Raw genomic sequence first — 230,686 nt, 5'->3', positions numbered from 1 at the left:
GATATTCGCATGATGAAGGAAGGCGGACAAAATTCTTATCGCTTTTCATTGGCATGGCCTAGAATTATCAAGAATCGTGAAGGAGAAATAAATCCGAAGGGAATTGAATTTTATCATCGTGTACTGGATGCTTGTAAAAAATATGGGATTGAACCTTTCGTAACGTTGTATCATTGGGATTTACCTCAGTATTGGGAAGAAACGGGCGGCTGGCTGAACCACGATGTCTGTGAAGCATTTGCCCATTATGCAAAGGTCTGCTATGAAAGCTTTGGTGATAAGATTGTAAACTGGACGACCTTTAACGAACCGAAATGGTTTGTAGTCAACGGCTATAAAATCGGTAATTATCCGCCAGGTTATCAAGATACTCAAAAAACGATGACAGCAGCTTATAATGTAATGTACGCTAGTGCTTTAGGAGTGAAAGCCTTTAGAGAAGGCGGCTATCCAGGTAGAATTGGCATCGTTCACAGCTATACGCCTGTAAACGGTGTTGATGAGACCATTGAAACAAAGGTAGCGATGCGTTATGCCGATAATTATTGTAATAACTGGATACTGGATACCGCAGCATTGGGAGAATTTCCTATTGATTTGGTTTCAGAGCTTGCCAGAAATCACGATATTAGCTTCATGAAAGCAGACGAGTTGAAGATTATTAAAGAAAATACTGTCGACTTTATTGGTTTGAACTACTATTCGAGAACCTTGGTAAAACCTTATACTGGCGGCGAAACACAGCTTAGGTTTAATCATACAGGGAAAAAAGGCGAAAGCAAGGTTTTAATCAAAAACTGGTTTGAGCAGGTAAAAGACCCGAACAATGAAACTACGGAATGGGATACGGAAATTTATCCTAAAGGATTGGAAGATGGTCTGATTGAAGCTTACAGCCGCTATAAACTGCCGTTATATGTAACGGAAAATGGGATTGGCGTAAGAGAAGATGTCACAGTAGAACGAGTCAACGATGACTATCGAATTGCTTTTATGAACGATCATATCAATGCGATTATGAACGCTATAGATAAAGGCTGTGACGTTAGAGGGTATTATGCGTGGGCGCCATTTGATTTGTATTCGTGGAAAAATGGTGTAGAGAAACGGTATGGGATTGTTGCTGTAGATTTTGAAAAGCAGCAGGAGAGAAAGCCAAAAGCCTCTTATTATTGGTTTAAAGAAGTGATTGAAAGCCAAGGGAAACTAATCAGCCGCAGAGAATTTGACTAGGGAGTGGAATGAAATGAAAAAGATTATGTTAGTTTGTAATGCAGGGATGTCAACAGGCATCCTTGCCAAAAAAATAGAAGCAGCCTCTGGCAACACCGTTTCCGTCAGTGCCTATAGTGAATCGGAGTATAAAGACTACTTGACAGACATTGACCTAGTTCTAATTGGTCCGCAGATTCGCTTTTTAATGCCTCAGATTGAAGCAGCCGTGGATGTACCAGTTCAGGCAATTTCACCAGTTAAATACGGCATGATGGACGGAAAAGGTGTCTATGAAGATATCCAGAAACTAATAGGAGGATAAAACGATGGGATTTAGTACAGTAAGTGAAAAAATGGATCGATATATATCACCTTTAGCCAATAAGCTAAGCCAGCAACGCCATTTAAAAGCAACCAGAGATGCCTTTATGTCCATGCTGCCGATTACATTATTCGGCTCTATTCCGATTATCTTGAAAGCGGCTCCAGTGACTGAAGATACAACCAATGGGTTTATACTGGCATGGGCAGACTTTGCTGAAAAAAATAGTATGGTGCTGAACTGGATTAGCGGCGTTACCTTAAGCGCTATGTCTCTGTTTATCTGTGTGGGCATTACCTATTATCTCTGCCGTCATTATAAGGAAGATATTTTACGTCCAATGATGTTTGCGATTGCTGGCTTTCTGATGCTGGTGCTTGAGCCGCTGAAGCTGGGATGGGACGGTAAGGAAGTAGAAATCAGCTTTCTTGATGGGCGGGGAATCCTGCTGTCCATCTTTGTCGCAATCGTCACAGTAGAGGGCTATCATTGGATGCGCAAGAAAAATATTGGCAGAATTAAAATGCCGGATAGCGTACCTGCTTCATTGTCGGAAACCTTTGCAGCACTGGTGCCGGGACTTATTTTATTGAGTTTTTTCTCGTTGATTTTTATCATCTTTCATTCGATGGAAACAACAGCTGTTAAGTTTTTATATGATATTATGGCACCGAGCTTTAAAGCGGCTGACAGTTTGCCGTTTACTATTCTAATTATCTTCCTGATTCATCTGTTCTGGTTCTTTGGAATTCATGATGCCGCTTTAGCAGGGATTTTAGGACCTATCCGCGATGGCAACCTTTCAATCAATGCAGCAGAAAAGATGGCAGGCACAGATTTATCTCATATTTTTACAACTCCATTTTGGACGTATTTTGTTATTATTGGCGGCTCCGGCTCCGTACTGGCATTGTCATTGCTGATGATTCGTTCAAAATCCAAGCAGCTGAGTACAGTTGGGAAAATCGGGTTTCTACCTTCAATTTTCGGTATTTCAGAGCCGATTATCTTTGGGACTCCGCTGATGTTGAATCCAATTTTCTTTTTCCCGTTCATTTTTACTTCTGTTTTTAATGGCATAGTTACGTATCTGTGTATGTCATGGGGAATTGTTGGTAAAACATTCGCAGTATTCTCGTGGCAGATGCCGGCGCCTATAGGAGCATTTTTATCAACCTTGGATTGGCGAGCTGTCGTTTTGGTCTTCGTATTAATTATACTGAATGGTCTAATGTATTATCCGTTTCTTAAGATTTATGAAAAAAATCTGGTTACGCTGGAAGCTGAGTCCACAGAGAAATCGGTTGAAGCGGAAGGATAGACGAGGATTCGTTGAAGAAAGGTTAGAGTAATTCTGACCTTCTTCTTTGTTATATAAAATAAAATTTATTTATAAAAAACATGCTTTTCTGTCAAATAAATTTAAAGGGAATCATTTTTAGATATTGAATCATCTTTAGAATATGTGTTATTTTATGGTAGTAAATGCTATACTTAAAAAACAGACTGGGGGAAGCTGAATGACTATTTCTAAGAGACAAAGTGAACTGCTGCAACAGTTAAAAGAACATCAGACAATGCTGACAGCTGACAGCCTTTCAAAAGCCTTAGGTGTTTCCTCAAAAACAGTTCGAAATGATATCAGGCAAATCAATACGGCTTTTCAGCCGCCGGTTATTGAGTCAAAGGCCGGCAAAGGCTACTTTTTAAATGATGTCAATCATCAGCTGGATAAGCTTTTAACAGAAGCGGAGCCTCAAAACCTTCAGTTTGAGGTTCTTAATCGAATCATTGATGCTCAGAAAACAGATTTTTACGAGCTGGCGGATGAATTTTATATGAGTGAGTCTACTCTTGACCGGATGATTAAAGCCCTCAATCGAGTGATTGCCGAAAGAGATGAAACGCTGTGTATTGTGCGTAGGCATAATCAATTATTGATTGAAGGCGAAGAGGAGCAAAAGCGACAGATTTTTAATATATTTCTTAATCAGGAAATTGAAAATCATAAGTTAAGTCTAGATAAATACGCGGACTACTTTGAATTTTGTGATTTAAAGGCATTATCCAGATTGATTATCACCTATCACAAAGAGAATCACTTTTCTATGAACGATTTTTCAACTATTTCATTCATTCTACATGTAGCTGTATTAATTGAAAGAATCAGTAAAGGAAGCTATGTGCAGGCGGATCGGCTGCGGCAAAGCGATGAGAAAAGCCGGCTGCTGGCAGAGCAGTTTGCTCAGGAGCTGCAAAAGAAAATGGCAATCACAATTCCGCCTCAGGAGATGTATTATATCGCCCGGTTGTATTCAGGCAAATTTATTTTGGCAGAGCAGACAAATGAACACCAGTTTACTGAGATTGTTCAACAATTATTAGAGAGTGTTGCCTTCAATTTTCATATTGATTTTTCTGCTGATGAGCGGATGAAAGACTATTTAGTGACTCACTTATCTGCTTTGTATAAGCGGTCTGTTCAAAAACAATATCTGACAAATCCATTGACAGAAGAGATGAAAAACAAGTTTCCTTTCATCTATAATGTGAGTGTTTACGCAGCAGCATTTATTCAAAAGACACTGGATGTTACCTTTCCTGATGATGAGATTGCCTACATTGCTTTGCATTTTCTTTCGGCTTCGGAAAATATCAGTTATGGGAAAAAAAGGAAGCTGTTGCTGATTTGTCCGTATGGTGCAGCTAGCCGCAGATTAGTGCGGAATAAGCTGAAAAAAATGACGAAATATTCAATTGAACTACTAGAATTATCTTCGGTGTTCGATTTGGAAACAGCGGAGATGGAAGATGTTGATTTAGTAGTGACGACAGAGGAGCTGACTTTGCCAAAAAAGCTTCCTGTCTATCAGTATGGGACCTTTTTTAGTGATGAAGATGTAAAAAAAATTCAGCTGCGGTTAGATGAGCTGCAGGATTCTGAGTCAATTTTACATAAGTTTTTCAAAGAAGAGCTGTTTTTTCCTGCTCAGAGTTTCAAAACCAGAGAAGAAGTCATTCGTTTTTTATGTCGGAATCTGACGAATCTAGGTTACTGCGAAGCAGACTATGAAGAGCGGGTTTTAAGCCGTGAACAGCTTTCCAGTACCTCCTATGGAAATTATTATGCCATTCCCCATGCGATTCAACGAAGTGCGCTGAAAAATGCGGTAACTGTCTGCTGTCTGGACAAGCCGATTGACTGGGGTGGTAATCGAGTCCGACTAGTGCTGCTTCTGGCGCTGAAAGAGGAACGGGACACTTCTTTTGAAGAGCTGTTTAGTCAGCTGGTTAAAATCTTGGACGAGGGCAGCTTTGTTAGGAAATTATCAAAGCAAACGAACTTTGAAGCCTTCATTGAACTGTGCCGTTAAACCCGAAAAAAACTACAAGTAAAATTAGTTGAGACAGGAAGAAATTTGATAACCCGCCGTAATCGAAAAATTATACAGCAGCTTTACGCTCACTGCATTGTTCTCACACTAAAGAGGCAAGACATGAGCGTTTTTTCTATATGTATCTAGAAGTACAAGAGCTAAAAAGTATTAATCTATTAGTGAGTATTTTCCTTTTTAATTGATTTTTGGATTGGATTGACAGGTTATCTCTGGTAGCATATACTTGTTTTTGAACAACGTTCAAAACGGTGTTCAACTAATTTTCTTTAGAAGGATGAGCAGAATGGAAGCAATTAGAATTATTCGACTGCCTAAGAGTAAAGCAGTCACAACTGGGTACGCATATAATGAAGAACCTTTTCAGCGAGGAGGTAAGCTGGAAGCCTTTGACTCTTTTTGGAGTGCCCTTGACAAAAAAAGAAAAGATAGATGGTATACCAGAGACTATTTAATGTATGGCCGTGAGCAGGACGCAATGATTTGGTACTATGCCGTTCCTGATGATTTTGAGCAGGATGTCTCTCCGTGGGAAATAACTGAACTGGAAGGCGGTTTGTATGCCTGTGCTTTGGCTAAAGCGGATAGCTTTGAAGATGAGCAGCGGGTTTTTGGTGAAATTAGACAATATATTGTAGACAGTAAAACGTTTGTTTTAGACGAACGGGAAAACCATTACGATCTCTGCACAGTGACAACTCCGCCTGAGGCAGCAGAGGTCATGGGATACAGTCAATTGGAAATTATGGTACCGATTCGCTTAGCCGCTGAAGTAGGGCATTCAGAAAGCAAGTCGTAAAAAGACCTGTGTGACAAACGACAATACTGGAAAATAAAATTGAAAAAATTATGAAGCTGTGTGCTGATAGTTTGAAAAAAGGCAGCTATTTTGGAGGTTCTTATGACTATTCATGAAGATGTAATAGAACGAATTATTTCAAGTGCCATAGCACTTATTCAGGAATCCGATGGAAATATTAAAACAGTGACAACAAGAATGATAGCTGAACGGGCCAACGTTGCAGTAGGGGCCATAAATTATTACTTTAAAACAAAAAACCAGCTAATAGAGATTGGGCTGCAGCGGCTTGCTGAAAAACAGCGCGAAAAATTTACATTCGCTAATTTACCTGTTGGAGATTTCGATAGTATCGTTCTTTGGGGGCAAGAGTTTGCAGATAGCTTGTTTGAAAATCCAGCAGTTTCAGAAATTGCTATTTTAGAAAACATGAAAAATCCACAGGAAATGGATGCTACTGCTGAAAACATCAAACAACTAGCGGCTGTTGTATCAGAAAATGGTAAGATGGATTCTTCTGTTTTTATCATCATTACTGTATTGCAGACAGCTTTTCTAAGAAGACATCAGAGTCGTCTGGAGCTTGGCTGTGATTTTATGGTAAAAGAACAACGGGATCGCTTTGTAGAAAAAATGGCAGCAATCTTTTTTTAGAATGAAAAAAGATAGAATAACGAGACTAGTAAACACGAATGAATAGTATTTTAGCAATGGGGAGTTCTGAGAGCAGAAGTCTCCTTTTTTAGTTGTACTGGGAAGCTATCGGCAGGGATTTCTACCAAACTTCAAGTATCAAGAAACCAGAGGATGGAATGAGAAGTATAATTAATACAATCAAAAATAAAAGGGAAGCTCCTCTATTATGAAAGTTGATTTCTCTAGGATTATAGATGCCGTATTCTCTAGGATAGATGAACAGAAAATAGTGAAATAAAATAGTTTCTCCTTAAGTTCAGTCTTTTGCCTGTTGTGATAAAGACTAATTTTTCTTATGATGGAGTCAAGAGATGTATTTAAGAAGATAAAAATGATAGGATCACCTTTTTAGAAACGATTTAACAGATAGCTTTTGTATATAGAAGCTTTAGCTAGGGATTGCTTGGAAACTATTAAGGAAATAAATGTATTTTTAGAGATTTTAGTGGAATTTTAAGCTAGGTCTTAGTCAATGTAAGGGGGATTGGAATGAAGATATTAATTATTGATGATGATCGTGAGCTATGTCGGTTATTGGAGCAGTGCTTAGAGGCGGAGGGCTATCAGGTAACTTCTGCTGCTGATGGAGAAACAGGCTTGGCGCTTGCCGAAGAAAAAGACTTTTCCTTGATTATTCTAGATGTAATGCTGCCTAAGCTAAGCGGCTTTGATGTATTGAGGGAGATAAGAAAAAAAAGTGTAGTGCCAATTTTAATGCTGACAGCTAAAGAGCATGAGTCAGATAAGGTCTCTGGTCTTCGGCTGGGTGCAGATGATTATTTAACCAAGCCATTTAGTATTCATGAGCTAGTTGCCCGTGTAGAATCTCAAATTCGCCGTTCGACTCAGTTTAATAATAACAGCCAGACAGCAGCGCAGGTGCTGGAAGTTGGCGCATTTAAGGTTGAGCCCAAATTCCACCGTATTCGATTAAATGAAAGTGTATTAGAGCTGACAGAATTTGAATACAAGCTGCTGCATTTTTTCCTGCAGTATCCTGAACAGGTTTTTACGAAGCAGCAGCTGTATCAGCAGGTCTGGCAGGAAGAATATTTAGAATCTGATAATACAGTAATGACCTGTATTAGCCGAATTCGCCAAAAAATCAATCAGGAAGCAGAGAATAAACAGTATATAGAAACGGTTTGGGGTGTTGGCTACCGGTTCAAACCAGAGGGGAGCTGACCAATATGACAATGTATCTTGCGGCCGCTGGTGTGATTCTTGGGGTAGGTTGTCTCCTGTATCTTGCAGCCTATCGTCGGAAAATGAACCAGCAGCTGGAACAAATTAATCGTGTATTGGCGAATTTAGCCAGTGAAAAAAGTTCTCAACAGAAAATTATTCTGGCTGAAAATGAACAGCTAGCCGATATAGCTTTCTCAATTAATCAATTGAATGCACAAAAAAATGAGCGGATCTATGAGCTGGAACAGATTGAACAGTCTCAAAAAAGCTTTTTAAGTCATCTTTCCCATGATATTCGAACACCGCTGACTTCTTTGATTGGCTATCTGGAAGCGTTGGAAGGAGGATATTTGGATGAGCAAAAGCTGATGAATGAGTATCTGCCCTTAATTCTAAAAAAAGCTCAGCAGATGCAGCGGCTGACAGATCAGATTTTTTTATGGTTTAAACTAGAGGACAGTAAAGAGACGCCGGTTGAGCTGGAAGAACGAAAACCTTTTGATTTGGGCGAGCTAACCAGAGAAATCGCTGCCCAGTGGATTCCCTTGTTTGAAAAAGCTGAAATAAACTATCAAATCGATATTCCTGAAGAGGCCGTCTATCTGTCGCTGGATGAGCTGGCATATACGCGTGTAATGGAAAACCTGTTAAAGAATTGCCTAATGCATAGTCAGGCTACAGCGCTGCATCTGTATTTAAAAGAAGATGAAAAGACTGTTTATTTGGGCGTTCAAGACAATGGTATTGGAATTTCCTCCAAGGATTTACCGTTTATTTTTCAAAAGCTTTATAAATGTGATCCGGCTCGTTCAGCCTCCAGCTCTGGTTTGGGACTGGCGATTACTAAGGAGCTGGTTAGTCGGATGAATGGAGACATCAAAGCTGTTAGTGAAGCAGGCTTAGGCAGCTTGTTTGAGGTTTGCCTTTCCAAGGATTCAGGTAATACAGATAGCTAAAATCAGTATTTATTATGATTTGAGTAAGAGGTCTGTAAGATTTAGGTGCTATGCTTGAATTAACAGGAAAGGAGCAAGAATTATGAGCAAATGGATGCTTCAAACCAAAAACCTGACAAAGCAAATAAATAATCAGCTCATTTTAGATCATGTGGATCTACATCTGCCGATTGGAAAAATTTATGGTTTATTAGGACCCAATGGGGCAGGAAAAACAACTTTGATGAAGCTGATTCTTGGTCTGCAGCGAAAAACATCTGGAACTATCGTATTTATGGATGAATTGTTGAACCATCACAACAGAGAAATCTATACCCGTTCCGGTTCCTTGCTTGAAGAGCCAGCCTTTTACGGAAATTTAACTGCCTATGAAAACTTGAAAATTTTTGCTGAAATGAGAGGCGTCGCACAAAAGGGTGCTATTGAAACGACGTTGAGAAATGTCCGTTTGGATCAAACCGGGAAAAAGAAGTTTCAGCACTTTTCACTGGGGATGAAGCAGCGGCTGGGAATTGCGGCAGCCCTACTCCATGAGCCAGAGCTTTTGATATTGGACGAGCCGATTAACGGTTTGGATCCGATAGGTATCAGGGAGATTAGAGAGATGCTCATATTTCTAAATCAGAAATATAAGACCACTATCTTGATTTCCAGTCATATTCTTTCTGAAATTGAACAAATGGCTGATACGATTGGTGTCCTGAATAAGGGACGCTTAGTGAAAGAGATCAGTTTAGAGGAGCTTAAAAGCAGCCGAAGAGATTTTTTGAAAGTTAGAGTCAATGATTTAAAACAAGCAGCGTTCTTGTTGGAAGAACGGTTGGACATTCATGATTACGAGGTGTCTGGAAAAAATTATCTGCATATCTATGCAGCAGAAATCAATCCGGCTGCAATTACTAAAATCTTTGTAGAAAGTGGAATTGCTGTCTCTGAATTGTCTCATCAAACCTTCCATCTCGAAGAATATTTCAATCAGCTTTTAGGAGGTGATTCGCATGCTCTCAGCCATTAAAACAGAGTTCCTAAAGCTGAAACGCAACTCGCTGATTATTGTCTGTCTCAGCAGCAGCTTCCTATTTACATTGCTGGCTGTACTAAAAGATGTGGCCTTTCCATCCGGAGTTGAACGAATCAATCAAGAAGACTGGCTGATTGAGATGTTGAGGATTAGTAATTTCCTAGTCATATTCTTTCTCAGCTCAATGGTTCTGGGTTACTTGATTCATCGGGAATATAGTGATCGAACCATTAAAAATCTCCTAGTTACAGGAGTGCCGCGGACAAAAATTATTGTCGCTAAACTGATTGTCTGGCTCCTGCTGCACTGCTTAATATATCTCTTTACCTTTATTGTAGTTTATCTGGGCTATCGCCAAATTTTTGATCTGCAGGATTTAAGCTTTGCAGACATTTCAATCAAGTTTCTGATTTCTACGGTGACTATCGCATTCGTTTTACTACCGCTAGGCTGGATAGGCGTTCGACAGAGACAGCTCTTCTACCCCACCATTTTGGTTGGCATCTTGCTGGCTGTATTGACTGTAATAGGAGTCAGCCTGCCGGGAAGCTGGCCAGTCATTATTCCTTGGTCTGCGGCATTTTCTCTAACAGCCATTGATTTAAGCGGAAGCGAGTTATGGATAGCTTGGCTGTCAGTGAGTACAACTGCCATTGCAGGGCTGCTTCTGACTATTGTTGCTTTTAAACGGCAGGAAATCTAAAAAGCTCATTTTTTGAAATGGGGAATGTGTTAATCGTATGAGCCAGCCGTTAAAACCGAATAAATACGAATCAGCCTCATGAGACAGACATCTATCATGAGGCTGATTCGCATGTATTGCTCGAGCGCTGAATGAGCTTGTTTAACTTTTCATAAGGAATCGTTTTGGCAAAGTGTGGTTACCTGGTGAATGAAGTGGTCGTATAACGAGCGTTCAAAGGTCCAGTTTAAGTCAGTTAACCAGCTAATATTGTGGTCATCATTAAAGAAGGGGTGAAGATAATTCCAGATTCTGCGGCGCTCTTCTTCCGGCCAGACTTGGGACCACAGCGTATCCCACTTGATATCGGGTGCTGATTTAAAAAAATAGTCTTCTGAATAGTTTTCAAAATCACCAGCGGTCCAAGTGGAATAATCCATATAGCCGGAACGCATCATTTTTTCAAAAGAATAGTTTTCTCGACTAACGTAGCCGATTTTCTCCCAACAGGTATGGTCTGCATAGTGTTTAACTTTTACAACAACAATTGTGCAGGAAAAATCCCAGTCATCTGGACATAATAATAACGGAATATTTCCATCGGCTTTATTTCTTAGCTGTTTTTGAATGTAGTTCGTTTCTTGAAGTGAGTAGAGCTTTTGATCCCAGACGAAAGACAGCTGAGTTATAACCTCATCCTTAGTGAGGTTATACAATAACTTCGGCAGAAGCTGTTCGTTGATTCGAAGCGTCTGATTATAGTGCCTGTTTGGGGTTAGCTCGATAGATGAGAAGACCATCAGTTCCTCCTTTTACTCAGTAGCCATTTTTTATTATTGTACCATTGAAAATAATCAAAGGGGTGTTAATTGAGGAAAGGAATAAAAAAACGTATACTTTTTATGAGCAGCTGTTTTTGTTTTTTGCTGGTAAAGAGAATAAGAGCTATTTACAGGTGTAAACACACTAATATCAAGGAAAAGCAAGGGAGGCATTTGGCTAATGTCTAGCTTCACGAGCAAGCGATTTTCAGCACTAAGTGCTTGAGAGAGGTTGAGCCAAAAGTGTTTAGCTTCGAGAAATAAGACGAATTATCCGAAAATAGCTTTTTATATTTTTGAGATAGTTCGGCTTATTTCCGAGAGAGCTACTTTTGGAACGCCGTTTATTCGGATTTTAGAGAAAGAAGAGTTCGGGCATTTACTTATGTCCCAAACTCTTTCTAATGAGGAGGAAGACGATGTATGCAATGGCTAAACGCTTGATTACCGAGAAGGATATCAGAAGAAAGATTACGATTCTGGAAAAGCTAATCAATCATCAGCAGTTGACAGCCAAAGAGCTGGCTGAGGAACTGCAGGTTTCTGAACGAACAGTCTTCAATGATCTTCAAAGCCTGCGTATGGAACTGCCGGAAGGCTGGCAGCTGGAGGCAGATGGTAATTCGGGTCTATCTCTTGTATCGGATAATTTAGGGACCGTTAATGAGGTATGGGAATTCTTTATGAAGGATTCAATAGGTATTTTAATTGTAAAAGAATTACTCACAGTAAAAGAGGTACCTGTTCAATCCTTTTTAAACGATAAAGGCTTATCCTACGAAACCTTGAAGCGGCAGGTGGGCAAGCTGAACAAGGCTCTTAAAAGTATTCATCTGCAAATTAATCTTTCTCAGTCTGCATTTGAATGGGTGGGGGAGGAATCCAGTATTCGGGTATTTTACCACCGACTGCTAGTGCCATTTACTCATGATAGCTTTTTCTTTGAAGACTACTCAATTCATGAAAAACATTATATCGATTTTTTGGCAAAGCTGGATAAAACGATGCTGGGTATATCAACTGAGCAGATATTTGGAACCTGTTGGTTTTTTATTAATACCATCCGAATCAAGGCGGGCTGTCTAATTGAAGAATTTCGCTTTAATACAGATGATATTCTTTTTACACTATATAAGGAAAAGCTAGAGCACTTGTATCAATTGGAAGGAATCCGGCTAAAAGGAAAAGAGCAGGAGCACTTCTATGCGTTCTTTTGTTTTTTGGAAAGCTGGAATTACAATGCTTTGACTGACCAGATGAGAGAAACACTGAAGGAAGCTTATGAATCACTGTTTATTGGCTGTGAGCAATTCATCCAGCGTTTTAGTTCCGCCTTCCAACAAAATAAGCTTTCAGACTCTTCTCTATTGGACAATCTGGTGCTTTTTCTGCTGAAATACTATGAATCCAAGCGCTTGTCTGATAAATTTTTACTGGAGTATCAGGAAATTCTTCTACTTAGTCAGGAACGTTTTCCGGCACTCTATCAAGCTGTTTACGATGAAATGAAGAAACAGGGCTTACTGGAACGGTTGCCTCATTCGGATTATGTTGTCAGTGTAGCAACCTTATTGGTACAGGAAGCGATATTTTCAGTAGCTCCGCGTCGGATTACAGCATATTTCATTTTTCAGGGAGAACCAGCTTGGAAAAGCTTCCTGCTACAGGAGCTGCAGGATATGATTGGCAGCCGGGTACATGTTGAAGCCTTGAATACAGATGAACTGGATGTGTCTCAAATGAAACCAGCGGATATCATCCTATCCAATCAGCCGTTGAAGCAGAACTATTCCCAGCAAGTTATTTATATTTCTTCTGTTCCTACCCAAAATGAGCTGCAGACAATCAGAGAGGCTGTCCAATATTTGTATTTATAAAGAGGTTATGAAAAGTGGTTAGCTTCAAGCACCAAGTAGGTACTTTTCATCATCTGTTCTGCTCAAAGAGCAATTACAGTGATTCTAAGCAATAAGGCGGAAATTCCGAAAATGACAGGAAACACGAAGGCAAACCATTCGCTGTTGACTGATTCCTACCTGATGTTCCACAAACTTTTTGCGAATTTTCACCTTATTGTCAAAGGAGTTACTTCTGAAACACCGTTTATCCAGGTTTAAGGGACTGAGGCATACTAATGTCACAGTCTTTTTTTGCTTTAAATCAGCAAACGTTTACCTATTTAAAAATGAAAAGGCCTAAATAAAGCTATTGACTTATCTGAAGATTTTTATGATGATAACTGTAGAATCTTTTATTTAACTACTTACTTAAAAAGGAGGACTTAGTATGAAGAAGCGATTAGGGAGTATATTGGTGCTTGCGGTAGTCGTTATTGTTGTTGTTTTCGTTCGAGGTAATAAAAGCCCAGTTCCTGCTGAAACTAAAAGGAGTTCACAGGAAAGCAGTCAGCTATCACCTGTTAAGGAAGAAAAACAGGTAGAATCCCGCACACTGTCTTTTTCTGAGGTAGACAGTGAAGGCATTCATCAAGCATTTGGTTACTTAACGACAGCAGAAATAATTGAATTTTTGCACCAATACAAGGATGAAGAGCGGATTGTTTTGCTGGATGACCATACTGTTCTTAAGGGGAGCGCTATCATAGAAGGCGTAAAGACAACCATAGAGGTTGATTCCGAAACAGATCCCAATGGAATGACTGTTGCCGATATTAAAGCCCTGTTGGTATCTCGGCAAGACGAATTAGATAAGGCGCTTGAGGAATATTTAGCGGAGCGATGAGCTTTTTAGCAGCTGCATATTCTTGATAGCAAAGAAGTAATTTTCATGGGAGACAATAGCATAAATACAGGTACAAGAGCTGATAGTTGTTTTTAATCAGCTCTTTTTATATGTAAAAATAATCTGTTGATTGTACGGTCTATTTGTTTTTTTGTTCGCAAATTAATAACTTTAAAAAATAAATTTATTTTTTGAAAATATTCTATTGACTTAAAGCATGGTTTCTATGATTATGAAGTTGTATGAAGAAATAATAAAGGTTTATTTGACGATTTCAAATTTGCATAGCCATAGTTTTAGTCATGAAATTGAAGAGGATATTAATGATAGTCACTTGTTTAGAGAATTATAGAGAAAGTTTAATTAAAGGAAAAGATTATTTAGTTATTGAGATTTACACGAATATTCGTACTCAAGAAATAGCTTATAGGACTTCTAATGAACAAGGTGTTTTAGCGATTTATGATCATAAATTATTTGAAATTAAAAAAGCCTTATTGAATGGGTATGCAATTAAAATCAACAATTTGCATACTCAAATTATGCTTGATGATTTGTTGGAGTTGGAAATAAAATCAATCAACTCAGAGGGAATATGGGATGACTATTTAGAAAGAAATAAAAAAACTATAGAAATTGTTCATCAAATAATTAAGAAACGTGCCAAAAATGAAAACATTGAAATTATAGAACCGATTGCATATTAAGATATGTGATAGTTCGATCTATTAGAAGAATAATATTGATTTAATGGTGTGATTTCTATCAAGAAGCCTAAGGCAAAAAAAGGTCAGGCTTCTTGGTTTACATATAGTGGAAGTGATATAAGCAATTTCATAGCAAGTGCCTATTTAATAAGGAATGAGAAACTAAATGTTTAAAAACAAATCCGATGATGTTCTATGCCCGCTATGTGGTGAATAGGGTGTTGAAAAATGCAGGGAAAATTCAGCGGTGAACTGATTTTTCGGTGATATGAATACTTAAGTATATATGATTTTTTTGGTGATTTAAATGATAAGATTGTTGTAGTTCCTTTAGAAATAGGGATAGTAGAGTCTAGATATACAAGAATGATAAGAATTAATGAAATTGAAAAAGATTCTGAAAATAAGGGGTACTTAAAACAAAGGATATGAAGCATTTGAAGGTTGAAATAGAAAATACCCAAACATATTTTTTTTATTTACAGTAAAGAAATATGAAGTCTCTAAAGTTACGTTCTATAAACTCCATTTATTTAGAGCTATGGATGAACAAAAAGTAGTAAAACGAGATTTTTGGAAAATATGACTTTAGTGAGAAAATGATTCAACAAATGAAAGAGCGATTATTGTTCGGATGTAGGATTGAATGATGAGGTAGGGAAAGGGAGATACATGCCTAAATTAGTAAATGAATATCAAGTACACGATTTAATTTTAGATTTTAATCTAGTAAAAAACAGCTCATTTATCTATAACCCGAAAGATGAAGAGTATCTTAATTGGATTCCGGTAGAGCTTAAGTTACAAGCCGGCGAAAATTCATATACCTATAAAAGAACGCCAACTTTTAGTTTAGAAGCGTTGAGGAAGTACTTTATAGGAACACTGGAAAAGGTTTTAAAAGAAAACGAAGAGCTGAATCAGTCATTTGTCGAAAAAGAACGTGAAACTTATCATTGTGGAGCAACGGAAGGGGAATTTTGGTTTGAGTTGGAAAATAGTTCTGAGGAAATAGAAAAAGAAATCATATATATAAGATTATGGTTGAATGTAGTCAGCATGACAGAACAAGCTACAGGGTATGATATTGGCTTTAGTTTTATTGTATTAAATCGGGATTTAGCTAAATTTGTAAAAGAACTTAAGCAGCAGGTGTATGATTTAACGAATGGCGATGTAGATATACCTGGTAGGTAGAGAAAGTAAAATCTAAAGAGTTCTGATATTTATTAGGGTTGCCCTATGAGAAGTCCGAGTTATCTGAAATCGGGCTTCTCAACTTACATAGTTTAAACATAATTAGCTATGTTGTTCGTTAGTCCCAAATATTATGAAGCAGAGCTTAGCTGTGGACTCCATTGGAAAGGCATCGGATTTTTAGAGGCTCTAGAAATAAGGTAGATATATATGGAAAACAAAATATATAAAGTCAATAATAAAGAATTTTCTGTGTTAAAGAATGCTAGGATAAAAAACAAAAATATAAAAATTGCTATTCTTAATGGAGAAGAGCTATGTAGCAAGTCAATGTTTATACAAGAAATGATTAGACAGTTTAATTTGCCAATGAAGAATACCAATAATTTTGATGGTTTTTTGGACTGGATGCGTGATTTAGAGTGGATACACGAACAAGAAATCGTAGTTGTTATTTATAATTTTGATAACTGTATTGAAGATTCTGGCAAGAAAGAGATTATAAAAATGTTTGGCCAGATGATTCTTCCATTTTGGGAAAAGGAAGTAGAAGAAGTAGTGATGGGAGGGAAAAGAAGAAATTTCAATGTTTATTTAGTAGATTGATAAATGAGTATGAGGGATTTTAGCGCCTCATATCAGACTACAACCAAGAAAATCAGCTACGATGTTATTAGGGCACATGGAGAGAGAGCCACACATTTGAAAGCTTGTATTGAAATTTAGTTATTATATTAGGAGAGTAGAATAATGCATAGCAACAATACAATCTTAAACCAAATACAAATTTTGCGAAATAAACCTGAAGAACTCATTATTGGGGATTTAACATATGTTGCCTTCTGTACTTATATTGAAGGGTATATTGATGGAATAAATCAGTTACTATCCTTTAATTTACGGGAAGATATTACAAAATACTTTGAGTCTAAAGGAAATATTCATACAAATTATTATTGGACAAATCAAATTAAGCATAGAAATGAAGAAAAAACAGATACAGAACTAATAAATATTCTACTTGATGTGACGGAAGAATATTTTATGGAAAAATTTAAATTTTGTAGTAAATTGAGTGCAAATGAAGTAAAAAAGAAAATATATAATTGGCTTGATGGGCTGAAGAATAGACCAAAAATGTACGTAGATGAAATTTCAAGTATACTACTTTATCTTGAGGCTTTTTTAGACGGGTTAAATGTTTATTCAAATAGAAATTTCAAATCTGAAATAAATCAAAGTAGTTGTCAAAAAACGAACCGACTAACGACTATTCACTGGACAGAAGAAATAAGTGAACTATATGATTCCAAAGATATAGCAAAAATATTAATCGAGCATATGGAGAAATATTTTAAAAATATTCATATTGAGACGGTTTTGCATTAGACAAGAACAGATGTAAGTGACAGTGATATGAGTTAACAAATGGAAACGTAGATATACCTAGCAAGTAAAGAAAATAAACTCTAACGAGTGCTGATGTTCATTAACATGGGATATCAATTTCATTACGCCGAGGCAGTGATACAGGTGGTTCGACATTAGAGATTACGTATTCTAAAAAAATATCTGGAAAATAAGATACAATTAGGAAGGCTTATTATGGAAAAATGGAAAGAAGTATTTAAGAATGAAATACCCAATGGAAATTACCAAGTATCATTGAATAATGGAGAACAAAGAGGATTACACATTGAATTAGAAAGCTTTACTCATAGAATAGCAATTGATTTTGGTGTTGTTTCAGCAATAAGGATGTTAGATGAGGGGACACTGCTCAATAACACATTCTACAATGAGTCTGAGCTATCAAAATATAAAGTAAATAATTTTTCTAATGTTATATATTTAATTGAAGATGGACAGTTTGGACGATTTGTAAAAGACAAGTGTAAAGACATGTACGATATTTTAAATTTGAAACATTATTTAATAATTACTTTGAATTATTGTATAGAAGTCATCACCCGATGGGAACCGGAAATTGAGGTGGAATTGATTTAAGATAAGATTGCTTAACTAGTTCTGATATTTATTAGGGTTGCCCTATGAGAAGTCCGAGTTATCTGAAATCGGACTTCTCGATTTACATAGTTTAAACAGAATTAGCTATACTGTTCGTTAGTCCCAAATATTATGAAGCAGAGCTTAGCTGTGGACTCGATTGGAAAGGCATCGGATTTTTAGCAGCCTAGCCTTTATGCTGGTAGTAACCTTCTTCTACCCGCCAACAGCAGTGACCTTTTCATCTAGTTTAGCGCCAATAATTTCCGGAACTTCGGTAATAATCAATCAAGGAGCCGTCACAGTATCCGTAAAAGAAGCATTGCAAGTAGCTGGGACGATAGCTATTGCGGGATTTGCTAGTCAAGGTGGGAATTCTTCAATAATTCTAATTATTACAAAAAGGGATTAAAAGATGTGCAAAATGATTGGATAGAGATTGAATCAGAACAATCAAAGGTGACGAGTGGTTCTTTTAAAAAATTTCTGGAATCTCAAGGACAAAACCCTAAGAAATGGGTAAAAGTAATGGAAAAGCGGGGAGCATCTGATGGAACAATATATCAGCGGCACTACTGGACTAATGGAAAAGATTACTACTATCACGGATCAGGAATAGAGGAATTTTTTCCACATTAAATTATTTGAATAGCAAGGGTGAAACTATGAACGAATACTCAAAAGTACTTTTGGAAAAAATACAACGCTATATGGATAAAGAGATTAGTAAAGATGAATTGGGAGAATGGTCAAAATATGAATATTATAAATTATTAACTGGTGACTATATTTATATCGATAAGTTAATCACATATAAATTCTTAAAAAAGCTATCGGAATTTCATATTGAAAAAGACGAAATAAAAGATGAATATCCAACAACTTTGGATGAAATAAAAGAAATTCAGGGAATTCTTCAAGGAAAAATAGATACCATTATAACAGGTTCAATCAGAATATTTCCTAAATATTTAGAGAAACATTTAGGAAATAAAGAAGTTTTGAAGATAATTTCTTGTAAAAGAAATGTTCAAAATACTTTAGGCAATAAAGAAAAGATGCAGGTCTATTTTGATCAGTTGACAGAAATATTTCAAAAAAAGAGAACTAGTCCGATAACTATTATCAATTTCTTGGAAGGATTTGTTTTAGAGTTAATTGAAAATCTATCAACTGTGTCAAATGGTGTATCTTCTTCCAATTTCAGTTTATATCTTAGAAAAGAAGACCGAAGTGAAGAGAAAAGAACTGATAAATTGCTGGATTTGTTAGCATGTATTTTAGGAGAAAAATCTTTTGAAGTCTCTATTATGTACAATCAAGGGATTCCTTATTTATCTGCTTTAGTTTAAAAAGTAAAAATAAAATTATTAGTAAAGCAAATTTTTGATTTGGTATATAATTTGTTTCGTAAAAAACCAGAAATTGGGGTGGAATTGATTTAAGATAAGATTGCTTAACTAGTTCTGATATTTATTAGGGTTGTCATGAGAAGTCCGAGTTATCTAAAATCGGGCTTCTCAACTTACATAGTTTAAATGTGATTAGATATATTATTAGTTAATAAGAAAATAGAGGAGTTTATTATGGATATTGTAAAATATAAATTAGAGGAAATACGAAAGTAGCCAGTGATTTACCTTGGCCAGAAATCATTATCTTTGCTTAAAGCTTTTCTTGATGGATACATGGATAGGCAAAATGATATAGAAGGAAATAATGCTTGTCATTTCTATGAAGGCTTTCAAGAATATATTCAACAAAAATACAATATTAACTCTTCTCACAATTGGTCAGATATTATCATTTTTTACTGTACTACAGAAGAGCAAGCCTTTGATAAATTTTATGAATTACTTGATGACTTTTTAATATAGGTGCAAAAGGATTGAATTAGGTAGATACATGTTTTATCAACTTTTCATTAACCTTTGAAAAAATTTATATAGAAGTCATCACACAATAAGAACCAGAAATTAACGTAGATTTGATTTACGAGAAAGTAAAAATAAGCTCTACTTGTTGGTTTGTGCGGTGGTCAATCGGTGAATCTATTTTGGTTTCCGCTATTTTTTATGGAGTAAACAAGGGGATTAAATATGAAAAATCAAGTAATACAAATACAAACAAAAGAATTTGAAGGTATAAAACCTAATATTCTAAATAAGGATAAACTAAAAGTAGCAATATTGAATGGGGAAAAAATTCATGCAATCGAGGATTTTGCTAGTCTTATGGTTGAAGAATTTGATTTACCTATGGACAATGTAAGAAGTTTAGATGCCTTTCTAGACTGGATGTGTGATTTAGAGTGGATACACGAACAAGAAATCGTAGTTGTTATTTATAATTTTGATAACTGTATTGAAGATTCTGTCAAGAAAGAGATTATAAAAATGTTTGGCCAGATAATCCTTCCATTTTTGGAAAAGGAAGTAGAAGAAGTAGTTAAAGTAGCTGGGATAACATAGGTATGGTGCTGTAGTTATGGATAAAAATGGAAGGAGCATTATGTCAGTAATAGGGGGAAATGCTAGAAACGGTGTAGTAAATACATTGCCGAATATAGATGAAGTTATAAAAATGATGATTAGGCAAGGTGGATATTCTACAATTCCTATGCCGTGAATAGTAGAAAGAAAGGGAAAAAGAAATGGCTTTAATTAAGAATAGACATTTAGGCAATCAAATTGAGTTGAAAATAGATTTACTTAAAAATGAATCTTTATATTATGAGCCTGAGGCGGAAGACTATTTAAATTGGTTTCCAATAGACTTTAGCGTGCAGGTTGAAGAAGAAATATATATGTTTAAGTATCCTCCAACATTTAGTCTAGAAGGGCTAAAACTATTTTTGAAAACGATTGATTCCTTAGTAGAAGAAAAAAAAAGAAGACCAAATCTGTCTTTAGAAGAGAAGTATACAGAGTTTGAGTGTGGTGCTACCGAAGGCGAATTTTCTATGAAATTAATGAACACTGTAGATCAGTTTGAAAAAGATATAGTGACGACTGAGCTTTGGATTAATGCTGCATATATGGACGGAAATCATCCTGGGTATTATAGAGGGTTTAAATTTTGGGTCTTTTTGGAAGACATAGCCCAATTTACCCAAGAGCTTAAACAACAGTTATATGAGTTGACAAATGGAAACGTAGATATACTTGGCAGATAGTAGAATCTAGAGGGATGTATATACCAAAATAGGGGGTAAAAATTGTGGATGCAGAAATAAAGAGAGGTTTTGACTTAATTAGTAATACTGAGTTTGAAATAAGTTTAGGAATGAAGTTTGATGTTCAATCTTTTTTAGAAGATAAAATATTTATAAAAAAACATACTTTTAATACGAATAATAATAAATATGAGTTAGAAGTTTTTCTTGCTTCTCAATCGATTCAAAGTAGAACAACTTTTATCGATAATTTTATATCTTATGTGAAATATAGCTATTTTAATTTGTTCTTTATCAATAAATACAATAATCGCTGGGAAGTTGATTACTATACTATTTCCAACAATGAAAGCGCAGCGAAGTTTAAGATAACAATTTTTTGATGAAGACGAGGTTTTGAATGACTAAGTTTAATTATAAGGAGAACCCATTATGGAAAAGTTATACGTTGTTGAATTTCAGTTTGCAGACCGTTCATTTTTTTGTTTGTGGTATACAGATGATACGGATGGGTTAATAAGTGAAGAAGGTAAATTAATTAAATTTGATAGTATTATTGAGTTGAAAGCATATGTGAAAGAGAAGGAACTATCACTTGGAACTGGCGTAACTACGTATAATATTGAACATTTAGAAAAGCAGCTTGAAAATGGACTAAAGCATGTGGATTGTGAAGAAGTCCTTTTATTTTGGAATATTTCATTAGATATCTCGAATTCAATAGCTTGCCCTTTTTTAGGAACGGATAATTTTCATCATATATACGAAAAATTATTTTATGGGAATAATCTTCCCGCTATTAACAGATCTGATGAAAAGTATGTACCTACATGGAGCGGTGAGGAGATGCATGATATCAAAAATGTTGTTTCTGATGGGGTTAGTATTCTAAAAAAAAGAATTGCTAGTATAGAATATTTGAAAAAATTAAATGCGGCTTATTTCAAAGGTTATTTTACAGGGGATAAAAGAAGCATTGACTTATATTACGAATAAGGAGGACTGCGATTGTTAAATCACAAATTTCATTTTTATGATGGACACTTTGATTGTAGCTGTTTCAAAGAGGAAGATTTTATCCGAATTTCCGACAAGCTGATAAAAAAAATAGAACCTTGTCTGAAAAACGATGAATTCATTGAATACTCCTCTGATGAAACGGTTTTTGGTCTAAGTCGTTACGGGACAGTATTGGACGAGCAAAATATTAAACGGCTGAAAGCAATTCTGACGTTGAACGCCGAGAATGAAGCTGAGTATAGAAAATTTATGAACTTTTTGAATGCAGCATTGGCTGATAAAAAGCAGGTATTACATTTGGATGGCAGCCCCAGTTACGGGGGCTTGATTCATAATTTTGCATTGCGGGATACGCTGTCGGAAGATGAAGATTTTTGGGCGTTTCGAAATGAAACGATTGATATTCAAGATCAATTTATTATGGAAAACTACAACGTATTTAAGAATATTGAGATGTATTGGCAGACGGCTAAGGAATTTGGACCAGGCTTTAACTACTATGGAATAACGGTTATCACGCCAGCAATAGCGCAACATTTTCTTGAAGTAATTGCCGATTATTTACATGGAAATGAATCTGAGCAGGCGGCATATTTTATCGGTGAAGAGTGGGATACACTGGAAAGTATTCTAAAAACTGCAGCAGCAGAAAATAAAATTATTGTTCATTTTGGAATATAAGCTTTGGATAATTCTGTATAAAAAGAGAAGCACCGCTTTTTTGAAATGAAAAATAGTCTGGGACATAACTAAATTCCCAGACTTTTAGTATGCTTAAATCCGAATAAATGGTGAGACAGTAATACATACGAGCACTGAACTGCGACGAGTAACCGCAGGAGCACAAGCAAAGTACTTAACTGCGACGAGTAACCGCAGGAGCAAATTCTTCGGCAATAAGCCGGAATTTAGCAAAAATTTGTGGCGCACCAGGTAGGAAGCCGTCAACATCGAATGGTTTACCTTCATGTTGACTGTCATTTTCGTAATTTCCTGCTTATTGCTTTGAATCACTGTGATTACTTCCTACGTAAGTAGAACAGATGCTGAAAAGTACCTACCTGGTGCTTGAAGCTAACCATTTCTGTCTCAAACTCTTTCCTTTATTAAAGGGAAGTGCTGAATATATCAAGTTCTTTTCTACAAGGATGTACTATCTTATTCTGAATGACTATACGACTGCTTCCTTCCTTTTCTTCTTCGCTATTTTCTTAGAAACAAACTTTTCTGCTTCAACTATCAGGAAAATGCCGATAGTGTTTAGTAGAATTGGCAGGTGCTGAGTGAGGGTCAAGCTAGTTGTGCCTAGTATTTGCTGAGCCATTGGTAAGAGCAGCACGGCACCTTGTAAGAATGCTAAACAGCCAAGAGAGATAAAAAGGGCCCTGTTTTTGAAGAGGCTTTTATTAAGAGACGGGTCAAGCAGCTCCCGACAGTTAATCATGTAAAAGGCCTGTGCCAGAACGATGTTTTGCAGAAGCATGGTCTGCTGAACAGCCAGACTATCTGCTTGCATAGCTAACAGATACGCCGGCACTGTGATGAGCAGAGAAACATATACAATACGGAATAGGCTGTAGACTGAAAGAATTTGCTCCTTTGGATTTCTTGGCATCCGCTTCATGATTTGCTCATGTGCCGGCTCAAAACCTAGTGCGTATGAAAGTGTAATGGTAGTTACCATATTTACCCATAAAATCTGTACTGGTGTCAATGGCAGCGGCCGATTAGCCATTAAGGCAAAAATGACGATTAATCCTTGTGCTAAAGCTGTTGGCAGGAAGAAATTGATGGTCTTCTTTAGATTATCAAAAATCCGTCTGCCTTCCTTAACAGCCCGTGTGATTGTCGCAAAGTTATCATCGGCCAGCACCATATCTGCTGCTTGTTTACTTACTTCGCTGCCTTTGATTCCCATAGCAATACCAATATCTGCCTTTTTTAAAGCAGGGGCATCATTGACGCCATCACCTGTCATACCAACTACTTCGCCGTTTTTCTGTAGGGCAGTAACGATTCTCAGCTTATGCTCGGGTGTTGTCCGGGCGAAAATATCGATTGCTGTGGCTTGCTTCTGAAGCTCTTCATCGGTCAGGTGATCAATGTCCCTGCCTTCCAAAACATGCGAGGTGTGACGCAGTCCAATCTGTTTGCCGATGGCTTGAGCGGTATCTTTGTGGTCACCAGTAATCATTTTTACAGAGATACCCGCCTGCAGGCTTTCTCTGACAGCCTGTACGGCTGACTCCTTCGGTGGATCAATAATTCCAGTTAAGCCAGCCATCGTCAGATTTTCCAGGCTTTCGTGGGAAAGCTCCTCATTCACTGGAAGATATTTTACAGCTAAGCCAAGAACCCGGCGGCCATTTTGAGCCATCTCCGCAGCTTCTTTTTCCCAGTAGCTTTTTTCTGAAGGGGTTAATTCCGCTTTTTGAAGAAGAACCTCTGGTGCGCCTTTGATATAAATAACATGGTTTTCTGTTGATGCTTCATGCAGGGTGGCCATGTACTTGTAGGAAGAACTAAAGGGAATTTTATCCAGCTTCGCCAGTAAAGGAGCTGAAAAGCTGTCTGCATATTTCAGTAAAGCCAGCTCTGTAGGATTGCCGCTCAACTCTTCAATGGTTTGCTCCTCATTGAGCTTTAGCTCCTGACAGTTGTTCATAATAGCAGCCAGCTGAGCTTCCGCCTGTGTTTTTTCCATATCTTTGGGCAATACCAGGTCAACGACGGTCATTTCATTTTTGGTTAGTGTTCCTGTTTTATCTGAGCAGATGACCGTCATCGCACCGAGTGTTTCTACAGCAGGCATACTTTTAACAATTGCTTTTTCCTGTGCCATTTCCTTGACGCCCATGGAAAGAATCATGGTAAGAACTGCCGGCAGACCTTCAGGAATGACTGCAACGATCAGGGCAATACTGGCGGAGAGAATCAGGTTCAAATCCATTCCGTATCTAAAGGTTGTAAAGAATACCAGAAATAAGATAAAGAAAATCAAGCCTTTAAAAATCTGTTTGTTCAGCTGATTCATTTTTCTAATTAGTGGTGTGGTCTGCTTTTGTACGGATTGTAGTGCAGCATTAATTTGACCAATCTCAGTTTTATCGCCAGTCTCTACTACGATACCTTTACCTGAACCAGCTTGAACGAGTGTGCCTGAAAAAGCCAGATTACTTCTGTCTCCTAAAGGCGTATCTGCTGGTAATTCCTCGGTTTGTTTTTCTACTGGTAAAGATTCACCAGTTAAGGCAGATTCCTCGATGATTAGCTCATGGGTTTCCAGAATACGGATATCTGCCGGGACGACATCTCCAGCATGGAGCAGAACAATATCCCCTGTAACTAATTGAGTAGAAGGAATGGTTTGTCGGCCTCCTTCGGACAATACGACGGCCTCTTGTCCCATCATTTGCTTTAAACCGTTCAAGGATTCCTCTGCCTTTCTTTCCTGAAAATAGCCGATTAAGCCGTTGATAACAACTACTGCAAGGATGATGCCCATTTCTGCATAGCTGCCGGTTATTCCCTTGAGAAAAGCAGCGCCCATTAAGACCAGCATCAGTAAATCGGTAAAATGCTTTCCGACTTTCTGCCAGGTCTTCAGCTGATTCTTTTCACTAAGAATATTTTCCCCTTCCTGCTGCAGCTTGTGTTGCCTTTGCTGCTTCGTAAGACCTGTGGTTGCTGCGTTTAATTCTTGTGTCGTTTTTTCTATTGTAAGATTATGCCATTTCATCATTTGTTCCCCCCTATAATTTTATATAGTCTGCCTACTTATTCTATCTAGGAAGCATAGCTTTGCTGTCCGATATAGAAAAATAGAAGTGTATTTGATTTGTTTAACAGAAACTATAGTTGTAGTATACGGGGATTATGTCTATTTTTTAGGTCAGCTTTTTCAGAGAGGTATGAAAAAATCTGTTTGGCTTAATAAAATGGTGAGAGGGCGGCTGTAAGAAGCGTAGGTAAGACGAACAGGAGTGGGACATAAAAATCTTCAACTTTTTCTACTCCTAAAACCTGAATAAACGGTAGTCTCAAAGCTGTCTCTTTGAAAATAAGCCGGACTACACTGAAAATGTGTATGGAACCATTTTTAGTGTAGTCCGGCTTATTTCTTGAAGCAAAACACTTTTAGCTCAGCTTTAATTTTCTATAAGATATTGAGCGGATTGCTGGCAGTAATCATAGAAGCGCTGGACTGCCGGTGTCATCTTACGGTCTTTTTTTGTAGCAAGATAAATATAGCGCGGCAGCAGTGTATCTGAAATCTGTAATTTTTTGACTGGGTAGGCTGAGATTGAAGGAATATCCGGCATAATAGCAATACCATAATCACAGCCGACAAATCCCAGAATACTATGGTCTTCCTCCGCTTCGAAAACAATCTTCGGTTTGATTTGCTGGGCTGCCAACACCTCGTCAATATAAGGGCGGATGCCGCTTTGCTTATTATAGTAGATGAAGGCTTCTTGTGTTAGGACCTTTAAGGAAACCTCATCTTTATCTGCGAGAGGATGTTTATTTGGAACGACAACGACAATTTCCTGCTGGACCAGACGGTTGAATTGTATTGATGGATCTTCAGCGACCTTGGAGCAGATGGCAATGTCAATCTCATCTATTTTCAACAGTTCCAGAATATCAAGAGAGTTTCCCTGAGAAAAGTTGAACTGAATTTTGTGGTTTTCTTCTATACTTAGAAAATCCTTGGTCAGCTGAGGAGCTAAAATAGACCCCATCGTATAAATAAAGCCCAGCTGAATATGTCCTGTCTGAGGATCCACCATTTCCTGAATGAGGCGTTTTCCTGTATAGAGTTGTTGGAGTCCGGAAACTGCATGTTGATAAAACAGCTTCCCGTATCTTGTAAGGTAGATGTTGCGGCCCTTTTTTTCAAAAAGCTTTGCGCCAAGCTCTTCTTCCAGCATGGAAATGGCGTGGCTGATGTTTGGCTGTGAGGTATTTAACTGTTCAGCAGTTAGGCGCATATGCTCTGATTCAGCAAGAGCGATGAAGTATTCAAGATGTCTCAGATTCATAATTGGATCACTTCCTATGTAATGATAAATGAAGTTTATCATTTGCTGGTCAAAAAAGCATTAGTATTTTTCAAAAAAATGGGTTATCCTATGTAATAAAAAGGAATTGAAAAAGAAAGTGGGATATAAAGTGAAAAACATCACAAAAGGAAGGGCTATAAACGGGAAACACCGGTACTTGCCGCTGGTTGCAGGCTTGTATTTTAATTATATTTTTCAGGGAATGGCAGCGATTATCATTTCCCAGAATATGTCAGCACTGGCGAAGCAATGGCAGGCTTCCACTGCTCAGGTAACCTTAGTTATCAGTGCCATTGGACTGGGCAGAATTATCAGCTTATATTTCTCTGGTTATTTTTCTGACCGCTTTGGACGTAAAAAAACAGTGATGATTGCGATTTTCTCATATTTTATTTTCTTTTCCGGTATGCTGCTGAGCACAAATTATCAAACTGCGATGGTCATTGCCTTGTTTGGCGGCTTCAGCAATGCCTTTTTGGACACTAGTACCTATCCAACACTGGTAGAGTCTTACCCCAGCGAGAAAGACAACAGCTCATTAAGCGTGTTGAATAAAGCCTTTATTTCGTTGGGACAGTTTCTGCTGCCGCTGATGACTAGAGTCATCATTACTGAGGAGCTTTATTACGGCTGGCCGTTTGTTTTATGTATTGTTTGTTTATTCTTAAATGTTATTTTCTTATGGTTTCAAGCATTTCCCCCATTGTCTACTATTGATTTGTCAAAACAAAAAGACGAGGAAACACTGGTGGAGGCACAGCAGCTCTGTACCTCAAAAGCCAGTTTTAAAATTGATGGGGTTGCATTGATGGCCTTCTCTTTTGTGTCCGTTTCAATGTTTAATATTTTTATCCTGTGGATTCCAACCTTTGCTGAGCAAACAGGAATTGCTAATCAGCAGGACAGTCTGACTTTTGTTAGTATCTACAGTATCGGTTCCTTTGTCTCCGTTTTTTTAACCTCTGCAATTGTTAAAAAGGGGGTTAATATTGCCGCTTTAATGGTTTTTTGTACAGGGATTACCGCTTTAGCGCTTATTTACATGAATCTATATCCAAGCTTTATTGTTGTTGTAATTGCCGCTCTCTGTGTAGGTGTTTTCGCTGCAGGAGGTATCTGGCAGCTAGGGCTAGCGCTGATTTTAGAATTTTTTCCGCAGAAAAAAGGAAGGATTACCAGCTTATACTCCTTGGCAACTTCGGTTTCCGTAATGATTACGCCCTACCTAACTGGAGTGATGGCAGAGAAGGATATTCAGCTAGTCTTCTGGTACGATGCCGTCCTGACGTTAATCGGATTGGGGGCAACAATAGTGATTGCTGTTCGGTATAAAGCGATGAATAAGGAAGGTCAGGTATTACAGATAAAGGTAAGTGAATAACTGAGGCGGATGTGATAGAGCTGTTCCGCCTTATGCCTCAAAACTACTTCTTTAGAAAGTAAGGTAGTTTTGGGTACACTGTATATTCAAGTTTTAAAGGAGGAGGCATGTGAATGTCACTTCTTTTTTTTGATTATTGATAAAAAAAATTGATTAATTATCAGGAAATAAAGTATTAGTTTTTATGGAATAGCTGTATTAAACTATAGGTGACTAGATTGTGAAACAATGAATTTGAAGAAAGAAGGACAACTATGGATAAGTATCAAGCAATTTTTGAACCGTTGACGATTCGGCGTCTGACATTAAAAAATCGAGTGATTATGCCGCCTATGGGGACGAATTTTGCCAACATGGACGGAACCTTTAATAAAGAACACTTATCATACTACGAACAAAGAGCCAAGGGCGGCACAGGGATGATTACGCTAGAAAATGTCTGTGTTGACTATCCAATGGGAACAAATGGAACTTCCCAGCTTCGAATTGATAATGACCAGTACATACCAGGTTTATGGAAGTTTAATGAAACGATGCATGCCTATGGCGCTGCTACCTCTGTTCAGATTAATCATGCCGGAGCTTCAGCATATGGGCTGCGTCTGAATGGCGTACAGGCTGTATCCTCCTCCAATGTTCCAAGTAAAACAGGTAATCCGGCGCCAAGACCGCTAACCGAAGAGGAAATTTATACCATTATAGATAAATACGCCGAAGCAGCTGCAAGAGCACAGAAAGCTGGCTTTGACTGTGTGGAGATTCATGCCGGACATTCTTATCTGTTGAGTCAGTTTTTGTCTCCTTTGTACAATAAACGTACAGATCAATTCGGCGGCACAGCAGAAAATCGGGCGCGATTTGCCAAGCTGGCTGTCGAGGCTGTCCGCAAAGCTGTAGGGCCCTTCTTCCCAATTTCGCTGCGCTTTAGTGCAGACGAGCTTTTAAAGGGCGGCAATACACTAGAGGATTCTATTGACATTTTAAACTATTTTGTTGATGACGTAGACATTTTAAATGTTTCTGCTGCTTTAAACGATAATTTACAGTACCAGATTGATAAGATGAATCTTGAAGACGGCTGGCGTTCTTATATGGCAAAGGCAGTGAAAGAGCGCTATCCTGAAAAGATTATTGTAACCTCTGGTAATATTCGCAGCCCGAAGCGGGCGGCAGAAATACTGGAAAATGGCGACGCTGACTTATTGGCAATGGGCCGAGGGCTGATTGCTGAGCCAAACTGGATTAGCAAGGTTGAAAGCGGTCAGGAGCACTTGTTAAGAAAATGTATTTCCTGCAACATCGGGTGTGCGGATCACCGCATCAATAAATCCCGTCCTATCCGCTGTACCATTAACCCTGACCTTTACTATGAAGATCAGTACAAGGAACAGCCGATAGAAAATCCAATGAAAATGGTTGTCATTGGCGGCGGTACAGCTGGCTTGGAAGCAGCGGCTACAGCTGCCGAGATTGGTGTGGAAGTCGAACTGTATGAGCAAAAAAGCTATTTAGGTGGTTTAGGGCATGAAATTGCACGTTTCCCTGACAAAAAACGAATTGATGATTTTATTATCTATTTGAAAAACCGCTGTGCGGAGCTGGATAACCTAACCATTCATTTGAATCACCGTTTTACGATGGAGGATATCCATGGAAGCAATCCAGATGTTATTGTAAATGCCACTGGTGCAACGCCATTGCTTCCGCCGATTAATGGACTGCATGAAGTGTTAGCGGACGAGAGCCGTCAGGTCTTTTCCATTTTCGATTTATTGAATAATATGGATAACTTTCAGGAATTTGAAGGCAAAGAAGTAGTTGTGATTGGCGGCGGAGCTGTTGGACTGGACGTGGTTGAGTACTATGCAGAACGCGGCGCTAAAAAGGTGAGTATCGTAGAGATGCAGCCGGAACTGGGCAAAGATCTTGATTTGATTACAAAGCTGGCGATGATGGAAATTGTTAGAGACTATGATGTTCAGGTTTATACATCAACGAAGCTTACTCAGGTAAGCAAAGATCATTTCACAGTAGAGCTGCCGAATGGTGAGATAAAAGAATTATTCTTTGATTTAGGTTTTGTTTGTCTGGGGATGCGGGCAGAAGCGCCGCTGCTGCCGGAGCTGCAGCAATATGCACTGGAAAATGAAACAGAATTAGTTAATATCGGCGATAGCAAGGTAGCAAGACGAATCATGGAAGGAACCAGAGAAGCCCGTGATATCTTAAAAACAATTGAAAAAGCAGAACGCAGAATGAGTAGAAGCTCAGCTGCAAACAAGGAACAGACATTTCACGTAGTCTAGGAATATACTGTCAGCAGTCAGCAACACTGCTGGCAGTTAAAAAATAAAACAACAAGTGAGGAACTGAGCATGACAGAAAGATTGGATGGACATACCTTATTAATTAGCTTAATCGCAACACCTATCAGACACAGCTTGTCTCCAACAATGCATAATGAAGCTTTTGCTAAGCTAGGTTTGGATTACGCGTATCTGGCGTTTGAAGTCGGCAATGAAGAGCTGAAGGATGCAGTACAGGGAATTCGGGCACTAGGAATTCGCGGTTCAAACGTTTCTATGCCAAACAAACAGGCAATTATCCCTTATCTGGATGAGCTGTCTCCTGCAGCTAAGCTGTGTGGAGCGGTCAATACCGTTGTGAATAAGGATGGCAAAGGCCATCTGGTCGGGCATATTACCGACGGTACAGGTGCGATGCGTTCATTGAAAGAAGAAGGTGTAGAGGTAAAAGACCAGATTGTAACGATGACAGGAGCTGGTGGGGCAGGAACAGCAATTGCTATTCAGGCAGCACTTGATGGCGTGAAGGAGCTGCGTATTTTCAATATTGAAGATGCTGCCTTTGAAAATGCCAAAGAAACGGTCAAAAAAATCAACGAAAATACTGATTGTGTTGCAACCTTAACCTCTCTAAAGAATCAGGCAGCATTTAAACAATCAATTGCTGAAAGTGCAATTTATATCGATGGAACAGGCGTAGGAATGAAGCCGTTGGAAAAGGAAAGCCTAATTAATGATCCAGAAATGATTCATGAAAATTTGGTCGTTTTCGATGTGGTTTATATTCCGAAAGAGACAAAATTATTAAAATTTGCCAAAGATAATGGCGCGAAAAAAGTAATCAATGGTTTGGGTATGATGCTGTATCAAGGGGCAGAGGCCTTCAAACTATTTACAGGAGAAGACATGCCTGTCGATTATATTAGAGAGTTATTATTTAAGGACTAAGGAGAGAAAAGATGAAAAACAAATATATGCCTACAGCGGTTGCTCTTTATATCAACTACATCGTCCACGGGATGGGTGTTTTGATTATCATGCAGAACAAGGATGCCTTGGCCGCTCAGTGGAATACCAATGTTGAAGGAGTATCCAGTGTTGTAGCAATGTTAGGGATTGGCCGTCTAGTCGCTATTTTGATCTCCGGCTGGCTGTCGGACAAGTTTGGCCGTAAACCGTTTGTGTACTTGGGGATGCTGGTTTATGTTCTGTTCTTTGTTGGCATACTATTCAGCCCAAGCGTACTAGTTGCAATGATTTTTGGTGTAGTAGCCGGAATCGCCAACTCTTGTCTGGATTCTGGTACGTATCCTGCGCTGATGGAATCCTTTCCTAAAACAGCTGGAACTGCCAATGTTCTGATTAAAGCGGCTGTTCAGATTGGTCAGTTTGCACTGCCGTTTATTATTGCTTTCTTAGGCAGCAGCGGCTTATGGTTTGGCTGGTCCTTTATCGTTTGTATTCTATTATTGGCACTGAACGCAGTGTTCCTGCTGAAATTACCATTTCCAGATGCTGATAATAAAGCAGAAGGTACTGCTAAACCAGAACCGGTTACTGCTACAAAATTCAAAAGTAAACCGAATATGAAAATTGAAGGTGTAGCGTTTGTTATTTACGGATTTATTTCTCAGGCAACGTTTTATCTGATTAGCCAGTATATTTCACTATATGGTGAAGAGGTGGCGTCGATGTCTGAAAATGCAGCGAAATTATTAGTCTCTTATTATTCTACAGGTTCTCTAGTATGTGTGGCGGTTACAGCTGTTGTTGCGGCTAAGGTTCGCCCAGTCAATCTAGTCCTGCCGTATACACTGATGTCGTTTCTTTCAATCACAGCTATGTGGCTGTTTCCTTCGCCAATGGTTCTAACAGTAGGGGCTGTCTTTGTCGGCTTCTTTGCAGCGGGCGGCGTTATGCAGCTGGGACTAACTGTTATGGGGGAAATGTTCCCAGCTGGTAAAGGAACAATTACTGGAATTTTCTACACATTTGGAAGTATTGCTTCTTTTGCGATTCCAGTAGCTGCCGGAAGAATTGCCAGCAGTAATCCGCGGGGAATTATGCTATTTGATACGATTATTGCCGGGATTGGATTTTTACTTGCAATCGTCATCTTTATCCGTTATCGTCAAACTATTGATACCAGCAGTACAGGTGCAGAGTTGTCAGCTGGTCAAACAAATGCAGAAGTGAATTAACACTGTTGTAGAAAGGAGCATTTACGTATGCAGACAGTAAAAGTAGGAAATGTGGTTATTGGTGAAGGTACTCCTAAAATAATTGTTCCTCTTGTTGGAAAAACAAAAGAAGAGATTATTCATGAAGCAAAACAGGTAGCAGCGCTGGATTGCGACATTGTTGAGTGGCGTATTGATTTTTATGAAGAAGTAACAGAAGCCGGGAAAGCAGCGCAGCTGTCAAAAGAAGTACACAGTCTATTAAATAAACCGTTATTAATTACTTTCCGTACAAAAAAAGAAGGCGGCGAGCTGGAATTGCCAGAGGCAGATTACTTTACTATTTATACGAACATACTTGAACAGGGGCAAGCAGACTTGCTGGATGTGGAGCTGTTCATGCCAGAGCGTGAAGTTGAAAACATAATTGATAAAGCACACAAGCAAGGCGTGAGGGTTGTGATGTGTAACCATGACTTCGATGCTACGCCAGAGAAAGCAGAGATTGTCAAACGTTTAAGAGCAATGCAGGATAAGGGAGCAGATATCTGTAAAATTGCAGTGATGCCCCAAACATCAGCAGATGTTCTAACCTTATTAGCAGCAACAGAAGAAATGAAGCGTTTATACTCTGATCGTCCGCTGATTACGATGTCAATGGGTGCTTTAGGAATGGTCAGCCGCGTATCTGGTCAGGTGTTTGGCTCGGATGCAACTTTTGGTGCAGCGGCGAAGGCATCAGCACCAGGGCAGGTACCGGTTAATCAACTAGCAGCAACTTTAGAGGTATTAAAAATAAAATAATTATCAGCAGTTAAATAAGATGTGGAGTCATCTGAGGCATTGAGAAGAAATAAGAAAAGTTATGCTATTTTTAGCGAACCTATCTTTTTGTTATAAAGCTACTTATGAAATGCTGTTCATTTCGCTTTAAGGGGGAAGACATAGAAATGTCACCCCCCTTTTTTTGCTTTGGATTGAATGAATAATCGAAATTCCTCAAAACTCTTTACGGAACGAAGCTCTGAGTAAACTTCAGGATAGTCGAAAAGTGATACTAGTGCTTCATAAATATCTGTAAAGCATTGCCTATCCAAGTCGTTGATAGCTGCCAGTAATATCACAAATACTTTGTGTCCATTCCAATTAATCCCATTTGGATTAATTAAAACAGCAATAGTTGTTTTTGCTGCATCCATATAAACTGAATGAGGAATAGCAATTGAGTCAAAAGCAGTAGAAGAAGCATTTTCTCTTTCCAAAACGTGAGGGTAAAACTCTTCTGTAACAATTCCTTCTGTTTCAAGAGAAAGACACATCTGCTTAATCAATGCAGCCGGCTGCTCTGCATTAGAATCAGTAAAAAAGAATTTTTTACTAAAGTAGGCATCAAAATTTTTGCTTAGAATTTGTTTTTTTTGATTTAATCGTATAGTTGCGATTTCGCTAATAAGCATGAGCCGTTGTTCTTCCGTGTAAAATGGAGAAATATTTAGTATTTTATAATTTCCGGTTTTTGGAACAGGCACTGTTGTAATTAGTAAATCAAAAGTGAGTGTCTCGCTTTCAGAGAGCTGAGAAACAACAGCTAGAATATTTAAATCATTACCAAAATGCTGTGAAAGCCTGCTATAGAGCTTTTCATCAAGCTTCATGTATTTAGGACATAAAACAACAGTCCTTATCTTTGAAAAATTCCGTTTTTGTCCTTCTAATTCTGCACCAATATGCAAAGCGATATAGGCGCTTTCGTCCTCTGTAATTTTGATATCAAAATGTTCGCTTAGCTGTAGAGAAATAAATATAGCAATATCATACACAATCGGATAATCCTTTTTTAATGATTCCAACATCGGATTTTTTAGGAACGAATCTTGTTTTGCTCTTGAGAATAAACCACTTAAATGTAGTGCAAACGGAACAATAAAACTTTCGCTACTTAAGTTGATGCCAAAAGTTTGATGGACATTATGAAGGATTGTATTCATCGCAGTTAGTATATCGGCGCCGGCAATCTGCTCCAGCTCTTTAATGTTGTTCGATGGAATGTAGTTGGCATTTGCTTGAAAAAGCATGTGTATTTCTTCTTTTTCCAGTTCATTCAACTGCAAATCAAAGGAGTTTTCCAGCTCTTCAATGAGACAGGTAACAAGCTGTGCTTTATCTTGCCTCAGCCATGAGCTGAACCAGTCTCTGGAAACCAAAGATTTTCCGTTTCGAACGGATTCTATCAGAATCAGCAGATGGAGCATCAAATTCATGAAGGAAAAATCATTTAGATGGTAGTTAGATTCCTTCATGGTAGCTTGGATAATAATAGATAGCTTAACCACATCTTCTGGAGCAAAATTCTGCTTTAAAATCTCCTGATTCATAAAATGATAAGGCATCTCTTCAAAAATAATATATGATATTAACCGCCGCTTCTCTTTTTCTTCCCCACTGATTTGAATCAAATCATTTTTTATCGCGAACCGTACATTATATTTTTCAAAAGACTTGTTCATCCGTGAAATATCCCCTTTTAAAGTGGAATAGCTGACATATAATTCTTCTGTTAAATCAAATGTATCCAGCTGCTGATGATCAATTAGGATTTTTTTTATAATATAGAAGGCTCTCTCTTTATAAGTTTGGGGCAAATTCCCTGTATCTTTTTTTTTGTTAAGCAGCTGTCGGGCGTAATCGCGGTTTACTGTATAGCCAAGATTTGACGAAAAAATCAACGGTTGACTGCCAGTATGATTTAGCTCAGAAACATAATTTTTGACTGTCCGTATAGAAACATCTAAAACATTCGCCAAAACTCTGGAGGATGTAGGTTGCTTTTGTTGAAGTAAAAAAGTTAAAAGTTGTTCCTGCTTTTTTTTCATTTGGGACAGTCCCTTTCTGATAAGTATCTTTAATTTAGTATAGCTGTTATGAAAGCGATTTTAAATAGAAATTTGCACTAGGGGAGTGCAAATGTTCAGTTGAGAAAAAGCCGGAAAAAAGAAATAATCGAGGTACAGAAAAGCAGCTGGTCAAAACGGAAAGCTGCTGAAAAATGGGAGGTATTAATTATGGAAACAATCAATATGATGCTTTGCTGTGGTGCGGGAATGTCAAGTGGTTTTTTGGCACAAAAAACGAGGAAAGCTGCCAAAAAAAGAGGGATATCTGGAACTATTGAAGCACGAAGTGAAAGTGAAATCGCTCAATATTTAGATTCTATTGACATTTTATTATTAGGTCCACATTACGCAGCATTCAAAGAAGAAATGACAGAGCAGGCAGCGCCTTACAATGTTGTGGTCGATGTTATTCCCCAAGATATTTACGGTATGCTGGACGGTGATGGGCTAATCGACTTTGCTATTCAGAAGTTAAAGGGCTGATTTTTTAGAAAAGGAGGAGCAATAATGAAAAAATTTATGGATTGGCTGGCAAATTCTTTTGCACCGAAAGCCAAGGTTCTAACACAAAAGCCTGCTGTCGCTGGACTTTCCAGTGCAATGCAAAAGTTAATTCCGTTCATCATGACTGGATCAATCGTATTTTTCTACAATGTTTTCCGTTCATACATTCAAGAACTGCCTGATCTTGGAAACATATCAAATTATTCTTTTGGAATGATTGGATTAATTGCAGCTTTTATGGTAGCAAATCAATACATGGAAAAATTCAAGCATCCCGGGTATTCAATTACTGCTGGAATTGTTTCAATTTGTTCTCTGATGATGAGTCTCCATCCAATTGCATCAGAAGAAGGAGTTTATGATATGGGACGCATTGGTCCTACTGGTATTTTAATTGGTGTGATTACCGGGGCGGTTGTCAGTGTCATTTTTCATTTTTACAGCAAGTTAAAGCTATTTCAAAACAGCGAGCTTCCGGACTTTATTATTGAATGGATTAATAACATCATTCCCATTTTTTTGAGCTTAGCATTGTGGTCAACACTCATATTTGGAATGAAAATTGATATTTTCCAAGTAATTTTAAGCTTGTTTGAACCGATACAGAACTTTGGACAATCTCTTCCGGGGCTGATTCTTTTAGTATTGATACCAGCATTTTTCTATTCTATGGGGATTTCTACATGGTTATGGTCAGCAATTCAAAACCCAATTTTTATAGCTGGGATTGCGGCTAACACATTAGCTGTTCAGCAAGGAAATAGCCCGCTAAATATAGTGACAAATGAGACAGTTTACAGTATTGGTCTGATTATGATGGGCGGGACTGGAGCGACCCTTACTTTGAATTTGTTAATGTGTTTTTCCAAAGCAAAAAAATTAAAAACCCTTGGACGTATCTGTATTGGTCCATCTCTATTTAATATCAATGAACCTATTGCTTTCAGTACACCAATCGTTATGAATCCTTTATTGATGATGCCAATGTGGATTAATTCAATTGTGGGAAGCTGCGTCGTTTGGTTTGCAATGAGAGGCGGTCTGCTCAATATCCCGTCTGAATTGATGCAGCTTGCACAAATTCCAGCACCGGTTTCTAGTGTAATTTTAACTAAGGATTTTCGAGCTGTTATTTGGTATATAGTACTGTTCCTAATTTATTTAGCCATTTGGTATCCATTCTTCAAAGTATATGAGAAAGAATTACTGGCAGAAGAGGTAAAAGCTGAGAAAGAAGCAATAAAGGAACAGACACAGGAAGTGACTGCTGGTGCAGAAGTAATTTCGTAAAATTGATGAGGTGAAAGTAGATGGAACATAAAAAACAAGTTGAAGAAGAAAATGAATTGATTTCAGTAGCTATGCAGATTATTCTACATGCAGGAAATGGTCGGACAAAGGCACAGGAAGCAGTGCAATGTGCGAAACAGAAAGATTTTGTCGGTGCAAGAGCTTGTTTGACTGAAGCAAAGAAGAATATCGTGTTGGCTCATCAATCGCAAACGGCAGTGATTCAAAATGAAGCAGCGGGTAAGAGTTATGAACCGTGTCTCTTATTCACTCATGCACAGGATCATCTTATGACTATTTCCAGCGAGGTGACAATGACTCGTGAATTGATTGATCTTTTTGAAATAGTAATAGAACATGAGTAGCTATAGTAAAGGGGGATAAAAGTGAAAAAAACAGTTTGGCTGGCAATAGCAGCAATTTTTCTAATAGCAGGGTGCAGCAGTGCTGCTACAAAAGAAACAACTGCCTCAAAAGATACAGAAGAAAAGACAGAAGAAATTAGGATTTATCTGGTTAGACATGGAAAAACCTGGTTCAACACGATGAATCAGGTACAAGGATATAGTGACAGCCCGTTAACAGAGACCGGTGAGGCTCAAGCAGCAGCAGTAGGCGAGGGACTAAAAGATGTTAAATTTTCATCAGCATTTTCTAGTGACTTGGCTCGTCAAAAAAATACCGCTAAATTAATACTAAATGAAAATAGTGCTGAAGTGCCTGAAGTTACCGAGCTTAAGGGCTTCAGAGAAAAAAACTTTGGTAGCTTTGAAGGTCAATCCAACGATGCGATGAATATAGCTGTAGCCGAAGCCTTAGAGTTAGATTATCCGACAGATAGTGATGAATTGTGGGATTTTTTAAAGGAAACACTGACAGAGCAGGAGTTGGCTGATAAAGTCGCTGAGGTTGATCCTGAGCAAGCAGCAGAAACTTACGGTGAAATGGAAGAACGCGCTGAGAAAGTAATGACAGAAATGCTTGAAGAAGCGCAACGCAAGGGTGGCGGCAATGTGCTCGTTGTCTCTTCTGGAGGGCTGATCCCCATTCTTTTAGAAGTAGTTGCTCCAGGCGAGTATAAAGGCGAAAAAATTGCCAATTGCAGTGTGACCACACTGACGTATAAGAACGATAAATATTCAATTGAAACAATTGGTGATACAACATTTATTGACCAGTTGGACTAAAGAATAGTCAGAAATCTGAAGCAGTCCGTTATTGACTCATCCTTCAGTTTTTTTATAAAAAAGATGAGGAGAAAATATAATGAAAAAAGAATTTCCAAAAGACTTCCTATGGGGAGCAGCAACTAGTGCCTATCAAGTGGAGGGCGGAGCACAAGCAGATGGTAAAGGGCTGTCTCAGCAAGATATCATTAATAAGGAGCGACACGAAATGTACGGCTTTGCTGATGCTTCTGTTGCCAGTGATCATTATCATAAGTATAAAGAAGACATTGCTTTATTTAAGGAGATGGGTTTTACAAGCTATCGTTTTTCCATTGCCTGGACACGTATTTTTCCAAATGGCGGCGATCAAGTAAATGAAGCTGGGGTTCAATTTTATCGTGACTTAATTGCTGAACTGAAAGCAAATGGGATTGAACCAATACCTACGCTGTATCACTATGACTTGCCTTGGGCGTTGGTCGAAAAATATGGGGGCTGGCTTTCGAGAGAAGTTGTTAAGGATTTTGAAATTTTTGCTAAATATGTCGTGAATGAATTTAAGGATGACATCAAGTATTGGATTACTCTAAATGAGCAAAGTATCATTGTCCAGTACTGGACACAAAAATGTTATGTTCTTCCTGAATATCAGAATAATAATCAATTGCGTTATCAAATTAATCATCATATGAACTTAGCACAGGCAACAGCAGTAAAATATATTCATGAGGCTGGCGGATTGGCTGGACCTGCCTTAGGGTATGCGCCGGTTTATGCTAGAACTTGTAAGCCGGAAGATCAGCTGGCAGCATTGAATGCCAATGATTTGAGAAATGCCTATTATCTAGATGTCTACTTTAAGGGGTACTATAATGTTGCAGCACTTAACTATTTGAAAGAGGCAGGGCTTGCACCTGAGATAGAAGATGGAGACGAAGCATTTTTTGCAGAGAATATTTCCGATTTCTTTGCAATCAATTATTATGATAGTCAGTGTGCACATGCATGTCCGGAAGGTGCTGAAAGAAGCTGGTCGGGCTATAATCTAAGCGGTAAAAAAGGCGAAATGTCCGGCTTTGAAACCCATCCCGGTTTCTACCAAATGTGCTCAAATCCTGAGCTTCGGACAACGGACTGGGATTGGGCAATCGATCCTATCGGCTTGGAATATGTCTACCGTGACCTTTATACACGCTATAAAATTCCTTTTATGATTACTGAAAATGGGCTTGGTGCTTATGATGAATTAACCGAAGATGAAAAAGTTCACGACGACTATCGCATCGACTATCTAAGAGAGCATATACAAGCAACGAAACGCGCTATGGATATTGGCGTAGAGGTTATCGGTTATATGCCTTGGTCGGCAATTGATTTACTATCTACAAGCAATGGTTACAAGAAACGCTACGGGTTAATTTATGTTGACCGTACTGATGAAAATGAGAAAGAATGCCGCCGTATCAGAAAAGATTCTTTTTATTGGTATAAAAAGGTTATTGCTTCTGATGGTACAGATTTAGATTAATGAAGCGAATAATACGGTATTTTGTTTCAATAGCCGGATCTTCCATAGTCGGTATTGGCGTAGGATTATGTGTACTTACGGGCTTGGGTGCGGATGCATTAGGTGTATTATGGGAAGGAATAGCTGATAAGCTGTCGCTAACAGTTGGACAAGCTTCTTTACTAGTGACTAGCTGCTGTTTGGTACTGGTTTTCTTTATTGATAAGAAGGAGCTGGGGCCGGCAACTGTGTTGAATCCAATAGCAACAAGTATTTGCACAGATTTAGTCATTCGTCAGGCAGCTTTTCCAGAACTAGCTTTTCCTTTTAAATTACTTCTTGTACTTATAGGAGTTTCATTTATTGGTATCGGATCAGGAATGGCAGCTGCAGCAAATGTTGGCAAAGAGAGCTATATTGCTTTGTGCTTTGCGTTGAGTAGCAAGCGAATGATTGATTTAGCCAAAGTTCGAATTGTGCTTGATTTAATCTGTTTTATAAGCGGTATGCTTTTAGGAGGCAAACTAATGTTGGGACCTTTAGTTGGTATTTTGTTGATTGGGCCATTGTTGAAGGTAACCAGTCAGTATTGCAGCATCAAATTAGCCGCTATTAAGGAATAAAAGTACTCAGCTGGCCAAAGTCAATAATGGGATGGAAGGGTTTAGTCATGAAAAAATAAGCTGAAACATCGTTTATCCGGTGTTAAGGGGCTGAGGCATACTAATGTCACAGCTCCTTTCAGTTTATTTTTGAAGAAATTGTTTCTGTATTCATCTTTAACCAAATGCATGGTGAGCAGGATTAGCTAAAAAATAGGCAAATATTTGTAATGGATGAAACAGTTTGGGGTTGCTTATTATTGTAGTTCTCTATGCAGAAAAAACTATAGAGAACTGTTTTCGGAAAAAAAGAAAGAAAGGTTCAAGTAATTTTGGGGTAGCAAAAAATTCTTATAGCTCTCCCTTAACTCCGTTATTGCCAAATAGAATAGGCAAATAAAGGACGAGGCAAAAGTGTTACATACCGGGAACTAAGCAAGTACTGTTCAATATCAGCTCGTCTCTAACTGTATTTCTCAGCACTAAGAAGACGCATATGAAAATTATCAAGAAACACTACAAGGAAACCGAGTAGCTGCTGATTGATACACATCTGGAGCTTCTCCTATTTTTGAGGTAGTTCATCTCATTTCCCAAAACTTTAACGCTTAGTTTTTTTAGCACTTAGAAAGTGATGCTAGCGGAACGAATAACCGAATTTTAGAGAAAGAAAAGTTGGGCATTTACTTATCGTCCAAACTTGTTAAGCCTATTAATTGAGCTCCTTTGAAAATGATGATATGTTATTTTCAAGGGGGGATTCACAATGATACAGGCATATAAAGAATATTGGAGCAATATCACAGTGATGGATGCCAGAGCGACTAGAGGGCAATATTGGTGGCCGCAGCTACTGAATTATCTTGTGTTGTTTATTTATGGTTTGCTGACAAATATTACTCAGTATTATAATTTTGATACGCAGGAGTTTACGAAATTAAACATTTATGCATTTATTTTTATGGGGTTGTCTTTTGCTGTCTGGCTAGCTAATTTTACTGTTCGGGCACGCCGTCTCCATGATACGAACAGGAGCAACTGGTGGATTCTACTGTATATCATACCGTTCTTTGGACCAATTATTATGTTTATCTTTTTAGTACTGCCAAGTAAGTCATTTTCCCGCTGGCAGGTGAACCAATCGGAATTATCCTAAGCTGTTTAGGCTAACCCATCTTCTGATGTAGCGCTTGTTATGGAGAGGAAAATTTATACCTTATGAAAAATTGTTAAACAGACTACTTGCAAAACTATTTCTGTTCAGGTAAACTGATTATCAATCGAATGATTCCCTCGGGGGAGTAACCAGCAGTAGAAGTATGCTGCGATAATATCAACAGTAAGTCGACCATGAAGATGGTCTTCTGGTATTGTATGAAATGGTGAGACCTGAGACAAGTAAAACACTACTTGTCTCAGGTCTCTTTTGATTTAGAAAGGGGAGAACATTGTAGGACTGCTGGAATCGATTCGTACAGAGTTTAAACAATTACTTTATTGGAGGAATTAGAATGACTGACAAACAAGAGCAAAAGAGTGCTTACCGACAGAGTCTGAGTACATTACTAAAAGAAACAGAAAGCAGCGAAAAAGGGCTGTCTTCAGCTCAGGTCAAATTGAAGCTGGAAGAAGACGGCTTTAATCAGCTGGAAGAGGCAAAAAAGAAATCCAGCCTGCAGCTGTTTTTTGAAACCTTTAAGGATGCGATGGTGATTGTTCTATTAATTGTGGCCGTTGTTCAAATGGTTATGGGCTCTTATGTAGAATCATTGGTTATCTTTGCTGTTCTGCTCCTTAACTCAGTGGTTAGTGTGGTTCAAACAAAGAAAGCAGAGGGATCGCTGGAGGCATTAAAAAGCTTGTCGGCTCCTGATGCCCGTGTATTAAGGGATGGACAGGAACAAACTGTGGCGGCAAAAGAGCTAGTCACCGGTGATTTGGTTCTTTTAGAAGCTGGAGACTACGTGCCCGCTGATGGACGGCTGCTGGAAACGGGTGCTTTGAAAATTGATGAAGGTATGCTGACAGGTGAATCTGTACCCGTTGAAAAAGAAGTAAGAGAAATTCAGAGCAATGTGCCGATTGGCGACCGAATAAACATGGTACACAGCGGAACCATTGTTACGTATGGACGAGGAAAGTTTTTAGTAACGGCAACGGGAGGACGGACAGAAATTGGCCAAGTAGCAGGGCTGCTGCAGTCAGCAGTTGAACCGAAAACCCCTCTGCAAAAAGGATTAGACGGCTTTAGTAAAAAGCTTAGTCTGGCAATTCTAGGTTTATCGCTTGTTATTCTAGGAATTCAGCTGGCTCGTTTGTTTTTAGGAAATAGCTCAGGCAATATGACTGAAGATATCGTTCAAGCCTTTATGTTTGCTGTAGCGGTTGCGGTTGCAGCAATTCCGGAGGCGCTGCAATCTATTGTAACCATTGTTCTGTCGATTGGAACGAAGACTATGGCAAGAAAGAATGCCATTATCCGAAAACTGCCGGCAGTGGAAACCTTGGGCTCTGCCAGCATTATTTGTACAGATAAAACAGGAACACTGACTCAAAATAAAATGACTGTGGTGGATTATTACTTAGTAAATGGACAAACGGGAACCTTTAATTCAATGCCTGATAGTTGGTCAGAAGATGAAAAACGGTTGATGGAAATTAGTGTTCTGGCCAATGATTCAGTCTACGCTGAAGACGGCAGCAAACTTGGTGACCCTACAGAAACTGCGTTAATCGATTTCAGTGAGCTGAGTAATCAGCCCTATCAGGAAATACGGGAAAACTATCCTAGAATGGCAGAACTGCCGTTTGACTCTGACCGGAAGCTGATGTCTACACTTCATACCATTGATGGAGAACTGCTATTAATGACTAAGGGCGGACCAGATATTGTATTTGCACGCAGCAGCCAGGTTTTATTAAATGGGAAAGTCGTTCCATTGACAGCTGAGATGAAGCAGCAGCTGCAACAGCAAAATGAACAGTTCTCTCAGCGGGCATTGCGGGTTCTAGCCTTTGCTTATAAACCGGTAAAAAATGAAGCGATTACGCTTTCTGATGAAAACGACTTGATTCTAGTCGGCTTGCTGGCAATGATTGATCCGCCTAGGAAAGAAGTTTTTCAAGCCGTCAAGGATGCCAAAAGTGCGGGGATTAAAACAATCATGATTACTGGTGATCACAAGACAACTGCTGTTGCAATTGCACAGGATATTGGTATTTTTTCAGAGGGAGATCGGGCGCTGACGGGTGCTGAGCTGGATGATTTGAGTGAACAAGAGCTGATTGCCATTTTATCATCGGTGACAGTCTATGCCCGGGTTTCCCCTGAAAATAAAATCCGTATTGTTCAGGCTTGGCAGCAGCAGGGTCATATCTCCGCTATGACGGGAGATGGTGTTAATGACGCGCCCGCATTGAAGCAGGCGGATATCGGGATTGCAATGGGTACAGGAACAGATGTGGCTAAGGATGCCTCAGCGATGATTTTGACGGATGATAATTTTGCCTCTATTGTTAGTGCCGTGGAGGTTGGCAGAAACGTTTTTGATAATATTAAAAAGGCGATTGCTTACTTGTTCGCTGGAAACCTGGGTGCAATTATTGCAATCATCTTCGCACTAATTGCAAACTGGGTAAATCCATTTACCGCACTGCAGCTACTGTTCATTAATCTAGTGAACGACTCACTACCAGCGATTGCATTAGGAATGGAAAAAGCTGAGCCAACCATTATGAATCGCCAGCCAGTCAATCCCAATGCTGGTATTTTCGCTGGGGGGACGTTGATTTCAGTTGCATATCGGGGAATTATCATTGCCTGCGGCGTAATCACTGCTCAATGGCTGGGAATGCAGTATTCCCCAGAGATGGGAGTTGCAATGGCTTTTTCAACCTTAATTTTAAGCCGTACCCTACAAACGCTACCAGCCAGATCAAATACTCAAACAGCGTTTCAGGCGGGTTTGTTTTCAAATAAGATGGTTCTACTGGCGATTGTGGTCTGTGGCGGATTATATAGTTTGACTTTGCTGCCTGGCTTAAGAGAAATTTTTGCGATTCCCGCTTATTTTGGATTCAATCAAATCATGATTTGTTTAGGGCTGGCAATTGGCGCAGTCGTTTTGATGGAGATTACTAAGCTAATCCTTAAGGCCATTCAAAAATAATAAAAGGCGTATCGAAAAAATGCGGAAGTGACAGAAGGATTCTGCCTTGAGGAAAAACACTGATGAGAAGAAAATTACCAAGAAGTATAGTGCGGGAATTGAGTAGAGGTTGAGTGATATCTTCCTGGAGCCGCTCTTATTTCCGAAGGGCACACTCCTGTTACTAGCTGCAGTTAAAGTGCTGCTTCCATTGTTAAGGGGCTGAGGCATACTAATGTCACAGCCCCTATTTATTATTATGGCGCATAGTAGTTGTAAGACAGAAGAGCATAGGGTACTCATAAAAAAACTACGGTTCGACAGAATACGAACCTGTCTTTTTTTGTGAGGGTAGAAGCTCATTTTTTTGAAAACGGAAAATGAGATAGAAGGAGAGAATCATGGAAAAGGCTCTGCCCAATGATTCACCAAGCCAGAAAGCTTGCGTACTTACTACTTGAAGCAGCAGCCAGGTTCCGCCAATTTTAATAAGTAAATCCCCAAGATTACAGAGAAGATATTCCTTCATCCGTAGACTGCTTCTCAAAAGACCTTCATTCATAAATTTGAAAACGGTCATCAGCAGTGATCCAGAAGAAAAAAGTAAATAGGTTCTAAAAAAATGGAATCCGGCTGAATGACTGCTGCTGTCAAAGAACAAGTCACAAAGGGGACGGGAAAGGAGGAAAAAAATAATAATGACAACACCCGAATAAAGTAGAGAAATCTTAGTTAAAAATGTATAGGTTTGTTTAAGCTGCGCCAATTTTTTTCCTGCAAACATCCGGGCGGAAAAGATGGACAAAGTCTGAGAAAAGCCTGAAATCACGATTCGAGAAATGGATAATACCTTCGTTACTGCTATAAAGCCAATGATGACTTCGTTGCCAAAAGGGTTAACAAATGCCTGAAGGAACATGGAGGAGACCGTAATAACAAACTGCTGAAAAATAGATGGAACGGCGATATGGCTTAATTCTTTTAGCTGTGCAAAATCCAGCACAAAGCTAAATTTAAAATAAGGATTTTTTCGGGATTTTTGATAAAGCAGTCGGATACTAACACACATTAAAAGACCTTGGGAAAGAATGGTTCCCCAGGCAGCGCCAGCAACGCCTAAATGTAGAACTTGAAGGAAGAAAATATTCAAAAAAACATTTAACAGTGAAGAAGATAAGATCAGATAAAAACTTTTATTTGCTTCACCTAAACTAATCAGCATTGCCCGGGAAATATCATAAACGTAAATGGAAGGAACACCCAGTAAATAGATGAGGCTGTAGCTTCTTGCTAGTGGAATTAGCTCTGTCGGAATTTTCAATAAATCAAAAAGAGAAGGCAGGGCAAAAACACCGATTACCGCTAAAAGAATACCTAGGAGCAGTCCAAAGGTCAAGATGTTCATTGTGCCTTTAGCGAGACTTCGTTCATCTTTTTGTCCGAGATAACGGGAGAAGATAATCTCTACTGCTAGTTCGATTCCGCCTGAAATAACAATGAAGAGTAGTACAATCGTACTAGCATTGCCGACAGCTGCCAGTTCAGCTGCACCTAGAAGCTGTCCAACAATGACCATATCGGCTGCGCTGTACAGCTGCTGAGTCAGCAGACTGCCAATCAGCGGCAGAGAAAAAAAGAAGAGTTTTTTATTTAAAGCTGTTTCAGTTGTTGACATATCGCTCACCTGCTTTATTATTGATATACTAGTTATAAGGTATACCCTAAGGGAATAGTCAAGAGGTGAGAAGAATGAAAGAGAAATATACTACTGGAGAGTTTTCAACACTATGCAGAGTATCTAAGAAAACACTATTTCACTATGAAAAGATTGGTCTCCTAGCGCCTGCCTTTGTTGATGTTAACGGGTATCGCTTTTATGGATTGTATCAATGCGATACAGTTAGTACGATTAAGCTGTTTCAAGAGCTGGGACTTTCATTGAAAGAAATCCGCGAAATGCTGCAGTCTGAGGATATGGAGCAAAAAGCGCAGCTTTTAAAAGAGCAGCAGCTTGTTATTGAAAATAAGCTGTCAGAATTGAAAGCAATGAATAAGCAGCTGAGATTTATGACCGACCGGTTCAATCATTTTCGAACAATCGGAACGGATCAATTATTTGAAGAACCGCTTGAACGAGAGGAATACTATTTTGTAGAAGATAAAAGCGGGCAGCCAGTATCCGTCAATTATTTGAATTATGGGTATCAGTATGGGGTGTTGTTTGAAGAGAAGGAACTGAAACAAAAGATGGCGGTTCCTAAACATTCCTTTATTTTTCAAAAGGTGAGTAAAAAGAAGAGTAATCATATCAAGCAGGCTGGAAGCTATGTCAGTATTCTTCATGTACTGAGCAACGAAGAAATTATGAACTGTGTTCCGGAATTTTTGAACAGAACAGCAGACTATCAAATGATAGGTCCGTTGTACCATGAGGATTATTGCAGCGAGCTTGCTGGTTATTCAGATAAGTTTGTTATTAAGCTTTCTCGAAGGCTCTCTTAGCTGTAAGTGGGCAGGCTAGGCAAATAACAGCAAATAAACAGCGTTGAACAAATAAAAAATGAATTATTTTTAGAGTTCTTCAGTATTGAAAAAAATAAGGGGAGACATCTGTCTGCCTCATCCCCTATAGTTAACAAACGGTGTACCAGAAGTGTTCTACCTCTTTGGAATAGGAAAAAACGCTTTTGGTACACCATTCAATTAAAAATTTTTATTGTTTTAAGTAGCTGAAATCTGTCAGCTCAGCATACGTATAATCTTGTTCAATCTGCCCTTTTTCCTTTGTCCAAGAAATGATTGCCTCAAACTGGTCTTTGGGAACTTCTTGCGCATACGGATATTTTTCGGACTGTGTATCTAGATATTTACTCATCGCATCCGGAAATTGATAGTCAGATAGAATATCTGCATATTCAGAGGCTTGATGGTCATTCATATAGTCAATTGCTTGATTGTACCCTTCATAAAAGGCTGCGATATCCTGCGGACGGTCTTTTAATGCGGTGTCCATAAATTGAATGGTTCCACCTTTAATTCCCTGAGCCTTGGAGCTGCCGAGAACGATAGCACCTTGATCCGCCAGCATGCTTGCCTGCGGCTCAGTATACACAGCGCCGTCTACTTGGTTGTTCAGCAGAGCTTCAGAACGTGCTGAGAAAGAAGGGATTTCCACGATTTCATAGGTGAAATCATCCATTTTAGCAAAATCATCCATGATATATTCCAAAATAAAATTCGGAACCAAGGTAACTTTTTTACCGCTAAGACCTTTCATATCCGTAATACCGGAAGCGGGAGAGGCCAGGATTTTAAAATCTTCTAAGATATCAGAAGTAATAGTCATATCGATGCCGTTCTTTTTAAACGTTGCCTCCGTCATCACATCACTGATTGTACCATCCAGTTCTTTTGCCTGAATTGCAACATTACGGTCATTTGGTGAAGCGAATGAGCTAATCTCTACGTTTAAGCCCAGTTTTTCAAAGAAGCCCTCTTCCTTTGCTAAGATAATCGGAATGGCCGACTCAGCAGGCAAAACACCAATCGTCAGTGTCTGGTCGGTAACTTTTGCTTCTGCGGCACTGGAGGAGGTACTTGCTTCTGTGTCTTTGTCATTATTACCGCAAGCCGCCAATCCTGCCAAGCTCAGCAGAATGAGTGCACTGCTCAAAATTTTCTTCATGCTTATTCTCCTTTAGTTTCCATCATTTTTTTAAAATCATTTAGCGACAGCGTATACGGAATCACATCGCGCCGCAGCTCTAATGGTGACGTTGCTTCCGTATTAATGCCGGGAATTGTTGTAAATGCTAATGTGTAATTCAGTTTTTTTAAGGAATCAACAGTCGTCTGGTCATATAAACCAAAAGGGTAAGCAAAGACATCTTTTAGATCAACCCAGGTATTACACTCAGCCAAATCTTCAGCAAAGGCTGCCGGTGTCTCCCACATGGGCCTAGAAAGCTCTCGACCTCTGCGCTGATGAAAATGATTCGTATGATTTGCATAAACGAACACATCCTTCATTTCTTCCAGCTCTGGCTTGCTTAATGCCCGCGAGACTTCTGCCTGATAAGGAGCAGGCTCATCAAATAACCAGCCGGTTGGGGCGAAGACAACCGCATTGAAGCCTGCTTTTTTTAGTACAGGATAAGCATGCTCTTTCAGAGATTGGAAGCAATCGTCAAATGTAAGTAAAACTGATTTTTCCGGTAAGGGCTGCTGCTTTTCATAAAAGGCTTTCACCTCTTCGATACTTAAGGTATGATAGCCTTGTTCCTTCAGATAGTTCATTTTTTCCTCAAATAGAGGTAAACTATCAAAAAGCGGCAGCGGCAGAGCGTCTTGATAGCCATCGCTAACTAAAATAGGACGGGGACTGTCTGTCAGTTCTTCAGCAGGCCGGACTTCATGGAATACAAGTGTTCTAAACACTAGCTTCACCTAACTTTCTTCAAAATAATACCGGATATAGTATACCACAGAAAGAGATAGAAGCTGTTGTGAGAATAGTCACAAAAGGAGAATGAACGTGGAAATCAAATTAAAAGAAATTGTTTTTGATTATAAAGACAAACGTGTGATTGATAAGCTAACCTTTACTTTTGAAAAAGGTCGGACCTATGCCTTACTGGGAAAATCAGGTATTGGAAAAAGTACACTCTTGTCTTTGCTGAAAGGGTTTGAAACGCCATTAGCAGGGACAATTCAGTATGATGGACTTACCGAAAGCAATATTGAAATTGTCTTTCAGGATCTGCAGCTGTTCCCTTGGCAGACAGTCTATCAAACAGTTGAAATGCCCTTGAAATTAAAAAAAGTATCAAAAGCAGAACGAACAAAAAGAGTAACTAAGCTGCTGGAAGAGCTGGAGCTGTCGGACCTTGCTAACTCCTTTCCCGGACAGTTGAGTGGCGGACAGCAGCAGCGAACGGCAATGGCTAGAGGATTGATTACGGAACCGGCTTTTCTACTATTGGATGAGCCGACCTCTTCTCTTGATCAGGAAACAAAAGAAAGAGCACAGGGCTTCATTTTGTCTGAGCAAAAGAAAAGAGGCAATACATTGATTACTGTCACCCATGATATAGAAGAAGCGGCATTTTTAGGTGAGACCATTCTGATTATGGATAGAGACGGGATATCTGTTCATAAAAATCCGGTTTTTCACTTAGTCAACCGGCGAGATTCTGTTGATTTCTATAACTATTGTATTACACTCAGAAAATTCTTGAAAAGTTGAATTTACTGTGTAAAATGAGAGCGGGTATAAATAAATCTTCACCTCTTTCTACTCCTAAAACTCGAATAAACGGAGGCCCAAAAGCAGCACCTAGAGAATTATATAATGAAAACTAAGGAAGAGTATAAAGTTAAGAAAAGTATGTATTTTATCGGTACAATTCTCACAGTAATCGGCATTACCTTTGGTATTTTGTTTAGCCAAAAAAGAGCAGAAGCAGATTATCTGAGCGATCAGTTGGCAGTCGAACAAAGTAATCGTTTGATTTTTAAAGACTTAATTTCTTACCCTGTTCAATCCTTTGAGAAAAAAGTTGATTCCGAAGATTTGGTATTTGCTTACATTGGTAATGCAGAGTGCCCGGATTGCTCGATTTTTTATCCAGTTCTGGAGCAGAAAATGAGAGAGTATCAGCTGGCAAATAAATTATTCTATGTTGAAGGCTCCTATCTGCGAGAGGATAAAGAAAAATGGCTGGCTTTTAAAGAAAAATACGAGTTTATGCAAACACCTGCATTTATTATCTACAAAGAACAAAAAGTCGTTAGTAAGATTGAATGGGATGCTTCAGAGGGGCTTTCAGAAGAAAGCTTTGAGAGTTGGCTGATTGACAACCAAGAAATCCTTGATGAAATAAAATGATTTTGTAGAAAGTCTAAGTGTTGCAATAGTAAAAAATTATTAGGAGGGATTATTAATGAAAAAAATCGCATTTGTTTTATATGCTAAGCAGCTGTTGAGCGTCAATTATTTAGGGGGGATTCCCAACACCTCAAAATTAGAAAAAAAGCTTCATGAAGCCTTAGATGATACCTATGAAATCACCTTTAAATGGGAAGAAGCTCAAAACTCTGGAAATGTTGATGCATTAGTTGTTCCAGAGCCTTTTCCGCCGATTGAAAATAATGAAAATATCCCGGAGATAAAAGTACCTGCACATCTGCTATTAGATAAGCAAGGGGATAAAATTAAGGAGATTATAGATAGTTTCTTTAAATAAACTATCCTTATAACAGGTTACTACGTTTGGCTACACCTTCAATACTGTTTAATTTAGTAAACAGCTTCCTGAAAGAGACGATAAATGATTGTCACATTTCAGGAAGTTTTTTTATATAAAAATAAGGATTTGACAGCTGCAATTTGAAATTTTTCATCCGTGGAGTTCGAGAAAAGGTCGACGATTTCCAGAAGAGTTGTTATGAAGTTTACGACTCCCGCTCTGCACTAATTATCAACGCATGGGTGGGGATTTGGAACACTATTTATTTGTATTTAGATTATAGAATGAAAATTGAGAAGGTCACGCACACATATTTAATTACTAACTAGGTAAGCATCTGTTCAACACTTTTTTGCTAAAACATTCTGGTGATTTAAAACAAACTGTATTACACTTTATGTGGCAATCGTTTTTTATTTGAAAAATGCTGATAGCAAATGACAAAAGTATCGAGAGTAAATAGCTAATGTAGATTTTTTACGGTACTTTCTTATCGTTTCGCATAGTAAGTGTGCTGATTAAAATCGATTGAGTGGATGTTGTTAAAGCTCGTAAAAAAGCCGCTAGGAGTAAAAATAGAAGCTTAAATAAAAGTTATAAGGAGATCAAAATGATCAAGCAAAGAGTAGGCACTAGTATATTTGGTATTGTCTCTATCGGTCTGCTGTGGCAGCTGCTGGCAGTCATAACAGGTAATCGAGCTGTACCAACACCTATACAGGTGATGAAAGAAATATGGGAAATAAAACAGCCGTTGCTGCTTCATGCAGGAGCTAGTGCAGCTAGAATTTCTGTGGCGCTGCTATTTGCTTTGATAGTCGGTCTTCCTCTAGGTATTTTACTTAGCCGCAGCCGCTGGTTCGGTCGTTTGTTCGGCCCCATCCTGTATTTTTTATATCCCTTACCCAAAGTCGCTTTTTTACCTGTATTTATGATTTTTTTTGGTCTAGGGAATCTGTCTAAAGTTCTATTGATTTTTTCAATCATATCGATTCAAGTGATTGTTTCAATCCGAGATAGTGTGAATCAAATTCCTGCAGGCTATTATCAGGTAATGGAAAACTACCATAGTACGAAGCTTCAAGTTTTTCAGCAGCTGCTTTTTCCAGCGCTGATTCCAGCTTTAATTTCGAGTCTTAGAGTAAGTACGGGTATTTCTTTAGCTGCTTTATTTTTTGCAGAGAATTATAATACTACGTTTGGCTTAGGCTATCTTATCTTGAGTGCATGGACAAAAATGAATTACGAAGAAATGTTTGCGGGAATTGTAATGATAGGACTGCTGGGCTTTGCTCTTTTTAGTCTTTTTGATAGCTTGGAAAGAAAAATGTGTACGTATAAATGATCCCAGTCTGTATGGAAATTACCGGAGGAATTAGTGAATGAGTAATTTAATCATTTTATCGGAAAATCAAGCAGAAAGCATACAACTGTCAAATGGCCTCACAGCTGTTTTATTAACGACCTTCGGGTTAAGTGCATTTTCACTAGCTGAAACAGCCGCCAAAAAGGGCTTAACGATTTCCATTTTAGAGAATGATCAAAGCTGCATCGGATTAGGAACAATTCTGTTGAAGCTTTCTGGACTATCGTGGATTGAGCAGTCCTTCGAAGAGGATAAACGTTTTTTACTGCAGGCAGTAACTAGCATAAAAAAAAGAATCGGCTGGAAAAGCTTAGATTATTGTCCATCAGAGGAACTGCTGTTTCCTGTAGTCAATCAGCTAATTGCTTTGCTTGAAGAACTGACAATAGAACAGATTACTTGGTTATCTTTTGAGGAGGAGAGTGCTCTGTCAGCAGCTGCGTATCCTACATGTCCCTACCACGGATTATTATTGAGTATTTATGGCTGTCATGCCTGCAATGATCAATAAATCCTGAGTGGGTAATAGAAAAAAGAAAGCATTTTTCCAAAAATATGCATAAATAAAATATGAGTATTTTATTATTCTTGAAAACGAAAATAAATAGTTTTTAGATAGATAAAATAATCCTCTTAGGTTTCCAAGAGGATTATTTTGTTTTCTTTATGTTATTTATTTTTTAGTCTTATATCTGGCTAGTGAGATATCTAATTAAGAAGCTATTGCTTTCCTTCGGCGGTAAAAGTAGAATTATAAGAGAGAACGCTCGTTTTTTTATTAATTTTGATTGAACTAAGGGGGATATGGAGTGACAAGGAAGGGGAAAATTGTTGTTATTTTAATTGGCTTTTTTGTGCTGTTGATTATTTCGACTGCCGGATTGGCTGCTAAGTTTTATTCAGATATTTCAAAGGCCGCAGGTAAGAGCTATGAAGAAGTGAAACGGCATGATAGCTCAAAGCGTGAAGAACCAGTTGATTTAAAACAGCAGGAGCCATTTTCGGTGCTGCTGCTAGGTATTGATAATGGGACTGAGGATCGTGTAGATCAGGGGCGGTCTGATACGATGATGCTTGTAACGGTCAGTCCTAAACAGAAACAGACGACAATCGTCAGCATTCCGAGGGATACGTATACAGAAATCGTCGGTAAGGATATGGAAGATAAGATTAATCATGCGTATGCTTTTGGCGGAGCAGCCATGTCTATGGCTACGGTGGAAAAACTGCTGGATATTCCAGTAGACCATTATGTCTCGATTGATATGGCAGGGCTGAAGGACTTAGTTGACGCTGTAGGCGGCATTCATATCAGTAATACAATAAACTTTACTCAAGATGGCTATGGCTTCAATATCGGTGAAGTCTATTTAAATGGCGATAAGGCGCTGGCCTATTCCAGGATGCGCTATGATGATCCTAACGGGGATTATGGCAGACAGGAACGTCAAAGAAAAGTGCTTGATGGTCTGGTGAGGAAGATTCTTACTATTTCCGGAGTTACCAAATATGGGAATGTACTAGATGCTTTAGGCGAGCATATGAGAACAGACTTGACCTTTGATGAGATGAAAACCATCGCATTTGATTATCGTTCGATTCTTAGTGCTGTAAAGCAGGATCAGTTAAAAGGAGAAGGGTTCATGCAGAACGAAATTTCCTACCAGCGTATTACAGAAGAAGAATTGACACGGGTTCGGAATGAGCTGAAAAAGCAAATGGAGCAGTAACTAGATTGCTAAGAGTCTAGTTTTAGATGACGAAGAAAAATAAAGTAAGGTAATTAAGAGAGTGATAGTCAAAAAGAAAAATGAAGTGAGGACTAATTGTTAGATTTTTAAATCTGGCTGGGGACGCACTTCGTAAGCTTTTGACTGTTGCTCTTTTTTAGTTGTATTTTATTCAATACTCATTTATTGAGATGATTGTTGAAGGCTTAAATCTAAGGTAAAGTTTAAGAGTAGAAAGAAAAAAGGCAGGTTGCATAAATGATTAAAAGAAATAGAATTTATTACGGCATAGGCGTACTCCTTGTGATGGGAGCGGGATTATTTTCACGGCGTTTTTCCCAGCTGTTTCCAGCATTTGTCAATCAGTATTTAGGCGACAGCCTGTGGGCACTAATGATTTTTTTAATAGGATGTGTCTTTTTTCCTAAACAAAGAAGGTTCGTGTTATTTATAGGAGCGCTACTTTTTTGCTGGTTGATTGAAATCAGTCAGCTATATCAGGCTGATTGGATCAATACAATTCGAACGACTACTTTGGGGAGTTTGGTTTTAGGTCACGGCTTCCTTTGGTCGGATATGCTGGCGTATACGCTAGGTGTTGGTGCAGGTACTCTAATTGATGGGCAATTGGGAAAACGAAAATAATAAAGAAATTGATAGAGATAAAAAAGTTATTGGAGGTAGGTCAAAGGGAAACAATTGATTTATAACATTGTAAAATGTTTTTTTTGGTAATTTTCTGCGTGGTTAAGCAAACTAAAAATATTTTTAGTTTATTTTAAAATAGCTCTTGAAAAGGATTTTTAATGAAGTTATGCTTTATGAGAAGGCGCCTTCAATCAAAGGAGGAATTCGGATGAAGCATGAAAAAATAACAAATTTAAGAGAATTAATCAATCAGGAATACGGAAATACAGCAGGTATTATTGTGCAGAAAAATGACGAAAATGTATACGAAGAGTATTTCAATGAGTGTACAGCTGAGAGCTCTCTTCATGTTTTTTCTGTAACTAAAAGTATTATTTCCGCATTAATTGGCATTGCTGTAGAAAGAGGTTACATTAAAAGTATCGATCAGAAAGTACTGGACTTTTTCCCGGAATATGTAGTTAAGGACGGGGAAAAAGGAATACAACAGATAACAGTGAAGCAGTTGATGACGATGACTGCACCTTATAAGCATCAGACTGAACCTTATACAGAGTATTTTACTAGCTCTAGCTGGGTGAAATTTTCTTTAGATTTGTTAGGCGGTCAAGATTCACAAGGGACGTTTCGCTATACACCTCTTGTGGGACCGGATATTTTAACTGGAATTTTAATAAAAGCAACTGGAAAATCTGTACGAAGTTTTGCAGCGGAAGCTTTGTTTGCACCTTTGGGAATCTCAGTAAAAAGTGACGTGGTTTTTCATAGTCAGGAAGAACAGCTTGCATTTTATGAAGCACGGAATATCAGTGGCTGGGTGGCAGATGCTTCTGGAGTGAATGCTGCCGGCTGGGGGTTGACGTTAACCACTACAGATATGGCAAAAATCGGTCAGCTTTATTTAAATGATGGTGTCTGGGAAGGGCAACAGATTATACCAGCCAGCTGGATAGGGGAAAGCACGAGAGAGCATAGCCGCTGGCTGGAGCCGAATCTGGCTTACGGCTACCTGTGGTGGGTAATAGATGAAGCAACTCATAGCTACGCAGCAATGGGCGATGGCGGCAATATCATCTATGTTAATTCCCGCAAAAACTTGGTGATTGCGATGACGGCGCTCTTTATGCCGGAAGCCAAGGACCGCATTGATTTTATCCAAAAATATGTGGAACCAGCTTTTGAGGAATAATGCTTTCTGCTGATAGAATAAAAGCTTATTGGCGGAAGTATAGGTAAGTTCGCCATTTATTTGAAGGTTAATGAAAACAGAGAGAAGGATATTAATAAAATCCTTTTCTCTGTTTTATGTTGTCAAAAGGGAAGATCAACAACCAAAGTTTGCCAGTCCTTCCCCGCATGCTATTGAATCTTTGTGGAGAAAAGAGTCAGAATCATTGTGCAGGTTTCCTCAGGTGTTAGGTAAGAATAGCGTTTTAGCCAATTTTCGATAAGCCCAATTGTTCCGTCAACGAAATAAGTGAAGTACAAATCCAGCCTGTCAGGAGAGGAGTCAGCAAAGATATGCCGAAATTGCTCAAAGGCTTGGGGACGCACCCGTTCAAGTATGGAACTGAGCAGCCGGCTTTCATTTTTACCGCTGAGAATAATACGAACGGCATCCTTGTTTTCACTTAAAATAGTTAAAATAGTGACGAGCCAGCTATCCAGAGCCTTTTCATTGATTTGGATGCTGCTCATAATTTCTTCAATCAAATTGTTCTCAATTTGCTGAAACAAATCATAAGGATCAGAATAATATTTATAGAAGGTGCCGCGATTGACATCTGCTTGTTCACAGATTTCTTTAACCGTAATCCTTGATAAATCTTTGGTTTGCAATAAAGCTAGAAACTCTTTGCGGATGACTTTTTTTGTGTATAGTGTCCGGCGGTTATTAGGGGTACCAGCCATGTCAATCCCTTCTCTCTCTTCTTAATTATATGAACATATTTTTCGAATCTGTCTATTTAATGACAAAATTTTAAAATTTGAGGCTTGCTCCAAAAGTACACAATGAGTATACTAACATCATGTTAAAAAATCAACATCATGTCTATTTCATGATGTGTTAAAAGAGGGATACCTAAATGAGTTATGTTGAAATAAAGAATGAATATCGACGATACAAAATGGGGGAAACGGAAATCGTAGCCAACGAAGACCTTTCTTTTTCTATTGAAAAAGGTGAGTTAGCCATTATTTTAGGACCTAGCGGTGCTGGCAAATCAACAGTTTTAAATATTTTAGGCGGGATGGATTCGCCGGATGAAGGTCAAGTAATCGTTGATGGAACAGATATTGCTCAATTTTCTGATAAGCAGCTGACAGCTTATCGAAGAACAGATGTCGGTTTTGTCTTTCAATTTTATAATTTAGTGCCTAATCTGACAGCCAAAGAAAATGTGGAGCTGGCCACAGAGGTGTCTCCAGCAGCATTAAACCCGGAAGAGGTGCTGGCCCAGGTTGGCTTATCTCATCGACTAAACAATTTTCCTTCACAGCTCTCTGGCGGAGAGCAGCAGCGGGTTTCTATTGCCCGGGCTTTAGCAAAAAATCCTAAGCTGCTTTTATGCGATGAACCTACTGGGGCACTGGATTTCGAGACAGGGAAGCAAGTCCTGAAGCTGTTGCAGAATGCCAGTAGAGAACAAGGAAATACAGTACTTATCATCACTCATAATTCCGCATTAGCGCCAATCGCAGATCGTGTGATTCGCATCAATGATGCGAAAGTCCGCTCAATCGAAACCAATGATTCGCCGATGTCGATTGATGAAATTATCTGGTAAGGGGCTGAATAGGAATGAAAAACAAAACATATCTAAAAGCTGCTTTTCGTGAAATAATAAAATCCAGAGGGCGCTTCATTGCGATTATTCTGATTATTTTTCTAGGAACACTTCTATTTGTGGGAGTGAAGACGACTGGACCGGTATTGAATACTTCTGGAAGCCAATATTTCGAAAAGCAGCACTTATCTGACTTACAGATCCTATCCACTGGCGGATTGACTGCAGCCGATGAAGAACGACTAAAAGGAATTTCTGGAATTGAAGTAGAAGCAGGAAAGCAGTTTTACTACGCAGAACCCGAAAAAAATGAGGTTGTGCAGATTTTTTCCTATGATAAAGAGCAAAAACAAAATCAGCTGGTTGTCGTAAAAGGACGGCTGCCTCAAGTGGATAAAGAAGTTGTGCTGGACAGTGCGGCTGAAAAATCAGGTTATAAAATTGGCGATAATTATTTAATTGATGATTCTGAACAGCTAACTAATAAGGAGTATACAATTGTTGGTTTTGTAAATTCCCCATTGTTCATCAACACGACTGATCGGGGCATGACCACGATTGGTGATGGAAATGTAGATTTTTTTGTCTATGTGCCAAAAGCCAATTTTGCAGCGGATATACAAGCTGTTTTATATCTGTCCTTTGATAATGTTAAAGGGTTAAACACTTATGAAAAAGAATATAAAGAGCAAATGCAGAAAAATCAGGAGCTGATTGAGAAAAAATTTTCCGGTCGACCTGAAGCCCGTCTAAAGGAGCTGCAGAATTTAATTGAAGATGAGCTGACACCTGCCAAAGAAAAAATTTCAGAAGGAAGAACAGCTCTGACAGATGCGCAAACTCAGCTTCAAGCTGGACAAGATGAGCTGGATCAACAGAAACAACAGCTGGAGCAGCTGCCTCTTCCTGAAGAACAAAAGACCGCTGCGTTACAGCAAATTATCACTGGACAAAATGAGCTGGATGAAAACAAAAAGCTCTTAGAAGAACAACAGGAAGAGCTAACTCAGGCAGAAGCAAAGGTTGCGGAAGGTGAGCAGGAACTTCGGACATTAAAAACGCCTACCTATTTCTATAATCAACGTACAGAAAATATCGGTTTTCAAGGATACGGCGATCTTTCTGACCGTATCGCAGCTATTGCCGATGTCTTTCCCGTCTTCTTTTTCTTTATTGCTGCGCTGATTACCTTCACCACGATGACTCGAATGGTAGAGGAAAATCGAAAAGAGATTGGGACTTTAAAGGCTTTAGGCTACAGCAAGTTTGAGATTTCTAAAAAATATGTCTTATATGCACTTTCAGCCTCGATTATTGGTGTACTATTAGGCGTTGTTGTTGGAACCAACACCTTACCGCGAATCGTGTTTGAGCTTTCCAGCGATCAGTATAATTTTAAAGATGTTCATATCTTTTATGAAGCTGTGCCTGTTATTCAGGCTAGTATTGCGTTTCTGTTTGCAACTTTAGGCTCTGCTTTGCTCGTTCTGCTGAAGGAATTAACTGAACGTCCATCGGCGTTGCTGCAGCCTAAGGCACCGAAGCCTGGTAAACGAATTTTTCTAGAATACATCACTCCTCTCTGGTCTAGACTGAGCTTCAATCAAAAGGTAAGCTATCGGAATTTATTCCGCTATAAGTCCCGAATGGTCATGGCAATTATTGGGATTGCTGGTTGTACAGGTCTTATGGTAGCTGGTTTTGGGATTAAGAATTCATTGGAGGCAGTAACTGATAAACAGTTTGGTCCAATCATTGATTATCAGGCAGTAGTCACCTTAGACGATGGAAACACAGACGAGGTAGAAGCAGTGCTTGATAAGGAAGCCAAAATTACTTCTTTTATGCCGGCTGTTAATCAGCTGCTGGAATTAAAAAAAGCAGGACAAGCGACACAAAGTGTAACGATGATGGTGCCGGGAGATCAAGCTGATTTTTCAAAATATATCCACTTAAGCAGCTTATCCGGAGAAAAGCTTTCTCTGCCGAAAAGCGGCGGAATCATTTCCGAAAAATTGGCGGAGCTGTTTAATGTAGAGGTAGGCGATGAACTGACTTTCTTTGATGAGAATCAGGAACCTGTTAAAATCAAGGTTGCTGGAATCACACAGAATTATTTGGGCCATTTCCTCTATGTTTCTCAAGACTACTATGAAACAGCTGTCGGTCAGAGCTTTGAAAAAAATGCTTTTCTTTTAAAGACTAAAAAAATGACAGTAAAAGAAGAAAATACCTTAGCAGGCAAGCTATTGGAAACCAAAGAGGTACAGAATACCAGCTTCCTGTCCAGTCAAATTGAGACGCAAAAGGGCATGATTGATAATTTGGATCCGGTGGTTCTGATTTTTGTAGTACTTTCAGGCTCCTTGGCGTTTGTCGTTCTTTATAATTTAACGAATATAAATATTTCAGAACGAGTTAGAGAACTCTCCACAATCAAGGTTCTGGGATTCTTTGATAAGGAAGTAACGATGTATATTATTAGAGAAAATATTATTTTTACATTGTTGGGAATCGTCGTTGGATATGGGATTGGGTATGTACTGACCGGCTTTATTATTCGTCAGGCATCCATGGAAAATTTGATTTTTCCACTGGTTATTCATTGGCCAGCCTATGTGATTTCTGCTGTATTAACCATTTCTTTTACAATTATCGTGATGCTTGTCACGCATTTCAAGCTGAAGCATATTGATATGATTGACTCCTTGAAGGCAAATGAATAGAAAATAAGCATAGGAGAGACCGGCTATTTCTGAGAACATTGGAAGAATAGTCGGTTTTTTAGTATGTGATGCAAGATTGTGACAAACACCCCTCTAAAGAGCTTCCAGCGTGATAGTAAAAAAAGCCGCTTAAACTGTTTAGCTGAAGTTGTTTTCTCAGCCGCCGCATCAAAAAGTTTAGGAGAAATCTTTATGAAAAAGGTTAACGAAAATTTGTCACACACACTGTGGAAATATAAGTATCGTTTACTCGTTAATAATTTAGGTTCATTTTAGTTATAGTGATGGGATATAAGCTGTTTATGTTGAAGTTTTTTAGTGTAATTTTTAAGTACAAAATATCGATTCTAAAAATGAAGATATGCAACGAGAAAGGAATGTTTGAATAAGAAATAGAATGATAGTAAATATGGTTAATGTTATACTTACATAGTAGAAAAATACCAAAAGAGTACAGAGATTCAAGTGTTTTCACAAGCTTTCCAGAAGCGGTTAGTTATGTACAGATTTCTTGATACTTAAGAGAACATTCTATCTATTTTCTATTGAAGTTATTTGATTGACGAGAACAGAAACTAATACTATGAAGGAGAGATAGAGGATGGAACAGAAAAATTCTTCATTACATATTGCAATTTGTGATGATCAACACATTATTTGTGAAGCATTAGCCCATCTGGTGGATATTGCTTTTTTAGGCACAGATTATGAATATTCCTATCATTCATTTCTTTCAGGAGAACACCTCTTAGCTCATCTGAACAGTGGTAATCATGCTTTTCAGGTGTATTTGCTAGATATTGAAATGGAGGGGATTGATGGTATGAAAACTGCCGAACAGATTCGTAAGAAGGATAAAGATGCAGTGATCATTTTCATCACTAGTCATGTGGAACGGATGTCTCAAGCATTTCATGTACTTGCATTTGGTTACTTGGTAAAGCCGTTAAATGATGAATCTGTTATTGCTACACTTCATTCTGCCATTCGTCTATTAAGGCAAAGAAAAGCGATATATACGTATTCCCTACGGAAACGAATTTATTCAGTCCCGCTTGCCCAGATCGAATATTTTGAAAGCCTTGGCAGGAAAATAGTAATCCATATGTCAAATGGGGAAAAAATGGAATATAATGGCTCGCTGAAGGAGACTATGAGCAAGGTGGAAGGGATTCCTTTTGCTCGAGCACATAATTCTTTTGTGGTCAATCTGGAGCAGGTTGCATTATTGGAGAGTTGGCAGGTACAGCTGCAATCAGGTACGAAAATTGCTATCGGCAAACGATACCATGCGTCCTTCCATTCTGGGTATCGCGCCTTCATACGAGGAGTGTAAAAAAGATATGGCAGTTTTTTTTGATTATTTGCAAGGAGTGACTTTTGGAGCATTTACAATGTGGACCTTTGATTTTTACTGCAGCATTTTTTTAGTCCGGAAAAAGGAGTGGCGGCTTAGCTGGATTATCTTGATTCTTTTAGTGACTGGTGCAGTCAGAAATCAAATCGGGATTTTTCTGAATACGAATTTTCCTATTTACAGCTTTATTCGCGCTCTCTTAGCCTTATCTAATACGTATATTGTGATTGCGATCGTTCTTCTGTCGTTTTATGGGAACATGAGAAAAAAATTTTTTTTGGCAGTACTTTTCTTTATCCCAATCTTTACTTCTGAAATACTTGCTAGTTCATTTATGTTGTCCATTTACCAAACGAACATGGGTGATATCACTTTGGAGAGTGAACTGTTTAGTCTAATCAACATATTAGCTGGTGTTTTGTGTTTTATGTTTGTAGTTGTTATTCGGATAACGTATCGTAAATTTGATTTTAAGGTGGTTGCAACTAGAACCTATCCGTTGGAACTGACTGTTCCTATTTTAAGTATGATAGCCTGCAGTTATCTGCTGCAATTCGGTTCATATATCTTTTCTTATATCGGTTTGATATTTTTGGCCATCAACGTGATTGCTTTGCTGGTGTATATACGACAAGAGCTGTACTATAAGCAAAATCAGAAGTACGCTTTACAGCGGCAGCTTGACAGCTTTCGTGATGCACATTATCGAGAATTGGAAGCTCATCAGAATGAAATCCGTGCTATCAGACATGATATCAAGAATCAGTTGATTGTTATGAATGCCTATATGAAGTCCGGATTAATAGAGAGAGCCGGTGAACAAATCAATACATTGATTGAACAGTTATATGAAAATGAAGGTTATTTTTTTACAGAGCATGTTGGTATCAATGGGCTTTTGACTGCCGTATGCAAAAAAGCACAGGAGGCAGGGATTACCTGTGAGTTTGATATCAATTTGCCTCGGGAAATCGAAATTGAAGATACCGACTTTGCCGCTTTATTAGGAAATATATTAGATAATGCGCTAGAAGCTTGTTATCATTGCGATAGTGCATCTTATATCAGACTTGATATGGTAAAACGAAACAATGTAGTGGTTCTATGGTGTGAAAATAGCATAGATGGTCAAGCAATGACGCTCAGCACACGCAAGAAGGATTATACAAATCATGGTATTGGCATGAAAATAATCCGACGAATTGTAGAAAAATACAGTGGTGATTTGCAATATCGCTTTGAGGATCAACGTTTTGTCTTGGAATTTACGTTATTTTTGTAGTGGAAAAAGAAGATATCTGTTTAAAAGCCATTTAGAGGAAGCACTCCTATGAGATTATAGGACAAGTAAAGCTTCTAGTTTTGTACTCAATGATCGAAATTAAAAATAACCTATTAAAAGAAACAAATTTTTCAGTTGAGCAGCTCGTGTTGCTTAACTGTTTTTTTATTTGCAGGTCTGAGACGGGAAAGTATGAAGGAAGCTTTTTGCTGGATGTTTATGACAGGAATCCCCTCTGTTTATGTCGATTACTGCAAATTGCTTTTTTTGCTATGTTATACTACTACGTACTAAAGAGCCGCTAAACTCAGCAATCTTATAAGTAAATTATCCGCTCAAAACGTAAATCATTGTAGAAACAGTTACTGAATAAAAAACTTGTTTTTACCTGGGGAAGGGAGTAGTTTGATGCAATCGATTGAAATGAACCAGGTCGAGAAAAATTTTGGCAATATCAAAGCTATCAATGGGTTGGATATAACTGTACAAGAAGGTCAGGTATGTGCATTTCTTGGACATAACGGCGCCGGCAAAACGACGACACTGCGGATGTTGTTAGGGCTGGTTCGACAGGATAAAGGGAGTATCTCTGTATTTGGACTAGATCCGAGAAAGAATGGTGATCAAATACGCGCGATGTGTGGTGTTCTAAGCGAAGAGGTTGGGTTATACGAGCCTTTATCAGTCTATGATAATTTGATGTATTTTGCAGATATTTATGGTATGCCTTGCAACGAAGCGAATCTTCGTATCAATTCGGCTTTAGAGCAGTTCGGAATTGCTGACAAGCGTGATTTGCCGGTCAAGGGGTTTTCTACAGGGATGAAAAAGAAGACCGCACTTATCCGTGCCATGCTTCATCGTCCACGACTGCTAATGCTGGATGAACCCACTAATGGCTTGGACCCGGAGGCTACTTTGGAATTACGTGAGATGCTCAAAAAACTTGCAAAGGAAAGTGGAGCGACTATTTTACTCACCACCCATAACCTTTCTGAGGTTCAGAAGATATGTGATCGAATCATTATCTTTCGACATGGACGTAATATTTTTACCGGTGACATCGACATACTGGAAAATGATCCGAATTATCAGAAAAATGGCACTTTTAATCTTGAAAAGCTGTATTTGGCACAGGAAAGTGGTATGAAAACATGAAAGTTCTATCATCGGTAATGCGTACCCAAAGAAAACTATTTTTCAAAGACAAGGGATTGTTGATATTTTATGGTCTAAGCATACTGGGGATTGGCGGAGTATTTCCTTTATTTTTCAAAGAGCTTGCGTTGCAGTTTACGCTTGCAGTTTTTATGTGTGTTACTATGCAAAAGCAATGGACAGCTGAAAGTATAGCAGGAGAACGAGAAGCTGGAACATTGGAATCTGTTATGACTACTCCTCTATCTACCAGTGGATTTTTACTTGGTAAAGCCTTGTACAATGTCATCTGTGCGCTTGTATATGCTGGAGCTATGGGAGTATGTATCTTTATCGTTCGCAGTTTTTCCGATACGTCTCAAGAAATGACACCTGTAAGCTGGATAGTCATTCTATGCGGCTTCTTATTTGTGATACTGGTTGCTGCGTTTTATGGCGTTTTATGTAGCTCAAAAGCAGAAACAATTCAACGAGCTGGAAGAAGGCCAACAATTTTGTGCTATGTGTTTTCGCTCTTTTTCGTTATTTTACTGACAGTTTTAACGAATCATGAAATCAATCAACCGAGGGGGCTATTAGTGATTTCTATCGGCTTCTTTTGTTCATCTGGAGGTGTCATCCTATACTCGGTTTTGAAAATCCTCCATATAGACAGACCTTCGATTATTGAAATTGAGAAACAGTCAAAGTATGAAATGATAACGATTTCAAGTAGGGGTCGCAAACATTTGGGAGATTCTCGAATACGTAATCAAGTAGAAGCCGTTTTTTTCCATGAGCTACATTACCTGAAAAGCCTAAAAATGCTGCAATTTCAATTTGGGATACTTACCCTATGCCCGGCAGGATTACAATTAACAATGTGGCTTATGTATGGGCTCAATGATTTGAGTTATTCTGTCCTGTTGCTTATTTTGATTATGCCTCGGATACCTACCAATTTGATTGCCTATTCGATTGGCGGAGAAAAGGCCTATAATACTGGAGAGACAATCCTTTCTACTCCTGTATTGGTGTCTGCTCTGTTTTGGGGCAAAGCGATAGTACCATGCTTTGTATCCATCGTGATGTTGTTGGTATCTGCAGCACTTCATCTGATTGCGGCAAACCTATTTTCTGTGATTGAAGGGACTCAGCTTTTATTTTACACGCCCAGTCAGCTTGTGCTGCTTATCGGTGTGGGGCTTGCGACTAGCTTTAGTATGGTTTTAGTATCGACCATTTTAAGTTTGAAAGCTAAAACTCCCCGAAAAGGTCTATACTACTCTACTTTTTTAGGTTTCGTGTTCTTCATGCCAGCTACAGTCATTAGTTACCAAACGAATGCCAGTTTAGGATGGTCACTTGTCTACTTTATTGTCCTACTATTTGTGAACATTTTCCTATATAACCGAGTCAAAAATGTCAGTCGTGATGAATTGATGACAAAATTATGATTCATTTTGATACTGATAAGCCGATTCGGAGATTCTCTATGTTGTCAGGGAAAAACGGCCTTCTAATCGTGTGGAATTAGTAAAACGTTCTAAAAAAGGAGGTTTCGAAAAATAACTGTGACAGTTGTGGTCGATAAATATAGCAGGTGTATAAAAATGGTAGGTGGTGAGGGGTGAAAAGGTAACAGAGCAATCGAAATTAGGGCTATTCATTTGGGGAAAATATTGGCTTCCACTGTTGTAATTATCAAGGAGAATGGCAATAAATCTGCTTTTTGATAAGTTTGAAGAGGTTAAAAAGCAGTTTAAATAATATTTAAAGAGGAGTGTGGAAATTGACGGTAAAAAAGAAGTTGATCCAAAAGCATTTAAAGAGACTGTGTGAGGATATTGGTGCTCGTCCGACAGGCTCAGAGGCGAACAAAGCAGCGGTAGCCTATGCAGCAGCGGAGCTTGAGAAAATCGGGTTTGAAGTTACATTACAAGAATTTCCTTGTCTAGCGTGGAAAGACGAAGGAGCAAGGTTAGAGGTCGATGGTGTGGTAGTAGAAACCATAGCTGCAGAATACTCGTTACCTTGTGATGTAGCAGGTGAAATTGTATATGTGGATACGATAGAAGGTCTGCGAGCAAGTGAACTGCATAGAAAAATTTGTATTATGAGTGGCGAGCTGTGTGAAGAACCGCTTATGCCTAAAAGTTTTACTTTCTGGAATCCCGAAAAGCATCAGGAAATTATTCGGCTGCTAGAGCAAAAGGAACCATTAGCAATTATAACGGTGAGTTTTTTACCGGATGTTGCAGTGCCAATCATTCAGGATGGGGATTTCAATATTCCATGTGCAGCTGTAAAAGGAGAAAGTGACCACATTTTGCGAGAAGCAACGTTTGCGAAACTTCAACTTTTTACAGAGCGTAAAGAATCCAATGGAAAAAATGTAATTGCTCATTATGGAGAGGGACCTCAAAAAATTTCATTTTCTGCACACATTGATACAAAACCTAATACACCAGGTGCGTTAGACAATGCCAGCGGGGTGGCAGCATTGTTAGTACTGGCTTCCAGTGTAACCAATATAGTAACTCCATATCAAATTGAAATTGTCCTATTCAATGGTGAAGATTATTACTCTACACCTGGTGAAAAGGCATACATGTCGACTTATTTGCAGGAACCAGATAAATTCATCTGTGCTTTCAATGTAGATGGTCTGGGAATGCAGGATAGCAAAACCTCTTATTCATTTTATGAATGCGGCGAAGAATTTGAGAAGCTTGTTTCTTCCTTTGCCCGTGACTTTCCTGATGTTGAGCAAATTGATCCTTGGCCGATGGGAGATCACATGTTATTTGCTGGATGTGGTATTCCAACAGTCGCTGTTACTGCATCAAATATCTTCATGCTTATGGAATCAGTAATGCATACACCAGCAGACAATTTGACCATTGTTGATAGTGATAAGATTGAAGCAGCTGTGAGTTTTCTTCTGGACTGCATTTAGAAATACGCTTTATTGTAAAAAATCTAATAAAAAAGAAAGAAGGAATGGCTATGGAGTGCAGAATTGAAAAAATGGACGCTTTTCGAGTTGTGGGAGTTAAGTTGACAACCACTACAGAAGGGGGAAAAGGCATGAAAGATATCCCTGTTTTTTGGGGAGAAGTGATGGAGCAGAAACAGCAGATACAGCTAGCTACTCTAATGGATACCATACCTTCGGGACTTCTAGGTGTAAGTGTCTATAACAGTGATGCAAACGATGCCAGAGTATTTGACTACTTTATTGCCTGCGCAACATCTAGACCTGTTCCGGAAGGGATGGAGGAGTATACAGTTCCTGCTGCTGAGTGGGCCGTTTTTCCTTGCTCACGAGAAAACATGGATCAAGTACAGGTAGATATTTTTAGTAAATGGATGCCAGCATCCGGCTATCGCGGACGAAATAGCGGATATGAAACAGGATATATCGCAGCGGGTGCACCCGATATCGAAGTTTATACCCAAGAGGGGGATGTTGAAATTTGGGTAGCTGTAGAAAAAATATGATTTTTCACAATGAGTAATAAAAATGAAGGAATATAATGCTCATTGCTTGTTCGATATTAAGTCATTGTTTGAGAACTGTAGCAGAGAAGGTTAGGGAAAAAGATATGTGCTTCAAGCAATAAGCCGGAATATGCGAAAATGGCTATACACATTTTCGCATATTCCGGCTTATTTTCGAGGGAGCTGCTTTTGGAATACCATTTATTCGGTTTTAAGGATGTCCAAAGTCTGGGATTTCGTTTATGCCCTAGATTAAGATGCTGAAAAGTATTTATTTGGTGCTTGATGCTAACCGTTTCTGTCGCAACCTCATGTTTTTTTAGTATGAATAATATGAGATGAGTTTCTTAATCGTTTCTCGAGAAAAAATCAAAGCAATATCATAAAATCTATTTTGAGTGACTATCTGCACCGATCAAAATTATAAAGTATGTTAATCGTTTTTGAAAGAACGGGCCGCGTATGAAAGAACAATTATATACTTTTATTCTGTTGGTATTAAAAAATTCAGTCTGTTTTTATCTGAGAGAAATCCGCAAATAAATATTAAGCACAAAATAATGGATTTTCAAAAATGAGCGTTTGTGAGAGGATGATTCTTAGTGCATTTTGACCATTTAGGATAACTCTTGGTGAATATTCTCAGAAACAGACGTTTTTTAAGAAAATAAAAGGTTCTCTCAAAACTGAGATAGCCAAAAAAGTTTATTGAAGAGAACGGGGTTAATTTGAATTAATAGTAGAGTATAGAAGTGTGATTGTCAACGCTGCTAGTAAACTAATCTGGGGGAATTTGAATGGATGTATCCGATTTCGACATTGAGTTAACAAGCGGGATTAAAAATTATGATATTGCTATTTATGATATTGCTATTAAAGAAGAGATTTATAAACAACCAGTTATTTTTCATGAAGTCCTTGGTTTGCACGTGATTTACGACTTCAAATATGATGGCTGTTGGGTTGTTGTTCAAAAAATAGATGTAGAAAACAATTTTTCTAAAAGCGAACGGTAAAAATTCCTGAAGCTGAAAATAGTTAGGCTTCTCAGAAGGTAGATATTGATAAATACTATTTATTTTTGAAATAGTTGAATATTTTTGTTATAGCTGTAGTAATCGCCAAAACAATGAGCGGAGAAATAATTTCGCTTCTAATAAAAGTAAAATCCATTTTCTGTATGATTGGAAGAGCAAAAAAAATAAAATAAATTGAAGGCGATACAATCATACTAACTAGGCTCAAAAAAATTAGGTCTTCATCAGGAAGAGTATTATGTTCAAAAGTTATTCGGACAAAAAAAGCAGAGATGAGTCCAATAGCTAGTACAATAATGTAACAAAGCAATAACGACTCAGGCATAAATTTAAAGAAAAACAGAGAAATTAGTATATTACATTGGAATGCTAAAGTAAGATCCTTAAATGACTTTGTATGGATTCTGAAAACAGGAGAAATAATAAGTGAATTAGAAGCAATAAAAGTCATTATTGCTGTAAGTGTAGAAAGCATATTCCAGAGAACTAAGGGTTGCTTGTCAGCGAATATATCACTAGTTAGTATAGTAAGATAGATTGTTGAAAATGCTAACATGTCTAAAACTACGTTCATAATCTTTTCTAACTTTCTCATAATGTTCTCCTTAGTGTAGTATTTACTACAATATAACAAAGTTTAAACATTAGTGGAATACTTTTTGTCTATAATTATTTGTTTAGCATTAATAAATATAATTAAGAAAGAATTTGAAAAGAAGAGTGAATCACAAAATCGTTAGAATTCACAAAAAGGATAAATTGGAGGAATAAAATTTTGGAAGATAGAATACGAGAGTTAGAAATTCAAGTGATGGGTTTGTCATTTATGAATGAGATGTTGATGGATAAAATAGGTGTTACAACAAAAGATATTCAGGATTTTGCAATAAAATGTTTAGACAATTTAGATAGTAATGAAAAAAATACCGATTTATATTACTCACTTATGGGATATACTTATCAGGAGAAGGCGGTTGAAATGTTGAAAAAAGATTTTGAGAAATCTTCAACCAAAAAAGATTGAAAGAGAGGTTAAAAAATGGATTTTGTCGTAAGTGGTCAATATTCTTCCCCTAAAGTATTATTAATCCATGCCATGTTAAACGATTCAACTTGTTTCGATGATTTAGCAGAAAAATTAAAAGAGAAATACTGTGTCATTAGACCTACGCTAGATGGTCATGATGGAAATACTGAATTTTCTAGTCTTAACGATCAAGTTAACAAAATAGTACAATACTTAACTAAGTATAATTGTTGTGAATTAGAGTTCATAATGGGTTCGTCTTTAGGTGCACTTGTTGCATTAGGTGTTTCAAGAGATTCAACGATTAAAGTAAAACAAACCATTTTAGACGGTATTCCTTTTTTTAAATTTGGAAAAGTGATTAAATCCATAGCTAAAGTCATTTTCCTCCAGATATGGAAGAAAAGTAGAAAACAACCAGATTATATGACAAAAAAATTTGAAGCTTCTTTCCCCGGGAGAGGTGAGAGGATGGTGGAAATCACCAGTACCATGACAAAATCAACTATAGAAAGATTAGTAGAAGCCTGCTATAGCAATGATTTATTTGTTCTGAATAAGACTAGTCAAAAAAATTTTCATTTTCTGTTTGGAAGTAAAGAACCCGCACGATTTAGTATCCGTAGAATTAAAAAAACTGGAAATGTAGATATTCAGATTTTTAATGGTTATGGACACTGCGAGTATATAAATAAATATCCAAATGAGTATATAGAAAAGATTTTTTCTATTTTAAAGCAATTTCCCACGCAAGAATAACTAAGAATTTTTTGTATCACTCATACTAAAAAAATACCCGTTTATAATAAATAAAGAATGAAAGATTTGGGAGGTAGACCAAGGATGGCTGTTACTATCAGACTTGAAGAAGAAAAAGATTATAGAATTGTGGAAGAAATAACCCGGGAAGCATTTTGGAATTTATATGTTCCAGGAGCTTTTGAACATTATATCGCGCATAACATTCGCAAACATGCTGACTTTATTCCAGAATTGTCCTTTGTCATTGAATTAGATGATAAAATTATCGGCAGTATTTTATATACTCGGGCGAAGGTTGTGGCCGAAGATGGGACGGAATATCCAGTCATCTCATTTGGTCCGGTTAGTATTTTACCGGAATATCATAGACAAGGGTTTGGACGTATGCTGATTGAGCATTCCATTAACGAGGCGAAAAAACAGGGCTTTAATGCCATTATCCTTGGCGGCTATCCGTATCATTATCAGCCATATGGATTTATCGGCAGTAAAAAATACAATATATCAATGCCTGACGGTAAATTTTATACAGGAATTATGGCTCTTCCTTTATATGAAGGAGCATTAGCAGGAATTAGCGGCAGCATTCACTTTTCAGAGTCGATGTATCCGGATGAAGCAAAGATGGAGGATTTCGACAAAACATTTCCGTCTAAAGAGAAAAAGGTTCAAGCGAGTCATCAGGAATTTGAAAAAGCAGCGACAGAGATAGACAATAATTTATATGATTGAGTAGTTAAATCAAAAAGCTTTAGAATCTCTCATGTGTGGGAAATTCTAAAGCTTTTATTATGTTGACTGATTGTAATTAAACAATCAAAATAAATGAGGATGAAAGCATAAGGCATAGTTAATTCTTATGGCTCAAAAATCAGTTGTGGCATTATCGTTTCCCATAAATCCCATATAAAAACATATCCATGATTTCATCTGTATATGGCAGGATTTTGTTATAAATGCCTTGGTCCTGCATCGAGGTAGTTAATAACTGCATGTACAGCATTAGCGCTGGAACAGATAAATCTTTACTAATCATCCCTTCCCTTTTGCCCTGTTCAAATAAAAGCAGATACAAATCAGTTCCTTTTTTCAAAAAATCCTTCATGGCAGGATTATTCGGTTTGCTGTATTCGGCCATCAGGGCTTCATAAAATTCAGGATGTATTTCTTTAGAAACCTGATTCTTGGTAAAAATCAAAAAATGCATCTTTTCTTCAAAGCCTTTATCAGAATGGACCATATGAAAAAAATCTTCATACATAGTATTTAAGTAAAGAAAGCAGGTTTGTGTTATTAGATTTTCTTTTGAATTAAAATAGTTAAAAATTGTAACCGGTGAAACCCCTGCTTGTTTTGATATTATCTGCACGGATGTATTTTTGAGCCCCTCAGATAGAAATAGGTGGAGAGCTGTTTTTAGAATGCTTTCTTCTTTTTGCTTTCTTCTTTTTTCAAAACCGTTCATCTAATCTGTCAGCTCCTTTACTATTGATATAATCTGTTTCAAGACCGCATGAAGCTTTAGCGTTTGCTGTAGATTCCAGATAAGTCTTAATTTTAATATAGAATATTATTTGAATTATTTCAATGATTAGAATACATAATTTGTTGCTAAAAAAAGTGAATCGGCGTATATTATGAATTATTAATAGTATTATAATTCATAATTAAATGGTTAGTGTTAGTGATGAAAGAGTACAGGAGGGGTAAACGTGACTAATGTTATTGAAATGACCAATGTAACCAAGCGGTTTGGACATTTTGAGGCGCTAAAATCTGTTAGTTTAACGGTGAAGCAGGGAGAAGTGTTTGGTTTTATTGGTCCAAATGGCGCAGGAAAATCTACAACGATTAAAACCTTGTTGGGAATTATTAAAGCGAACTCTGGTGAATCCAGTGTATTCTCAAAGGATTCTTGGAAAAATACTGTTGAAATTCATAAGAATCTCGCCTATGTACCAGGAGATGTAAACTTGTGGCCGAATCTGACAGGCGGTGAGGTTATTGACTTATTTATGTCTCTACAGGGGCGGCCAAATCCGCAGAAACGGGAAGAACTAATCAGAAAATTTGATTTGGACCCAACCAAAAAATGCCGTACTTACTCAAAAGGAAACCGGCAAAAGGTGGCTTTAATTGCAGCATTTTCTAGTGATGCAGACTTATTTATCCTTGATGAACCCACCTCTGGCTTAGACCCGCTGATGGAAAGGATTTTTCAGGAATGTGTAGAGGAAGTTAAGGCACAGGGGAAAACAGTGTTGCTTTCCAGCCATATTCTCTCCGAGGTAGAACGGTTGTGCGATCGTATTACGATAATTCGGGAAGGGAAAATTATAGAAACGGGTTCTTTAAATGAGATGAGGCATCTAACAAGAACTTTGTTGAAGGTAGAAACTAAAACGGCTGTACCAGAGCTGTCGAAACAGCCTGGTGTTCATGAGGTTACCGGAACAGAAACAGCATTCAGTTTTCAAATCGATTCTGAGCGGTTAGGTGAAATGATTGCATATTTGGCTCCCTTTTTAGTTGTTAAACTAGAAAGTACGCCCCCAACGCTGGAAGATTTGTTTATGAGACATTATGAGGATAAAGACGGCAAGCTGGAAGGGGATCGTTAAGATGAGCATCTACTTTTCAGGCTGGCTGAGATTACTGCGGCTGAACTTGCGCAGAGACCGCTGGCAGATTGGCTGCTGGCTGTTGGGATTGGCTGGTTTATCAATCACTGTAGCGGCAGCCTTTCCAGAGCTGTTTTCCACTCAAGAGGAACGGCAGGTAATGGCTGAGACAGTGAAAAATCCGGCCATGATTGCGATGATTGGCCCAAGTGAAAGCTTAGATAATTATACTCTCGGTGCTATGTTTGGTCATGAGATGACCTTGCTGATGGCTATTGCAGCGGCAATTATGATGATTCTGCTAACTGCAAGGCACACAAGAGGTGAAGAAGAGGATGGCCGGCTGGAAATGATTCGGGCTCTTCCTGTTGGACGTTTGGCAACCTTGATAGCTGTTTTTGCAGAAATGGTCATTATTTCTTTTTTTATTGCAGGAACTAATGGTGTTGGTGTAGGACTGCTGGGCATTGAGACCCTGCCGATGAGTGCTTCTATTTTATATGGCGCTGCGTTGGCCGGTGCGGGTTTGGTGTTCTCTGCTGTAACAGCGGTATTTGCTCAGCTGGCAGAAACCAATCGGGGAACAGTTGGTTTTTCCTTAGGTATTTTAGGTGCCGCTTATCTCTATCGGGGTTTTACAGATTTGAGCAATAAACAGCTGTCCTGGCTGTCGCCTTTGGCTTGGGTTTATAAGACTGAGGTTTACGTGAACAATAACTGGCTTCCGATCGTCTTAAGTATCGTCTTTGCACTCTTGGTATTTGGCTTAGCTGCTTATCTTAACAGTATTCGAGATTTAGAAGCAGGCTTTATTCCTCAAAGAGCTGGTCGAAAACATGCTGGCAGATTTTTGAAAAGCAGGATAGGCTTCAGTCTAAGCTTGATGAAGACCACACTAATCAGCTGGGGTGTTGCTCTTTTGATTGCTGGGGCAAGTTATGGTTCATTTTTCGGTGATTTAGATAGCTTCTTCCAATCAAATGAAATGCTGGTTATGCTGCTGCCGAAGAACAGCAGCTACTCGTTAACTGAACAGTTTATGACGGTATTAATGGTCATTCTTGCTATTTTGAGTTCTATTCCTGTATTAAGTGTGGGGTTGAAGATTTATTCAGAGGAAAAGAAAGGTCGTTTAGAGCAGCTATTTTCAAAAGCAATAACTAGGTATCAGCTGTTTGGCGGGTATTTAATCATAGCTGTCGTTGCTTCAGTAGTCATGATGGGAGCAGCAATCACAGGTTTGTATATAGCCTCCAGTAGTGTAATGACGACACCAATTGCTTTAAATGTGATGCTTCAATCCGGTTTTGCTTATCTGCCTGCTATCTGGTTTGTTCTTGGAATGGGTGTGTGTTTAATCGGTTTTCTGCCAAAATGGAGCAGCTTGATTTGGGCATATCTGGTCTTTTCATTTTTTGTTGATTATCTTGGCAATATGCTGAATATTCCTGAGTGGGTTAACCGTATCTCTGTATTTAGCTATATTCCAAGAATACCAGTTGATTCTATGGATTGGTTCCCTTTGCTGATAATTTGTGGAGCAGCAGCAGTGTTGACAGCTGTTGGTCTTGTTGGCTATCGTCAGCGGGATATTAAAGGATAATAAAAAGAAGAATGGGTAACGGAACAGGTGTGCCGCAATCATCCTTTAGCTGGCGAGCTGTAGCTGGATTTTTTCGGTGAAACAGATGATTATGTTGAGAATAGAGAAGATGGTACACTTGGCATGAAAATAGATTCAGACGATAAGAAGTGTGTGGGGAGTCCGATTATGTTTGTCTGCACTTCGGGAAGAATGGTTGTCTTCAAACGGCTAGCTAATCTTTAACGAAGGTAAGAATCCTTGTACCCAAATCATCTTTCGATTAGGGGAAGGTGAAAGATTTTCAGTGAATCCATATGATTTTTCCTTGCACAAGCTTTGACTGGAGTATGCAGCAAGAGATGTCTAATACAATCAAAAGAAAAGAAGGAGTGATTCATGATGACCCATAAATTTGGCAGCTGCTTATGGCTGAAAGAAAAACCTCAGGAAACAGCGGACTTTTATTTATCGGTTTTTGAAGATGCCCGTCAGACAAATATCAGCTATTTTGTAGATGATCTTCACGGAAGCAAAGGAGATATTTTGACAATTACTTTAGAGCTAGGTGGTCATGAATTCTTTTTACTAAATGGCGGACCTGATTTTACTCCCACACCAGCAGTCTCATATGTTGTGACGGTAGCAACGGAGGCTGGACTTCGTAAGCTGTGGGCGCAGTTAAGTGCTGAAGGAGACGTTTTAATGGAGCTGTCAGAGCTTCCCGGAATTGGTCTTTTTGGCTGGACTAATGACCGGTATGGTTTTTCATGGCAATTAAAACTAGCGAAAGGCAAACAGACCATCACGCCAGCACTTTTGTTTGCTAATGAACTGTATGGAAGAGCGGATGAAGCAATGACCTATTGGTTCGATGCTTTTGGTCAGGGGGAAGTTTTGTCCAGGGTGCCGGATAGTAATGGCAATATTCAGATAGCGGAATTTCAACTATATGATCAGCATTTTTATAGTATGGATAGTGAAGTTTCCCATAACTTTGGCTTTTCAATGGCGAATTCCTTCTTTGTTTATTGTGAAAATCAGAAGGAAATTGATCGATTGTGGCAGCGTATTGCTCTAGATGGTGCTGAGTATCCCTGTGGCTGGATGCAGGATAAATTTGGTGTTGCTTGGCAAACAGTAACAGAAGATATGAATCAGCTTTTTGATGCTGCTGATTTTGAAAAAGCCTATCAGACAACGATGGCTATGTATGAAATGAAAAAAATTGATATTGAATTATTAAGAAAAATCCACCGGGAAGCGTAACGCACGACGGGGGAAAGAGGAAATCCGATGGTGTTGTTGACTTCGGATTTTTTTCTTTACACCAGTTCCTAGAAACAGACTACCTGAAATGATATAATTTTTAAAGTAGTGTGCGGCTAAATAAGGCTTGAAAAAAAGCCTACAGGAGCCTGTTGTAGAATAAATATAGATGCTATTGAAGCTGCGGAGAGAAGGTGGCGGTTATCGATTTAGATACAATGTGTCGGCAGGTTGAAGAACGATATCAGCTGTACAAGCCGATAAAAATGACTGAAGCAGCCTACGCCAGCTATCTTTTCAGATTAGTTGAACTAGAAAGAAAAATAATCGAGCAGGATGGTTGGGACGAGCCGGCATTGCGGGCCTGTATTTTCTGGTTGAAGAAAAAGGTCGAAGAAGTACCCGAAGAAGCCGAAACACTTATTCAACAGCTGGAGCTGGAAGCTAGGCAAATAGGGACAGTTGGTTATTCCCGGCTATTTTACGGAAGTCAAAAGGGCAATCGGGAAAAAGTTCGGCTGCTGCTGCGACAGCTAGGCAGTAGGATGGATGAACATAATCAGCTGCAACTGTATGGAACCCATAGGATTTCATTGAGTATAGCGCCCCACAGTCAATTTTTAGAGGAGCTGGCTGCGTGTGTCAAGAGAGGGTATCCCTCCGGGCTGCTTGTAGATGCAGATGAAGGAACTAGTAAAAGGGAAATTCAGATGGTTCATCAGCTTCGACATTATATTGACCGGCAGAATTTATTTTATATTCGAGCGAATTATACAGGAGAAACGGATTATGATAAGCTGCTGAGCTATGCACGATTAGAGAGACAAAAACTTATCTACAGAGATACGGCCCGTTTTCATAATCGAATGAGTCGAAGTCAAGTGGCAGCTGTTTCAAAAAAGTATAAGAAAAACCAAGTAGCGAAGCAGGCTAATGCTAAAGTGAAAACTGCTAATGGGTTATCTGAATTTATTATTCATGTTGAAACAGGTGAATTTATTTCTCAATGGAACCAGCTTCGAACCCAAGATGGCTTGCCTGTATTTATTGAACAGGCTGGCGCGGTAACAGGAATTAGGCATCAGCTGATTGATAGCTCGGTGAGCAGCTATGACTTGAAAGGCCGCTCTGGAAAAGAGATTGCGGATACAGAGTCCTTCAACTATGATTCCGGTTTTCTTGATTGGCTGCCTTGGCGACGCAGACATGAGCGCTATGACATGAAGCCGGGCGGACAGGAAAAGCTGGACAGCGATATACGAAAAAGAGCTAAAAAGGAATGGCCCTTTCCCAAAAGATACCGAGAAATCTACTGGAGCGAAAAAAGTATTTTCCGGCAGATAAAAAAAAGTTAGAACTAGTGTTTATTGGAATAGAATGTTTGAAAGTTATATGGAGGGACAAGAATGGAAAGAAAAATGTTGATTGAGCTGTTGTCAGAGACATTGTTGTGGGAGATTGTGTCGCTGCATGCAGAGGAGTTGGAGCGTGTGAAGCCGCTGTTGAAAACTCTTGAGTATGTCGATCAGAAAAAAGCGGCGGCAGTCAATCGCTCTGAGGTTTTCCATACAGATAGTTTTGAGGTGAAGTCATGGGGCGTAGAAGGAACGAAGCTAATTATGGATTTTGAGATGCCGTTTGTTTTGTCTCTTTGGCAGGAGGAAGAGTGCTTGTTTCGGTTGAGTGCTTCTGCAGCAGGAAGCTGCATGATTCCAGATGTGGGGAGTTGGGACTGGTCTAAGCTGGACTGGGAAAGCTTGGATAAGCTAGAGATGCTAAAGCATGCTCACTTAGTCGATATAACAGGCATGAGATATACGAATGTTGAGTGTGATGATATCAGTTTGTTCTAAAAATATAAATCCCGTAAAAGATTTAGGTATTGCTGCCATTTTCAAAATCTTTTGCGGGATTTGTATATGTTTCGGACTTTAATAAATTTTAAGAATTATTCTTGTTAGTACGAAACCGCAGTTTGACAGGGTTTTATCTTTTTTTGTAATTGAAAAACAATAGATTTTTATCGATTATCAATAAAAATCTATTGACCAACAGTAAAATGTCACTTATGATAAATGTACCTGAGGGAGGGAATAATGCATGCATTGGACTGATAAGCAATCAATCCGGCTATCTGCGTGGTGTATCTATATTTTGGGGCTTTTGATTCTTTTGGCTATGGTTTTCATATCTGTATTTATTGATATTGTTATTCCGGACTATGCCATCTCAAGAGATAACCGAATGTTTTTCATACTCACGTTGGAGATATGTCTGGCAACAGGTTTAGCTATCCTGTTTTTGCTGTACCAACTGATTCAAAACATTGATAACAATCAAACCTTTACTGAAAAAAATATTAAGCTGTTGAGAGGAATTAGCTGGCTGTGCTTTTTAGAAGCCTTGTTCCTGCTGGTTTCAGGAAGCTATTACTATCCTTGGTTTTTTGTAGCCGGGCTAGCTGCTTTTGTTGGCGTTATTGTAAGAATAATTAAAAATGTGTTCTGCCAGGCACTTTTAATTAAGGAAGAGAACGATTTTACAATATAATGCCGATAATTGTAAATATTGATGTAATGATGGCAAAACGAAAGATGAGTGCCGGTGAACTGGCAGAGAAAATTAATTTAACACCAGCTAATCTTTCGATTTTGAAAAATAATAAGGCTAAAGCAATACGTTTTAGCACGCTGGAAGCCTTATGTCGGGCACTGGATTGTCAGCCGGCAGATATCTTGGAGTATCGAGAGGATGAATGATTTATGGAAATGGGTCATGGAAATGAGTTGGAGGAAGAGCTGCAGGAGAAGCCAAAGCCGACCCTTCAGTTTGAAACGAAGGACATTATCTTTAGTGTAGTAAGTATTTTGATTGCTTTCTTCGCATTGGAAATGATTGTACAGAATCGAGGAGGCGTCTGGGTAACGTTGTTGACGGGCATTTTTTGTCTCGCTGTATTTATTTATGGTAAATCACAAAAGCTGACGATGAAATGGTATCATTTCGGCTTTATGGCATTTAATCTATTGTTGGGGATCTCATTTTCACTGTTTGAAAATAAGCTGCTGCTGGGAACAAATGGGCTATTTCTCTTTATGAGCTGTATGTATTGGGTGTTAGTATTATCTGGTTCCAGAAGGACAGGGCGTTTGGATGATCAGCTGATATTTGACTATCTTGATGGCTTTTTATTGCGGCCTCTGAAAGATTTTTCTGCCAGCTTCTCCATCTATCAGTCGATAGGGAAAGGCAATAAGAATTTGAAGTATATGCTGGCTGGAATTGCTGTCTCGCTGCCGGTAGTATTAGTTGTTGTTTCCTTACTGGCAGGTGCAGATACGATGTTCGATCATTTTATCTACCAGCTGGTAGGGAGTATTTCAGAAAATGTTATGGAAAATTTAATTACCTTTATTTTCGCAGTTCCAATTGGCTTTTATCTGTTTCTCTGTATTTATAGAAACATGAAAAAGAGTCAAGTTCGTCATTTTGCACTGCCGCTGCTTAAAGGACCTGATGTTCTGTTCTGGACGATACTAACAATCTTTATTTCAATTTATCTGCTCTTTTTCGGAACTGCAATTTACGGATATCTTAGCTTCAGTAAAGGTTCATTTGCTGGTCAAAGCTTATCCGATTATGCTAGAGAAGGCTTCTTCCAGCTACTGGCAGTTGCATTGATTAATGTTCTTATATTTGGTGTGATTAATATGTTCAGCAGCAACTCAAAAGGAATCAAAGTTGGGCTAACACTAATTGGTGTTGAAACACTTGGACTGGTTGTACTGGGATTGGCGAAAATGAAGCTGTATATTGATTCTTTCGGATTGACTGTTTTACGCTTTAATACTTCGTGGTTTATGCTGCTGCTGTTTGTTTGTGTCTGCGTTTTTATCGCAGCGTTATGGCAGCAGTTTAACTACCTGCGTCTAATTGTCCTTTTATTAGGCAGCTGTATGTTGTTTTTCAGCTTTCGCAACAGCGGTAAAGAGATTATTAACTACAACTACGAGCACTATCAGCAAGGGAATTTATCAGAGTTAGATGTCAGTGTTTTTTATACACTAGGAGTTGCCGCTGTTCCTGATGCGGTAAAAATCTATGAAGAGACTGATGATGTGTATTTAAAGGAAGAATTGGAAAATTACTTTTGGATGATGAAGGCGTATGTTGAGGACACACCAGGAAAGATTAATCTCCAGCGCTCACAAGCAATGACCTTAATTGAAAAAACATTGAGTTAACTATCAGGCGAAGCTGTTGAACAATCCTGTAAATTTTGTTAAAGATTCTAGTGAAGCTTTTACAGAGTTTATGTTGGAAAATGTTTAGCAGCTTTTTTTGTAAAAAGCATATTTTTAGAAGCCAGTTGACGGAGTAAGATATAATAAAGAAAAAAGGAGGCAGGGTTATGGAAATTAAAGCGGAAGTGATTATTTCAGAAAAAAAGGTGTGTATTCAACTGCCGGAAGCTCTGGGAAAAATAGTCATTAGTGAAAAGGTTAAAAAGAAATTAGTCATAGACGAACCTGCAGTTTATGTTTTATTAAAGGATAAAGCGGTCGTTTCAATCGGTCTTGCTGAAACAGCAGTGCAGGCTTTAACTGATTACAATCAAAGTATTTTGTTCATCCCTCCTGTCTGGGATGTGGAGCCTGATTATCTAAAACAGTTTTTACTTACGGTGGCGATAGAGAACGGCGTTTACTCAGGAGAAGAGCTGGAAACCATCAAAATTCCTGTGAATCATGAAAAGGCATTAAGAAGCTATGTGGAACAAATTTCACTGGTATTAGAAAAATTTGGTGTTTCTTTAAATAAGAAAGTCGAACCTGAAAAAGTAAAGGCGAAGCCTGCGAAAGCACGTCACCGCTGGACTAAGGAAGTCAGCCAGATAGAGTTCACAGTAGCATTTCGGGAAAGTAAAGGAACGGTTTTCTGGCAGAAAAGAAATGAGATGCTGTTAAAGGCCGGAGCGATATTGAAGAAAGAACCTGAACTAAACAAAGATGGTTCTTTAGGTTATAGTGGGAAATATGGAGAAAAGCTTCGAGCGGACTATCAGGATAAAATTAAAAACTTTAAAACAACCGAAGACATTGTTTTAAAAAGTGTGAATGAATTAGGTCTGTTTTTATATTTCGGCGGAACCAATGGCTGGTTGGAACTAAAGGATGCTGACGGGAAAACGATGAATGAATGGACCGTGGTTGAATAATGAAAGATGAGATTGTGACAAAAAGGATGTGCCTTAAAAAATTGTATTTTTCATGTACAATTTTTTAAGATACATCCTTTTGTTTTAACCTTTTTTCGACAATAAATACGTAGAGAAGCGCCGGCAAAGAGTCGCCCCGCCTCCTCGACAGCCTATTTAAGAAGCAAGATACTAAACAACGCCAGAATTGCTGGTCCGCCTTGTTTGATAATAATTGATTTTGAACTGGTTAATCCGCCGTAAATAGCAACTGTAATGATGATGATTAGAAAAACAGCAGCCATTTCAAGAGGATTGCTGGAGAAAAATATGCTATAGAGCAATCCAAGTGCCAGCATGCCATTGTAAACACCTTGATTTTTCAATAAGGTATTGATGGTTGTATCTCTTAGCTGTTCAGTTTTTACATTAAAAGTTTGCGCTGTTTTTGCTGAAGTTGTAGCAAGTGTTTCCAGATAGAAAATATATAAATGTTCCACTGCCACAAGTCCAACTAAAAGCATTGAAATCAGAGACATAGCTTTTCCTCCCTATTTCCAGTCGGTAAATTTCTCAGGTGATAATCTGATTGATTCATAGCCTTCTTCAGCAGCCTTACCAATAGAAAGAATCATAACCGGTACGTAGCGTTCAGAATCCAAATCAAAAGCAGCAGCTAGCTGATCTGCTTCAAAGCCGCCAATCGGATTTGTATCATAGCCATGTGCTCTGGCCACGAGCATTAACTGCATTGCTAATAAGCTGCTGTCGATTTTTACAACATCATTCATTTTTTCTTTAGAAAAGCTTTCATAATAAGGTAAAATTGCAGCCAGCTGCTGATCACGAACCTCAGCCGGCATTTTTCCTAAATCAACAGCAGTATCATAAATTTCTTTTCCATAGCTATAGCATTCTAAATCACCAAAAATTAAAATCATTGCTGAAGAAGTATCATTTTGATTTGTATTAAAACGGATTAAGGGCTTTAGCTTATCTTTGCCTTCCTGTGATTCAACAACCACAAAGCGCCAAGGCTGCATATTAACTGAAGAGGGAGCAGTAGCAGCTTCTGCCAGCATTTCCATCATTTCCTCTTTCGATATTTTGACCGCTGGATCATAGGCCCGAATAGAACGGCGGTTTTTTAGTAAATCTGAAAAATCATTGTTTTTAAAAGTTGTCATTTCTTTTTATCCTTTCTTTTTTGAAATCATTTCTTCAACAGCTTCTGCCTGACGGTTAAAATCAGTAAGAAACTGGATAAATGAACACATTTGCTCTGGCGAATAGTCACGGAATAAGGAATCAATCAGCTCAGACTTATTTCCTGCGCACCCATGAAGCACGCTTTTTCCCTCGCTAGTTAGATACACTAAGACTTCCCGGTTATTTTCAGGATTTCGTTCTCTGGATATATAGTTCTTTTCCTCCAGAATTTTCAGATGCCTAGCAACAGCAGCTTGATCAATCCCTAGCTTTTCCTGCAGTATTCGTTGAGAAACAGCTTCTTTTTTTGCCAGCTGCAGCAGTAGTTCATATCTCGTTAAGCTAATGTTCATCTGAGATTCAAACAGATGAGTGATGTGCAAATCCGCCTGCTTCAGAAGAAAAAAGATTTCACTGTAGGCTGCGTTTTCCATCATTTTCTCCTCCTTTTTAACGAATGACTAGTCAACAGTTGATGAGTCATATTATAGTCCAACTTACTTTTAAGTCAAACATTTAGGCTTGCGTACTCTTTGATTTTATTGATTAAAGATGAAATAATGGTTGTTAGTAAACGCTCTCATGAAAAGTGGAATAGTTGAATATAATAGAATAAGAAGTTTTCAGAAATTTTCCTTGACCTTTTCTAAGAGAATGTCGTAAAATAGTTAGGCAACGAACTATTTAAGAAGGAATGAATTATGAGTAAAAAAACAGCGTTACGAGTCAAAATTGTAGCAAATGAGCTGAATCGAAAAGTTGCGGAGCTATTAAAGGAAGACGGTGAACCTTCTTCCGGAATTCAGATGCGTATACTGAATTTCATTGACAGAAAGAACCATAAAGAAGAGCCTGTTTATCAAAAGGATATTGAGCATGAATTTGATATTCGTCGCTCTACAGCCAGCGGTATCCTGCAAAGAATGGAAAAACGCCAGCTGATTGAACGTCAGAGCTGTAAGGATGATAATCGTCTGAAGGCTATTTTTTTGACGCTAAATGGTCAGATAAAGGTAAAGGAAAATATCTGCAAGCTGGAAAAATTTGATAAACAGCTGATTCAGGATATTTCTGAAGAAGAGCTTGAAACATTTTTCAATTTATTGGAAAAGCTATCCGATAATTGTAAAAAAATAGAAATTGGGGAAGGTAGGCGAACTACATGATAAAAAAATTACTTGCTAATGTAGGTGAGTATAAAAAAGAAAGCATCATCACTCCGATTTATGTGACTGGTGAAGTTATCTTAGATATTATTATTCCTTTAGTCATGGCGATGATGATTGATAATGGTATTGAAAAAGGCGATACGAAAGCAATTTTGATGTATGGCGCGTTATTATTCGTATGTGCAGTTATTGCATTGTTTTTGGGCGCGATGTCCGGCCGTTATGCAGCCGTAGCGTCTGCTGGTTTTGCAAAAAATTTGAGAGGCAATTTATTTAAAAAAATTCAAGGCTTCTCATTTTCCAATATTGACCGGTTCTCAACATCCAGTTTGATTACACGGATGACAACAGATGTAACCAATATTCAAAATGCCTATCAGATGATTATTCGTTTGTTAGTAAGAAGCCCGTTGATTTTCATTTTCTCATTAGCGATGGCTTTCAAGATTAACAAAGACTTATCTGTCATTTATTTAGCGGTAGTACCATTTTTGATTATTGGGCTGGCACTGGTCATCTATTTCGCCCATCCGATTTTTGAAAAAGTTTTTCGGATTTACGACCGTTTGAATAATGTGGTACAGGAAAATCTACAAGGAATTCGAGTAGTAAAATCTTATGTGAGAGAAGACTTCGAAGATAAAAAATTCAAAACAGTATCAAAAGATATCTACAAGAATTTTTCTAAAGCTCAAAGTATAGTTGCCTTCAATAACCCTGTGCTGCAGTTTGCAGTGTATACCTGTATGCTGCTGATTTCATGGCTGGGGGCAAAATTTGTAGTGGGCAGTACGCTGACAACAGGAGAATTGATTAGTATGTTTACGTATACTATGCAGATTTTGATGAGTCTGAACATGCTTTCCATGGTTTTTGTTATGGTCATTATAGCCCGCACTTCTGCAGAGCGTGTCACAGAGGTTCTGTCGGAAGAAAGTGATTTGAAGAATAATGCAGATCCATTATACGATGTACCCAATGGATCAGTGACGTTTAAAGATGTTTGCTTTAGCTATGCCAACGATCCGGAAAAGCTGGCGTTGATGCATGCTGACATGAGCATCAAGCCTGGTGAAGTCATCGGGATTGTCGGTGGAACAGGTAGTTCGAAATCGACTATGGTTCAGCTGATTCCCCGATTATATGACGTGACCAACGGAGTTATTGAGGTTGGTGGTCATGATGTTCGGGACTATGATTTGAAAACACTGCGGGATCAGGTAAGTATGGTGCTGCAGAATAATGTACTATTTACTGGAACGATTAAAGAAAATCTCCGCTGGGGAAATGAAGATGCTACCGATGAAGATATCATCAGAGTCTGTAAAATTGCCCAAGCTGACGGATTTATTCAGGAGTTTCCTGATAAGTACGATACAATGCTTTCTCAAGGCGGAAACAATGTGTCAGGCGGACAAAAGCAGCGGTTATGTATTGCCAGAGCACTGCTGAAGCAGCCTAAAATCCTAATTATGGATGATTCAACAAGTGCTGTCGATACAAAAACAGATAGGTTAATTCGAGAAGGAATGAGAAAAGAAATTCCGGGAACAACAACCTTTATTATTGGTCAGCGGGTTTCTTCTGTTCAGGATTCCGACAGAATTATTGTAATGGACAAAGGAATGATTAATGCAATCGGCACACACGATGAACTATTGGAAACAAATCCGATCTATCAGGAAGTGTATGAATCTCAGCAGAAAGGATTTGGTGAAGATGATGAATAATCCGAAAAAAGGTGCACGCGGACCACAACAGCCGCTGAAAACACTAGGCCGTCTGTTTTCTTATATGTTTCAAAAATATAAGTTTCTTCTAATTCTAGTGATTGCCTTCATCCTGATTAGTACGTATGCAAATGTACGTGGTTCTCTGTTCCTACAGGTCGTTATTGATGATCATATCACTCCGCTTTTAGGACAGTCGAATCCAAATTTCTCTGGTCTGCTGAAGGCTATTACAACAATGGCCTTTATCTATGGCATCGGAATTTTATCCAATCTATTTTATAATCTGATTATGGTTCGAATTAGTGAAGGAACACAAAAAGAAATTCGTGATCAGATGTTTACCCATATGGAAACACTGCCGATTGGTTATTTTGACTCAAATTCTGATGGAGATATCATGAGTCATTTTACTAATGATACGGATACGCTAAGGCAGATGATTTCACAAAGTATTCCTAATCTGCTGGCAGCGGTTGTCAGCTTTGTCAGTGTCTTTATTGCTATGTTCACAATCAGTGTTCCGCTGACGTTAATCGTGATTGTCTCAGTAGGTATCATGATTCTAACCATTCGGACAATTGCCGGTCGAAGTGGCAGATACTTTGGTAAGCAGCAAAAAGATTTGGGAAAAGTAAATGGTTATATTGAAGAAATGATGCATGGACAAAAAGTTGTTAAAATCTTTAATCATGAGCCGAAGGTTATTGAAGAATTCAATGAAATCAATGAATCACTTCGTGAGAGTGCCACACAGGCCAATAAATACGCGAACAGTCTAATGCCGATTATGATGAACCTGTTGAATATTCAGTATGTACTGCTGGCCATTATCGGCGGGTTATTCTCAGTCTATGGTATTTCAGGCTTAACGATTGGGATGATTGCTTCCTTCCTGCAGCTAAGCCGGTCATTGAACATGCCGATTAGTCAGGTCTCTCAGCAAATTAACTTTGTTATCATGGCACTGGCAGGTGCTGACCGCATCTTCAAGCTAATTGATGAGAAGTCAGAAGTTGACGATGGGTATGTAACCTTGGTTAATGTAACACGTCAGGAGAACGGCGCCTTAGCAGAAAGCCAAGCCCGGACGGGACTATGGGCTTGGAAGCATCCCCATGAAGATGGAACAGTTACCTATACAGAGCTGACAGGGGATGTTCGGTTTGAAGATGTATCCTTTGGTTATGTAGAAAATAAAAGGGTTCTAAAAGATATTCAGCTTTATGCAGAGCCAGGTCAGAAAGTAGCCTTTGTGGGTGCAACTGGTGCGGGTAAAACAACTATTACCAACCTGATTAATCGTTTTTATGATATTCAGGAAGGAAAAATCCGTTACGATGGAATCAATGTCAAGAAAATTAAAAAGCATTCTCTGAGAAGATCTTTAGGGATTGTCTTACAGGATACACACTTGTTTACTGGTACGATTCGAGAAAATATTCGTTATGGAAAACTTGATGCTAGTGATGAGGATGTTGTTGAAGCAGCTCAGCTGGCAAATGCAGAGGTCTTTATCAATAACCTGCCTGATAAATATGATACAGTCATTACCGGAGACGGAGAAGGCTTGTCACAAGGGCAGCGCCAGCTTTTAGCTATTGCCCGGGCAGCGATTGCTGATCCGCCGGTGATGATTATGGACGAGGCGACTTCTAGTATTGATACTAGAACAGAGAAGCATGTTCAGGCGGGGATGGATCGTTTGATGAACGGGCGGACCGTTTTCGTGATTGCCCATCGTCTGTCAACCATTCAAAATTCGGATGTTATTATGGTAATGGACCATGGTCGAATCATCGAACGCGGCAGTCATGATGATTTATTAGCTGAAAAAGGTGTTTATTATCAACTATATACTGGAAAAGTTGAATTAGATTAATGTAACGTGAAAAAGGAACCGTATAAACCATCGTTTTCTCTAGAAAATAAGATGGCTTATACGGTTTTTCTTGTTAGTATTCTGTTCTGATTAATAGGAGTAAAACGTCCTGTTCCCTATGCAGAAAGAGTATGAGTAAGATCCCCTCAACTCATTTTTCTATACGCTATTCTTTCAGCTTTTGATTTAGAACGATTAGTTTGCAGCCAATAGCGCATCGATATCTGCGGTCATTTTTAGCGGATTAGTTTGAGGTGCATAACGCTGCACAACTTCGCCCTGCTGATTCACCAGAAATTTGGTGAAGTTCCATTTTATCGCACTACCCAATGTACCGCCCGTTTCTTCCTTCAAATAGCTGAACAGAGGCAACGCCTCTTTCCCATTTACCCGGCACAGCTGATGCATCGGGAAGGTTACTCCATAAGTTAGGCGGCAGGCTTCCGCAGCCTCCTGACCATTTTCAAGCTCTTGTTTAAATTGATCGGATGGGAAACCCAGAACAACTAAACCTTGATTCTTATACGTTTTATATAATTCTTCCAGTTGTTCAAACTGAGGTGCCAGTCCACATTTTGTTGCGGTATTTACAATAATTAGGGGCTGACCTTTATAGCGGTCAAGTGAATAGGTTTCTCCGTTTTCAAGTGTTGCTTCAAAATCATAAATGGACATGCAAATCCCTCTTTTCCTGTATCTGTCTGTGTAATTCCTGCAAAAGCTTCTATTGCAAGTTTTTATATTATCAGTATAGTACGAAATGAGGAATAACACACGGTAAACAGCTCACTTGCACCTTTCAAATGTGAAGAAAAGTATAGCTGGTTTTGGCGTAGTAGGGCTTATCTATTGTAATTAGAGCAGCTTCTAAATCGTTTGCTGGAAGCTGTGTTTCAAAAGTAATACCTGCATATCTCGGATAACAGCGCCCGTCAATGCTAAAGGCAGGTTGTTCCTGATTAAAGGTGAAAATGACTGCGGCCGGCAAGGTCGTTTTAATGCGAACGGCTCGGCCGTTTTTTTTATGCCGAATTAGTCCCTCTTTTTTCTCTCCCAGTTTAAACGTTGTATCCAGACCACCGTAGGCTGCTAGATTACTTAGTGATTTTCCTGTAGGCTGAGTAAAATCCCATTGGCTGTTGGTCGGAATAGATGAAAGTCCGGAAATCAGTTTTTGCTCATTCTCCAAATAGTAAGCTGTACTATCTAGGTAAAGTGAATGGCTTTCGACAGAGTCAAAGAGATTGCCGTTCAAGTTAAAATAGATATGATTAGTTGGATTAAAAAAAGCTGTACGCTCTGTACGAGCGGTGATTTCCATAGTCAGCTGTTTTGATAATGTTAGAGAATAACAAACTTCAGCCTCCAACTGATTTTTCCTATCAGAAAAAGAAAAAATAAGCTGAGCAGTATCCTCTGTTTGCTGAATGGTGTATCGCCATAGCTGCTTATCATAACCCGCTGTTCCCCCGTGAAAATGCAGCGGGGCTCTATTTTGTTCTAGGCTGGTATGACGAGGATGATATCGTCCTGCTAAAGGAGCGACAACTGCTCCTGAATAGGTTCGCTCTTTTATCCATTCCAACGGATTGTCAGGTATTAATGTCACATTTTCATAGTTTTTGTTCTTATCTGAAAATTTTATTCCATAAATAGCACTCCCTAAATTGCTAAAGGTTACAGAGAACTCATCTTCTATTGAAAAGCTAATGAAATGAACGTCTTCGGTGACTTTTACTTTACTTATCTGGATCATGTGGTCAGCCCCTTTCAAAATTAGTATAGCATATTTAAGAATATTTTTTTCATAAATGTTGACATTTTTTGAAAATATTGTATTATGTGTGTAAGCGCTAACCTATTAAGGAGGAATTTCAGATGATTCATGTAAAGGATTTGAAAGAATCTTACGATGTCATTGTTGCAGGAGGAGGGATGTCTGGTGCCTTTGCTGCAATTGCTGCAGCAAAGAATGGAGCGAAGGTACTAATCATTGATCAAAATGGCTATTTTGGCGGAACGTTGACTGCGAATGGTGTTGGACCAATGATGACATTTTTTGCAGGCGAAAAACAGGTAATTCAAGGATTAGGGGAAGATATGGTTCAACGTCTCGTGAAGCGGGGCTACTCGCCAGGACATGTGTTGGATTCAACGAATTATATTTCCTATGTTACGCCTTTTTCTGCAGAGGGTTTAAAAATGGTGCTGGATGAGATGGTAACGGAAGCTGGCTGCGACGTGCTTTTCCATACGTACCTGATAGATGTTGAGCTAAAAGAGAAGGAGTTGACAAGTCTTGTTGTCTCTAACAAGGACGGCATTTCAAGAATTCATGGAAAAGTTTTTATTGATGCTTCAGGAGATGCTGATTTAGCAACACAGGCCGGTATTCCTTTTCAGCTAGGTAGAGAAGCAGATAACGCCATGCAGCCAATGACAATGAATATGAAGGTCTATGGTGTGGATACAAAGGCTTTAAGACAGGCAGTTTTGGCTGAACCGGAAAAATTTCCACGCCTGAATAGAGATCTCAATGTGATGAAAAATACGGAAATCCTATCATTTGTAGGGTTTGATGAAGAATTCAAAAGAGCCAAGGAAAATGGTGAAATCTCTATTCCAAGAGAGGATATTCTCTTTTTTGAAACAGGCACACCGGGAGAATTCATTATGAATACTTCTAGAATCATTAATGAAAGCGGTGTATCTGCTGCAGGCTTGACAAGGGCGGAAATGTTGGGAAGAGAACAATGTGAGGAGCTTTATCGGTTCCTTGTAAAAAATATTCCCGGCTTTGAGCAGGCCCAGGTAGCCTACACTGGACCAAGCGTTGGCGTTAGAGGCACCAGACAAATCAGAGGAGTTTACACACTGACGAATGAAGATGTGCTGGAAAATAAAGATTTTCAAACAGCAATTGCACATTCCGGTTATCCGATTGATATTCACAACCCTAAGGGAGAAGGAACAGTATCTGTTCACAGTAATCAAAATGAAGAGCTTCAGGATCATGCATTTAACAGAGATGCCTTCAATAGCTATTATAAAATTCCTTATGAAATCATGATTACGAATGAGTTAGATAATTTGATTGTAACCGGACGATGTGTTTCAGCTTCCTTTGAAGCGCAGGCGGCAATCCGCACGACGCCGACAATGACTGCCATCGGACAAGCAGCCGGGACAGCAGCAGCACAGGCCGTTAAATGGGGGCAGTCAGTAAAGGAAATTGATATTCCGAAATTACAGGATACATTAATTAAACAAGGAAGCTATATCGAAAAATAGGAGGAGAAGAGATGGAAACAGTACAGTTAATTGGTATTTTACTTGTGTTTTTAGTAATGGTCGGCTTAATGATGACGAGGAAGGTGCCGACAATTCTTGCCCTTCCTATTATGGCAATAGCTATATCTTTTATTGCCGGCATTCAGTTTATGTCGAATGACGGGGAGCAGTTTACGATTGTAAAGGATGTTCTGGAAGCTGGTTCGATGCGGATGTCAACAGCTATCTCCGGATTGATTTTTGGATCACTGTTCGGTAAGGTGTTAAGCAAAGTTGGCGTAACAGAAACAATCATTAAGAAGGCAGCGGAGATGGCAGGAGATAAAGCCCTGCCGATAGCTTTGTCCTTCCTGGCAGTATGTTCCGTTATTTTTGCTGCCAGCAACGGCTTGGGAATGGTTATTTTGGTTGGAACGATTATTATCCCAATTATGATTTCAGCGGGTCTGTCGCCAATGGTCAGCGGGATTATTCTTTTGCTGGCAAACGGGATAGGAGTGACTTTCTCCGTATCAACACTAGCAGTTTATATTGATGTATTAGGGTTACCGCTGGAAACAGTAACTTCTTATTCCTGGCTGGTCGGCGTTCCGCTAATCATCGTATCTGTCTTAATGGTATTTTACTATATCAAGTTTCAAGGGAAACGCCGGAAGGCATGGGCAATGCCTGTAAAGCAAAGAAATAATGGACAGGTTCGAAGCATAGCCCTGATTTCACCAATTATCCCAGTCGTTTTAGTATTTGCCTTTAAAGTTCCGTTGGTTGCTTCCATTATTATTGGTATTGCAGCGGCTCTGCTATTAAGTACACCAAAAAATCCGATTCATGTAGTCAGCAGCTCCTTTGTTGAAGGGATTCAGGATGTAGCTGGTGCGGCTGGTCTGATGATTGGCATCGGGATGCTTTTAAATGCAGTAATGTCTGTTGAAGTTTCACAAATTCTGCAGCCGGCGATTTCCATGATGATTCCTAAAAATCAACTGATGTTTATTCTAGTCTTTGGCTTGCTGTCGCCGTTAGCTATCTATCGCGGTCCATTAAATGTTTGGGGTCTAGGCAGCGGGATTATTTCTTTACTGGTTGCCGGCGGTATGAATCCGATAGCAGCAATGGTAGCATTGCGCTTAGATAGTAATGTTCAAGCTGTCTGTGATCCGACAAATTCACATAATGTCTGGGTATCAGATTTCACAAAAACAGATGTCAACGAAGTCTTGAAGAAAACAATTGTCTGGATTACTGTATCCACAGTCATTGGATTGATTGTATCTTCATTCTTCCTATATTAAGAGACGGTTGGAAGGGATTAGTATGAGTAAAAAAGTAAGAATCGGTATTGACGTAGGCGGTACATTTACAGATGCAGTTGCCATTGATAATGAAACCTATGATGTGATTGCAAAATTGAAAATTCCTACTACCCATGAAGAGGGCGTAGCTCAGGGGATAGTTACAATTATTCAGAAGCTTTTAACAGAAAATAAGATTGCGCCGGAAGATGTAATGTTCATAGCTCATGGGACAACACAGGCAACAAATGCACTTCTTGAAGGTGATGTTGCCAAGGTTGGAGTTATCGGGATGGGCACAGGAATGGATGCCCGAACAGCCAAGAAAGAAACAGCTATTGAGCATATTGAACTGGCACCTAACAAGTATCTAAGCTCTGAGCATTTATTCATTGACTCAGCCAAATTAAACAATGAAGCGATAGAAGCGGGTATCCGCACATTAGTAGGAAATGACTGCCAAGTAGTTGTGGCCAGTGAAGCCTACTCGGTAGATGATCCGGAAAATGAGCTGACTGTGATCAAAAAGGCACAGGAAATGCAGCTCTATGCGACAGGCGGTCATGAGATTTCTCAGCTTTACGGTTTGAAAATGCGGACGCGGACAGCGGTAGTTAATGCTTCGCTGATTCCCAAGATGATGCAGACGGCAAACATGACAGAGGATGCGGTCCTAAATACTAATATTCAGTCCAATCTGATGATTATGCGTTGTGACGGCGGTGTGATGAGCATTAACGAAGTGAGACAACGACCGATTTTAACTATGCTGTCTGGACTTGCGGCTGGTGTAGCTGGTGCACTGATGTATGAAAAAGTCAGCGATGGCATTTTCTTTGAGGTTGGCGGTACAAGTGTGGATATTTCGGTCATCAAAAATGGAAAAGTAATGATTAAATACGCTCAGGTTGGCGGACACAAAACCTATCTACGTTCATTGGATGTTCGGACGCTGGCAGTTGCAGGCGGTAGTATGATTCGGGCAAAAGGTGGGAAAATCATTGATGTAGGTCCTCGAAGTGCCCACATTGCCGGGCTCGAATATGAATGCTTCACAGATAAAGAAAACTTGGCTGACCCTGTTATTGCATTTGTCTCCCCTCGTGAAGGAGATCCCAATGAATACGCAGTGGTTCAAAGCAGTACCGGAAATACCTACTCTTATACATTAGCTGGAGCGGCCAACCTATTGGGCTATGTTCCAGCAGGAGACTATGCAGAAGGAAAGCGGGAAAGTAATCAGGCAGCCTGGGAGGCGTTAGGTGCTTATCTTGGCATGTCGGCAGAAGCAGCAGCTAAAGAAGTTGTACGCTTGGCAATGGAAAAGCTGGAGCCGGTTATCGATGAACTCATTGACGAATATGAGATGGACCGCAGCTTTATTACCTTAGTTGGCGGCGGCGGCAGCGGAGCTATCGTTGTACCTGCACTGGCAGAACATTTCAATTATAAATGGAAGCTGGCTAAGAATGCGCCTTATATTTCTACGATTGGTGTGGCGCTGGCTATGGTACGGGAACAGATTGAACGGTCTGTTAATAATCCTACAGAGCAGGATATCAAAAAAATCAGAGCAGATGTCATTGAGAAAATTATTCAGTCTGGTGCCAATGAAGAAACAGTAGAAGTCAATATCGAAATTGATTCTCAGCGAAACATCGTTCGAGCAGTGGCGACGGGGGCAACAGAGCTAAGGCAAAAAAATCTCGGAGCAGCAGATGTTACTGAAGACGAGCTGAGACAAATCACTTCAGAAGCTTTAGGTATTGATGGAAATACAGTGCAGAGGATTGCTCAAATTGGCCGCTGGAATTTGATGGATGCTTTAGTCGTTAAGAAGAAATTCTTGTTTAAGAGTAAACAGAATAATGTTTGCGTAGTGGATCGGGAAGGGGTAGTGCGCTTTAAACGAAGCAATGCCCACTATCTGACTTTCAAGAAAAATCAGACAGAATCTGATTTCCTGTCCTTCGTAGATGACTATACAATCTATTCAGACGCCAATGCGACTATCCCTAAGGTATTTCTATTTTATAAAGAAAAAATGCTTGATTTGACTGGGATGCAGACAATTGAGCAGTTGACGTCTATAATGGATGTAGAGACAGAAAATCTTGAACCGGATGAGGAAATTATTGCTGTCGCTTATAAATAGAGGTGAAAATATGATGGATTTTTCTGATGGGTTTTTAGGCTATTTAGAGTTGAAGCAGGATTTGCTGTTCCATAAAATTCCAGATGAAAAAGTACCCTATTATGTCCGAGAGGCTCTAGAGATTGGGCGAAAATTAGGGCAAGAGTTCAAGGGGAAATCTCCAGAGGAATTACTAGCTGATAGAAATATTGCTGTTAAGACAGATGAGGGAGACGGCAGTTTTTTTAAGGTAACTTTTAGGGCCCAGTTTGAAGCAGACCGGAAAGGCAATCATCAGGTACTTATCTATGACCAGTCAATCCGAGCACTAGCTGAAGCTAACCAACTGGAGATGGAGGCGATGAAGAATATTGTGCTGATGCATGAGTTCTTCCATTATCTTGAATATGGTCATGGATTAATGGTTCCCGATCAGTTGGAGAATATCGAATCTTTTCAGTTCTTAGGCTTATCAAGGAAGGCGAAGGTTCAGCGGACGAGCGAAATTGCTGCCAACAGCTTTACAAAAGAAGCACTGGACTTGCCTTTTCTACCGAGCTGCTATGACTATATTTATCTGCTTAAAACAGGAGGTATAACTGAATCTGAGCTTGTAAGTGAACAACAGCAATATAAAAAGCTTTTTGAAAAAGTTGAAAAAAGTAACTAGAAATAGAGGACAACAGCAGCTTTTTAAATTAGAATAGAAGAGAAATCGTGTATAAGGTTCAATAGACTTTGTACACGTTTTGTCTTTAGAAATGAGAGTGGAGGACAGAAGGATGAGTAAGTTATTAGGCAGCATTGAAGCTGGAGGAACGAAGTTTGTCTGTGCAGTCGGCAATATGAACTTTGAGGTACAGGATACTGCTGTTTTTCCAACAGGAAATCCAGAGGAGACGATGGCTAAAGCCATTGAGTTTTTCAGCAACTATGAGATTGCTGCAATTGGGATTGGGTCTTTTGGCCCTGTCGATGTGAATCCGAATTCAGAAAAGTATGGTGAAATTTTAGCTACTCCTAAATTAGAATGGCGAGGGTTTAACATTCTCAAGGCACTGAAAAAGCAGTTGGATGTTCCCGTATTTTTGACAACAGATGTCAATTCAAGTGCTTTTGGTGAGTATACAAAGGGCGCTGCACAGGAAGATAACTCCTGCGTTTATTATACAGTAGGTACTGGGATTGGCGGTGGCGCAATTCAAAATGGAGAATTTATCGGCGGCTTCACCCATACTGAAATGGGGCATGCTTACGTAAAACGTCATCCGCTGGACGCTGATTTTAAAGGAGTCTGTCCTTCACATGGCGCAGACTGTCTGGAGGGGCTAGCCTCGGGACCAAGTCTGCAGGCTAGAACGGGTCTTCGAGGTGAAAAGGTGGGGGAAGAGCATGATGTCTGGGCTATTGAAGCGTACTATATCGCTCAGTTGGCTTTTAATACTCGTCTGAATTTTGCACCGGAACGGATTATTTTCGGCGGTGGAGTGATGCAGCAGGATCACTTGATGGAAAAGGTTCGTGCCATTTTTAAAGAACTGAATAATGGGTATGTAGATGTTCCCAATTTGGATACATATATTATAAATCCAGCTATTCCAGGCAATGGCAGTGCAACAATCGGCAACTTTGCCTTGGCATTGCGCGAACTGAAAAAATAAAAAAAGAGAATAGGAAATAATAAATTCTCAGACTCTTAGTCTACCTAAATCCGAATAAGCGAAGATTCGAAAGCTGCTTATTCAAAGATAGGCCGTACTATATTGAAAATGGGTGCCAACCATTTTCGTATAGTACGGCCTTTTTTATTACCATTCATATTTTGATGAATCCGCAGATTGAAAGGAATTAATAATCGTATCGCTGCTTAGCTTACGCTGCCGCAATCCACGATTGTCTCTCAAAATTGTGGCATAGATAATATCAAGAATTAGTGAAATCATTGGTGAATTTGAGAGAACTAGCGGATTATTCGCCATGACATGATCCGGTGTAATAATCTTTATGTCAATAAGATCATTGATTTTAGGATTATCATTTCCCGATAGAAGCATTGTTTTAACATTCTTCTTTTTGATATTCGATAAGAAAGGAATAACATCCTTGCTGATTACAGAAGGAACGACCGCAATCAAAAGGGAATCACTGTTCATGTTTTCAATAGATAGTTGTGCCTCCAGTGATTCCTTCAAGGTTGTAACATCCAAACCAATTTGCCGCAGTTTAAAAGCAAATTCATCGCTGATAAAGGATGTCGTATAAATTGACAGGATAAATATTTTGCGTGAAAGGATAATGGAGGAGGCTGCGTCTTCTATTGTCTTCTCATCCAGCAAAGCACAGGTATTCAGCAGCATTTTCTGGTAATCATGAGTGACGTACTCTAATAGATTGGATTCATCAACGGCTTCATCGCTAAACTTGTCAAATTGTGTATTGCTTTGGGCTAAGGCAATTTTAAATTTATTGAATCCCTTATAGCCAATTTTCTTGCAAAAACGATTAATACTAGCTTCAGAAGTATTGATTTTTCTTGCAAGAGTAGTAATTGTATTTGTAATGACGAAATCAGGATTTTCTATCACAAACTGACTTATTTCATACTCGCTTGTCGTAAAGGTTGATTCAAGAGAAATGATTTTTAAAATCACTGCAGACTGCATAATGACACCTCTTCTAAAAGTTCTTACCCATCATTATAGCAGATTATCAGATGTCGTGTGTGGATAAAAAACTGTTTGCTTTTTGCATACTTAAAAGTAAGTAGAATGAAAATAAAAAATCAAAAAAAATGATAGGCTTTGCCAAATTTTTTACGCTCATTATGTTGAAGGTAAAGGCTTATCTCCAATAAGGCTGTAGTCAAGTTAGCAGAAATGACAGAAAAATGAATGAATGTATAGAGAAATACAGAAAGACTATTGCCTAAATAGCTAGAACAGGGTACTTTAAAAGTAATAAGAAAGAATGAACACTGGGAAGGTTTAGCTAAGAAAGGCAGAGGAGAACTTTTTTTCTGAAATAAACAAGTTGTTTGGCTGGTTGAACAACTACGGAGGGATTATGATGAAAAAGAGGAACAGAAAATTCTGGTTTTTAGGAGGAGCAGTTATTCTCATGATTTTCCTAATCTTTTTAGGAGGAAGAATCCTAAAGAAAGAATCAGGAAAATCAACTGATGCTACAATTGGCTCGTCAATCAACGAGGGCAGACCTGCAGTCAGCTCGTCAAGCTCGATAGAGAAAGATGACGGAGATCGTATTCCCAGCAAAGAAATCAGTACAAGTGAGCAGCAGAGTACAATGAGCGACACGTCAAATGAGAGAAAACACGAATATGAAACTGTGCTGGGCGTAGAGATTGAACGGAAAATAAGTTTGCCAATTAGACAGCGAATACAAGAGACAAATTACTACTGTGTACCAGCAACTGTCCAAATGCTGCTGGAGAGTTTTGGTTTTGATGTTGAGCAAGAAATAGTGGCACAACAAATGAAAACGAGTTCTGTTACGGGTACAGAATATATTGAGATGGTTTAAGTGATTAATGCTTATTTATTTGATAAGGAAATAGCGGATGAAGGTGAATCAGGCTATCGGGTACAAGTAGTTGCTGCTAATGAAACGGAAGAGGGAGAGAATTTATTTAAAAAAAGAATAAAAAATAATATTGATAATGGCTATCCAAGCTTTGCAGCAGTGGATTTGAATAAATTATATCCCGATTTACCTAGAGCGAATCATATGATATTAATAGTTGGTTATGCCACTTATAAAAATAGTGAAGAAATTGCATTTTATTATATAAATGATCCCTATCCTCTTGTTCAAGACCCAGTTTTTGGAAATCAAAAAATAGTTCCGGAATACGAGCTGTTTGAAGCAATCACTCAAAATGAGGAGCCTGCATATATTTGGTAAGGATTTGTATAAAAAGAACAGGGGGATAGTGATGAAAAAGCGGATGGTTGTTCTTTGTTTTCTTCAGTTGATCATTCTAGGTTCTTGTAAAAATAATTCTGAGCGAACTAAGGAGATACTGCCTGAATCAAGCTATTTAGGAGAATGGAAAGTAACCTATACAAATGACCAGAATTTAACTTATGATTTTTTGGAAGACAAGATAATTATAAAGGATGGAAATGGTAAGAGCAGTACATTGCCTTATCATGTAAATCAGAAAACAGACAAATATATTAATTTTACAGAGGCAGATAGTGAAATGGAGATAACACTTACGCTCCATTTCCCCTACACTACAGATTTGTCAACAGCAGTTCTCTTGTCCAACGTGACGAAAGAGGAGCCTTTGTCAGATAACTTATTTGCTGTGATGAATCGGGAGGAGTACATTGATTATACTCCATACTATGATTATCAAGAATATTTAGAATGAAAAAATCAAGCAGCAAAAAGAAAAAAGTGAGAAATTGATGATCTGTTCCGTTATTTCCTAGCTTAACGTTAGGGAATTTGCTACAATGATTTGGAGATTATTTTTTTAGAAAAGAGGAGGATCATCCCATGATTGCAATCAGTGATCTTAAATCAGGAATGACATTTGAACAAGATGGTAAATTAATCAAAGTATTAGAGGCAAGCCACCACAAGCCTGGTAAAGGAAATACAGTTATGCGTATGAAGCTGAAGGATGTGCGTTCAGGTTCTACCACTGAAACAACGATGCGTCCAGATGATAAGGTGAAAAAGGCTCATATCGATACAAAACCTGCGCAATACTTATACAGCCAGGACGATACAGCAATTTTCATGGATATGGAAACATATGAGCAATATGAAATTCCAACTGAAGCAATTGATGAAGAGCTAAAATATCTTTTAGAAAATATGGAAGTTAAGATTCAGTTCTACGGTTCAGAAGTAATAGGTATTACTTTGCCGACTACAGTTATTTTGACTGTAGCTGAAACACAGCCTTCAATCAAAGGGGCTACAGTTACAGGCTCTGGTAAACCAGCAACAATGGAAACTGGCTTAGTAGTGAATGTTCCTGACTTTGTTGAAGCAGGTGAAAAGCTGGAAATCAATACACAAGAAGGTACTTACCTGAAACGTGCAAAATAAAAAATGAAAACCGGAACGGTATTTGAGGCCGTTCCGGTTTTTTTATATGCTTGTGGAAGGAAAACGTTGCTTATGGTATCTTTCCTTAAGACGAATACAATGCGCCTAAAAAGCTGAAAATAGCAAATGTATGCACAGATTTAGTTATTTTGCTGCCTGAACATTTTTAATAAAGGCAGAAAGTTCTTCTGTTTCCAGCAGTTGATGGTTGCATTGATCACTATCGTGACAGATATAGTTGCCCTTCTTTGTATACGTACCATCGCTGGCTGTTTTGGTTGTTGCCAAAAACAGTGAGACATTAGAAATCGTTTTACAAATTGCACAGGCACCCTTAATGATTTCAGGAGAAAGGACGCCGGAAACACCAACTAGCTTATCCCCTTGATGAGTGATAATAAACTTTCTTTGTGTTCCAGGATCGTTCCAGCCTACATAGGTGTGATCTCTTAAATCCAGCTCAGACCATTCTGGAATTTTTAGTTTTTTTGTTTTTCGAAACAATTTAGTCAGCTGAGGATTAGAAGGCGGATCAAAAGGAATAACCTGCTCTTTAAGCGTAGCAAGATAGCGCTCCATTCGACTGCGGGTTATTCGGATATTCATCATTTTTTCCATAAAAGCATCTACCTCAGGCTGTCCTTCTGGAAAAAGCTCATTGATTTTTCCAATTGCCAATGCCTGAATCGTTTTCACTGTCCCAGAATCATTGACTGAGGTATAGGTATTTATCAGCGTTTCTGCCTGATTTTTCACGTAATTATATTCATATGGTTGAATTGTTGGGTTCATTTGTTTGTTCCTTTCAAATAATTTCTATGGTCAAAATACCTTGATGAAAGGCAATGATTATTCCAACAAAGTATTTTGTTAGTGAGTAAAATCCTGGGCTGTTAAAGAAGATATAGTAGCGTATATCATAGCATCACCCCCCTTAATAAGAATTAGTTTATAATGCAGCCTGCAAAGCGGCTGTTAGATTGCTTAGATATATCGTCTAGTATAACGCAATGACTGGAAAATAAAAATTATTCTACTATAGAATGGCTGGAAAGACAAGGGACGCTGTTTATAAATACCAGAGATTGATAAGGTTATATTTTGTGTAAATGTAAAGAAATAGAGAATCGTTTAATGTCGATTGAAAATAGGAAGCTTGTAGTAGTAAAAAATATATATTGCTCACAATTGAATTGAAATATTAATAATTTTGATTGTAAAAAATATTGATAAGATTTTTATTTATGTTAAAATTTTATTGTAATTATAAAAAAAGGAGATGTAAAAATGAAAAAAAGTTTAAAATTGGGATTTTTAGTTACCGGTTTAATTACTGGTGTGCTTGCATTAGGAATCAATCACCAATCTCAGATTTCAGAAGCAGAGGATGAGGTGGCTTCTACAAGAAGTATCAATTATTTCTATAGCGCTGATTTAAATTTAAGACATATGAACAATAGAAATCCGGAAGAGCCGACAGCACCAATTACGATGACTATTAATCATTATGTAGATGGCTATACGGGAGAGTACTATATATATAAACAGGAGTATTTTTTTAATTTGAAAGAAGGCAGAACTTTTTATCCAGAGGAGCATTATTTGAATTTTGATTTTAATGAATGGGAACCAGAATATTCACATACTAATTTAGAAACAGATGAACCCTTCCAAATTACTGAGGATAATAGAGGAATGACCATTAATTATTACTATAAAGCGGATTTAAATCTTTCTATTCAAAGCTCTGGGCAAGAACATCCGGAGAATAAGCCTGTTGTAATGACATTAAATCACTATGTAGAAAATGGTTCTGCATATGGTTACCATATTTATAAACAGGAGACCTTCTATCATTTGGATAAATCACAAAGAGTATTCTCACCAGCAGATCATTATTTAAACTTTGATTTTACCGAATGGGAACCAGAGTTCTCTCATACAAACCTAGAATCGGATGCACCGTTTTATATTGAATAATTAATGTTAGAAAAGGGGATTATTTTATTATTCCCTTTTTCTTTTTTCAGAGAAAAATTACTATCAAATACAAGAAAAAGATGTAAGCAATTTACTAGTCTTTTCCTACCCTATTATGCTATATTTGGTTAAAATTGGTCAAAGATTTCTTTGAAGGAGTGATGGATATGGCTAATTTACATAGTATAGAAGAAATTCGTTCATTTGTTGCAGAGAATAAATGGGCATTCCTTTATGTTTCTCAGCAAAATTGTTCTGTCTGTCATTCTGTCCTACCCAAATTGAAACAGCTGCTGGCACAATACCCAGACATCCAATTGGGGGAAGTAGATGGTGAAGAGGTGAAAGCTGTATCTGCTGAATATCAGATTTTTTCAGCACCAACGCTGCTGCTTTTTATTGACGGCAAAGAATTTATCCGCGAAGGTCGATTTGTTCAGTTTCAAAAATTAGCGTTTGATATTGAACGGTTATATACCTTTGAAACAGAGCTGTAGGAAGAAACGAGTGGGACTAGAGCGATTAGTGGAATAAGTAGTAAAGGTGGCAGCCGGCAATCTTTACTTGAAACGAATGATGAACTAGTGGTTTTTCACTATCAGAATGTAGGATGACTAATCTGAAGTAAGCTGAACCAAAAAGTTTTTTTTAAATTAAAGAGCGCAACAAAATGAATCGTTCGTTTTGTTGCGCTCCATTATTATGCTTTGATTGTAATGAATTTTATAACAACATATTCTTCAATACCGTAAGCACCGTTTTCTCTACCAAAGCCGGAATGCTTCACACCGCCGAAGGGGGTAGCTGAATTAGAGATGTCCACATCATTCACGCCAACCATGCCATAGGCTAGTTTTCGACTGACATTTGTGATGGTATGGATGTTATCGGCAAAGAAGTAAGAAGCTAAACCAAAAGGTGTATCATTGGCAGCTTTAATCACTTCTTCCTCATCGGAAAAAGTAATCAGCGGAATGACCGGACCAAAGGTTTCTTTATAATAGATGTCCATGTCTGTAGTAACTCCATCCACTATGGTAGGTTCAAAAAAGAAGCCGTCTGCATAGGCACCACTTGTTAACTGACTCCCCCCATAGAGAATGTCAGCACCTTTGTCAGCTGCGTCCTGCAGCTGCTTTTTGACTTTATCCAAGCCACCCTGATTAATTAATGGACCTGTTGTGGGGTTATCCAATCCATTTCCAACAGTCACTTCTTTTATTTTTTCAAGAATAAGTTTTGTTGCTTCAGATTTAATCTCTTCGTGAATAAAAATCCGATTTGGCGAGGTGCAGACCTGCCCGTTGTTTCTAAATTTTGCAGCAATCAGACTGTCCGCTGCCAAGTCTAAATCAGCATCAGGAAAAATGATGAAGGGGGCATGTCCTCCTAACTCCATAGAAACCTTTTTCAGTGTAGAAGCAGCTTGCTCATTTAATAACTTTCCTACCTCAGTCGAACCAGTAAAGGTTAGTTTTTGAATCTCTTCGGACGTAGCAAGAATTTCTCCAACTATTTTGGATTTTCCCAGAACAACATTGACCACACCATCAGGAAAGCCTGCTTTATCGAAAAGCTCCATCAATGCTAGCGCTGAAAGTGGTGTTTCAGAAGAAGGCTTCAAAATTACTGTACAGCCTGCTGCGATTGCCGGGGCGATTTTGCGGATAATCATATTAGATGGAAAGTTCCAAGGCGTAATAGCTGCAACAACACCTATCGGCTGCTTTTCAGCAAGCCATTGCTTATCGTCGGGAGAAGGAATAATATCCCCGTAGATTCGTTGAGCTTCGCTGGCGTTCCAACGTAGATTTTCAATATTGGTTTGAATTTCTGCTGTGGCTTGCTGTAGTGGCTTCCCCTGCTCCATCGTCATGATGGTTGCCAGACGTTCTTGATCGTCAGAAATCAAATCTGCCGCTTTATTCATCAAGTCAGCCCGTTCAGCTGGCGATGTTTTAGACCATTTAGAAAAAGCAGAGGCAGCAGCTTCGACTGCACGTAAAGTTTCATTTCGGCCGCCTTGCTGAACAGCTGTCAACGTTTCACCAGTAGCAGGATTGATTACGGACTTTGCTTCTTCAGAGCCATCTAGCCATTGTCCATTGATATAGAGACGAGTTTCAACGTTCGGTAATTCATTTCGTACCATAGTTTCTCCTCCTTGTCTTTCTATAAAAAGCGTAACATAGATAAAAAATCGACACAAAATAAACGCCCATACTTGTTTTAGAAGGGCGTTCTGTCTATCTGACAGGCTTTTTCCAGTTACTATGAGCGGATAGCTCTTTACGTATTTTCAGCTGAGGGATAAATCGTGTGAGAATAATTAAATTTCTCTCTTTTTATAGTACATTCTGTAGCTATTACTGTATTGATATTATTTTTTGAGGTAAAATTGTTATAACAAAACGCTTGTTTTGTAAATGGATAGTGGTCAATTAATATGAAGAAAACAGGAGGAAGAGCAATGATACTTGTAACTGGTGCAGCCGGAAATGTCGGCAAAAGAATAATCACTGAATTAGTCAATAGAGGACTTTCAATCAAGGCATTTGATATTAATCCCAAAGTAGAAGAATTAAAAGCGCTTGGTGTTTCTGAAACGATGGTCGGAGATGCACGTTCAGCCGAAGATATTGTTAAAGCTCTGGCAGGCTGCGAGCAAGTGCTTTATATTCCGCCGATGTTTGTCTATGATGAAGCGGAAATCGCCATGCATTTTATTGACGAGGCTGTTCGGGCAGAAATTAGTCAGTTTGTGATGATGACCGTTACACACCCGCTTATGTCTACTCTTCCTCAGCATACTCAGAAGTTGAAAGCAGAAGAATATTTGGTATATAAGGGATTATCCGCTGGATTGAATTATACAATCCTTCAGCCTATGCATTATATGCACAATTTTCTGGTTCCCGTAGTCTGGGAGACAGATGCTTATCAGTGTTTTTACACAAAAACAACGAAGCTTAGCTATGTAGATGCTGCTGATGTGGGAGCGGTAGCAGCTAAGATATTAACAGAAGCCGGCCATCAAAATGCGACCTATGAGCTAGTCGGGGATGATTTTCTTTCACCGGTAGATATGGTAGAAGTGTTTAACCGGATTACTGGAAAAGAGGCAGTTTGTGACCAGGTTCCAGTGCAGCAGATTATCAACTATTTTGAAACGGCAAAATATGACAGCTACTTCGTAAAAACATTTGAACAGCTTGCAAAGACGTATAGTGAATACGGCATTGCCGGCAATAGTCATGTGCTAACCTGGTTATTAGGAAGAAAGCCAACTAGTTTTGAAGAGTATGTTCTGCGTGAATGCAAGGAAAATAATTTGTAAATCTCATAGTTGGGCAATCGCTAATACAGCAAAAGAAAAGAAGTAATTTTTATTATAGAAATAAAAGAGAAAGGTTAGGGCAGGATCATATGCGCCTAACCTTTCTTCATTATTTATTGAGCCTTTCTCAGGTGGAGAATCGGATAAGCTCTGTTTTGTCCGTCAGTAGGACTCTCGCTGATTATGGAAAAGCCATTTTTTAAATAAAAGGCTGTTGCCTGCGGATTGTCTTTATTAACGTCTACTGAATCAACTGATTGTTTCATTGTTAGGTATTGTAGAATTTGCCCGCCATATCCTTGACGAAAATGATTGGGATCAATAAAGAGCATTTCTAAATGGTTGTCGTTAGTTCCAGAAAAACCAACCAGCTCTTCTTCATTAAACCATAGAAGAAGTTTAACGAAAGGGAAGTAGGAAGGAATTTCCTTTTTCAACTTATTTCTGTCAGCTTCCGATAAAAAATGATGAGTGGCAATGACGGAACGTTCCCAAAGAGCTATTAAAGCGGGATAATCATTTTTTTCGGCTGATTTTTGTTTTAACATAATGGGCACCCTTCTATTTATAGATTTAAAGCTATAGTTAAGTTAGCGAAGCCAGTATTTGAGCTGTTTTCTTCAACAGCTCATCATATTGTCCAGCATTGACTACGCTGTTTCCGTAAAGAGTCTGTTCATAGAGTGCGGTTAGCTCACTGAAGCTGTGTCCTAGCGATGGATAAGTCAGCTCCAGCCGCTGTCCATAAGGAGCCAGAGGTTCCTCAGCTTTACGCACCAGCTTTTTCTCTGCTTGTTTTAACAGATGCTGATAAGCACCAATGAAATCGGCTGGTCTCATTTTTCGATAAAGTTTAAAGCGAAGCAGGAAGAAATTCTTTCTTAACAAGAAAATACCAATGACTAGGAAGAGTCCAAGTAAACCAAAAGCATAAGGTCGAATGGAACGCCAAATTTCATCAAAAGAAATGGCTGAGTCCTTCTCTGCTTCAGCAGCCTGTTGTGTGCTGTTGGACGTGGTATTTTCGGTCTCAGTTGAGGAAGAATTGCTGGTTGACGACGGGCTCTCTGAGGACTCAGAGGCTGCTGTATTTTCTTCCGATTCTGGATTGCTGAAGCTGGGCGTAGGTTCAAAAGGTATCCAGCCGTAGCCCTTGAAATAGACCTCCGGCCATGAATGGGCATGACTGTTGCGGATAGAAAACTCTTTTCGGCCGTCCTGATATTCTCTGGTGATTTCGCCGGAGGCAAAGCCTTTAGCCCAGCGGCTGGGAATCCCCAAAGAACGCAGCATGACAATCATTGCGGAGGAAAAGTTGTCACAGTACCCTACTTTAGAGTCAAAAAGAAAATAGTCTACATAATCCCGTCCTTCTGGAAGAAAAGGTGTGTCCGTTTTAGAATATTGAAAGGTTTCCTCTGTTTTTAGATACTGTTCGATTGCCTTAACCTTGTCATAAATCGATTCTTCATTCTGAGTAAGGGAAAGCGCTAGCTCATAAACACGCGGGAGCGCAGTTGGCAGCATGGTATTTTGTAGGTCTGCGACTCCTTCGTTCGCCTGCTGGAGATCGCTTTCCTGATAAGCGGGTTCTTGCCAGACGAAAGATAGTTCTGTAGCTGGAGACGTAAAATTAATCCGATTTTTTTCCGGAATCCGTTCTATTGTCTGACCCGAAGATAAAAAGAGCTGAAAGCTCCCATAGGGCTGCGGCAGGTAAGATATACCAGAATCAATATTCATTGTTATGGGCGTCTCTGAAGCAAACATTCCCTGATATTCAGGGTCAGTCACTAAAAGTGCTGAGGGGTCTGTTTCAGTATCAATGGATTCAGTAAAGGTTTGCCAGCCAGTACCCGTATAGTAGTTTTTAGTTTCCACACGCCAGTAATGCGGCTTACTTTGAATAGCTGTAAAAAGAATGGTGGGATCATCTGTTAAAGGACCGCCTAACTGCCGGTCATCCTCACCAAATCCACTGCGTGAAGCACTGGAGGTTCCGTACCGATTGATTTGTTCGTAGAGACCTTTACTATTTGCATAATTTCGAACAGCAGCTGTTTGATAGAATAGAAAGCTTTGTGCTTGCGGGAAAAATTTATACATGGAATAGGCACTCCCGCTTATAAATAAAAGTAAAATACTACTGTATAAGAATAATTTATTACGTGAAAAAGCAACTGTCTGCTGTTTCAACTGATGGAACAGGATTGAAGCACAGGTAATTATAAGTAATGGAATCCCCAACTGAATTTGATTAACAACAGTTAACAATAAATGATAGCCGATAATTAAAAGCCAGGACAGCCAAATCCGCTCATAGTGAATGAGCAGTACAGCAAGAGCAATCAAAAAGAAAAGGATGATGACAAGAGCTATTGTTTTTGGCATATAGTTCAGCTCGCCGGCAAGAATTTGCTGGTGAGACACTAGCATTTCCTGATAAAAAGCTGTTGGCCAGTCAGGGATGAGTGATTGTCCCAAAGGAAAATAGATATACAGGCTGATAAAATAGCAGCAAAGATACAGCGGAACAGTAATGACAAACTGTCTGAATAAAAAAGTAATAAGACAGATTGCGGCAAGTATCGTTAGAAAAAAACTTCTATGCCCCAGCTGATAAACATCCAGAAAGGGAAAGCTGGCCGCGGCTAAAATGATAAAGCTTAACAATGGAGAGTACCAGTTTTGCTTTAGCCGTTCCTTCATAGTCTGACCTCCTCTGTATCAATAAAGCGGTCCTCATTTTTCCATTGAAGGCAAAGTCGCCCTTCTTTAAATGTAACCAGAAACAGCTCATTTGTTCGCTGGAGCTTTTCCAACTGAGCATTTAACTCTTCAGAATATTCAGGAGCAAAAATTACCAGCTTTTTATTTGTAAGCCGCGGCAGGGGTTGTTCAGTTTGAAGCGGCTTGATAACTGCAAAGAGCTTGTCTGAAGAGGTTTCAGCAGGATAATCTGCTAAGAGAATTTGTGTCCTAGTTAATTGCTTATCTAATAACCCTGTAAAGGAATAGTAGATAGACAGCAACTCTTCGAATAAAGGAGAAGGAGCGCCATAAAAAAGCAGCTGCGGCTCTTGCTCTGCCTGTGTCTCATACTCTTTTACTATTAGCTCGTTTCGTTTGCCGGATTGTTTCCAGTCAATCATTCCCAGCGGATCGCCGGAATGATGGGGACGTAGGCTGCGTATAACAAAGGTCCGGTCGCCAAAAGGAGAACGGAAATGAGGCTGCAGCGTCAAAATTTCCTGCAGCAGCTGTTCGGCAGCTGCCTTCTGTTGTTTTGGAAGAACAAAGAAAGGTCCTTCTACCGATAGTTCTCTCTGCTTTGAAAAGAGCATCAGAAAATCTGTACTGCTTAGCAAAAGCGGTAGGCTCTGAAAAACACCTCTTTTTTCAGGCTGCCAAACAAAATGCAGTTTTTTAGGTTTGCCAGAATAAAATGGAAACGAATAGTTTTCATTTTTCTCTAGGGGAATCAACCCAGTAGTCAGTAATACCAAAGGAAACAGGATTGGGCGATAACCAAACATTTCCAACTGCAGCTCTCCAGAATAATTAACGGTAAAATTCATGGCACCAGTTGCTTCCATTCGAATATTTTTAAGTGTAGAAGTTAGACTGAGAAAATCAGCGATTACTAAACCTGTCATAAAAAAGAATACTATCCAGCCAGTTGAGTTATTGAAAACAGCTGCGTAAAGAAATAGAAGCCCATAAATCAAACAGACAATCAGCAGCTGCAAACTGTTTTTTAGCTTGTATACGTTCATAGCTGTTTCCTAATGGGAACCGGAACACGTCTAAGTATTTGTTCCATAATTTCTTGAATCTGAGCCTCATTAGCTGTGTGATTGTTTTTTAGCAGAAGTCGATGACCAAAAACAGCCGGCAGGATTCGCTGAAGATCATCCGGCGTAACGAAGGTTCTGCCCTCTGTCAAAGCAAATGCCCGGGCAGCTTTGATAAATGCTAAAGAACCTCTAGGGCTGATACCTAACGCAATACTGTCATGTTCTCTGGTTGCTTGAACCAGCTGCAGTGCATAACGGGCAATCTGCGGGTCTACATAAACCTCATCGACTAATGCTTTCAATTGAGTAACTTCAGCTGCATTAAGGACCTGCCGGATTGAAACCAGCTGATCTGACTGCCTGTTCAAAAGAAGCTCTAATTCATCTGCAAACTCAGGATAGCCAATGTGAAGGCGGAATAGGAACCGGTCAAGCTGGGCCTCCGGTAAAGGATAGGTTCCTTCATAATCAACTGGATTCTGCGTAGCTAAAACAAAGAAATGTTCATCCAGTGTATAGGTGTGATTATCGATGGTCACATGCCTTTCGGACATTGCTTCTAATAACGCAGCCTGGGTTCTTGGCGTAGTCCGATTAATTTCATCAGCTAAAAGAACCGTAGTAAAAATTGGTCCTGGATGAAATTCGAATGCTTGAGACGCAGTATTGTAAACAGTGATACCTAAAATATCACTTGGTAGTAAGTCTGGTGTGAATTGAATCCGACTAAATTTACCATGGATGGCTTTTGCCAAAGTTTTGACCAGCATGGTCTTTCCAACACCGGGGATGTCTTCAAAGAGAACATGTCCGCCAGCTAAAAAAGCGGCAACGGTCAATTGGAGAACCTCTCGTTTTCCTAAGATTACCTTTTCCATTTCATCAATTAGCAGACTAATTTTTGACTGGGTAGTGTTCAACATACTAATTTTTCCTCCTTTTATCTATAGAAAATCCCGTAAAGAACATGGGGATGGTGCTGGATTCTGTTTCTGTAGAGCGGCTAAAAAAGCTGCTTTTAGTCAGTTGGTTCAAGTAGAGAGCCTGGCAGCGTTTAACACAGAGTGGTGAATTTGTACAGATACCAGATAAATGTTATATAGCAAATAAATGCACAGCAGCAGGCTCAATAAGCTCCGCTTTCAGCTATCCTACTGCTGGATGTCTTCATATAGGTGACACAGTCATTTTTATCCAGCGAAGCTGTCATGCAATTACTATAGTTAATTGTATAGATAACTGGAAAGCAGTGCAAGAAATCACAGAGATTTTTAAACAATAAAAAACAAGCAGCTCTAATGATTTATTCACAGCTAAACAAGGCAGGATGTTGAAAAAGTCGAAAAAACTGATTATAATGAGGTACTTAAACAACTGTAATCTATGTAGCAGGCTTATAGATAGCTGAACGATGAAAGGAGAGAGAACATTGACAAAGCATGAAAATAAGCTGCTGGCTGACTGGCTGCTTTTTTCTCAAGTACTGACAGCTATTGATGGAGCACTTGAAACAAGCTTAAAAAATAGAAATAATCTAACCTTGAAAGAATTCTATGTTCTTCATTTTTTAGCTGCACATCCGTCTAAAAAAATGCGTCTTCAGGATCTGCAAGAGAAGGTGGGGCTGAGCCAAAGTGCACTTTCACGGCTAGTTAGTCGAATGGAGGAGAAGGAGCAGGGTGTGATTAACCGGCACATCTGTTCAGATGATAAACGGGGCATCTATATCAGTATCACTCCGCTAGGAGAAGAAAAAGCTGGAAAGGCTGAGCAGACAGTCAATCAGCTGCTGGCTGTAGAAATTAAGAAGAAGCCGTTAGCTGCTCTAATAGCTCAATTAGCTTCTGCAAATTGAAAGATAGGCCGTTTTCTTTGCAGAAGTTATTATTATTCGTTATTATATGTATGTGCATACATATTCGAGAGGAGAATAGATTCATGAAGATATTTGTAGCTGGGGCAACAGGAAGAGTCGGACAAGAGCTGATTTCGGTCCTTGAAAGTAAAGGTCACTATGTTTACGCTGGTGCCAGAAAGACTGAACAGATTAAAGAAACAGAGAATATTCAAGCTGTGTTTTTAGATCTCCATGAAACGGTTGAGGACTTAGCTGAAAATCTAAAAGATGCCGAGGCAGTAATCTTTGTTGCTGGTTCTCGAGGGAAAGACTTGCTTCAAACAGATTTAGATGGAGCGGTTAAACTAATGAAGGCAGCTGAAAGCAAGGGAGTCAAACGCTATATTCAGCTTAGCTCGATGTTTGCCTTAGCTCCTGAACGCTGGAAAGAACCAGGGATAGCCAGCATTTTAGATTATACAATCGCTAAATATTACTCAGATTCATGGTTGCTTAACAACACTGCTTTGGATTATACAATTTTACAGCCGGGAACATTAAGAGAAATACCGGGTACAGGTAAAATAGCCGTAGATGTTTCTGAAGCAGGAGAAAATTCTATCGAAGATGTCGCAGAAGTTCTGGCAGAGATAGTGACTGAAGTGCAGACTATTGGAAAAGTAATTTTGATGCATAGCGGAGAACAGCCGATAAAAGAAGCTCTGCAGACAATCAAATAAACCAGAGAATAAGGAGAAGTAAATGACTAATTTAACAAAACAGCTTACATTTAAGCGGGGTGTCACTTTAAAGAATTCTATTGTGATGGCGCCCATGACCACTAAAATGAGTTTTTATGATGGCGTAGTGACGCAGGATGAATTGAATTATTACCGCTTGCGTTCTGGTGAAGTAGGTGCCGTTATTACTGCTGCAGCAAATGTACAGGATGGCGGAAAAGGCTGGGAAGGAGAACTGAGTGTTGCTTCCGATGAAATGATTCCTAGTCTAAGCAGATTATCTGCAGCTATTAAGCAGAATGGGACGAAAGCAATTTTGCAGATTTTCCACGGAGGCAGAATGACCGACTCTAAGATTCTTCGCGGAGAACAGCCGGTAGCGCCAAGTGCTGTTGCTGCTGAACGTGAAGGGGCAGAAACACCTAGGGCATTGGAAAATGCAGAGATTCTTCAAATAATTGAAGATTTTAAACTAGCTGCATTACGGGCGATAAAAGCAGGCTTTGACGGAATAGAGCTTCATGGCGCAAATACCTATTTGATTCAGCAGTTCTTTTCTCCTCATTCAAACCGTCGCTCAGATGAGTGGGGCGGGTCAGTTGAGAAACGTACCCATTTTATCAATCTGTTAGTGGACACAGTAACCGCTGCTGTCGACGAGGTTTCAGACGGCGGCTTTATTGTTGGCTACCGCTTTTCTCCAGAAGAATATGAAGAACCTGGCATTAAGCTGGAGGACACGATGTATCTAGTTGATTTATTAGCAGAAAAACCGCTGGATTATCTGCATCTTTCATTAAATGATTATAAGAGAGTATCTGTTTCAGCAGACTTTCAGGCAAAATCAATTTTGAATTATGTTCATGAGAAAATCAATGGGCGTTTGCCGCTGATTGGTGTTGGAGATGTGAGAACCGGTGAACAGGCAGAAGAGCTTCTTCAAAATGCAGAAGCAGCAGCTGTCGGCAGAGCACTGCTGATTGATCCTCACTGGACGAAGAAAGTGCTGGAAGGAAAAGAAAATACCATTCGAACAGTATTACCGGCAGAAGATCGGGATGAACTAATAATTCAAAACGGCGTTTGGGGGGTCTTACAGATGATGATGCCAGATCGTCTAGCCTAGCCAATGAAATAAAATGACTGGAACATCGTCTACTTGACGAATGCTCCAGTCATTTTTAACTTGTTATTTACTCTTCTAATCCCAGCTCTGTTGGAAGAACTATATCCACTTCGTCGATTGCTTCTTCTACTGGAAGGACAGAACCATCCGTTTGAAGACGGGTGAAAAAGCTCCGTGTTTCTCTGAAAACGATAGGACTTAAAACAATTAGAGCGATTAGGTTTGGAAAAGCCATCAATCCGTTAAAAATATCAGCTAATGTCCAAACGGCAGAAATCGTCATGTATGGACCAGCGAAAATTGCCAAAATATGAACGACTCTAAAAATCTTTGCCCCAGTCTGACTGCCGTTTGTTAAGTAGCTCAGACAGCGTTCAGAGTAGTAGTTCCAGCCAATGATTGTGGTAAAGGCAAAGAAGGAAAGACACATCATCAATAAAAAGGAACAGACAGCGTCAGAGAACGGCAGCGCAGCTGAAAAGGCATAAATCGTCACCGCTGCTCCGTCTAATCCTGTCTCCCAGGCTCCAGTTAGAATGATTGCCAGACCAGTCATCGTACAAACGAGAATTGTATCAATAAAGGTTCCAGTCATAGAGACTAGTCCTTGTCGAACCGGTTCATTCGTTTTGGCCGCTGCCGCTGCAATAGGGGCACTTCCCAAACCGGATTCATTTGAAAAGATACCGCGGGCTACACCTTTTTGAAGAGCAACAATCATTGCACCTAAAGCTCCGCCGCTCACAGCCCGCAGACCGAAGGCTCCTTCAATGACCTGAGAGAAGGCCATCGGCAATTTTGAAAAATTCAGGACAACCATTAATAGACAAAGACCTACATAGACAACAATCATTGCTGGTACGATGACTTCTGCAACTTGAGCAATCCGCTTTACTCCGCCAATCAGAACCACTGCTGTAGCAAGTGTAACAATAGCACCTGCAATAATAACCGCCCAAGAGTAGTTTTGCCCAAAAAGGCTAACGGTGTTTTGATTGGCCGGATCAAAGAACGATTGTGCTGCACTAGTTATTCCATTGATTTGGGTAAAGGTACCAATCCCCAGCAAACCGGCAAGTAAGCCAAACAGAGCAAAGAGCTTTCCTAACCAACGCCATTTTGAGCCCATGCCATTTTCTATGTAATAAAATGGACCGCCTAAAGCACTGCCGTTTTTATCAAATATTCTGTATCTTAAAGCAAGCAGCCCTTCGGCATATTTAGTAGCCATCCCTAATAACGCCGCAATCTCCATCCAGAATAAGGCACCAGGACCACCTGCTACAATTGCAGTAGCAACACCAACGATATTCCCAGTACCAATGGTTGCGGACAGTGCTGTACAGAGAGCAGCAAAACTGGAAATATCTCCCTCGCCGTCTTCTTCATTGCTGAACATATATTTCAATGCCAGCGGCAGCTTTCTCATTTGAATCCCTTTTAAACCTATTGTCAGGAAAATCCCAACACCCATAATCAGTACGATCATAGGAATTCCCCAGACATAATCATTAATAGTACTTAAAAAATCGCCCATCCCTTTTCATACACCTCATTCATTTTTTATTGATAAGTGTATCACAAAGTTTTATGGGGAAGCAATAAGAAATTAAGAGTAGTAGGTAGGGAATTCCAGTTTAATTTTAATGTTTTAAACATTTTTTTTAAATATTACGTGGAAATTAGTAATGATAATAAATTTCGGTTTGATAATATTCGTGTTTAAGAATGAAGAGATAGAAGTGAGTAGAGTGACAAACATTTCTTTGTTATTGCGATTTGATTTCTTTTGTGTTACAATTTCGTTGCGTATGAAGAAAGGATGACTGAAATGAAGAAGAAATGGAGCATTATATTAATCGGTGGTTTGCTAATAGTTATGAGCGCTTGTGGCACACAAAATAAGGATACAAAGTCTTCTGAATCAACGACAGAAGCAACAAGTAAATCCAGTGTTGCGGTGAGTTCTTCGACTTCAGAAGAAACTGTTTCATCAGAAGGTAGTGCAGAAAACCCAAGTGCATCTGAGCATTCGAGTGAAAGCACAGCTGTAGTGGGAAAATATAAAGTTACTCAGCTGACAGAAGATACAAAACAAAAAATCACAGAAGAATTTCTGAACTGGGCTGGGGAACGGGCCAAAGAAGGCGGTATGGCTGTAACCGATAGATATTTCGATCATGGTGCTTCAGGAATGGGTGACTGGTATGCAGAATCAGTAGACGGTAAAATTCAAGTACAGGAAGTGGGAAATCCAGGCTATAATGCTTATGAAATTCATGCAGTGGGCGGTGTAGCCTTCTTCATTCCTTTAGATGGAGCAGTCGGAATTAGTCATGTGCCGGATATGAGTGCGACGGCATCTGGATACAGTGAGGCCGCTGATTCTAATGGTCAGATATCAAAATATCTATTAGCGGATAATGGGATTGTCTATGAGTTAAAGGGAGTTGGTCAAAGCCTGATAGCCTTTTCTTCCGGATTTGGGTTAGCTGCGGATGACGGTAGTTTTGATGGACAGCATTCAATTGTTCCTAATCAGGTCTTTCAGGTTTCTCAAGATAATGATGCACAGGCAGAATATCAAAGAATATTATCCGCTTATCAATAAAGCGGTATTAGAGAAAAACACCCATCTAATTTTCAGATGGGTGTTTTTCTCTTTAACTTATATCAAATTAACATTAATGAGACAACACTTGAAGAAAGCGAGCTTCCAGCGAGTCTAACGCTTGTTCCAATTCTTCAAGACTTTCTTCTCTACTAAAGCGAACAACAGGGGCGGCGGCCATATCCAGCAGTTTAAGAGGGACAACCGCATCATTGGTTATCTCCAATGTAATCTGTGGATGTACGGTTGTGTCGCCGCAGGGACCGGCTTCTAGATAAGCCAGCTCATATACTCTTTCATCCGCTGCTCTGAGCCGATAGTAGCCATCCTTAATGAATCTCTTTTCATCAGTATCAAAATGCTTTCGCAGCTCTTTAAATGTAGCTAATTTCATTGCTATTTCTCCTGACTTTTCAATAGTTGTCTCTTAGTTATACTACTGAACAATACTGCTTGACAAGTGAAGGGTGAGAGATAAAAAAACAAAGCTGTATCAACTGATGAATAATATGTATGATATAATTGGAATAAATGAACTTATATCTAGTAAAAGGGGCGGAATTCATGAGTGAGGAGAGTATAAATGAATATCTGGAGCAGGCGAGAAAATTTGAAGAAGAGAAAGAATATGATAAAGCGATTGAAGTATATGACAAGCTGATTGAACTAGATTTGAATAATCCTGAATATAGATATGTACGAAGTACCTTGTATAACAAGATGAACTTGTTTCAAGAAGCTATAGATGACGTATTAATAGCTATTAAGTTTGATTCCAAGCAATCTAAATATTTTCATGATTTAGGCAATTATTTGCATGAAATAGAAGATTATGAGCAGGCGATAACAATGTTTAAACAAGCAATAAAGTTGAACAATACAGAAGCTGATTATTTTAATGATCTAGGGATTTCTTATGATGCACTAGGAAATTATAATGAAGCAAAAAAGCAGTATCTACAAGCACTAGAGTTGGATTCTGAAAATCCTATTTACTTGTATAATTTAGGCGATTGCTTGAACTCTTTAGGAAATTATGAACAAGCGATAAAAATGTTTGAACAAGCAATAGAATTGAAGAATACAGATGCAGATTATTTTAATAGTCTAGGGATTTCTTATGATGCATTAGGAAATCATAATGAAGCGAAAAAGCAGTATCTACAAGCACTAGAGTTGGATTCTGAAAAGTCTGTTTACTTATATAATTTAGGCGATTGCTTGAACTCCTTGAGGAATTATGAACAAGCAATAAAAATGTTTAAACAAGCAATAGAATTGAAGAATACAGATGCAGATTATTTTAATAGTCTAGGGATTTCTTATGATGCATTAGGAAATCATAATGAAGCGAAAAAGCAGTATCTACAAGCACTAGAGTTGGATTCTGAAAATCCTACTTACTTATATAATTTAGGCGATTGCTGGTTTGAAATAGGTGATTATAAACAAGCAATAGATTTGTATAAGCAGGCTATTCAGCTGAAAAGTACAGAAGCAAGTTATTTTAATAGCCTAGCGACTTCTTATTCTATGGAGAATAATACTACTGAGGCTATAAAGAATTATAAACAAGCCATCCAGCTTAATTCGAACGAGCCTGTTTTTTTCAGTAATCTTGGTATTAGCTACTTGTATATAAAAAAATATGAAGAAGCATTAAAAAATTTTTTAAATGTAGATATTGATACAAAGAAAATGGTAGAATTTGTTTGCATCTGCCTGATTGAAATTTTAAATAAAAATAGCTCTTTGGAGCCATATAAAGAGTTATTGATGAAGCCTCCGTTTAAATTTATTTTTGAAAACCTAGATTTTGCAGATGATAAGCTTATATTGGCTATTTTAGAGTTGTACAAATCAATTCAGATTTTCTTGAGAGATGCAGTGGAGGACTGCAATGGCAAAGAGATTGCTCACTATACTTCATTGGGAACATTGCGCAATATCTTAGAAAATAAACCATTAAAAGAAGAGAAACAGAAAGAAAAGACTGAAGAAGATTCAGAAAATCAGAGCAAAAAAATTCGATTATATAATACAGAGTACATGAATGATCCGGAGGAAGGGCTCTACCTGTTTAGTCTGCTTAATGGTGGAGAAACCGAGACAGTTATCAGTGAATTGGAAACAATGTACGCCAATTCAGATGAGCTGACCTGCAGCAACACCTTTATTACCTGCTTCACAGAGGAAATCGATCGTTTACCTATGTGGAGCATGTATGGAAATGATGGGGAAGGGGTCTGTCTGATTCTTGAAAAATCTGTTTTTCTTGATAAAAAATCAGCGGAGAGCTTTGTAGAAATAAAAGAAAATGCAATTGATGATTTTGAGAAGAAAAGCCGAATACTTTATAAGACATATTATTTAGATAAAGATTTAAGCAATGAAGAAACTGTCAGCTCAACTATCGAAGCTTGGAAAGAAATATTAACAAGTATCAACCTGCAAACAGCAGACCTGAGCTCTGAGCATAAGCAAAATGTCTTGAATGTGTTGTTCGCCTTGTTTGATGAAGTTCGCTTTCTTTTTAAATCTGATTTCTATTCTTATGAAAAAGAGTATCGGTTGTTGGTCAGCCATGATTTAAACGGGGATAGGGTTAAGGTTGATATGAATGGAGAGATTCCTAAATTGTATCTGGAAATTGAGAATGTAAACTATTCAAAAGTTGTTCTTGGCAGCAAGGTTGAGCATCCGAATATGTGGATGCCGTTCATCAAAAGAACCAGCAACATTAAATCTGTGAAAAAGTCATCTATTCGCTATCAGTAATAAACATATTCACGGTAAAGAAAAAAATGCCGGTGCTTTTAGCAGCACCAGGCATTTTTTATTTTCAAATCTATAATTATTTGTTCAACGCTTTTGATACGACTTTACGAAGCATATCAATTGGAATAGCTGCTACAGATAGTCCGAGAACGATTGCCCATTCAGTGATGCTTAACGGAGTGGTTCTTAAGATAGCTCCTCCGACAAAAGTCATCAGAATCTGTACAACGACAATCAGCAGCATGATACGGATAAACATTTTGTTTCTACTTAGATTATCGAAGATGTTCAGCTTCTCAGTTCTCACATTGAAGCCGTTAAATACAGCATACAGGATAAAGAATGAGAAGAATCCTGTGTACAGAGCGATGTCACCGCTGCCGCTAGTAAAGTATTGAGATAAGAAGGTGCCTTTCAGCATCCACAAACCAATTAAGGTAATAACAACACCTTCAAAAGCAAACGCAGAGAACATAGAACGGGTAACAATATTTTCATCACGGCGTTTTGGTTTTTCTCTCATGTAGCGTTTCAAGGTTGGTTCAGCACCGAATGCCAGTGCTGCCAGTGTATCCATAACCAGGTTTACCCACAGCATTTGAGTGATTGTCAATGGATGATCAATACCGATAAACGGTGCGATAAAGCTTATTAGCAATGCACCTACGTTTAAAGTAAGCTGGAAGACAATGAACTTCTGGATTGAACGGTAAATTGTCCGTCCGAATAAGATAGACTGTGCAATAGATTTGAAGTTGTCATCAAGGATAACAATATCCCCTGCTTCCTTCGCAACTTCTGTACCACTACCCATTGCAAAGCCGACATCTGCACGTTTCAACGCAGGACTATCGTTTACACCGTCACCAGTCATCCCTACAACCAAACCGATTTCTTGAGACAAGCGTACTAGACGGGATTTGTCCGTTGGTAATGCACGGGCGATAACGCGAATATTCGGCAAAATAGATTTTACTTCTTCATCCGGCATTTCATTCAGCTCTTGAGAAGTAAGAACGACATCATCATCCGCAGTCAGAATTTTTGCATCTTTCGCAATCGCAATCGCTGTTTCTTTACGGTCACCAGTAATCATAACCACCTGAACTCCGGCACTATGCACATCAGCAATCGCTTCGATTGCTTCTGGACGAACATCGTCACGAATGGCTAAAATACCAATTAACGTATAATCAGATGGTAGCACTTCTTCAGTAACTGTTTCTTCTGTAGTTGCTAAGATCAAGACACGAATAGACCGTTTAGCCAATTCATTGATTTCATTATCTAATTCAGCCAGCTTGGTAAATGGCTGCTTGTTGCCTTCTGCATCATAGTAAGTTGAACAGTTCGGCAGGATTTTTTCCGGTGCCCCTTTGATAAGAGTTGTGTTCCATTCACCGGCTACCTGAGTTGCTGAAAACTTTCTAGCAGAAGAGAAAGGAATTACTGAAACGTGTTCCAGTGTTCCATGAAGATTTTCATTTTTCTGTGCAAAAGCAAGGACCGCTTTTTCTGTTGGATTCCCACCGATAATCAATACATTGCCATTACTATCTTCTGAAATAACTGCGTTTGTGTTGTTAACGATGGCTGATCCTACGATTTTTTGAAGTTTACCAGGAACATCGCCCAGTGTTTCAAAGCTATCATTAGCCCCATTAATGTAAGATACAACATCTAGTTTACCTTTAGTAATTGTTCCGGTTTTATCAGAGAACAGCATGTTCAAGCTTCCGCTTGTTTCAATCCCTTCCAATTTACGGACAAGAATGTTGCTGCGGAGCATTTTTTTCATGTTTTGAGAAAGCACCATGGCAATCATCATTGGCAAGCCTTCTGGAACAGCAACAACAATAATAATTACAGCTAAAATAAAGGCTTCTACAACGTCATTTCCGACTGTTCCAAGATGAGAGAAATATTCTGAAATCAAGGCGCCGTCAAAGTTATTTTGCACCAGTACACGGTTAATCATAAAGGCGATGAAAATTAAAATACCGCCAGTATAGCCGGCTTTTGAAATCTTGTCGGCAAGGTCAGCCAACTTCAATTTTAGTGGTGATTCACGTTCGTCAATAGTCAATTCAGAGGCCATTTGACCAAAGAAAGAGGCATCTCCGACTTTTGTTACCTTCATAACAGCTTCACCTGAGGTGATTACTGCGCCGCGGAACAATGCGTGCTGGTCAAAGGTATCGCCGTCTTCATAGGTTCCGCCTTGAGGCAGTGGTGTTTTCTTGGCTTCATCAGATTCTCCATTTAGAGAAGCCTGATCCACTTTTAGATCACCCTCCAGCAAGATTCCATCAGCTGGGATTTTATCACCAGTCTGCAGGATAATCTCGTCGCCTTGAACAATATCGTCGATTTTGATTTCTACAACGTGTCCATCACGATAAACTTTGACAACGATTTTTGAGGCATCTTCCTGTAATTTTTGGAAGGCACTCTCATTTGAGTATTCACTCCAAGTACCAATCAATGTTGCCAGTAAAACAGCAATGGCAATTCCTAGTGCTTCATACCATTCTGCATAGCCTAGAAAAGCGAAGACTAAGTTTAAAACTAATGCGACAATCAGGATTTTGATAATCGGATCATCAAAATTTCCCTTCAGCTTGTCAAAAAATGATTCTGCTTGTTTCTCGGTCAGAGCATTGGTCCCATGCTCACGCTTGGACTGCTCGACCTGTTCTGATGTTAAACCAGTAAATGTCTTGTTCACTTATTACTCTCCTTTGATTTTTTGAAAGACCCAAATCAGATGACTGTTTGGGCTTTTTCCGCTGGTGACCCAACATTATTCTTAGACTGCTAAGCAAAAAAATAACAGGGTGCACTTATTTAGATAAAGAATGAGGGTGTGACAGTCGTGTGTTCATAGTCCCTAAAACCGAATAAACGATGTTTTAGGAGCTAGCCTTTCGAAAAACAAGTCAAACGATACTGAAAATAGGAGATACTCCGCTAGGTGTCAATCAACAGCTGGGTGTTTCCTTCCCAGTGTCTCTTGACAATTTTCGTATGGTTCGCTTTATTTCTCGAGGCAGAACACCTCTGTCACAACCTCCATCTTAACTCTTGTCTTTTAGTATAAAACGAATGCTATTGAACGTCCAATCCATAAGCTCGCACCAATGCCGCTAAGCCGCCTTGGTAGCCGCTGCCGATTGCGTTAAACTTCCATTCGCCATTATGACGATAAAGCTCGCAGAACACAACAGCTGTTTCTACAGAGAAGTCTTCGCCTAAGTCGAAATTCAGAATTTCCTCGTTCGTTTCTTCATTTAGAATATGAACGAAGGCATTTGAAACCTGACCAAAGTTCTGGTTCCTCGCTGTGGCATCGTCAATCGTTACTGTGATTGCAATGCGGTCAACAGCTGGAGAAATTTTGGAAAGGTCGATTTTGATTTGTTCATCATCGCCATCCCCTTCACCTGTACGGTTGTCACCAGTGTGGAGTACAGAACCGTCTTCTGATTGTAGATTATTATAGAAGATAAAGCTGTTTTCGTTCAGACATTTCCCGTTGCTGTCCAAAAGGAAGGCAGAAGCGTCCAAGTCAAAAGCTGTACCTCCATCATACTGATTGATATCCCAGCCTAGACCAACAATAGTCTTAGTTAAACCAGGGTTTGTTTTTGTCAGGTCGACTTTCTGACCTTTTGATAAGTTAATTGCCATAGATCATATTCTCCCTCTCTTTTGCGGCTGAATTTTTAGCCGATATTTACACCAAAATCTCTACCTAAAGCCGCTAAGCCGCCTTGGTAGCCGCTGCCGATTGCTGTGAACTTCCATTCGCCGTTGTGACGGTATAATTCGCCGACAACAATAGCTGTTTCAATAGAGAAATCTTCGCCTAAGTCATAACGAATCAGTTCTTCTTCAGAATCTGCATTCAGGATTCGGATAAAAGCGTTTGAAACTTGACCAAAGTTTTGGTTGCGTTCTTCAGCACTGTCAATGGTAACGGTGAAACGAATTTTTTCAATGGATGGACTCACGTTGCCAAGTACGATTTCGATTGATTCGTCATCGCCTTCGCCCTCACCTGTACGGTTATCGCCCATATGCTTAACAGCTCCGTCTGTACTTGTCGGCTGATTGTAGAAAATGAAATCAGCGTCGCTAGTTACTTTCTCATTGCTGCCAAGTAAAAAGACTTCTGCGTCTAAATCGAAATCGCTCTGTCCGTCATACTTATTTGTATCCCAACCCAAACCAACACGAACCTTTGTTAATCCGGGATTTGTTTTTGTTAATTCAACTTTTTGACCTTTTGCTAATGAAACTGCCATGTTAGAAAACCTCCAGATTTATATTTATTTATAACGCTGCAGCATTTCAGATAGATTTGCCACATTCATCCCGCTGCCGACTGCCGCAAACTTCCATTCGTTGTCGTGGCGGTAAAGCTCACCAGCCACCAGTCCAGTCATGCCCTGATAGTTATCTGTCAGGTTGTAGCGGGCAATTTCCATACCTGAATCATCCATGATGCGGATGAAGGCATTTTTAATCATTCCGAAATCCTGTTTACGCTTATGTGCTTGATAAATGTTTACAACAAAAACCATCTTGTTGTATTTAGGACTCACTCTGCTTAGTGAAACCTTGATTACTTCGTCATCTCCGTCGCCGGCACCAGTCAGGTTATCTCCCTGGTGAACGATTGAACCATCTGTGCTCTTTAAATGACCAAAATAAACAACATCCTTTTTGTCTACGAAGCGGTCGTCTTGCAGTAGAATGACAGAGGCATCGCAGTCAATAGATGCTGGTTTAGAACCAAACAAGCCGCCAAGGAGGCCGCCGGAAGCCTGAGCTTCATCCCAGCCAAGCCCAACAGTGATATTGTTCAATGACGGGTTGGTTTTGGTCAAATCAATTTTCTGACCTTTTGATAGGTTAATTGCCATTGGTTTTTTATCTCCTTTTTCCTTAAAGTATTGTCAAAAAACAACCCATTTCTCAATCAAAATCTACCCGTAAATATCCTAAGTAAGTGTTGATTAGTTGGTATGGATTGGATATACTTTGATTATATCACATAAGACTTTCAGTGGGGTTATTTGATAAAAAAACATCAAAAAATCATGCTTAGGTTGTAGTTTTTTATAACAAAAAATGAGATAAAATGTAAAAATAGAAATGGAGTGAATGGTGTGTTGGAATTACATCCGATTCCGCAGAATCTCAACGAGATTGACTGGCAGTCAGAATTTATCACGCCTATATCACTGAGATCAGGCTTTCAAAAAACTGAAGAGACCTTAACATACCCTCAGGTTGTCGGAATCGTTTTAGGTGTTCCGCTGGATGAGTTCAGCTATGGAGAGTGGCTCTATGACGTGGTATATAATGATGAATATAAAATCCATCTTCTGGATGGGAATCTTGAAAAGCAGATAGATAATCAGATTTTTCAAGGAATTCAAAAGCTGTTCAATACACATAACGAGCAGAAAGGGTTATCGCCAAACCGGTTTGTAGCTTTTATGCAGGGGAACAATCTGTTGCCTTTGCGGGAGCATCCGGAGTATTACCGCTATCTGACCTTGAAATTTATCGATTTAATAAATATCTTTTCCGAGAACCATGGAGGCTTAATGCATCCTGATTTTCGCCGGGTAGTTGTTGACTGTATCAAATGGGGCTTTAACTATATCGATAAATGGCTGAGAGAAACAGATTTGAGCAAGGAAGTGCCTAAAGTTATCTGGTATGGGGAGATGACGAAAAGTGAACAGTATTTCCTAATTCTGCTGTACCTGTTAGGCTTTGATTTATTGATTTTCAATAGTGAAAAGGAAAATGTCTTTGCAGATGTGAAGGGTGTTAATCTATCAGTTTTTGAATACCCGAATGAGATGGACATGGAGCCGTTTCCTAAAGAAAAACCAATGCGCAAGTCTACAACTGCTAGAAAAGCAGCGATGGAGCTGAACAATATTATGAATTCTGACGGCTCGCTGCTGTTGAAGCCGTTTCAGCTCAGGGAGTATCTGCCGGAAAGCATCACACTGCAGACAACCTACGATGAGATTCGAATTATTGGAAAAGAAAAAGCCTTCATCCGTCCCAATTTTCAGGTAGAAAAAGGGGTAGTTAAAGTTCCTGTAATTTTCGCCAAGGTTCTAGGTGTGTCAACGGACAGGAAAAAGTATTGGGATGATTTTTATGAAGTTAGACGAAGTACCGAATTAGTTGAGGTAATTAAGGAATTTCCGATTAAACAGGAAATTAAAGGCAATCAGCAGTTTCATTATCAGTTTGCGGCGAAAAAAGACGGTACGCTGAATCCTGAAAAACTGATGGAAGCCAACTGGTGGCAGCACCGTCAAGTATCCAACGGGATGCAGCTGGCGTTGGCCAGCGCAATCAGCCGCTATGTAAAAAAAGCCCATTTTCTGCCTCACGGTAAAGAAACAAAAGAAGATGTTCAGATGTATCTGTTCTCTCAGGCAATGAATGTGCCGCCGTTTATTATGAAGCTGCTGCAGCAGTATGACTACGCGCAGGATATTCCCAAGATTATGATTTATAATAACGGTATGAGTGGAACATTGACGCGTTCTGATGCGGCATTATTATTGCTGCTGAACGAAATAGGTTTTGATATTGCAGTCTATAATCCAACCGGTCAGAATGATATTGAGCTCTATATTGATAATGGAAGATTTGACAGTCACTGGCTGGAGGAAGTGAACTTTGAAGAAACCTTCCAGACAAGCGGGATGGCTGCAAAAGGAAATAGTGCCCTTAAATCTATTTTCAATAAATTTAAAAAGTAGAAGGAGTCGGATAAAATGGAAAATCAAAATGAAACAGGTTTAGAGGAAGTTCAGGTAATTAATGTTGAGCAGCGTTTATCACAGGTAGAGCTGCAAAAGGCACAGCTGAAGACTGAGCCGGAGGTTATCAACATCAGTAAGAATATTGATATCAGAGATCAGATTTCAATTTTAGAATTTGGTAAAGAACCGGCAGAAGGAATTTCGCAGTTTTCTTCCCGGATTTTGAATAATATGAGTGTAGCAGAAACACAAAAGTCTACGGTTATGCTGGACAAGCTAGGCAAAATTATGGATAAATTTGAGCCGGAAGATTTTGCTGAAGAACGCAAAGGTTTGTTCAATAAAATTTTTGGTAAAGGCAAAGATTTAATGAGCCAAATTATGGCGAAGTACCAGACTATGGGCGGCGAGATTGAAGTTGTCTACACAGAAATCAAAAAGTATGAAACAAAGATGAAAAATAATGTAACGATGCTGAATCAGCTGGCAGATGAAAATATCCGCTACTACTTTGAGCTGGAAAAATACATTGCAGCCGGTGAAGTGATTGCCGACGATCTTAGAAACAATAAAATTCCTCAGCTGCAGGAGCGTGTAAACAACGGCGACCAAATGGCGGGAATTGAGCTGAGCAAAATGACTGCTGCTTTGGAAATGGTTGAGCAGCGCGTTTATGATCTGGAAATGGCGAAGCAGGTATCGCTGCAGACTGGACCGCAAATTGATATGCTGCAAAAAGGGAATGTCCGTTTGATTGGTAAAATCAATTCAGCCTTTGTGATTACGATTCCAGTATTCAAGAGTGCACTGATTCAAGCCGTTGCTGCGAAACAGCAGAAAATGACAGCAGAAGCAATGAGCGAACTGGATAACAGAACCAATGAAATGCTGATGAAAAATGCACAGAATATTTCTCAAAACAGTATTGAAATTGCGAAGCTATCTGGATCTCCAAGTATTAAGATTGAGACAATGGAACAGACTTGGAGTACAATTATGCATGGTCTGGAAGAAACAAAACAAATTGAAGCACAAAACATGGCAGAAAGAGAAGCAGGTAAGAAACGTCTGCTTGAGCTTCAACAGGATTATGAAGCGAAAAAACATAACATGTAATTGATTCGTCTTTTAAACGATTGATTCAGGAGGCCCTGCCTCCTGTTTTTTATACATACCTTCTTGTTTTCAAACAGTAAAAAGGTATTGAGTGTCTGGAAGTTGTTACATCTTCACGGGAGAGAAGAGCCGGGCAGTCATTGTTGGTTTTTAATAAAAGGAAAGAAAAGAGGAATAACTATGCGGCATTTTAATTTTTTGTCGAAAAAACAGGAGGAGGCAATTTTTTTTCAAGCTCCTCAAATCATCAAAACAAAACACAGAAACGATTATCATCAGTATACGGAAGCAGAACGGCAGCTAATCGGTCATTCTTTGGGGGCTGCTTTATATATGCCGGGAACCAGAGAAGATATCGCTAAGAACATTATTAGTGCCCGCTATTCAGCTGCGGCCTATGTATTATGCTTGGAAGACAGCATTGGCGATGTTAGTGTTGAGTTAGCGGAGCAGAATCTGATCGAGCAGCTGCAGCAGCTGGAGCTATTCATTGCACAGCTGTCTGAAGAGGAGCAAAGCAGCTTTCCGATGCTATTTGTTCGAGTAAGAACACCGGAACATTTATCATCATTTAGTAAAAAAATGAGCAGCTTGATAAAGGTCATTGATGGCTTTGCTTTACCTAAAGCAGATAACCGGAATATGGCTGCCTATTTAGAAAATCTTATCCAGGTTTCAGAGGAGAACCAGACTTGGCTCTGGGCGATGCCGATTTTGGAATCTAGAGAGTTAATGAGTAAAAGAAGTCGTGAAGAAGAGCTGAACAAGGTGTTTGAAGTCTTGACTAAGCCGGAATTTGAAGAGCGAATTCTTAATATCCGTTTAGGTGCGACTGATATGTGTGGTCTTTTTGGGCTTAGAAGAACAATCGATTCGACAATCTATGATGTATCTGTGATGAAGGATTTTATGACAGATGTGTTGAATTATTTTGCCTTAGACCGGCGCTTTGTTGTCAGCGGCTGTGTTTGGGAGTTTTTTACTAAGCGACCACGGATGATGAAGCCGTTGCTTAGAGAAACACCCTTTAAGGTTAAGCTGGGGGAAGATGGGCAGCAAATCAGAAAAGAGCTAATTACAGATGCCAATGATGGGCTAATCAGAGAAGTGATGCTGGACAAGGTTAACGGTATTAACGGTAAGACCTGTATTCATCCAACCCATATTGTGCCAATTAATAGCCAGCTGGTTGTACCGAAGGAAGAGTATTTTGATGCCAAGCATATTTGTGAAAGCAAGAACGGTCAGGTTGGTGTATTTAAAAGTGACCAGGGAAACAAGATGAATGAGGTAAAACCACATTTGCTTTGGGCTAAACAGGTACTACTTCGTGCACAGATTTACGGTGTGTTTAACGATAAAAAAGAATTTGTCGATCTATTGATCGCTGAATATTTAAGCGAGGAATCTACATGATGGAGATAAGGGAGTATCCAGTAACTGAAGGTCTAAAAGTAAAAATTACAGTTGATAAAAACCCTTTTCAGCTAAAGCCGGAAGCATTGTTTCAAATGGCAGCACGGATTAATAAAAAACGAAGTTTTCTTTTTGTCAGTCCAGTTTTAGGGAAGCACCTGCCGGTTAATCCGTCTGTCTCACTACTGATTGGCCGAGCACTGGCTCTAGTTTACAGTAGTCAAATAGACAAGTATCAATCGCTGATTCAAGAAGTGCTGAACGACCGAGCAAGGCAATCTGAATTTTCCTTTGAAGCAGCGGCACTGCCTCAGATAAGTCTTAAGCGGCCAGTCACTATTATTGGTTTTTGTGAAACTGCGACAGCGTTAGGTCATGCGTTTTTCGACAGCTTTGCTTCTTCAGCTCGTTATATTCACACGACGAGAGAAGAAATAGCTGGAAAGCAGGTATTGCTGGCATTTGAAGAAGAGCACAGCCATGCAACGGCTCATCGGGTATATGGGGATGACTCCCAGTTTTTTGCTGATGATTCCGAGGTAATTCTAGTTGATGATGAAGTAACCACCGGGAAGACAAATTTAAATATTATTCGAGATATTCTACGGGCTTTTCCTCACAAAAAGCAATTCACAATTGTTTCAATTTTAGACTGGCGAAATGAAGCGAATCAGCAAGCTTTTAGGGATTTGGAACAGGAGCTGGGAATTGTGATTCGGGAAGTTTCTCTTTTAAAGGGACAAGTGGAAGAGCTTGGTCAACCAATCGGATTAACAGATGAATCCCTGCTTACGGAAAGTAATTCCAGTAGTCTATTGTTGCAGAAGCCATTGCAGAAGAAGCTGCCGAAATTTTCAATGGAGCAGGTGTTTGATTCGTCTAAGACTGAGCAGCCCCCCTATTTAAAAGCAACCGGTCGCTTTGGATTAACTAGTGAACAGAATCAAAACGAAGCATTGGCAGTGATTGGTCAGCAGCTGCAGGCTGTTCGTGCAGGCGCTGGAAAATGTCTGGTTTTAGGCACGGGTGAATTTATGTATTTGCCAATGAAAATTGCCAGTTATATGGGCAGCAATGTGGTATTTCATACCACCACCCGCAGTCCTATTTTAAGCCGGAATGAGCAAGGCTATCCTATTTCGCAGAAACGGCAGTTTCCAAGTCCTGAGCAGCCTGGAGCCACGAACTATGTCTATGGCGTTGCAGAGGAAAAGCAGTATCAGGACATCTTTGTGTTTTTTGAGCGGGTAGTTAGTCGAGAGCATTTGAATGAACTAAATCGTATATTAGGTACTGTGAGAGGCACGAAGCTTTATTTTGTGGACCTTGTTTCCCGCAGTCTCTATCAATCTGTTATAGGGAGCGTTTTAAAAAGATGAAACCATTTATAAAAGGAAGTTATTCAGACGATGATGTGATTTTTCTACTTCAGGATATTAGTCAGTATGTGGATGAGATTGCTACACCAGAAAGAGAAGTATTAATTCAGAGCGGTACTCATTATTCAGAGATGCTGCCGGTAGAATATCAGCCAACCGCAGAATACGTAGCTTTATTTAAAGAAACCTTGAAAGAATCAGCTAGTCGAATTGCTCTGTCAGTAGGAATTGTTGCTGAACAGATTGTCAGCGAAAAAAAGAAAAATCATCAGGGTGATTTACAAAGCACATTAGCTGATTTGGTGTTGGTGAGCTTGGCAAGAGCAGGTACGCCTATAGGGGTTTTAATTAAACGCTATTTAAAGCTAGTCTATCAGGTTGATGTTCCTCATTATTCTATTTCGATTATCCGCGGCCGGGGGATCGATGAAGTTGCGCTGGATTATATTTACCAGCAATCTGAAACAGCAGATATCCAGTTTATTGACGGCTGGACAGGTAAGGGAGCAATCACTAAGGAGCTGACGGAAGCCTGTGAGCAGTATAATGAAACGCATTTCCAGCGATATCCTCTGTCTCCAAGCTTAGCCGTTTTAGCAGATACGGGCTACTGTACAACACTTTACGGAACACGAGAAGATTTTCTGATTCCCAGTGCCTGCCTGAATTCCACAGTATCAGGTCTAGTCAGCAGAACCGTGCTGAACGAGCGCTATATTAAACCGGGAGAAGTCCATGGGGCGAAATACTATCAAGAGTTTGAAGAACAGGATCTATCGAATGTGTATATTGAAATGATTATGACAGCTTACGTAGAGAACAGAGAGCAGCTTGATCAGGAAATAAAAGCAGCAGTAGCTGCTTGGAATCCGGCAGAAGTACCAAGCTGGGCAGGAATGGCAGCGATTGAACAAATCAAAGCGGATTTCAACTATGACAGTATCCATTTCATCAAGCCGGGAGTTGGCGAAACGACTCGAGTTTTGCTGCGGCGTGTCCCTGAAAAGCTGTTGATTAATCCGGAAAAAACCAATGACTTGCGTCATATTCTGATGCTGGCAAAAGAGCTTCATGTACCGATTGAGGAGTATACCAACATGCCTTACTCCTGTTGTGGATTAATTCGCCAAAAGGTTGGAGAAAAGGAAATATGAGTATAGTAGTTTTCAGTGATTTAGACGGTACCCTTCTTTTTTCAAAAAATTCACTGCCGAAATCATTGACAGTAGACCAATGCTTGGAAGCTGAAACCTATGCAAACGGCGGTCATGGCTATATGGAGAGACAGCTAGTTGACTATCTGAAGCAATGGTCAGAAAAGCACTTGTTCATTCCTGTGACTACCCGTTCTACAGAGCAGTATGAGCGTTTGTCACCTCTGCTTAAGGAACTGGCACCCGCCTTTGCTTTAACCAGCAATGGCGGAAATCTTTATCGAAGCGGGCAGTTGGATTTAAATTGGAACCAACAGATTAAAGCTGAGCTTAAACCTGAGCTGGAGAGTAACGGGGAGATTTTAAGGATCATTGAACGGTATCTTCCCCAAGACAGTATTCGGAAGGTCAAGGAAATTGATAATCTCTACTATTGTGTTCTGGTTGTCGCAAGGACTTGGGAGCCAAATCTGATTCAGCAGGTAAATGAAGAGTTGTCCAGTTATGGCTGGACCAGCTACTTTCAGCATAAGAAGCTGTATTTCCTTCCTGCAAAGCTGTCAAAGGAAGGAGCCACAGCCAAGCTAAAAGCAGAGCTGCCTGAAGGCTTATCCTTTAAAGCCCTAGGGGATACGGATATGGACCAGCCAATGTTGAAGGAGCAAAACCATCATTTGTACTTTGGAACAGACATCCAAAAACAAAGCGGTATACGGACAGCAGAGTATTCCTTTGAAGCAGTAAAGAAATTATTAGCAGAATAAAGAAGCTGTCCGATTCCCCAAATAGGAATCGGACAGCTTTTTGGTTAATCCAATGTTTTTCGCCACTCCTCACGCTTTTCTTCACGAAAGGCGAGGAGTTCTTTTATAAAGTTCTCATATTCTTCGGGAGAATCTTCATCATAATATGCTTCATGAAACTCAATGGTATCATCATCAAAAACCAGAATCAATGTCCAAAAGGCTTCACTATTACTAGTCCGTTCAGGGTCTGGCTTCACACCATAGATTCTTTTCCAATTTTGCACGTTATTATCTTCAATAATTTTTTGTATTTTTGACACGTCTTTTTTTGTTATTGTCCAATCAGGCTCGATACGTCCTATATTATTATAGGGGTATAAATTCATATTTTTATTTTTTAAATCTGCAAAGAAGTCTGGGCTATTGTAAACAGTATGCCATCCGCTTTGATCATAAACGATTTTTCGTAGTTCATTTATTGGTTTCTTTGTTTGTGTTTCAGGAAGACTGATTATATCAGTATAGGTCTCCCCGCCTTGTGATAATTTGTATTCTGGCAATTTTTCTTCAGTTGAAAAATCAACGGATGATTCAGTAGTGAACAGTTGAGAGCTGGTCGTTATTGTTGATTCTAATAATTCTGTTTTCGCACTATGATTCTCGCAGCTTATAAGGAATAATAAGGGAGCAACAATCAAGAAATCTTTCTTTTTCATACATCTCCTTGTGTTTAATCAGATTCAGTAAATTTTCGCCATTCTTCACGCTTTTCTTCACGAAAGGCGAGGAGTTCTTCATAAAACTCATGGAAATTGTCAGGAACCATGGTTCTGGAACCCGTATGCTTTTCAATGGTGTTGTCTTCAAAAACTAGTAGTACAGTCCATGGGAAGGTACCACAATCGGCAGGCGTTATGGAGTCGTTGCTTGTCGAATTTTCTGTAGTCCCGATATATTCTGATTCCCACTCTTGTATCTGATAATCTTTAAGGAGCTGTTGAAGAGTTTTAACGTCAGAGTTAGTGAGCTTCCAATCAGGTTTATACATAGCCATTGAAAAAATATCAGGATAAAGAAACATTTCTTTATTTTCTAAATCAGCAATAAAATCCTCATTTTCCCGCAAAGTCCATAATGAATTACTTTTTTTACATATAATCATTCGGATATTTTCAATAGTTTGTTTTTTTTCAGACACTGGAAGCTTTTCTAAATCTTCTATGTTATCTCCAGAATTATCATTTCTGTATATCTGTTTAGGAAAAAGTTGACTTGTTGAACTCACTGGCTGTTCTTTAACAACTATAGAGCTTGTAGTCGTAGTTAATCGGGAGTTCGCATTTTCTTTTTCACAGCCTACACAAAAGCATAGAAAAAATAGGATAAGAAAACTGTTTATAATCTTAATTAGATATTGTGTCTTAATTCGCATTTTCTTTTTGCCATTCTTGCCTTTTTTGATCTCTAAAGTCCATTAGTTTCTCATGGAGAGTGTCTAATTCTGCTGGCTCGTCAGTATCGGGAGAGTAGCCACTGTGACTTTCAATAGTGTTATCATTGAATACAAGATATAAATACCAGACACCTATATCAGCAGTAGTCGTAGGGTCTGTTGCTTCTCCATATCTTTCTTTCCAATTTTGAACGTTACAATCTTCTAAAATAGTTCTTATTTCTTCAATGTCATTAGTCGATAAGTTCGAATCGGGTTCAAATCTTTCTACTTGCCAAGGATACAAATAGAAATCTTTATTCTGTATATCAGCGACAAAGTCTCCATTGTATTCTCTTGTTTTAATAAGGGCTGGTTGTATCATGATAACCATAGAAAGGTTTGCTAAGTTTTGTTTTTCTCCTACAGAAGGCAAAGTCTCTATTTTCTCATATACTTTATATTCTTCCTCTCTTAAGACCATATCAGGAAGGGGATATATATCAGTACTTGAGGTTATTGTAAACTCCGAAGTTTGTACATTAGTACTTGAACTCGATGTAGCTACTGTGGTTTTCGACTCTTCTTTTTCCTGTCCGCATCCTCCCAATAATAAGAGAGGAAGCAGAGTTAAAATATACTTCTTATTCATAAATCTCCTTTTACTTAATCAGATTCAGTAGATTTTCGCCATTCCTCACGCTTTTCTTCACGAAAGGTGAGGAGTTCTTCATAAAACTCATGAAAATTGTCAGGAACCATGGTTCTGGAACCTGTATGCTTTTCAATGGTGTTGTCTTCAAAAACTAGTAGTACAGTCCATGGGAAGGTTCCACCATCGGCAGTAGCTGTAGAATTATTGCTTGTAGAATGTTCATCTGTCCCAATGTACTCTGTTTCCCAGTCTTGTATCTGATAGTTTTCAAGCAGCTGTAGAAGAGTTTTAACATCGGAGTCGGTAAGTTTCCAATCAGGTTCTGTTCGGTCAATTGCTCCGGGATATAGATACATCTCTTTATTTTTTAAATCAGCAATAAAATCCTCATTTTGTTCTCTAGTCCAAAGAGATAGTGTCTTTGTGCAAATAATTTTTTTAACAGATTCTAAGCTTTGTTTGAATTCGGAAACTGGTAAATTACTCAATACTCTGATGCTATTTCCGTCACTTGCAGAACGAATCTGTTCTTCTGGTAGTTGCTCTTCCGTTGGAAAAGATGATGAAGTTTCGGTAGTAAGAATTTTTGCGCTGTTATTTGTCGTAGATTCTAATGATTTTAGTTCCGTACCATTGTCCTCGCAGCCTATAAGGAATAATAAGGGAGCAACAATCAAGAAATTTTTCTTTTTCATACATCTCCTTGTATTTAATCAGATTCAGTAGATTTTCGCCATTCCTCACGCTTTTCTTCGCGAAAGGCGAGGAGTTCTTTTATAAAGTTTTCATACTCCATTGGAGAATCGTCGCCATAATATTTTTTATGGATTTGATTGGTGTCATCGTTGAAGACTAAAAGTAACGTCCAAAATGCTTCACTATTGCTAGTACGCTCAGGATCAGGCTCAGTACCATAACTTTTTTTCCAGTCTAATACATTATTATCTTCAATAATATTGTGTATTTTTGTCACATCTTTTTCTGTTAGATTCCAATCGGGTTCTATATCGCCAGTGTTTCTAAAGGGATATAAGTTCATATTTTTATTTTTTAAATCTGCAAAAAATTCTTGAGTTGTGTATATATCATACAAACCACTTTCCTTGTAAATAATTTTTCTTATATCAGTGACAGTTTTCTTTGTTTGGGACTCTGGAAGGGACAATAATTTATCATATGTTTCACCATTTCTTAAGCTGTGTTCTTCTGGCAATGTCTCATCTAGTTGAGAGCTGCTAGAAGAACGGGTAGTAAATGTCTGGAAGCTAGAGGTAGTTGCAATCTCAACTGATGAGGCTGTTTTTGTATTTCCTTGTTCACATCCGACAAGTTGCAATAAGAGAACAACGATTAAAAAATACTTTTTATTCATATATCTCCTTATGTTTAATCGGATTCAATCGATTTTCGCCATTCCTCACGCTTTTCTTCACGGAAGGCGAGGAGTTCTTTTATAAAGTTTTCATACTCCATTGGAGAATCGTCGCCATAATACTTTTTATGAATTTGATTGGTGTCATCGTTGAAGACTAAAAGTAACGTCCAAAAGGCTTCACTATTGCTAGTACGCTCAGGATCAGGCTCAGTACCATAAATTTTTTTCCAGTCCAATATATTATTGTCTTCAATAATATTGTGTATTTTTGTCACATCTTTTTCTGTTAGATTCCAATCGGGTTCTATGTCGCCTACATTCCTATAAGGATATAAGTTCATATTTTTATTCTCTAAATCTGCAAAAAATTCCTGATTTTCGTACATATCTATAAAGCCACTTTCGCTATAAACAATCTTTCTTATATCAGTAACAGTTTTTTTTGTTTGTGTTTCCGGAAGATAAAAGAGCTTGTCATAAGTTTCTCCACCACTCATTCTTTTTCTTTCAGGAAATGTTTCATCTGTGGACGTATATGTTGAAGGTTCAGTGGTGTGTTTTTGCGAACTATAAGTTGTTGTTTCTGTTAAATCTGGTTTCATATTTTCATTCTCACATCCCGTTAATAATAAAATTAATTGTAGAATTATAAATGTATAAGTTTTTTTGTTCAAAATTATGCCTCCTTATTTCATCTGATTAAGGATGGTGTCCATATGAGTGGTTGATTCAGGTAAATATTTTTGAGTTGTATCGAGTGCCTGCTCAGAAAAATGTTCTTTTACCATGTGATGACCGAAATAAGAACCAAAACCTTCAGTACCAGTTGGATGTAGAGGGGTTCCCGTACTATCGAAAAAATAGTCTTTAGTATGGCCTACATGAAATCCTTTAATATCAAAATTAGTTACTCCACTATAAATATCACCAACAAGAAAAGAGCTAGGTCTGTTTAAATATTCGTATTCATATTTATTTTGAAGAGTATCATATATATTTTTTATATCCCCTGTTAATGATTCAGCTTTGATAACTGGGTCAAGTAATACTCCCATCAATTCTTGCTTTATTGCTTGCTGATTTGAATAGTTGGAGTTCTTTAAAAGTTCATCAATTGATTGTGACAAGTTATTCTGTACATCCAGCTTATTATAATCATCTAGTGTTAGTCCATTTTCCTTATGGTATAGAGAATAATAACCTGATAAACCCTTATCTCTCCCGTAATAAAAATCGATTGCATGGCCCAGCTCATGAAAGAAAATCCAATATTTTCCTTGTCCACCTCTATTAAAGCGATCCCCATTCAAATCAAATTTTAAATCTTGTGTGCCATCAGCATACCAACTGAAAACTCCAGCCTTTGGTTTATAAATTGTATCAGTAATGGAGAGTCGATCTAAATACCGCAAACACAATGTCCGATAAGGTTCTTCGGCGGTATACATCATGTGCTTGATTTCTACCTGTGCTAGAAAATCGACAGGAGATAAAAATTTATCGGTTTTTTGAGCGTGTTCAGGATGCTCCATATCGTATAAAAGAACCTCATTAATTTTATCGATTAAATCAGAACGTTCCTTTTTCAACTGTCGAACCTGCTGCATTTTATGGACTTTCTTGACCCAATCCATACTTGATCCGGAGGGTTTTTGGAAGGTTCCTGTTGCAGCATTCCAAGAGCTGTTTGAAGCAGCCGCTCCTTGATTGACAGCGCTGGTTAGCTCGCTGATTTCAGCGAAGAGGGCTGGAGAGCTGGCGTGGAATTCCAACAGCTTTTCCAATTTATTCTCCAATTCAGTTTTGGCATCTTCCAGACCATTAATGACTTTCTGATTAGCATTTAATTGCCTCAGCTTCATATTATCCCCAATGTCCTTGGATTCAATAGAAATTCGAATGGCATTATACGCATTTATTTCATTATTCAGGCGCTGGATTTTTTCTTCCAGCTCTGAGGATTTCAAGTCACCGCTGTCCACACTAAGATATTTGTTTGGGAAGGATTTGCAGGCTTCTGCGACAGCCTCGGACAATAGACGTCCTCCTTGAAGCAGTGGTAGAATTACCGCTTGAAACATGTCTTTTGCTGAGGTATAGGCAGCTGCTTCTAAAATCTGGTCTGCCGCAAAGCTGGCAGCCGCTTTTTGCACTGCTTCATAGCCCTGCTGGTGGGCAGTACCCATGGCTTGAACATCTGCTGACTGTGTACGGGCAGGTCCTAGATACATATCAATACTCATTCGTTTTCGTCCTCCGTGTCCATTTCTACTTTTCTTTTTTCATAGTAGAGTTTATCTAATCGTTCTTGGGCTTGGGTCTGTTCCTGCTTCAAGGCTTCCTGACCATCCTCCAAATCCTCAAGAATATGGTGCTGCTCTTGTCTAAAATCAGTATGAAGGTCTTCAAAGAGTAAAGCAAAATCATTTTGATGAAAGCTTTCCCTCAGCTCTTCGAAAAGCCGGCTGGAGGAATGGAATTGCTCCAGATAATCTTCTTGCAGCTCTTCCAGCTGCCGTCCAGCAGCATCTAGCTCATCCTGTTTTTCATATAAGATTCGTTCTTCACGTTCTAACTGTTCCTGCTTAGAAATCAAGCTTAATTCCTCCTGATGCTGGTCTAGATTCTGGTTTGGGAAGGGAGCCGAAAACGGTATTTTTTATTGCCCGATCTTTGGCATCAAATTCTGCGGCTACGCTTTGCAGATTGGCAGCCGCATTGCCAATGGCTGAGCTGACCTGAGTAACTGCCTGCTGTGCAGCGTGAATAGCCTCTTTTGCACTGTCATTCCCAGCGACCGTCGTTTGCCCATCCTGATTGATTGAAGTTGATGTGTTTAATACATCTAGAGCACTCAATAATTCAGAAGCCAACTGTTGGGCGACCTGTGTGTTGCTGTTTATCTTTGCCATAATTATTTTCTCCTTTTTGCGATTTTGTTTGAAAAGCTCTATGCGATTTAAGGAAGCTCAGAAATGAAATGTAGTTTATGGATGTAATAACAAGTTAGCTTTATTTCCTACTTCCCGAGCAAACGATGTCTTAAAAGCTGCAGCCTCGGTGATAAGTCAAATCACACTAAAAACTTTAGGTAGGTAGTAGTTAACAGCTACTCGATTCCTCCAAGCGTTTCTTGTCAATTTTCGGATATCCCGTCATATTGCCGAAGAAGTTGCTCCTGCGATTACTCGTCGCAGTCAAGTGCTTTGCGAGTGCTCCTGCGATACTCGTCGCAGTTAAGTGCCCGTGTGTGTTACTGTCTCACCCTTTATGCGGAGTTAAGCATGCTAAAAGTATGGGGATCTAGTTCTGTCCATCCTCTGATGCTGCACAGCACCCAGTTGGTTTTCAAGACAAAACATTTCCGATAGAACCTTGATTAGCCCCATAAAAAAATCTTGCGAAAGCGCTCAAACATATTTAGCTAATAAAAAAAAGTATAACATTAAAAAAATATATATTCTACACTTGAAAGGTTGAATTTCCTACGTTTGGTCGCTTTTACGAATTTTTGAAATAGAAAAAAAGAGCCATGACGGATGGGTGTCATCGCTGCTAAAAAAAACAAGTAATGTTATTTTGTAAATGCTCTTTTAGGTGAATGGGACATTACTCAATGAGACCTATCTCAACCCACATGAAATCCGAAAAAACGTTGGAGCAGGGACACATCCAGTATTGAGTAGCTATGAGAGCATGGGGACTGTTCCTAAATAGCTGTGTAATCTACGTACAACTTTTAGGGCACACTTCATGCTTTGAGATAGCAGAGAATCACGAACTGTTGAAAGTAATGACAACAACTTTTGTAATGTTCTAACTTGACTCTCCAAGGAGGAAGTATGGCGTAATCAATTTTTTTAGAGCCTGTCTGAAAACGCTAGCGGTAAATATTTCTGAGATTGTTACGGAACCTGTCGGCAGAAAAACGCACTTATGTCTCACATAGGCGGTGTCTTCTTTCTTAATTCCATAAGCATGTCTGAAACATTCGGAAACCACTCTATTTTTCAGACATGTGCTAGTAAAAAAATAGGCGTAGTTGATCAAACTAATTGTCTTTTTGAGGCTAAATCGATTTAAACATGCTTGAGCTTCAATCGCTGGATGTTTAAAAAATTTTGACAGCAGAGTGCGATACCGCCGTACAAAGGAGCTTGACTACCCAAGGTACTATTTTCAACGCGAATATCCTTCGTAAAGCGACTAGTTAAGTGATCTCGAACCTTTGTCAACAAAGATGGAATTTTCCGATAGATTGAGCTGTTAATGATAACAACCTCAGGGTCATAGAGTGCTACAGTATTGTTAATACCGACTGCCAGCCAAAACGCATTTTGTTCCAGCCTGGTTTGGATTTCTGAGTCGTCTATTAAAGACTGAACCACTGCACTGTCTACATAATCCAGCTGTTTTTTTTCAGCAATTTGTTCATAAAGTACCGTATTGGAAGCATACTGCTCCAGACAGCCGTTGTTACCGCACGGGCAGGCTTTTCCATCTGGAAAGAGTATAGAGTGTCCGATTTCTCCAGCTGTACCATGATGCCCTTTTTGAACGAGCCCGGAGTTCACGACACCACCGCCGACTCCGCTGTGAATGCTTAAGCTTACCAGACTCTCAGAACTATCAGAAAATGCATATTCTCCAAGCGCTGCTAAGTTTGCTTCGTTTTCGATGAAAATTGGAAAATCAAAGCTTTTGGAAAGCTGTTTGTGTAAATCAATTGTATCCAAATCGTAGTAAGGAGTGAAAATGACTTGATGATTATGAACCACCCCATGAATCCCTATGGTCATCCCAATAATTGTTGAGCAGACCTCAGGATTTTCTTTTTGAATAGCAGTAATGGTCTCTTTTAAAAGAGCAATGACTGTTTTTGCTGAAACGTTCAATCGTTTTTTTTCAATAAACGTAATTTCTTCACCGTTTAAATAAGCAAGTGTTCCTTTTAAATAATCAATTCCGATATCAAAAGAAAGAGCTGCCGCTACTTTGGGGTTAAACTGCAGCATAATCGGTTTTCGTCCTCCTTGAGTACCAGCAGAGCCGATACCTGTCTCGAAAATTAAACCATCATCCAAAAGTCCTTTGGTGATAGATGAGACAGAAGCTTTATTTAATCCGGTTAAAGAAGACAGCTCAGCACGGGAAATATTTTTATGATCGATTATTCCTTTTAAAATCAAAGATTCATTTTGTTCGCGTATCTTATATTTGTTAGATATCATATGGGTTCACCTCGTTTAGTTAATATTAAAATTTTTGAAAGCGCTTGACAACTTATTTTCAATGATTTAATATTCTTTATGTAAGTTAGTTTAACTTGCTAACTAACTAAAATCAAGCTATTTTTAGGAGGAATCTGTTAATGAGTTACTTTCCACAGGTAGACAAAGTAGGTTACGAAGGACCAACAACAGAAAATATGTTTGCTTTCCGTCACTATAATCCAGAGGAAAAGGTATTAGGCAAAACGATGAAAGAACAGCTGCGCTTTGCGATTGCCTACTGGCATACGATGACTCAAGATGGCTCTGACCCATTCGGAAAACCAGTCAATCAACGGGATTGGACGGCTGAAACAGCAATGGAGACGGCTAAAAACAGAGTAGCAGCATTTTTTGAACTTTTGACTAAATTGGATGTGGAGTATTTCTGTTTTCACGATGTGGATATTGCGCCGGAGGGCGACTCATTAGAAGAGTTCTTCCGCAATATAGATGAAATTACTGATTTGATTAAGGAAAAGATGGATCAGACAGGGATTAAGTTGTTGTGGAATACCGCAAATATGTTTTCTCATCCTCGCTTTGTCAACGGGGCGGCTTCATCTAATAATGCTGAAGTCTTTGCCTATTCAGCAGCTCAGGTGAAAAAAGGATTGGATATTAGCAAAAAGCTAGGTGGCGAGAATTATGTCTTTTGGGGTGGTCGTGAGGGATATGAATCTTTGTTAAATACAAATATGAAGTTTGAACAGGATAATATTGCCCGCTTATTTAAAATGGCTGTTTCTTATGCAGAAAAAATTGGTCATAAGGTTCAATTTCTGATTGAGCCAAAGCCAAAAGAACCAACAAAACATCAATATGATTTTGATGCTGCAACAACGATGGCATTCATTCAAAAGTATGATTTAGAAAATGATTTTAAACTAAATTTAGAAGCCAATCATGCGACTTTGGCAGGTCACACCTTTGAGCATGAGCTGACTGTTGCCCGTTGTTATGATGCTCTAGGATCTATTGATGCCAATCAGGGAGATATGCTTTTAGGCTGGGATACAGATGAGTTTCCAACAAATATTTATGATACTACGCTTGCGATGTATGAAATTTTGGAAAATGGGGGAATAGCGCCAGGGGGAATTAACTTTGATTCAAAAGTTCGCCGCTCGTCTTTTGCGATGGAGGATTTGCTTCTAGCTCATATTGCTGGTATGGATACATTTGCTCGCGGGTTGAAAGCCGCTGCAAAATTAAAAGAAGACCGTTTCTTCGATAAATTGAAAGAGGAACGTTATGCGTCTTATACAGAAGGAGTAGGCGCAAGGATTGTTGCTGACAACGAAGATTTGGAAACCCTTACTTCCTATGCTCTGGAACATGATGAGATTGAAATGCTGTCCAGTCATTTGGAGTATGTTAAGTCCCGTTTCAATGATTATCTAGTATAACAAAGAGGAGAGAGACGAAATGAAACGAAGAAAGATTTTTTCTACTATTGTGTTAGCTGCTGCGGGTTTGCTATTAGGTGCTTGTGGGAATGGCGGATCTAGTTCCAGCGGAGATACAACGACCATTGATGTCTTCAATATTAAAGTGGAGACAAAGGATCAGTTAGACGAGCTGGCAAAGAAATATGAAGAAAGTCATGAAGGAGTAAAAATCAATGTTACGACTGTAGGCGGCGGACAAGATGCGAATGCAGCCTTACAATCTAAATTTTCTTCCGGTGATGAGCCAAGTGTTTTCCTTCTAGGCGGTTTAGCAGATGTTGATAAATGGGGAGATAGTCTAGCCGATTTAACAGATACGAAGCTGGCGGATACAGCTATTGAAGGAACTTTGGATGGTGCGACAAGAGATGGGAAAGTATATGGTCTGCCGATGAATATCGAGGGCTATGGCTTTCTAATCAACAAGGAGCTATTTAAAAAAGCCGGCGTTGATGTGGATGCAATCAAATCATACAGTGATTTTGAAGCGGCAGTGAAAAAGCTTGACAGCAAAAAAGACGATTTAGATATGAAAGCTGTTTTTGGATTTAGTGCAAAAGAATTCTGGGTGGTCAGTCAATACAGTTCTCATTTTACAGCACCTGAGTTTGACGATGATGTACAAAAGGTGTATGAAGCGAAAGCAATTGATTTTTCATACAGTGATCAGTTCAAACAATATACAGATTTAATTAACAAATATAATGTTCAGCCCATTTTATCTTTAGATTACAGCACATCGGTAGAAGAAGATTTTGCCAACGACCAAGTCGCTATCGTTCATCAGGGAAATTGGATTATTCCTACCTTAAACAGTTTAGACCCAGAAATTGTAGAAAATAAATTGGGAATTTTACCGCTTTATGTGAAGGATGAGTCAGATGGAAAGATAGCTGCAGGAGCGCCTTGGTATTGGGGCGTAAATAAAAATAAAGATGAAAAGGTTGTAGAAGCAAGTAAAGAATTTTTGGAGTGGATGTATACAGATGAAGCGGCGATGAAAGTCATTACCGATGAAATGGAATTTATTCCTGCTTATACTAACTTCTCTTCAGACAGTTTGAAGGATGCAACATCTCGGGATATTTTCAACTATGTATCTGAGGGTAAAACGGTTCCGTGGGTTCACAATCAATACCCAGATGGTTACTCTCAAACTCAGTTTTATCCAGAATTTCAGAAATATCTAAATGGCGATCTCTCATGGGATGATTTGATGACCAAAGGCAAGGAAGCCTGGGCAGAGGATCGTAAATAATAAAAGCGATTGCTTAGCTAGAGAATAAGAGAAAAGAACTGATTTTTCGGTAAAATTGTTTGCCTAGTATTTTAAGTAAACTGGGCTGTTGTGAAAGAACATTGTTTTTTACAGCTCAGCTTACTAAAAATAATTGATAGGCATCGGGAGGAGGATTTGCATAATGAGTAATCGATCAAAAAGCTTCTGGCTATTTCTAGCGCCTAGTCTGTTGGGGATAGCTGTAGTGTTGTTTATACCGCTATTAACAGGTGTTTACTATTCAATGACTGATTGGAATGGCATAAAAATTGACCAATTTTTAGGCATCGAGAACTATATAAGGGCATTTCAGGACGAACGTTTTCTAAATAGCATTTGGTTTACAACCAAATTTTCTGTAGTTGCGATTGTTCTTGTAAATATTATTGGACTGGGACTGGCACTACTGGTGACTCAAAAAGCAGATAAGCTGAATAATGTTTTCCGTACAGTGTTTTTTATGCCGAATCTAATCGGTGGGATTATACTAGGTTTTATTTGGCAATTCATTTTTATTAAAGCGTTTGCGGCAATTGGAGATGCAACAGGGATAGAGTTTTTTAAAGGCTGGCTCTCCACGACTAATACAGGCTTTTGGGGTTTAGTTATCCTCTTTGTCTGGCAAATGAGCGGCTACATTATGATTATCTACATTTCATTTATTAATAACATTCCAGATGAAATGATTGAAGCGGCGGAAATTGACGGCGCTACATCGTGGCAAACTTTCTGGAAGATTAAGTTTCCGATGCTTGCCCCGGCATTTACCGTTAGCTTATTTCTGACACTATCCAATGCATTTAAAATTTACGATCAGAATCTAGCATTGACCGCGGGAGGACCGTTTGATTCTACACAGATGGTAGCAATGAATATTGTCAACGAAGCATTTGCAGTTCGAAATATGGGGTATGCACAAGCAAAGGCTGTGATATTCCTGATTATTATTACTATAATCTCTATTGTTCAAATCAGTATCACTAGAAAACGGGAGGTAGACCTATGATCAAACAGAAAAAGAGAAAAGCATTGTTGATTAAGATTCTAGGGATCTGTTTGATGCTTGCCTGGCTGTACCCTTTTTATCTGATTGTAGTGAACTCATTTAAGACAAAATCTGAGATATTCAAAAACACTTTGAATGTTCCGGAACAGTTTACAACAGAAAACTATCCAATTGCTTTTGAGAAGCTGGATTTCTTTCAAAGTGCGCTTAATTCAGTAATAATTACAGCAGTGTCGCTTTTTGTAATTGTCATTTGTACGTCAATGGCAGCCTATGCCCTTTCAAGAAATAAAAGTAAGCTTAGCAACGGCTTATATTTTGTGATTGCGATTGGCTTGTTAATCCCATTCCAGGCGATTATGATTCCATTGGTTTCATTTTTTGGAAAAGCCAATATGTTAAATCGGCCAGGACTGGTTATTATGTATCTAGGCTTGGCGAGCAGTATGGCAATCTTTCTTTACTTTGGCGCCCTAAGAGGAATTCCTCAATCATTGGATGAAGCAGCGACTATTGATGGTGCTTCGCGTTTTCAGATTTACTGGCATATTATTCTGCCATTACTGAAACCGACAACTGTAACTGTTATTGTACTGAACTCAATCTGGTTCTGGAATGACTATCTATTGCCGTCTCTAGTTATTAATAAAGAAGGTATGTACACGATTCCACTGAAAATGTTCTATTTCTTTGGTCAATATTCTAAGCAGTGGCATTTGGCGCTGGCAGCCCTATTTATTGCGATTATTCCAATCATTATTCTCTATGTGTTTCTACAAAAATATATTATTAAAGGCATTTCGGACGGTGCCGTAAAATAGGAGGGCAACCATGAAATTTACAAATGGCTATTGGATGACAAAAGAGGGGTATACAATTCAATCACCAAAGGAAATTTTTACCTATCAGGAAAAAGAAAAGCAATTGATTTTGTACGCTCCATATAAAAAAATCGAGCAGCGTGGCGATACTTTGAATATGGGAATGAGCACGATTACGCTCACGAGTCCGCGCGAAGATATGATTTCTGTAAAAATTGTCCATCATGAGCAGAACAATCCAGGTCCGGAATTTACATTAGAGACAGCTGATGTTCAGCCGGTAATTGAAAAAACAGATGGAAAGATTAGCTTTAAATCGGGTTCTATCAAAGCAGAAGCTGTCTTATCAGATAAGTTTCAGTTACGCTTTTTGGGAGAAGAGAGGCTGTTGACTGAGTCGAAATTCGGTGCACAAGGAGAAATCACTTATAAAGACGGCACTCATTATATGAGAGAACAGCTCTCTTTGGGAATTGATGAGCTGATTTATGGTTTAGGTGAGCGCTTTACGCCATTTATTAAAAATGGACAGACCATTGATATTTGGAATGAAGACGGCGGAACAGGCAGCGAACAGGCATATAAGAATATTCCTTTTTATATGAGCAGCAACGGCTACGGAATTTTTGTCAATCATCCTGAGCAGGTTTCTTTTGAAATAGCTTCAGAAAATGTTTCACGGGCGCAGTTCAGTGTAGAAGGGCAAAGCTTGGAATATATAATTATTTACGGACCTACACCAAAAGACATTCTTGAAAAATATACCAGTCTAACTGGGAAGCCATCATTGCCGCCGGCTTGGTCCTTTGGCTTGTGGCTGTCTACATCCTTCACAACAGACTACAGTGAAAAAACTGTCATGTCATTTATTGACGGGATGCTGGAACGCGGGATTCCGCTGGAAGTCTTTCACTTTGACTGTTTTTGGATGAAGGCCTTTGAGTGGTGCAATTTCAAATGGGATGATGAGCTGTTTCCAGATCCAAAGGGGATGATTCAGCGTATTCATGAAAAAGGAATCAAGGTTTGTGTCTGGATTAATCCGTATATCGGACAAAAATCACCACTTTTTGAAGAAGGCAGGAAAAATGGCTACTTTTTGAAGCAAGCAGATGGAAATGTTTGGCAATGGGATATGTGGCAGGCCGGTCAAGGCATCGTAGACTTTACGAATCCAGAAGCGGTGAAGTGGTATCAAGGCTATTTGTCAGAGTTGCTGGAGCTGGGAGTGGACTCCTTTAAGACAGACTTTGGTGAACGAATTCCGACAGATGCCGTCTATTTTGACGGATCGGATCCTAAAAAAGCACATAATTACTATAGCTATCTATATAATGAAGCCGTCTTTTCTTTATTAGAGGAGCAGCGCGGGAAAAATGAAGCCGTCCTTTTTGCTCGTTCTGGAACTGTCGGCTCCCAAAAATTCCCTGTACATTGGGGTGGTGATAACCTTTCAGAATATGTCTCAATGACAGAAACACTGAGAGGCGGGTTGTCGTTCCTGTTGTCTGGCTTTGGTTTTTGGAGTCATGATATTGGCGGATTTGAAGAAAATGCTTCAGCGGATATTTACAAACGATGGACACAGTTTGGACTTTTATCTACTCATAGCCGCTATCATGGCAATATTCAATACAGAGTTCCTTGGCTGTACGATGAAGAAGCAGTTGAGGTCACTAGAACGTTTACTAAACTAAAATTAAGCTTAATGCCTTATCTCTATCAGCAGGCGGTTTATACTGCTCAAAGCGGCGTGCCGATGATGCGTCCGTTATTCATGGAGTATACACAGGATAGAAATGCTTATTTTGTAGACAAACAATATTTTCTTGGGGATTCACTGCTTGTGGCGCCAGTGTTTACTGAAACAGGTGAAGTGGATTATTACCTGCCGGAAGGACGTTGGACGCAGCTGTTAACGAATGAGCTGTGTGTTGTATCAGAAAATGGTCAGTGGCGAAATGAAACTTATGACTATTTACATTTGCCAGTCTGGGTGAAAGAAGATACAATTTTGGTAACAGGTCGCAAGGATCAGAAGAGTGTTGTTTATGACTATACAGATTCAGTAGCTATCCATTGTTATCAATTATCTGAGGGAACACACAGTCAAGAGCTTGTGGACAGTAGCGGAGCAGCTGCCGGCAGCATTGAAGTAAACAGAGCAGGAGCAGCTGTTGTTGTTCGGACCACAGGCTTATCTGGTAATAATACAGTGTATATCCATGAAGGAGAACGAATCTTACAAGGGGAACTGACGAATACTGAACTGACCTTCGATTTGAATAAAGAGTAAACAACTGACTGGAGGACAAGTAAGTGGAACACAAACAACTCGATCAATTTCCAACAGATTTTTTATGGGGCTCAGCTTCAGCTGCCTATCAGGTAGAAGGCGCATGGGAAGCCGATGGTAAAGGGGTTTCTGTCTGGGATGAATTTGTCCGAATTCCCGGGAAAACATTTAAAGGCACAAATGGAGATGTGGCTGTTGATCATTACAACCGTTATAAAGAAGATGTTGCCTTAATGAAGGAGCAGGGGCTAAAGGCCTACCGCTTTTCAGTAGCATGGACACGGATTTTTCCTGAAGGTCGGGGAGAAGTCAATCAGGCAGGTCTGCAGTTTTATATTGATTTAGTAGATGAGCTGCTGGAAAATGAGATTGAACCTGTATTGACGTTGTATCATTGGGACTTGCCGAAAGCACTGCAGGATGAATATATGGGTTGGGAATCCCGCAAAATTGTAGAGGATTTTACTGCTTACGCTGCTGTTCTATTTGAAGCCTTCAGAGGCAAGGTGAAGTATTGGGTTAGTTTGAATGAACAGAATATTTTTATCACACATGGTTATCTAATGGCAAGTCATCCGCCGGCAGTTCAAGATCCTAAACGGATGTATCAGGCGAACCACTATGCAAATTTGGCAAATGCAGCAGTTATCAGTAAATTCCATGAGCTGAAAATGCCGGGTATGATTGGACCGAGCTTTGCTTATGGTCCAAACTATTCGATAAACAGCGATCCTAAAAATGTGCTGGCTTCAGAGGACGCCGAGGATTTAAATGCTCATCTTTGGCTGGATGTCTATGTGTTTGGTGAATATCCAATTGCTGCTTTGAAATATTTGGCTGAACAGGGCGTAGCACCTGAGATTGAAGCTGGGGATATTGAGCTGCTGAAAGCAGGAAAACCAGATTTTATCGGCATCAATTATTATCAAACGAGTACAGTAGCCTTTAATCCGCTGGATGGTGTAGGTATGGGTAAAATGAACACTACCGGCAAGAAAGGCTCTACAGAAGAATCTGGAACACCTGGCGTGTTTAAGCGGGTAGAAAATCCATTCGTTGAACGAACAAACTGGGATTGGGAAATTGATCCTCAAGGATTGCGTATTGGTTTGAGACGATTAACCAGCCGTTACCGGATGCCAATTCTGATTACTGAGAATGGTTTAGGTGAATATGACCAGCTGACTGAAGATAAGGCTATTCATGATGAATACCGTATCGACTATTTGAAACAGCACGTAAGTGCCATTCAGGAAGCCATCACAGATGGAGCGACCGTTCTTGGTTATTGCACATGGTCTTATACTGATTTGTTGAGCTGGCTGAATGGCTATCAAAAACGCTACGGGTTTGTTTATGTGGATCAGGATGAAACGCAGGACGGCTCATTGACACGTTATAAAAAAGACAGCTACTATTGGTATAAAAAAGTAATTGAAACAAATGGAGAGGAATTATAGTCAGAGAAACAAGGCTATAATAGACTGTAGCTAAAGACTGCCTGTTCCAGGATTAATGAAAAATGGCGGCAAAGAGAAGGCGTGACAGAAGTGTTCTAACTTGAGAAACAGCTAGAAATGGTTCGATTTATTTCCGAGAGCTTTAACGTTTAGTACTTTAGTAAAGTGTTAAGTTCCTACACGCTTATCTAAGGTTCTCACTACGTTGATAACGTCGAAGCACGGACGACTGGAACACCGTTTATTCGATTTTAGGGTTTGGAGACAGTTCGTTGTCCCAAACCCTTTTTTTGTTCCAACTAAAAATGATGAAGACATTTCTCTAGGTTATGGTATCGGGATAGAGTTAGGAATGCGTTCAAGATTTTTATATCTATGGAAAAAGCTGGTTACTGCAAATCATGTACCGCTTATCACCCTTTTTCTTCTCTTGCTGATGATAAGAAAAAACAAGCAGCTCATCTTTTCAACCGAAAAGACGAGCTGCCTGCCGTCATTTACTTAAAAACAGACCCTCCGCCGAAGCGAAAGGGTCTAGGGGACCCAAAGTTATTAAAGCCAAGATAACACGTAATTACTAACTGAATTGAGTATATATGAAAGCGTTGTCTAGGGGCAATGGTAGAGTGCACAAGAAGAAGCGCTGATTTTCGTCAGTTTGACCAATTTAAAAAATAATAGCTGTTTTCAGCAGTAATCACAGATTTCCGGACATTTGGTGGAGTACTCTAAGATATGATAAAATTGAGCCATCACAAAAAAAAGGAGAAAAACATGGTTGTTGTTTTACAAATGTATATAACCCTGATGCCGGTTATTCTTGCCGGCATTTTAAATATGGTCTGGTGCAAAAGCAGCATTCTTAAAAACGCTGCTGTACCAATCGATCAGGGCAAAGTATTAAAGGATGGGCAGCGGTTGTTCGGAGAGAATAAAACCTGGAAAGGCTTTGGCGGTTATCTGCTTTGGGGAAGTGTCAGTGGTCTTGTCTGGGGTTGGTTTAATCAGCTGCTTCCCTATTTAGAAGCCCATAATTATTTATATACGTATCATGCAAATCAAGTACCGTATAATCTGTTAATGGGTCTGGCTTTTGGCGCAGCCTATGCAATCTGTGAGCTGCCCAACAGCTTTTTAAAGAGAAGAGCAGGAATTCGTCCTGGTAAACCGGCAAAAGGGCAAGTTCAGTTGTTGTTCTTTCTATTAGACCAAATAGATTCCCTGTTAGGCTGTGTTTGGGTGTTAACCCTTGTGTATCCGATGAGCGCAGCTTTTTATAGCTTGTTTGTCATTTTGGGCGGATTCACACACATAGGAATCAATGTGATTCTTTACAAATTACATCTAAGAAAGAATATTTTTTGAGGGCGACCGATATGATAAAAAAGATAGAGCAAAACGTAGACAAGAAAAAGGCTGGCGCCAAAGGGGCGATGCTGAGCCAGTTGACCCGACAGGGATTTTCTGTTCCTAAAGGTATCATTGTGGAGCAGTCAGTATACGAGAAAACAATAAAAGAAAACGGGATTGATCAACAGCTTCGACAGCAGCTTGAGCAGTTGTCTGCTGCCAACATCGAAGAGATTAGTAGGACTATTCAGCAGCAGCTTCAATTGATTCATTTTTCCACGTCATTCATCGATGAGTTAGAGCAATTTCTTGATGAGCAAACAGCTTATGCTGTAAGAAGCAGCGGGATTAAAGAGGACTTGGAAGCAGCCAGCTTTGCAGGACAATATGAAAGCTTTCTTGAAATCCAAGGTGTTGAGGCTGTCTTAGCAAGCATCAAGGCGTGTTACCAGTCGATGTTCAGTGTGGAAAATCTCAGCTACCTGCTGAATCGGGAAATGGCAGCTTCTGAGCTGTCGATGGCTGTGATTATTCAGGAATATATCGCTGCTGACTACAGTGGCGTTGCTTTCACCCTTGATCCGGTAACTGGAAATGATCAAACATTGGTGTTGGAGATTGCTGCTGGCAGAGGAGACCAGCTGGTGGGGGGCTTTGTCACCGCAACTGCTTATCGGTATGACTGGAAGATGAAGGAGTGGCTGACTGGTCCGGAAGAACCAACGGAACGTATGCAGTTGGAGGCGTGTATCACCCGTTTTCTAGCTGTTCAGCGCTGGCTTGGCTACCCTTGCGACATTGAATTCGCACTTAAAGACGGACAGCTGCATTTTTTACAGGTTCGACCGATTACTTCGTATTCCTTTGAAGGAATTCATGGACAGTGGACAACCGCCAATTTTCAGGACGGCGGTGTTTCTTCTGAGGTTTGCACCCCCTTTATGTGGAGTCTATATCATTCTGTCTGGGATTTGGCGCTGGGAGATTTTTTAGTTACAGGTAAAATATTTAAGCAGGAAGAATTTTCGAATCTGCTGCGGTTTAGCTATGGACGCCCTTATTGGAATGTAGGAGTAGTCAAACAGGCGATGGCAAAATTTCCCGGGTATGTTGAAAAGGATTTCGACAATGAGTTGGGGATAAAAATAAGTTATTCAGGAGCGGGTCAGAAGACTGGTTTACAGCTGGGGTTGCTGTGGCCGATTATCCGTATGGCTATTGCTCAAAAAGGAAAAGTTAGCCGTTGTCTAAAAGAGGCCCCAAAAAAACGGAAGCAGCTGTTGGAGGCTTACAATGACTTTCGGGAAAAGCTGGAAATACAAGACGAGGCTGAGCTGTTCAATACGTGGAAAAAATTAGTAGAAGAAACCTATATATTTAGCGAAGTCACTTATTTTCAGCAGGTGTACTTAAACACTGTACAGCAGACGCTATTCAAGGATCAGATGCTGAAATATTTAAACTATCAGGAATACTTGCTGCTGCTTGGGGGGCTTTCAGAAATTTCCCACACACTTCCTTATCAGAGCATGTGGACAATCAGCAGAGAAATACTGGCAGATGCTGCGATTCTGGAATACTGGCAGCAGGAATCGGCTGAAGAAATCGCTGCCGATTTGCAGAAGGATGGCGATTTTCCGGGAAAAAATCGAGTAACAGAATATTTGTTGACCTTTGGCTATCATTCAGAGCGGGAATTGAATATTGCCTATCCCTCCTATGAGGAGCAGCCGCTGCCTGTCGTTCAGCAGATTCAAAACCTGTTGCAGCTGGATGAAGCTTTTTCGCCAAAGACAACGAATCAGCAGCAATATCAAGCGTATCTGTCAATAAAAGAAAAACTGACTCAAAAAGTATCTGCAGGAAAAATGAAAAGGCTGACCAAAAAAATAACACAAATTCGGACACTGTTGTGGTGGCGGGAAGAGTTCAAGGATTTTTCTACTCGTTATTATGCATTGATTCGCCAATACACACTGAAGCTGGCAGAAAGCTTGACGGTTAAAGGAATACTTCAACAGCCGGAGGATATTTGGTATTTAAGGACAGAAGAAATCATTCGCTTTCTTGATGGAAAGATTAGCGAAGAAGAGCTGCAGGACTATCTGGAAATAGGTCGCTCGTACTATCTTTCTTTTCGACAGTTTCAGCCAGCAGGAGACATCGGTTCCGTTTATCAGAAAGAAGCTCATGAAGAGAAACAGCTGGATAGAGATGGACTTGCAGGAGTGGGCTGTAATCAGGGAATCGTCACTGGCAGGGCTCGTGTCATCAAAGATACTGCATCTATGAATCAGCTGCAGATTGGCGAGATTTTGGTTACCCGGTTTACAGATACAGGCTGGACCAGTAAATTTGCTATTCTGAAAGGAATTGTGACAGAAACAGGCGGTGTCCTGTGCCATGCAGCAATTTGTGCTCGTGAATATGGCGTACCCTGTATCGTATGTGCCAAAGAAGCAACGCAAAAAATAGAAACAGGTATGCTTCTGGAAATCAATGGAGGAACAGGAGAAATTCGCATACTTGATAATTAAAAAGGAGTATCACACAATGTTGATTGGAAGTTATAATAAGACGGTGTTAATTACTTATATTGGAATTATTTTATCTATCGTTGGTATGGTTCAGGCAATCAAGGGAGCGATTCAGTATAGTTTGATTTGCCTGATTGCTGCGGGAATCTGTGATTTGTTTGACGGGCGCTTTGCAGCAATCTTTAAAAGAAATGAGTATGAAAAAAGCTTTGGTGTTGAAATTGATTCGTTGGGGGATATGATTAATTTTGCGGCCTTTCCTATCGTTTTATTTTATATGGCAGGGCTGAATGCTTGGTGGCATATTCCTCTTTTTGGTTTCTATTCATTAGCAGCAATTACCCGGCTGGCGCATTTTAACGTAATGGCAAAGACTGCCTCTGAGACTGAAAGACCTAGCTTCTTTCAAGGACTGCCTGTTACGTACAGTGCACTAATTTTTCCACTTGTTTGGTTAATCAGCAGTTGGCTTATGCCTGATTTGCGAGATATGCTGTGTTCTCTGGCGTTCTTGTGTGTTGGTGTTCTATTTGTCTTGGACGTAAAAATTCCAAAGCCGCGAGGAGCAGCGTATATATTTTTTGCTGTGTTGGCGGTGCTTGTTTCGTATTTTATTCTAACCTTTAGAGGCGCTGTATCATGAATGCTGGCGATAAAATCCAAATTTATGACCGACAGCATAAACAGCTTCGTGAGGAAAGACAATATCAGGCGGGGCTGCTAAAGTTTTTATACGGGACACTTTCCGGTCGAATTTTGCTAAAGCTGTTTATCTCAACACCGTTGTTCTCAAGATTCTATGCGTTTTCGGTAAAAAGCCGTCGTTCAAAAAAGAAAATTCTGCCATTTATTGAACGCTACCAAATTGATATGAGTGAGTTTCAGGAAGAAGACTATCCAAATTTCGATGCTTTTTTTACACGGCGGATCAAACCGGAAGCTAGAGGCTTCAGCCCACAGCCGGCAGAGCTTTGTGCGCCGGCAGATGCCCGATTAATGGCGTATCCTATTACTGATGATTTGACATTTACAGTAAAAAATAGTCAGTATTCGGTACAGTCGTTGCTGAAAAATGACCAATTGGCTGAAAAATACCGCAAGGGCTGTTGTCTGGTTTTTCGTCTAACAGTAACTGATTATCACCGCTACTGCTATATCGATGAAGGACGGACGAAGGAAAGTCAAAAGGTCAAAGGGCGGCTGCACACAGTTAGTCCCATCTCCTTAGCTGCTCATGAAGTATATGCTGAGAACAGTCGGGTATGGACAGTACTGGCGACAGAGAATTTTGGCGAGGTTGTTCAAGTAGAGGTTGGTGCCCTTTTGGTTGGGCGCATAACGAATCATTCGAAAAAAAACTTTTCCCGCGGGGAAGAAAAAGGTTATTTCAGCTATGGCGGCTCAACAATTATTCTTTTGTTCAAAGAAGGACAGATAACGGTTGATTCGGAGCTATGGCAATGGACACAAAGAGGAGTAGAATGTACCGTAAAATTAGGTGAAAAGATTGGAGTTGGGAAAAATGTTATCTAGATTAAATACGTATTATAAAGAAATGTTCCCGCTGATTCCCAGATTATTTGTCGGGGTTATCATGTTTTTCGAGATTTATTTTTTATTGCTGCTGAACTATGGTGTAAAGGTCGAACAGTTGGCCATTGGCATGGGCGAAATTGTCGGCAGTCTAACAATTTTTATTTTTCTAATGATTTTAAGAATTGCTGATGACTTCAAGGATTATGAAACTGATCAGAGGCTGTTCCCTCATCGGGCGCTGCCGTCGGGAAGGGTATATAAACAGGATTTAATCAAGGTTGCTGTAGTAGTGATTGTTATTGCGGTTGTCAGCAACATCATCTGGATGAACAATCTGCCGTTTTTTGCGTTCTTGTTTATTTACGGCACCCTGATGTCGCTCTGGTTCTTTCAAAAGAGCAAGATTCAGCCAAATTTACTGCTGGCTCTTGTCACTCACAATCCTGTCCAGCTGGTGATGAATGCATACATTATTTCTTTTACCTGCTACAAATATGACTTGCCTTTGGTTTCCTGGACGAGTTTTCTAGTTTTGCTTACTTTATATTTTCCAGCACTTATTTGGGAAATCTCCAGAAAGATTCGTGCGCCAAAGGATGAGACGGAGTATGTCACGTATTCAAGAATCTTTGGCTATAAAAAGGCGACACGTTTTGTACTGATTTTGACAGCAGTAGATGTGGTAACGAATATTCTGCTGACCTATCGCTTAAACCGTTTTGCTGTTTTGTTGATTCTGGGCAACTTATTATGGTTTACTCTTCAATGCCGGAAATTCTCTGCTGATCCGACGCAATTTAAAATTGTGGATAAGGTAGAGCGTTATACGTATATTCTGGAAACGATGATGATACTTGTAGTAATCGGATATCTTCTACTGGGCCGCTTATGAGTATGTTAATTGATTATCAAAACTATCAGGAGCATCAGGTTGGCGGAAAAGCTGCACGTCTTTTTCAGCTCCAGAAGATGGGCTACAGAGTACCCGATTTATGTTGTCTTTCAGCTGAACTGTTTCAAAAGAGCATCACGGAAAAAACATTTGAAAAAATTCGCAGACTGATTGGCTGTATAGATTATGAATCGGCAGCTTCACTACAAGAGACGAGTAGACAGCTTCAGGATATTGTTCGAGAAGCGCTGTCAGAAACTGCTATTCTAGACGACCTACCGAAATTGATTTCTAAACGCTTTCCAGGTGAGTCTCTATTTGCAGTTCGTTCATCCGGCATGATAGAAGATGGAACAGAGGATTCCTTTGCCGGTCAGTTTGCTTCCTTCCTTTCACTTGCTGAACAGGAGATTCCGGAGGCAGTCGTTCAATGTATTGTTTCTCAGTTTCAGCCAAATGTACTCAGCTATATGAGGGAGAGAGCCTATCAGCTGGAAGCAATGATTTTTTCAGTAAACGTCATCATTCAGGTGATGGTGCCGGGAGAATATTCTGGTATTTTGTTTACGGCAAATCCGCAGGGATTGCTGAATGAATCAGTACTCGTTGTAGGAAAAGGGACCGGAAATCTAGTGGTCGAAGATCGTGTGGATACAACTAGCTATTACTATCAAACGACAGATCAGCTGTATTATTATGAACAGCAGGCAGAAGGTCCCCTTCTGGAGGAAGCAGCTGTTCAAGAATTAATTATGCTTGGGCAGGAACTAAAAAAAACAATGGGGCAGGAGCTGGATATAGAATTTACTTGCTCTAATCAACAATTTTATCTGCTGCAGCTTCGTCCGATTACAACATTCGGAAAAGACTTCCCAATAGTATTAGACAACAGCAATATTGTCGAGAGTTATCCGGGAATCACATTGCCGTTAACCTTTTCTTTTATTAAACAGGCTTATTTCGGTGTGTTTCGCGGATTGGCTTTGCGCTGTGTTCCAGACCGGCGTTTTGTGGCTGCCTATGAAAATATCTTTGAAGAAATGTTGGCAAGTGTAAATGGCCGTGTCTATTACAGGCTCAATAATTGGTATACGCTGCTTAGCTTCTTACCTATGTCCCGTAGAATTATTCCGGTATGGGAGGAAATGCTGGGAATTACGGAGGAGGCGCCGTCACAAGGATTGGTGGCTATGCCGCTGCACAAACGGCTGAGAACCTATTTCCAGGTTGTACGTGAAGCAGTAAAAATCCCCAAAGGGATGGCTGCATTGAATTGCTCCTTTATTGAAATTGAAGAATTATTTCAGAACAGATTTCATACAAAGCTAACGAATCAGGAAATTTTTGTACTGTATCAGGAAATCAAGGATCAGGTGCTTGCAGATTGGGATATTACATTGTTGAATGATTTATATGCGTTTGTTTATACAGGTTTGCTTAAGCGTCAGTTGAAAAAGCTGAACAGTGAGAATTATGAACAGCAGACGAACGAGTTTATTTCCGGTATTACAGATTTGGAAAGTATGAAGCCGGTGCTGGCGCTTCTGCATCTTGCTCAAAAGCTTGTGGACAGTGGACAAACCGAAGAGCTATTTTCAATACAAACAGCTGATCAGGCTGAAACTGGTTTGAAAAATCCTCAAACATCAATGTTTCTGGCAGTTAAAGAATACATTCAGCTATATGGCGACCGCTCGCCGGAGGAGCTGAAGCTGGAAACAGGCACATTTAGAGCCAAGCCGCTCAAGCTGTTTCAGGAGCTGCAGAGCTATGCAGCCAATCCTGAAATACTAGAAAAGCTACTGGGAAAACTGACAGAATCGGAAGCAACAGCAGTGCGGCTGTTAGCAGAAAAGAAGACTAGTCAGCGACAGCAAAAAAAGCTGGAACGGCTGAGCAGCAAAGCAATGCTGGGAATAAAAAATCGGGAAATATCCCGTCTGAATCGAAGCCGTTTATACGGCATGGTGCGCAGCTTATTTACAGTTATGGGCCATAACTTGAGTGATACAGGTCTCTTAAAACAGCCGGAAGATATTTTCTATCTGACAATTGAAGAACTTGAAGAAGTAAACAGAGAAGAAGCACCGAAAATTAATTTTCTTGAGCGGATTGAGAAGCGGAAACGGGAGTATCAGCAGTTTAAGCAGCTGCCTGCATATACACGATTAATATACGCTAAACAGGAATTTAATAAGTATCCACAGACGATTAATTCTGTAAGGATTGATGATGGAACAGATGATTTGAGGGGAATCCCCTGTTCGGAGGGGATTATAACTGCTGAGGTTCTTGTTATAGAAAACCCTCATGAGGTTTCAAACAGCGAAGGAAAAATTCTAGTGACGAAGATGACAGATCCTGGCTGGGTTTTCTTATTAGCTAAAGCAGCTGGAGTTATTGCAGAAAAAGGCTCTCTTCTTTCTCATACAGCCATTATTTCAAGAGAATTAAAGATTCCGTCAGTTGTTGGTGTAAAGAACGCAGTCAGTCAGCTGAAAACTGGCGATTTAGTCACCTTGAATGGAAATACTGGGGAGATTCTAGTGGGAGGAAAAGAAAATGTATCAGCTAATTGAGTTTGATTCTGAAGCAGAAAAAATTACTGACTTTCTATCTTTGCCTAAGAAAATCTACACATCAGCTCAGCTGACGCAGGACATGGAGGAAGAACAGGCTTTACTAAGCGGCACACATCTTTTAAGCAGCTATTTCCGGTTGCGGAAGCTTCTGGTTTATGACAAACAAGGAAATGTCTGCGGTCGTTGTGTCTTGACTATCTACCCCAATGACCACACTGGGTACTTAGGTTTTTTTGAAACAATAGAAGATAAGAGCTGCAGCCGGCAGCTATTCGATTGGGCAGCTGAAACAGCTGCAGCAGAAGGCTTAAAAAAGCTTGTCGGACCTGTCGACTGCTCCTTTTGGGTTCGCTACCGGTTAAAAACAAACCACTTTGAACGGGCCCCCTACATCACAGAACCTTATCATCATGCGTATTATCTGGATTACTTTTTGGAGAATCAATTTGAAATTACGGAGAGGTATGTTTCAAATAGCTATCCTGCTATGATGAAAAATCAGCAGCCCAGCTCTTACCTGCGTGCCAATCAACGGCTGATAAAGCAGGGGTATCAGATTGTTTCGCCGAGAAAACAGGAGTGGGAGCAGGTAATTGGCGAGGTCTATCAGCTGCTGATTGAGCTGTATGCTGATTTTCCAGTGTTCAAGGAGATTTCTCAAGAAGATTTTCAGGCCTATTTTGCGAGGTACAAAATCGTTTTAGATTTATCGATGGTAAAAATGGCTTATTATAAAGGACAGCCGGTTGCATTCTTTATCGGTATCCCTGATTATGGTAATTCCTTCTATGGCAGGATGACGCCAGTCAAGCTCTTTCGCTTTCTGCGGACAAAGAAAAAAGCGAAGCGCTATATTCTCTCATATTTGGGCGTGTTAAATAGTCATTTAGGTGTTGGCCTGGGGATTGCTCATGAAATCATGGAAGAGCTCTATCGTCGAGGAGCCGCAAGTGTAGGTGTTTTTATTCAAAGCGGCAAAGTGACTGAACGCTACTGGGGTGAATTTATTGAGGATAAGTCACAGTACGTCCTTTTGGAACGCAAAGTGCAATAGAAGAGCTGAGCACCCTGATGTGATTAGAGCATCTGCATTGAACGTATGAGATAGAAAAATCATTAATTTAATGTTATTTATCTTATCTATTTCCAATAATTTACTGACTTAGAATACATTAAATAGTAGAAAGGCGGTTACTATGTATATAGAAAAATTAGCATCGAATTTGAATCAACAGACCGAAACTCAAAATGTAGAGGTAGCAAAGCTATTAGTGCAGAATCAGGATGATAAGGGAATTTTTGAAATCGTTCAGGGATTGAAGCAGAAAAAGGCCATTGCAAATGATTGTATCAAGGTTTTGTATGAAGTCGGTGAGCAAAATCCATCGTTAATTACAGCCTACGTATCTGAGTTATTAGATTGCTTGGCTAGCAAAAATAATCGTTTGGTTTGGGGAGCTATGACCGCACTTGCTACTATAGCCGAGGAGAAGGCAGAGGCTATCCACCAACAAATTGATAAAGTCCTGTATGCCTATGAAAATGGCAGTGTAATTACTGTTGATAACAGCATATCCGTTTTTGCTAAGCTGTGTAAGGTGAACAAAGAATATGAGAAAGAGCTGTTTCCTTTGCTGCTCACTCATTTATCGACCTGTCGTCCGAAAGAAGTGGCACAGCATAGTGAGAGAGTAGCTCTCTGTATATCTAGCCATAATAAGCATCTATTTATTGACGTTTTAGAAAAAAGGAAGCCGGAGCTTACCACTGCACAAAAAAAGCGAATAGAAAAGCTGCTGAAGAAAATTACTGTTATAAATTAGCACCAGTCTAGAAATGCAGCTGAGAATAGTTTTATACTTCCATGGGTATTGTCATGCTGAAATTTCAATGGTGGATGACATAAAGGCTTTTCTACTAGACGGACGCCAAATTCTTGTAGAATCTATCAATCATAAAAGGGTGTGACACTGTCAAATTGACAAATATCACACCCTTTTTTAATTTTACTATGGTAATTTAATCACTTCTTCTGTTGATTTATCAAAGAAATGACTCTTATTAAGGTTGAATGCCAGATTAATCATTTCACCTGGGGTGTGCAGTTCACGCGCATCAACTTTGGATACAAATTCATGATTACCAACTTTTGTATACAGCATTGTTTCTGCACCTAGAAGCTCGGATACAACGATTTCTGAGCGGACAACAGTTTCAGGAGCAGCCTCCAAAGCAATTGGTTCGCTGTGGATATCTTCCGGACGAATCCCAAAGACAACTTCTTTTCCTTCGTAGCCTTTTTGAACAAGCATTTTATTTTGACCTTCTGGAAGTGTCAAATTAAAGTCTTTACCATCACTGATAACACCATTATTTAGTGTTACGTTGAAGAAGTTCATAGCTGGAGAACCGATAAATCCAGCGACAAAGACATTATTCGGTGTGTCATAAACCTCTTTAGGAGAACCAATTTGCTGTACAAAGCCATCTTTCATAATGACAATTCTATCTGCCATCGTCATCGCTTCGGTTTGGTCATGGGTTACATAGATAGTTGTAGTTTCTAAACGGCGGTGAAGCTTAGCGATTTCTGCACGCATGGCAACACGTAATTTTGCATCTAAGTTTGATAGTGGTTCATCCATCAGGAAGACTTTTGCATCACGAACGATGGCACGTCCCAATGCCACACGCTGACGCTGACCACCAGATAAGGCAGCTGGTTTACGTTTCAAATATTCTGTCAAACCTAAAATGTCTGCAGCATTTTCCACACGCTTTCTGATTTCTTCCTTATCATATTTACGCAGCTTCAAACCAAAAGCCATATTATCAAAAACAGTCATATGGGGATATAAGGCATAGTTCTGGAAAACCATGGCAATGTCACGGTCTTTTGGTGCAACATCATTCATTACCTTATCGCCAATAACCAAGTCGCCTTCAGTAATATCTTCCAGTCCGGCAATCATACGAAGAGTTGTTGATTTTCCACAGCCGGAAGGACCAACAAATACAATAAATTCGCGGTCAGCGATATCTAAATTAAAGTCCGTTACTGAATATTTTTCAGCATTGTCATATTTTTTATGAACGTGTTTTAAAGCGATTTCTACCATTACAGTTCCTCTTTTCTCTTATTTTGATGAGTTCAGTATATATGAAAGCGGTGTCTTGCAACAATGGTATTTTGCCCAAGAAACAATCTGAAATTTCGGCATATTGCCGAAAGCGTTTTTCAGGACAATAGTTTGGCGCAAAAAACGAAGGGAATAAAGGGCTATAAACTACTGGAATATTCCTCATGGACGAAAAATAAAAGAGAGACGGGAACCTACTAAAGTCCAGTCTCTCTCTATTCTAAAACCGAATTAACGGCATTCAGGTCTGCTCTTAACCCTCTGATCTGCGCTAGTCGTTTAGCAGCAGGAAGCAGAGAATTAACTCATCCGTATTTTTTAAATTCATCCCAGTTTGTTCCTGGAATTTCTCCAGACGATATTGAAGGGTGTTACGGTGCATAAACAATTCTTTGGCTGTTGAACTGAGATTCCCCTGATTTGTCCAGAGAGCCTGAATAATCTCCTTCATCTCTTCGTCAATATGCCATTCTTCCTTCATCGATTGAGTCAGAGCACTTTTGGCCAATGCCTCTTTTGTAAAATAGTGAAGGGCAACATCTGAAATTCCAAAAACCTTTTTCCGTTTAACTAGCCGAACCTCTTCTCTAAATATCTCCTGCTCTTCTTCAAAAAGCTTTGGAAATTCTTTTGAGCTCTCGTGAAATTGTCCAATAAATAAACGGCTGAGCGTGCTGAAGTCATCATCTAAGGTAAGAAAAATTCCTTCAAGTTCTTCTTTTGAAAGCGCGTATTTTGTTTGTTTTTCTACTAATATGGCCTGATTAGGCGTTAAAAAGAAAAAGTCTTCAGTGTTAGAAAAAATTCCTTCAACATGTTCCTTCCAGATATCAGCCTGAAATTCCTCAGGAGACTGGATTTGAATTTGAATAATCCGAAAACGTCCGGTTTTGCTGTAATCTTTTTTTTGAAAGAGAAACTGATACCAGAGACTTTCTGTATTTAAATCAATAGATGCTTCAGCTGTTAAAAGCTTCAATAGGGCTTGTTCATTTTCAGTTAGTTTTTCTTTTTCAATCCAAAGAAAACCGTCTTTATCTGGAAAAGAAAGATATTTTTGATTGTCAGCGGGATGTGTGTGCCAGCTGGCGTTTGGATAAATAGCTTGTAACTCTTGTCGTTTCAAGGATTGTACACCTCATTTATCATAAATTTATTCTTATATGAAATGGATACTGTGAACTGCCAGTCATAGCGTATCCACCGTTTCGCTCTTCTTTGTTGAATAATTTCAGTCTATCATATCCATTAAGGGATTGTAAGCATTTGCTAAAGCGGCTGACAAAGAAATACCTAAAGTTAGCTATCAGTAATTTTACTTTTCTTTCATGTTTATAGTGAAAGTATAGGGAAATGACCAGTATAATAGGAGATATGTGCAGCAATAAGAAAAAGAGGTGGGCGTATGAAGCAAAAGCTTCTAATCATCGATGATGAAATAGATTTAGTAGAAACCTTGAAGCGTTATTTTGAGTTGTCTGGTTATCTGGTTTACACAGCTGGCAATGGTGCAGAAGGACTGCAGCTTCTTAATAAGAAACCAGATTTAATTCTCCTTGATGTCAATATGCCGGAAATGGATGGGTTGGATTTTTGCAGAGCTGTCCGGGAGGTTATCCATGTTCCGATTATCTTCCTTTCAGCCAGAGTAGACCAAACCAGTCGGATGGAAGGATTGGTTGCCGGAGGGGATGATTATCTGCTGAAGCCGTTTAGTATGGAGGAGCTAGGACTAAGAATACAAGCTCATTTGCGGCGGGAAGCACGAGGAGGCAGAGAGGAATCGGTTGCTTATTTTGGACAATTAGCTGTTCTGTATCAGCGAAAAGAGATTCGCTGCCGGAATCAAATAATTCCTTTAACTAGAACAGAATTTGAAATCGCTGCGTACCTGTCTCTTCGAAAAGGCAAGGTATTCAGCAAAGAACAAATTTATGAACATTTATGGGGCTTTGATAAAGAAGGCGACAGCGGCATTATAACAGAGCATATTCGGCGGATTCGGGCAAAAATAGGAAAGGTGTATCCGGAAGAAATAATAGAAACGGTTTGGGGGCTGGGCTATAAATGGATTGGTTAGATGAGCAGCTTCAGAGAATCCGTCTGACAAATAAAAAACTGACAGCCAGCTTGAGCCTTTATATTTTCACAGGAATTATTCTGGCTGTTTTTGCCTATATGGTTACAGTTAGTATTTGTGTGGGGTGGGAAAAACTGCTGCTGGATGAAGCAGATTCTATGGACAGCTATATTGAAATGATTTTTTATTCCCATAATGCCGGGATTCCTCAGCAGCTGGTAGTGCCAGTCACTATTTTGCAGCTGATTCGTCATTTTTCAGTTATTCTGTATGCTGTATTGGCGATTGTCTGGATTAGCAGAAAGTTTTACAAGGACAAAATTCTACAGCCGTTAATTATTATGAATGAAACGATTGAGGGAATCAGCCGTAAAGATTTGTCGATCGCCTGCTACTATAAAAGCGGCGATGAGTTTGAAAGGATTTGTTCAGGCCTGGATCAGATGAGAGTACAGCTGATTCAGGACCAGCAGCAGATTATACGAACACACGAGGAGCAGCGCCAGCTTAATTCAATATTCGCTCATGATGTTCGAACACCTTTGGCAGTTATTCAGAGCAATGTGGAGCTGATTCGTAAATTCCATCCGCTTGGAACATTGACGGAGCAAGCATTGAATGACTCTTTGGATAAGATTGGGCGTAATGTCCAGCGTCTTAATGACTTTACCTTTACCATGCAGGAGATTCAAAAGCTGGATGAAATAGATTTGAATAAGCGGCAGCAGCATACACAAACAATGATTCAAACGATTCAGGAAACTGGTAATGCTATAGTAACAAAAGAATTTCGCTTAATAGTTTCCAGCCAATTCCCTGAAAAAATTAATTGTGATCTTCCCTTGATTATGCAGGTTGTTGAGAATCTGCTGACAAACGCCGACCGGTTTGCAAAAAATATAGTAAGTCTAACAATACAGTTTGATGCAGACTTTTTATACCTGTTTGTACAGGATGATGGAGCAGGCTTTTCAAAAGAAGATATCCAGCACGCTGCAACCCCCTACTATTCAAAAGATAAGCAGGAACATTTCGGGATGGGGCTGACTATCTGTAAGACGCTGACTAAAAAACACGGAGGCATTCTTCGCTTGTCAAATGGCGTTAACGGCGGTGCAGTCATATCTGCTGCATTTAATACCATGTAGTGAATTTATAGATATTTATTTTCTATTATTAACAATAGAAAATAAAGGAGCGTAGATAAATTATGAGTATTAAAATTGAAGGACTTAATCAATATTATGGGAAGAAGCAAATTCTTCATTCGGTGAATCTAACGATTGAAAAGGGCATGTTTGGCTTGCTGGGAAGAAATGGAGCTGGTAAGTCAACGCTGATGAAAACACTGGTAACACTGCTTCCCTGCAAATCCGGCAGCATAACGATGAATGAAATACCGATTGAACGGCAAAAAGAAATTCGATCGATAATTGGTTATTTGCCGCAGGATTTTTCCATGTATCAAAATCTGACTGCGTATGAGGCCCTGGATTATTTAGGCGTTTTATCAGATATGGCTACTCCTGTCCGAAAAAAAAGAATAGAGGCTGTACTTGAACAGGTAAACCTGACTGTTCATCGCAGGCTAAAGGTCAAAGCCATGTCCGGCGGGATGAAACGCAGACTGGGGATTGCTCAGGCGCTGCTGAATGATCCGCAAATACTGGTAGTAGATGAACCAACAGCTGGCTTAGACCCGGAAGAAAGGATTCGTTTTAGAAATTTATTAGCTGAAATTGCAGCGGAACGAATTGTTATCCTCTCCACACATATCGCCAGTGATATTGAAGCTGTAGCAGAAAATTTGGCTATTATTGATCAAGGGAAGGTAACTTATACCGGTACTGTATCAGAATTGTTGGAAACGGCCGAAAATCATATTTTTACTGTTCGGATTCCAAGAACAGAGCTTAATGCAATTAAGCAGCAGGTCCAGGTTATCAATCTTTATCAGGAAGGGGCCAATATTGAAGTTCGTTTTATTGGAAATGAGCGGGAGAAGATTATGGCGCATCCCTTGCTGCTAGCAGTTCCGCCTACGCTGGAAGATGCCTACCTTTATATTTTGCAGCAGAGGGCAGGTGTTCAGCCATGAGTATTAAGTTATTAGGAAAAGAGCTTAAGCTGACAGCCAAAAGCCTGACCTATTGGCTGGTTATAGGTGTGATTTTTGGTTTCATTATGACCCAAATAGGGATGAGCTTGCGGGTAATTCAAGAACCAAAGCCGGGAGAAGACGGTTCTTATGGGATGATTCGTACAGAAAACAAAGAGCTTATTCAGCAGCAGGCATACAGAGCTCTATTTCTGGAATATCAGGCAGAGAGCTATCAAGCCTATCCTTTCGGTTTCTATAAAGAAGTAAAGCTTGATAGTAAAGAAGAACAGACTATCAGAACGATACTTGAAAAAGCAGCTGGAAAAACAATCGAAGAGCTAGCCGCAGACTATACAGCCCAAATAGAGGCCGCAGCACAAAGTAATCCGGGGGAGGCAGTCATGGAAAACAGCTCTTACACCTTCCCGTTAGTCAAAGGTCATGCTTTTTCCCAGTTTGAGGAGGACATGCAAGAAGTTAGTGGGTTTATCGGAAAGGGTTCTGCTTATGAAAAGAATAGCTATATGAATGATGCAGAAGAACCGATGACTTATGAACAAGCGCGTAAGCAGTACCGGAAAATTGTAGAAAAGGACAAGGTAACCGGTGCCTATGCACGGATGGTCTGTGATTATCTGGGCATTATTTTAGCAATTGTTCCGGTATTTTTGGCAGCAACTGTAGCATTGAGAGATAGACGGGCAAAGGCTGCTCCAATTATTTACTCTAGATTAGTTGCTTCAATCCGGCTTGTCGGCTGCCGGTATAGTAGTACGGTATTGCTTTTGCTGATTCCTGTACTGCTAATTAGTCTGATGCCGGCAGTACAATCCTTAGTGATTGCAGATAAATTGAATGCTACCGGCAGTTTGCTGCTGTTTTACCAATATATTATTGGCTGGACTTTGCCGACGATTCTTTTTGTGACAGGACTTGGCTTTTTAATGACTGAGCTATTTGGCGGTATTACGGCAATCGCTGTTCAAATCATTTTTTGGTTTTTCGCTCTATTTTCCAGCACAGATACACTGAACGGTAGTGTAGGCTGGAAGCTAATCCCTCGTTTTAATACGGTAGGACTGCCGGAAGTTTTTGAACAGATTGTTCAAGAGCTTATCTGGAATCGTTTATTCTATGCCGGATTAGGAATCATTTTTCTCGGAGTAACCATTCTTGTTTTTGATTATAAACGCAAGGGAGGACGAATCCTTGGAAAAAGCATTTAAAACAGCTGTAGTATTTGTCCGCTGCCATTATTTTACCTATATGATTGGCGGGGCTGTTAGTCTCTTGTTTTTACCTATGGCTGCAGGAATGGAAAATTTGGATGTGTACCGCAGTGCAAAGGTTGTTGAATATTGCTTCTCTCTTATCGGTATGCTAATGATGCTTCCCTTATACATTCCAGATACTGATTATGCGGCTTTAAGCGTCATTCGGTCCAAAAGAACCTCCTACAGCTGGATTGTACTGATTCGACTTTTCGTTGAAATCATGTACGGCTTATTGTTGCTGGTTTCCCTGTTGCTTATTATGAAGGCCGGCAGCAGTACGTTTCCTTTTACTTATTTTCTAGTAAGGGGACTAGCAGTGATGCTCTTTCTTGGCGGATTATCCGCATTGGTTTATAGAATAACCCGTCAGCCTATCGCTGGTTTAATGGTGGCGTTTTTATATTATCTCTATAATTTGATGGGGAAAGCAGAACTACTGGGAATATTCCGTTTATTCTCATTTGCAGAAGGAACCTGGATTGAAGTGGTGGTTCTATTTTTGACAGGTGTCATCTTCTTAGGAATCAGTCTCTTACTCAGCAAAAATATAATAGAATAGTTATTTGCTTGACGGCAGACCGTGTCATTCTCTTGGAGTGAAGCGGCCTGCTATTTTTTTCAAAAAAATAACTTGACTAGTTCTTGTTTTTTTTATTTTAAAAAATAATTATAATAATGAGATAGGATAAATTATATAAAGGAGTAAAGCGTATAAGATGGGAGGATTAAGTGGTATGTTTAAATAAAAATGTCTTGTGTGGAACGACTTAAAACCTGAGTTTTGTCTATAGAGAAACAGTATAAAAAACGTATATTTTTATAATAAATTTGTTTTTTCAAAGACAAGATCAAAAAGTTTCAGTATCGTGGGAAGCAGAAACACTTAATATGGTAAAAAGGAGTAATCAATAGGAAGTTAATTGAATTGGTAAATATTGTATGAGGAGTGTATATTGTGGCGAGAAGAGGAGAAAATATATATAAACGTAAGGATGGACGCTGGGAAGGACGATATATCAAAGCCAGAGATCATCAGGGGAAAATTACTTTTGGTTATGTATATGCAAAAAAATACGGCGAGTTGAGAAAAAAACTGTCGATAAAAAAAGCAGAATACACTTATATAGATGAAGATATAATTCTTTATAAAGGGACTGTGAAAGAATGGCTGAACTATTGGCTGGATTATCTAACTGCAAAAAAAATCAAACCCTCTACGTATTCAAACTACCGTAACAAGCTGGATAAGCATATATTCCCCTTTATGGGGGAAATCAAGCTAGTGGAGCTAAATACCTCAACGATAGAAGCATTCATTCATTATTTAATTTCATTAAAATTTTCAGCAAAAACGATTCATTCTATCGTTAATATATTGAAATCAGCCCTCCACAAAGCCTTCGTTGACGGCTACCTAAGGAAAGATCCCTGCTTAGGGATTATTTTACCGAGAACACAAAAGAAAGCTGTTTCTGCTTTGACCAGCAAGCAGCAAAGTCTGCTTGAGGAAGCAGCGTGGAAAGAGGCAGAATGCTCTGCAGTTCTTCTCTCTTTAGCGACAGGGATGCGGATTGGTGAAATCAGTGCACTCCGCTGGGAAGATATTGATTTTGACAATAATATAATTTCAGTGAAGCGAACGCTGCAGAGAATAATGATTTCCGATGGTGAGACAAGCAAAACCAAGGTCATTATTAGTCAGCCGAAAACAGGCAGCTCCATAAGAGCTATTCCTTTGGCAAAAAATTTGAAACGCTATCTATTGAATAAAAAAAAGCAATCGTTATCAATCTATGTTGTTTCTTGTAAAGACAGCTTTGCTGAACCTCGGGTAATTAATTACAGATTTAAGCGGCTGTTGAAAAAAGCTGGTCTGGAGTCAGTTAATTTTCATGTACTAAGACATACCTTCGCGACCCGTTGTGTAGAGGCAGGTGTTGATATTGCCACTCTTAGCAAGCTTTTAGGTCATACATCAATTAAACTGACCTTAGATACCTATACAGACTCGATGTGGGAAAATCGCCAGAAGGCAGTAACTATCCTAGATAACAAACTGAAAAAATACAATGCTGCTTAGCTGTCTAACTGATTGATAGAAAATCACTCCTTTAGAGTTTCCGAATCATCATTTTTCGGAAGCTTTTTTTGGCATGAAGCAGGCTAGAACGCTATAAATTTGACTCGACAGAAAAATATTTGAAGAACTAAAACTAGTCAAACTGCGGACTTTCAAGGTTTAAAAACAGTCAATCGCTGTTTCAGTGATTTTTCATGTTTCATGAATGAAAATGAAAAACAATTTCTTGAAGAAAAGGCAGAGAGGTTTACCACATCCTTTTCAAGATTTTTGAATAAACAATGTACTTTTAGATAGAAAATTTGTTACAGTTAAGAAGTAGAAAAGGAGGGGAACCCAATGCTGACTCCTGCATACCCCAATCGAGGAAAGTACAAAGACCTGCTTATTGAATTAGAGAAGCAGCTATACAAAAATCCCCATTATATTTATGTGAAAGACAGAAAGTTTATCCATAGCCAGCCGCTAATTGAAGACAGCAGGCACTATTATGACCTGCTGCAAAGTTCCTCAAATACTGTTTTATTTTGGAGCTCAAAAACCCGGCTGCATTCCCCAAAGCTGATTTATTCTATTGAGAAACGGACCGTCGTCTTTGAGACTATTATATCAGCTGAACGAGACGATTTTTCCTGGACTTGTTCTTGCTTACTGACTGCGGCAGCTGGGTTGCTGTACGGGTTTAAAGAGGATGTAGAATTTGTTCGAATGCCTAAACAATTTGGAATAAAACTTCTCAAAGAACCTGAAACAGCTGGAGAAGACATCATTTTAACCATCAATTAAGTTCTGACAGCTCCTACATGAGAAATTACTAAAGAGAAAAAAATAGAGTAATTGAGAATTTTAAGTAGTAAATGAAATCGAGAAATATTTCACAAAGCCTCTATACCAATAGATTTGCCTTGTTAGATTAGAATCATTACAATTTTTTAACAATTATAATTATTCCTTGACTTTCTTTAAGATAACCTTGATAATTTTAATTGTACTTTCATTTTGAAAACCTCAAGAAGAAATTGCACGATATTATTTTAAGAAAAATTTTAATTACTTTTAGGAGGAATTTTATATGTCATTAATCGGAAAAGAAGTAGAAGAGTTTCAAGCAAAAGCGTACCACAAAGGTGAGTTTATCGATGTCTCGTCTGAAGATTTAAAAGGTAAATGGAGCGTTGTTTGTTTCTACCCAGCTGACTTTACGTTTGTTTGTCCCACTGAATTAGAAGATTTGCAGGGTCAATATGACACATTGAAAGGGCTGGATGTTGAGGTTTACTCAGTATCAACAGACACTCATTTCACTCATAAAGCTTGGCATGATCATTCGGATGCTATTGGTAAAATCGAATACATCATGATTGGCGATCCAAACCACAACATTTCTCGTATTTTTGATGTTTTAGACGAAGAAGAAGGTTTGGCACAACGTGGAACATTCATCATCGATCCAGACGGCGTTGTTCAAACAATTGAAATCAATGCGGACGGTATCGGCCGTGATGCAAGTATTTTAGTAGATAAAATCAAAGCTGCACAATATGTTCGCAAAAATCCAGGTGAAGTTTGCCCGGCAAAATGGAAAGAAGGCGAAGAAACACTGAAGCCAAGTCTTGACCTTGTAGGAAAAATTTAAGGAGCGTACGTATGGGATTAGATGCAGAAATTAAAGGGCAGCTGGCTCAATACCTTGAGCTGCTGGAGAATGATATTATCTTAAAGGCGAGCGTAGGAACTGACGAGAATTCACAAAAGGTTCTGGAGCTGGTTGAAGAGATTACATCGATGTCTCCAAAGATTACAATGGAGCAGGTACAGCTTGAAAAGACACCGAGCTTTGCTGTAGATCCTGTAGAGGGAACGAGCGGTGTTGTATTCGCTGGACTGCCATTGGGACATGAATTCACTTCTTTAGTCTTAGCACTGCTGCAGGTTAGCGGACGAGCGCCTAAGGTTGATGAGAGTGTTATTAAGCAGATTCAAACAATTGATAAAGAACTTCATTTTGAGACATATGTCAGCTTGACCTGCCACAATTGTCCTGATGTCGTTCAAGCCCTAAATATTATGAGCGTGGTGAATCCAAAGATTTCCCATACTATGATTGAAGGCGGAATGTTTAAAGAAGAAGTTGATGCCAAAGGAATTATGGCTGTACCAACTGTTTTACTGAACGGTGAAGAATTCTCCAGCGGACGTATGACAATCGAACAAATTCTTGAAAAAGCTGCTGGTCCGGCAGATGCTTCTGAATTTGAAGATAAAGAGCCATACGATGTACTGGTAATCGGTGGCGGACCTGCTGGTGCGAGTGCGGCAATCTACGCTGCACGTAAGGGAATTAGAACTGGACTGGTTGCTGAAACATTTGGCGGTCAAGTGCTGGAAACTTTAGGAATTGAAAATGTAATTGGAACGAAATATACAGAGGGACCTAAGCTGATGGCTCAGGTTGAAGAGCATGTGAAGGAATATCCTGTGGATATTATGAAATCACAGCGTACAGCTAAACTAGAGAAAAAAGAGCTTGTTGAAGTTACTCTTGAAAATGGTGCAGTTCTGAAGAGTAAAACAGCGATATTAGCGACTGGTGCCCGCTGGCGGAATGTTGGCGTTCCTGGTGAGCAGGAATTCAAGAACAAAGGGGTGGCTTACTGCCCGCACTGTGATGGTCCATTATTTGAAGGAAAAGATGTCGCGGTTATCGGCGGCGGAAATTCCGGGATTGAGGCAGCGATTGATCTTGCCGGTCTTGTTAAACATGTAACTGTATTAGAGTTTATGACAGAGCTAAAAGCAGATAAGGTGCTTCAAGAGCGTCTGCATTCTCTTCCAAATGTCACTGTACTGACGAATGTTCAAACGAAGGAAATCACAGGCACAGATAAAGTAAACGGTATTAGCTATGCTGACCGTGAAACTGGTGAAGAAGTTCATCTGGATGTTCAAGGAGTCTTCATTTTAATTGGTTTAGTGCCGAATACTGACTGGTTGGGTGACACTCTGGAGCGTACACGAATGGGTGAAATCATTGTAGATAAACATGGTGCAACCAATGTCCCTGGTGTGTTTGCAGCTGGCGACTGTACAGACAGTGCCTATAAGCAAATCATTATTTCAATGGGTTCAGGAGCAACAGCTGCTTTAGGTGCGTTTGATTACATGATTCGAAACTAAAAAATTATAACAAATAGTATTGGGATGAAGCTACTTAATCCCAAAGAAAAAGCTAGGAGAGTTTGGGACATAAGTAAATGCCCGAACTCTTTTTTGTCTAAAATCCGAATAAACGGCGTTCCAAAAGTAGCTCACTACACTTTGTTCCGATAGCATCAACTTCTAAGTGCTAAAAGCACTAAGAGTTGAAGTTCTCGGAAATAAGCCGAACTATCTCAAAAATATGAAAAGCTATTTTCGGATAATTCGTCTTATTTCTCGAAGCTAAACACTTTTGTCTCGACCTCTTTTAGTATGCTTAAAACCAAATAAAGGGTGCGGCAGTAACACATACAGACACTTAACTGCGACGAGTAATCGCAGGAGAAACTTCTTCGGAAATACGCCGGCATTCAGCAAACATTTGTGAAACACCAGATAGGAATCAGCCAACATCGAATAGTTTACCTTCGTGTTTCCTGTCATTTTCGGAATTTCTGCCGTATTGCTTAGAATCACTGTGATTGCTCTTTGAGCAGAACAGATGCTGAAAAGTACCTACCTGGTGCTTGAAGTTAACCGTTTCTGTTCCATCTTTCTGTTTTTTTTAGTATATTTATTCTAATTTTTTTGACTAATAAAAAATATTAAATGATAGTTTTAATTTTTTGTGTGCTTTAAAATTTCAGCGTTGGGATGTCTGGCAAGTCAGGGGAAAATGTAGACATAAAGTATACTGGACTGGAATCAATGGATTAAAAATGGTTTTCTTAAAACATTAAAAAGATAAAGTTAAGGTGCGATTTTTGATTTGAATATTTTAATGGAAAGCGGTTTCGTTATGCTATTAATGAAACCATGGAGTTTCATTTTTAATTTGGATGAAAATTGCTTGTGTGCTACGATTATTTTTACACTCAAGGAGAAAAGTGAGGCAGAGAAAATTATTTCTGCTTAAAAAAAGTCGTACTTTGCAAATCAATTTTTTTCAAAATATAATCAAATATTGATAAAATAATTTTATTTGGCACATAAACCTTTTTAAAATAAGGTTTATGTGCCTTTTTTCTCTTATATAGACTGCTTTAATTTTGCATACAGCCCTATCTAATGTTTTCGAATATGTTACCATAATTAAGGGTTTTTTTATAAAAATCTCTTTGTTTTTTTTTATTGAGAAAAAAACAGGACAAAATTACTTATTTAGAGGATTAAAATATCCATCTCAACATTTATAATGAAATAAATTTGATGAGAAGGCTATTTTAGTGGAAGGGAATAAATAATGATACTAAATGATTTATTGATGGAGGATGATCGCTATAAGTGGTACATACTTCAATATTTAGAGTTAAACAAAAGCTTTTATTGCTCTCTTGATCAAATCTGCGATTTGTTGGAAATCTCCCGATATAAGATAGAAAAATACATTCATGAGCTTAAAGAAGAAATGAATAATGCTCAATTTACTGACATAATCGACTTAATGGATACGGGTGAGATAGTAGTCCATGACTTATCTCACAAAACAGTGAAAAAAATGCGTGTATTATTTATTGAACGAAGCTTGTCATTTCAGATATTTCATCGTTATGTAACGAAGGAAGTCAGTCTTGATAAGCAGATTGAGGCATTACATGTTAGCCGCTCCAGTACCTATCGCTTGTATCAAAAGCTAAAAAATCAGCTGTCAGAAGAAAATATTCAGATAAAGAAAAACAGATTGGTCGGATCAGAATTTGGCTTGCGAAGCTTTTTGTTCGGTATTTACTATGAGTTGTTCAACGGGCTAAAGGATCCGTTTCCTGAAGAAATTAAGCAATTGAGTAGAGAGCTGTTTCAGCACTTGGTTCATTACAAAAATCTAGTATTGCCAAAAACTAAAGAACATAAACTGAGATTTATGATTGAACTGTGGCTAATTCGTCTAAGCCATGGGCACTTTGTAAGTGATGCGTATATTTCAGTTGGTGACAGCGAACTTGTGAATTATTTGTCAAAATGGCTAAACAAGCATTTTTCCCTTGAAGAGGGGATTATGGAAAAAGAACGTACTTATCTGCTTCTATTCCTTAAAACATTGTATGAAGAATTAGATGAACCGATTACTTATTTAGAAAGCAAACAGGAAATAGAGGCTAGACAGATCACTGAAGAGCTGCTGCTGTTTATCGCAAAAAATTCTTCTTTTGAGATAGATATCTTATTACAGGATAACGACTTAACAAAGGGATTATTGGCAATCAATCGCAAGTGGCTCAACTATCATTTTAGGGAATCTACTTTTGTAACAAAAGTTCAAAGACGTTACTTTCAAGAAATTAATCCCAAACTGGATAAAATGATTCAACAATTTATCCAGCAGATAGAACAACGTCAATTGTTTGAATCAGCTCAAGAGAAAAATAAGCTTTATTATGATTATCTTTTCTTTTTGATAACAAAAATTTCTGTGGAAAAACTGGAGGAGGCTGTTTATATTTGCATAGATTTTTCACATGGTAAACACTACAACGACTATATCAAGATGATGCTAGGATCGTTGCAAAGCGCTCATATCCAGTATGAAGAGCGTTTGAGTACACGCACACAGATGTATTTGTCAGATTTTTTGATTGATAAACTTCCGTGCCATCAAATTATTTGGAAACGTCCCCCAACACCAGAGGATTGGGCAGAGTTTGGCAAAATATTACTAAAGGTTAAAGGTGAAAGCTATGAATAAGAATGTGTTGATGGCTTTTGTGCTTCCAACGATGATTTTCCATCAAACGACTATTACAGCATCTTTCAGTGAAGCTGTAATCAGTGCCTGCCTAGCAGAAAAAGAGAAAGTCATTGTTTTTGATATGGAAGAATCTGGGAATACATTGATTGTTTCAAATGAGCGGATAGAAGAAGAGCCTTCTAAAGAAGCTGATGTTAAACAAGGGATGGACAGTGATCGAGAAGCAGTAGTTGAAAAGAAAAGGGCACAGCAGTCTGATGATGAGCAAGCACTGCCGAATACGGTTCAGGAAAATCAAAGAAGTGGAGAACGCGCCTATTTTGCAGCACTTGAACACAAAATCAATCAACTGCCAGCTTGGCTGCCAGATGTCGAAAAAGAAGAAGGAGAGTTAATTCACATGCTTTCTAGAATGTCTGGTACTGTTCTTTATGGAACACGTTCAGAGGAACAGAATTATCGTGAACATATGATTTTTTAAGGGGATGATAGTAATGGTTAGAATAAGAAAAATATGGTCAGTAACATTGGTGTTGAGCATACTGCTCGGCTTTCTACCGATACAGGCAATAGCAGAAACAGTGGATGGAGTAGGCATACAGATTAATGAGGCTAGCTTGACCGATTATTCTAGGGCTGAAATCAATCAACAGCAGCGAATCAATGCAGGAGATCAGATCAATGTCAAACTGAAGTGGTCTCTGGATAAGTCCGGGTTGATAGAGCAGGGGCAGACAATTGGAATAGCTTTACCGGAGAACCTGTATTTCAGTGAACAAAGCGGGATGTTGGCAAACAATATGGGCAGTTATTATGTGGCCAATCAGCGCTTATCTTTTTTGCTTAATAAAAATTACGTGTCTTCACAGGAAAATGAACAGATTCCTGACTTTTCCAGTGTAGTCTTCTATGAAGGTGAAGTTGAATTGATTGCTTCCACAAGTGATAAAAATCAGCAAGAAGAGTTTGTTGATTTTGGGAATAACGTTGTGAAGCCGTTATATTATAAACAAGTAAATGAAGAGACAATAAAATCTTCTGAGGAAAGTGAAGACCCTAAAGAAAATTCGCTGTTAATAGAAGAATCAATAGATGGACAAGAAGAACTAAAAAGCAATGACCAATTAGAGATGAGAGAAGCTAGAGCTCATGAATCCAATCTAAATAGTAGAGGGGTAAAGTTATTTACTAATGTAAAAATTACAGATTTTAATGGCCAAGAGTTCTCTCCAAGTAATCCCGCTTTGAAAGATGCAAATATAAAAATTCATTTTGACTGGGTTTTGGATGATTTGGAAGAAATCAAAGCTGGCGATTATTATACTTATCAACTTCCGGACTATTTCTCTATCCATAATTTGGTTTCTGGAGAATTGAAGAACGCAACTAACCAAGTTTTGGGTAATTTTTCTGTCGATTTGAATGGCCTGTTGACAGTTACCTTTAACAGTGTAGGTGAGAACCTAAGCGAGCGACAAGGAACAATTGATTTGACCACAGAGCTGAATATCACATCAGAAAAGGAAGTGGTTACAATCGAAACCGGTATTACTGATAATGATGGAAAAGAAATTACCATTGTGTTTCCTGTAGTAAAAGCCGATATCGTTAAAACAGGTGTCATCAATAATGATAACACTGTAGTCTGGACAATAGTTATCAACGAAAAGCGTGAGGCGTTAAAAAATGTGGTCATTACCGACTATTTACCAGAAGGTCTGACCTATCATTACGCTAGTGCTTTTGTTCAAAATGGCAATGGGGAGTGGGTGAGTGCTCCAGCTGGTTTCACTCAGCTGCTGCAGACAGGAGCCAACACAATCACTTTTTCATTCCCAAATAATGAAATTTTAGATGAACCGGTAAAGCTTGAAATCAGAATGAGGGTTACCGATAAAAATAAAACAGAATTTGTTAATAAAGCAACTATAACTGGGGATAATTTCTTGGGAAATTCTAGTGAAGCCAGTGTTTCTTATGCCGACAATAGCAATTACAAACGTCTCCTTGCTTATGATTTAGATAAAGGTACCTTCAATTGGGAGGTTAAAGCCACATATACAGAGGCAGGCGGAAGCTTCAAAGATTGGTTGTATGCGAAAAATAGTGATCCAAGTATTTCTTTGCACTATTTACTGAAAAATACGCTTGAAATTTATGATGAATCAGGAAATCTTCTTGGTAGTGACAAATGGTCTCTTGCTCAAACAAATGGAGACTATGCAGAAAAGAATGGAGAACTTGTTCATTTTACTTTGAATTTTGTTGATAAAGGAACTTACTTGATAAAATATACAACAAAAGCCTTTGATTTGCCTGTAAGACCAAATACGACAATTCCTAATTATGCTACAGTAATTGATGGCAGTAATAGAGAAGAATTATCAGCTGGTGAGACGGTGAAGCTTGATTCTAAGCTGGGGGTTAAAAAGCTGAGTACCGGTTCAACTCAAACCGATCATAGTGCTGGCTGGCTAGTAAAAATCAATGAAAACCGTATCCAAATGAACAATGCTGTAATTACTGACAAGTTTGAGACCTTGGAAGGTGCTTATCCAAGTGCTTTACAGCTTATCCCATCTACTTTGGAAGTAACCGCTGATGATGGAACGACAACAAAGACTTTGGAAATGGGTGCTGCGAAGGATTATGTTTTAGAAGCTTTAGCTGGTGATCCAACCTATAAAAAAGGATTCCGTATTAAATTGTTGAACAGTTACGCATCAACGACAGATACAATTACGATTAAATATAGAACTCACTATCATATGGATGAGCAAATAATAGGGATGGATGGCTTACCTGTAAACCGCTTTTCCAATTCCGTTACTATTTCTTATACAGGGGAAGACGGCAATACCTATACTGATGGAAGTGAAAGCACTATTTGGGTAGATTTGGCTCTTTCTTATAATGGTGTGAAATATGGGACTTATGTAGCTAAGAATGATGATGTAGCCAATGCATTAAAACCTGCACCAAATCCGTTTGAAGCAATCGCACCAACAGACAGTGTTTATTGGACTGTTTTGCTTAATACCTGGCAAACTAAAATTCCGATAGGAACCACGATACGAGAAGAATTGGGCGAGGGACAGACGCTTCGAGATATTAAAATCTATGACGTAACAATGGATGCAACTGGTGTTAAGGTCAAAAGCCTAGACAAAGAATGGCAGCTGGGGACGGACTATGGTATTACAATGGACAATGGGGTACCAGTCATCACACTGCTGAGTGAACGCACGCAGGCTTTTGCAGTCTATGTCTCAGCGGATGCGTCTGCTGATGTCTATAAATACAAAAACATAGCATTCATGGATACTTTGATTGGCAATCAATTAAAGGTGGAAGGATTTGCTGAAAAGAGCGAGAAGAATGACTGGATTGATAAAGACGGCAGTCAAGATGGTGGAAATCATCGTCTGGTCAATTGGTCAGTTGTTATGAACAAGGATAGTCATACTATTCATAATCCAATAGTTACGGATACTGTAAATATCAGTGAACAGTCTTTTGTTTATGATGCTTCTAAAGATGTAATTGTTAGCATTTATAAAGCTAAAAAAGATCCTTCTGGTAACTTTGTCAAAGATGGTGCTGCCCTTGTATTTGATGAGGCAGATAAACCAGTGGTGACATTAGATGCCGCTGCAGGAACACAAACATTGAATATCAAATTAGGAGATATGATTGATTCTCCTTACATTATAGAGTATCAAACGATTCTTGACCCAGGAATTCGAAACAATGAGATTATTAGCAATAAGGCAGTGCTTTCTGGAAAAGATATTCAAATAGAGGAAACGACAAAAGTAGTAACTGTTAAATCTACTGATGGAGTAGGAACTTCTAGTGGTAAAAATGGATCATTAATATTTAGAAAAATTGATGAAAACAATAACTTGATAACTTCAGATTCAGCATTTTTTGATTTGTATCGTAGAGACAGTAATGGCGTGTTGACATTATTAATGCAGGATATAGAAGTTAAAGGAGATAAAATCATTATTAACGGGACAGAGATTGACTCTATCTCAAATCTTCGTTATGGAGATTACGCCATCATAGAAAGTCAGGCACCAGATGGCTACGAAAAAGATGCCGCACAACATGATTTTACTATTTCTAAAAACCAAGTTGAATATACGTTTAGTTTGGAAAATAAGAAAAAAGTTGTTGAAACAACTGCAAAACTGGAAGCGAAGAAAGAACTGAGTGGACGTGTGCTGCAAGCAGATGAGTTCGAGTTCCGACTGACTGGTAATGAAGACAGTGTGAACCAGACGAAAAGGAACAACGGCATAGGCTTAGTAGCGTTTGATGAGATAAAGTATGATACCGCCGGTATCTACACATATACCATCAGTGAAGTGATTCCGGATACGAAGGAAACCGGAATGAGCTATGACCAAGCAATCTATGAAGCGACTGTAACAGTAGCGGATAAAGGCGGACAGCTGGAAGCGAAAGTCACATACAAAAATGTAGCGTCAGGAGAAGTACCAACCTTCAAAAATGAATATAAGGCACTGGCAGGAAGTGCAAAACTGGAAGCGAAGAAAGAGCTGAGCGGTCGCGCGCTGCAAGCAGATGAGTTCGAGTTCCGACTGACTGGTAATGAAGACAGTGTGAACCAGAGGAAAAAGAATGACGGTACAGGCTTAGTAGCGTTTGATGAGATAAAGTATGATACCGCCGGTATCTACACATATACCATCAGTGAAGTGATTCCGGATACGAAGGAAACCGGAATGAGCTATGACCAAGCAATCTATGAAGCGACTGTAACAGTAGCGGATAAAGGCGGACAGCTGGAAGCGAAAGTCACATACAAAAATGTACCAGCAGGAGAAGTACCAGTCTTTAAGAATAGCTATCAGCCTAAAACAAAAGCAGAAACAGGAGAAATACTACTAAAAAAAGTTGATAGTAAGACAGGTAAGACATTGTCCAATGCTGAATTTAAACTAGTTGATGAACGTGGAGAGGTTATCAAAGAGAGAATCGTTACAGATGAAACTGGAACAGTTTTAATTCAAGGTCTTAGTGATGGAATCTATGAATTGATTGAGACGAAAGCACCAACTGGCTATCAATTAGATGCAACACCAATCAAATTTGAAGTAAAAAATAGTCAATCAAACAAGAAAGAAATAGCGAAGAAAAATACACCGATTGGCACAACAAATTCAAATACTAATTGGACAAACAATACCAAGCAGCAGACGAGAAACACACTTCCAAGGACAGGGATTATATCAAACAGCAGCTTTATCATTTGGGGAATTTGTTTCTTGGTAGTGGCTTTCCTTATATATTTTGGTAAAAAAAGAGTGTAGTGTAATTTCCCTATAATTAACCGACCAATATCAAAAGATTTAGTACTAAACAATCGAAATGTATAAGTAAGCAATTCATTATCATGTTGAACTGATGAGTAGAAAGAGGCTAGATATAATCATTCTTGTGCTCTTTCTACTTCTAACCCGCTAATAAAAGTAATTCAAAGGTATGTCTTTAAAAATAGACTATAGTATACTGAAATGGTCTGTGACCTAAGTAAATTCCCAGACTTTTAGTATTCTTGAAATCAAATAAAGGGTATGGCAGTAACACATACGGACACTTAACTGCGACGAGTAATCGCAGAAGCAATTTCTTCGGCAATAAGCCGGTATTTTTCAAACATTTGTGGAACACCAGGTAGGAATCAGTCAACACCGAATGGCTTACCTTCGTGTTTTCTGTCATTTTCAGAATTTCTGCCGTATTGCTTAGAATCACTGTGATTGCTCTTTTAAGCAGAACAGATGCTGAAAAGTACCTACCTGGTGCTTGAAGCTGACCATTTCTGTCACAACCTATTGAACGATCTAACATAGAGCTAGAACCAATACGATAATAGATAAAAAAAGAAACCACCCCAACTATAATTTGTTAGAAGGGTGGTTTCTTCTATTTGTTGTATTCTCCCATCTCTTGCTTCCTGACTCATAGGCTGTGAGAATAAATAGTTCACTACATTAAGAAAGCTTAATGAAACATTCTTTGGAGAATAAAGTTGAACTGGGAGTTTTTAGCAAGAGCTGTTGATTATTTGTCCAGTGTAATAACCGGCAGCCAAAATTCCATATAAGAGGCTTCTGGAGAGCTGTCATAATAAAGCTCTGGAGAATAGGTCTCCATGGTCAAATGATGTTTCTCCAGCCAAAATCCGCAATATTTAACGGCTTTATTAATAGCAACCGTGACAAGCTCCTCAAAGTTTTCAGCTTCAAAGCCGCAGACAATATAGTCTCTGGCAGGCAGCTGCCAGCTCTGAAAGCGGCTGTCTGTGACATCTTCTCCAACCTCAGCGCCGGCATAATAAGTAAAATGTCCTTCAGGAGCATTTCCTGCGTAAGCAACACCAATCTCCCGTCCGTTAGTAATTCGAGGAATATCTTGTTTATTTTTATGGAAGGTTCCCCAAACTTCTCCGGGAATATCCACTCCTGTAGCTTCGCCGTTCGGCATTTGTCCTTGGATGGGTACATATCCTTCAAAACCTAGAAAATGAATAGGTTTTTCAAGCGTTTTTCTGTTGAATTCTAAAATTAGACCATCGCTGATTAGAGGGACACCTTCATCAACCATCACATAGTTCAAGACAAGATCCGGTTTATCAAACTGGTTTAGCATTACAGGATTCTCTCTGTATGCTTCAGGAGTCATATTATAAGCTTCTTTAAATGCTCTGGTAAAGGTTTCATGATTGTTAAATCCTAGCTCTAAAGCAACGTCAATGATTCTCAGTTGTTTGTTTTTGAGCATTTTTTCCGCACCAGCTAAACGCCGGTATTTGATATATTCTTTTACTGGTTTTCTTACAAGTCTGGAAAAAAGCCGCTGATAGTAAAAGGGCGAGAGATTAGCTATTTCAGACAGTTCTTCAATAGGCAGTGAGGTTGTCAAATTCTTCTCAATGTAGTCAACAGTTTTTTGTATGGCTTCCCATGCGTGCATAATCAGCACCTCCTTAAAACAAGCTTACCATGATGCGGCACCGCTGGTTTGACGGCTTCTGCTCATTTTCAAAAAATCATAAGAATTTGGTCTGTCAGTCATCTTACTGAAAAGCGTGAGCAAATCTTTCAAAAAATCGCATTGAAATAAGGATCAATATGTAGCTATATGCTTTTGCACCAGCTGAACGGGAAAATAAAATTAGAAATTCGAAGCAGTGGAACAGGTGAGGAATAAAATTTTTAACAAGAGTTGTATAGTGAGTAGGATAAGCGGTGGGAGCAGTAGCACATACAGTAACCGCAGTAGCACGCGCCAAGCACTTAGCTGCGACGAGTAACCGCAGGAGCAAGACCTTCGGAAATAAGCCGAAAGTCACAAAATTTGAAGAACACCAGGTAGAATCAGTCAATATCGACTGGCTCACATTCGTGTTTCCTGTCAATTCCGTAAATTTTTCCTTATTTCTGGGGACTAAACACTTCTGTCCCATCCTCATGATTAAAATTCCGAACATCTATTTTTTTATAGGTGAATGGACGATAGAGGATAGAAGCAGTGCTTTTCGAAATAAGGATAAAAACAAAAATAATTTTTTAAACCTTTTCCTAGTTGTCACCGCCGGCTTTTCCCGTATACCGACAAAAACATGTGCGCTCTTTTTTCATTTATTCAGTCAGTGAGATTAATACTCAAAGCTTAACTCATCTAATTGGAAAATAGTTTTGAGAATTTCGTTGACTCTTTCCGTCAGCTTTTTGGTATCTTCGATTCTATCAGGTGTGCGAATTTCTTTTTCTGGTCCTTTATAAGTTAACTCATCGTATTCCTCAAATAGACTCACTTCAAAACCTTCTTTAGTAAACGAAAGGTAGTCATCCAGCACATCCATTTTCATTTCCTGCTTAAAGCCGTTTTTTAAAACGACGGTCATAACTAAGGAACTGACAGAAAGCTCATCTAAAGGAATTTCCCGGCCATCAATTGTAAGTGTGTAGGAAACACATTCTACGATACCGCAGGCGTTACAGCCGCCCTCTGTCAAGTCTACACTACTGGTAATTACTGCTGTTTTCATCTTATCCCATCCTTTATGCTTGTTTATTTAGTGAAAATCTGCATTAAAAGCTTACTGAGCTGTTCATCTTTTACAGCAAAAAGGCGTTCGATATTAAAGACCATCGCATGGGCACGAACTAGCCGTTCTTCCTCAGTCATAGCTACTGTATCATCGTCGTCAAAGGCAGCGCTGGCGTAGACCAAAACCATTTCCATCGTTTCGTATGGGTAAGGATTCTCCATCACCTTCTGGCTAATTCCTTCCTCAGCCAATTCAGCGAGAATTGGTGTGACACTGCTAATCAGCATTTTCTGGATTTTCTGATGCATCAGAGCATTTTGAGGTTTGTGAAGGTGTTCCCTGACACCATCCTGATTCACGTTTAATGCTAAAATAACTTGAAGGATTCGCTGAAAAACAGGCTGTTTCTTATCGCCGGCAGCTTTTTTTGCTTTATCCATAATTCGGGTGTTGTAACGCTGAATCAGCCCATCCATAATATCTTCTTTTGATTTAAAGTGATAATAAAGGGTACCGCGGGCAATTCCTACTTTTTCTAATATCTGATTTGTGCTGGTTCCATCAAATCCCTGGGTTTCAAAAAGTTCTTCGGCAGCATCTAAAATTTCATTTTTTCGTATTTCTGGATCCTTAACAACTCGCATAATGAGTGCCTCCTTCATAGACTGTCTGTCGGTAGAAGGTTACCTTATTTTGATAAGAAAGTCAAGGTACAAAAATTGAGATGAAAACTATTTCTTGTGGGAAAGTGCTGATAGTTGCTGAACTTTCTTATATACTTAGATAAGATGAAAAAAAATTAAAGCATGAGAAGTTTGCAATTAAAGGAGAATTTATGCAGAAAGTATTAATCATTGAGGACAATCGTCAAATTGTTGATGTACTGGAAAAGTATCTGACACAGGCCGGGTACGGCTGTGTTCATGTATATGATGGCGCTGAGGCGCTAGCGGCATTTCATTCGGATACGTTTGAGCTGGTCCTTTTGGATATTATGCTGCCTAATGTTGACGGCTACAGTATCTGTAAAAAAATAAGGGAGACATCTATTACTCCGATTATTATGATTACCGCAAAAACAGAAGATGCTGATCGGATTTTAGGTCTGGAAATTGGGGCAGATGATTATATTGTTAAGCCGTTTTCACCAAAGGAAGTCATCGCCCGGATTAACGCACTGCTGCGCAGAATTGATTTTGAAAAAGGGAGTAAGGAAGTACAAATCTGCTACGGCAATATTACGATAGATTTGGATACAAAGACAGTTTTCATAGGCCAACAGAGGTTGAGATTAACGAAAAAGGAATTTGAGCTGCTTGTGTTATTTGTTAAATTTCCCAAGAAGGTCTTTTCAAGAGAAAATCTATTGGACAGCGTTTGGGGGTTGGATTATTTCGGTGATCCCCGAACAGTTGACAGTCATATCAAACGATTGCGGGTTAAGCTGAATGAGGGGACATCCTCTTGTCGGATAAAGACAATTTGGGGTGCAGGCTATGCATTAGAGGTGGAGCAATGAAAAAGAAAATTTTCAAGCGTCTAGTGCTCTTGTTTTCTTTTCTACTGATTATGATGACTGTGATTATTGGTATTTTATTCAGCGTCATTTTTTCAAAGCAGACAGAAGATCTTCATGTAGAAGAGGTCACCCACAGGGGCGAAATCATTCAGCAAACAATGACGGACTATTTTTCTGAGAATCAGAGCAACCAATCTACAGGAAATCGAAGGAATCAGCATGGTGCCATGATGGGATATGGTGCCTACCTTAATTTTATCAATCAAATTGCTGGTGATAGTGTCTGGGTTTTGGATGCAGAGCTTAACAGCTTGACTAGTAGTGGTCATCATAATAGTGCAGCTGCTGAGAAAGAGCTGTCGCCGGAAAGTAGGGCGTTGGCCGAAAAGGTTCTTCAAGATAAGCAGCAGCAGGTAGTCAAAAGCGGCGGTTTTTTCCAGTTGAAATCTGTAGCTAGTGCGTTTCCAATTCTTGTAAATAACCAGCTTGCTGGTGTAGTGGTTGTTGTCTCAGATGTTGCCAATATTCATCAAAATCAAATAAATGGCTATTTAATTTTATTGTTTAGCTTGTTAATTGCTCTAGCAGCAAGTATTCTGTTATCCGTTCAGCTCGCAAAACGCTTCGTTTCTCCCATAAAAGAAATGGAGCATTACACAGGGCAACTAATTGCAGAGGAGTATCCCGCGCCGCTGACAATCAAAACTGGGGATGAATTAAATGAGTTGGCAGATAAGCTGTCTATTTTAAGTCAAAGGTTAGAGAAAGCCGAACAGGAACGTAAGGACAAAGAACAAAGTGAAAAAGAATTTCTTTCACAAATCTCCCATGAATTGCGGACACCGGTTACTGTGATGAAAAGCTCTTTAGAAGCATTGGCAGACGAACTGATAACTTCTCCGAAGGAACAACAAATGTATCACAGCCAGCTATTGAAGGAAGCGGGCTATCTAGAGCATTTAGTTAATGATTTGCTGGAATTGAGCCGCTTGCAGTCTGTTGAATTCTCCTTGACCTTTGAAATAGTTGATCCTCTTGAAGTTATTGAAGATAGTATTCGAGGCTACCGCAGAAAAATGGCAGAGAAAAACCAGCAGCTGGTAGTAGATAATCGATTGAAAACGCCAGTTTATCTTGAAGGAGATCACATCCGCTTAGTCCAGCTGTTTAAGAATTTATTGGATAATGCACATAAATACGGGAAAAAAGATTCTAGCATAGAGGTATCAATTAGCACTGAAGAAAACATGCTTTGTTTTAGGTTTGAAAATCAAACAAGTAATTCAGATATTGCTTTAAAGAAAGAGGAGCTGTTCCAAGCTTTTCACAGAGGCAATAGAAAGCCGGAAGAGGGAACTGGCTTAGGTTTAGCTATTTGTCAACAAATTGTCCTCAGGCATCATGGACAAATTGAGTTGAACCCTCATGGGGGAAATAAGGTGACGGTAACTATTTGGCTGCCGATAAAAGAGTAGCAGCGAATTTGTCAGAAAAAGGAACTTTGTCACATTTTTGCCATACTTTCTTTTTATACTTAATAAAAGAGAAAGAAACGAGGTGAAAAAAAGTGAAAAAGCTTTGGAAGAAAGTCTTGATTTCAGGCATATTGGGTATGCTGATAGTTGGGATTGCCGGTGGTATCCCCACAAAAACAGAAGCTGTTTCCAATGTCGTTGAAGCGGGTATTTCTGAATGGCACTGTGGAACAATCCGGAGAGTAACGAAGCAAGGACCTCAGGCTGGAAAAGCTTCTTATTGTAGAGAACAGGTAGGTGTTACGCTTACCCGCAGCCGTGCAGTTGACGAAGAACAAACAGCGACTATTCCAGTTGAAGCAACCGTAAATTCTGTAGGAAATTGTAATGGTAGTCTGCATCAAAATGGTATCTGTGACGGTTCATGTGTCAATGACGGAGGAGCGCAAACGAATGGCTGGGCTAATAACGTTCAAGGTGCAGGCTTGTGTGATGGAACCGGTCACTATAACAACCGTTGTGACGGAACCTGTATTAACTGGGGACAGAACCAGCCGAACACGACGGATCAGTCAAACAGCAACACTGAAGCAGGGGCAACAGCTACTCAGGGACAAGGCTATGGTCATGGAATGAACCATGGCGGCGGTCATAGAACCGGTGGTCATCGAAGATAAAACCGTTATGAAATACTGAAAGTATTGAATAGCTTCTAAGTCGGTAGCTGTCCAAACCGCAGCCCTTTACGTGATGTTTAGCTATCTGCAATGGTTAGGTAATAAAGTACGAAGAGTTGATATTCTTGGAAATAAGCATACTATACTGAAAAGCTAAGTTGAGGTGAGACCCAATAAGCAGTACTTTCTCTGTAGTGTTTATTTGAATGAAAAGAACCAAACAAAACGAATCATCCGTTTTGTTTGGCTCTTTAGCTTTTTCTATTCTTTTACTGGAAGCAACAAGCGCAGACCATTTAGGATGACTAGCAAGGTACTGCCTTCATGGGCAATAACACCAATAGCGATATCCATCTTTCCTAGAAGATTCAAAATGACCAGCATGGCAACAATCAACATTGAAAAGATGATATTTTGCCAGACAATTTTATTTAGACGCTTTGCTACTTTGTGCGCATAGCTGAACTTTTTCAAATCATTTTTCATTAATACTGCATCAGCCACGTCAATTGCAATATCAGTGCCGTCTCCCATCGCAAAGCCGATATCAGCGGCGACTAGGGCGGGAGCATCATTGACGCCGTCTCCCAGCATGGCAGTCATACCATATTGCTGCTGCTGTTCTTTAATAATCTGTGATTTGTTTTCTGGAAGTACATTGCCGACAACTTCATCAATACCGATAAGTTTGCCTACAGCTTGTCCTGTTTTTTCTGCATCACCAGTAATCATTGTAGTATGGATATTTTGTGCCTTCAGATAGTTAATGACTTCTTCAGCCTGCTGATTTGGCACGTCCATCATAGCAATCAGTCCGACGACCTCTGCATTTTCAGCAAAGTAGACAACGGTTTTTCCTTCCAACGCATACTGTTCTTTTTTTCTTTCGATAATCACAGGAGTATTTTCGAACAATTCAGGCTTACCCACTCTAAAGGTTTGACCAGCATACTCAGCAGTTAAACCTTTACCGATTTCATTAGAGACCTCCAATGATAAATCATTCCCAGCTGGGAATTTAGCCAATATCGCAGCGGCCAAGGGATGGTTCGCTGTTTTTTCCATAGAAGAGAGTATTTGGATCCAGTCCTTTTCTACCTGAGCATTTTCCGTATGGAAATAGTAATCTGTAACCACTGGTTTTCCTTCAGTTAACGTACCAGTTTTATCAAAAGCCACAGCTTTGATATCTGCTAAATTAGCCAAGTAGGAACCGCCTTTAAAAAGTACCCCGCGCTTTGCTAAATTGGAAATACCAGAAAGTGTTGCTGGTACAGCACTAGCAGCTAGTGCACAGGGAGAAGCTGAAATGAGAAGCACCATGCCGCGATAAAAGCTTAATTCCCAGCTCCAGCCTAAAATGAAAGGTGCTGTCAGAATGAATAAAGGAACAATAATCAAAACAGCAGTGACATATTTAGGCTCCAATAGCTTGATTTTAGTAGCTGTTTTAGACATATTATTTTGAGATTGCTTCACCAATTGAATAATTTTTGCAAAAACAGTGTCTTGACTATCTTTAGTAACTTCCATTGTAAAAGAGCCGTTGCCGTTTATCGTGCTGCCGAATACGAAGTCTCCAGCTGATTTTTCTTTTGGTATACTCTCTCCGTTGATGGATGACTCGTCAACAACTGAAGTTCCTGAAACAATTACGCCATCGGTTGGAATCTGATCGCCGTTCAGGACCTGAAGCGTGTCACCGATTTTTAATGTATCCACAGCAACGGAAATGGTTGTCCCATCCTTTTGAATCAGGCGTGCTTCAGTTGGATTCATCTTTAAAAGGTTAGTAATTTCCCGTTTGCTTTTTCCTTCGGCATAATCTTCAAGGAAATGAGCGCCGGCGAAAATCAAAATTAATAAAGCTCCTTCATCAAAGTCCCCAATGATTGATGCCCCCAGCGCAGCAAGTGTCATAAGGATGTGCACATTAGGCAGAAACTTCTTCTGCTTCAAGCTGTCTTTCACAGTATCGCCAAAGCCTTCGATGATGACATGCTGCCCCGCTGACAACATAGAGAAAATATATAAAAGAGTCCGCAGCAGGTTTTCTTCAGGAATTAAGAAGGCAGCCAAGTAGGCAGCCAATCCTGCAAAAAATAATACAACAGGCATATTGCCATGACTATGTTCGTGATCGCAGCCGCCTTGTTCATGTGTATGTTCTTTTGTATGTGTGTGTTCCATGATTCCTCATCCTTTCAGTTAATAAATAGTAATGATTACACTTACATGAATAATCGTTCATATCTTCATGCTTATTATATATGAATATACGTTCATGTGTCAAGCTGAAAACTAAAGAAAAATAAAAATAGCAGGGTTATTAATATTTTTGCTGCTGAAACCTCTGTATTCCTGATTATCTTATTTAGATAATCAGGAATAAACCTTCAGATTCGAGGTTTGAACAGAAGGATGCATTGACGTTGCTGTCAAAAAATGAAATACTTTAATAACTGTTTTATAGACTGCTGGCTATAGTATGTAATTGTAATTTTTTTGTGAATAATCAAGAGATTTTGTGTAAAAAGGCACAAAACACTTTTAATTTTTGGTTAAATGAATGTGAGTAAACTAGGGGAGGAATCTATAATGAGGGTTCTAATTGTTGAGGATAATCGAGAACTGGCGCTGTCAGTAAAAAAAAGTTTGGTGAAGGAAAACATTTCAGTAGATTTAGCATTTACAGGTGAAGAAGGAGAAGAGAAAGCTTATATTACAGAATATGATGCCATTTTACTGGACTTGAATTTACCTGGAAAAGATGGACTGTCTGTTTTGTCTTTTCTACGGGAAGCAGGTGTTGAGACGCCTGTTATTATCGTCACTGCCCGTCACGAGATTGAAGAACGGGCAAAGGGACTGGATAACGGAGCAGATGATTATTTAGTAAAGCCGTTTGAACTCGTAGAGCTGATGGCGCGTATCCGGGCAGTTGTTCGGCGTTTTCACGGCCGAACGTCACCAAATATTTCAATTGGCGGTCTCTTAGTCAATACAGTAAAACGGGAGGTTTCCTTTAAGGGCAATACAGTCGTACTGAAGCCAAAAGAGTTTGATATTCTATTATATATTGCACAGAAATCACCAGCAGTTGTTTCGATGGAGGAAATTGCCGAGCATATCTATGATGAGAGTTTCGATCCCTTTTCCTCTGTTCTACGGGTTCATATGGCCAGGCTAAAGAAACAACTGGCAGCATCTGCCGGTAAGGAATTATTGAAAACAATTCGAGCGAAGGGGTATCAATTATGCGAATGAACATGAAAATAGGAATAGTCATTGGTATATTTTCACTAGTTATCACAGGGGCGATTGTCGGCGGCTTTTATATGTGGCGGGAATCCTTAAATTCAGTAGACACAGGAACGGCTTTAGGGAGCAGCGTGTATGTGATGAGTAATCAGGAACAGGTGAGTGCACTAGAAAATGAAGTAATAGATGTCAATGCGGCATCTATTATCAGTACTGCTGAGTTAAATGATTTTTATATTCAGTCTTTTTCTCAGAATCTGCCGATAATCGTTGGGGTTATCTGCGGTATATTGATTCTGTCCACAATGATTTTATGGATGATTTTGAAGCGAATTCAAACCAAACAGACCATTTCGATTATTGAAGAGCTGAGGATGATTGATGGAGATTCTCAATTGAAAAACTTGGACAATGGCATCCAAAAAGCTCTAGATACGCTGCGGGAAAACTATGCAGCTAGTCTGGAGGACTACAAACGATTGAGCAGCTACATGACCCATGATCAGAAAAATACAATTGCAGTATTAAAAACAAATCTGGAACAACAGGAGGATACAGAAGATGATTTGCGTCTTCTTTCACGACTGACGGATGGGGTGGATGATATTCTGACCTTGGCCGGAAGTGAAGATGAAGCAGTCGGAATCGTGGATGTTTCGTTGATTTGTGCGGAGGTTTGCGACACCTATCGTAAATTTTATCCAGATTTACATTTTACATTTGCAGAGGATCAGCCCCTTGAGATTCTCGGTAAAGAACGCTGGTTGTATCGAGCGCTGTCCAACCTGCTGGATAATGCGGTGAAATATGGCTGCAACCAAGCCGTTAATGTTTCAGTTTCTGCTGAAAAAAATAGTATAGTTGTTGCTATCGAAGATCATGGTTATGGCTTAGATGAAGAAAAAAGGCAGCAGATTTTTGAGCATAAGTATCGAGTGAACGGTCTGAAGCAGGATGGTTACGGTATCGGCTTGTCTGTTGTAAAACATGTTTGCAGCTTGTGCAGAGGTTCAGTCTATGTTGAGAGCCTAAGAGATCAGGGGTCAACATTCTATTTGAGTTTTCCATCCGTTACCGGTGAGTCCTTGTGATTCACCGGAACTATTTTTCTACAGTTAACATTCAGTTAACAATCAATTTGATAAAGTAAGAGTCAGAAAGGAGTACCCCTCGATTATGCAAAGTCTTAAACATGCATACTTCAACCTAAAACTAAATAAAATACACACACTTGGTAAATTTTTATTTTTGGTTTTTCTTTTAACAGCAGCATTTAGTCTTATCGACAGTCTTAAAAGCTTCGATAGAGAAATTGAAGTTAGCAGAAGCTCTTATAGCAAACAGGTATTAATCATTCCAAAAACAAAAGAAGCAGCTAATCAGCTGACAATTAAAGAGCTGAAAAGGTTTGGTGAATCGAATTACTTATCCTCTGTTGCGGTTGAAGGCAATATTTTCTTTGGACCTACACAAGACATAGAGAACGAAACAACTCCAGCAGAAACAGTAGTTTCCGAGTATAATTCAGTAAATCTTTTAGGCTTTGAATCAAAACAGCTGGAACAGGAATTGAAAAACAAGCTGACAGCAGGTACATATTTATTAAGCAACAATGAGTGTTTAATCAGCAGCAATTATAGTAAGATGAACAAGCTGTCTATAGGCGATACGGCTGTTTTTCAATCCAATGGCCATGAGATTTTACTGACTGTTAAGGGGATTTATGAACAATTAGAAAACCTCTACGCAATTGAGGAAATCTACACAACAACAGAGGCTTTGACTCAAATTAGCCAGCAGCTCTCAAAAGAGGTTCAGTGGAGTGCGGTCTACCTATTGAAGGATAAGAATCAGCTCTCCGATTTTACAGCTGAACTGAAGAAAAAAGGTTTGTCTGATCAATATTTGGTAGAAAGCAACGCAGAAGCCTACAACAACGAAGTAGTTTGGCTGAAACAGGGACTGCAGCAAGCAAAGAGCTATCTATTGACCTTATCGATATTTGGCGGAATCAGCCTTTATTGGCTGACACTGCTGGAGAAAAATAAACGGCAGTCAGCCGTTGGCTACTTGACTACCTTGAGAGTGAAAAAAGCAAAGCAATTGATTGCTTGCGTAGTTGAAAATTTTTTACTGGTACTTGCAGCTGCATTAATCAGTACAGTCCTTTCTCTATTTTTAGCACCTGTTATAGGCGACCTGTTGTTAACCAGCGCTGCTGGAAAAGCTGCATCTGGAAGCAGCAGCTTCTCACTAAGTACAGAGATGGTTGTTTACACAGATGTTGATGAACCAATCAGTGAAGCTGTGATCCTAGTTTCCATTGCAGCAGAAAAAATCTGGTTCTTTTTAGCAGCTTTGATGCTTTCCTGTGGCTATGGACTATATACAATCGGCCGTTTTCAACTGCGGAATCGACTGTTGAAAGGGGAGCTGAAGTGATGGAAATTGTAAAAATGACCGAAGTGAGCTATCAATTAGCAGAGAAAGCAGAAGCGTTATTTGAAAGGATCACAATTCAGCTGGAAAGCGGCAGTGTCTATTTAATCTTAAGCGACTCAGGTATAGAAAAAAGTGGATTTGCTGCTGTATTGGCTGGTTTAGAAAAGCCAACCTCTGGCGAACTTCGCTATCATTCTCTGTTGTTGAACGATGGCGAACTAGCTGTAGATCAGATTGGTACGGTGTTTCAACAGGATAACTTTATTCCTGAATTTTCACCGCTGGAAAATATTTACTACTATCAGCAGATAATCAAGCAGCCAAAAAGAAAAAAAGAGTGCCTAAGCTATCTTGCCGCTTTTGGAATTGACAAAAAGTCAGCGGGAATTCCTCTCGTAAAAAGTAGTCTGTTTATTCAGAAAAAGTATTGCCTTGCAAAAGCAATGGCTTGCAGACCCAAGCTTTTAGTATTGGATCATTTATTTTCAGGAGTAGGCTTTCCTAGACAAGAATGCCTAATGGACTATTTAAGAACACAGGCGGATGAAGAAGATGTGTGTATCGTTATTTTGACAGAGGAACAGTTTTTAGGAAAATATGCAGATGAGGTTTGGGGATTAAATCGTGGGAGACTTTCTTTTATCAAGTCAAGATAAAAAGGAGAATCCGTATGAATTATTTCCAGCGTGCCATTCGAAGTGTCACCAGAAGAAAAGGAAAATCAATTATTTTATTTGCAGTTATTTTCATATTAGGAAATGTAATTGCAGGAGCGATTGCGATTCAGCAGTCTACTCAGAATGTGGAAAAGAAAATTAAGAGCGAATTAGGGGCAACCGCAACTGTCGATTTGGATTACGAAAAAATTATGGCTGAGAACCCCGGTAATTCTTTTCAGGCGCCAACAGGACTGTCTGAAGAAGAGATAAAAAAAATCGGCAGCTCTCCATATGTTAAGGAATATGACTATAGTACAGGCGGTTACATTCAGGTGAAAAATCTAAAGACCTATGAGTTAGAGATGGAGGGCGGCTCTTTTTCAATCAACGCTCCGAAAGCCGTGCTTTTAAAAGGGACAAACTTAGAGACGCCACCGGATTTCTCCAGTAAAAAGCTGAAGCTAACAGAAGGACGGACTTTTACAAAAGAAGAGATTGAAGGGGACAAACCGGTTGCTATTATTTCTGAAGAGCTGGCTGAGAAAAATGGTGTAGGCGTGGGCGATCAAATGGTGTTGGACGGTAACCACTATTCCTATACAGATGACGGCGGAATGTCGGAAGCGATGAAAGGCGACGATCATCCTGTAGAGATTATCGGTCTGTTTAAGCCTGAAACGGTTGAGAAAAAAGCTAATGATGACGGCTCGAAAAAGGATATTAACAGTGAAATTATGGCAACCGATCAGTTCAACACTATTTATATGCCGAACAATGCAGTTAAAGCGATTAATTCACTAGAATATGCTTCTGGAAAACGTTTGGTTCCGGACAATTACACGGAGGATTACACAGAAGAAACAATGAATGCCGCTACACCAACCTACATCTTAAAAAATCCAGATGATGTAGATGCGTTTAAAGAGGAAACAGAACCGCTGATTCCTGAATTCTTTAAACTAAGTGCCTCTACCGATGAATATGAGCAAGTTGGCGGAAGTATGAAAAAGCTTTCTGAAATTTCAAGCTATGTTGTTATTATTGCAATTGTGGCTACATTAGTCATCATTTCTCTAATTGTGGTCTTATTCCTTAGAGACCGGAGACATGAATTTGGTATTTATCTTTCGCTTGGCGAAAGAAGAAACCGGGTTCTTTCTCAAGTAGTCATCGAATTATTGGCAATCAGTATACTGGCCATGGGCATTTCATTGATTACGGGCAATCTGCTTGGCGATATGGTATCCAATTCATTATTGAGCAGCGACATGCTGGGCGATACGGCTAACTCATCAGCGAATGGCGGCATGGTCTACATTGCGGGAATGGGCAACACACCGTCAATCAGTCTGGAAGACATTACAGAAGCTTATGCAGTGAAGTTCTCTCTAAGCTATATCGTGACTTTCCTGGTAGCAGGACTGGCAACCATATTAGCATCTGCAGTTCTTCCGCTGATGTATATTTTACGCTTGAATCCCAAGAAAATCATGATGTAGGAGGAAATGACGATGGCAATTTTAGAAACGAAAGCAGTAACTTATTTTTATCAGGACGGCGACCGCAGAAGAAAAATTTTAGAAGAAACCTCAACATCATTTGAACAAGGGCGTTTCTATACAATTTTAGGACAATCAGGTTCAGGAAAAACGACTTTTTTATCACTGATTAGTGCATTGGACGAACCAAAATCAGGAGAAATTCTTTATAAGGGCAAAAACATCAAGGAGATTGGCTACGAAAATTACCGCAGAGACGATATCAGTATTATTTTCCAAAGCTACAATTTGGTTCCTTATCTGACTGCTCTGGAAAATGTGATGGTGGCGATGTCAGTGACTGATAATCAGCTGCCGGATTCTCCAAAGGATGTTGCCTATAATTTGTTGGATTATATTGGCATTACAAAATCCAAAGCTGACCGTTTGGTTAACCAGCTTTCCGGTGGGGAACAGCAGCGTGTAGCAATTGCTAGAGCATTAGCGACTAATGTAGATATTATTCTAGCCGATGAGCCTACGGGAAATCTTGATGAGGGGATGGAACGGGAAATTATCGATATTTTCAAAGATTTGGCTAAGGTTCATAATAAATGTGTAATAGTAGTCACTCACTCCAATGAAATCGCCAAACATTCAGACCAAACCTTATATTTAAAGCAAGGCGAGTTGATGCTGCATGAGTGATTTTCTGTCAAGCTTCAATAAGGATAATTATGATCCGGAAAAGAAAAAAAGATCTGCAGAAGCACCGCAGTCAACCGCTTCTGAAAGAAAACCAGAAGCAAATAGAAACGGGGCCGAGACAAACAGGAAGCAGCAGCCGGGAAGTCAGCAAAAAAATCAGTCGTCTGATCAGTCAACCTTGCGGGAGCGGGTAACAAAGGAGCTTCAATCAAGTGAACGATCATCGCCGCCACCGTCAGTACCAAATGTAGGGAGCCGGCGCAAAGAGGAAGAAACTGAATTTGATCCCACTTATAAAAAGAAACAAAATAAGAAAAAACGGATGATTATTCTGGGAAGTATTATCCTCTGTGGTTTAGGATTTTTTTTCTACTATCAAATGACTCATATCAAGTTGCCTGACTTTACAGGTAAGGAAGCTGCAGAAGCCAGAAGCTGGGCTAATGAGAATGGTATGAAGATAGAGCTGGAGCAAAAATATGACAATAAAACAGCAGCCAATCAGGTGCTGGGTCAAAATCCTAAACCAAATGCCAAAGTGAAAAAAGGCTCTAAGCTTAAACTAACAACCAGCTTAGGAGCAGACCCGGAGGAACAGCTGGCGCTGCCGAATTTTATGGCAATGTCTAAGTCTGAAGCTGAGAAATGGATCAAAGAGCAGCTAACAGATAATATCTCGATTATTGAAGAGTATCATGAAACCGAAGCGGCAGGGAAAGCTTTACGGATGGAATTTACCAATGGTGAAGTGACAAAGGAAAATTACCGTCGTAAGGATAAGCTGAAGCTTTATTATTCTAAAGGAAAAGAGACATATACAAAGAGCATTACAGTTCCAGACTTTACGAAAAAGACTAAATCGGAGGTAGAGAACTGGGCAAAAAATAATGAGATTGACTTGATCTTTGAAGAAGTCAGCTCGAATGATGTTCCACTGGATACAGTCATTTCTCAGAATATCGCCAAAGACGAAAAAATTGCTAAAAAAGATAAAATGACTGTAACGGTCTCTCTTGGCAAAGGGATGATTGTACCGGACTTTGCTCAATACACTCTTGAAGATGCAGCCACTGCGTTAGAAGGGCTGAATATTCAAGTAAAAACACTCTATACAGAAAACATGTCTTACGGGCAACTTGTTTCCCAAAGTGTTGCTGCCGGAACAGAGCTGACCAGTAAGGATGAAGCTGCTGTCAAAGTAGTTTACTCTGCCGGACAGCCTTATCTCAAAGATTTACGGGGTACTGTGGAAGGTGATCTACAAAAACTTTTTTATGATGAATTTCAGTCAAAAGGAGCAAACATTAATTACCAAATCCGTTATGTGGATTCAGCGGAAGCCAAAGGAACTGTGGTGGATATGAGTGCCCGCAATCAATACCTTCCGCTGAACTTTACCGTTTATCTAGATGTAAGTCTAGGGAATCTTAGCGGAGCTCAGCAATATGGCAACAATAATAACCAGCAGGGACAAGGGGAAAGCGACAACGATGAACCATCGGAAGCTGTTTAATCGCTGGTCTGCAAAAAGCAAGTATAGGAAAACGCAGGTTAGCGTTCTCTTATACTTGTTTTTTTACTTAAAGAGAAAAGTCTCCCTTAAAGTTTAGATTGATTTTAGGAGCTAAAAAATAGCAAAACGGACTTCTTTTGATTGGATGTATAGTAAAATAAAACTGTATAAACAAGAGGAGCTGAGATGGGCAATGAAATTGTATATGAGACAGGCAGCAGCCGCTGATTTAGATGAAATCATGGCGATTATTGAAGGCGCACGAAGGGGCCTAGCGTTACAAGGAATTCCTCAATGGCAGGATGGAACTGGACCAAATAGCGAAATAGTAAAAAAAGATATGTCAGACACAGTCAGTTATGTACTGATGTTGGAGGACGAGATTGTTGGTACCGGTGCACTTTTAACTGCTGAAGATCCGGCGTATGAAGAAATTCAGGAAGGAGGCTGGGATACTACAGCACCCCGCTATGTGTCAATTCATCGAATAGCAGTCAGTGACCAGCATCAGGGAAAAGCTTTCGCTGTCAGTCTTATCCGTTTTCTAATCACAGCCGCCAGACTTCAAGGGTTTACGGATATCCGTATTGATACCCATCCCCAAAATAAAATTATGCAGAAGGTCATTCAGCAGGCGGGCTTTGAATGGCGGGGAAATATTTTACTGGATGTTCCTGACGGTGAACGTTATGCTTATCAGCAGGTGTTAAATTAATATTTATTTGCAGTGAATGAAGATGTGATTCCAATAAATAAAGAGAATACATCAGCATGCGATATCAGTCTAAAGTCCAAGAATAATCAGACCTCCGATGGACGTCAGGCATTAGAAAAACTGGTAAGATTAATTCAAATAGACGGAGGACAGGAAAATGAATAAAAACAATAGTACAATTAAAAATATTTTTGTTATCGCACTGGTAATTATTATTGGTATCTCGTTACTAGGTGTTTTAGGAAATCTAATCGGCTTTGCAATTAAGTTACTTATCCCATGTGCAATCATCTACGTTATTTTCCGTTGGTTGTCAGGTGGAAAAGTTTCTACTCGGAGATAATAAAAAACAACTAAGAAATGAAGCAACTAAACAGGAAAAAAAGACAAATTCGCTGATACAGCCGGATTTGTCTTTTTTTGTTTGCTATTTAGACAGATGTTTTGCTAAGAGAAAGTTAAGTAAGGGAAGAAGAGTGTCTTTGAGAGATACATAGAAGCATATTTTTAGAGTTATAGCAATTAGCTGAAAAATTCAGTAGACAACTTTGTTCTATCGTAGTAGAATGAAATTATTCTATTGCAATAGAATAAAAAGGAGGGGTTATCTTGCAGCTATTTGAATCTGAAATGCAGATACTAAAGCTTCTTTGGCAAGAGGGGGAGCTAACTGCAAAAGAAATAGCCATGATTTTAGAAGAAAAGGTCGGCTGGAAAAAAACAACAACCTATACAGTAATAAAGAAATGCATTTCAAAAGGAATTGTAATGAAAAAAGACCCGCATTATATCTGTGTTCCGTTAATTTCTAAGGAAGAGGTTCAACGGGAAAAAGCAGATGAGCTGATTAAAGATGTGTTTGATGGATCTATTGATAATTTCTTTGCAGCATTTGTGTCAGGAAAAAAATTATCTGAGGAGAATGTTCACTTTTTAGAAAAATTGATTAATGAGTATAAAGATGAGGAAGACCAATGATTATTTTGGATAAAATTTTATCTATGACAATCAATGGCTCAGTCCTGATTCTTTTAATCCTGCTCTTCAGAAAATTTCTTGCTAACCGAATGACGAGAGAAATTATTTTGATGCTGTGGGAAGGAGCCTGCCTTGTGTTGATTTTTCCTATAACAGTAAGCATTCCCCAGCCCGTTGCTAATCCAATCAAGGAGACTGTACTTATCCGACAGGTAATTAATCAGCCGATTCAGCTAGTTAAAACGCACACACAGGCAGCGGTTTCTCAACCAGTATTAAAGACCGCAATCACGTCGAATCATCTACTGCTTGGCTTATATTTACTCGGTCTGATAATTTTTGGGTTACTGATTCTCATTGGCTACTATAGAAGCCAAAAGATTGCTAAGCAAGCTCTTCCTATAGGAGGACTTAGGATTGGTAATTTAGAAAAAAAATATAAGAAGCAACTGTTTCGTTCGCTAAAAATTCAGCAATCGGATCGAATTTATTCTCCTATGACATCAGGAATACTTTCACCCAAAATATTGCTTCCTTCTGACTTTGAGTATTCAGATGAAGAGAGCATACTGCTTGTTCTAACACATGAAATGGTGCACATTCAGCGCTGGGATAACTTAAGGAAGATTTGTCTGCTGTTTGTTTTGTGGCTGCATTGGTTCAATCCGCTGGTTTGGCTGATGTATTATTTTTATAGCTGTGATTTAGAAATCGTGTGTGACAAAGTTACACTAGCTAAATTAGGAAACAATTTTAAAAAGAAGTATGCGCATACACTCATTAAGTGGAATCGTTCAGAAGCAAAAATGATGCGGGTTCACCCTCATTTTTCCAAAAATCCTATAAAAGAAAGGATCGAAATCCTATTGAAGAAAAATAAAAGAAGTATATTGCTGAATATCGCTTCAATTATTGTTGTTGGGGGAACAGGTGTGATGCTTATTACCAAGTATGCATCTGCAAGTTCCTTAGCTAATCAAAAAAATGACACGACACAAAGTAGTACTGTTAGCTCAGCGGGAAATAATGCGACGGAACCAAGTAAAGAGGAACAGAGACAAGAAGGACAACCTAATAATTCAGTTGAAAAAATAGGAGATTATAACTTTAGCTATCTGGAAAAATATCAGGAGATGCAGGATAAAGCATCTGAAGAAGAAGGTCTGCCGCCGGGGTTATACTATGAAGCACCGACAACAACTATGGTAGAAAATCATAATAGCAGTCACGATGAGGTTCAAGCTGAGGCTGACAGCTATGGCCTGCTCTTTGAACCGGGGCCTTACTATGTCAACAGAAGAAAGGCTGAGCTTAGTTTGGAAGAAATAACCCTTTTTGAGCAAATGAAGGGCGGGGCAGCTTATCTAGAGTCGGAAGAATGGCTGCTGGTTGAGCATCCTGATTATACCAATAAATTGGAGCAGCACCGGGTTATCTACTCTGATGGAACAACTCTGAAAACAAGCTTTGTTTATGATTTGAATTTAGATAGTATCGTAATGATTACAAACGAGGATTACACCTATGGTCAAGGACACGGTATTGAGTTAAAAGCAGCTGTTAACGACAATCTGGAATTCATCTATGAAATCGAACGCACCAGATATGGACAATAAAAGGGAAAAAAGACGAATATATAGATTAGAAAAAGGAGTTTAGCAGTCTTGCTAAGTAAAAAATGAGAGGGGGCACTCAATTTCAGTGACCCCTCTCAATCTCTTTGTTGCTATTAAGCTTTTGCAGGTGCTTTCGGTTCACGACCTAAGATAGCCTGCAGGACTGTTAACACACCATATGATGCTAGAACAGCATAAATCAGACTTGAATACGTTGTGATATCGAAATCCCAAGTTTTATAAATAACTAATACAATAGCTAATACGATACCTGCTAATACGTTGAATAGAGCAAAAGCCCAAAGATTTCCGTTTTCCTTGCGCGATAGATAAAAAACAGAAAAACCAAGACTCAACACACCCCATGCAATACATACTAGGATTGCTGCCCAATAAATAATAAATGCGACCACAATTTTCACCTCACTTTGTTCAGTAGTATTCTATCACGTTCTTTATTCTTTGTCATGAAAAGGTAATGAAAAAAAGTTTGAATATCTGTAGCTTCTATTCGTCAGGATTACAAAAAGATATGTCCAGCACAAGTATTTTTGTTCTCAATCTGTAGCGACAGCTTTTGTTAGCTACTGGCAACTTGATTAGTGAGTTCGAGCTTACTAGTCAAGGCTCTATCTTTTCGATTCCCGTTGAATGATAGAGTGCCTTTTTAATTTATCTAGTAATCTTTAATTACTGTCAAACGCTTCTTTTTCTAAACTATAAATATTAAATTTTCCTTCTTTAAAATAGAAAAGTCTTTCACAAACTCTGCACTCCCACATTGACCCTAAAGGCATATTATCCACAAGTTCTTCTACGGTTTTCGGATTTGACTCTAACACATCATAATACTCGTTCTCTGGAAAAATAATTAAAGGATTCGTTGTTTCCAAATTCTCATCATTAAGCACATTTCCACATAAACATTTTATTTTCACGATTAAATCACTCTTCTATTTTATAAATGTAATTCTATCAACTATAGCTTTTGTTAGCTACTGGCAACTTGATTAGTGAGATTAATCCTTACTATCAAGACTCGATCACTTTATTACCAGTCTTGTGATTGAGTGCCTTTTTATTTTCTAAAAAATATATAATATATCTTGTTCTGAAGTAAATGCAGTTGGAATTACTTTTTCTAGATTCTCTATCCTACTTCTCATATATTCTCTGTCTTCCCCATGAAGATTCGCTATAGCCCATTCTTTTAATAAACCCAATTCTTTTAAAACAATATCTAGACTAGTTTTATTAAATTCTGCTCCGTCTTGTATATACTTAATATTTAATTCTGCTATAGCTTTCTCCCAAAACTTTTCATAAAAAGATTCAGAAGAGATATTCTCACTCAATATCACTTTGGAATTTTCGTTGTAAATATCACCATCGTATTTAAATAGCCCTACTGACATTATTTCTTACCTCCATATATTGCACTAAAATTATAATCAGGATATTTCTTTTGTAAAATGCTAATTTGCTCTTGAACAGCTTCACGTAGTGCTGGAGTATCCGCGTCAATTCTAAATGTATAATCCTTTATATTCTTTATTTCATCAACGGAAGAAACCAATCCACTATCGCCTCCGGATATACTAATATCTTTTTGGTTTAAAGCATCTAATCTGTTAGAACCCTTCTTAAATATATGCTTCTGAGCCCACTGTTTTTCAGTTTGAGGAAAATCAGGATTTTCCATGTATAGTTTAGCAGCAGACTTATCTTCATAAATAACTTTGTTAACTAAATCCACTTCATCTAACTCTGTATTAAGTTTTCCATGGATATTAATTTCTTTAGGATTAGATTTAGCCCCATTGGCTTTCTTAATGGCTAAATCATCTAAGTCGTCCATAACATTTGCCACATTAGTGGAGGTCGTTACTTTGGTTTGAGATTTCCTTGCCGTATAAGTTAGTCCAGCAAGCAAGGCTAAATCTAATAATCCAGTCTTATTCGCCATCCAATAAGCAGATTCTACATGAGCACCAGCTTGACTGTACCATTCCCAGCCTGTGTAGCTAAGCCATTCTTTCAATAGGTATATGTTTCCTCACTAAATTTTATCATGATAGACAAAAAAACGGTATCAATGATTGAACATTCACTAATACCGTTTTTTAATTCATATTTAGAGATCTAAATTATACATTTTAGTAGGAGACTTCTTTGGATTTTTGTATCATATATTATAGATAGTTTTTTGTTAGCTACTGGCAACTTGATTAGTGAGTTCTAACTTACTAGTCTAGGCTTTACTAACTGACGTCAATCAGATAGTAAAGTGCCTTTTTTATTTTATGTGTATTCTATAAAAATACTGTTACTTGAATTGTTTTTTAATAATTCTATTATTTTTGTCAATATATCTTGGGAAACTTTGCCTAACGTTGATTTATCAATTGATTCAAATTGTTTTAATGCTTCTTGATTGTTTGGGATTTCCCAAGGACTTTCATCATACCAACCCTCATCTAAATTATAATAATATGCTAAAGACTGCCATTTACCATCCACAGGTTGTATCGCTCTCATTATTTCATCAAAATATCCATCCCACATTTCGATACCCACTTTTTCATTTTCTGAAAAAGTATAAATATCAATTTCAGGGTTTCCCTCAAATCCTTCATAATAATTATCCATATATCGTATTCCTTTCTATTCTTTCCAGTGACCATCTGTTAACATTTTATCTTGTTCAGGTGTACTGACACCATTTTTTCTATCAGTTATTGCTTTTTGCCACTCATTTTTGCTAACCCACTTATCTTTGCCAACCATTATCTGTTGTACCTTTTGTTTACCATCTGGAGTTCCATGGATTTTTTTCTCAACAACAAATGTATTTCCTTGTCCTTCTGGTGCTCCTGGTGTTCTAGTATGCCAACGCACTTCAATTGTCTCTCCATTTTCTTTCCACTTATAAGATATTTGTTCATACCCATTTTTAGATTGAGCTTTTATATTTGCATTTTCTGGAATATTTATTGGAGATTTTTTCTTATATTGATTGGCTAGCTTCAACTGCTCTGCCTCAGTTAAAGTAGAAAGTTTTGGAACATTACTTCTATTGGCTTTCTTAATGGCTAAATCATCTAAGTCATCCATAACATTTGCCACATTAGTGGAGGTCGTTACTTTGGTTTGTGATTTACTTGCCGCATAGGTTAGTCCAGCAAGCAAGGCTAAATCTAATAATCCAGTCTTATTCGCCATCCAATAAGCAGATTCTACGTGAGCACCAGCTTGACTGTACCATTCCCAGCCTTTGGGTACTTGATGTTTTGTTAAGTAGTTTTTACCGTTACCTTTTCGCCGAGCAGCTAAATCTAATTCATAAATTTTTTCCCAGCCTACAACTTCATACATACCTTCTAATTTTTTGCCGTATTTTTCAACATAATTCTGAAGTTCATCATCAAAAACACGGACACCATCTTTATCAATGAACCAATTCACTTTTATTTCTTTTGTGACAGGGTCTTCATATGGCCAAGCATAGATAGTGTATTTCTCAAGTTCTTTGATTTTTTTCTCATGAAATTCTTTTTCTTTTTGCTTGATATTATCCGCTCTAATTTGCCATTTTTCTGAAACGGTGGTTGTCCATCTGAGGTCTTTGGGAATCGAAAAGCTGCTGCCTGTCCAGGCAGCTCCCGCTTGGCTTGCCCCTTGATTTACGATAGATTCCAATTCTGAAATAGAAGAAAAAATTTCAGGAGAATTAGCATGAAATGTTTTTAGTTTTTCCAATTTATCTTGTAAAACTTTTTTTGAATCGACCAGTAGTTCTCTAGCACGACTATTCTGATTTAGTTGTCGTATTTTAAAATTATCGGCGATATCTTTACTCTCAATCGTAGAACGAATGACGTCTAAGTTGTTGATTTGGGACTCAAGCTGCCGAATTCTTTCCTCAAGCTCATCGGACTTTAAATCGCCGCTATCTACAGTTGATTGATAATCCTTTACAAACTTTTGGCAGGCTTCTCCAACTGCTTCTGACAACAAAATTCCAGCTTTTACTAGTGGAATTAAGACAGTGTTGTAGAATGCCTTTCCATTGTTGTAAGCAGTAGAATTAAGACGATTTTCACCAACAAACTGCTGCAAAGCTTGAATCATTGTTTGGTAAGCCTGTTGATCAGATTGACTTTTTGCTAAGGTGCTACTTGCTTGGCTTTGAGACGAACCAACAAACATATCAATGCCCATCTGCTTGGTCCTCCTCGTTAGCAAGCAAAGTCTTACGTTGATAGAAAAGATCATTTTGTTTATCTTCCAATGAAGCTTTTTCGCTGTTGCTCCTCTTCTAACTCAGAAAAGATAGTGAAATTATGTTGTCGTAAAGTCTCCGACTGGTATCTTAACTGCCAACCAAAGTCATTCGTAAGAAATTGTTCTTCCATTTCAGCATAGATTGAAGACGTGTGATGGAAAAAATTATGATACTCTTCTTCAAGCTGTTTTAACCGCTTTTCTTCATCTTCAAGCTGCTCCAAGTCACGTTCTAATTGTAACTCTTCTTGTTGGATCTTTTCTAGTGTATTCGTCATTTTTTTTCACCTCCCATTGGAGATGGGAGAGAGTGGGCAGCCATTAACTGCCTTGTTGCTCGATCGGCTGCCTCAAACTCACTGGCAACTGTTTGAAGATTAGTTGAAGCTTGTCCGATTGCTTGGATAATTTTATTTTGAGCACTTAGCATGGATTGAATTGCGTCTTGCGCATTTGTATTCCCAGCAACTGTTGTTTTTGTGTCTGTGAGAATCGCATCCCCACTATTGGCACCATCCAACGAGCTGGCAATTGCTGTTGCTAGTTGTCTAGCAACAATTGAATCACTTGATACTCCATTCATTATAATACTGACCTCCTTTTTTTATTTTGATAAAATCTTATCATAAGAATGAGTAGGTAGACAATAAGAATGAATAAAATTTGTTTTTATAAATACTTTAATTATGGTCTTTGCTATAGGTCAATCATTAGCAAGTCTATGATTTTTTTGAATGTTCATCTGTCGGTAGAATCTTTGAAACGCTAGATGAATAAAAGTTATAGGTACTATTTCCTTTGTAAAAAACTAATTTATCAATGACTCATTACGTAAATCTGCTGAGCTTTTTCTTTTGCTTGGAATTTTTCTCAACAATAATACCGTCTAAATATTTAAGGGAAGTAGTGAATGTATTGATTTTATAGTTTTTTATCTGAAACTGCTTATGCTGTTAAGTAGCATTTTCGTCAAGTTTATATAGATTCTCAATAGTTATATTACTTGTCAAAGTCCTGAAAAAGCTCAATATGATTTCTCTATGAATCGTAAAAGGTGTCAAATATCTTCTCAATCTATAAGATAGCTCGTATTTTATCATGGTATTTTTCAAATATTTTTAAACGAAGGAGGAATCTGATCCAAAGTCTGCTGATAAATTTTTGAATCACTGAATAGGACTTGTCTTTAATGGATAATATATACGAAAGAAGATGGTAGCATTATTTTGGAAAAATCGTATCTAGTCATTTTCAACAGTAACCAATCCGTTGAAGCTCCAATAGTTGTTATTTATTATGTGAAGAATGGGTTCACCGTTGACCTTTTAACTTCTTTCCTGTACGTTTATTAAGATATGTCAATTTTGTAAAAGTAATGGTGTTATGCTCAGTATGCTGTCAGGGAATGAAAAAGGCGGCAGAGTTCAGATAGTTTGTTTGATTGGAGAGGATTTTTATGTGGTTTTTACCAGCGTTGATTACTGTGTTGGCATGGGGATCGGCGGATTTATTTTATAAAAAAGGAAACAACGTCAAGGACCGCTTTAGTGCAACCAAGACAACGATTATTGTTGGTTTAGTGATGGGGCTTCACGTTTTGTTTTATTATGTGATTTATGCTGGCATTGCTTACGATTGGCGAAATCTGTTTTTGTATCTGCCTGTTTCTTTCATGTATATCCTGTCAATGGCAGTTGGCTATTTTGGGCTGCGCTATATTGAATTATCGATATCCTCGCCCGTGAGCAATTCTTCTGGTGCGGTTTCTGCTCTGCTGACTTATTTTTTGTTGGGAGGCAGAATGGATGGGGTACAGTTTGGAGCAATTGCAGCAATTTCACTAGGAATCCTACTTCTCTCTATTATTGAAAAGCAGGAGTTTGATGAAGAACTCAAAGAAGAGGGAACCATAGTGGAAAAGAAGTATCGAATCGGAGCGGCTGCTATTATCTTTCCCATTTTATATTGCGTGATTGACGGATTGGGTACCTTTCTTGATGGTTATTATTTGGAGTATAAGCAAATTATGCCTGAAGATCAGGCCAATATGAGCTATGAGTTAACCTTCTTGATAGTCGCTTTAGTCTTGTGGGGCTATCTGGAGCTGATAAAAAAAGAACATGTCTTAGTCTTTAAAGAAAAAGATAAGGGACTCGCAGCATTGTTTGAAACGCTAGGTCAGTTTTTCTATGTTGGAGCAATTGCCTCTAATGCAATTATAGTAGCACCGATGATTGCTTCCTACAGCATTGTTTCGGTGCTGCTTGGCCGGATTTTTCTAAAGGAAAAGCTTAGTGTTAAACAGTACACTGTAATTTTGGTGATTATGATTGGAATTGCCGTCCTTGGCTTTTATGATGGCTAACGATATCAGGAGCAGAAGGAAAAAAATCCTGCTGCTCCTTTTTTATTTCCCCCGTTCTTTTAGCGAGGCTAGCTAAAAAAAGAGCGTCTAATGTTACTGAAAAATGGTATGATTTAAAGACAAGAGAATGAAATTTCTAAAATAGAAATTGAAGCTGTTCATTTTGAGCGATTCGATACAAGCTAAAAAGGGAGGGAATCTACTAATGATTAAAAGTACAAAAACGGTTCAGGAAATTTTAGAAGATATACTGTCAAAAGATCCTCAAAAGGTTTGGGCGGCCAGCTGTGCCATCATTTCTTTTGGGCAGGATGAAGAGGTAATCAACAAGCTGCTTCCCTTTTTAGATAAAATAAAAAAAGGAACAAGGGGTGTTGCTCTAGGCGGATATCTGGCACCAAACCAGCGCTTCGTTGATAAAGCGATTAAAACAATCAGCTTTTATCAGGAAAACAAGAGCTGTTCCTGCTGCTTATTTGATGAGCTGTCCAACCCTGTTGATGAGCAAAAAAACGGAAATGTCTTTCTGCTGGAAACAGTGGCTTACCCTGATAGTTCCTATGTCGATTATTATCGGGTTCAATGCAAAAAGTGTAATGCTGGCTATCAAGTCTTTGAGCGCCAGTCCCACTTCCCCTGGTGGGAGTGGATACTGCTAACGTGAGCTGTCATCTATTTTCAGCTGGGAAATCAGTTGTGAGCTGCTTAGGATCGTTAGAATTATCAGGTACTATATTCAAGTCATTTTAGCTATTAATGACTGAGCAAATGACTCTGCAGTCTGGTATTGAATAGACATTATCGTCTATAATAGAAAGCATAGGAGTTGGAAACTATGAAGATTATTAGCCCGGAAGACGGCATTCAAATAATGAAAGAATCAAAGGCAATCACCTTTTTAACTGGTGCAGGGGTCTCAACTGCCTCAGGCATCCCGGATTATCGTTCTTTATCAGGCGTATATCAAGGAATAGAAGCGCCAGAGTATTTATTAAGCCGAAGCTGCCTGCTGCGTGAACCGGAAAAGTTTTATGACTTTGTAAAGCGGCTGTATCATCCTAATGCAGAGCCTAATCGGATTCATTTGGCGATGGCTGATATGGAGAAACAAAAAGAAGTTTGGGTGGTCTCGCAAAATATCGATGGGCTGCACCAAAAAGCCGGCAGCAGGAATCGGATTGATTTCCATGGCAATTTATATGACTGCTGGTGCGAACGTTGTAAGCAGCATGTATCGGCTGAACAATATTTAGTCAACGACAGGCATGAAGGATGTGGAGGCCAACTGAGGCCGGGGATTGTCCTTTATGAAGAAGGCTTCGATGATCAGACGATTTCTGCAGCTGTGAAGGCTGTAGTTGCTGCAGAGCTGCTTGTAGTTGTAGGTACCAGCTTTCAGGTACATCCATTTTGTGATTTGGCTGCGTATGCTCGCCCCGATGCCAAGTTGCTGGTGATTAACCAAACACCGGTAAGACTAAGAGGAGAATATTTTTATATAGAAACCGATGCGATGAATGTGTTTAATAAAATTGAAGGAAAGTAAAGGATGGATAGCATGGAAACATTTAAATCAGAAAAACAGAAAATGATTGATGGGGAATTGTATTTTGCAGCAGATCCTGAATTAAGTGCTGCCCGTAGACATGCACGAGATCAAATGAAGCTGATTAATAACGAGACAGATCGTCAAGTTAGGAGACAGCTGGTGGAAGAAACCTTCGGTTCAGCGGGTACAAGTGTTTATGTAGAGCCGTCAATCAGTTTTGATTATGGGTTCAATATTCATGTTGGTAAAAACTTCTATGTGAATTTTAACAGTATTTTCCTCGATATTTGTCCAATTCGTATTGGTGATAACTGTATGTTTGGACCCAATGTGCAATTGTACACAGCTTCTCATCCGTTAAATCCAGGCAAACGGAACAGCGGGTTGGAATTTGGCAAACCAATTACCATTGGCGATAATGTCTGGCTGGGCGGAGGCGTGGTGATTGTTCCCGGTGTTGAATTAGGAAATAATGTCGTTGTGGCAGCGGGAGCGGTTGTTACTAAATCGGTTCCGGACAACTGTGTCGTAGGAGGAAATCCTGCTAAAATCATTAAGCGGATTGATGAAGAGGAAACAAAGCAGAATAGTCTGGAAGAACAGCGTAAAGCGATTGATTCTATTGATAGAGAAATGGTGGAGCTGCTGGAAAAACGAATGCAGGCAGTAGAGAAAATTGCTGAAATCAAGAAAGAACAAGGGACTGCAGTTTTGGATGAAAAAAGAGAGCAGGAAGTGCTGAAAAAAATCGGTTCTTATGTGAAAAAGGAAGAGTACAAAGAGGCTTTGTTGAAGACCTATCAGCAAATTATGGCGGTTTCCAAAGAGTATCAGACTGGGAAAATTAACAAGTAGTAAATGAGGTGAAAGCTATGGACGGTGGGACAAGACGTTCAGAAATTCTGGAAGTGCTGAAAACAGCGGAGAAGCCAGTCAGTGCCAGTCGATTGGCGAAGCGTTTTTCGGTCAGTCGCCAAATTATAGTCGGAGATATTGCTTTATTAAGAGCGGCTGGTTTGGAGGTAACTGCAACAGCAAGAGGCTATCTTTTGGAGCAGCAGGATGATAATGGGCTAGTAGTAAAGATTGCCTGTCAGCATCAGCCGGAACAGACAGAGGAAGAGCTGACTGCCATTGTTGAATTAGGCGGCGAAGTACTGGATGTAATTGTGGAGCATCCGATATACGGGGAACTGACGGGCAATCTGCGGATTAAATCGCAGAAAGATGTTGGGGATTTTATTAAAGCCTATAAAAAAAGCCGTGCCTCCCTATTGTCGGAGCTGACTGGCGGGATTCATCTGCACACCATTCGCTGTGAAAACCAGCAAATGGTGGAGGCTGTCAAGGAAGAGCTGGCACGTAAAGGAATTCTCTATCAGAATTAATCAGGCAAAAACTGATTCTAAGCAGCTGAATCTAGCGGACTGCGGGGCTGTTTATCAATCAGATGTTTTTAGAAACGTTGCTAGACAAGTATTGAGTATTTTTCATACTGTATACGAAATTCACAATTGAGAACGAGAGGCTGTGATGGCAGCGTTCAGGATTGTTGGCAGATCGTTTAATCGGTTTTGGGAGATGGAGACATAGGGTTGTCACATCTCCTTATTTTTGAAAAATCAATAGAAAGCTTATGGATTGAAGCGTAGATAGGACGGATAAGTATGAAAGAACTTTATCAAGAGGTAGTCACGCAGCTGCAGGAAAATTACATCTCTCAGTATGCAAATGGAAAGCCTTACTTAAAATTAAACGGTGAGCAGTGTTATCATTTTAGAATGAATTTATCCTATTTTTACAAAAGAATTAATGAGCAAACGCTAAAGAAAACAATAAATGTAGCGAATCGTTTAGTGGATGAAGTCTTCAAAAATGAGAGCAGAGCAGGAATCATTCAATATATCAATCAGCCAGGTCAGCTAATGAAATTCATAAAAAAAACAGCTATAAGCGACGACTACTATGTAAATTTGCCTGTTGAAGAGCGTTTTTTGAGAATATTAACCTGCAAGATAGAGAATATTGGGCTGCTCCATAAGCTGGTTATGGGAAGAATCTATCAGGACTTCAAACCCTATAGCGATACCTTTACTAGACTGGATAATCAAATTATCCTTGTGAATGAAACGAAGAAAATTCTTTTACATGTATACGATGACCGGGGCTGTGATGTTTTTTGCAAGGAAGAGCAGGATTATTTAGAGCTGAAACAGCTCTTTAAAAAATATATAGACAGCTATACTGCGCAGATGGAGGAGTTGAACTATCAGGTGCAGGAAAGTACGTATGGTGTTTCCTTTACCAAAAAGTGAGTGGGGTGATTTGTATGGGAAATCGCTGTTATTTGAACTCGGAAGCAACACAAATTTTTGAATCAAATAATTCCTTTCCTGTATTCTGGCTGATGGGCTTAAGCAATGCCCAGTTGCCGCTTATTCATCAGCAGTTGGAAAGTATTTTCCAAAAGCAGCAGACAGACGGGGAGTTTCAAGCAGTAACCCGAATGTCATTTAATGAGTATCAAAAAAATCTTGACCATCATACCGTCTACGTATCTAAGCTTTATCCTGAACTGCTGCCGCTATATGAAGATTTTAAACTGATAATAAAAAAAGAAGCACAAAAGCATGAAATGATTGAAATTTCCTATATAGAATATCTTAACTTTTTTACCTCTGCATCAGAGGTCTATAATGAGATTCAAGTACTATTTGATTCAATTTCTTCATGTGAAAAAACTACCTGGATAGATAAAAATGATCCTCTAGGAACGACTATTGGAGGAGATCGGTGGTCACATCATTCTTCGGAAAGCTTATCGGCAAAATATGAATCGCTGGTTGATAGCTTAGATACACCGGTGGTAACGAGTGAAGCTGCTAAAGGTATCAAAGAACCAACAGCCTTTTCTCTTTATAGAAAATTAGTTTCAGATATCTTTGTTTTAGTCATTTGTCTGATTTTAGCAGCTGCTTCTGCACTGATGTTAATTTTTACAGGAAATAAAGTACTCAGCTTTCTAGCAGTTTTATTTTTTGGAGGAGGCGGGCTATTTTTCTATTTTATAGAATTTAAAGAGCAGCAGACAGCGATTAAAAGTCATAGACAATTACAAAAAAATAGGAAATGATGAGAAAGTTGCTTCTGACCTCTCATTTATTCAGATTTTAAAGAAGTCAGAGTCTGGATATTTAATTACCTCTCCCATTTTTTTGTTTACGGATTCATGTTTAATCAGACTATACCAATTATGTGTAGAACAGATAGAAATGTACTGTTTTTAGAGATTTCCTTTACTTTTTTATTTAGTCCTTTATAATTGAAAGCGTAAACAAAAAAAGAAAGGTGGGATTTTTTTGGGTAAGACAATAGACATTCGGGAAGCAGTAGATGCTAATTATCAGTTATACATTAATGGTGTGTGGACAGCTGGTTCGGGAGATAGAAAGCTCACCAGTTATAACCCAAGTAACGGGGAGTCATTGGCAGAATTCGTTGATGCAACACATGAGGATGTAGATCAGGCCGTAGCAGCAGCGCAAGAAGCCTTCACCACGTGGAAGGATGTTGATGTAGCGACTAGAAGTAGCCTTTTGTTGAAAATTGCTGATTTGATTGATGCCAACAGTGAGCGGCTGGCATTGGCTGAAACATTGGATAACGGCAAGCCAATCAATGAAACGAGAAACATTGATGTTCCCCTAAGTGCAGATCACTTCCGTTATTTTGCAGGTGTGATTCGTGCAGAAGAAGGAACCCTTAAAGAGTTTGATAAGGATACGTTATCCTTGGTTATTAAGGAGCCAATTGGTGTGGTTGGTCAAATTATTCCATGGAATTTCCCATTGCTGATGGGCGCGTGGAAGCTGGCGCCTGCTTTGGCAGCAGGAAATACAGTAGTTATCCATCCATCATCTACCACATCATTAAGTTTGTTGGAACTATTTAAATTATTCGATCAGGTGCTGCCTAAAGGGGTAGTCAATTTGATTACAGGTAAAGGCTCTGATTCAGGCAATTACATGCTGGATCATGAGGGCTTTGACAAGCTAGCCTTTACAGGATCTACAGAGGTGGGTTATACAGTAGCTAAAGCTGCAGCTAACCGCTTGATTCCTGCGACATTAGAGCTAGGTGGAAAATCGGCCAATATTATCTTTGATGACGCAAATTGGGAACGAGCGCTAGAGGGTGTGCAGCTGGGAATTCTATTTAATCAGGGGCAGGTTTGCTGTGCAGGTTCCCGGGTATTTGTACAGGAAGGAATTTATGACCGTTTTGTTGCTGAGCTAAAAGCAAAGTTTGAAAAAATCAAAGTTGGTTTTCCTTGGGAAGAAGATACGCAGATGGGTGCTCAGGTTAATGAGCATCAGCTGGAAGGTATTTTAAAATATGTAGATATAGGTGTAAAGGAAGGTGCGACACTTCTTACTGGAGGGAAACGTGTAACACGTGACGGTCTGGATAAGGGCGCCTTTTTAGAGCCAACTTTATTGGCAGATGCGGTTAACTCTATGTGTATTGCTCAGGAAGAAATCTTTGGTCCTGTTGCAACAGTCATCAAATTTAAAACGGAAGAGGAAGTCATCAATCTGGCCAATCAATCTGATTATGGTCTAGGCGGCGCAGTATTCTCTCAAAACATTAATACCGCACTAAGAGTTGCCCGGGGCGTACGGACAGGCCGGATGTGGGTCAACACATACAATCAGCTTCCTGCTGGTGCACCATTTGGCGGGTATAAGAAATCTGGTATCGGCAGGGAGACGCATAAATCGATGCTGGATGCCTATACTCAAATGAAGAATATCTATATTGTCACAAAAGATGAGACAGATGGACTGTATAGTTAAATAAAAAGTATGCAGGCTGCCAATTGCGCAGTCTGCATACTTTTTGTAGAGCAAACAATTTAAGGAAAACAGAACAATCCTTGCTCTTGAGTAAAAAATTTAGTAAAATATTTATCGAAAGTGTAACTGCTTACATCTCTTGTGATTGACTAAGAGAAGCTATCAGAATGCTATATAGAGCTGCTTTCTCTGTTGGCCAAAAGAGAATAAGGGGCTTGAAAGAATCAGATTAAGGAGGAAAACATATGAAAATTACACAAAGAGACTTTGGACAGGGAGCAACTCTGTATTCATTAAAAAATGAAAATGGTGTTCAACTGGAAGTAACCAATTTTGGTGCTAGAATCGTTAATTTGTTTGTACCTACAAAAAAAGAAAAACGAAATATTGTCTTAGGGTTTGATTCTGTTGAGGAATATTTGGCACAGGATATGTATATTGGAGCAACAATCGGCAGAGTAGCTGGGCGGATTAAAGATGGAACTTTTACACTGGGTGGTCAGACTTATCAGACGGATAAAAATGATCATGAGCTGCATACGCTTCACGGAGGAGCACCTTCCTTTGAGGCAAAGCTCTGGGATGCGAAGCTGGAAGAGTCGGAAAAGAAAAGTACTGTGATTTTCTCTCTAAAAAGTAAAGCTGGCGAGCATGGCTTTCCAGGTGAATTGATGGTTTCAGTTTCTTATACGTTAACAGAAGACAATGAATGGTGTGTGGATTATGAAGCACATACTGACCAGCTAACGTTGTTTAATCCAACGAATCATGTATATTTCAATCTTTCAGGGGATGTAGAGCAAGCAATTGACGACCATAAGCTGTTTATTGATTCTGATCAATTTGCCTGCATTGATGAGGCAGTGATTACAACGGGAGAAAAGCGCTCAGTCACAGATACAGCATTTGATTTTAGAAAGGCTAGAAAGCTGGAAACAAGTTTCAATAGTCAAGATGATCAAGTAAAGGCTGTAGGCGGATTTGACCATCCATTTTTCTTGAATAAACCTTCGATTGAACATGTTAGCGCAGTGTTGACAAGTCCAGATGAAGCGGTTCAGGTAGAGGTATTGACGGATTGCCCAGCAGTTGTTGTATTTACTGCGAATTTCAATGGTGCAGGTCCTGTGATTCGTGGAAAGAAATTAACAGATCACGGCGGAATTACCTTTGAAACTCAGACCGCACCTGGTTCAGAACGCTTTGAAGATTTTGGGACCATTGAAATTCAGCCGAATGTCCCGTTTCGTTCAACAACGATTTATAAAATTACAGAGTAGTACGTTAAGGAATCATTCAGAGCATTCTAAAAAAGAGCATTCCCGGTCAAATAGTGCAGCTGGACATATGCTAAAGTATAGCTATTAAGAATACTTGGAGGTACATGACTATGACGCAAATTGCTGAAATTACATTGAAACAGCTGCCGGAAAGAAAGATGCTGGCGATTCGCCGCACGATTGACTTTTTTGGAGAATATGCGGAATTTATGGGGGAAACAATCAAAGAATTGATGAAGCAGATTCAACAAGCTGGTTTACTGCCTGCCAGCGGTCCGATTGTCTGTTTTCATAATGTCGATTTGAGTGCACTCGATTTAGAAATAGGCTTTGAGATTTCTGCCCCTATTTCCGCAAAAGGAGAAGCTGTGTTTGCTGTTTTACCAGTTCAGACAGTGGCAGTGACCATTGACCGAGGTCCCTATGAAGCGCAGGATCCAACATTGGAAGCGCTGATGAGCTGGATAACGGAACAAGACTTTATAACAACAGGTGGTATTTATTATCATTATTTAAATGATGAAAGTCAGCCGCCAAATGAGTATTTGACTGAGATGTATATTCCTTTGAAAGTAAGAAGTTAAAAATAGCTATAACTCATATTATTTATGAAATGAAGGAGGAAGGAAACACCTTCCTTCTTTTTTTGTGGTAAAATACAATAAAAATGTTACAAAAACATTGCTGTTGAGTTTCTTTTGTGTTACAATATCATTACAGAAGATGAAGGGTTAAAATTAGGAGGTGCAAAAGAATGAAAAAGAAATTTGTATTAATAGGCATTGCTGTAGTTTTGCTAGCTGGATGTTCAGGAAAGAGTAAAGAAACTGAATCGACAAAAACAGAAAGTAGTAATAGCAGCTCTGTAAGTAGGTCTACTACGAAAGAAACAGCTAGTAAAGCTACAGATGAGACAATTTCAGGAAGTGAATCTGTTACAAGTGACGCTTCAAGTGTTGATGCTGATTATCCTTATACTGTTCCCGTTACAGCTATTCAAAATATTGTGTTTGCAAATGGAGGAATGAATGTTCCGCAAACGATAGGCGTAAATTTTACCAATGAATCTAATGGGAAAATCACTTTTGAGCAGGCCAACCCAGATGCAATGTTCACTACAGTCTATTCAGCAGCCTATCAACAAATACCTACAAAGACAATTAGAATTTTTAGTGAAGGTGCAAATGGAATTCGTACGGTAAGTGTGAATACAGAACTAGTGATGGGAACAAAGGTAGAAGATGGAAATGGTATCAATCTTGAAGGGAATATGTATGTTTTTTATAATAACAATGGGGGAATTTCTCTAATTACGCCAAATTATGCAGGAAATGTAGCAGTAGAAGATATGGATGTTATGTTGGAATACTTAGTGAAATAAATAGAAAAAAGTACGCCAGCCGGCGTACTTTTTTTGTTTATTTTTCTTCAGCTTCAAACTTTTCAAAAGCGGATTGAATAACTTCTTTTAGTGCTGATGCAGAAGCGTTCATCCGGTCTTTTTCAGAATCTGTCAACGGAATTTCAATGACTTGTTTAATTCCTTGACGATTAATGACTGCTGGAGCACCGATGAAAATATCATTTTGTCCGTATTCACCATCCAAATACACGGATAATGGGAAGACAGAGTTTTCGTCATCCAAAATTGCTTTAGTAATACGTGCTAGTGCAACGGCAATCCCATAGAAGGTTGCTCCTTTTTTATCAATAATAGAATAGGCAGCATCACGAACACTGAAAAACAGATTAACCATTGCTTCTTCGTCGACATCTGGATTGTTTTTCACCCATTCGTAAATTTGCAAACCGGCAACATTGGCATGAGACCAAACAGGAAATTCTGTATCGCCATGTTCTCCTAAGATGTAGGCATGCACATTACGTGCATCAACATCAACTAGTTCAGCGATAGCCTGACGGAAACGGGCTGAATCTAGTGAAGTTCCTGAACCGATAACGCGTTCTTTTGGAAAACCTGAGAACTTCCATGTAGAATAAGTTAAAATATCTACTGGATTTGCAGCGACTAGGAAAATACCATTAAAACCAGAGTCAACAATTTGGGTTACAATCTCTTTATTGATTTTCAGGTTTTTATGAACCAAATCAATTCTTGTTTCTCCTGGTTTTTGTGGAGCACCCGCTGTTAGTACAACAAGATCTGCATCATGACAGTCGTCATACGTAGCAGCGTAGATCTTTTTAGGAGAAGTAAAAGCTAAAGCATGAGAAAGATCCATTGCATCTCCTTCAGTCTTTTTCGTATTGATATCGATGATACCAACTTCCTGAGCGATGTTTTGAGTAACAAGAGCAAAAGCATAGCTGGAACCGACAGCACCGTCCCCTACTAAAATAACTTTTTGGTGATCTTTTCTATCTGCAGCTGCAGTCATGTGTACCATTCCTTTCGTAGGTTTGTTTATTACAATGATAGTACCACCGTCTAAGAACTTTGTCACGCATTTTAACTTTAAAATAGTACAGTTTTTATCGCTGTTATAATTGCAAGCTCTTACATGCTCGGTATTTCACTATTCTTGTTTTTTTAAGTTTTTTCAAAGGTTTGGTCTCTTGAAGGATAGGTTTATTGTTTTTTTAAACTTTCATATATATTGGAACAGCAAAATCTGTGTTATACTATTGAGACAGAACCTGAGCCGCAAATATGCTGCTCGGCTATTTTGTGTTGAGGTTGAGACAGAAACGGTTAGCTTCAAGCAATAAGCAGGGATTTATGAAAATGACAGGAAACACGAAGGTAAATCATTCGATGTTGACTGATTCCTACCTGGTGCTCCACAAATTGTTGTTAAATACCTGCTTATTGCCGAAGAAGTTGTTTCTATTCTCACCGTTTATTCGGTTTTAAGCATACTAAAAGTTTGGGAATTTAGTTATATCCCAGACTCCGTTTCTTGAACGACTAAAAAGTAAAAATTAACCATGCGTTGTTTGTAGCTGCGTCTTTTGGCATGCAGCTTCACTTATAGCGATAAAGGAGATAGAGAGAATGAAAATGATTGTAGGATTGGGCAATCCAGGCAGTAAATATCAGGAAACCAAGCATAATGTAGGTTTTATTACGGTAGATGAAATTGCCAGCCGCTACAACGCGGTCTTTAAAAAAAATCAATTTGAAGCAGATATTGCAGAATTTTTTATAGGAACAGAGAAGATCATGCTGGTTAAGCCATTGACGTTTATGAATGAATCCGGACGTTCAGTAGGACCTTTGATGACCTATTTTGGTATTGAAAATCAGGAATTAATTGTAATTTATGATGACCTTGATTTAGAAATAGGCAAGATTCGTTTGCGGGAAAAAGGCGGTCCAGGTGGACATAACGGGATGAAAAGTCTGATTGCTCATTTAGGTACGAATGAATTTTCCCGAATCAAAATCGGAATCGGGCGTCCTCAGGGAAATGAAACGGTGGTTCAGCATGTACTGAGTAAATTCCCCAAAGCTGTTCATGAAGATATTTTGATTGCTGTCAAAAAAGCGGCAGATGCAGCAATTTATGCTAGCGAAGGACATACCTTTGTCGACACAATGAACCAATTTAATGGAAAGTAAACAATGAGGTGGTCAACGAGATGAATATTATCAAGCGAATAAGCGGAAGCAGTCTTGTGAAGGAATGGTTTGAAAAGCTGGATGGCAATCAGCGGCAGCTGATTACCGGATTGGCTGGTTCAGCTAAAACGCTGCTGATGGTCAGTGGATATCAAGAGAAGAAAAAGAAAATGCTCGTTGCTGTTCCCAATTTATATTATGCGAATCAATTAGTAGAAGATTTAAGAAATTTCCTTGTAGATGAAGAGGTCCATTTATTCCCAGTTGATGAAGTGCTGTCTGCAGAGATGGCTTTTTCATCACCGGAAGCAAGAGCAGATCGAATCGAAAGCTTGAATTTTTTATCCTCTGATGAAATAGGAATAGTGGTAGTGCCGGTTGCTGGTCTAAGAAAATATTTACCCTCCAAGAAGACATGGAGAGAAGCTCAGCTTCATTGGGAGATAGGAACAGAAATAGAACTGGAAAAGCTGGCTCAGGAATTAGTGCTAATGGGCTACGAACGTCAGTCTCTAGTTGGAAAGCCAGGAGAATTTAGTATTCGGGGCAGTATTGTCGATGTATATCCGCTAAATACTCAGTATCCTGTCAGGGCTGAGCTTTTTGATGTAGAGATTGATTCTTTAAGATATTTTGAAGCAGATACGCAGCGCTCGGTAGAGACAATAGAATCAGTGGTTTTATCTCCTGTTACCGATACTATCTTTTCAGCAGAAGATTTGGAAGCTGGAATTGTCCGGCTGCAGGAAGCATTGGAAAAACGCTTATCTGTGACCAAAGAGCAAACGGACAAGACATTTATAGAAGAGTATTTTGGTCAAATAATTTCATCCTGGGAAGCTGGAATACCGACTGAGCAGGCGCGTTACTACGTAGATATGCTCTATCAGGAGCCAGTTACAATCCTTGACTACCTGCCGGAAGACAGCTTGCTGGTAGTTGATGACTATGCTCGGATTCTGGAAACAGAAAGAGAGATTAGTCGTGAAGAAGCAGAGTGGCACACACTGAAACTGGAAGAAAATCGGGTATTTGCAGAACAAACTTTTGGAATCAACGCCCATGATCAGCTGCGTAAGCAGCGGTTTGCAGCGACCTTTTTTTCGTTATTCCAAAAAGGAATGGGGAATCTCCGGTTTCAGGCGATTCACAACTTTCAATATCGGTCCATGCAACAGTTTTTCGGGCAAATGCCCTTGCTAAAAGCGGAGATGGACCGCTGGCAAAAGCAGGAGCAGACAGTGTTAGTATTTGTACCAACAAAGGAGCGGGCTCAGAAAGTAGAAAGTCTGTTTCGGGATTTTGATATTTCCAGTACTGCAGTTGGCGGAGATCAGCTGCTGGATGGACGTATTCAGCTGGTCTTGGGAGAGCTGCAGTCCGGCTTTGAACTGCCTTCGGAAAAGCTGGTAGTTATCACGGAAAAGGAAATCTTCCATACGGTTACTAAAAAGCGGGCTCGCCGTCAGACAATTTCTAATGCAGAACGCTTAAAGAGCTACAGTGATTTGAAAAAAGGCGACTACGTTGTTCATGTGAATCACGGAATCGGGAAATATATCGGTATGGAGACGTTGGAAGTCGATGGTGTTCATCAGGACTACATCACAATTTTATACCAAAATGATGACAAGCTGTTTATTCCTGTTACACAGCTGAATCTAATCCAGAAGTTTGTGGCAGCAGAATCTAAAACGCCGAAAATCAACAAGCTTGGCGGTAGTGAATGGACGAAAACGAAACGTAAGGTATCTGCTAAAATTGAAGATATTGCAGACGATTTAATTCAGCTGTATGCAGTGAGAGAATCAGAAAAAGGATTTGCTTTTCCACCGGATGACGGCTATCAAAAGGAATTTGAAGATGCTTTTCCATACTCTGAAACAGAAGATCAGCTGCGCAGTACTGCAGAAATCAAGCATGACATGGAAAAAAGTCGGCCGATGGACCGTCTGCTAGTAGGGGATGTGGGCTTTGGAAAAACCGAGGTAGCACTGCGGGCAGCGTTTAAAGCAATAGCAGCAGGAAAACAGGTTGCATTTCTAGTTCCGACAACTATTCTGGCACAGCAGCATTATGAGACAATTCAAGATCGTTTTGAAGGCTTTCCTGTAGAAGTGGGCCTGCTCAGCCGTTTTCGAACGAAAAAGCAGCAGAATGAAACGATAGAACAGGCGAGAAAAGGACAGGTAGATATTTTAGTAGGAACCCATCGGATTTTGTCCAAGGATGTTGCTTTTAGTGATTTAGGACTACTGATTATTGACGAAGAGCAGCGGTTTGGTGTTAAGCATAAGGAACGGCTGAAGCAGCTTCGTGCTCAGGTGGACGTATTGACATTGACGGCCACGCCTATTCCCCGAACACTCCATATGTCTATGCTGGGTGTCCGGGATTTATCTGTTATCGAAACACCGCCGGAAAACCGCTACCCGATTCAAACCTATGTAATGGAAAGCAATCCAGGTGCTATTCGAGAGGGGATAGAGCGGGAGCTGGCACGCGGCGGACAGGTATTTTATCTCTATAACAGGGTAGACACTATTGAAAAGAAGGTGGAGGAGCTGCAGGCATTAGTGCCGCAGGCCAGAATCGCGTATGCTCATGGGCAAATGACAGAAATTCAACTGGAGAACACCTTGTTTGATTTTATCGAGAGACAATATGATATTTTAGTTACTACGACGATTATAGAGACAGGTGTAGACATTCCTAATGCAAACACTCTTTTTGTAGAAAACGCGGATTATATGGGACTTTCTACCTTATACCAGCTGCGCGGACGGGTCGGACGAAGCAATCGGGTAGCCTATGCTTACTTCATGTACGAGCCTCAAAAGATTCTAAACGAAGTCAGTGAGAAGCGGTTGGAAGCAATTAAGGACTTTACTGAGCTGGGCTCAGGGTTTAAAATCGCTATGCGGGATTTATCAATTCGAGGAGCCGGGAATTTGCTTGGAGCACAACAGCATGGATTTATCGATTCAGTTGGGTTTGACATGTATTCACAAATGCTGGAAGAAGCCGTGGCCAGAAAGCAAGGAAAGAAAGTAGTGGATCAGAGAACATCTGTAGAAATTGATTTAGGAATTGATGCGTATCTTCCAAATGAGTATATCTCGGATGAACGTCAGAAAATTGAAATCTATAAACGGATTCGACAACTGGAAAATATGGAAATGTACGAAGAGCTGGAAGGGGATTTACTAGATCGCTTTGGCGAGTATCCAGATGAAGTAGCCTACCTGCTAACGACAGGACTAATTAAAATGGACGGCGACCGGGCACTGCTGGAAACGATTCGCAAACATCAGCAGGATATCACCTTTACCCTTAGTAAAGCGGGGACAAAAGCATATACAGTGGAACAAATTTTTGAAGCTCTGTCAGCAACCTCTCTGAAGGCGGATTTAGCTGTTGACAATGAAAAGATGAGTATTCGTTTGAAGCTTTACAAAGGAATGAAATCAGCGGCGTGGCTGCAGGAAGTATCAGCATTTGTTGCAGCGCTGCGTCAGGAAAAATATAAAAAGAGAAATATGCTGGAAGAGGATTGAGCAGGGAGGGAAACGAATGGCTCATAAAGAGATTCGTACGATGCTTCAAGGAGCGCTTATGCTTACAGTTGCGTCTTTTATTGCTAAGCTGCTAAGTGCGGTTTACCGAGTACCTTTCCAAAATCTAGTTGGAGATGAAGGCTTTTACGTCTATCAGCAGGTCTATCCAATCTATGGAATAGCGATGACGTTAGCTTTAACTGGACTGCCGCAGTTTATTTCCAAAGTGGTTGCAGAGCAGGAGGACGTTAGTGAAAAACGCTCTGTACTTCAGCGGCTGTTCCCGTATGTCCTGGTCCTTAGCCTCTTGGCATTTGCCTTCTTTTTCTTCGGCAGTGATTGGCTGGCGGGACTAATGGGTGACAAGCAGCTGGGTTCACTTATCCGAGTGGTGTCGGTAACCTTTGTGTTGGTTCCAGTGCTTTCTTTTTATCGGGGAAACTTTCAGGGGCATCTGCTTATGACGCCCAGTGCTGTTTCTCAGGTGCTGGAACAGCTGATTCGCGTCGGTGTCATTTTAGCTGCAGCGGCCTGCTACAAAATGCTGGCATGGGATATTTATAAAACAGGAACAGCCGCAATGGGTGGTGCAATTTTAGGTGGTGCTGCAGCGGCAGCTATTCTATGGTATTACGACCGGAAAATTCAGCCGGGCAGCTCAGACTATTTCTATCGCTGGCGGCTTGATTCAAAAGGAAAAAAACTACTTGAGCGTCTATTTATTGAAGGTGGTCTAGTTTCCATTTATAGTGCGCTGTTAATCATTTTTCAACTGGCAGATTCCTTTTTTGTAAAGAATGCATTAGTGCTGTCTGGGCTGTCTAATCATGCGGCCAAGGTTGATAAAGGCGTTTATGATCGTGGGCAGCCTCTCGTACAACTTGGTCTTGTCGTGGCACTGGCTTTAAGCTCAACTTTTTTACCAGCGCTAACTAAATATTTTGTTGCTAAAAAGGAGCAGCAGTTTGTCGAGGCAGCGAAGATGTTTTTGCGTCTGACGACAACGGTTGCTGCGGCTGCAGCCATAGGGCTGGTATTACTGCTGCCGTATATCAATTTTGCCCTATTTAAAGACTATCAAGGAAATGGTGTATTAGGCATTTACATTTTTTCATTAGTTTTTATGGCGGTTATTCAAGCATATCAAAGCATTATGCAAAGTCGGAATAGCTTCAAATCCTCGTTTCTGGCGGCTGGATTGGGAATTTTGATTAAATTTCTGACGACTGCCAGTCTGACAGAAAGGCTGGGAACGGCGGGAGCTAGTCTTTCTACAATTCTTTCTTTAGCTGGAACATTGTTCTGTTTGTTTCTTTTAGCTGACAACAGCTTGAATCAATTTTGGACAGAACGAAACTTTTTGAAGAAATTATTGGCAAGCTTAGGTATAATGAGTATAGTTCTGATTAGTTATCAAGGACTGCTTAATTTGTTCTTTGGTGTAGCAGATCATCGGGGACAAGCGTTACTATATGCGCTAATTGGCGTTGGGCTGGGCGCGGCAGTATTTGTGTTTGCTGTCATTCAGCTGCGGCTGTTCACCGTTCGTGAATGGCTGATGCTGCCATTTGGCAAGAAAATTTTAAGAACGAAGAAGAGGGAGTAATATGCGTTTAGATAAATTTCTGAAAGTATCACGTATCATTAAAAGAAGGTCAGTTGCAAAAGAAGTTGCAGATAAAGGCCGAATCCAAATTAATGGGATTTTGGCAAAATCCTCCAGTAGTGTTAAGATAGGCGATCAGGTGAAAATTCGTTTTGGCAACAAAATTCTTGAGGTTGCAGTCAAAGAACTCCATGATTCAACGAAAAAAGAAGATGCTGATAAAATGTACACAATCGTTTCTGAAACAAGAGTTGATAATTCCAGCGATTTAGATTAGACAACCTTTGAAGATGTTGGTATAATAAAGCGGACATACGAAAGTGAGCGGAAAACATGAAGAAAAAGGATAAAAACGTCAATAAAATTGCTGCGCTGGACAATGATTATACCAAAGAACAGTTTGCTGAATTCCAAAAACAGCAGAAACAGCTGATTTTTAAACGTCGCCGACTTGCGGTTATTTTTCTATTAGCCGTCGTAGTGTTCTCGATTTCCGGTTTTGAGCTGCTTAAGGATTATCATGAGTTGAATGCTTTTAAAGAGCAAAAATCTGAAGTTGCAGCAGAGTCAGCAGAAATGGATAAAAAGCTGGGACGCCTGGATCAGGATGTTGCCTTACTGAAGGATCCAAATTATGTTGCTAAGCTAGCCAGAAACCGTTATCTTCTATCTAAAGAAGGTGAACAAATCTACCCTGGTCTGGAATTTAATTCAGCACTCAGCGGAGATAAAGACAAAGAGACAACGCAGTCTACTGCAGAAAGCAGTCAATCACAGCCTCAATCATCTGAAGAATAATCAGATGACGGCTGAATATATAATTATATAGGGTGAAAATAGGAGGAACACATTTTTTATGTCAATCGAAGTAGGAGCAAAGCTGCCGGGAAAAGTGTCAGGAATTACTAATTTTGGGGCCTTTATCGATTTAGGTGAAGGGAAGACTGGTTTAGTCCATATCAGTGAGGTATCAAACGGATTCGTTAAAGATATCAATGATATATTAACTGTTGGAGATGAAGTGACAGTAAAGGTTACTTCTGTAGGAGACGATGGCAAGATTGGCTTGTCTATTCGTAAAGCGCAGGAAAACGCTGAAGCACCTAAGAGTAATTTTCAACGTCGCAATCATCAGGAAAATCAGGACAGAGGGCATCATTCTGCACCTAAAAAACAATTTAACAAGCCGATGAATAATAATAATTTCAATAACAACAGCAAACAGGATTTTGACACGCTGATGAGCTCCTTTTTAAAGGATAGTGATGATCGTTTGTCTTCCTTGCGTAGAAACACTGAAGGAAAACGAGGCGGACGAGGCGGACGCCGCAATTAATCTGACAATGAGCAAAAAAAATTTGTGAAACAGCTGTTTTGAAGAAAAAACAGCAATCATTCGAAAAAAAGCAGTGTTTATATCCACTTGCCTGATTTCGATTATGTTGTTTGAGACAGAAGAGTCTGGAATTTTTCCCGGCTCTTTTGTTTTATGTTGGAAAATAGAGAACCAATTACAGGAGGAGGAAGGATGATGCTGGATGGATTTTATCAGGAAGGTCTGAAACAAGGCTTCTGGCATTCGGGCGAACGGATTCTGTTGGCTGTTTCAGGAGGCGTTGACTCAATGGTATTGCTGCATCTGATGCTGGCAGCAGCTGAAAAAAGCGGCTGTGTAATCGGTGTAGCTCATGTCAATCATCAGCTTCGACCAGAATCCTTTGACGAGGAAGAATGGCTGAGCCGGTTTTGCGAAGAAAAAAAGATTCCTTTCTATAGTAAAAGGTGGGGTATCAAAACGCCTGTTCAGGGAATGGAAGCTGAGGCGAGAGCATTCAGATATAATTTTTTTGAAGAGGTTATGAGAAGTGACAAGTATTCTATGCTAATGACGGCTCATCATGGAGATGATTTGGCCGAGACGATTATTATGAAATTAACACGGGGAAGCAGCTTACTGAATATGTCTGGTATTAAATCCAGCCGGTCTTTTGGTAAAGGGCGTTTAGTTCGACCTTTATTGATTTTTTCTAAAGATGAGCTGAAACTGATCGCAAAAGAACGGAGAATTGTGTATTTTGAAGATAGTACAAATTTTTCTGACTGGTATTTTAGAAATAGGATTCGCCATCAGGTAATACCCAAGTTAAAAGAAGAAAATGCCGGATTTCTTAAGCATACGGCTGATTTCAGCTGTCAGGTGCAGTATGCAGCTGAACTGATTGAGGAAGTTGTAAAAGGAGTTTACGCTCAGGGTGTCCAAGAAATTCAAGATGGCTGGCGGTTCGACCTGAAGATGCTCGAAAACAAAAGCCGCGCTTTTAAGTATTTCTTTTTTCAAAATCTGCTGCAGCAAACGTTAATTCCAGAAAAAGTTGAGATAAAGCATGAGCAGCTGGAGAGGTTAGTTGATTTAGTTTCAGGGCAGGCGCCGCAAAAACAACTGTCGTTTGAAAATGACTGGCTGTTTATTAAAGAGTATAGTCAAGGCTATCTACGGAAAAGAACACAGGTGAAAGCTGCAGAAGAGGTTTATTTTCTTGAAAAAGGACAAGGCATCTTCCTTTCTGAAACTGAATGGCTGGGATTTGAGACACCGGATGAGCTGTTGGAGTTTCCGAAAAAGGTCAAAGAATGGCAGACGAAGGAGCTGGCTGTCTCAAGTCAGCTAACGGGCCCGCTGACCATCCGCCGGAGAAAAAATGGCGACCGGATTGCATTGACCGAGAAGCTGACAAAACGTGTAAACCGTTTGTTTATCGATCGTAAGGTTCCCGATAGTCTCAGAGAAAAAGCATGGCTGATTTTTAACAATCATCAGGAGCTGATTTGGGTGCCTGGTTTTGCAAATTCCTATTTGAGTATTCCACAAGAAACTGATAAAATACACTACAGGCTCCTTTACATAACAAAGGAGTAAATTGAGAGGAGAGCATCATGCTAGAGAAGGATATTAAGAATATTTTGATTACAAAAGAACAAATCACTGAAAAAACAGCTGAGCTTGGGAAAAAGCTGACAGAGGACTACAAAGAAAAAACACCTTTAGTTGTAGGTATTCTGAAAGGCGCAGTACCATTCCTTGCTGATGTCGTTCGTGAAATGGATATTAATCTAGAAATGGATTTCATGGATGTTTCCAGCTATGGAAATGCAACTGTTTCATCCGGCGAAGTGAAAATTGTTAAGGATTTGGATACAAACGTTGAAGGTCGCCACATTTTAATCGTGGAAGATATCATTGACAGCGGACGTACGTTAGCGTATCTAGTTGATTTATTCAAATATAGAAAAGCGGCTTCTGTAAAAATTGTTACGTTCTTGGATAAACCTGAAGGACGCGTTGTTGATATCGACGCAGATTATGTCGGTTTTAACATTCCTAATGAGTTTGTTGTCGGTTACGGACTTGATTATGCTGAGGCATATCGGAACCTGCCATACGTTGGTGTTCTTAAACCGGAAATTTATGAATCAAATTAATATCTCTCTTTGAAACGGGTATGTTACAATATAAAGGTCAGAATTGATAAAACTAAGACATGTTAATAATTGTTAACAAATGATGCTAGGAGGACAGGCATGAATAAAAAAGGTGGCGGCATGAAAAACGGCCTATATTATGTATTAGTCATTTTAGCGATGATCATGGTTGGAAGCTTTATTTTTGGAAACAACGGCTCTCAATCCCCTGATATCGAATACTCCACTTTTAATCAGCAGTTAAACGACGGAGACATTAAAACAATGACAATTCAGCCGACAAATGGTGTGTTTAAAGTAGTCGGAGAATACAAAAAAGAACAGAAAGTTGAAAACGAAGGCGGTTTATCTTTGTGGGGCTCTTCTGGTGTGACAACCAAGAGATTCTCAACCATCGTATTGCCGACAGATACAACTTTAACGGAGATTCAAAATGCTGCGCAGCAAAAAGAAGTAAAACTGACTGTTAAGGAACAGTCAACAAGCGGAACATGGATTTCTCTAATCTTTAGCTTCCTGCCAATCATTTTATTGTTCTTTATGTTCTATATGATGATGGGACAACAAGGCGGCGGTGGAGGTGGCGGCGGCCGAGTAATGAACTTCGGTAAGTCAAAAGCCAAAGAAGCGGATAAAACAGCCAGCCGTGTACGCTTTACTGATGTAGCCGGTGCAGAAGAAGAAAAACAAGAGCTTGTAGAAGTTGTTGAATTTCTTAAAGATCCGCGCCGATTTGTTGAACTAGGTGCACGTATTCCGGCAGGCGTTCTGCTGGAAGGACCTCCCGGAACTGGTAAAACCTTGCTTGCTAAGGCTGTAGCTGGGGAAGCAGGTGTACCGTTCTACTCTATCTCTGGTTCTGAATTTGTAGAGATGTTTGTAGGGGTCGGTGCCAGCCGTGTACGTGATTTATTTGAAACTGCGAAGAAAAATGCACCTGCAATTATCTTCATTGATGAAATTGATGCTGTTGGTCGTCAGCGTGGAGCTGGTATGGGCGGCGGACACGATGAACGTGAACAAACGCTGAACCAGTTGCTAGTAGAAATGGATGGTTTTGACGGCAATGAAGGAGTTATCGTCATTGCAGCAACGAACCGTTCAGATGTACTGGATTCAGCACTGCTTCGTCCAGGTCGTTTTGACCGCCAGATTTTAGTTGGCCGTCCGGATGTTAAAGGACGTGAAGCTATTTTACGGGTACATGCTCGTAATAAGCCTTTGGCAGATGATGTAGATTTGAAAGTCGTTGCACAACAAACACCAGGCTTTGCCGGTGCAGATTTAGAAAACGTATTGAATGAAGCAGCCCTAGTTGCTGCACGTAGAAACAAGAAGAAGATTGATGCTTCCGATATCGATGAAGCAGAAGATCGTGTAATCGCCGGACCTGCTAAAAAGGACCGTGTTATCAGCAAGAGAGAACGGGAAATGGTGGCTTACCACGAAGCTGGACATACAATCGTTGGTTTAGTCCTAAGCCGTGCCCGTGTTGTGCATAAGGTAACGATTATCCCTCGCGGTCGTGCAGGCGGATACATGATTGCTCTTCCAAAAGAAGATCAATTCCTAATGACAAAAGAAGATATGTTTGAGCAGTTAGTTGGTTTGCTTGGCGGACGTACAGCAGAAGAAATCGTCTTTAATGTTCAGTCAACAGGCGCATCTAATGACTTTGAGCAAGCAACAGGCTTAGCTCGCAGCATGGTTACTGAATATGGAATGAGCGACAAGCTTGGCCCAGTTCAATACGAAGGGAACCATCAGGTCTTTGTTGGTCGTGATTACGGTCAGACAAAAGCTTACTCTGAACAAGTTGCCTTTGAAATTGATCAGGAAGTACGCAAGATCTTGTTTGAAGCCCACGAAAAAGCGCGCGAAATCATCGAGACGCATCGTGACAAACATAAACTAATTGCTGAAATGCTGCTTGAGTATGAAACTCTGGATGCTAAGGCAATTAAATCATTGTTTGAAACAGGGGAAATGCCTGCTGGAACACCTTCTGAGTTTCCAAGCGAAAAAGCTCAAACTTTTGAAGAAGCAAAACGTGCATTGGAAGAAAAAGATGCACAAAAACAAGCAGAAGAGAAGCTGGCAGTGAATGAAGATAAACAAGAACTGGATGCTGAATCGAAAGAAGTGAAAACTGCAGCCGATGAAGCAGAAAAGAAAGTTCAGCTTGATAAAAAAGATGAAAATCAATCTTCTGATGATACGGATGATAATCAGTAAACGATTAAATGAGATTATGCTGGAATGAAGGAAGACGGCTGCGGAGGTGCTCCTCTGCGGCTGTCTTTTTGTTGGCAAAGAGATTAGAAAAACTATTTTGACCTCGCTGCACAATCGAGTACTCGTGAAAAAACGTTTAAGCCTTCGTTTGTGCTCCAAACTAGCATTCAATAATTACAATGTTAGAATTCTTTAGTTGAAAAAAAGAATAAATCCTAGTATTATCTGTTAATGAATGAAAACGCACAAGAGATGAGGAAGTAAAACAATGGAAGATTATTTAGTTAAAGCCCTGTGTTATAAAGGTTCAATTAGAGCCTATGCACTTTGTGCAACAAACACAATTGCAGAGGCGCAGAAAAGACATGATTCATGGAGTGCTTCAACGGCAGCGCTTGGTAGAACAATGGTTGGTGCGCTTTTATTGGGTGCAACACTCAAAGGTGAAGATAAATTGACTGTTAAGGTTCAGGGAAATGGACCAGCAGGATCTATTATTGTAGATAGTAATGGCAGCGGCGATGTTAAGGGGTATATCAAGAATCCTCATATTAGTCTGCCTCTAAATAACAATGGCAAAATTGATGTGCGTGGAGCTGTCGGGACTGAAGGGATTTTTACTGTCATTAAGGATTTAGGCTTAAAGGAGACTTTTTCTGGACAAACACCGATTGTATCTGGAGAAATTGGTGAGGATTTTACATACTTTATGGCTGTGTCAGAGCAAATACCCTCAGCTATTGGATTAAGTGTGCTAGTAGATACCGATGAACAGGTGAAAGCAGCCGGCGGTTTTATGATTCAGGTAATGCCTGGAGCTGATGAGAAAACTATTGACCTTATTGAACAGCGTTTAACGGAGGTTCCGATGATTTCCCGCCTTCTTGAAGAAGGAGAAGCACCAGAGCAGATTCTTGAACGCTTACTAGGAGAAGGCGAGGTTGATATTCTCGAAAAAATGCCGGTCCAATTCAAATGTGATTGTTCAAAAGAGAAGTTTGGAACAGCAATTATTGCAGTAGGGCTTGAAGAAATCAATGCAATGATTGAAGAAGATCATGGAGCAGAAGCAGTTTGTCAATTTTGTGGAAATAAGTACCATTATAGTGAAGAGGATTTAATTGAGCTTAAAGAAGAAGCAATTAGGAATACACAGAACAATCAGGGGGAATAGCGATGTGGAAAATCGGAAATGTAGAAATTCCTAACCGAGTGGTCGTTGCACCAATGGCTGGTATCAGTAATGCTGCCTTTAGGGTTACTGTGAAGGAATTTGGTGCAGGACTAGTCGTTTGTGAGATGATTAGTGATAAAGGAATTCATTTTAGAAATAAAAAAACATTGGAAATGCTGTATATAGATGAAAGAGAGCATCCGTTAAGCCTACAAATATTCGGCGGAGATAAAGAGACGCTGGTGGAAGCGGCTCAGTTTGTCCAAGAGAATACGGAAGCTGACATTATTGATATTAATATGGGCTGTCCCGTGAATAAAGTGATTAAAGCCGAAGCAGGTGCCCGCTGGCTGCTGGATCCGGATAAGGTTTATGAAATGGTTCATGCCGTTTCTTCAGCTGTTGATTTACCGGTAACTGTTAAGATGAGAACCGGCTGGGATGAGCAGCATCTTTTTGCTGTAGATAATGCATTGGCAGCTGAAAAAGGCGGTGCTTCGGCTATTGCGATGCACGGCAGAACCCGTGTTCAGATGTACGAAGGAAAAGCAGATTGGGATGTTCTTAAGGAAGTTAAAAGTCAGTTGACGATTCCTTTTATGGGGAATGGGGATGTCCGTACGCCGGAAGATGCAAAAAAAATGCTTGAATACGTTGGTGCAGATGGGGTAATGATAGGCAGAGCTGCTTTAGGCAATCCGTGGATGATTCATCGGACGCAGCATTATTTGGAAACTGGTGAGCTGATTCCAGAACCAACGCCGTTTGATAAAGTAGAAACCGCCAAGGTTCATTTGCAAAGACTAGTTGATTTGAAAGGCGAGTTTGTAGCGGCCAGAGAATTTAGGCAGCATGCCTCCTATTACCTAAAAGGGATTCCGAGAGCAGCTAAAGTGAAAGTAGCCATTAATCAGGCGGATACACAAAAAGAAATCGTAGATCTGATGGATGCATTTATTGGAAAAATCGATAAAGAAAAAACTGAAGAAGTTGTCTAACCGATTAATTCAAGCCGAATATAAAATTCGGCTTGCTTTTTTTGGAATTGCTGTGGCATTATAAGTATATGTTTATTTAAGAATGGAGGAAACAAAGTGGCTGAAGAACAATCTCAAGTCGCAGATTTGAATGATCAAATGCTTGTGCGGCGCGAAAAAATGGAAAAACTACGTGAAGAAGGAATCGATCCATTCGGTAAACGTTTTGACCGTACCCATAATTCTGCTGAACTTCATGAAGCATTTGATGCCCAAACGAAAGAAGAACTAAACGAAAAAGAACTGTCAGCAAGCGTTGCTGGCCGTATGATGACAAAGCGTGGAAAGGGTAAGGCCGGGTTTGCCCATCTGCAGGATCGTGAAGGTCAGATTCAAATCTATGTAAGAAAAGACCAAGTAGGTGATGAGGCCTATGAACTATTCAAACATGCTGATTTAGGGGATTTCTTCGGCGTGACAGGTCAAATTATGAAAACAGATACTGGCGAGGTAACTGTTAAGGCGAAGACAATTGTCCTGTTGACTAAATCCTTACGTCCGCTTCCAGATAAATACCATGGTTTAACGAATATCGAACAAAGATACCGCCAACGCTATTTGGATCTGATTAGCAATAAAGAGAGCTTTGACCGCTTTATGCAGCGCAGTCAAATTATCAGTGAAATCCGCCGTTATTTAGACGGTCAGGGATTTGTAGAAGTTGAAACACCTGTCCTGCATAATGAAGCAGGCGGAGCAGCTGCCCGTCCGTTTATTACACATCATAATGCTCTAGATATAGATTTATACTTACGTATTGCTTTGGAGCTTCACTTAAAACGGCTGATTGTTGGGGGAATGGAAAAGGTCTATGAAATTGGACGTGTATTCCGTAATGAAGGAATCGATACAACTCATAATCCTGAATTTACAATGCTGGAAGCTTATACTGCTTATGCTGATTTTAAAGACATCATGAATTTAACTGAAGGTATTATTCGGAATGCCGCAGAAAAGGTTTTGAAGACTACAACAATTACCTATGATGGAAAAGAAGTAGACTTAGGCTCCGAGTTCCGTCGTGTTCACATGGTAGATGCTATCAAGGCGCAAACAGGTGTAGATTTCTGGCAGGAAATGACCGTGGAAGAGGCTCGTGCTTTTGCTAAAGAACACAAAGTAGAAATTAACGATAATATGACTGTCGGTCATATCTTAAATGAGTTCTTTGAAACATTTGTAGAAGAAACACTGCTGCAGCCTACATTTATTTACGGTCATCCAGTAGAAGTATCACCTCTTGCAAAGAAAAATCCTGAGGATGCTCGCTTTACTGACCGTTTCGAGCTGTTTATTGTTGGTAAAGAATTTGCCAACGCGTTTACAGAACTAAATGATCCGATTGATCAAAGAGAACGCTTTGAAGATCAGGAAAAAGAGCGTGAACAAGGGAATGACGAAGCTCATGGTGTGGATGAAGACTTCATTGAGGCTTTGGAGTATGGCCTGCCGCCAACCGGTGGACTGGGAATCGGTATTGACCGCTTGGTAATGCTGTTGACAGATGCTCAGTCAATTAGAGATGTACTTCTATTCCCGACGATGCGTTAAAAAATCAAAAATCTGCTAATTTCAGAAGTGATTAGCTGCAATGGAACTTAGGAATTGTGACGGTCAAAGTAGACTTTGTCACAGTTCCTTATTTTTATAACGAAACTGGGACAAGCCAAAATAGTAAAATATATAGATTGGTTATCTTAAATTAAAAAGAGCTGTTAAAGACTTTAGTAGGTGAAAAGCATTTTCCTTAGAATGTCGATTATAAATAGAAACAAAACTGAAAAATGAGATGAAAATGCGAACGATAAAGAAAGAAATATAACGAACAATCGGTAATGAAAAAAGTTGAAAAAAATGCAATATTTTGATTGACCTAAGCGTTGAAACTTGATATATTATTACATGTCGCAAGACGAGACAATGACTTTCAGACAGCTGGATAGAATAACATCCAGAGAGAAGAAAAAACTTGTTGAATCAGCAAAAAAGTTGTTGACAAATAACAAAGAAGCTGATAAACTGAAACAGTTGTTATGAAACACAACAACGGATTGCCGAGTTCCATCAACTTAAAACTTTTTCAAAAAAAGAGTTGACATCTTATCGGAGATTTGATAAGATATAAAAGTTGCTGCGAGGCAATGATGTAGACCTTTGAAAAC

211 protein-coding genes (1 of these 211 cut by a window edge) are annotated in these 230,686 nt (G+C 39.2%); 158 read left to right on the top strand and 53 right to left on the bottom strand.

Annotated features, from left to right (window positions below; translation table 11 throughout):
* The 10 genes from ACYSNQ_RS06400 to ACYSNQ_RS06355 all read left to right on the top strand — a co-directional run.
* A protein-coding gene (locus ACYSNQ_RS06400) for a glycoside hydrolase family 1 protein (RefSeq protein ID WP_426082040.1) crosses the window boundary here: on the top strand, positions 1-1,233 show its 3' portion. It extends 162 nt beyond the left edge of the window; the window shows 1,233 of its 1,395 coding nt (coding positions 163-1,395); its start codon lies beyond the left edge, outside the window; it ends in the stop codon at positions 1,231-1,233.
* A 13-nt stretch (positions 1,234-1,246) separates the two neighbouring features.
* A complete protein-coding gene (locus ACYSNQ_RS06395; RefSeq protein WP_426082039.1) occupies positions 1,247-1,537 on the top strand; it encodes a PTS sugar transporter subunit IIB in 291 nt (96 codons plus the stop codon).
* 4 nt (positions 1,538-1,541) lie between these two features.
* On the top strand, positions 1,542-2,858 hold the full coding sequence (locus tag ACYSNQ_RS06390; protein ID WP_426082038.1) for a PTS sugar transporter subunit IIC: 1,317 nt from the start codon (positions 1,542-1,544) through the stop codon (positions 2,856-2,858).
* A 199-nt stretch (positions 2,859-3,057) separates the two neighbouring features.
* Positions 3,058-4,911, top strand: a complete 1,854-nt coding sequence (locus tag ACYSNQ_RS06385; RefSeq protein ID WP_426082037.1) for a BglG family transcription antiterminator — start codon at positions 3,058-3,060, stop codon at positions 4,909-4,911.
* Between the two features lie 307 nt (positions 4,912-5,218).
* A complete protein-coding gene (locus ACYSNQ_RS06380) occupies positions 5,219-5,731 on the top strand; it encodes a hypothetical protein (protein WP_426082036.1) in 513 nt (170 codons plus the stop codon).
* A 102-nt stretch (positions 5,732-5,833) separates the two neighbouring features.
* Positions 5,834-6,385, top strand: a complete 552-nt coding sequence (locus tag ACYSNQ_RS06375; RefSeq protein WP_426082035.1) for a TetR/AcrR family transcriptional regulator — start codon at positions 5,834-5,836, stop codon at positions 6,383-6,385.
* A gap of 531 nt (positions 6,386-6,916) precedes the next feature.
* Positions 6,917-7,612 carry a response regulator transcription factor gene (locus ACYSNQ_RS06370; protein ID WP_426082034.1) on the top strand — a complete coding sequence of 232 codons (696 nt, stop codon included), beginning with the start codon at positions 6,917-6,919 and terminating at the stop codon, positions 7,610-7,612.
* A 5-nt stretch (positions 7,613-7,617) separates the two neighbouring features.
* The gene (locus tag ACYSNQ_RS06365; RefSeq protein ID WP_426082033.1) at positions 7,618-8,571 is read left to right on the top strand and encodes a sensor histidine kinase; all 954 of its coding nucleotides are present in this window, start codon (positions 7,618-7,620) and stop codon (positions 8,569-8,571) included.
* 82 nt (positions 8,572-8,653) lie between these two features.
* Complete coding sequence (locus ACYSNQ_RS06360; protein ID WP_426082032.1) at positions 8,654-9,586, top strand: ABC transporter ATP-binding protein; 933 nt, start codon at positions 8,654-8,656, stop codon at positions 9,584-9,586.
* A complete protein-coding gene (locus ACYSNQ_RS06355; protein ID WP_426082031.1) occupies positions 9,570-10,295 on the top strand; it encodes an ABC transporter permease in 726 nt (241 codons plus the stop codon). The genes ACYSNQ_RS06360 and ACYSNQ_RS06355 overlap by 17 nt, the downstream gene beginning before the upstream one ends.
* Before the next feature lie 149 nt (positions 10,296-10,444).
* Here the strand turns inward: ACYSNQ_RS06355 and ACYSNQ_RS06350 are convergent, their stop codons facing one another.
* Entirely contained in the window at positions 10,445-11,074 is a 630-nt protein-coding gene (locus ACYSNQ_RS06350) for a hypothetical protein (protein ID WP_426082030.1), read from the bottom strand.
* A gap of 440 nt (positions 11,075-11,514) precedes the next feature.
* Between ACYSNQ_RS06350 and ACYSNQ_RS06345 the strand changes: the two genes are divergently transcribed.
* The 16 genes from ACYSNQ_RS06345 (at position 11,515) to ACYSNQ_RS06270 (ending at position 22,624) form a co-directional block, all read left to right on the top strand.
* Positions 11,515-12,972, top strand: coding sequence for a helix-turn-helix domain-containing protein (locus ACYSNQ_RS06345; protein ID WP_426082029.1), 1,458 nt, complete (start codon positions 11,515-11,517; stop codon positions 12,970-12,972).
* Positions 12,973-13,381: 409 nt separating this feature from the next.
* Positions 13,382-13,837: a hypothetical protein gene (locus ACYSNQ_RS06340; protein WP_426082027.1), complete on the top strand. Its 456-nt coding sequence runs from the start codon at positions 13,382-13,384 to the stop codon at positions 13,835-13,837.
* Positions 13,838-14,160: 323 nt separating this feature from the next.
* Positions 14,161-14,544 (top strand): hypothetical protein, encoded by a 384-nt coding sequence (locus ACYSNQ_RS06335; RefSeq protein ID WP_426082025.1) that lies wholly within the window; start codon positions 14,161-14,163, stop codon positions 14,542-14,544.
* A 672-nt stretch (positions 14,545-15,216) separates the two neighbouring features.
* Entirely contained in the window at positions 15,217-15,741 is a 525-nt protein-coding gene (locus ACYSNQ_RS06330; protein ID WP_426082023.1) for a WapI family immunity protein, read from the top strand.
* 210 nt (positions 15,742-15,951) lie between these two features.
* Positions 15,952-16,347: a barstar family protein gene (locus ACYSNQ_RS06325; protein WP_426082022.1), complete on the top strand. Its 396-nt coding sequence runs from the start codon at positions 15,952-15,954 to the stop codon at positions 16,345-16,347.
* 144 nt (positions 16,348-16,491) lie between these two features.
* A complete protein-coding gene (locus tag ACYSNQ_RS06320) occupies positions 16,492-17,130 on the top strand; it encodes a hypothetical protein (protein ID WP_426082021.1) in 639 nt (212 codons plus the stop codon).
* A gap of 216 nt (positions 17,131-17,346) precedes the next feature.
* Complete coding sequence (locus tag ACYSNQ_RS06315) at positions 17,347-17,748, top strand: hypothetical protein (RefSeq protein WP_426082020.1); 402 nt, start codon at positions 17,347-17,349, stop codon at positions 17,746-17,748.
* A gap of 160 nt (positions 17,749-17,908) precedes the next feature.
* Complete coding sequence (locus tag ACYSNQ_RS06310; RefSeq protein ID WP_426082019.1) at positions 17,909-18,160, top strand: hypothetical protein; 252 nt, start codon at positions 17,909-17,911, stop codon at positions 18,158-18,160.
* Between the two features lie 5 nt (positions 18,161-18,165).
* Positions 18,166-18,387 (top strand): hypothetical protein, encoded by a 222-nt coding sequence (locus ACYSNQ_RS06305; RefSeq protein WP_426082018.1) that lies wholly within the window; start codon positions 18,166-18,168, stop codon positions 18,385-18,387.
* A gap of 26 nt (positions 18,388-18,413) precedes the next feature.
* Complete coding sequence (locus ACYSNQ_RS06300) at positions 18,414-19,100, top strand: hypothetical protein (RefSeq protein ID WP_426082017.1); 687 nt, start codon at positions 18,414-18,416, stop codon at positions 19,098-19,100.
* Between the two features lie 336 nt (positions 19,101-19,436).
* Entirely contained in the window at positions 19,437-19,625 is a 189-nt protein-coding gene (locus tag ACYSNQ_RS06295) for a hypothetical protein (RefSeq protein WP_426082016.1), read from the top strand.
* A gap of 222 nt (positions 19,626-19,847) precedes the next feature.
* A complete protein-coding gene (locus tag ACYSNQ_RS06290) occupies positions 19,848-20,219 on the top strand; it encodes a barstar family protein (RefSeq protein ID WP_426082015.1) in 372 nt (123 codons plus the stop codon).
* Between the two features lie 182 nt (positions 20,220-20,401).
* Positions 20,402-20,923, top strand: a complete 522-nt coding sequence (locus tag ACYSNQ_RS06285; RefSeq protein WP_426082014.1) for a WapI family immunity protein — start codon at positions 20,402-20,404, stop codon at positions 20,921-20,923.
* Between the two features lie 44 nt (positions 20,924-20,967).
* Entirely contained in the window at positions 20,968-21,306 is a 339-nt protein-coding gene (locus ACYSNQ_RS06280; RefSeq protein WP_426082013.1) for a hypothetical protein, read from the top strand.
* Positions 21,307-21,355: 49 nt separating this feature from the next.
* On the top strand, positions 21,356-21,919 hold the full coding sequence (locus tag ACYSNQ_RS06275; RefSeq protein ID WP_426082012.1) for a hypothetical protein: 564 nt from the start codon (positions 21,356-21,358) through the stop codon (positions 21,917-21,919).
* A gap of 12 nt (positions 21,920-21,931) precedes the next feature.
* On the top strand, positions 21,932-22,624 hold the full coding sequence (locus tag ACYSNQ_RS06270; RefSeq protein ID WP_426082011.1) for a hypothetical protein: 693 nt from the start codon (positions 21,932-21,934) through the stop codon (positions 22,622-22,624).
* Between the two features lie 490 nt (positions 22,625-23,114).
* On the opposite strand, the gene ACYSNQ_RS06265 is transcribed toward ACYSNQ_RS06270, so the two are convergent.
* On the bottom strand, positions 23,115-25,682 hold the full coding sequence (locus ACYSNQ_RS06265) for an HAD-IC family P-type ATPase (RefSeq protein WP_426082077.1): 2,568 nt from the start codon (positions 25,680-25,682) through the stop codon (positions 23,115-23,117).
* Positions 25,683-26,091: 409 nt separating this feature from the next.
* Positions 26,092-26,988, bottom strand: a complete 897-nt coding sequence (locus ACYSNQ_RS06260) for a LysR family transcriptional regulator (protein ID WP_426082010.1) — start codon at positions 26,986-26,988, stop codon at positions 26,092-26,094.
* 130 nt (positions 26,989-27,118) lie between these two features.
* Here ACYSNQ_RS06260 and ACYSNQ_RS06255 point away from each other — a divergent pair, with 130 nt between their 5' ends.
* The 5 genes from ACYSNQ_RS06255 to aroD all read left to right on the top strand — a co-directional run bounded on the left by ACYSNQ_RS06255 (position 27,119) and on the right by aroD (position 33,680).
* Positions 27,119-28,390 carry an MFS transporter gene (locus ACYSNQ_RS06255; protein WP_426082009.1) on the top strand — a complete coding sequence of 424 codons (1,272 nt, stop codon included), beginning with the start codon at positions 27,119-27,121 and terminating at the stop codon, positions 28,388-28,390.
* 254 nt (positions 28,391-28,644) lie between these two features.
* Entirely contained in the window at positions 28,645-30,696 is a 2,052-nt protein-coding gene (locus ACYSNQ_RS06250) for an oxidoreductase (RefSeq protein WP_426082008.1), read from the top strand.
* 69 nt (positions 30,697-30,765) lie between these two features.
* On the top strand, positions 30,766-31,644 hold the full coding sequence (locus ACYSNQ_RS06245) for a shikimate dehydrogenase (RefSeq protein WP_426082007.1): 879 nt from the start codon (positions 30,766-30,768) through the stop codon (positions 31,642-31,644).
* An 11-nt stretch (positions 31,645-31,655) separates the two neighbouring features.
* Positions 31,656-32,897 (top strand): MFS transporter, encoded by a 1,242-nt coding sequence (locus tag ACYSNQ_RS06240; protein ID WP_426082006.1) that lies wholly within the window; start codon positions 31,656-31,658, stop codon positions 32,895-32,897.
* A 27-nt stretch (positions 32,898-32,924) separates the two neighbouring features.
* Entirely contained in the window at positions 32,925-33,680 is a 756-nt protein-coding gene (gene aroD, locus ACYSNQ_RS06235; protein WP_426082005.1) for a type I 3-dehydroquinate dehydratase, read from the top strand.
* A gap of 149 nt (positions 33,681-33,829) precedes the next feature.
* Here aroD and ACYSNQ_RS06230 read toward each other — a convergent pair whose 3' ends face one another.
* On the bottom strand, positions 33,830-35,749 hold the full coding sequence (locus ACYSNQ_RS06230) for a BglG family transcription antiterminator (protein WP_426082004.1): 1,920 nt from the start codon (positions 35,747-35,749) through the stop codon (positions 33,830-33,832).
* A gap of 189 nt (positions 35,750-35,938) precedes the next feature.
* Here ACYSNQ_RS06230 and ACYSNQ_RS06225 point away from each other — a divergent pair, with 189 nt between their 5' ends.
* From ACYSNQ_RS06225 to ACYSNQ_RS06190, 8 genes are all read left to right on the top strand, one after another.
* Positions 35,939-36,253: a PTS sugar transporter subunit IIB gene (locus ACYSNQ_RS06225; RefSeq protein WP_426082003.1), complete on the top strand. Its 315-nt coding sequence runs from the start codon at positions 35,939-35,941 to the stop codon at positions 36,251-36,253.
* Positions 36,254-36,277: 24 nt separating this feature from the next.
* Positions 36,278-37,564, top strand: a complete 1,287-nt coding sequence (locus ACYSNQ_RS06220) for a PTS sugar transporter subunit IIC (RefSeq protein WP_426082002.1) — start codon at positions 36,278-36,280, stop codon at positions 37,562-37,564.
* 20 nt (positions 37,565-37,584) lie between these two features.
* On the top strand, positions 37,585-37,929 hold the full coding sequence (locus ACYSNQ_RS06215; RefSeq protein ID WP_426082001.1) for a PTS lactose/cellobiose transporter subunit IIA: 345 nt from the start codon (positions 37,585-37,587) through the stop codon (positions 37,927-37,929).
* Between the two features lie 21 nt (positions 37,930-37,950).
* Positions 37,951-38,751: a histidine phosphatase family protein gene (locus ACYSNQ_RS06210; RefSeq protein WP_426082000.1), complete on the top strand. Its 801-nt coding sequence runs from the start codon at positions 37,951-37,953 to the stop codon at positions 38,749-38,751.
* Positions 38,752-38,830: 79 nt separating this feature from the next.
* Complete coding sequence (locus tag ACYSNQ_RS06205; protein WP_426081999.1) at positions 38,831-40,261, top strand: glycoside hydrolase family 1 protein; 1,431 nt, start codon at positions 38,831-38,833, stop codon at positions 40,259-40,261.
* Positions 40,261-40,863: a YczE/YyaS/YitT family protein gene (locus ACYSNQ_RS06200; RefSeq protein ID WP_426081998.1), complete on the top strand. Its 603-nt coding sequence runs from the start codon at positions 40,261-40,263 to the stop codon at positions 40,861-40,863. The genes ACYSNQ_RS06205 and ACYSNQ_RS06200 overlap by 1 nt, the downstream gene beginning before the upstream one ends.
* A gap of 745 nt (positions 40,864-41,608) precedes the next feature.
* Complete coding sequence (locus ACYSNQ_RS06195) at positions 41,609-41,998, top strand: DUF805 domain-containing protein (RefSeq protein WP_426081997.1); 390 nt, start codon at positions 41,609-41,611, stop codon at positions 41,996-41,998.
* Positions 41,999-42,353: 355 nt separating this feature from the next.
* Positions 42,354-45,011 carry a cation-translocating P-type ATPase gene (locus ACYSNQ_RS06190; RefSeq protein WP_426081996.1) on the top strand — a complete coding sequence of 886 codons (2,658 nt, stop codon included), beginning with the start codon at positions 42,354-42,356 and terminating at the stop codon, positions 45,009-45,011.
* Positions 45,012-45,300: 289 nt separating this feature from the next.
* Here the strand turns inward: ACYSNQ_RS06190 and ACYSNQ_RS06185 are convergent, their stop codons facing one another.
* The gene (locus tag ACYSNQ_RS06185; protein ID WP_426081994.1) at positions 45,301-46,665 is read right to left on the bottom strand and encodes an MATE family efflux transporter; all 1,365 of its coding nucleotides are present in this window, start codon (positions 46,663-46,665) and stop codon (positions 45,301-45,303) included.
* 74 nt (positions 46,666-46,739) lie between these two features.
* On the opposite strand from ACYSNQ_RS06185, the gene ACYSNQ_RS06180 reads away from it, so the two are divergent.
* Positions 46,740-47,492, top strand: a complete 753-nt coding sequence (locus ACYSNQ_RS06180; RefSeq protein ID WP_426081993.1) for a MerR family transcriptional regulator — start codon at positions 46,740-46,742, stop codon at positions 47,490-47,492.
* Positions 47,493-47,703: 211 nt separating this feature from the next.
* Here the strand turns inward: ACYSNQ_RS06180 and ACYSNQ_RS06175 are convergent, their stop codons facing one another.
* Together ACYSNQ_RS06175 and ACYSNQ_RS06170 are read right to left on the bottom strand one after the other, a co-directional pair.
* Positions 47,704-48,675, bottom strand: a complete 972-nt coding sequence (locus ACYSNQ_RS06175; protein ID WP_426081991.1) for an ABC transporter substrate-binding protein — start codon at positions 48,673-48,675, stop codon at positions 47,704-47,706.
* A 2-nt stretch (positions 48,676-48,677) separates the two neighbouring features.
* Positions 48,678-49,427, bottom strand: coding sequence for a polysaccharide deacetylase family protein (locus ACYSNQ_RS06170; protein ID WP_426082076.1), 750 nt, complete (start codon positions 49,425-49,427; stop codon positions 48,678-48,680).
* A 97-nt stretch (positions 49,428-49,524) separates the two neighbouring features.
* Between ACYSNQ_RS06170 and ACYSNQ_RS06165 the strand changes: the two genes are divergently transcribed.
* The 8 genes from ACYSNQ_RS06165 to ACYSNQ_RS06130 all read left to right on the top strand — a co-directional run bounded on the left by ACYSNQ_RS06165 (position 49,525) and on the right by ACYSNQ_RS06130 (position 56,171).
* Positions 49,525-50,235 (top strand): ABC transporter ATP-binding protein, encoded by a 711-nt coding sequence (locus tag ACYSNQ_RS06165; protein WP_426081990.1) that lies wholly within the window; start codon positions 49,525-49,527, stop codon positions 50,233-50,235.
* A gap of 105 nt (positions 50,236-50,340) precedes the next feature.
* Positions 50,341-50,877, top strand: a complete 537-nt coding sequence (locus ACYSNQ_RS06160; RefSeq protein WP_426081989.1) for a thioredoxin family protein — start codon at positions 50,341-50,343, stop codon at positions 50,875-50,877.
* Between the two features lie 55 nt (positions 50,878-50,932).
* Positions 50,933-51,235 carry a hypothetical protein gene (locus tag ACYSNQ_RS06155; protein ID WP_426081988.1) on the top strand — a complete coding sequence of 101 codons (303 nt, stop codon included), beginning with the start codon at positions 50,933-50,935 and terminating at the stop codon, positions 51,233-51,235.
* A 613-nt stretch (positions 51,236-51,848) separates the two neighbouring features.
* Positions 51,849-52,583, top strand: coding sequence for an ABC transporter permease (locus ACYSNQ_RS06150; RefSeq protein ID WP_426081987.1), 735 nt, complete (start codon positions 51,849-51,851; stop codon positions 52,581-52,583).
* 37 nt (positions 52,584-52,620) lie between these two features.
* The gene (locus ACYSNQ_RS06145) at positions 52,621-53,115 is read left to right on the top strand and encodes a hypothetical protein (protein ID WP_426081985.1); all 495 of its coding nucleotides are present in this window, start codon (positions 52,621-52,623) and stop codon (positions 53,113-53,115) included.
* Between the two features lie 298 nt (positions 53,116-53,413).
* On the top strand, positions 53,414-54,334 hold the full coding sequence (locus tag ACYSNQ_RS06140) for an LCP family glycopolymer transferase (RefSeq protein WP_426081984.1): 921 nt from the start codon (positions 53,414-53,416) through the stop codon (positions 54,332-54,334).
* Between the two features lie 258 nt (positions 54,335-54,592).
* Positions 54,593-54,979 carry a ribosomal maturation YjgA family protein gene (locus ACYSNQ_RS06135; RefSeq protein WP_426081983.1) on the top strand — a complete coding sequence of 129 codons (387 nt, stop codon included), beginning with the start codon at positions 54,593-54,595 and terminating at the stop codon, positions 54,977-54,979.
* A 211-nt stretch (positions 54,980-55,190) separates the two neighbouring features.
* The gene (locus tag ACYSNQ_RS06130) at positions 55,191-56,171 is read left to right on the top strand and encodes a serine hydrolase domain-containing protein (RefSeq protein WP_426081982.1); all 981 of its coding nucleotides are present in this window, start codon (positions 55,191-55,193) and stop codon (positions 56,169-56,171) included.
* A 170-nt stretch (positions 56,172-56,341) separates the two neighbouring features.
* On the opposite strand, the gene ACYSNQ_RS06125 is transcribed toward ACYSNQ_RS06130, so the two are convergent.
* Entirely contained in the window at positions 56,342-56,893 is a 552-nt protein-coding gene (locus ACYSNQ_RS06125) for a TetR/AcrR family transcriptional regulator (RefSeq protein ID WP_426081981.1), read from the bottom strand.
* A gap of 176 nt (positions 56,894-57,069) precedes the next feature.
* Here ACYSNQ_RS06125 and ACYSNQ_RS06120 point away from each other — a divergent pair, with 176 nt between their 5' ends.
* The 9 genes from ACYSNQ_RS06120 (at position 57,070) to ACYSNQ_RS06080 (ending at position 68,793) form a co-directional block, all read left to right on the top strand.
* On the top strand, positions 57,070-57,771 hold the full coding sequence (locus ACYSNQ_RS06120; RefSeq protein ID WP_426081980.1) for an ABC transporter ATP-binding protein: 702 nt from the start codon (positions 57,070-57,072) through the stop codon (positions 57,769-57,771).
* A gap of 14 nt (positions 57,772-57,785) precedes the next feature.
* Positions 57,786-60,497: an FtsX-like permease family protein gene (locus ACYSNQ_RS06115; RefSeq protein ID WP_426081979.1), complete on the top strand. Its 2,712-nt coding sequence runs from the start codon at positions 57,786-57,788 to the stop codon at positions 60,495-60,497.
* Positions 60,498-61,098: 601 nt separating this feature from the next.
* Positions 61,099-61,833, top strand: a complete 735-nt coding sequence (locus ACYSNQ_RS06110) for a LytR/AlgR family response regulator transcription factor (protein ID WP_426081978.1) — start codon at positions 61,099-61,101, stop codon at positions 61,831-61,833.
* A 7-nt stretch (positions 61,834-61,840) separates the two neighbouring features.
* Positions 61,841-63,136, top strand: coding sequence for a sensor histidine kinase (locus tag ACYSNQ_RS06105; protein ID WP_426081977.1), 1,296 nt, complete (start codon positions 61,841-61,843; stop codon positions 63,134-63,136).
* 408 nt (positions 63,137-63,544) lie between these two features.
* Positions 63,545-64,294, top strand: coding sequence for an ABC transporter ATP-binding protein (locus ACYSNQ_RS06100; RefSeq protein WP_426081976.1), 750 nt, complete (start codon positions 63,545-63,547; stop codon positions 64,292-64,294).
* Positions 64,291-65,730, top strand: coding sequence for an ABC transporter permease family protein (locus tag ACYSNQ_RS06095; protein WP_426081975.1), 1,440 nt, complete (start codon positions 64,291-64,293; stop codon positions 65,728-65,730). The genes ACYSNQ_RS06100 and ACYSNQ_RS06095 overlap by 4 nt, the downstream gene beginning before the upstream one ends.
* A gap of 335 nt (positions 65,731-66,065) precedes the next feature.
* The gene (locus tag ACYSNQ_RS06090) at positions 66,066-67,232 is read left to right on the top strand and encodes a M28 family metallopeptidase (RefSeq protein ID WP_426081974.1); all 1,167 of its coding nucleotides are present in this window, start codon (positions 66,066-66,068) and stop codon (positions 67,230-67,232) included.
* A gap of 50 nt (positions 67,233-67,282) precedes the next feature.
* On the top strand, positions 67,283-67,777 hold the full coding sequence (locus tag ACYSNQ_RS06085) for a GyrI-like domain-containing protein (RefSeq protein WP_426081973.1): 495 nt from the start codon (positions 67,283-67,285) through the stop codon (positions 67,775-67,777).
* A 797-nt stretch (positions 67,778-68,574) separates the two neighbouring features.
* Positions 68,575-68,793, top strand: a complete 219-nt coding sequence (locus ACYSNQ_RS06080; RefSeq protein WP_426081972.1) for a hypothetical protein — start codon at positions 68,575-68,577, stop codon at positions 68,791-68,793.
* 55 nt (positions 68,794-68,848) lie between these two features.
* Here ACYSNQ_RS06080 and ACYSNQ_RS06075 read toward each other — a convergent pair whose 3' ends face one another.
* Positions 68,849-69,409, bottom strand: a complete 561-nt coding sequence (locus ACYSNQ_RS06075; protein ID WP_426081971.1) for a hypothetical protein — start codon at positions 69,407-69,409, stop codon at positions 68,849-68,851.
* Positions 69,410-69,589: 180 nt separating this feature from the next.
* Here ACYSNQ_RS06075 and ACYSNQ_RS06070 point away from each other — a divergent pair, with 180 nt between their 5' ends.
* The 3 genes from ACYSNQ_RS06070 to ACYSNQ_RS06060 all read left to right on the top strand — a co-directional run bounded on the left by ACYSNQ_RS06070 (position 69,590) and on the right by ACYSNQ_RS06060 (position 71,335).
* Positions 69,590-69,838, top strand: coding sequence for a hypothetical protein (locus tag ACYSNQ_RS06070; protein ID WP_426081970.1), 249 nt, complete (start codon positions 69,590-69,592; stop codon positions 69,836-69,838).
* Between the two features lie 15 nt (positions 69,839-69,853).
* On the top strand, positions 69,854-70,600 hold the full coding sequence (locus ACYSNQ_RS06065; RefSeq protein ID WP_426081969.1) for an alpha/beta fold hydrolase: 747 nt from the start codon (positions 69,854-69,856) through the stop codon (positions 70,598-70,600).
* A gap of 84 nt (positions 70,601-70,684) precedes the next feature.
* Positions 70,685-71,335 (top strand): GNAT family N-acetyltransferase, encoded by a 651-nt coding sequence (locus tag ACYSNQ_RS06060; protein ID WP_426081967.1) that lies wholly within the window; start codon positions 70,685-70,687, stop codon positions 71,333-71,335.
* Between the two features lie 151 nt (positions 71,336-71,486).
* Here the strand turns inward: ACYSNQ_RS06060 and ACYSNQ_RS06055 are convergent, their stop codons facing one another.
* Positions 71,487-72,068 (bottom strand): TetR/AcrR family transcriptional regulator, encoded by a 582-nt coding sequence (locus ACYSNQ_RS06055; protein WP_426081966.1) that lies wholly within the window; start codon positions 72,066-72,068, stop codon positions 71,487-71,489.
* Between the two features lie 247 nt (positions 72,069-72,315).
* Between ACYSNQ_RS06055 and ACYSNQ_RS06050 the strand changes: the two genes are divergently transcribed.
* The 9 genes from ACYSNQ_RS06050 (at position 72,316) to ACYSNQ_RS06010 (ending at position 81,293) form a co-directional block, all read left to right on the top strand.
* The gene (locus ACYSNQ_RS06050; protein WP_426081965.1) at positions 72,316-73,224 is read left to right on the top strand and encodes an ABC transporter ATP-binding protein; all 909 of its coding nucleotides are present in this window, start codon (positions 72,316-72,318) and stop codon (positions 73,222-73,224) included.
* 1 nt (position 73,225) lies between these two features.
* Entirely contained in the window at positions 73,226-74,827 is a 1,602-nt protein-coding gene (locus tag ACYSNQ_RS06045) for an ABC transporter permease (protein ID WP_426081964.1), read from the top strand.
* Between the two features lie 381 nt (positions 74,828-75,208).
* Positions 75,209-76,075 carry a VOC family protein gene (locus ACYSNQ_RS06040; protein ID WP_426081963.1) on the top strand — a complete coding sequence of 289 codons (867 nt, stop codon included), beginning with the start codon at positions 75,209-75,211 and terminating at the stop codon, positions 76,073-76,075.
* A 194-nt stretch (positions 76,076-76,269) separates the two neighbouring features.
* On the top strand, positions 76,270-77,430 hold the full coding sequence (locus ACYSNQ_RS06035) for a DUF3114 domain-containing protein (protein ID WP_426081962.1): 1,161 nt from the start codon (positions 76,270-76,272) through the stop codon (positions 77,428-77,430).
* Positions 77,431-77,481: 51 nt separating this feature from the next.
* Complete coding sequence (locus tag ACYSNQ_RS06030; protein WP_426081961.1) at positions 77,482-77,928, top strand: hypothetical protein; 447 nt, start codon at positions 77,482-77,484, stop codon at positions 77,926-77,928.
* 247 nt (positions 77,929-78,175) lie between these two features.
* Positions 78,176-78,625 carry a DUF2975 domain-containing protein gene (locus ACYSNQ_RS06025; RefSeq protein ID WP_426081960.1) on the top strand — a complete coding sequence of 150 codons (450 nt, stop codon included), beginning with the start codon at positions 78,176-78,178 and terminating at the stop codon, positions 78,623-78,625.
* Positions 78,625-78,834 (top strand): helix-turn-helix domain-containing protein, encoded by a 210-nt coding sequence (locus ACYSNQ_RS06020; protein ID WP_426081959.1) that lies wholly within the window; start codon positions 78,625-78,627, stop codon positions 78,832-78,834. Before ACYSNQ_RS06025 ends, ACYSNQ_RS06020 begins: the two co-directional genes overlap by 1 nt.
* Positions 78,835-78,837: 3 nt before the next feature.
* On the top strand, positions 78,838-80,319 hold the full coding sequence (locus ACYSNQ_RS06015; protein ID WP_426081958.1) for a DUF4153 domain-containing protein: 1,482 nt from the start codon (positions 78,838-78,840) through the stop codon (positions 80,317-80,319).
* A gap of 167 nt (positions 80,320-80,486) precedes the next feature.
* Complete coding sequence (locus tag ACYSNQ_RS06010) at positions 80,487-81,293, top strand: hypothetical protein (RefSeq protein WP_426081957.1); 807 nt, start codon at positions 80,487-80,489, stop codon at positions 81,291-81,293.
* 152 nt (positions 81,294-81,445) lie between these two features.
* On the opposite strand, the gene ACYSNQ_RS06005 is transcribed toward ACYSNQ_RS06010, so the two are convergent.
* Genes ACYSNQ_RS06005 through ACYSNQ_RS05995 form a run of 3 tightly spaced genes read right to left on the bottom strand, consistent with a single transcriptional unit; the run spans position 81,446 to position 82,918 of the window.
* Positions 81,446-81,811 carry a DUF1304 domain-containing protein gene (locus ACYSNQ_RS06005; protein WP_426081956.1) on the bottom strand — a complete coding sequence of 122 codons (366 nt, stop codon included), beginning with the start codon at positions 81,809-81,811 and terminating at the stop codon, positions 81,446-81,448.
* Between the two features lie 12 nt (positions 81,812-81,823).
* Positions 81,824-82,459, bottom strand: coding sequence for a nitroreductase family protein (locus ACYSNQ_RS06000; RefSeq protein ID WP_426081955.1), 636 nt, complete (start codon positions 82,457-82,459; stop codon positions 81,824-81,826).
* Between the two features lie 6 nt (positions 82,460-82,465).
* Positions 82,466-82,918, bottom strand: a complete 453-nt coding sequence (locus ACYSNQ_RS05995; RefSeq protein WP_426081954.1) for a MarR family winged helix-turn-helix transcriptional regulator — start codon at positions 82,916-82,918, stop codon at positions 82,466-82,468.
* A 264-nt stretch (positions 82,919-83,182) separates the two neighbouring features.
* Between ACYSNQ_RS05995 and ACYSNQ_RS05990 the strand changes: the two genes are divergently transcribed.
* Genes ACYSNQ_RS05990 through ACYSNQ_RS05980 form a run of 3 tightly spaced genes read left to right on the top strand, consistent with a single transcriptional unit; the run spans position 83,183 to position 87,262 of the window.
* Positions 83,183-83,647: a MarR family winged helix-turn-helix transcriptional regulator gene (locus ACYSNQ_RS05990; protein ID WP_426081953.1), complete on the top strand. Its 465-nt coding sequence runs from the start codon at positions 83,183-83,185 to the stop codon at positions 83,645-83,647.
* The gene (locus tag ACYSNQ_RS05985; RefSeq protein ID WP_426081952.1) at positions 83,644-85,380 is read left to right on the top strand and encodes an ABC transporter ATP-binding protein; all 1,737 of its coding nucleotides are present in this window, start codon (positions 83,644-83,646) and stop codon (positions 85,378-85,380) included. The genes ACYSNQ_RS05990 and ACYSNQ_RS05985 overlap by 4 nt, the downstream gene beginning before the upstream one ends.
* Positions 85,370-87,262 (top strand): ABC transporter ATP-binding protein, encoded by a 1,893-nt coding sequence (locus ACYSNQ_RS05980; protein WP_426081951.1) that lies wholly within the window; start codon positions 85,370-85,372, stop codon positions 87,260-87,262. The genes ACYSNQ_RS05985 and ACYSNQ_RS05980 overlap by 11 nt, the downstream gene beginning before the upstream one ends.
* A gap of 195 nt (positions 87,263-87,457) precedes the next feature.
* Here ACYSNQ_RS05980 and ACYSNQ_RS05975 read toward each other — a convergent pair whose 3' ends face one another.
* Positions 87,458-87,937 carry a glutathione peroxidase gene (locus ACYSNQ_RS05975; protein ID WP_426081950.1) on the bottom strand — a complete coding sequence of 160 codons (480 nt, stop codon included), beginning with the start codon at positions 87,935-87,937 and terminating at the stop codon, positions 87,458-87,460.
* Between the two features lie 124 nt (positions 87,938-88,061).
* Complete coding sequence (locus tag ACYSNQ_RS05970; RefSeq protein WP_426081949.1) at positions 88,062-89,018, bottom strand: aldose epimerase family protein; 957 nt, start codon at positions 89,016-89,018, stop codon at positions 88,062-88,064.
* 122 nt (positions 89,019-89,140) lie between these two features.
* On the opposite strand from ACYSNQ_RS05970, the gene ACYSNQ_RS05965 reads away from it, so the two are divergent.
* From ACYSNQ_RS05965 to scrK, 5 genes are all read left to right on the top strand, one after another.
* Entirely contained in the window at positions 89,141-90,553 is a 1,413-nt protein-coding gene (locus tag ACYSNQ_RS05965) for an FAD-dependent oxidoreductase (RefSeq protein ID WP_426081948.1), read from the top strand.
* A gap of 11 nt (positions 90,554-90,564) precedes the next feature.
* A complete protein-coding gene (locus ACYSNQ_RS05960) occupies positions 90,565-91,845 on the top strand; it encodes a transporter permease (protein WP_426081947.1) in 1,281 nt (426 codons plus the stop codon).
* 22 nt (positions 91,846-91,867) lie between these two features.
* Complete coding sequence (locus ACYSNQ_RS05955) at positions 91,868-94,000, top strand: hydantoinase/oxoprolinase family protein (RefSeq protein WP_426081946.1); 2,133 nt, start codon at positions 91,868-91,870, stop codon at positions 93,998-94,000.
* Positions 94,001-94,010: 10 nt separating this feature from the next.
* On the top strand, positions 94,011-94,649 hold the full coding sequence (locus tag ACYSNQ_RS05950; RefSeq protein ID WP_426081945.1) for a hypothetical protein: 639 nt from the start codon (positions 94,011-94,013) through the stop codon (positions 94,647-94,649).
* Positions 94,650-94,761: 112 nt separating this feature from the next.
* Entirely contained in the window at positions 94,762-95,640 is an 879-nt protein-coding gene (gene scrK / locus ACYSNQ_RS05945; protein ID WP_426081944.1) for a fructokinase ScrK, read from the top strand.
* A 147-nt stretch (positions 95,641-95,787) separates the two neighbouring features.
* Here the strand turns inward: scrK and ACYSNQ_RS05940 are convergent, their stop codons facing one another.
* Entirely contained in the window at positions 95,788-96,642 is an 855-nt protein-coding gene (locus tag ACYSNQ_RS05940; RefSeq protein ID WP_426081943.1) for a MurR/RpiR family transcriptional regulator, read from the bottom strand.
* A 403-nt stretch (positions 96,643-97,045) separates the two neighbouring features.
* Between ACYSNQ_RS05940 and ACYSNQ_RS05935 the strand changes: the two genes are divergently transcribed.
* The 4 genes from ACYSNQ_RS05935 (at position 97,046) to efp (ending at position 99,064) form a co-directional block, all read left to right on the top strand.
* Positions 97,046-97,519 carry a C39 family peptidase gene (locus tag ACYSNQ_RS05935; protein ID WP_426081942.1) on the top strand — a complete coding sequence of 158 codons (474 nt, stop codon included), beginning with the start codon at positions 97,046-97,048 and terminating at the stop codon, positions 97,517-97,519.
* A complete protein-coding gene (locus ACYSNQ_RS05930) occupies positions 97,520-97,900 on the top strand; it encodes a hypothetical protein (protein WP_426081941.1) in 381 nt (126 codons plus the stop codon).
* A 31-nt stretch (positions 97,901-97,931) separates the two neighbouring features.
* Positions 97,932-98,375 (top strand): hypothetical protein, encoded by a 444-nt coding sequence (locus ACYSNQ_RS05925; protein WP_426081940.1) that lies wholly within the window; start codon positions 97,932-97,934, stop codon positions 98,373-98,375.
* Between the two features lie 128 nt (positions 98,376-98,503).
* Positions 98,504-99,064, top strand: coding sequence for an elongation factor P (gene efp / locus ACYSNQ_RS05920; protein ID WP_426081939.1), 561 nt, complete (start codon positions 98,504-98,506; stop codon positions 99,062-99,064).
* Positions 99,065-99,208: 144 nt separating this feature from the next.
* Here the strand turns inward: efp and ACYSNQ_RS05915 are convergent, their stop codons facing one another.
* A complete protein-coding gene (locus ACYSNQ_RS05915; RefSeq protein WP_426081938.1) occupies positions 99,209-99,856 on the bottom strand; it encodes a FusB/FusC family EF-G-binding protein in 648 nt (215 codons plus the stop codon).
* 495 nt (positions 99,857-100,351) lie between these two features.
* Between ACYSNQ_RS05915 and ACYSNQ_RS05910 the strand changes: the two genes are divergently transcribed.
* Entirely contained in the window at positions 100,352-101,044 is a 693-nt protein-coding gene (locus ACYSNQ_RS05910; protein WP_426081936.1) for a hypothetical protein, read from the top strand.
* Positions 101,045-101,211: 167 nt separating this feature from the next.
* Complete coding sequence (locus ACYSNQ_RS05905; RefSeq protein ID WP_426081935.1) at positions 101,212-101,541, top strand: thioredoxin family protein; 330 nt, start codon at positions 101,212-101,214, stop codon at positions 101,539-101,541.
* Between the two features lie 203 nt (positions 101,542-101,744).
* On the opposite strand, the gene ACYSNQ_RS05900 is transcribed toward ACYSNQ_RS05905, so the two are convergent.
* Positions 101,745-103,196 (bottom strand): NAD-dependent succinate-semialdehyde dehydrogenase, encoded by a 1,452-nt coding sequence (locus ACYSNQ_RS05900; protein ID WP_426081934.1) that lies wholly within the window; start codon positions 103,194-103,196, stop codon positions 101,745-101,747.
* A 318-nt stretch (positions 103,197-103,514) separates the two neighbouring features.
* On the opposite strand from ACYSNQ_RS05900, the gene ACYSNQ_RS05895 reads away from it, so the two are divergent.
* Positions 103,515-104,381: an NmrA family NAD(P)-binding protein gene (locus ACYSNQ_RS05895; protein ID WP_426081933.1), complete on the top strand. Its 867-nt coding sequence runs from the start codon at positions 103,515-103,517 to the stop codon at positions 104,379-104,381.
* A 113-nt stretch (positions 104,382-104,494) separates the two neighbouring features.
* Here ACYSNQ_RS05895 and ACYSNQ_RS05890 read toward each other — a convergent pair whose 3' ends face one another.
* The 4 genes from ACYSNQ_RS05890 to ACYSNQ_RS05875 are packed head-to-tail and all read right to left on the bottom strand — an operon-like array spanning position 104,495 to position 109,101.
* Positions 104,495-104,929 carry a GNAT family N-acetyltransferase gene (locus ACYSNQ_RS05890; RefSeq protein ID WP_426081932.1) on the bottom strand — a complete coding sequence of 145 codons (435 nt, stop codon included), beginning with the start codon at positions 104,927-104,929 and terminating at the stop codon, positions 104,495-104,497.
* A 37-nt stretch (positions 104,930-104,966) separates the two neighbouring features.
* Positions 104,967-107,090: a DUF4129 domain-containing transglutaminase family protein gene (locus ACYSNQ_RS05885; RefSeq protein ID WP_426081931.1), complete on the bottom strand. Its 2,124-nt coding sequence runs from the start codon at positions 107,088-107,090 to the stop codon at positions 104,967-104,969.
* Positions 107,087-108,157: a DUF58 domain-containing protein gene (locus ACYSNQ_RS05880; protein ID WP_426081929.1), complete on the bottom strand. Its 1,071-nt coding sequence runs from the start codon at positions 108,155-108,157 to the stop codon at positions 107,087-107,089. Before ACYSNQ_RS05880 ends, ACYSNQ_RS05885 begins: the two co-directional genes overlap by 4 nt.
* Positions 108,154-109,101, bottom strand: coding sequence for an AAA family ATPase (locus ACYSNQ_RS05875; protein WP_426081928.1), 948 nt, complete (start codon positions 109,099-109,101; stop codon positions 108,154-108,156). Before ACYSNQ_RS05875 ends, ACYSNQ_RS05880 begins: the two co-directional genes overlap by 4 nt.
* Before the next feature lie 506 nt (positions 109,102-109,607).
* On the opposite strand from ACYSNQ_RS05875, the gene ACYSNQ_RS05870 reads away from it, so the two are divergent.
* The 3 genes from ACYSNQ_RS05870 to ACYSNQ_RS05860 all read left to right on the top strand — a co-directional run bounded on the left by ACYSNQ_RS05870 (position 109,608) and on the right by ACYSNQ_RS05860 (position 111,881).
* Positions 109,608-110,033, top strand: coding sequence for a MarR family winged helix-turn-helix transcriptional regulator (locus ACYSNQ_RS05870; protein WP_426081927.1), 426 nt, complete (start codon positions 109,608-109,610; stop codon positions 110,031-110,033).
* An 83-nt stretch (positions 110,034-110,116) separates the two neighbouring features.
* Positions 110,117-110,755, top strand: a complete 639-nt coding sequence (locus ACYSNQ_RS05865) for an SDR family oxidoreductase (RefSeq protein WP_426081926.1) — start codon at positions 110,117-110,119, stop codon at positions 110,753-110,755.
* A 22-nt stretch (positions 110,756-110,777) separates the two neighbouring features.
* On the top strand, positions 110,778-111,881 hold the full coding sequence (locus ACYSNQ_RS05860; RefSeq protein WP_426081925.1) for an NADH-dependent flavin oxidoreductase: 1,104 nt from the start codon (positions 110,778-110,780) through the stop codon (positions 111,879-111,881).
* Positions 111,882-111,948: 67 nt separating this feature from the next.
* Here the strand turns inward: ACYSNQ_RS05860 and ACYSNQ_RS05855 are convergent, their stop codons facing one another.
* Positions 111,949-113,418, bottom strand: coding sequence for an alanine/glycine:cation symporter family protein (locus ACYSNQ_RS05855; protein ID WP_426081924.1), 1,470 nt, complete (start codon positions 113,416-113,418; stop codon positions 111,949-111,951).
* A 294-nt stretch (positions 113,419-113,712) separates the two neighbouring features.
* Here ACYSNQ_RS05855 and ACYSNQ_RS05850 point away from each other — a divergent pair, with 294 nt between their 5' ends.
* Complete coding sequence (locus tag ACYSNQ_RS05850) at positions 113,713-114,492, top strand: hypothetical protein (protein ID WP_426081922.1); 780 nt, start codon at positions 113,713-113,715, stop codon at positions 114,490-114,492.
* 73 nt (positions 114,493-114,565) lie between these two features.
* Here ACYSNQ_RS05850 and ACYSNQ_RS05845 read toward each other — a convergent pair whose 3' ends face one another.
* The gene (locus tag ACYSNQ_RS05845; protein WP_426081921.1) at positions 114,566-114,886 is read right to left on the bottom strand and encodes a hypothetical protein; all 321 of its coding nucleotides are present in this window, start codon (positions 114,884-114,886) and stop codon (positions 114,566-114,568) included.
* 170 nt (positions 114,887-115,056) lie between these two features.
* Between ACYSNQ_RS05845 and ACYSNQ_RS05840 the strand changes: the two genes are divergently transcribed.
* A complete protein-coding gene (locus tag ACYSNQ_RS05840; RefSeq protein WP_426081920.1) occupies positions 115,057-117,270 on the top strand; it encodes a tetratricopeptide repeat protein in 2,214 nt (737 codons plus the stop codon).
* A gap of 76 nt (positions 117,271-117,346) precedes the next feature.
* Here ACYSNQ_RS05840 and ACYSNQ_RS05835 read toward each other — a convergent pair whose 3' ends face one another.
* The 4 genes from ACYSNQ_RS05835 to ACYSNQ_RS05820 all read right to left on the bottom strand — a co-directional run bounded on the left by ACYSNQ_RS05835 (position 117,347) and on the right by ACYSNQ_RS05820 (position 122,198).
* The gene (locus tag ACYSNQ_RS05835; protein WP_426081919.1) at positions 117,347-119,998 is read right to left on the bottom strand and encodes a calcium-translocating P-type ATPase, PMCA-type; all 2,652 of its coding nucleotides are present in this window, start codon (positions 119,996-119,998) and stop codon (positions 117,347-117,349) included.
* Positions 119,999-120,378: 380 nt separating this feature from the next.
* Positions 120,379-120,960, bottom strand: a complete 582-nt coding sequence (locus ACYSNQ_RS05830; RefSeq protein WP_426081918.1) for a TerD family protein — start codon at positions 120,958-120,960, stop codon at positions 120,379-120,381.
* A 35-nt stretch (positions 120,961-120,995) separates the two neighbouring features.
* A complete protein-coding gene (locus ACYSNQ_RS05825) occupies positions 120,996-121,577 on the bottom strand; it encodes a TerD family protein (protein ID WP_426081917.1) in 582 nt (193 codons plus the stop codon).
* A gap of 24 nt (positions 121,578-121,601) precedes the next feature.
* Positions 121,602-122,198: a TerD family protein gene (locus ACYSNQ_RS05820; RefSeq protein ID WP_426081916.1), complete on the bottom strand. Its 597-nt coding sequence runs from the start codon at positions 122,196-122,198 to the stop codon at positions 121,602-121,604.
* A 246-nt stretch (positions 122,199-122,444) separates the two neighbouring features.
* On the opposite strand from ACYSNQ_RS05820, the gene ACYSNQ_RS05815 reads away from it, so the two are divergent.
* From ACYSNQ_RS05815 to ACYSNQ_RS05790, 6 genes are all read left to right on the top strand, one after another.
* Positions 122,445-124,073, top strand: coding sequence for a YceG family protein (locus tag ACYSNQ_RS05815; RefSeq protein ID WP_426081915.1), 1,629 nt, complete (start codon positions 122,445-122,447; stop codon positions 124,071-124,073).
* Between the two features lie 15 nt (positions 124,074-124,088).
* On the top strand, positions 124,089-125,192 hold the full coding sequence (locus tag ACYSNQ_RS05810; RefSeq protein ID WP_426081914.1) for a toxic anion resistance protein: 1,104 nt from the start codon (positions 124,089-124,091) through the stop codon (positions 125,190-125,192).
* Between the two features lie 180 nt (positions 125,193-125,372).
* Positions 125,373-126,608 (top strand): HpcH/HpaI aldolase/citrate lyase family protein, encoded by a 1,236-nt coding sequence (locus tag ACYSNQ_RS05805; protein WP_426081913.1) that lies wholly within the window; start codon positions 125,373-125,375, stop codon positions 126,606-126,608.
* Positions 126,605-127,987 (top strand): phosphoribosyltransferase family protein, encoded by a 1,383-nt coding sequence (locus ACYSNQ_RS05800; protein ID WP_426081912.1) that lies wholly within the window; start codon positions 126,605-126,607, stop codon positions 127,985-127,987. Before ACYSNQ_RS05805 ends, ACYSNQ_RS05800 begins: the two co-directional genes overlap by 4 nt.
* Positions 127,984-129,141, top strand: coding sequence for a cysteine protease StiP family protein (locus ACYSNQ_RS05795; RefSeq protein ID WP_426081911.1), 1,158 nt, complete (start codon positions 127,984-127,986; stop codon positions 129,139-129,141). The genes ACYSNQ_RS05800 and ACYSNQ_RS05795 overlap by 4 nt, the downstream gene beginning before the upstream one ends.
* Positions 129,138-129,905, top strand: a complete 768-nt coding sequence (locus ACYSNQ_RS05790; protein WP_426081910.1) for an HAD family hydrolase — start codon at positions 129,138-129,140, stop codon at positions 129,903-129,905. The genes ACYSNQ_RS05795 and ACYSNQ_RS05790 overlap by 4 nt, the downstream gene beginning before the upstream one ends.
* Positions 129,906-129,949: 44 nt before the next feature.
* Here ACYSNQ_RS05790 and ACYSNQ_RS05785 read toward each other — a convergent pair whose 3' ends face one another.
* From ACYSNQ_RS05785 to ACYSNQ_RS05740, 10 genes are all read right to left on the bottom strand, one after another.
* Positions 129,950-130,603 (bottom strand): hypothetical protein, encoded by a 654-nt coding sequence (locus ACYSNQ_RS05785; RefSeq protein WP_426081909.1) that lies wholly within the window; start codon positions 130,601-130,603, stop codon positions 129,950-129,952.
* Positions 130,604-130,617: 14 nt separating this feature from the next.
* Positions 130,618-131,085: a hypothetical protein gene (locus tag ACYSNQ_RS05780; protein WP_426081908.1), complete on the bottom strand. Its 468-nt coding sequence runs from the start codon at positions 131,083-131,085 to the stop codon at positions 130,618-130,620.
* A gap of 223 nt (positions 131,086-131,308) precedes the next feature.
* Positions 131,309-131,971, bottom strand: coding sequence for a hypothetical protein (locus ACYSNQ_RS05775; protein ID WP_426081907.1), 663 nt, complete (start codon positions 131,969-131,971; stop codon positions 131,309-131,311).
* Positions 131,972-131,985: 14 nt separating this feature from the next.
* Positions 131,986-132,669, bottom strand: coding sequence for a hypothetical protein (locus ACYSNQ_RS05770; protein WP_426081906.1), 684 nt, complete (start codon positions 132,667-132,669; stop codon positions 131,986-131,988).
* A 14-nt stretch (positions 132,670-132,683) separates the two neighbouring features.
* Complete coding sequence (locus ACYSNQ_RS05765) at positions 132,684-133,346, bottom strand: hypothetical protein (protein WP_426081904.1); 663 nt, start codon at positions 133,344-133,346, stop codon at positions 132,684-132,686.
* 14 nt (positions 133,347-133,360) lie between these two features.
* Positions 133,361-134,023, bottom strand: a complete 663-nt coding sequence (locus ACYSNQ_RS05760) for a hypothetical protein (RefSeq protein ID WP_426081903.1) — start codon at positions 134,021-134,023, stop codon at positions 133,361-133,363.
* A gap of 12 nt (positions 134,024-134,035) precedes the next feature.
* Complete coding sequence (locus ACYSNQ_RS05755) at positions 134,036-135,592, bottom strand: hypothetical protein (protein WP_426081901.1); 1,557 nt, start codon at positions 135,590-135,592, stop codon at positions 134,036-134,038.
* Positions 135,589-135,945 carry a DUF3958 family protein gene (locus tag ACYSNQ_RS05750; RefSeq protein WP_426081900.1) on the bottom strand — a complete coding sequence of 119 codons (357 nt, stop codon included), beginning with the start codon at positions 135,943-135,945 and terminating at the stop codon, positions 135,589-135,591. Before ACYSNQ_RS05750 ends, ACYSNQ_RS05755 begins: the two co-directional genes overlap by 4 nt.
* Positions 135,935-136,261: a TIGR04197 family type VII secretion effector gene (locus ACYSNQ_RS05745; protein WP_426081898.1), complete on the bottom strand. Its 327-nt coding sequence runs from the start codon at positions 136,259-136,261 to the stop codon at positions 135,935-135,937. Before ACYSNQ_RS05745 ends, ACYSNQ_RS05750 begins: the two co-directional genes overlap by 11 nt.
* Positions 136,262-137,428: 1,167 nt before the next feature.
* The gene (locus ACYSNQ_RS05740) at positions 137,429-138,580 is read right to left on the bottom strand and encodes an ROK family protein (RefSeq protein WP_426081897.1); all 1,152 of its coding nucleotides are present in this window, start codon (positions 138,578-138,580) and stop codon (positions 137,429-137,431) included.
* 140 nt (positions 138,581-138,720) lie between these two features.
* Here ACYSNQ_RS05740 and xylA point away from each other — a divergent pair, with 140 nt between their 5' ends.
* From xylA to ACYSNQ_RS05670, 14 genes are all read left to right on the top strand, one after another.
* Positions 138,721-140,028, top strand: coding sequence for a xylose isomerase (xylA, locus tag ACYSNQ_RS05735; protein ID WP_426081896.1), 1,308 nt, complete (start codon positions 138,721-138,723; stop codon positions 140,026-140,028).
* A gap of 19 nt (positions 140,029-140,047) precedes the next feature.
* Positions 140,048-141,328, top strand: a complete 1,281-nt coding sequence (locus ACYSNQ_RS05730) for an ABC transporter substrate-binding protein (RefSeq protein WP_426081895.1) — start codon at positions 140,048-140,050, stop codon at positions 141,326-141,328.
* A 163-nt stretch (positions 141,329-141,491) separates the two neighbouring features.
* Positions 141,492-142,355 carry a carbohydrate ABC transporter permease gene (locus tag ACYSNQ_RS05725; protein ID WP_426081894.1) on the top strand — a complete coding sequence of 288 codons (864 nt, stop codon included), beginning with the start codon at positions 141,492-141,494 and terminating at the stop codon, positions 142,353-142,355.
* A complete protein-coding gene (locus ACYSNQ_RS05720; RefSeq protein WP_426081892.1) occupies positions 142,352-143,176 on the top strand; it encodes a carbohydrate ABC transporter permease in 825 nt (274 codons plus the stop codon). The genes ACYSNQ_RS05725 and ACYSNQ_RS05720 overlap by 4 nt, the downstream gene beginning before the upstream one ends.
* Before the next feature lie 10 nt (positions 143,177-143,186).
* Entirely contained in the window at positions 143,187-145,472 is a 2,286-nt protein-coding gene (gene yicI, locus ACYSNQ_RS05715; protein WP_426081891.1) for an alpha-xylosidase, read from the top strand.
* Between the two features lie 23 nt (positions 145,473-145,495).
* A complete protein-coding gene (locus ACYSNQ_RS05710; protein WP_426081890.1) occupies positions 145,496-146,932 on the top strand; it encodes a glycoside hydrolase family 1 protein in 1,437 nt (478 codons plus the stop codon).
* Positions 146,933-147,667: 735 nt separating this feature from the next.
* Positions 147,668-148,297: a CDP-archaeol synthase gene (locus ACYSNQ_RS05705; RefSeq protein ID WP_426081889.1), complete on the top strand. Its 630-nt coding sequence runs from the start codon at positions 147,668-147,670 to the stop codon at positions 148,295-148,297.
* An 11-nt stretch (positions 148,298-148,308) separates the two neighbouring features.
* A complete protein-coding gene (locus ACYSNQ_RS05700; RefSeq protein WP_426081887.1) occupies positions 148,309-150,819 on the top strand; it encodes a PEP/pyruvate-binding domain-containing protein in 2,511 nt (836 codons plus the stop codon).
* Between the two features lie 16 nt (positions 150,820-150,835).
* On the top strand, positions 150,836-151,462 hold the full coding sequence (locus ACYSNQ_RS05695) for a CDP-alcohol phosphatidyltransferase family protein (RefSeq protein WP_426081886.1): 627 nt from the start codon (positions 150,836-150,838) through the stop codon (positions 151,460-151,462).
* Positions 151,459-152,352, top strand: a complete 894-nt coding sequence (locus ACYSNQ_RS05690; RefSeq protein WP_426081885.1) for a phosphatidylserine decarboxylase — start codon at positions 151,459-151,461, stop codon at positions 152,350-152,352. Before ACYSNQ_RS05695 ends, ACYSNQ_RS05690 begins: the two co-directional genes overlap by 4 nt.
* Complete coding sequence (locus tag ACYSNQ_RS05685; RefSeq protein ID WP_426081884.1) at positions 152,342-153,247, top strand: UbiA prenyltransferase family protein; 906 nt, start codon at positions 152,342-152,344, stop codon at positions 153,245-153,247. Before ACYSNQ_RS05690 ends, ACYSNQ_RS05685 begins: the two co-directional genes overlap by 11 nt.
* Positions 153,244-155,826 (top strand): phosphoenolpyruvate synthase, encoded by a 2,583-nt coding sequence (locus ACYSNQ_RS05680; RefSeq protein ID WP_426081883.1) that lies wholly within the window; start codon positions 153,244-153,246, stop codon positions 155,824-155,826. Before ACYSNQ_RS05685 ends, ACYSNQ_RS05680 begins: the two co-directional genes overlap by 4 nt.
* Positions 155,810-156,883 carry a hypothetical protein gene (locus ACYSNQ_RS05675; RefSeq protein ID WP_426081882.1) on the top strand — a complete coding sequence of 358 codons (1,074 nt, stop codon included), beginning with the start codon at positions 155,810-155,812 and terminating at the stop codon, positions 156,881-156,883. The genes ACYSNQ_RS05680 and ACYSNQ_RS05675 overlap by 17 nt, the downstream gene beginning before the upstream one ends.
* Before the next feature lie 142 nt (positions 156,884-157,025).
* Positions 157,026-157,652, top strand: coding sequence for a hypothetical protein (locus ACYSNQ_RS05670; RefSeq protein WP_426081881.1), 627 nt, complete (start codon positions 157,026-157,028; stop codon positions 157,650-157,652).
* A gap of 186 nt (positions 157,653-157,838) precedes the next feature.
* Here ACYSNQ_RS05670 and ACYSNQ_RS05665 read toward each other — a convergent pair whose 3' ends face one another.
* Both ACYSNQ_RS05665 and ACYSNQ_RS05660 read right to left on the bottom strand, forming a co-directional pair.
* The gene (locus ACYSNQ_RS05665) at positions 157,839-158,948 is read right to left on the bottom strand and encodes an ABC transporter ATP-binding protein (RefSeq protein ID WP_426081880.1); all 1,110 of its coding nucleotides are present in this window, start codon (positions 158,946-158,948) and stop codon (positions 157,839-157,841) included.
* Between the two features lie 292 nt (positions 158,949-159,240).
* Entirely contained in the window at positions 159,241-160,095 is an 855-nt protein-coding gene (locus ACYSNQ_RS05660) for a helix-turn-helix domain-containing protein (protein WP_426081879.1), read from the bottom strand.
* A 279-nt stretch (positions 160,096-160,374) separates the two neighbouring features.
* On the opposite strand from ACYSNQ_RS05660, the gene ACYSNQ_RS05655 reads away from it, so the two are divergent.
* From ACYSNQ_RS05655 to ACYSNQ_RS05600, 12 genes are all read left to right on the top strand, one after another.
* Positions 160,375-161,049, top strand: a complete 675-nt coding sequence (locus ACYSNQ_RS05655; RefSeq protein ID WP_426081878.1) for a response regulator transcription factor — start codon at positions 160,375-160,377, stop codon at positions 161,047-161,049.
* Complete coding sequence (locus ACYSNQ_RS05650; protein ID WP_426081877.1) at positions 161,037-162,197, top strand: sensor histidine kinase; 1,161 nt, start codon at positions 161,037-161,039, stop codon at positions 162,195-162,197. The genes ACYSNQ_RS05655 and ACYSNQ_RS05650 overlap by 13 nt, the downstream gene beginning before the upstream one ends.
* A 62-nt stretch (positions 162,198-162,259) precedes the next feature.
* Complete coding sequence (locus ACYSNQ_RS05645; protein ID WP_426081876.1) at positions 162,260-163,147, top strand: ABC transporter ATP-binding protein; 888 nt, start codon at positions 162,260-162,262, stop codon at positions 163,145-163,147.
* Positions 163,144-164,376, top strand: a complete 1,233-nt coding sequence (locus ACYSNQ_RS05640) for an ABC transporter permease (protein ID WP_426081875.1) — start codon at positions 163,144-163,146, stop codon at positions 164,374-164,376. Before ACYSNQ_RS05645 ends, ACYSNQ_RS05640 begins: the two co-directional genes overlap by 4 nt.
* The gene (locus tag ACYSNQ_RS05635; RefSeq protein ID WP_426081874.1) at positions 164,360-164,983 is read left to right on the top strand and encodes a hypothetical protein; all 624 of its coding nucleotides are present in this window, start codon (positions 164,360-164,362) and stop codon (positions 164,981-164,983) included. Before ACYSNQ_RS05640 ends, ACYSNQ_RS05635 begins: the two co-directional genes overlap by 17 nt.
* A gap of 396 nt (positions 164,984-165,379) precedes the next feature.
* Positions 165,380-166,504: a tyrosine-type recombinase/integrase gene (locus ACYSNQ_RS05630; RefSeq protein ID WP_426081873.1), complete on the top strand. Its 1,125-nt coding sequence runs from the start codon at positions 165,380-165,382 to the stop codon at positions 166,502-166,504.
* 339 nt (positions 166,505-166,843) lie between these two features.
* The gene (locus tag ACYSNQ_RS05625) at positions 166,844-167,290 is read left to right on the top strand and encodes a hypothetical protein (RefSeq protein WP_426081872.1); all 447 of its coding nucleotides are present in this window, start codon (positions 166,844-166,846) and stop codon (positions 167,288-167,290) included.
* Positions 167,291-167,576: 286 nt separating this feature from the next.
* Positions 167,577-168,140 carry an alkyl hydroperoxide reductase subunit C gene (gene ahpC, locus ACYSNQ_RS05620; protein WP_426081871.1) on the top strand — a complete coding sequence of 188 codons (564 nt, stop codon included), beginning with the start codon at positions 167,577-167,579 and terminating at the stop codon, positions 168,138-168,140.
* An 11-nt stretch (positions 168,141-168,151) separates the two neighbouring features.
* Entirely contained in the window at positions 168,152-169,681 is a 1,530-nt protein-coding gene (gene ahpF, locus ACYSNQ_RS05615) for an alkyl hydroperoxide reductase subunit F (protein ID WP_426081870.1), read from the top strand.
* A gap of 1,264 nt (positions 169,682-170,945) precedes the next feature.
* Positions 170,946-172,385: a helix-turn-helix domain-containing protein gene (locus ACYSNQ_RS05610; protein ID WP_426081868.1), complete on the top strand. Its 1,440-nt coding sequence runs from the start codon at positions 170,946-170,948 to the stop codon at positions 172,383-172,385.
* Positions 172,378-172,869: a hypothetical protein gene (locus ACYSNQ_RS05605; RefSeq protein ID WP_426081866.1), complete on the top strand. Its 492-nt coding sequence runs from the start codon at positions 172,378-172,380 to the stop codon at positions 172,867-172,869. The genes ACYSNQ_RS05610 and ACYSNQ_RS05605 overlap by 8 nt, the downstream gene beginning before the upstream one ends.
* Positions 172,870-172,882: 13 nt before the next feature.
* The gene (locus ACYSNQ_RS05600; RefSeq protein WP_426081865.1) at positions 172,883-177,730 is read left to right on the top strand and encodes a Spy0128 family protein; all 4,848 of its coding nucleotides are present in this window, start codon (positions 172,883-172,885) and stop codon (positions 177,728-177,730) included.
* Between the two features lie 754 nt (positions 177,731-178,484).
* Here ACYSNQ_RS05600 and ACYSNQ_RS05595 read toward each other — a convergent pair.
* The 3 genes from ACYSNQ_RS05595 to ACYSNQ_RS05585 all read right to left on the bottom strand — a co-directional run bounded on the left by ACYSNQ_RS05595 (position 178,485) and on the right by ACYSNQ_RS05585 (position 181,121).
* Positions 178,485-179,396 carry an AraC family transcriptional regulator gene (locus ACYSNQ_RS05595; protein ID WP_426081864.1) on the bottom strand — a complete coding sequence of 304 codons (912 nt, stop codon included), beginning with the start codon at positions 179,394-179,396 and terminating at the stop codon, positions 178,485-178,487.
* 685 nt (positions 179,397-180,081) lie between these two features.
* On the bottom strand, positions 180,082-180,474 hold the full coding sequence (locus tag ACYSNQ_RS05590) for a DUF4809 family protein (RefSeq protein WP_426081863.1): 393 nt from the start codon (positions 180,472-180,474) through the stop codon (positions 180,082-180,084).
* 23 nt (positions 180,475-180,497) lie between these two features.
* The gene (locus ACYSNQ_RS05585; protein ID WP_426081862.1) at positions 180,498-181,121 is read right to left on the bottom strand and encodes a TetR/AcrR family transcriptional regulator; all 624 of its coding nucleotides are present in this window, start codon (positions 181,119-181,121) and stop codon (positions 180,498-180,500) included.
* A 191-nt stretch (positions 181,122-181,312) separates the two neighbouring features.
* Here ACYSNQ_RS05585 and ACYSNQ_RS05580 point away from each other — a divergent pair, with 191 nt between their 5' ends.
* The 3 genes from ACYSNQ_RS05580 (at position 181,313) to ACYSNQ_RS05570 (ending at position 184,148) form a co-directional block, all read left to right on the top strand.
* Positions 181,313-181,996 carry a response regulator transcription factor gene (locus tag ACYSNQ_RS05580; RefSeq protein ID WP_426081861.1) on the top strand — a complete coding sequence of 228 codons (684 nt, stop codon included), beginning with the start codon at positions 181,313-181,315 and terminating at the stop codon, positions 181,994-181,996.
* On the top strand, positions 181,993-183,471 hold the full coding sequence (locus ACYSNQ_RS05575) for a sensor histidine kinase (RefSeq protein ID WP_426081860.1): 1,479 nt from the start codon (positions 181,993-181,995) through the stop codon (positions 183,469-183,471). Before ACYSNQ_RS05580 ends, ACYSNQ_RS05575 begins: the two co-directional genes overlap by 4 nt.
* Positions 183,472-183,563: 92 nt before the next feature.
* Entirely contained in the window at positions 183,564-184,148 is a 585-nt protein-coding gene (locus tag ACYSNQ_RS05570; RefSeq protein ID WP_426081859.1) for a hypothetical protein, read from the top strand.
* Between the two features lie 261 nt (positions 184,149-184,409).
* Here the strand turns inward: ACYSNQ_RS05570 and ACYSNQ_RS05565 are convergent, their stop codons facing one another.
* Positions 184,410-186,338: a heavy metal translocating P-type ATPase gene (locus ACYSNQ_RS05565; protein ID WP_426081858.1), complete on the bottom strand. Its 1,929-nt coding sequence runs from the start codon at positions 186,336-186,338 to the stop codon at positions 184,410-184,412.
* Between the two features lie 408 nt (positions 186,339-186,746).
* On the opposite strand from ACYSNQ_RS05565, the gene ACYSNQ_RS05560 reads away from it, so the two are divergent.
* The 11 genes from ACYSNQ_RS05560 to ACYSNQ_RS05510 all read left to right on the top strand — a co-directional run bounded on the left by ACYSNQ_RS05560 (position 186,747) and on the right by ACYSNQ_RS05510 (position 197,518).
* Positions 186,747-187,415, top strand: coding sequence for a response regulator transcription factor (locus ACYSNQ_RS05560; protein WP_426081857.1), 669 nt, complete (start codon positions 186,747-186,749; stop codon positions 187,413-187,415).
* A complete protein-coding gene (locus ACYSNQ_RS05555) occupies positions 187,406-188,500 on the top strand; it encodes a sensor histidine kinase (RefSeq protein ID WP_426081856.1) in 1,095 nt (364 codons plus the stop codon). The genes ACYSNQ_RS05560 and ACYSNQ_RS05555 overlap by 10 nt, the downstream gene beginning before the upstream one ends.
* Before the next feature lie 85 nt (positions 188,501-188,585).
* Positions 188,586-189,851 carry an ABC transporter permease family protein gene (locus ACYSNQ_RS05550; protein ID WP_426081855.1) on the top strand — a complete coding sequence of 422 codons (1,266 nt, stop codon included), beginning with the start codon at positions 188,586-188,588 and terminating at the stop codon, positions 189,849-189,851.
* Positions 189,851-190,507: an ATP-binding cassette domain-containing protein gene (locus ACYSNQ_RS05545; RefSeq protein WP_426081854.1), complete on the top strand. Its 657-nt coding sequence runs from the start codon at positions 189,851-189,853 to the stop codon at positions 190,505-190,507. The genes ACYSNQ_RS05550 and ACYSNQ_RS05545 overlap by 1 nt, the downstream gene beginning before the upstream one ends.
* A 14-nt stretch (positions 190,508-190,521) precedes the next feature.
* A complete protein-coding gene (locus ACYSNQ_RS05540; RefSeq protein ID WP_426081853.1) occupies positions 190,522-192,009 on the top strand; it encodes an ABC transporter permease in 1,488 nt (495 codons plus the stop codon).
* Positions 192,010-192,021: 12 nt separating this feature from the next.
* On the top strand, positions 192,022-192,696 hold the full coding sequence (locus ACYSNQ_RS05535) for an ABC transporter ATP-binding protein (protein WP_426081852.1): 675 nt from the start codon (positions 192,022-192,024) through the stop codon (positions 192,694-192,696).
* Positions 192,689-194,209 carry a PASTA domain-containing protein gene (locus tag ACYSNQ_RS05530; RefSeq protein WP_426081851.1) on the top strand — a complete coding sequence of 507 codons (1,521 nt, stop codon included), beginning with the start codon at positions 192,689-192,691 and terminating at the stop codon, positions 194,207-194,209. The genes ACYSNQ_RS05535 and ACYSNQ_RS05530 overlap by 8 nt, the downstream gene beginning before the upstream one ends.
* 193 nt (positions 194,210-194,402) lie before the next feature.
* Positions 194,403-194,924 carry a GNAT family N-acetyltransferase gene (locus tag ACYSNQ_RS05525; RefSeq protein WP_426081850.1) on the top strand — a complete coding sequence of 174 codons (522 nt, stop codon included), beginning with the start codon at positions 194,403-194,405 and terminating at the stop codon, positions 194,922-194,924.
* Positions 194,925-195,081: 157 nt separating this feature from the next.
* Positions 195,082-195,267 carry a hypothetical protein gene (locus tag ACYSNQ_RS05520; protein WP_426081849.1) on the top strand — a complete coding sequence of 62 codons (186 nt, stop codon included), beginning with the start codon at positions 195,082-195,084 and terminating at the stop codon, positions 195,265-195,267.
* A gap of 266 nt (positions 195,268-195,533) precedes the next feature.
* Positions 195,534-195,902, top strand: coding sequence for a BlaI/MecI/CopY family transcriptional regulator (locus ACYSNQ_RS05515; protein ID WP_426081848.1), 369 nt, complete (start codon positions 195,534-195,536; stop codon positions 195,900-195,902).
* Entirely contained in the window at positions 195,899-197,518 is a 1,620-nt protein-coding gene (locus ACYSNQ_RS05510) for a M56 family metallopeptidase (RefSeq protein WP_426081847.1), read from the top strand. Before ACYSNQ_RS05515 ends, ACYSNQ_RS05510 begins: the two co-directional genes overlap by 4 nt.
* 113 nt (positions 197,519-197,631) lie before the next feature.
* Here ACYSNQ_RS05510 and ACYSNQ_RS05505 read toward each other — a convergent pair whose 3' ends face one another.
* The 8 genes from ACYSNQ_RS05505 to ACYSNQ_RS05470 form a co-directional block, all read right to left on the bottom strand.
* Positions 197,632-197,931: a hypothetical protein gene (locus ACYSNQ_RS05505; RefSeq protein ID WP_426081846.1), complete on the bottom strand. Its 300-nt coding sequence runs from the start codon at positions 197,929-197,931 to the stop codon at positions 197,632-197,634.
* A 273-nt stretch (positions 197,932-198,204) separates the two neighbouring features.
* Positions 198,205-198,456, bottom strand: coding sequence for a hypothetical protein (locus ACYSNQ_RS05500; protein ID WP_426081845.1), 252 nt, complete (start codon positions 198,454-198,456; stop codon positions 198,205-198,207).
* A gap of 147 nt (positions 198,457-198,603) precedes the next feature.
* Positions 198,604-198,933, bottom strand: a complete 330-nt coding sequence (locus tag ACYSNQ_RS05495; RefSeq protein ID WP_426081844.1) for a hypothetical protein — start codon at positions 198,931-198,933, stop codon at positions 198,604-198,606.
* Positions 198,933-199,559, bottom strand: a complete 627-nt coding sequence (locus ACYSNQ_RS05490; protein ID WP_426081843.1) for a hypothetical protein — start codon at positions 199,557-199,559, stop codon at positions 198,933-198,935. Before ACYSNQ_RS05490 ends, ACYSNQ_RS05495 begins: the two co-directional genes overlap by 1 nt.
* Positions 199,560-199,819: 260 nt before the next feature.
* On the bottom strand, positions 199,820-200,167 hold the full coding sequence (locus tag ACYSNQ_RS05485; protein WP_426081842.1) for a hypothetical protein: 348 nt from the start codon (positions 200,165-200,167) through the stop codon (positions 199,820-199,822).
* Positions 200,168-200,182: 15 nt separating this feature from the next.
* Entirely contained in the window at positions 200,183-201,739 is a 1,557-nt protein-coding gene (locus ACYSNQ_RS05480) for a hypothetical protein (RefSeq protein ID WP_426081841.1), read from the bottom strand.
* A 59-nt stretch (positions 201,740-201,798) separates the two neighbouring features.
* Positions 201,799-202,080, bottom strand: coding sequence for a hypothetical protein (locus tag ACYSNQ_RS05475; RefSeq protein WP_426081840.1), 282 nt, complete (start codon positions 202,078-202,080; stop codon positions 201,799-201,801).
* Positions 202,077-202,385: a TIGR04197 family type VII secretion effector gene (locus ACYSNQ_RS05470; RefSeq protein ID WP_426081838.1), complete on the bottom strand. Its 309-nt coding sequence runs from the start codon at positions 202,383-202,385 to the stop codon at positions 202,077-202,079. The genes ACYSNQ_RS05475 and ACYSNQ_RS05470 overlap by 4 nt, the downstream gene beginning before the upstream one ends.
* A gap of 873 nt (positions 202,386-203,258) precedes the next feature.
* On the opposite strand from ACYSNQ_RS05470, the gene ACYSNQ_RS05465 reads away from it, so the two are divergent.
* The 11 genes from ACYSNQ_RS05465 (at position 203,259) to ACYSNQ_RS05415 (ending at position 213,233) form a co-directional block, all read left to right on the top strand.
* On the top strand, positions 203,259-204,167 hold the full coding sequence (locus tag ACYSNQ_RS05465) for an EamA family transporter (protein ID WP_426081837.1): 909 nt from the start codon (positions 203,259-203,261) through the stop codon (positions 204,165-204,167).
* Positions 204,168-204,372: 205 nt separating this feature from the next.
* Positions 204,373-204,831, top strand: coding sequence for a hypothetical protein (locus ACYSNQ_RS05460; RefSeq protein ID WP_426081836.1), 459 nt, complete (start codon positions 204,373-204,375; stop codon positions 204,829-204,831).
* 171 nt (positions 204,832-205,002) lie between these two features.
* Positions 205,003-205,713 (top strand): NAD-dependent protein deacylase, encoded by a 711-nt coding sequence (locus tag ACYSNQ_RS05455; protein ID WP_426081835.1) that lies wholly within the window; start codon positions 205,003-205,005, stop codon positions 205,711-205,713.
* Between the two features lie 12 nt (positions 205,714-205,725).
* Positions 205,726-206,571: a chorismate mutase gene (locus tag ACYSNQ_RS05450; protein ID WP_426081834.1), complete on the top strand. Its 846-nt coding sequence runs from the start codon at positions 205,726-205,728 to the stop codon at positions 206,569-206,571.
* Between the two features lie 17 nt (positions 206,572-206,588).
* Complete coding sequence (locus tag ACYSNQ_RS05445) at positions 206,589-207,104, top strand: transcription repressor NadR (RefSeq protein ID WP_426081833.1); 516 nt, start codon at positions 206,589-206,591, stop codon at positions 207,102-207,104.
* A 279-nt stretch (positions 207,105-207,383) separates the two neighbouring features.
* Positions 207,384-208,031, top strand: coding sequence for a DUF3885 domain-containing protein (locus ACYSNQ_RS05440; RefSeq protein ID WP_426081832.1), 648 nt, complete (start codon positions 207,384-207,386; stop codon positions 208,029-208,031).
* Between the two features lie 14 nt (positions 208,032-208,045).
* Entirely contained in the window at positions 208,046-208,849 is an 804-nt protein-coding gene (locus tag ACYSNQ_RS05435; RefSeq protein ID WP_426081831.1) for a hypothetical protein, read from the top strand.
* Between the two features lie 226 nt (positions 208,850-209,075).
* Positions 209,076-210,572: an aldehyde dehydrogenase family protein gene (locus tag ACYSNQ_RS05430; protein ID WP_426081830.1), complete on the top strand. Its 1,497-nt coding sequence runs from the start codon at positions 209,076-209,078 to the stop codon at positions 210,570-210,572.
* A gap of 245 nt (positions 210,573-210,817) precedes the next feature.
* Complete coding sequence (locus ACYSNQ_RS05425; protein WP_426081829.1) at positions 210,818-211,852, top strand: aldose epimerase family protein; 1,035 nt, start codon at positions 210,818-210,820, stop codon at positions 211,850-211,852.
* Positions 211,853-211,962: 110 nt separating this feature from the next.
* Complete coding sequence (locus ACYSNQ_RS05420) at positions 211,963-212,436, top strand: GyrI-like domain-containing protein (protein ID WP_426081828.1); 474 nt, start codon at positions 211,963-211,965, stop codon at positions 212,434-212,436.
* Between the two features lie 170 nt (positions 212,437-212,606).
* Positions 212,607-213,233: a hypothetical protein gene (locus ACYSNQ_RS05415; RefSeq protein ID WP_426081827.1), complete on the top strand. Its 627-nt coding sequence runs from the start codon at positions 212,607-212,609 to the stop codon at positions 213,231-213,233.
* Between the two features lie 37 nt (positions 213,234-213,270).
* On the opposite strand, the gene ACYSNQ_RS05410 is transcribed toward ACYSNQ_RS05415, so the two are convergent.
* Positions 213,271-214,251, bottom strand: coding sequence for an L-lactate dehydrogenase (locus ACYSNQ_RS05410; RefSeq protein ID WP_426081826.1), 981 nt, complete (start codon positions 214,249-214,251; stop codon positions 213,271-213,273).
* 617 nt (positions 214,252-214,868) lie between these two features.
* Between ACYSNQ_RS05410 and pth the strand changes: the two genes are divergently transcribed.
* The 12 genes from pth (at position 214,869) to lysS (ending at position 230,075) form a co-directional block, all read left to right on the top strand.
* Positions 214,869-215,435: an aminoacyl-tRNA hydrolase gene (gene pth, locus ACYSNQ_RS05405; protein WP_426081825.1), complete on the top strand. Its 567-nt coding sequence runs from the start codon at positions 214,869-214,871 to the stop codon at positions 215,433-215,435.
* A 20-nt stretch (positions 215,436-215,455) separates the two neighbouring features.
* Positions 215,456-218,992, top strand: coding sequence for a transcription-repair coupling factor (gene mfd, locus ACYSNQ_RS05400; RefSeq protein WP_426081824.1), 3,537 nt, complete (start codon positions 215,456-215,458; stop codon positions 218,990-218,992).
* Positions 218,993-219,008: 16 nt separating this feature from the next.
* Positions 219,009-220,598 (top strand): putative polysaccharide biosynthesis protein, encoded by a 1,590-nt coding sequence (locus ACYSNQ_RS05395; RefSeq protein ID WP_426081823.1) that lies wholly within the window; start codon positions 219,009-219,011, stop codon positions 220,596-220,598.
* Position 220,599: 1 nt separating this feature from the next.
* The gene (locus ACYSNQ_RS05390; RefSeq protein WP_426081822.1) at positions 220,600-220,875 is read left to right on the top strand and encodes an RNA-binding S4 domain-containing protein; all 276 of its coding nucleotides are present in this window, start codon (positions 220,600-220,602) and stop codon (positions 220,873-220,875) included.
* Between the two features lie 56 nt (positions 220,876-220,931).
* Complete coding sequence (locus ACYSNQ_RS05385; RefSeq protein ID WP_426081821.1) at positions 220,932-221,396, top strand: FtsB family cell division protein; 465 nt, start codon at positions 220,932-220,934, stop codon at positions 221,394-221,396.
* 58 nt (positions 221,397-221,454) lie between these two features.
* Entirely contained in the window at positions 221,455-221,934 is a 480-nt protein-coding gene (locus tag ACYSNQ_RS05380; RefSeq protein WP_426081820.1) for a S1 domain-containing RNA-binding protein, read from the top strand.
* 192 nt (positions 221,935-222,126) lie between these two features.
* The gene (gene tilS, locus ACYSNQ_RS05375; RefSeq protein WP_426081819.1) at positions 222,127-223,515 is read left to right on the top strand and encodes a tRNA lysidine(34) synthetase TilS; all 1,389 of its coding nucleotides are present in this window, start codon (positions 222,127-222,129) and stop codon (positions 223,513-223,515) included.
* Positions 223,516-223,532: 17 nt separating this feature from the next.
* On the top strand, positions 223,533-224,078 hold the full coding sequence (gene hpt / locus ACYSNQ_RS05370; RefSeq protein ID WP_426081817.1) for a hypoxanthine phosphoribosyltransferase: 546 nt from the start codon (positions 223,533-223,535) through the stop codon (positions 224,076-224,078).
* A 99-nt stretch (positions 224,079-224,177) separates the two neighbouring features.
* Entirely contained in the window at positions 224,178-226,313 is a 2,136-nt protein-coding gene (gene ftsH / locus ACYSNQ_RS05365) for an ATP-dependent zinc metalloprotease FtsH (protein WP_426081816.1), read from the top strand.
* Positions 226,314-226,581: 268 nt separating this feature from the next.
* Positions 226,582-227,487 (top strand): Hsp33 family molecular chaperone HslO, encoded by a 906-nt coding sequence (gene hslO, locus ACYSNQ_RS05360; protein ID WP_426081815.1) that lies wholly within the window; start codon positions 226,582-226,584, stop codon positions 227,485-227,487.
* A gap of 2 nt (positions 227,488-227,489) precedes the next feature.
* Positions 227,490-228,485, top strand: a complete 996-nt coding sequence (gene dusB / locus ACYSNQ_RS05355; protein WP_426081814.1) for a tRNA dihydrouridine synthase DusB — start codon at positions 227,490-227,492, stop codon at positions 228,483-228,485.
* A gap of 96 nt (positions 228,486-228,581) precedes the next feature.
* Positions 228,582-230,075: a lysine--tRNA ligase gene (gene lysS, locus ACYSNQ_RS05350; RefSeq protein WP_426081813.1), complete on the top strand. Its 1,494-nt coding sequence runs from the start codon at positions 228,582-228,584 to the stop codon at positions 230,073-230,075.
* The last annotated feature ends 611 nt before the right edge of the window (positions 230,076-230,686 follow it).

The sequence above is a fragment of the Enterococcus sp. LJL51 genome (assembly GCF_054871795.1).
The sequence above is the reverse complement of the archived record's forward strand: the minus strand, read 5'-3'. Positions and strand labels throughout refer to the sequence as shown.

What these genes read in the sequence shown, in the direction of transcription:
- ACYSNQ_RS06395 (WP_426082039.1), top strand. Translation starts at nt 1,247, where the DNA reads ATGAAAAAGATTATGTTAGTTTGTAATGCAGGGATGTCAACAGGCATC.
- ACYSNQ_RS06390 (WP_426082038.1), top strand. Translation starts at nt 1,542, where the DNA reads ATGGGATTTAGTACAGTAAGTGAAAAAATGGATCGATATATATCACCT.
- ACYSNQ_RS06385 (WP_426082037.1), top strand. Translation starts at nt 3,058, where the DNA reads ATGACTATTTCTAAGAGACAAAGTGAACTGCTGCAACAGTTAAAAGAA.
- ACYSNQ_RS06380 (WP_426082036.1), top strand. Translation starts at nt 5,219, where the DNA reads ATGGAAGCAATTAGAATTATTCGACTGCCTAAGAGTAAAGCAGTCACA.
- ACYSNQ_RS06375 (WP_426082035.1), top strand. Translation starts at nt 5,834, where the DNA reads ATGACTATTCATGAAGATGTAATAGAACGAATTATTTCAAGTGCCATA.
- ACYSNQ_RS06370 (WP_426082034.1), top strand. Translation starts at nt 6,917, where the DNA reads ATGAAGATATTAATTATTGATGATGATCGTGAGCTATGTCGGTTATTG.
- ACYSNQ_RS06365 (WP_426082033.1), top strand. Translation starts at nt 7,618, where the DNA reads ATGACAATGTATCTTGCGGCCGCTGGTGTGATTCTTGGGGTAGGTTGT.
- ACYSNQ_RS06360 (WP_426082032.1), top strand. Translation starts at nt 8,654, where the DNA reads ATGAGCAAATGGATGCTTCAAACCAAAAACCTGACAAAGCAAATAAAT.
- ACYSNQ_RS06355 (WP_426082031.1), top strand. Translation starts at nt 9,570, where the DNA reads ATGCTCTCAGCCATTAAAACAGAGTTCCTAAAGCTGAAACGCAACTCG.
- ACYSNQ_RS06350 (WP_426082030.1), bottom strand. Translation starts at nt 11,074, where the DNA reads ATGGTCTTCTCATCTATCGAGCTAACCCCAAACAGGCACTATAATCAG.
- ACYSNQ_RS06345 (WP_426082029.1), top strand. Translation starts at nt 11,515, where the DNA reads ATGTATGCAATGGCTAAACGCTTGATTACCGAGAAGGATATCAGAAGA.
- ACYSNQ_RS06340 (WP_426082027.1), top strand. Translation starts at nt 13,382, where the DNA reads ATGAAGAAGCGATTAGGGAGTATATTGGTGCTTGCGGTAGTCGTTATT.
- ACYSNQ_RS06335 (WP_426082025.1), top strand. Translation starts at nt 14,161, where the DNA reads ATGATAGTCACTTGTTTAGAGAATTATAGAGAAAGTTTAATTAAAGGA.
- ACYSNQ_RS06330 (WP_426082023.1), top strand. Translation starts at nt 15,217, where the DNA reads ATGCCTAAATTAGTAAATGAATATCAAGTACACGATTTAATTTTAGAT.
- ACYSNQ_RS06325 (WP_426082022.1), top strand. Translation starts at nt 15,952, where the DNA reads ATGGAAAACAAAATATATAAAGTCAATAATAAAGAATTTTCTGTGTTA.
- ACYSNQ_RS06320 (WP_426082021.1), top strand. Translation starts at nt 16,492, where the DNA reads ATGCATAGCAACAATACAATCTTAAACCAAATACAAATTTTGCGAAAT.
- ACYSNQ_RS06315 (WP_426082020.1), top strand. Translation starts at nt 17,347, where the DNA reads ATGGAAAAATGGAAAGAAGTATTTAAGAATGAAATACCCAATGGAAAT.
- ACYSNQ_RS06300 (WP_426082017.1), top strand. Translation starts at nt 18,414, where the DNA reads ATGAACGAATACTCAAAAGTACTTTTGGAAAAAATACAACGCTATATG.
- ACYSNQ_RS06295 (WP_426082016.1), top strand. Translation starts at nt 19,437, where the DNA reads ATGGATAGGCAAAATGATATAGAAGGAAATAATGCTTGTCATTTCTAT.
- ACYSNQ_RS06290 (WP_426082015.1), top strand. Translation starts at nt 19,848, where the DNA reads ATGAAAAATCAAGTAATACAAATACAAACAAAAGAATTTGAAGGTATA.
- ACYSNQ_RS06285 (WP_426082014.1), top strand. Translation starts at nt 20,402, where the DNA reads ATGGCTTTAATTAAGAATAGACATTTAGGCAATCAAATTGAGTTGAAA.
- ACYSNQ_RS06275 (WP_426082012.1), top strand. Translation starts at nt 21,356, where the DNA reads ATGGAAAAGTTATACGTTGTTGAATTTCAGTTTGCAGACCGTTCATTT.
- ACYSNQ_RS06265 (WP_426082077.1), bottom strand. Translation starts at nt 25,682, where the DNA reads ATGAAATGGCATAATCTTACAATAGAAAAAACGACACAAGAATTAAAC.
- ACYSNQ_RS06260 (WP_426082010.1), bottom strand. Translation starts at nt 26,988, where the DNA reads ATGAATCTGAGACATCTTGAATACTTCATCGCTCTTGCTGAATCAGAG.
- ACYSNQ_RS06250 (WP_426082008.1), top strand. Translation starts at nt 28,645, where the DNA reads ATGGATAAGTATCAAGCAATTTTTGAACCGTTGACGATTCGGCGTCTG.
- ACYSNQ_RS06245 (WP_426082007.1), top strand. Translation starts at nt 30,766, where the DNA reads ATGACAGAAAGATTGGATGGACATACCTTATTAATTAGCTTAATCGCA.
- ACYSNQ_RS06240 (WP_426082006.1), top strand. Translation starts at nt 31,656, where the DNA reads ATGAAAAACAAATATATGCCTACAGCGGTTGCTCTTTATATCAACTAC.
- aroD (WP_426082005.1), top strand. Translation starts at nt 32,925, where the DNA reads ATGCAGACAGTAAAAGTAGGAAATGTGGTTATTGGTGAAGGTACTCCT.
- ACYSNQ_RS06230 (WP_426082004.1), bottom strand. Translation starts at nt 35,749, where the DNA reads ATGAAAAAAAAGCAGGAACAACTTTTAACTTTTTTACTTCAACAAAAG.
- ACYSNQ_RS06225 (WP_426082003.1), top strand. Translation starts at nt 35,939, where the DNA reads ATGGAAACAATCAATATGATGCTTTGCTGTGGTGCGGGAATGTCAAGT.
- ACYSNQ_RS06220 (WP_426082002.1), top strand. Translation starts at nt 36,278, where the DNA reads ATGAAAAAATTTATGGATTGGCTGGCAAATTCTTTTGCACCGAAAGCC.
- ACYSNQ_RS06215 (WP_426082001.1), top strand. Translation starts at nt 37,585, where the DNA reads ATGGAACATAAAAAACAAGTTGAAGAAGAAAATGAATTGATTTCAGTA.
- ACYSNQ_RS06205 (WP_426081999.1), top strand. Translation starts at nt 38,831, where the DNA reads ATGAAAAAAGAATTTCCAAAAGACTTCCTATGGGGAGCAGCAACTAGT.
- ACYSNQ_RS06200 (WP_426081998.1), top strand. Translation starts at nt 40,261, where the DNA reads ATGAAGCGAATAATACGGTATTTTGTTTCAATAGCCGGATCTTCCATA.
- ACYSNQ_RS06195 (WP_426081997.1), top strand. Translation starts at nt 41,609, where the DNA reads ATGATACAGGCATATAAAGAATATTGGAGCAATATCACAGTGATGGAT.
- ACYSNQ_RS06190 (WP_426081996.1), top strand. Translation starts at nt 42,354, where the DNA reads ATGACTGACAAACAAGAGCAAAAGAGTGCTTACCGACAGAGTCTGAGT.
- ACYSNQ_RS06185 (WP_426081994.1), bottom strand. Translation starts at nt 46,665, where the DNA reads ATGTCAACAACTGAAACAGCTTTAAATAAAAAACTCTTCTTTTTTTCT.
- ACYSNQ_RS06180 (WP_426081993.1), top strand. Translation starts at nt 46,740, where the DNA reads ATGAAAGAGAAATATACTACTGGAGAGTTTTCAACACTATGCAGAGTA.
- ACYSNQ_RS06175 (WP_426081991.1), bottom strand. Translation starts at nt 48,675, where the DNA reads ATGAAGAAAATTTTGAGCAGTGCACTCATTCTGCTGAGCTTGGCAGGA.
- ACYSNQ_RS06160 (WP_426081989.1), top strand. Translation starts at nt 50,341, where the DNA reads ATGAAAACTAAGGAAGAGTATAAAGTTAAGAAAAGTATGTATTTTATC.
- ACYSNQ_RS06155 (WP_426081988.1), top strand. Translation starts at nt 50,933, where the DNA reads ATGAAAAAAATCGCATTTGTTTTATATGCTAAGCAGCTGTTGAGCGTC.
- ACYSNQ_RS06150 (WP_426081987.1), top strand. Translation starts at nt 51,849, where the DNA reads ATGATCAAGCAAAGAGTAGGCACTAGTATATTTGGTATTGTCTCTATC.
- ACYSNQ_RS06145 (WP_426081985.1), top strand. Translation starts at nt 52,621, where the DNA reads ATGAGTAATTTAATCATTTTATCGGAAAATCAAGCAGAAAGCATACAA.
- ACYSNQ_RS06135 (WP_426081983.1), top strand. Translation starts at nt 54,593, where the DNA reads ATGATTAAAAGAAATAGAATTTATTACGGCATAGGCGTACTCCTTGTG.
- ACYSNQ_RS06130 (WP_426081982.1), top strand. Translation starts at nt 55,191, where the DNA reads ATGAAGCATGAAAAAATAACAAATTTAAGAGAATTAATCAATCAGGAA.
- ACYSNQ_RS06125 (WP_426081981.1), bottom strand. Translation starts at nt 56,893, where the DNA reads ATGGCTGGTACCCCTAATAACCGCCGGACACTATACACAAAAAAAGTC.
- ACYSNQ_RS06120 (WP_426081980.1), top strand. Translation starts at nt 57,070, where the DNA reads ATGAGTTATGTTGAAATAAAGAATGAATATCGACGATACAAAATGGGG.
- ACYSNQ_RS06115 (WP_426081979.1), top strand. Translation starts at nt 57,786, where the DNA reads ATGAAAAACAAAACATATCTAAAAGCTGCTTTTCGTGAAATAATAAAA.
- ACYSNQ_RS06110 (WP_426081978.1), top strand. Translation starts at nt 61,099, where the DNA reads ATGGAACAGAAAAATTCTTCATTACATATTGCAATTTGTGATGATCAA.
- ACYSNQ_RS06105 (WP_426081977.1), top strand. Translation starts at nt 61,841, where the DNA reads ATGGCAGTTTTTTTTGATTATTTGCAAGGAGTGACTTTTGGAGCATTT.
- ACYSNQ_RS06100 (WP_426081976.1), top strand. Translation starts at nt 63,545, where the DNA reads ATGCAATCGATTGAAATGAACCAGGTCGAGAAAAATTTTGGCAATATC.
- ACYSNQ_RS06095 (WP_426081975.1), top strand. Translation starts at nt 64,291, where the DNA reads ATGAAAGTTCTATCATCGGTAATGCGTACCCAAAGAAAACTATTTTTC.
- ACYSNQ_RS06085 (WP_426081973.1), top strand. Translation starts at nt 67,283, where the DNA reads ATGGAGTGCAGAATTGAAAAAATGGACGCTTTTCGAGTTGTGGGAGTT.
- ACYSNQ_RS06080 (WP_426081972.1), top strand. Translation starts at nt 68,575, where the DNA reads ATGGATGTATCCGATTTCGACATTGAGTTAACAAGCGGGATTAAAAAT.
- ACYSNQ_RS06075 (WP_426081971.1), bottom strand. Translation starts at nt 69,409, where the DNA reads ATGAGAAAGTTAGAAAAGATTATGAACGTAGTTTTAGACATGTTAGCA.
- ACYSNQ_RS06065 (WP_426081969.1), top strand. Translation starts at nt 69,854, where the DNA reads ATGGATTTTGTCGTAAGTGGTCAATATTCTTCCCCTAAAGTATTATTA.
- ACYSNQ_RS06060 (WP_426081967.1), top strand. Translation starts at nt 70,685, where the DNA reads ATGGCTGTTACTATCAGACTTGAAGAAGAAAAAGATTATAGAATTGTG.
- ACYSNQ_RS06055 (WP_426081966.1), bottom strand. Translation starts at nt 72,068, where the DNA reads ATGAACGGTTTTGAAAAAAGAAGAAAGCAAAAAGAAGAAAGCATTCTA.
- ACYSNQ_RS06045 (WP_426081964.1), top strand. Translation starts at nt 73,226, where the DNA reads ATGAGCATCTACTTTTCAGGCTGGCTGAGATTACTGCGGCTGAACTTG.
- ACYSNQ_RS06040 (WP_426081963.1), top strand. Translation starts at nt 75,209, where the DNA reads ATGACCCATAAATTTGGCAGCTGCTTATGGCTGAAAGAAAAACCTCAG.
- ACYSNQ_RS06030 (WP_426081961.1), top strand. Translation starts at nt 77,482, where the DNA reads ATGGAAAGAAAAATGTTGATTGAGCTGTTGTCAGAGACATTGTTGTGG.
- ACYSNQ_RS06025 (WP_426081960.1), top strand. Translation starts at nt 78,176, where the DNA reads ATGCATTGGACTGATAAGCAATCAATCCGGCTATCTGCGTGGTGTATC.
- ACYSNQ_RS06020 (WP_426081959.1), top strand. Translation starts at nt 78,625, where the DNA reads ATGCCGATAATTGTAAATATTGATGTAATGATGGCAAAACGAAAGATG.
- ACYSNQ_RS06015 (WP_426081958.1), top strand. Translation starts at nt 78,838, where the DNA reads ATGGAAATGGGTCATGGAAATGAGTTGGAGGAAGAGCTGCAGGAGAAG.
- ACYSNQ_RS06010 (WP_426081957.1), top strand. Translation starts at nt 80,487, where the DNA reads ATGGAAATTAAAGCGGAAGTGATTATTTCAGAAAAAAAGGTGTGTATT.
- ACYSNQ_RS06005 (WP_426081956.1), bottom strand. Translation starts at nt 81,811, where the DNA reads ATGTCTCTGATTTCAATGCTTTTAGTTGGACTTGTGGCAGTGGAACAT.
- ACYSNQ_RS06000 (WP_426081955.1), bottom strand. Translation starts at nt 82,459, where the DNA reads ATGACAACTTTTAAAAACAATGATTTTTCAGATTTACTAAAAAACCGC.
- ACYSNQ_RS05995 (WP_426081954.1), bottom strand. Translation starts at nt 82,918, where the DNA reads ATGATGGAAAACGCAGCCTACAGTGAAATCTTTTTTCTTCTGAAGCAG.
- ACYSNQ_RS05990 (WP_426081953.1), top strand. Translation starts at nt 83,183, where the DNA reads ATGAGTAAAAAAACAGCGTTACGAGTCAAAATTGTAGCAAATGAGCTG.
- ACYSNQ_RS05985 (WP_426081952.1), top strand. Translation starts at nt 83,644, where the DNA reads ATGATAAAAAAATTACTTGCTAATGTAGGTGAGTATAAAAAAGAAAGC.
- ACYSNQ_RS05980 (WP_426081951.1), top strand. Translation starts at nt 85,370, where the DNA reads ATGATGAATAATCCGAAAAAAGGTGCACGCGGACCACAACAGCCGCTG.
- ACYSNQ_RS05975 (WP_426081950.1), bottom strand. Translation starts at nt 87,937, where the DNA reads ATGTCCATTTATGATTTTGAAGCAACACTTGAAAACGGAGAAACCTAT.
- ACYSNQ_RS05970 (WP_426081949.1), bottom strand. Translation starts at nt 89,018, where the DNA reads ATGATCCAGATAAGTAAAGTAAAAGTCACCGAAGACGTTCATTTCATT.
- ACYSNQ_RS05965 (WP_426081948.1), top strand. Translation starts at nt 89,141, where the DNA reads ATGATTCATGTAAAGGATTTGAAAGAATCTTACGATGTCATTGTTGCA.
- ACYSNQ_RS05960 (WP_426081947.1), top strand. Translation starts at nt 90,565, where the DNA reads ATGGAAACAGTACAGTTAATTGGTATTTTACTTGTGTTTTTAGTAATG.
- ACYSNQ_RS05955 (WP_426081946.1), top strand. Translation starts at nt 91,868, where the DNA reads ATGAGTAAAAAAGTAAGAATCGGTATTGACGTAGGCGGTACATTTACA.
- ACYSNQ_RS05950 (WP_426081945.1), top strand. Translation starts at nt 94,011, where the DNA reads ATGATGGATTTTTCTGATGGGTTTTTAGGCTATTTAGAGTTGAAGCAG.
- scrK (WP_426081944.1), top strand. Translation starts at nt 94,762, where the DNA reads ATGAGTAAGTTATTAGGCAGCATTGAAGCTGGAGGAACGAAGTTTGTC.
- ACYSNQ_RS05940 (WP_426081943.1), bottom strand. Translation starts at nt 96,642, where the DNA reads ATGCAGTCTGCAGTGATTTTAAAAATCATTTCTCTTGAATCAACCTTT.
- ACYSNQ_RS05935 (WP_426081942.1), top strand. Translation starts at nt 97,046, where the DNA reads ATGAAAAAGAGGAACAGAAAATTCTGGTTTTTAGGAGGAGCAGTTATT.
- ACYSNQ_RS05925 (WP_426081940.1), top strand. Translation starts at nt 97,932, where the DNA reads ATGAAAAAGCGGATGGTTGTTCTTTGTTTTCTTCAGTTGATCATTCTA.
- efp (WP_426081939.1), top strand. Translation starts at nt 98,504, where the DNA reads ATGATTGCAATCAGTGATCTTAAATCAGGAATGACATTTGAACAAGAT.
- ACYSNQ_RS05915 (WP_426081938.1), bottom strand. Translation starts at nt 99,856, where the DNA reads ATGAACCCAACAATTCAACCATATGAATATAATTACGTGAAAAATCAG.
- ACYSNQ_RS05910 (WP_426081936.1), top strand. Translation starts at nt 100,352, where the DNA reads ATGAAAAAAAGTTTAAAATTGGGATTTTTAGTTACCGGTTTAATTACT.
- ACYSNQ_RS05905 (WP_426081935.1), top strand. Translation starts at nt 101,212, where the DNA reads ATGGCTAATTTACATAGTATAGAAGAAATTCGTTCATTTGTTGCAGAG.
- ACYSNQ_RS05900 (WP_426081934.1), bottom strand. Translation starts at nt 103,196, where the DNA reads ATGGTACGAAATGAATTACCGAACGTTGAAACTCGTCTCTATATCAAT.
- ACYSNQ_RS05895 (WP_426081933.1), top strand. Translation starts at nt 103,515, where the DNA reads ATGATACTTGTAACTGGTGCAGCCGGAAATGTCGGCAAAAGAATAATC.
- ACYSNQ_RS05890 (WP_426081932.1), bottom strand. Translation starts at nt 104,929, where the DNA reads ATGTTAAAACAAAAATCAGCCGAAAAAAATGATTATCCCGCTTTAATA.
- ACYSNQ_RS05885 (WP_426081931.1), bottom strand. Translation starts at nt 107,090, where the DNA reads ATGAAGGAACGGCTAAAGCAAAACTGGTACTCTCCATTGTTAAGCTTT.
- ACYSNQ_RS05880 (WP_426081929.1), bottom strand. Translation starts at nt 108,157, where the DNA reads ATGAACGTATACAAGCTAAAAAACAGTTTGCAGCTGCTGATTGTCTGT.
- ACYSNQ_RS05875 (WP_426081928.1), bottom strand. Translation starts at nt 109,101, where the DNA reads ATGTTGAACACTACCCAGTCAAAAATTAGTCTGCTAATTGATGAAATG.
- ACYSNQ_RS05865 (WP_426081926.1), top strand. Translation starts at nt 110,117, where the DNA reads ATGAAGATATTTGTAGCTGGGGCAACAGGAAGAGTCGGACAAGAGCTG.
- ACYSNQ_RS05860 (WP_426081925.1), top strand. Translation starts at nt 110,778, where the DNA reads ATGACTAATTTAACAAAACAGCTTACATTTAAGCGGGGTGTCACTTTA.
- ACYSNQ_RS05855 (WP_426081924.1), bottom strand. Translation starts at nt 113,418, where the DNA reads ATGGGCGATTTTTTAAGTACTATTAATGATTATGTCTGGGGAATTCCT.
- ACYSNQ_RS05850 (WP_426081922.1), top strand. Translation starts at nt 113,713, where the DNA reads ATGAAGAAGAAATGGAGCATTATATTAATCGGTGGTTTGCTAATAGTT.
- ACYSNQ_RS05845 (WP_426081921.1), bottom strand. Translation starts at nt 114,886, where the DNA reads ATGAAATTAGCTACATTTAAAGAGCTGCGAAAGCATTTTGATACTGAT.
- ACYSNQ_RS05840 (WP_426081920.1), top strand. Translation starts at nt 115,057, where the DNA reads ATGAGTGAGGAGAGTATAAATGAATATCTGGAGCAGGCGAGAAAATTT.
- ACYSNQ_RS05830 (WP_426081918.1), bottom strand. Translation starts at nt 120,960, where the DNA reads ATGGCAATTAACTTATCAAAAGGTCAGAAAGTCGACCTGACAAAAACA.
- ACYSNQ_RS05825 (WP_426081917.1), bottom strand. Translation starts at nt 121,577, where the DNA reads ATGGCAGTTTCATTAGCAAAAGGTCAAAAAGTTGAATTAACAAAAACA.
- ACYSNQ_RS05820 (WP_426081916.1), bottom strand. Translation starts at nt 122,198, where the DNA reads ATGGCAATTAACCTATCAAAAGGTCAGAAAATTGATTTGACCAAAACC.
- ACYSNQ_RS05810 (WP_426081914.1), top strand. Translation starts at nt 124,089, where the DNA reads ATGGAAAATCAAAATGAAACAGGTTTAGAGGAAGTTCAGGTAATTAAT.
- ACYSNQ_RS05805 (WP_426081913.1), top strand. Translation starts at nt 125,373, where the DNA reads ATGCGGCATTTTAATTTTTTGTCGAAAAAACAGGAGGAGGCAATTTTT.
- ACYSNQ_RS05800 (WP_426081912.1), top strand. Translation starts at nt 126,605, where the DNA reads ATGATGGAGATAAGGGAGTATCCAGTAACTGAAGGTCTAAAAGTAAAA.
- ACYSNQ_RS05795 (WP_426081911.1), top strand. Translation starts at nt 127,984, where the DNA reads ATGAAACCATTTATAAAAGGAAGTTATTCAGACGATGATGTGATTTTT.
- ACYSNQ_RS05790 (WP_426081910.1), top strand. Translation starts at nt 129,138, where the DNA reads ATGAGTATAGTAGTTTTCAGTGATTTAGACGGTACCCTTCTTTTTTCA.
- ACYSNQ_RS05785 (WP_426081909.1), bottom strand. Translation starts at nt 130,603, where the DNA reads ATGAAAAAGAAAGATTTCTTGATTGTTGCTCCCTTATTATTCCTTATA.
- ACYSNQ_RS05775 (WP_426081907.1), bottom strand. Translation starts at nt 131,971, where the DNA reads ATGAATAAGAAGTATATTTTAACTCTGCTTCCTCTCTTATTATTGGGA.
- ACYSNQ_RS05770 (WP_426081906.1), bottom strand. Translation starts at nt 132,669, where the DNA reads ATGAAAAAGAAAAATTTCTTGATTGTTGCTCCCTTATTATTCCTTATA.
- ACYSNQ_RS05765 (WP_426081904.1), bottom strand. Translation starts at nt 133,346, where the DNA reads ATGAATAAAAAGTATTTTTTAATCGTTGTTCTCTTATTGCAACTTGTC.
- ACYSNQ_RS05755 (WP_426081901.1), bottom strand. Translation starts at nt 135,592, where the DNA reads ATGAGTATTGATATGTATCTAGGACCTGCCCGTACACAGTCAGCAGAT.
- ACYSNQ_RS05745 (WP_426081898.1), bottom strand. Translation starts at nt 136,261, where the DNA reads ATGGCAAAGATAAACAGCAACACACAGGTCGCCCAACAGTTGGCTTCT.
- ACYSNQ_RS05740 (WP_426081897.1), bottom strand. Translation starts at nt 138,580, where the DNA reads ATGATATCTAACAAATATAAGATACGCGAACAAAATGAATCTTTGATT.
- xylA (WP_426081896.1), top strand. Translation starts at nt 138,721, where the DNA reads ATGAGTTACTTTCCACAGGTAGACAAAGTAGGTTACGAAGGACCAACA.
- ACYSNQ_RS05730 (WP_426081895.1), top strand. Translation starts at nt 140,048, where the DNA reads ATGAAACGAAGAAAGATTTTTTCTACTATTGTGTTAGCTGCTGCGGGT.
- ACYSNQ_RS05725 (WP_426081894.1), top strand. Translation starts at nt 141,492, where the DNA reads ATGAGTAATCGATCAAAAAGCTTCTGGCTATTTCTAGCGCCTAGTCTG.
- ACYSNQ_RS05720 (WP_426081892.1), top strand. Translation starts at nt 142,352, where the DNA reads ATGATCAAACAGAAAAAGAGAAAAGCATTGTTGATTAAGATTCTAGGG.
- yicI (WP_426081891.1), top strand. Translation starts at nt 143,187, where the DNA reads ATGAAATTTACAAATGGCTATTGGATGACAAAAGAGGGGTATACAATT.
- ACYSNQ_RS05705 (WP_426081889.1), top strand. Translation starts at nt 147,668, where the DNA reads ATGATAAAATTGAGCCATCACAAAAAAAAGGAGAAAAACATGGTTGTT.
- ACYSNQ_RS05700 (WP_426081887.1), top strand. Translation starts at nt 148,309, where the DNA reads ATGATAAAAAAGATAGAGCAAAACGTAGACAAGAAAAAGGCTGGCGCC.
- ACYSNQ_RS05695 (WP_426081886.1), top strand. Translation starts at nt 150,836, where the DNA reads ATGTTGATTGGAAGTTATAATAAGACGGTGTTAATTACTTATATTGGA.
- ACYSNQ_RS05690 (WP_426081885.1), top strand. Translation starts at nt 151,459, where the DNA reads ATGAATGCTGGCGATAAAATCCAAATTTATGACCGACAGCATAAACAG.
- ACYSNQ_RS05685 (WP_426081884.1), top strand. Translation starts at nt 152,342, where the DNA reads ATGTTATCTAGATTAAATACGTATTATAAAGAAATGTTCCCGCTGATT.
- ACYSNQ_RS05680 (WP_426081883.1), top strand. Translation starts at nt 153,244, where the DNA reads ATGAGTATGTTAATTGATTATCAAAACTATCAGGAGCATCAGGTTGGC.
- ACYSNQ_RS05675 (WP_426081882.1), top strand. Translation starts at nt 155,810, where the DNA reads ATGTATCAGCTAATTGAGTTTGATTCTGAAGCAGAAAAAATTACTGAC.
- ACYSNQ_RS05670 (WP_426081881.1), top strand. Translation starts at nt 157,026, where the DNA reads ATGTATATAGAAAAATTAGCATCGAATTTGAATCAACAGACCGAAACT.
- ACYSNQ_RS05665 (WP_426081880.1), bottom strand. Translation starts at nt 158,948, where the DNA reads ATGGTAGAAATCGCTTTAAAACACGTTCATAAAAAATATGACAATGCT.
- ACYSNQ_RS05655 (WP_426081878.1), top strand. Translation starts at nt 160,375, where the DNA reads ATGAAGCAAAAGCTTCTAATCATCGATGATGAAATAGATTTAGTAGAA.
- ACYSNQ_RS05650 (WP_426081877.1), top strand. Translation starts at nt 161,037, where the DNA reads ATGGATTGGTTAGATGAGCAGCTTCAGAGAATCCGTCTGACAAATAAA.
- ACYSNQ_RS05645 (WP_426081876.1), top strand. Translation starts at nt 162,260, where the DNA reads ATGAGTATTAAAATTGAAGGACTTAATCAATATTATGGGAAGAAGCAA.
- ACYSNQ_RS05640 (WP_426081875.1), top strand. Translation starts at nt 163,144, where the DNA reads ATGAGTATTAAGTTATTAGGAAAAGAGCTTAAGCTGACAGCCAAAAGC.
- ACYSNQ_RS05625 (WP_426081872.1), top strand. Translation starts at nt 166,844, where the DNA reads ATGCTGACTCCTGCATACCCCAATCGAGGAAAGTACAAAGACCTGCTT.
- ahpC (WP_426081871.1), top strand. Translation starts at nt 167,577, where the DNA reads ATGTCATTAATCGGAAAAGAAGTAGAAGAGTTTCAAGCAAAAGCGTAC.
- ahpF (WP_426081870.1), top strand. Translation starts at nt 168,152, where the DNA reads ATGGGATTAGATGCAGAAATTAAAGGGCAGCTGGCTCAATACCTTGAG.
- ACYSNQ_RS05610 (WP_426081868.1), top strand. Translation starts at nt 170,946, where the DNA reads ATGATACTAAATGATTTATTGATGGAGGATGATCGCTATAAGTGGTAC.
- ACYSNQ_RS05605 (WP_426081866.1), top strand. Translation starts at nt 172,378, where the DNA reads ATGAATAAGAATGTGTTGATGGCTTTTGTGCTTCCAACGATGATTTTC.
- ACYSNQ_RS05600 (WP_426081865.1), top strand. Translation starts at nt 172,883, where the DNA reads ATGGTTAGAATAAGAAAAATATGGTCAGTAACATTGGTGTTGAGCATA.
- ACYSNQ_RS05595 (WP_426081864.1), bottom strand. Translation starts at nt 179,396, where the DNA reads ATGCACGCATGGGAAGCCATACAAAAAACTGTTGACTACATTGAGAAG.
- ACYSNQ_RS05590 (WP_426081863.1), bottom strand. Translation starts at nt 180,474, where the DNA reads ATGAAAACAGCAGTAATTACCAGTAGTGTAGACTTGACAGAGGGCGGC.
- ACYSNQ_RS05585 (WP_426081862.1), bottom strand. Translation starts at nt 181,121, where the DNA reads ATGCGAGTTGTTAAGGATCCAGAAATACGAAAAAATGAAATTTTAGAT.
- ACYSNQ_RS05580 (WP_426081861.1), top strand. Translation starts at nt 181,313, where the DNA reads ATGCAGAAAGTATTAATCATTGAGGACAATCGTCAAATTGTTGATGTA.
- ACYSNQ_RS05575 (WP_426081860.1), top strand. Translation starts at nt 181,993, where the DNA reads ATGAAAAAGAAAATTTTCAAGCGTCTAGTGCTCTTGTTTTCTTTTCTA.
- ACYSNQ_RS05565 (WP_426081858.1), bottom strand. Translation starts at nt 186,338, where the DNA reads ATGGAACACACACATACAAAAGAACATACACATGAACAAGGCGGCTGC.
- ACYSNQ_RS05560 (WP_426081857.1), top strand. Translation starts at nt 186,747, where the DNA reads ATGAGGGTTCTAATTGTTGAGGATAATCGAGAACTGGCGCTGTCAGTA.
- ACYSNQ_RS05555 (WP_426081856.1), top strand. Translation starts at nt 187,406, where the DNA reads ATGCGAATGAACATGAAAATAGGAATAGTCATTGGTATATTTTCACTA.
- ACYSNQ_RS05550 (WP_426081855.1), top strand. Translation starts at nt 188,586, where the DNA reads ATGCAAAGTCTTAAACATGCATACTTCAACCTAAAACTAAATAAAATA.
- ACYSNQ_RS05545 (WP_426081854.1), top strand. Translation starts at nt 189,851, where the DNA reads ATGGAAATTGTAAAAATGACCGAAGTGAGCTATCAATTAGCAGAGAAA.
- ACYSNQ_RS05540 (WP_426081853.1), top strand. Translation starts at nt 190,522, where the DNA reads ATGAATTATTTCCAGCGTGCCATTCGAAGTGTCACCAGAAGAAAAGGA.
- ACYSNQ_RS05535 (WP_426081852.1), top strand. Translation starts at nt 192,022, where the DNA reads ATGGCAATTTTAGAAACGAAAGCAGTAACTTATTTTTATCAGGACGGC.
- ACYSNQ_RS05530 (WP_426081851.1), top strand. Translation starts at nt 192,689, where the DNA reads ATGAGTGATTTTCTGTCAAGCTTCAATAAGGATAATTATGATCCGGAA.
- ACYSNQ_RS05525 (WP_426081850.1), top strand. Translation starts at nt 194,403, where the DNA reads ATGAAATTGTATATGAGACAGGCAGCAGCCGCTGATTTAGATGAAATC.
- ACYSNQ_RS05520 (WP_426081849.1), top strand. Translation starts at nt 195,082, where the DNA reads ATGAATAAAAACAATAGTACAATTAAAAATATTTTTGTTATCGCACTG.
- ACYSNQ_RS05510 (WP_426081847.1), top strand. Translation starts at nt 195,899, where the DNA reads ATGATTATTTTGGATAAAATTTTATCTATGACAATCAATGGCTCAGTC.
- ACYSNQ_RS05495 (WP_426081844.1), bottom strand. Translation starts at nt 198,933, where the DNA reads ATGTCAGTAGGGCTATTTAAATACGATGGTGATATTTACAACGAAAAT.
- ACYSNQ_RS05485 (WP_426081842.1), bottom strand. Translation starts at nt 200,167, where the DNA reads ATGGATAATTATTATGAAGGATTTGAGGGAAACCCTGAAATTGATATT.
- ACYSNQ_RS05480 (WP_426081841.1), bottom strand. Translation starts at nt 201,739, where the DNA reads ATGGGCATTGATATGTTTGTTGGTTCGTCTCAAAGCCAAGCAAGTAGC.
- ACYSNQ_RS05475 (WP_426081840.1), bottom strand. Translation starts at nt 202,080, where the DNA reads ATGACGAATACACTAGAAAAGATCCAACAAGAAGAGTTACAATTAGAA.
- ACYSNQ_RS05470 (WP_426081838.1), bottom strand. Translation starts at nt 202,385, where the DNA reads ATGAATGGAGTATCAAGTGATTCAATTGTTGCTAGACAACTAGCAACA.
- ACYSNQ_RS05465 (WP_426081837.1), top strand. Translation starts at nt 203,259, where the DNA reads ATGTGGTTTTTACCAGCGTTGATTACTGTGTTGGCATGGGGATCGGCG.
- ACYSNQ_RS05460 (WP_426081836.1), top strand. Translation starts at nt 204,373, where the DNA reads ATGATTAAAAGTACAAAAACGGTTCAGGAAATTTTAGAAGATATACTG.
- ACYSNQ_RS05455 (WP_426081835.1), top strand. Translation starts at nt 205,003, where the DNA reads ATGAAGATTATTAGCCCGGAAGACGGCATTCAAATAATGAAAGAATCA.
- ACYSNQ_RS05450 (WP_426081834.1), top strand. Translation starts at nt 205,726, where the DNA reads ATGGAAACATTTAAATCAGAAAAACAGAAAATGATTGATGGGGAATTG.
- ACYSNQ_RS05445 (WP_426081833.1), top strand. Translation starts at nt 206,589, where the DNA reads ATGGACGGTGGGACAAGACGTTCAGAAATTCTGGAAGTGCTGAAAACA.
- ACYSNQ_RS05440 (WP_426081832.1), top strand. Translation starts at nt 207,384, where the DNA reads ATGAAAGAACTTTATCAAGAGGTAGTCACGCAGCTGCAGGAAAATTAC.
- ACYSNQ_RS05435 (WP_426081831.1), top strand. Translation starts at nt 208,046, where the DNA reads ATGGGAAATCGCTGTTATTTGAACTCGGAAGCAACACAAATTTTTGAA.
- ACYSNQ_RS05425 (WP_426081829.1), top strand. Translation starts at nt 210,818, where the DNA reads ATGAAAATTACACAAAGAGACTTTGGACAGGGAGCAACTCTGTATTCA.
- ACYSNQ_RS05420 (WP_426081828.1), top strand. Translation starts at nt 211,963, where the DNA reads ATGACGCAAATTGCTGAAATTACATTGAAACAGCTGCCGGAAAGAAAG.
- ACYSNQ_RS05415 (WP_426081827.1), top strand. Translation starts at nt 212,607, where the DNA reads ATGAAAAAGAAATTTGTATTAATAGGCATTGCTGTAGTTTTGCTAGCT.
- ACYSNQ_RS05410 (WP_426081826.1), bottom strand. Translation starts at nt 214,251, where the DNA reads ATGACTGCAGCTGCAGATAGAAAAGATCACCAAAAAGTTATTTTAGTA.
- pth (WP_426081825.1), top strand. Translation starts at nt 214,869, where the DNA reads ATGAAAATGATTGTAGGATTGGGCAATCCAGGCAGTAAATATCAGGAA.
- mfd (WP_426081824.1), top strand. Translation starts at nt 215,456, where the DNA reads ATGAATATTATCAAGCGAATAAGCGGAAGCAGTCTTGTGAAGGAATGG.
- ACYSNQ_RS05395 (WP_426081823.1), top strand. Translation starts at nt 219,009, where the DNA reads ATGGCTCATAAAGAGATTCGTACGATGCTTCAAGGAGCGCTTATGCTT.
- ACYSNQ_RS05390 (WP_426081822.1), top strand. Translation starts at nt 220,600, where the DNA reads ATGCGTTTAGATAAATTTCTGAAAGTATCACGTATCATTAAAAGAAGG.
- ACYSNQ_RS05385 (WP_426081821.1), top strand. Translation starts at nt 220,932, where the DNA reads ATGAAGAAAAAGGATAAAAACGTCAATAAAATTGCTGCGCTGGACAAT.
- ACYSNQ_RS05380 (WP_426081820.1), top strand. Translation starts at nt 221,455, where the DNA reads ATGTCAATCGAAGTAGGAGCAAAGCTGCCGGGAAAAGTGTCAGGAATT.
- tilS (WP_426081819.1), top strand. Translation starts at nt 222,127, where the DNA reads ATGATGCTGGATGGATTTTATCAGGAAGGTCTGAAACAAGGCTTCTGG.
- hpt (WP_426081817.1), top strand. Translation starts at nt 223,533, where the DNA reads ATGCTAGAGAAGGATATTAAGAATATTTTGATTACAAAAGAACAAATC.
- ftsH (WP_426081816.1), top strand. Translation starts at nt 224,178, where the DNA reads ATGAATAAAAAAGGTGGCGGCATGAAAAACGGCCTATATTATGTATTA.
- hslO (WP_426081815.1), top strand. Translation starts at nt 226,582, where the DNA reads ATGGAAGATTATTTAGTTAAAGCCCTGTGTTATAAAGGTTCAATTAGA.
- dusB (WP_426081814.1), top strand. Translation starts at nt 227,490, where the DNA reads ATGTGGAAAATCGGAAATGTAGAAATTCCTAACCGAGTGGTCGTTGCA.